The following is a 226551-nucleotide window of genomic DNA, read 5'->3' on the forward strand; positions in this document are numbered from 1 at the left end:
ACCGTTCCTCGTGAACGGAACAAGGGAGGAAGCAGTGATCCTGTCGAACGATCCCCGAACGCGGCACAGACGTCTGGGAGTTGCCACCGCAGCGGCCGGACTCCTGGCCGCTCTGCTGACGGCCCATCCGGCGATCGCCACCCCCGACCCCGGGGACGCCCCGGCCCCGAACAAGGAGTTGTCCCGCAGCGCCCGGGCGGAGGTGCGGGAGGCCATCTCCGGCGGTGAGATACCCGGCCAGGACGAGATCGTCCACTCGGCCAACATCCAGCATCTGGCGAACGTCCCCAAGGACCTCGTCAAGGGCACCAACTCGGACCTCGCCTTCCAGGGCAGATACGCCTTCGCCGGCAACTACGACGGCTTCCGCATCTTCGACATCAGCAACCCGAAGGCCCCGAGGACCGTCTCCCAGGTCCTGTGCCCGGGCTCGCAGAACGACATCTCCGTCTCCGGCGACCTGCTGTTCCTGTCGACCGACTCCTCGCGCAGCGACAGCAGCTGCAACAGCACCACGCAGCCCGCGACCGAGAAGTCCTCCTGGGAGGGCATGAAGGTCTTCGACATCAGCGACAAGACGAACCCGAAGTACGTCGCCGCCGTCGAGACCGCCTGCGGCTCGCACACCCACACGATCGTGCCCGAGCGCCGCGACGTCTACGTGTACGTCTCCTCGTACTCGCCGAACGCGGCCTACCCCGACTGCCAGCCCCCGCACGACGGCATCTCCGTCATCAAGGTGCCGCGCAAGGCCCCGCAGAAGGCCGCGGTCGTCGGCTTCCCGGTGCTCTTCCCCGGTGAGGGTCCCGACGGCGGCGGCAACCCCGGTGGTCCCGTCAACCCCGGCGTGTCCAAGACCACCGGCTGCCACGACCTCACCGTCCTGCCCTCCAAGGACCTCGCGGCGGGCGCCTGCATGGGCGACGGCATCCTGTTCTCCGTCAAGGACCCCGAGCACCCGAAGGTCATCGACCGGGTCCAGGACAACGTCAACTTCGCGTTCTGGCACTCCGCGACCTTCAACCAGAAGGCGAACAAGGTCGTCTTCACCGACGAGCTGGGCGGCGGCGTCGGCGCCACCTGCAACGAGGCCACCGGCCCCACCCGCGGTGCCGACGGCGTCTACGACATCGTCGGCCGCGGCGACCACCGCAAGCTGGTCTTCCGCAGCTACTTCAAGATCCCGCGCCATCAGGCCGACACCGAGAACTGCGTCGCCCACAACGGCTCGCTGATCCCGGTCAAGGGCAAGGACCTGATGGTCCAGGCGTGGTACCAGGGCGGTGTCTCCGTCTGGGACTTCACCGACTCCGCGAAGCCCAGGGAGATCGCCTACTTCGAGCGCGGTCCGCTGACCACCGACGCCCTCACGGTCGGCGGCTCCTGGTCGGCGTACTACTACAACGGTCACATCTACTCGAACGACATCGCCAAGGGCTTCGACGTGCTGAAGATCAGCGACCGGCTCACCGACCCGGCCCGCAAGGTCAGGCTGCGCGAACTCAACGTGCAGACCCAGCCGGACTACTTCGACTGACCGGCGCCCCGCGTCACTCCGGCTGATCCGCGGGCCGCGTGCCCGTGGCGAAGAACCGCGACAGATCCGCCTCGCACGTCCCGCCGGGCGCCCCGGTGTCCGGCGGGACACCCATCTCCCACTCCAGCCCGTAGCGCCGGAACAGCTCCGCGCGCAGCGGGCCGATCGGCATGCCCACATTGGGCAGCACCATCGCGTACACCGCTCCCATCAGCTGCGCCCGCAGCATCGGGTAGTCCGTGTCCGGGTTCCCGCAGCCGCGCCGGGCGACCGTCTCCCGCAGCAGCTCGGCGAGCCGCTGCTGCTCCGGGCACTGCACGAACCCCTCCGCCTGGAGCAGGCCGGCCATGTGCTGCCGCATGAGCACCGTCCGGTCCCGGGCGAGCCCGAGGATCGCGTCGATCCCCCGCGCCATGCGCTCACGGCCGTCGTCCGTGCGAGGCTCGCGCTCCAGCGCCTCCTCCAGCGTGCGGTGCATCAGCCGGTGCACCGCCGACTGCACCAGCTGCCGCTTGCCCGGGAAGTAGTACGACACCAGACCGCGTGCCGAGCCGGCCCGGTCGGCGATGTCGCCGAGGGTCGTCGCCTCGTACCCGCGCTCGTTCACCAGCTCGACCGCGGCCTGCAGAAGCCGCTCGCGCGAACGCCGTCGCAACTCTTCATTGACCTGGGCGCTGCGCGGGGACATCCTGGACTCCTGCGTTGACTGGCTGCCAGCCAACTATACTCAGCGCAGCGGGATCCGCCTCAGGACCGGCGTGATTCCGGCTGCCGTCCGCCCTGGGCGACACGGGGGATCGTCCAGGGTGGACGTGTTCAGCACTCATGAAGTCGCCTCGGGCGACTTCCCGGGGTGCGGGCGGTGGTCAGCCCACCAGCTCCGGCACCGGGCGCAGCCCGTCCGGCCGCAGGTCCGCCGGCAGATGATCCACGAAGTGCACCGCGCAGCCGAGCGCTGCCGCTCCGCCGTCCGCCCGCCGGTCGTCCCCCACCATCAGCACCTGCTCCGGCTCGGCGCCGAGGGCCTCGCAGGCGATCCGGAACAGCCGCGGATCGGGCTTGCGCACGCCGTGCTCGTACGACAGGACGTAGGCGTCCACGTACGCGTCGAGGCCGTGCTCACGGAACACGGGGCGCAGGTCCCAGCCGATGTTGCTGACGACCGCCACGCCGATGCCGCGCTCGCGCAGCGTGCCCAGCACCTCGGCGGCGTCGGGGTAGGCCGTCCACGCGGCCGGGGTCATATGGCGCTCGTACAGGGCGTCGTGCAGCCGTGGATCCGGCAGCGCGACCCGGCGGGAGAGGCCGGTGTAGGCGGCCCGGTGCAGTGCGGAGCTCTCGTCACGCGTCTCCCACAGCGCGGCGAGGTCCCGCGGCACCCGCTGCGGCGGCGCCCCGCCCGGCAGCGCCCCGGCCGCCTCCAGGGCGCGAGCCGTCTCGGACAGTTCCCGCCCGGGCAGCGTGATCCCGGCGTCGGTGAGCACGGTGGCGAGCCAGGACTCGGCGGACTCGATACGGAAGAGCGTTCCGGAGAAGTCGAACATCACAGCCGTCATGGGCGGATCCTACGAGCGGCCCCCGACGCGCCACGGGGGCGCGGCCGGGGGCCGGGGACCCGGGGGCGGAAGGGACGGGCGGACAGGGGGGAACGGCGGGCGGAGAGAACAGCAGGGGGAAGGAACGGCGGACGGAGGGAACGGCGGGGGCGGCCGGGTGCGGCAGCGGGCTTCGTCGCGGCCCGTGCCGGGCGGTCTACCGCGTCGCGTCGGGCTTTCGGCGCGGCGGGTCGGGGAGCCAGCGCCGGTGGGCCGCCACCGCCAGGGCCACGACCAGAGCGCCGAGGAGCCAGCCGCCGAGGACGTCCGTGCCCCAGTGGACGCCCAGCCAGACGCGGGTCAGGCCGACGCCGACGACGGAGACCGCGGCGACGGCCGCGAGGGCCCGGAAGAGGGTCCGGGCCGCACCCCAGCGGTACAGCAGCCACAGCAGCAGACCGCACACCACGGTCGCCGTCATGGCGTGCCCGGACGGATAGGCCGCGTAGTGGGCGGAGTCGACGGGGTCGGGCCAGTGCGGGCGCCTGCGGCCGACCGCCGCCTTGACGCCCTGCTGCACGGCCGTGGTGAGGGCGACCGTCGCCACGAGCCACACGGCCGTCCACAGTGCGGCTCTCCGCAGCACCAGCCACGCCACCACCACGGCGCACAGCAGACGCATGGTCTGCGGGTCCCACACCCAGTCCGAGAGGATCCTGAAGGTGCGCGTGAGCGCCGGCTCGTCCACGGCCCAGCGGTGCGTGGTCCGGGCGACCGAGCCGTCGACGGACATCAGCGGGTGCCATGCGGTGGCGACCGTCACCAGCAGCAGGGCGGAGCACACGGCCAGGGCGCCCGCCAGACGCAGCGGCCCGTGACTCCGGCGGGTCTCGGGCGAGGACGCGGTGTGCGGGGGGTGCATGCTGTCGATCCTCGCCGAACGGCCCCCTCCGAGGCCACCCGCCACCACCGGCCTCCCGGCGCCTCTGTGCCACCACCAGTCTCCTGGCGCCTCTGTGCCACCACCAGTCTCCTGGTGCCCCCACGCCGCCACCGGTCTCACCGGTGTCCTGACGTCCCCACGCCGCCACCGGTCTCATCGGTGTCCTGGTGCCCCCACGCCGCCACCGGTCTCCACGCCGCCACCGGTCTCCACGCCGCCACCGGTCTCCACGCCGCCACCGGTCTCCACGCCGCCACCGGTCTCCACGCCGTCACCGGTCTCACCGGTTTCCCGGTCCCTCCCCGTAGCCGTGCGGGCCCGTTCCGGCCGGGGGACGCGCGGTCCGTCGGGGCCGGACCGCGCCTCTGCCGGGCCGCCGCCGTCGGACATGTGCCGTGCGGTCCGCGGCGGGGCCGCCGCCGCGAGGGCCGGGCCGGTCCGGGAGCCGTGCGGGGCGTCGGTGTCCCGGAGGGGACCTTCCGCCGCGCGACTCCTCCGCAGTGCGGGGCCGTCCGCCGGTCCGCAGGGGCGTGTGGCGCCAGAGGTCCTGAAGGCGGTCCGCCGTCACTCGGCCCGCTCCGGCGGAAGGGCTCCCGCCGCTCCGTGAGGCAGGCGTGCGGATGCCCCAGAAGCTGTCTCCGGACCGGTCCTGCCGGCGGCGTGAGGGCCGGTGCGTGTTCCCCGGAGAGGCCGCTCCGGCGGCGTTGCCGTCGGTCGCCGGCTCCCTCGGTCCGGCTCCGTCCGTGCGGAGGGGCTCGTCACGTCGACGCCCTCCTCCGCCTCGCAGCCGCACGCACCGGGCCCGCCCGGGGCCGGCCGGAAGGGGCTGCCCTTCCTGTCCGGCCCGATCCGGACGACAGCCCTCAGCCCAGCGCTCTCAGCCCAGCGCCCGCAGGCCCGGGACGAGGGCGACCAGGACGGGCAGGGCCGGGACCAGCGCGGCCGTGGCCGTCAGGCGCAGGCGGTGTGCCGCGGTGAGGCGGTCCGGCGGGGTGAGCAGCCGGTTCACCCGCTGCGGCACCTGCGCGCGCGCCGTCGGGCAGGGGCCGAACACCCCCCGGTCCTCGTTGAGTTCCACCAGCGCCAGCGCGGTGGTGAGCCGGCCGAACCGCCGCGAGGCCATGTCGTCGGCCGCCAGCTCCACCAGCCGGTGCATCTCGTCGCGGAACGCCGCGAACACCGGGACCTGCGGGAACCCCGAGGCGAGCGCGGTCGAGCAGTGCAGCAGCCAGTCGTGGCGGGCCTGGGCGTGTCCCTGCTCGTGGGCGACGACGGCGTCCAGCTGCCGCCCCTTCAGCCGGCGCAGGGCGGCGGTGGTGATCACCAGGCGGGGCGTCGGGCCCGGCAGCCACCAGGCGTCGGGCCGCTCGCCCTCCAGCACCACCAGCGGACCGCCGGCGGACTCCTCGCCGGGCAACAGCGGTGCCCGCACCAGCAGTTCGGTCCGGCGCCGCCGGCGCCGCGCCCTCGCCCGTACGACCTCACGCACCAGCATCGCCGCGCTCCACACCCCGGCCAGCGCGAGCGCGACCGCGGTGGCCGCGGCCCAGGGCCCACCGGCCGCGCCGAGGGCGTACGCCTCCACGACGGGGCGCGGGGCGGGGGCGAACAGATGGCCGCGCACGGCCTGCCAGGCGGCCGCCGCGCTGAGCGTCATCGACAGCGTGCAGCACAGCAGCACGGCCGCCACCACGCACTGCCACACCCACAGGGCCACCACCGGCTCACGGTCCGGCCAGTCGGCCCGGGACAGCATCCGGGGTCCGGCCATGGCGGTCAGGGCGCCGAGCAGCAGCAGTGCCACGGGGACCATCATGTCCGCCACCCTATGAGTGCCCGGCTGCCCCGCGGTACGGCCCGCAGCGCCAAGTGACGCACACCACGGCCGTGTACGGCCGGGGTTCACAGGGCCAGCAGCATCGCCACCATCGCGATCCCCATCGACAGCCGGCAGGCCCGCACCAGTTCGGGCCGGTCCCCCCAGGCCACCGCCCGGCCGCCGCCCGGAGCGGCGCCGCCGGGCACGGACACGGGCACGAGCCGGGCGCCGGACAGGAGGACGTAGCCGGTGAAGTACAGCAGCAGCGCACCGGTCAGCACGGGCACCCCGGAGCCGCCGTGGCCGCCGGGGGAGGCGGCCATCGCGACCGCCATGTACACCATGGCCGCGTCGCCCACCAGATGATGCAGATGGTGCGCGTCGGCCCGCGCGGTCCACAGCGCGTGCAGCGCCGCCCCGCCGAAGAGCGCGGCGTAGCCGGGCCAGGCCCACGGCGGGGGCGTGAACACCGTCGCGGGGACGGCCATCGCGGCCATCCCGAACCCCATGAGCGCCTCCGTGCCCGCGGTACGGCGCTGCTCCTCGACCCTGCTGCGCATGCGCAGCAGGCAGTACGCGCCGGTCGCGGCGCACAGCGCGACGAGCAGCCAGCCGGGCGACACCGGTCCGTGCACACGTACCTCCCCGCTCGACACTCGCTCCAGCGGAAGCGATGCCCGGGCCGTGCGGGGCGTACGCGAGCGCAAGGGTGTACACGGGGAGCACTCGACGGAGCGCGGCCCGTCGCCGCGTCAGCGGGCCGCAGGTGTCACAGGCCCGGCCGGTGGCGCAGGGGATGGTCGCGCGGCACCTCCACCAGCACGATCTCCGTGCCGTCCGGGTCCCTGATCCACATCTCGACCAGTCCCCACGGCTCGGTGACCGGGGGCCGCGCGATGCCGACGCCCTTGTCGCGCAGTTCCCCGTGCGCCGCGGCCACGTCGTCGACCTGGAGCCACAGCCGCACCGCCGGGGACGGCATCTCCCCGGTGCGCCCGGACAGTTCCAGGAATCCGCCGCCGAGGAAGTAGACGGTGCCGCGGTCCGGGCCGGTGCCGAACTCGCGGTACACGGCGAGTCCCAGGGTCTCGCCGTAGAAGGCACGGGAGCGCTCGGGGTCGCGGGGGCGTAGGAGGATGCGGCTGCTCAGTACGTGCACCATGCGGCGGAGCGTACCGGCGGGGTTAGGCTCGTCCTGCCCCAGCCGCGCCACAGATGGGAGTTGCGCCCATGGAATCCGCCCTCACCGCCACCGGACCGACCTTCCGCGATGCCACCGACGCCGACGTGGACGTCCTCGTCGCGCTGATCGAGTCGGCGTACCGGGGTGACGCCAGCCGGGCGGGCTGGACCACCGAGGCGGACATCCTCCAGGGGCAGCGCACGGACCCCGAGGGCGTGCTGGCGGTGATCGAGTCGGAGGACAGCAGGCTGCTCACGGTCGAACGCGACGGCGCCGTCGTCGCGTGCTGCCAGCTGGAACACCGCGGCGACCACGCCTACTTCGGCATGTTCGCGGTCAGCCCCCGCCTCCAGGGCGCCGGGCTGGGCAAGGTGATCATCGCGGAGGCGGAGCGGCGGGCCCGGGAGACCTGGGGTGTGACCGAGATGCACATGACCGTGATCTCCGTGCGGGACGACCTGATCGCCTGGTACGAACGCCGCGGCTACCGCCGTACGGGACGGATGACCCCGTTCCCGTACGGCGACGAGCGCTTCGGCGTCCCGCAGCGTGACGATCTCCAGTTCGAGCTGCTGGTCAAGCCCCTGGTGTGACGCCCGCACCTGTGCTCAGGCGGTGAAGCGGCCGGTGCGTTTGATGTCCGGGTGGTCGGTGGTCGCGCCGTCCAGCTCCAGCGCCCGTACGAGCCGCAGGTGCTCCTGGGTGTTGACCACCCAGCCGATGATCCGCAGGTCCGCCTCGCGTGCCCGCTCCACCACCTCCAGGGTGAGCCTGCGGATGTTCAGGCAGACGCCGGCGGCCCCGGCCGCCACCGCGCGGTCGACGATGTCGGTGCCGTAGCGGCTGCCGATCAGCGCCGTCCGTACGCCGGGCACCAGGCGGGCGATCTCGGCGACGGCCTCGTCGTGGAACGAGGAGACCTCCACCCGGTCCGTGAGGTTCCGCCCGCGCAGCACCCCGGCCAGGGCCCGCGCCGCGGCCTCGTCCTTGATCTCGGCCTGGAGCGGTGAGCGCACCGCGTCCAGGACCTCCTCGAAGACCGGGATCCGCTCGCCGCGCCCGGCGTCCAGGGCACGCAGCTCGGCGAGGGTCTTGTCGGCCACGGCGCCGGAGCCGTCCGTGGTGCGGTCCACGTCCTCGTCGTGGATGACCACGAGGGCGCCGTCCTTGCTCAGATGCAGATCCAGCTCGATGACGTCGAGGCCGGCGTGCTCGGCGGCGACGAAGGACCGGAGCGTGTTCTCGGGCTCGACGCCCATGACTCCGCGGTGACCGATGGTGAGGAAGTTCAAGGCAGACCTCGCTTCCGTCGACGGCAGTCGGGGCCGCAGCCTAATGGCCCGCGCCGCCGATGCACCCGGACCTGCACGGAAGCGCGGAAGCATCCCTTCCCGACCTGCCCGACAGGAAAACCTTCGGTTACGACCGGGGTCGGACAGGATAATTTCCCGAGGCCCCCCTTGCTTGAGGAAACCGCATATGCCTACGGTGTCCTTACGCGAGGTTCTCCTGTGGAGGATGGGACATGACGGAAATTCTTGTGCAGGTGGGTTCGGGGGAGAAGGTTCCTCCGGCGAGCAGGGTGGTCGAGCACCCGGCCTGGCCCCGGCTCAAGGATGCCGTGGAGCAGATCAGGCCCTGGCAGTCCAAGGACGGCTCGATCGACTTCGAGGCGGAGGGCGCCCCGGAGCGGGCCGCGGCCGAGGCCGCTGTGAACCAGGTGGCCGAGGCGGTGCAGGAGCTGTCGCCGCTGCTGGCGCACGACGCCGCGTACCACGAGGCCCTGGTCAAGGACCTGCGGCGCTGGGCCGAGGACGGCTTCGGGGTCCCGGACTTCCTCGACTCGCTGCTGGCCTTCCACCCCGCCGCGGGCCGCGCGGACGGCCTCCAGCACCTGGTCGTCTTCCCGATGTACACGCAGAACGGCAACCCGGACCGCAACCTGGAGGCGGTCGTGCTGCGCATGGTCTGGCCCGACTGGCTGGCCGAGCTGGAGCGCACCCGCTACGACAACCCGCTGTTCTGCGGCATCAAGTTCGAGGACTTCACGGCCGGGTACGACACCAACTCCGCCGTGCTCTTCCCCGAGACGATCGCCGTCCGTGAGGCGCCGGAACGTTTCACCTGGGGTGGCATCTTCTGCGACCGCGAGGCCGCCCGCTTCCGCCGCGTCACCGACGCCGCCGTGGACATCCTGGGCCTGGAGCTGCCCGAGGACATCGCCGCGATGGTCCACGACCAGAAGCGCTGCGAGGAGGCGTTCGTCCTGTGGGACATGGTCCACGACCGCACCCACAGCCACGGCGACCTGCCGTTCGACCCCTTCATGATCAAGCAGCGCCAGCCGTTCTGGATGTACGGCCTGGAGGAGCTGCGCTGCGACCTCACCGCCTTCAAGGAGGCCGTGAAGCTGGAGGCCGACGGCGTCCCGCAGGCCCGTGACGTGCAGTACGCCGTGCTGTTCGACCGGATGTTCCGCTTCCCGGTCACCGGCGACCGCAACCGCAACTACGACGGTCTCGGCGGCCAGCTGCTCTTCGCGTACCTGCACAAGCACGACGTCGTCCGCTGGACCGACAACAAGCTGTTCATCGACTGGCAGCGCGCCCCGCAGGTCACCAACGAGCTGTGCGCCGACATCGAGAAGCTGTACCGCGACGGCATCGACCGCCCGAAGCTCGTCCACTGGTTCGCCGGCTACGAGCTGGTCTCCACGTACCTCTCCCCGCACCCGGGCTCCAAGTGGGCCAAGGGTCCCGAGGCCCTGGACCTGGACCAGCCGCCGCGCAAGCTCGTCGATGACGTGCTTCCCGACGAGTTTCCGCTGAGCATGTTCTATGAGGCCCTGTCCAAGAAGCTGAAGAACGTGATCGCCTCCACCAAGGGGATCACCGCGGACGGAGCCGAGCGGATCGCCGCGTGAGCGACCGCCTCCAGAACACTGCTCTTAAGGGGACGAACATGGGGAACGGTGCTCTCAACGGTGCGGTGATCGCGGTGGCCGGTGCGGGTGGACCCGCCGGCCGGGCGGCACTGCTCAGGCTCGCCGAGGCGGGCGCGACGGTCGTCGCCGCGGACAACGACCCGGAGCGTCTCGCCGAGGCCGTGGACGCGGCACGGTACGCGTCCGGCGGCGCCACGGTCACCGGTGAGACGGTCGACCTGCTGGACCTCCAGTCCACCCGTGACTGGGCCGCCCGCACCGAGAAGGAGTTCGGGCACGTCGACGGCCTGGTCCATCTCGTCGGCGGCTGGCGCGGCAGCGAGACCTTCACCAAGACCAGCCTCGACGACTGGGACTTCCTGGAGCTGCTGCTCATCCGCACCGTGCAGCACACCTCGCTCGCCTTCCACGAGGCGATCCAGCGCAGCGACCGCGGCCGGTACGTGCTGATCAGCGCGGCGGGCGCCACCACCCCGACCGCGGGCAACGCCGCCTACGCCGCCGGCAAGGCGGCCGCCGAGGCATGGACCCTCGCCATGGCCGACTACTTCCGCAAGGCCGGGGGCGAGCAGGGGCCGACGTCCGCTGCTGCGATCCTGGTGGTCAAGGCGTTGGTGCACGACGCGATGCGCGCCGAGCGGCCCAACGCGAAGTTCGCGGGCTTCACGGACGTCAAGGACCTCGCCGAGGCCGTCGTCGGTGTCTGGGACAAGCCCGCCGCGGAAGTGAACGGAAACCGTCTGTGGCTCACCGAGAAGCCGTGAACCCGCCGAAGACCGACGCGCGTCGCCGCCACGACCCCGGGACCCGGGGTTTCGCCAGCGACAACTACGCCGGGGCGCATCCGGAGGTGATGGCCGCCCTGGCGCTGGCCAACGGCGGCCATCAGGTGGCGTACGGCGAGGACGACTACACCGAGAACCTCCAGGGGATCATCCGCAGCCACTTCGGTCCCACGGCGGAGGCGTTCCCGGTCTTCAACGGCACCGGCGCCAACGTCGTCGCGCTCCAGGCGGTCACCGACCGCTGGGGCGCGGTGATCTGCGCCGAGAGCGCGCACATCAACGTCGACGAAGGCGGCGCCCCGGAGCGGATGGGCGGCCTCAAGCTGCTCACCGTGCCCACGCCGGACGGCAAGCTCACCCCCGAGCTGATCGACCGGCAGGCATGGGGCTGGGAGGACGAGCACCGCGCGATGCCGCAGGTCGTCTCGATCACCCAGAGCACCGAGCTGGGCACCCTCTACACGCCCGACGAGATCCGCGCGATCTGCGAGCACGCCCACGCGCACGGCATGAAGGTGCACCTGGACGGCTCCCGCATAGCCAACGCGGCCGCCTCGCTGAACGTGCCCATGCGGACGTTCACCAACGCGGCCGGCGTCGACATCCTCTCCCTGGGCGGCACCAAGAACGGCGCCCTGTTCGGCGAGGCGGTCGTGGTGATCGATCAGGACGCGGTGCGGAAGATGAAGCACCTGCGCAAGCTGTCCATGCAGCTCGCCTCCAAGATGCGCTTCGTCTCGGTGCAGCTGGAGGCCCTGCTCGCCAAGGACCTGTGGCTGCGCAACGCCCGGCACGCCAACGAGATGGCCCAGCGCCTGGCCGACGGCGTGCGCGCCGTGCACGGCGTGGAGATCCTCTACCCGGTGCAGGCCAACGGTGTCTTCGCCAAGCTCCCGAACGACGTGAGCGAGCGCCTGCAGAAGCGGTTCCGCTTCTACTTCTGGGACGAGGGCGAAGGCGTCGTGCGCTGGATGTGCTCCTTCGACACGACCGAGGAGGACGTGGACGCGTTCCTCGCGGCGCTGAAGGAGGAGATGGCTCGCTGAGCCCTCCCCCGTGATGCATAGATATGCGGTCACCCGGAAAGTCATTGACGACCGGGTGATCGCATTCCTATGCTCTGGCGTCATGGAGCTGATCCAGAACACCCCCGACCTTTCTGCATACTTGGCCGCCGACGAGGTCATCGACCATCAACATCCGGTGGTGCGCGAAACCGCGGCCCGCCTCGCCTCGGAGGTCGCCGACTCGTATGACTATGCGCGGGCGGCCTTCGAGTACGTACGTGACGCCATCCCGCACTCCGCCGATGCCGGCGACCCGCGCGTGACCTGGCGTGCCTCCGACGTCATCGCGCTGAGGACGGGCATCTGCTACGCCAAGTCCCACGCGCTGGCCGCGCTGCTGCGGGCGGAGGACATCCCGACCGCGCTGTGCTACCAGCGGCTGCGGGACGACGGCTCGGGTCACTGTGTGCACGGGCTCGTCGCCGTCCGCCTCGACGGATCCTGGCACCGCCAGGATCCGCGCGGCAACAAGCCGGGCGTGGACGCGCGGTTCTCCCTCGACGGCGAACGGCTGGCCTTCCCGGTCGACCCGGAGTCCAATGAGGTGGACTATCCGGTCCTGTATGCTGAACCTCACCCGGTGGTCGTGCAGGCCCTCCGGACCGCCCCCGACCGGCAGTACCTCTGGAAGACGCTCCCCACCACACTCTGAGGCCCGGCGATGACCCTCTCCCTGACCGTGTCCGACGAGGTGCGCGCCCTCGCACCCGGCTTCACCCATGTCGCCGTGGAGGCGCACGGCCTCACCAACGGGCCCAGCACCGAGGAGAGCGCACGGCTCCTGGACGAGGCCGCGCACCGGCTGGCCGTACGTCTGGACGGGCGGGCACCGCACGAGGACCCGCACATGGCGGCCTGGCGCGAGACCTACACGGCCTTCGGGTCCAAGCCCTCACGCACCCGCAACTCCGCGGAGGCACTGGCCAGGCGCGCGCTGTCCGAAGCCGGGCTGCCGCGCATCAACGTCCTCGTGGACCTCTACAACGCCGTCAGCACGGCCCGCCTGATCCCGGTCGGCGGCGAGGACATCGACCATGTCCGGGGCGGCATGCGTCTGGTGCGGGCGCGTGGCGACGAGGAGTTCGTGACGGCCTCCGGCGGCGAGGAGACCGTCGAGCACCCCGACCCGGGCGAGGTGGTCTGGCGCGACGACACCGGTGTCACCTGCCGTCGCTGGAACTGGCGCCAGGGTCCCCGTACCCGCCTCACCGAACGGACGGTCTCCGGCGTCTTCCTGCTGGAGACCCTGGCCCCGATGCCGGTCGCCGAGGCGGAGTCCGCCGCGGCGGAACTCGCCGGCCTGCTGGAGAAGTTCAGCCCCGGCGCCGACGTCACCGTGCACCCGGCCGCGCCGGCACGCGCCTGATCCGGCGGCGCGGCCGCGCCCGGACGGGCACGGGGCCGCCCGCCGGCCGTCACCGCCCGCCGGCGGTCCATGGCCGATCGATCGTGCGCCTCCCCGCGCCCCGGAGGCGGCGGGGAAGCGCGCGACCGGCTCACGGTGACGGTCACCGGCCCCCGGCACCGGGCCGGTCCCGCGCCCCGCTAGGGTCACCGCATGACTGACGGGGGAGCGGCACAGGACACGGCGACAGCGGCCACGGACGGGCGGGGCGGCCGGTGGGCCCGGCTCCGCCGGCACCGTCTGCCCGTCTCGGCCGGGGTCCTCGCCCTGCTCGCCGCAGGCACCGCCGTCCCCCTCGCGCTCGCCGGGAACGAGGACGAGCCCTGCCGGGAGATCCCCGCGGCCACCCGCGCCCTCGCCGCCGACCCCGCGGCGGCGACCCGTGCGCTCGACCCCGGCGACGACCTGTCCCGGATGGACGCCGTGCGCGCCGTCCTGCGGTACGACAACCCCTGCGGCGACGGCGCGAAGGTGCTGGGCGAGGCCGTCGAGGCCGCCACCCTGGCGTCCGGCCCCGGCACCCCGCACACCCTGGCCCAGGCCCGCGCCGCCTACGGGGTCGCCGCCGCGCTGGACGGCGCCGACCTGCCCGGCGGCATGGCCCCCGGGATCGCCCGGATGCTCGCCGACTACGTCGTCGACGAGGCCCGCTACCTCGCGCACAGCGACCAGGCCGAAGGCCCTGCGGTCCCGGCCGGGGCGGCGGCGCCGGACCCGCTGGGCTGGACACCGTACGGCCGCTTCCTCGCGCCCGGCGAGGCCCACGCGGACTTCGAGTACGAGCAGCCCTACGGCGACGCCGAGGCCGACCCGGAACAGCTCGTGGCGGAACTCGCCGAGGACCCCGAGGCGTTCGCGATCCTCTACGACGCCGAACGCGCCTACCTCGCCCACTACCTGGAGCGCCTCACCCGCCAGGGCGGCGACCCCGGCTTCCGGCCCGATCCGAAGGAGAAGAGCGAGTACGCCAGGACCGCGACGACCTGGCCGGACAACGACCTGGAGGACATCGCCGAGCGCATCGGCAACCTGATGAAGCACCGGGCCGCCCACGCCAGGGAGGGCACGACCGGCGATCTCGCCGCCTACGACGGGACCGTGCGCCGGCACACCCGGGGCGCCTACCTGGCCGCCCCGCGCCGGGTCACGGCCCGTCCGCCGATGGCCGCCGTCGCCGCCCGCCCGGTGTCCGGGCCGGTCCGGGGCGACCTGACGGACGGCCGGCACCAGATGTTCACCACGTTCGACGCCTGGGCGCGGCAGCGCGCCGTACCGGACGAACGCGCCGCGGCCATGCGGCAGATCATCGACGACGCCTATGTGCGGGGGCTGTGGATGAGGTTCTGACCGGCGTCGGCTCAGCCGGTCACCCGCAGGTCCGTGCAGCCCCGCCGCCGCATCTGCTCCGTCGCGAACGCCTCCAGCAGCTCCCGCTGCTCCGCCCTGCCGACGCCCGGGACGTCCTTCGAGGCGGACAGGGCGAAACTCGCGGTCTCGCCGTCGCAGCGGGCGGTCGCCGTCCCGGTGCGCGGCACGCCGTCGTACCTGATCAGACGGCTGCTCCAGTCGCCGTACCAGACGGCGAACGTCATGCCCGGCGCCTCGCCGCCGTTCTCGTCCTCCTCGCCGGTGCTCAGATCGCAGCGGCCCGTCGGCGCGGCGTCGCCGAGGCGGTCCGCCAGCCGCCACTCGGACGGCCTCGGCAGGACGGGACCCAGCGCGCGGGCGCAGGCGCCGTCCGCCTCCCCGAAGGGCACCGTGCGCGGGTCGTCCTCGGGGGCCGGGGGACCGTCGTCGCCCTTCGGCACGCGCAGCGGTTCGGCGCCGCAGCCCAGCCGGTCGGAGGCGGCGTCGACCAGGGCGACGGCCGTCTCGTAGGCGGCGGGCTGCCCCGCGGCGGCGTCCCGGCCGAACGCGGTGCGCACCAGCATCCTGCGCCGGCGCCCGTCGTCGTCGCGGCCCAGCCCGGGGCAGGGCACCAGGAACCGGATGCTGCCGAACCGGTCGACGAAGCCCGGCAGCCCCCCGGGCAGCGCCGCGGTCGGCGAGAAGCCCCGGTCCTCGAAGAGGCTCCTGAACTCCCGGTCCTGGTCGTCCCGCCGGGTGTACGCCTCGGCCGTCAGCAGCAGATCGCTGTCGACCTCGTCGCCCTCGAACGTCAGGGAGCAGTGGTAGGAGCCCAGCCGCTCGTGCGTGGCGGAGTCCGCCCCGGTGAAGTGCGAGCCGTCGACGGCGAGTTCGCGCACCGCGTCGGCGGGCAGGGCGCCCCCGCACGCGCTTCTCAGCAGCATCCAGTCCTGGACGTACGGCTGTGCGATCCACCCGCCCATGCCCACGACGGCCGCGGCCGTCACCGCCGCCTTGACCCAACGCCGCATCGAACAGCCCCCGTAGCCCTGTCGGCGGACGACAGCCCGGCAGGCTGTCCGGTTACCGCCGGGACCCTACCGGCCGCCCGCGGCGGCGGCGGACGCGGGGTCAGCGAGCCTCGGCCGCCTTCACCTCTTCGGGCGTCGGCGCGGTGCCGCCCAGGTGGGCGGGCAGCCACCAGCTGTCCTCCGGGCCCTTGGGGCGGGCCGGGTAGGCGCGCTGGGCGGCGTCGAGGAGCTCCTGCACCCGCTCGCGCACCTGACGGGTGATCGCGCCGGCGTACTTGTCCCTGGACGCCTCGATCGCCTCGCCCACCCGGATGGTGATCGGGGTGTGGCTGCGCCTGAAGTTGCGCGGGTGCCCCTTGGTCCACAGCCGCTGCGTGCCCCACACGGCCATCGGGATCAGCGGTACGCCCGCCTCCTGGGCCATGCGCGCGGCACCGGACTTGAAGCTCTTGAGGGTGAACGACTGCGAGATCGTGGCCTCGGGGAACACGCCGACCACCTCGCCGGAGCGCAGCGACCGCAGCGCGTGCTGGTACGCCTCCTCGCCCTGGGCGCGGTCCACCGGGATGTGCTTCATGCCGCGCATCAGCGGACCCGAGACCTTGTGGCGGAAGACCGACTCCTTGGCCATGAAGCGTACGAGCCGCTTCTGCGGGAGCGCGGCCATGCCGTTGAAGATGAAGTCGAGGTAGCTGATGTGATTGCTCACCAGCACGGCACCGCCGGAGCGGGGGATGTTCTCCGAGCCCTTGCAGTCGATCTTCAGGTCCCATGCCTTGAACAAGGTCAGGGCCATGCCGACGACGGGACGGTACACGAGCTCTGCCATGGGTGGGGCGGACCCTTTCTGCTCTGCCTGGGAAAGGGGCTCCCGGCGGGAAAGTTACGCAGCCGTAGGTTTACGACCTGCCGCAGATCGTGCCCGAAGAACGCGTGGGGAGCCAGCCCGCGTGCCCGTCCCGGGCGAGATTCTCGTCACGTCGCCCCTTGATCCACCTCGGGCTTTTAAGATTCCTTTACTCCGGGCGTACCGTCAGCCTCCGCAGGAGCAGGCGCATCTCGCCCCTCGGGTGGTAGACGAACACCGGGCCGGGGAAGGCGGCGGGAATCTTCGCGGCCCCGTGGACGCTTGAGCCGGGGACGGCAGATGTGCGCCCGTGGCGTCGGGCGCCTGCGGAGTGCCGCGTCGGCGGCGGAACGGGAGAGACGGGTGCGCGGGCACGACGAGGGCGAGCGGCTCGGTGCGGCCGAGCTGGGCGGGGAACTGGGCGGGCGCGCCACGCTGGTGCAGTTCTCCAGTGCCTTCTGCGCCCCCTGCCGGGCCACCCGCAGGGTGCTCGGCGAGGTGGCCGCCATGGTGCCCGGCGTCACCCACGTCGAGATCGACGCGGAGGACCGCCTCGAACTGGTCCGCGCGCTCGGCGTCCTCAGGACGCCCACGGTGCTCGTCCTCGACGCGGACGGCCGTGTGGTCCGGCGCGCCGCCGGGCAGCCGCGCAGGGCGGACGTCATCGCGGCGCTGGGGGAGGCGGTCGGCGGGCGGTGAGGCCCGGGTGATTCCGCCGGTGATTCCCCTGGTGAGGCTGCTCCCACATCCCGGGACGTACTTGACTGGGCGTACCACCTGTCGTCAGCCTGACCTTCATGCCTTCGGAACTCCTTCTCTACGGGCGGGTGCACATCGACCTGGCCCGCACCGCGAGCGCGCGCTGTCCGGGTCGCTGAGCCTCCGCGACCCGCTCGTCCCCTCCGCCAGAAGGACAACTCCATGACAGCCGTCTCCGACCTCGGTACCGCTCGCCTCGCCTCGCCCGACCTGCTTCGCTCCGTCTTCCGCCGGCACGCGGCGGGTGTCGCGGTGATCACCGCACGCGGCCCCGCCGGCCCGGTCGGCTTCACCGCCACCTCCCTCACCTCGGTCTCCGCCGAGCCCCCGATGATCTCCTTCGGCATCGGCACGGGCGCCTCCAGCTGGCCCGCCGTCTCCGAGGCGGAGCATGTGGGCGTGCACATACTCGGCGAGCACCAGCAGGAGCTCGCCGCCGTCTTCGCGCGCAGCGGCGCCGACCGCTTCGGCCCGCAGACCGTCTGGCGCGAGGGCCCCGAGGGTGTGCCCGTCCTCGGCGGCGTGCCCGCCTGGCTGGTCGGCCGGGTCGTCGGCCGGGTGCCCGCAGGCGACCACCGCATCGTGCTGGCCGAGGTCCTCCTCGGTGACTCCTCGGGCGCCGGCCGCCCGCTCCTCTACCACCAGGGCCGGTTCACCGCCCTGCGGGATTGATCACGCCCCCCTCTTCTGCGGCACGGTCCGATTCCGGTTACGCTGCGTTGCGAAGGTCACAGTTCAAAGCGCTTGCTTAGCGGGCAGGAACTGGGTGTACTGACGAGTAATATTTCGGTCGGAGCGCCGGATCGCCCCGATCGGGATCGGCCGCTTGTGGCGCCTATGCTGCCTGCAAGAGGCAGCCGAAAAATGACGATGCAGTAGGAGAGCCGGCGTGAGCTTGAGGATCGTTGTCACTGTGAAGTACGTGCCCGACGCCACTGGCGACCGGCACTTCGCCGATGACCTGACCGTCGACCGCGACGACGTGGACGGCCTGCTCTCCGAGCTGGACGAGTACGCCGTCGAGCAGGCGCTCCAGATCTCCGAGAACTCGGACGACGACGTCGAGGTCACCGTGCTGACGGTCGGCCCGGAGGACGCCAAGGACGCCCTGCGCAAGGCCCTTTCGATGGGTGCCGACAAGGCGATCCACGTCGAGGACGAGGACCTGGAGGGCACCGACGCGATCGGCACCTCGCTGGTGCTGGCCAAGGCGATCGAGAAGGCCGGCTTCGACCTGGTCGTCTCCGGCATGGCCTCCACCGACGGCACCATGGGCGTCGTCCCGGCCCTGCTGGCCGAGCGCCTGGGCGTCCCGCAGGTGACCCTGCTGTCCGAGGTCTCCGTCGAGGACGGCACCGTCAAGGGCCGCCGTGACGGCGACGCCGCCTCGGAGCAGCTGGAGGCGTCCCTCCCGGCCGTGGTGTCGGTCACCGACCAGTCCGGCGAGGCGCGTTACCCGTCCTTCAAGGGCATCATGGCCGCCAAGAAGAAGCCGGTCCAGTCCTGGGACCTGTCCGACCTGGACATCGACGCCGACGAGGTCGGCCTGGAGAACGCCTGGACCGCGGTCGACTCCGCGGCCGCGCGTCCGGCCCGTACGGCCGGCACCATCGTCAAGGACGAGGGTGAGGGCGGCAAGCAGCTCGCTGAGTTCCTCGCGGGCCAGAAGTTCATCTAAAGGCCCCCCGAGCCGCTGACCGCCCCTCAACTTCGTTACGCAGGAGAGCAATCCCATGGCTGAAGTCCTCGTCTACGTCGACCACGTGGACGGTGCCGTCCGCAAGCCGACCCTCGAGCTGCTGACCCTGGCCCGCCGCATCGGCGAGCCCGTCGCCGTCGCGCTGGGTGCCGGCGCCGCCGACACCGCCGCCGCCCTCGCCGAGCACGGCGCGGTCAAGGTCCTCACCCACGACGCGTCCGAGTACGCCGACTACCTGGTCGTCCCGAAGGTGGAGGCCCTCCAGGCCGCCGTCGAGGCGGTCTCCCCGGCCGCCGTGCTGGTGCCGTCCTCCGCCGAGGGCAAGGAGATCGCCGCCCGTCTGGCGCTGCGCATCGGCTCCGGCATCATCACCGACGCCGTCGACCTCGAGGCCGGCGACGAGGGCCCGGTGGCCACCCAGTCGGTGTTCGCCGCGTCCTTCACCACCAAGTCCCGTGTCTCCAAGGGCACCCCGGTCATCACGGTCAAGCCGAACTCGGCCGCCGTGGAGGCCGCCCCGGCCGCCGGCGCGGTCGAGGCGCTGGCCGTGTCCTTCTCCGACAAGGCGACCGGCACCAAGGTCACCGCGCGCACCCCGCGCGAGTCGACGGGCCGCCCGGAGCTGACCGAGGCCGCGATCGTCGTCTCCGGCGGCCGTGGCGTCAACGGCGCGGAGAACTTCGCGGTCATCGAGGCGCTCGCCGACTCCCTCGGCGCGGCCGTCGGCGCCTCGCGTGCCGCCGTCGACGCCGGCTGGTACCCGCACACCAACCAGGTCGGCCAGACCGGCAAGTCGGTCTCGCCGCAGCTGTACATCGCCAACGGCATCTCCGGCGCGATCCAGCACCGCGCCGGCATGCAGACCTCGAAGACCATCGTGGCCGTCAACAAGGACGCCGAGGCCCCGATCTTCGACCTGGTCGACTACGGCGTCGTCGGCGACCTGTTCGACGTCGTCCCGCAGCTCACCGAGGAGATCAAGACCCGCAAGGGCTGATCCTCCGGTCGGCACCCGCTGTACGAGGCCCCCGTGACCCGCACCGGTCACGGGGGCCTCGCCCTGTCCCCGGTGCTGTACTGAGGGTGTTGACCGGCGCGATCTCCCCGGATAACTTCATTCTACGGATTGTTGATTCCGTAGAGCGGAAAATTGGAGGGTGTGGGATGGGTCAGGGCCAGCAGGAGAAGGTGGCGACGAGTCTCGCGGGCACCGTCAGCGAGGAGATCGGCGCCTCCCTCGCCGAGGTGGACGCCGCACTGGAGCGCCTCTACCCCGGAGACCCCGGCACCCGCCAGCCCGTCCACACGGTCTACGTCCCCGGTGACGCCTTCGCCGCCGGCACCGTCCGCTCCTGGGGCGACCAGGCCCTCGCCGCCCTCGACGAGCACGCCCCCGACGCGGCCTCCTTCGCCGCCGTCCTCGGCCTCCCCGGGGAACTGGCCGAGCCGGTGTACTCCCGTGTGCGCGCCAAGCTGGAGCGCGAGCCGATCGAGGACCTGCGCGTCGACTTCGAGGACGGCTACAGGGGCCGGGACGAGGACCGGGACGCCGCCCGCGCCGCCCGCCTGATCGCCGAGGCGTACGAGAACGGCACGGCGGCCCCCTGCATGGGCATCCGCATGAAGTGCATGGAGGCGCCCGTACGCGACCGCGGCATCCGCACCCTGGACATCTTCCTCACCGGCCTCGTGCGCTCCGGCGGCCTCCCCGACGGGCTCGTCCTGACCCTGCCCAAGGTCACCTACCCCGAGCAGGTCACCGCCATGGTCCGGCTCCTGGACGCCTTCGAGAAGGCGCACTCCCTGGAGCCCGGCCGGCTCGGCTTCGAGATCCAGATCGAGACCAGCCAGTCCATCCTCGCCGCCGACGGCACCGCCACCGTGGCCCGGATGATCCAGGCCGCCGAGGGCCGCGCCACCGGCCTGCACTACGGCACCTTCGACTACAGCGCCTGCCTCGGCGTCTCCGCCGCCCACCAGGCCGCCGACCACCCGGCCGCCGACCACGCCAAGGCGGTCATGCAGGTCGCCGCCGCGGGCACCGGCGTACGCGTCTGCGACGGCTCCACCAACGTCCTGCCGGTCGGCCCGACCGAGAAGGTCCACGACGCCTGGCGCCTGCACTACGGCCTCACCCGCCGTGCCCTCGCCCGTGCCTACTACCAGGGCTGGGACATGCACCCGGGCCACATCCCCACCCGCTACGCCGCCGTGTTCGCCTTCTACCGCGAGGACTTCGAGCAGGCCGCCGCCCGCCTCGCCCGGTACGCCGGTCACGTCGACGGGGACGTCATGGACGAGCCCGCCACCGCCAAGGCCCTCGCCGGCCATCTCCTGCGCGGCCTGGACTGCGGCGCCCTCGACATCGCCGAGGTCGCCCGCCTCACCGGCCTCACCCGTGCCGACCTGGAGGGATTCGCGGCGCCCCGGCGCGGAGACCTGACGGCCTCGGCCCAGTAGGGCCCGGCCCGGATCAGGCGGTCGCGCCACCCGCCGCCACGGCCCGCCGGACCGGGAACATCGTCTCGGCGGGCCCGGCGCCGAGGAAGTCGAGCACCGCCCGGTTGACCACGGCCGGCTTCTCCATCGGGGCCATGTGGGAGGCCCCGGGGACCACGGCCAGCTCGCCACGCGGGAGCGCACGGTACAGCGCGATCGTGTGCTCCAGGGTGACCATGTCGTCGTCCCCCACCAGCACCAGCGTGGGCGCCTCGATCCGGGCCAGCTCCTCCGTGGACAGATCCGGCGCCCTGCCGTACTCCTCCAGCAGCTTTCCGGCGACGACCGGCCAGTGCCCGGCCCCGTCCGGCGACACGGCCGCGTACATCTCACGGAACGGCGCCATCTCCGGGCCGTCCGCCGTCATGTGGTCGAGCAGCCACGGCGCCGCCACGCACTCCGGCGTCGGCCGCCAGTTGGCACCGATCGCCACCACCTTGCGGACCACGTCGGGACGGCGCAGGGCGACCAGCAGGGCGACGATCCCGCCGTCGCTCCAGCCGACCAGGTGCGCGGGCCCGCCGACCATCGTCTCGACGAAGTCCGCTGTGTCCGCGGCCATGTCGAGGTACGTCAGCGGCCCCGGGACGTCGGGAGTGCGCCCGTGACCGCGCCGCTCGGGCAGGAAGACGTGGTACTCCGCCGCCAGATCGGCGCGCTGGGCCGCCCAGGTCTCGTTCGTGCAGAAACCGCCGTGCAGCAGGAGCAGAGGCTCGTGGCCGGGGTCCCCCTCGGTCTCGTACCACGTCCTGACGCCGGGAAGCTCGACGTAGTCACCCATCGCTCCTGGCCCTTCCCGAGTGCCGCCGGTCAGGGCCAGTCTGCGCCGCCGGGGACACCACCGCCACGCGAGCGGACGTCCGGTGAGGACGTATATGTGAACACCGGCTACATCCAGGGCGGGGACAGTGACGCGCCCGTGGCGGGGCCGTCCGGACGCCGTGGCCGGACGTACGCCTCCAGCCCGGACGCCGTCACCAGCTTCTCCTCGGCGAACAGCAGCGTGCCGCGCTCGCACAGCGCCGCGTCGGCCCGTGCCCGGGCCACGAACTCCTCCGGCGTCACCCCGAACATCTCCCTGAGACGCGGCAGCCGCACGAGGAGTTCGCCGATCAGCGCCCGCTGGCCCGGATGCGCACGCGGCACGCCCTCGCCGTCGTGCAGCACACCACGCCGGTTCACGTACGCGTACACCCCTGTCAGTACCTGCCTGTCCTCCAGCTCCACGCGCACCTCGGGCGCGGGCAGCCAGGCCCGCCGGAAGTTGCCGCCCGGCAGCGGCACGCCCTCGCTGGTGTCGACGACCGCCAGCTGCTCGTCGTCCAGCCAGGTCACGAACAGCTCGCCCACGGAGTCCGGCGCGCGGACGGGAGAGGCCGAGACGTATCCCATACGGCTGACATGCGCGGACACACCCACGGCGAGGCCGGTGACGCGCGCCCTGACCATCGGCACGGGCGCCCGGATCCCGGACAGGGCCATCTTGCGGCGCAGTTGGCCGGGCGAGGCGTTGGAGCCCACGGCGAGCACCGGCGTGCGGTCCTCGTGGACCAGGACGTCCAGCGGCAGCAGACGGTCCCCGGCCAGCAGCCCGGACCGCTCGGGCCACACCCCCGGATAGCTCAGCGGGTCGTCCCGGGGCACCCCGGCCAGCCCCAGCGCCTCCAGGGTGCGGGCGTCCGTGCCGCGGCCGCCGTCCACGGGCCGCTCAGTCCGCCGGCGGCAGCTCGCCGGAGCCGCGGGTGATGAGCCGGGTGGGCAGCTCGATCCGCTCGGGCGCGATCAGCGTGCCGTCCAGCTGGCGGAAGAGGCGCTCGGCGGCGGTACGGCCGAGCGCCGCCGCGTCCTGGGCCACCACCGTCAGGCCGGGCCGGAGCAGGTCGGCGAGCTCGATGTCGTCGAACCCGACGAGGGCGACCCGCCGGTCGTGCCCGGCGAGCACCCGCACGACGGTGACGGTCACCCGGTTGTTGCCCGCGAAGACCGCGGTCACCGGATCCGGGCCGGACAGCATCTCCTCGGCCGCCCGGCGCACCCGCTCGGGGTCCGTCACCCCCAGGGACATCCAGGAGTCCGCCACGGGGATCCCCGCGTCCTCCATCGCCGCCCGGTAGCCGCGCAGCCGCTCGGCCGCGGTGTGGATCCGCGGCATGTCGCCGATGAACCCGATCCGGCGGTGGCCGTGCGCGATGAGATGGGCGACCCCGTCACGGGCCCCGCCGTAGTTGTCCGACAGCACCACGTCCGCGTCGATCCGGCCGGCCGGCCGGTCCACGAACACCGTGGCCACGCCCGCCCTGATCTCCGGTTCCAGATAGCGGTGGTCGTCACCGGCCGGGATCACCACCAGCCCGTCCACCCGGCGTGCGCACAGCGCCAGCACCAGCTCCTGCTCCCGGTCCGCGTCCTCGGCGCTGGAACCGTTGATCAGCAGCGCGCCGTGGGCGCGGGCCACCTCCTCCACCGCCCGGCTGAGCGGGCCGTAGAACGGGTCGGCGAGATCCTCCAGGACCAGCCCGATGCTCGCGGTGCGGCCCTTGCGCAGCACCCGTGCGCTGTCGTTGCGGCGGAAGCCCAGGGCCTCGATGGCGTCCTGGACGCGCCGCTCGGTGTCGGGCGTGACGCCGGGCTCGCCGTTGACGACCCGGGAGACCGTCTTCAGGCCGACGCCGGCCCGCGCGGCCACGTCCTTCATCGTCGGGCGGGTCCCGTAACGGGCGGCGGAGAGCCCGTCGGTTCGGCGGATGGCATCGGCCACGGTGGGGTGTCCTGTCCTGTCCTGTGCTCCACGTGTGATCCACGGGGTGCGTCGATCCGTGGATTGTATGAGGATGTGGCGTCGAGCATAGAGCCTGGACAACGTTGTCAGAGACAGGGGACACTGTCCACCGCAGTCTTCGGCCCGCGCGACCCCACCGCCGGACAGGCCGCCTTTTACCTGCCCTTTCCATGGCCGACCGGGAGTACAGACCTTGACGCACACCGACATCGTGGCCGCGCTCGACATCGGCGGCACCAAGATCGCCGGCGCCCTGGTGGACGGCGACGGCCGGATCCTGGCGCGGGCCCAGAGCCCCACGCCCGCCAAGAAGGACGGCGACACGGTCATGGGCGCCGTCCTGGAGGTTCTGGGGAAGCTGGGCAACTCGCCGCTGTGGGGCCGCGCGAAGGCCGTCGGCATCGGCAGCGCGGGACCGGTGGACGCCTCCACCGGGACGGTGAGCCCGGTGAACGTGCCCGGCTGGCGCGACTACCCGCTCGTCGCCGGGGTGCGCGACGCGGCCGGGGGGCTGCCGGTCGAACTGATCGGGGACGGCGTGGCCGTCACCGCCGCCGAGCACTGGCAGGGCGCCGCCCGAGGGCACGACAACGCGCTGTGCATGGTGGTGTCGACCGGGGTCGGCGGCGGGCTGGTCCTGGACGGCCGGCTCCACCCGGGCCCCACCGGCAACGCCGGTCACATCGGACACATCAGCGTCGACCTCGACGGAGACCTCTGCCCGTGCGGCTCGCGCGGCTGCGTGGAGCGCATCGCGAGCGGCCCCAACATCGCCCGGCGCGCGCTGGAGGAGGGCTGGCGTCCCGGTCCGGACGGAGACACGTCCGCCGCCGCGGTGGCCGCGGCCGCCCGTGCGGGCGATCCCGTCGCCGTCGCCTCCTTCGAGCGGGCCGCCCGGGCCCTGGCCGCCGGCATCGCCGCCACGGCGACGCTCGTCGAGATCGACATCGCGGTCGTCGGCGGCGGAGTGGGCAACGCGGGCGACGTCCTCTTCGTCCCGCTGCGCAAGGCCCTCGTCGACTACGCCACGCTCTCCTTCGTCCGGCACCTGAAGGTGGCCCCTGCCCGCATGGGCACGGACGCCGGCCTGGTCGGCGCGGCAGCAGCGGCCCTGACCCTCGCGACGACCCGCTGACCCCAAGGAAGGAACGTTCCCCCGCCCCACCCGAAGAAAGCGCCCCCGGGGGCGCGGGGAACGGCGCGATCGGCCAGGGACGATCCGCAGTCGACGATGCTCGAAGGCTTCGGGCCGTGTCGACGCATGTCGTTGCGGGAGCTTTCCTCGGGGGGCGCGGGGAACGGCGCGATCGGCCAGGGACGATCCGCAGTCGACGACGCTCGAAGGATCCGGGCCGTGTCGACGCATGTCGTTGCGGGAGCTTCCCTCGGGGGGCGCGGGGAACTGTGCGGCCAGCCGCACACGACCCGCGGCCGACGACGCTCATCAGGTTCCACCCACCCCGCCCGCCCACCAGGCCGGACGGCCACGCGTGACCTCCACCCGGCAGACGCAGTTGGAACGGTCATGAAGAAGCGCAGCATGCTCGCCCTCGCGTCCCTGGCCACCGGCTTCGTCGTCGCGGCGATCACCCCCTCCCACGGCCTCGGCGACAAGCTCGACGACGTCGACGTCAACGGCACCCTCAGCACCCTCGACAGCACGATCGCCAGCGACAGCCTGGACGTCGACGAGTCCGCCCTCGGCCAGAACGGCTGACGGTCACCCGATCCGGCCACAGGGCGCCGGGCCCCGCCTCGGGGGCCCGGCGCCCTGCTCCGTGTACGGCCCTCAACTGTGCCTGGTTTCCGTGACAGGGTGGAGCGGGCAAGCCACAGGGGGCCGACAGAAGAGGGGGAGACGTGACCGTCGTCTGGATCAACGGCGCGTTCGGTGCGGGGAAGACGTCCGCCGCACGGGAGCTGATCGACCTGATCCCGAACAGCACGCTCTTCGACCCCGAGCTCGTCGGCGGGGCGCTCACCCAGCTGCTCCCGGCCAAACGCCTGGCCGAGGTGACCGACTTCCAGGACCTGCCGATCTGGCGGCGGCTCGTGACCGACACGGCGGCCGCGCTGGTCAACGAGCTCGGCGGCACCCTCGTGGTGCCCATGACCCTGCTGCGCGAGGAGTACCGCGACGAGATCTTCGGCGCGCTCGCCGCCCGCCGGATCACCGTACGACACCTCGTGCTCACCCCGGCGGAAACGATCCTGCGCAAGCGGATCGCCGACCGCGAGATCCCCGCGGACCCGCCCGACGGCGAGACCGGGACACGCACACGCCAGTGGTCCTACGACCACATCGAGCCCTACAACGCCGCCCTCGCGGGCTGGCTCGGCACCGACGCCCACCCCGTCGACAACGGCGCCCTCACCCCCTACGAGACCGCCGTGCGCATCGCCGAGGCCGTCTCCTCCGAGACCGTGCCCGCCTGCGCCATCGTGCAGACCGCCGAACCCACCGCCGAGACCGTCGCCGCGGGCGTGCTGCTCTTCGACGAACAGGACCGCGTGCTGCTCGTCGATCCCACCTACAAGCCCGGCTGGGAGTTCCCCGGCGGCGTCGTCGAACCCGGCGAGGCACCGGCCCGGGCCGGTGTGCGCGAGGTCGCCGAGGAGACCGGCGTCCGACTGGACGACGTACCGAAACTGCTCGTCGTCGACTGGGAGCGCCCCGCACCGCCCGGATACGGCGGACTGCGGCTCCTCTTCGACGGCGGACGCCTGGACCGCGCGGCCACCGAGGGGCTGCTGCTGCCGGGCCCGGAACTGCGAGGCTGGCGCTTCGTCACCGAGGAGGAGGCCGCCGCCCTGCTGCCGCCCGTCCGCTACGAACGCCTGCGCTGGGCCCTGCGGGCACGCGAACGCGGCGCCGCGCTCTACCTGGAGGCCGGCGTGCCCGTGTAGCCCGACCGCCGCTCACGTCCGGGCGGTACGGCACGAGGCCCCGCGGCCGGCGCCGCGGGGCCCTCGCCCCCATGTCCGCAGGAGCGTCAGCCCGCCGCGTAGTTGCGCAGGAAGAGCGCCTCCGCCACCGACAGCCGCTCCAGCTCCTCGGGCGACACGCTCTCGTTCACCGCGTGGATCTGGGCCTCCGGCTCGCTCAGACCGATCAGCAGGATCTCCGCGTCCGGGTACAGCGCGGCGAGCGTGTTGCACAGCGGGATCGAGCCGCCCTGACCGGCGTACTGCATCTCCTGGCCCGGGTACGCCTCCGCCATCGCCTCCGCCATCGCCTGGTACGCCGGGCTGGAGGTGTCCGCGCGGAACGGCTGCCCCTGACCGACCTGCTCGGTCGCCACCCGGGCGCCCCACGGCGTGTGCGCCTCCAGGTGCGCCTGGAGCAGCTTGGTCGCCTCGGCCGCGTCCACGCCCGGCGGCACCCGCAGGCTGATCAGCGCCCGGGCGCTCGCCTGCACCGACGGCGTGGCGCCCACGACCGGCGGGCAGTCGATGCCGAGCACGGTCACCGCGGGCCGCGCCCAGATGCGGTCCGCGACCGTGCCGGAGCCGATCAGACCGACCCCGTCCAGCACCTTGGCGTCCTCGCGGAACTGCTCCTCGTCGTACTGGAGCCCGTCCCACGACGACCCCCGGGTGAGCCCGTCCACCGTCGTGGAGCCGTCCTCGGCCCGCAGCGAGTCCAGTACGCGGATCAGCGCGGCCAGCGCGTCCGGCGCGGCGCCGCCGAACTGGCCGGAGTGCAGGTTGCCGCGGAGCGTGTCGACCTGCACCCGGAGCATGGTCATCCCGCGCAGCGTGGACGTCACCGTCGGCAGGCCCACACGGAAGTTGCCCGCGTCGCCGATGACGAGGGTGTCCGCCGCCAGCAGCTCCGGGTGCGCCTCGGCGTACCGCTCCAGACCGCCGGTGCCCATCTCCTCCGAGCCCTCGGCGATGAACTTGACGTGCACCGGTATGCCGCCGTTCGCCTTCAGCGCCCGCAGCGCCAGCAGATGCATGACGACGCCGCCCTTGCAGTCGGCGGTGCCGCGCCCGTACCAGCGGCCCGCGCGCTCGGTCAGCTCGAACGGCGGCGTGTCCCAGCCGGCCTCGTCCAGCGGCGGCTGCACGTCGTAGTGGGCGTAGAGCAGGACCGTCCGCGCGCCCTCGGGCCCCGGCAGGAATCCGTAGACCGACTGGGTGCCGTCCGGAGTGTCGAGCAGCGCCACGTCCTGGAACCCCTCGGCGGCGAGCGCGTCGGCGACCCAGCGGGCCGCGCCCTCGCTCTCGCTCCTCGGGTACTGGTCGAAGTCCGCCACCGATCTGAAGGCCACCAGCTCGGTGAGCTCCGCCTTCGCCCTGGGCATCAGCGAGGCGACGGTCTCGGCGACCGGATTCGACGACATGGGCACGCTCCTCGTGGGTGCGACGTTGGACCTGTTGGATATCGAGATCCTCCCACAGCGGCCTGCGGCGACGTCCGCCGTAGGATGCGGGGGACAGGATGCGGCAGGCGGCTGGATCGGGAGCAGTAGACCATCGTGAGCAGCGAGAACTCTTCGGCGGACGACGAGCGGCAGGTGTGGGACGTCGTCGTGGTGGGCGCGGGACCCGCGGGGGCCTCGGCGGCCTACGCGGCGGCTGTCGCCGGACGGCGTGTGCTGTTGCTGGAGAAAGCCGACCTGCCCCGCTACAAGACATGCGGCGGCGGCATCATCGGCCCCTCGCGCGACGCCCTGCCACCGGGCTTCGAACTGCCCCTGCGCGACCGGGTGCACGCGGTGACGTTCTCCCACAACGGCCGCTTCACCCGCACCCGCCGCTCCCGGAAGATGCTGTTCGGGCTGATCAACCGGCCCGAGTTCGACCAGCAGCTGGTGGAGCACGCCCAGAAGGCGGGGGCCGAACTGCGCACGGGCGCCACCGTGTCCCGGGTCGAGCAGCACGGCTCCGCGGTGCCCGACCGGCGCACGGTCGCCGTGGTGCTCCAGGGCGGCGAGACCCTGCTGGCGCGGGCCGTGGTCGGCGCCGACGGCAGCGCCAGCCGGATAGGAGCCCATGTCGGCGTCAAACTCGACCAGGTCGACCTCGGTCTGGAGGCGGAGATCCCGGTGCCGGAGACGGTCGCCGAGGACTGGAAGGGCCGTGTGCTCATCGACTGGGGTCCGATGCCGGGCAGTTACGGCTGGGTCTTCCCCAAGGGCGACACGCTGACCGTCGGTGTGATCTCCGCGCGCGGCGAAGGCGCCGCCACCAAGCGGTACCTGGAGGACTTCATCGGGCGGCTCGGCCTCGCCGGCTTCGAACCGAGCATCTCCTCCGGCCATCTGACCCGCTGCCGCGCGGACGACTCGCCGCTCTCGCGCGGACGGGTGCTGGTGTGCGGGGACGCGGCCGGACTGCTGGAGCCCTGGACCCGCGAGGGCATCTCCTTCGCGCTGCGCTCCGGGCGGCTCGCGGGGGAGTGGGCCGTACGCATCGCCGAGGCGAACGACGCCGTGGACACCCGCCGCCAGGCTCTCAACTACGCCTTCGCCATCAAGGCGGGGCTGGGCGTGGAGATGGCCGTCGGCAAGCGGATGCTGGCCGCGTTCGAACGCCGTCCCGGCCTCTTCCACGCCGCGCTGACCGGGGTCCGGCCCGCTTGGAAGGCGTTCATGGACATCACGCGCGGCGCCACGACCCTCGGGGGCCTCGTCCGCAACCGTCCGCTCGCCCAGCGGGCGCTCGCCGCCCTCGACCCGCGGCCCGCCGCCGGGCCGGCGGCACCGAGGAGCGGCACCGGGGACGAGACCGGCGGGGACGAGACCGCCGGGGCCTCGCCGGACGTCACTTCCTGACCGTGATCCGGAACACCGGGTGGTCCTGGGCCGCCGCGAGGATCTCCTCGTCGGAGGACTTCGCGGTGACCCCCTGGAAGTACTGGTTGACCTCCCAGCCCCACTTCTCCAGATAGGACCGCAGGACCGGGAGCTTCTCGCCGTCGGGAAGCTCCACCGCGGTGAAGGTGCGCACCTTCCGCCCGACGCGCAGCTCGCCGCCCTGCGCGACGCGCATGTTGCGCACCCACTGGGAGTGGCCGCGGGCCGAGACGAGGTACTGCGCGCCGTCGTGCGAGTGGGGGTTCACGGGGATCCGCTGCATCTGGCCGCTCTTGCGTCCCCGTACGGAGAGCTCCGCCGTGCCGGCGAGGCTGATGCCGTGCCGGGCGAGCCAGCCGATGGCGTTGTTGAGGCGAGTGGCGACGGGGCCGGCCTGGAAGTAGTAGGGCGCGGGCGACGGCGTGGACGGTGACATGGGGACCCCCAGGATTACGTGAGCAGTGCTCTCGGTTGAGAGCGGCGCTCTCGTTCGAGAACAGTGTGCGGGAGAGTGGTGCTCAAAAGCAAGAGCACTGCTCTCTCTTTGGTGCGCCGCTCTTGTCTGCGCTCGCCGCTCACGTTCGCGTGCATCGATCTCACCCATGTGCGTCGATCTCACTCGCGTGCACCGCTCTCGATCGCGCTCGCTGCTCTCATCTCGGCTCACTGCTCTCATCTGTGTACGCCGCTCTCGTTTGTGTGCACCGCTCTCCCTCTGTGGGACACTTCCCCCATGACCACCGCACAAGGGGCCCGCGCCCGCGCCAGGATCGAGATCACCGCGGCCATCAAGGACGCGGCCCGCAGGCAGCTCGCCGCGGAAGGCGCCGCCAAACTCTCCCTGCGGGCCGTCGCACGGGAGCTCGGCATGGCCTCGTCGGCCGTCTACCGCTACTTCCCGAGCCGCGACGACCTGCTCACCTCGCTGATCATCGACGCCTACGACTCCCTCGGCGAGGCCGCCGAGTCCGCGCACGACGCCGTGGCCGACGCGGGGCCGGTGCGGCGCTGGACGGCGGTCTGCGAGGCGGTGCGAGGCTGGGCGCTGGCGCATCCGCACGAGTACGCCCTGATCTACGGGTCCCCGGTGCCCGGTTACGCCGCCCCGCAGGCCACGGTCCAGCCCGCCTCCCGGGTCGGCCTGCTGCTCGTCGCCGTCGTCCGGGACGCCCACCGGGGGCTCGGTGTGGCGCGCGCCAAGCTGCCCGACGAGGTGCGGACGGAGGCGGAGCGGATCGCCGCCGACCTGGCGCCCGACCTGCCGGCCGAGGTCGTCGCCGCGCTCGTCGCGGCCTGGGCCCAGCTGTTCGGGCTGGTGGGCTTCGAGGTGTTCGGCCAGTTCAACCGGATCGTCGAGGACCGGGAGCCGTTCTTCCGGCACGCCGTGGCCCAGCTCGCCCACGGGGTGGGACTGGTCTATCCGCAGGAGGGCAGGTCCGGCCGGCGCGTGTGAGCCCGGCGGGCCCGCCGTTCGCCGGATCCGCCTCCCGACGCAAGAGGCCCGACGCAAGAGGTACGGGGGGCACGGGGTGCGGGGGAGAGCGCGCGGCGTACTTCGCGGGGAGTACGTGTGATCACCTCGTCCGGCTGACGCGTCGTGCGCCGTGCGCGGTCTAGCGTGGCGGGCATGGAGGAACAGCACGTCCGACGGCCCCCGTGGGGTCCGCCGCCGTGGGCCCGTGCCCGTGGCGAGGAGGGCGCCGGCCCCCGGTGGCCGTGGCGCTCGACCCTGCTGATCACCGTGTTCGTGCTGGTCGGCTCGCACTTCGCGGCCGGGCAGCAGGAGGGCGGGCGGACGGCGCCGGACGTCTTCGCGCGGGTGCTGCTGGTGCTGGCCTGCGGGCAGTTGCTGTGGCGGGTGCGCCGTCCGGTGCCGGTGGTGTTCGGCACGACGGCGACGACGGCGGTGTACCTCGGCGCCGGCTACCCGTACGGGCCGGTGTTCGTGACCGTGGCGGTGGCCTGCTTCGGCGCGGTCGTCGCGGGGCACCGCAGGGCCGCCTGGACCGCGGTGGGCATGCTGTGGGCGGCGCATGTGCTGGTCGGGCACTGGCTCTATCGATGGCTGCCGCCGTCGGGCGACCCGGCCGCCTCCTGGGGGCAGGAGGGGGTGATCGCCGCGTGGGTGGCCGCGATCGTGGCGTTCGCGGAGCTGGTCCGGGTACGGCGTGAGCAGTGGGCCCGGGAGCGGGCCGAGCAGGCCCAGGCCGCCCGGCGGCGTGCCGACGAGGAGCGTCTGCGCATCGCCCGCGAGCTGCACGACGTCCTCGCGCACAGCATCTCGGTCATCAACGTCCAGGCGGGCATGGGACTCGCCCTGCTGGACAGCGACCCGGAACAGGCACGGGCCGCGCTCACCACCATCAAGTCCGCCAGCAAGGAGGCCCTCGGCGAGGTCCGCCAGGTCCTCGGCACCCTGCGTGCCCCGGGTGACGCGCCGCGCACCCCGGCCCCGGGCCTGGACCGGCTGCCCGAGCTGGTCGAGCAGGCGGCGAGCGCGGGCCTGACCGTGCGGGTCGAGGGCGAGACGCCGCGCCTGCCGCCGGGCATGGACCTCGCGGCGTTCCGGATCGTGCAGGAGGCCCTCACCAACGTCGTACGGCACTCCGGTTCGCGGCATGCGCGCGTGCGGCTCGACCGCACCGACGGCCCGGGCGACACGGGCGGCCCGGGCGACACGGACCGCCTCGCCGGGTCGGCGGGCTCCGACGGTCGCGGCGGCCCGGCGCTGCGGCTGCGTATCGACGACGACGGACCGGCGACCGGTGCCGATGCCGGAGGCGGCGGGAACGGTCTGGCCGGGATGCGGGAGCGGGCGGCCGCGCTGGGTGGCACGATCGAGGCGGGCCCGCGGCCCGGCGGCGGCTTCCGGGTGCTCGCCGTGCTGCCGCTGACCGCCACGGCGGACGAGGAGGCCGACCGGTGATCCGAGTACTGCTCGCCGACGACCAGGCCCTGGTGCGGGCCGGATTCCGCGCGCTGCTCGACGCGCAGCCGGACATCGAGGTGACCGGCGAGGCCGCCGACGGCGAGGAGGCGCTGCACGCGGTGCGCCGACTGCGCCCGGACGTCGTCCTGATGGACATCCGCATGCCGGTGCTGGACGGACTCGCCGCCACCCGGGGCATCACCGGGGACGAGCGGCTGACGGACGTGAAGGTGGTCATGCTGACCACGTTCGAACTCGACGAGTACGTCTTCGAGGCGATCCGCTCCGGCGCCTCGGGTTTCCTGGTCAAGGACTCCGAACCGGACGAACTGCTGCGCGCCGTGCGGGCGGTGGTGGCCGGGGACGCGCTGCTGTCGCCGGGGGTGACCCGCCGGCTGATCGCCGAGTTCGCCGCCCGCTCGAAGGAGCCCGCGGCCGCCGGGGCGCTCGCCGGGCTCACCGAGCGGGAGCGGGAGGTGATGGCGCTGGTCGGGATCGGGCTGACCAACGAGGAGATCGCCCGTCGGCTGGTCGTCAGCCCGCTCACCGCGAAGACGCATGTGAGCCGCACGATGGTGAAGCTGGGCGTGCGCGACCGGGCCCAACTGGTCGTACTGGCCTATGAGTCGGGCCTGGTGCGGCCGGGCTGGCTGGGCTGAGCCGACTGCTGGAAGCGCACCAGCACGGAGACGACCCGGACACAGAAGAGGACGGCCGCGAACAGCGTGCCCGCGCCCAGGAGCAGCGTCCTCGGTCCGGACGGCAGCCGGAAGAGGAACGCGGGTCCGGCGACCGCCCCGAAGACCAGCGCGGCCGCGAAGAACGCGCTGCACAGCGCGTATCCGATCTCCACGGTGACCGCGTCCCGTTCGGCCTGGGTCCGCCGTCCCCCGTGTCCCCGGCCCCCGTGTCCCCTGTGTTCCCGTCCTCCGTGTTCCTGTTCCCCGTATGTGCTCATGACAGGAGTGAAACAGGCGGGTGCCCGGCGGGGCAAACGGCCCCGCCGGGCACCCGTGGGAGGCGGTTCCCCCGGTTCAGTCGCGGACCGCCATGCGCTCCGCGCCCGCCTCCTTCGTGGTGGACCTGGCGACGACGACCGAGCGGGAGCCCGGCCGGCGTCGGGAGACCAGTCCCGTGAGGGTGATCAGCAGGCCGGCCGCGGCGGTCCCGGCGACCACGAGCAGGCCGGGCCGGTAGCTGTCGAGGACGGCCTGCGGGGTGGCGTCCTCGGGGGCGCCCGCGGTGACCACCGCGGTCACGACGGCCAGGAAGATCGCTCCGCCGACCTGGACGGAGGTGTTGAGCAGCCCGGACACCATGCCCTGCTCGTGGTCGTCGACGCCGTTGGTGGCCTGGATGTTCAGCGAGGGGAAGACCAGCGCGCAGGCCGCGCCGATCAGCAGCATGCTCGGCAGGATCGCGACGGCGTACACGGGGTCGAGGTCGACGCCGAGGAACAGCGCGTACCCGACGACCATCAGGGCGAAGCCGACGGCGATCAGCCGCTGGGTGCCGAACCGGTCCACGATCGAGCCGACCTTCGTCGCTGAGGCCGCCACCAGGGCGCCGGCGGGCAGGAACGCGAGCGCGGTGTGCAGCGCCGACCAGCCGAGCAGGGTCTGCATGTACAGGGTGACCAGGAACTGGAAGCCGACGTACGAGCCGAAGAAGGTCATCGCGCCGAGCTGGGCGCGGATCTGGCTGCCGGAGCGCAGGACGCCGAGCCGGACCAGCGGTCCTGCCGAGCGCCGCTCGACGAGGACGAAGGCGGTCAGCAGCACGGCGACGGCGAGGAACGACAGCAGGGTGCGGGCCGAGGCCCAGCCGGCCTCGGGCGCCTGGACGACGGTGAAGACCAGCAGCAGCATCGAGGCGGTGCCGAGGACGGCGCCGGGGACGTCGTAGCCGTTGTGGTCGCGCTCGCGGCTGCTGCGCGGCAGCAGCCTCAGTCCGGCGACGAGTGCGATCAGGGCGATCGGCGCGGGCAGCAGCATGGTCAGCCGCCAGCTGGCCTCGGTGAGCAGGCCGGAGAGCACCAGGCCCATGGAGAAGCCGGTGGCGGCGCAGGTGGTGTAGATGGAGAGGGCACGGTTGCGCAGCGGGCCCTCGGGGAACGTGGTGGTGATGATCGACAGGCCGGCCGGGGCGGTGAAGGCGGCGCTCAGGCCCTTGATGAAGCGGCTGGCGATCAGCAGGGGGCCGGAGTCGACGAGCCCGCCGAGCAGCGAGGCGACCGCGAAGACGCCGAGGGCGACCAGGAACACCTGACGCCGGCCGAGCAGGTCGGCGGTGCGTCCGCCGAGGAGCAGCAGTCCGCCGTAGCCGAGGATGTAGCCGCTGACGACCCACTGCAGCGTCGAGGTGGACAGGCCCAGGTCGGAGCCGATGGACGGAAGGGCCACGCCGACCATGGACACGTCCAGGGCGTCGAGGAACATCGCGGCGCAGAGCACCAGCAGGGTGCCCCAGAGCCGGGGAGTCCAGCGAGCGGCCGAGGACGAGGCCGCGGAGGTGGTGAGCGGAGAGGTCATGGCGCAGACACTACATGCATGTGCATCGAATGCAAATGCATTTAATTCCGATGCAACAAAGTCGGTTCTCTGCTACGGTGCGCCCCATGGCGGCCGAGAACGGCGAGCAGGCGCTCGTGGACCAGTGGCGGGACATCCTTGCGCTGCACGCCCGGACCCAGTGCGAGCTGGATCGGGCGCTGGGCGGGCACGGCTTGTGCGCGAGCGACTTCGAGGTGCTGGACGTACTGGCCGGGACCGGTGCGCCGAAGTGCGGCCCCGCCTATCGCGTCCAGGAGATCTCCGAGCGGGTCCACCTCAGCCAGAGCGCGCTGTCGCGGCTCATCGCCCGGCTGGAGAAGGACGGTCTGGTCGAGCGCGGTCTGTGCGCGGAGGACCGGCGAGGGGTCCGGGTGGCCCTCACGCAGAAGGGGCGCACGCTGCACGAGGCCGTGCTGCCGGTGCAGCGGGCGGTGCTGTCGCGGATGCTGGCGCACGGCGACGGGTGCGAGCCCGCGGCCCACGGGTCCGCCGGCCGTTAGGGCCCTTCTGGCGGATCTCCGCGGCGCCCGGCACGCACTCCCTCACTGCCCGAAAGGCGTGGGGGGACCCCCAGCCGCACACCGGTCGCACGCACCGAACGCCGCTCCTTCTCCCGCGGAGACCCGCCAGAAGGGCCCTGGAGCGCGCCGGACCTCCGACCGCCGGGGCGCGCCGGATCACCCGCTCCCAGGGTCTGTCAGATCGCCGACCTCTCCTGCCACAGCGTGGCGAGTGCCGGGTCGCCCGTGACGCGCGGGGCGGGCAGCCGGTTCCACAGGGCGAAGTACAGCTCCTCCGCGGGGCCGGACAGTTCGGTGTCGGCGGGGCCGTCCGCGTCCGGCATGGTCACCGGAGGCCCGTCCGACAGCCGTACGCTCCACACCGCGTCCGTGTCCGACGCCCGCACCCGCAGCACCCGCGGCTCGTCCGTGCGGACCCGGCTCCTGGGGCGTGCGTGGAAGCCGCGCAGCAGCTCGTCGATGCCGTCGACCGCGAACTCCGTGGTGACGGGGTCCGGGACCACGCCGAGAGCGGCCTGTGCGTCGAAGCGGTGCACGGTCGTCTCGTGCGCCTGGCGCCGGGTCCAGAACGCCAGCGGCGAGGGGTTCGGCGCGGGGTGGAAGGTCCAGCACACGACGTCGGGCGAGGCGTCGGCCAGGGTCTTGACGAGCCCGTGGTGGCTGTCCCGGTACCAGGCGACCAGCTCCGCACCGTCGAGGCCGGGTGCGTCGCCGAGGGGGAGGGGGCCGGTGTGTCCCTCCCGTACGAACGAGGCGGCCCAGACGTGCACGGCGCCCGTGTGGCGCAGCAGGTCCCGGACCCGCCAGTCGGGGCAGGTCGGTACCCCGGCGTCGGTACCGGCCCGCTCGGCGGCGTCGGCGAGCGACCGGCCCGCGGTGTCCAGGGCTGCGAGGTGCTGTGCGGTCTCCATGAGCGTGAAGTCTGCCCGATGGGGTGCGCTCGCGGGCAGGGTGCCCGGGTGTCAGTCGGCCGCCACCCGCCGGGTGAGGAATCCGACGGCCGCGGCGACGGCGGCGAGCGCCGCCACGCTGGTCAGGGCGGCCGGCAGGGAGAACCAGTCCGCCATGAACCCGATCGCGGGCGGCCCGAGCAGCATCCCGCCGTAGCCGAGCGTCGAGGCCGTCGCCACCCCGCTCGGCCCGGCCGGTGCCCCGGCCCGCTCCACGGCCACGGGGAACAGGTTCGCCGGTCCCGGCCCCGCGACGGCGAACCCGGGCAGCGCCCGGAGCGGACGTACCGAACCGGAGTCACGATGCCCGCACTCGGGGACGGCGGGGTGGGCCGACGGATCGCCTGCTGCCGCAGCGTCGTACGTCCGCCGATGACACGGCAGCGGCTCGTCGACGCGGCATGCATGGTGCTCGGCACGATCCGGAAGACCGAGCGCGGCGAGCGGGGTGTCACCGACACCCCGCCGGAGTCGGTCGCCGGCGCCCTCGGCGGCACGGTGCTGTGCGATCGGGTTCTGTTCATCGCGGCACGAATCCGGGCTGGGGGAGCATAGGGGGCGAGACAGGGGGAGTCGGGGTGGGGTGGGCCCGGTCGGTCCCCCTGCGTGGGGTGGGGTGGGGGTCCGGTCAGTCCGCCTGCGCCGCGCGGGCACGGTCGGAGAAGAGGCGGGTGACGGACTCCAGGTCGCCGGCGTCATAGCTGCGGCTCTCGTTGTCCGAGCCAGCGACGATCGTGATGACGGTGCCGGTGCGGACCATCGTGTAGGTGGTGCTGGGCCGGGCGTACGCGGCGGACTCGTCACCGATCTCCGGCATGGCCACGCTCTGCATGTCCTGCGCCTTGCGCCGGTACGTCGCGAAGGCCGCGCGGGCCTCGGTCTCGCCCGGGTAGGCGTACGCGATGAACTCGGTCGGCATGCTGTAGCGGCCTTCGTAGGCGACGCGTCCTGCGAAGGAGGAGCCGTCCTCCTGTCCGGAGACCTGGGTGTGGGGCGGGGTGACCTCGGTCCAGCCGCTCGGCAGGCTCGTCGTGTCCGGCAGGACGGCCGCGAGGGCCTGCTCGTCCGGCAGCGGCGCCGAGGCGCTGCCGTTCCCGCCGCCGGTCTCCGCGCCGGACCCGTTCCCCGCCTGCCCGTCCCCCTGGCCGAAGGGGGCGCCGGAGGTGCCCGGACCCGCACCGGGGGAGCCGTCGTCGTCGAACATCTGCGTCCCTCCGCGGACCAGGAGGACCACCAGTGCGACGACGGCGGCGACCAGTACGGCGAACGCCGCCCGGCCGGACGGCGTGTTGTTGAAGGTGACGGGCCCCAGCGAGATGGTGCTGCGGCGGACGCTCGCGCTCCCGTCGATCACGACGCTGTGCGTGTAGCTCCGGGGCGCGTCGGGCGGCGGCGGACCGGCGAGCGCCTGGGCCAACTGCGCGGCGAACTCGGGGTGCTGGGCCACGGCGCCCGCCACCGCGTCCGTGAGCTGTGCGCGCGCCTCCGGGTCGTCGGGCCGCGCGGTCACGGCCGCCAGGGCCTGCTGTCCCGACGGGTCGCCGCCGAGCCGCCGGCGGACCAGATCGGACACGGTCTGCCCGATCTCCGTACCCACGGTCGCGGTGGCGCCCCGCGCCAGCTCCGACATCACCCGTACGACCGCCGCCACCACGTCCGGTTCCATGCGTCCCCCACGACTCCCCGAGCGCTCACATCCCGACGCACCCAGGGTCGGGCTCCAGGAGGCGCGGCCGTACCTCGCGGACCGGTCAAAGACCCGCTGCATGTGGCCGAAATGCGGCGCTGTGGCCGACTGCGGAGGGGTTCGGACGGCGTCCGGCGGTATCGGGTGAATGGCCGTCAAGTGACCCCTGAGCTTGGAGAGTTCACCGATCATTGGGGGTGCCGTAGGGGTGTACAGAGGCCACTGGGACCCATCATCTTGTCATGAACCTGCGGCCCGACGGGCGGGCCGCAGCCTCATGGAGGTGTGGGATGCACCGCAGACTCGCCACGGGACTGGCCGGCTCCGCTCTCGCTCTGGCCACCGTCGTCGCCACGGCCACCGCCGCCGGCGCCGTACCCGCCGACAAGCCCCAGGTCCTCTCCAGCTGGACCCAGACCAGCGCGTCCAGCTACAACACCTGGGTCTCGGCCCGCAACAACCAGTCGGCCTGGGCCGCCTACCAGTTCGACTGGTCCACCGACTACTGCTCGTCCTCGCCGGACAACCCCTTCGGCTTCCCCTTCAGCACCTCCTGCGCCCGTCACGACTTCGGCTACCGCAACTACAAGGCGGCCGGCACCTTCAGCGCCAACAAGTCCCGCATCGACAGCGCCTTCTACGAGGACCTCAAGCGGGTCTGCAACAACTACAGCGGCGCCACCAAGACGTCGTGCAACGGCACGGCCTGGACCTACTACCAGGCGGTGCGGGCGCTCGGCTGACAGCCGTACGGACGGGCGCGGCGGCCCGCACCGCCGCCGCGTCCCGCCTGTCCGCCGTCGCTCTCGGTCCCCGCCCCGGCGCCCGAGGACGCTCCGGGGCGGCGCCGTCACGGGGCGGTGTCAGCCGAGGGCGCGGTCGAGGTTGAACGCGGCGCTGATCAGGGCGAGGTGGGTGAACGCCTGCGGGAAGTTGCCCTGTTGTTCACCGGTGCTGCTGATCTCCTCGGCGTACAGGCCGACATGGTTGGCGTACGTCAGCATCTTCTCGAAGGCGAGCCGCGCCTCGTCGAGCCGCCCCGCGTGCACGAGTGCCTCGACGTACCAGAACGAGCAGATGGAGAAGGTGCCCTCGTCGCCGCGCAGCCCGTCGGGGCTGGCCTGCGGGTCGTAGCGGTACACCAGGGAGTCGGACACCAGCTCGCGGGTGAGCGCGTCGAGGGTGGACAGCCACTTGGGGTCGGTGGGGGCGATGAACTTCGCCAGCGGCATCATCAGCACGGCCGCGTCGAGCACGTCGCCGTCCTCGTGCTGGACGAACGCCTGCCGGGTCCGGGACCAGCCCCGGCTCATGATCCGGCGGTAGATCGAGTCCCTGGACTCGCGCCAGCGGTTGAGGTCCGCGGGCAGTCCCCGCCGGTTGGCGATCCGGATGGCCCGCTCGATCGCCACCCAGCACATCAGCCGCGAGTACAGGAAGTTCTTGCGCCCGCCCCGGGTCTCCCATATGCCCTCGTCCGGCTGGTCCCAGTGCGCGCAGACCCACTCGACCAGTGCGCACACGTCGTCCCACTGGTCGCTGGAGATGGGCCTGGCCCACTTGTCGTAGAGGTAGACCGAGTCGATCAGGGCGCCGTAGATGTCCAGCTGGAGCTGTCCGGCCGCCGCGTTGCCGACCCGGACCGGCGCGGAGCCGCGATGGCCCTCCAGATGGGGGAGTTCACGCTCCGTCAGGTCGCTGCGGCCGTCGATGCCGTACATGATCTGGAGCGGGCCGGACGGGCCGCCGTCGCAGGTGGTGACATGCCGGTCGAGGAACTTCATGAACGCCTCGGCCTCGCTGCTGAACCCCAGCCGCAGCAGGGCGTAGACGCAGAAGGCCGCGTCCCGCACCCAGACGTAGCGGTAGTCCCAGTTGCGTTCGCCGCCGATCTGCTCGGGCAGGCTGGTGGTGGCCGCGGCGACGATCGCGCCGGTGGGGGCGTAGGTGAGCAGCTTCAGGGTGAGGGCGGAGCGGTGGACCATCTCGCGCCAGCGGCCCCGGTAGCGGGACTGCGCCAGCCAGCGCCGCCAGTACGCCACCGTCGCGGTGAACTGCCGCTCCGCCTCGGTGGCGGCGCAGCCGCGCGGGTCCACCGCGCCGCCGACCCGGTCCAGCGCGAACACCACCGACTCGCCCTCGGAGAGCTTGAAGTCGGCCCGGGCGTCGGGTCCGTCGGTCTCCAGCGGCACGGTCGCGGTCAGCGCGAGGGTGAGCTTCTCCGACTCGAACACCGCCATGTCGCCGGCCATGCGCAGGGTGTGCGGCACGGCGCCGTACTCGAACCGGGGCGCCACCCGCACCCGGAACGGCAGCGCGCCGCGCACGCACACCACGCGGCGGATCAGCCGGTGCCGGTCGGACTCCGCCGGCCCGTCGTCGACCGGCATGAAGTCCTGCACCTCGCCGACGCCGTCCGCGGTGTAGAAACGGGTGATCAGGACATTGGTGTCGGGGAAGTAGAACTGCTTCGTGCGGGCCGGGCCGATCGCCGCGAGCTCGAAGCGGCCGCCGCGGTCCGCGTCGAGGATGGAGGCGAAGACGCTCGGCGCGTCGAACTCCGAGCAGCAGTACCAGTCGATCGTGCCGTCCGTGCCCACCAGGGCCACACTGCGCAGATCGCCGATCAGGCCGTGCTCGGAGATCGGCAGATAGCGGCCGTCCCCGGTCGGCTCGAACCTCGGTGTCCCGGCCATCACAGCCTCCCTCACGGGTCGACCGGCGCGGCTACCAGCTTAGGCGTGAACCCGTGCGGGCACCCCCGGGGCCGGCCGGACGGTCAGACCGCCCGCACGGTGACCCCCGCCTCCTCGAAGCGGCGGACCGTGTCCTCGTCCACCGCCGAGTCCGTGACCAGGGTGTCCACGGCCTCGGCCGCGCAGATGCGGGCGAAGGCGCGGCGGCCCAGCTTGCTGGAGTCGGCCGCGACGACCACACGCTCGGCACGCTCGCACAGCAGCCGGTTGATGGCGGCCTCGGCCTCGTCGTGCGCGGCGGCCCCGTGGGTGACGTCGAGCGCGACCACGCCGAGAACGGCCACGTCCAGCGTGATCTGGCCGAGCACGCCGTCCGCGAGCGGTCCGATCAGCTCGTACGACTGCGCCCGGGCCACCCCGCCCGTCACCACGATCTTGAACTGGGGCCGGACGGCCAGCTCGTTGGCGATGTTGAGGGCGTTGGTCACGACGGTCAGCGCGGGGGAACCCGAGGTGAGATCGCCGCGCACGGCCAGCGCCCGCGCGACCTCGGTGGTGGTCGTCCCGCCGGTCAGGCCGACCGCCTCGCCGGGCGCGATCAGATCCGCGACGGCCCGGGCGATGCGCTGCTTCTCCGAGGCGTGCCGGGCGGTCTTGTAGCGCAGCGGCAACTCGTACGACACTCCGTGCACGACCGCGCCGCCCCGGGTGCGTACGAGCATCTGCTGTTCGGCGAGCTGGTCGAAGTCGCGGCGGACGGTCGCGGCCGACACCTCCAGTTCGGCGGCCGCCTCCTCGACGTCCAGCCGGCCCCGCTCCACGAGCAGTTCCAGCAGCGTCTTCCAGCGGGCGTCGCGCGACATCCGCACCTCCAGCCGTCCCCAGGTCACCGGTCCCGGCGACCCTAGCGCACCCGCCGTCGACGGAAAGGCCGACGGAAAGGCCGACGGAAATGCCAGCAGAATGCTTGAACATGCTCGAAAACTCACGCTAACTTGCAAGAACAATCATCGCTCGGGAGGGGTACGGCATGACCCACGTCGAGGACGAACTCAGCAGCCAGCCGGAGTGCTGGACACGGGCGGCGGCGCAGGCGCCGGAGCACGCCGCGGCGCTGCCGGCGGCGGGGGAGCGGGTCGCGATCGTCGGCTGCGGCACCTCGTACTTCATGGCCCAGGCGGCCGCCGCCCTGCGCGAGGGGGCGGGACAGGGCGAGACCGACGCCTTCGCGGCCTCCGAGTTCCCCCGCGGGCGCGTCTACGACCGGGTCGTCGCCCTGACCCGCTCGGGCACGACCACCGAAGTACTGGAACTGCTCGCCGCGTTGCGGGGACACGTCCGCACCGGCGCGATCACCGCCGACCCGCGGACGCCGGTCGTGGACACCGCCGACGACATCGTGGTCCTCGACTACGCCGACGAGCGCTCCGTCGTCCAGACCCGGTTCGCCACCACCGCGCTCACGCTGCTGCGCGCCCACGCGGGCCTGCACGACGAGGCGGCCGTCGCCGGCGCCCGCGCCGCGCTCGCCGAGCCGCTGCCCCGAGGTCTCGTCGCATGCACCCAGTTCACCTTTCTGGGGCGGGGCTGGACCGTGGGCCTGGCCCACGAGGCCGCGCTGAAGATGCGCGAGGCGTCGCTGTCCTGGGCCGAGGCGTACCCGGCCATGGAGTACCGGCACGGGCCGATCAGCGTCACCGGGCCCACCACCGCGACGTGGATGTTCGGCGAGGCGCCCGAGGGGCTCGCCGAGCAGGTGCGCGCCACCGGGGGCCGGTGGCTGGCCGGGGGGCTCGACCCGCTCGCCGAACTCGTGCGCGCCCAGCGGCTCGCCGTCGCCGTCGCCGCCGCGCGCGGCCTGGACCCGGACAACCCGCGCCATCTGACCCGCTCCGTGATCCTCACGCCGTGAGCCGGGGCAGGCCCTCCCGGGCGCCCTCGTGCCCCTGTCCGTCCTCCGGCAGCCCTCGTCCACGTTCCACGGGAGTCCCGCGTGCCTCTCTCCACCACCGGTGAACTCGTCGCCCGCGCCGCCGCGGGCCGGCGTGCCGTCGCCGCCTTCAACATCGTCACCCTGGAACACATCGAGGCCGTCGTCGCGGGCGCGGAGAACGCCGGCGCCCCGGTCGTGCTCCAGGTCAGCGAGAACGCCGTCAAGTTCCGCTACGGGAACCTGCTGCCGCTGGCCCGTGCCGCCGTCGCCGCCGCCGAGCGCGCCGCCGTGCCCGTCGCCCTGCACCTGGACCATGTGCAGAGCGACGCCCTGCTGCGGCAGGCCGCCGACGCCGGGTTCAGCTCGGTCATGTACGACGCCTCCCGGCTGCCGTACGCCGAGAACCTCGCCGCCACACGGTCGGCCGCCGACCGGGCCCACGCCCGGGGGCTGTGGATCGAGGCGGAGCTGGGCGAGGTCGGCGGCAAGGCGGGCCGTCCCGCGCTGGACGCGCACGCGCCGGGCGCGCGGACCGACCCCGGCGAGGCGCGGTCGTTCGTCGCCGACTCCGGCGTCGACGCGCTCGCCGTCGCGATCGGCAGCGTGCACGCCATGACCACACGCACCGCCGCCCTCGACCACGATCTGCTCAAGCGGCTGTCCTGCGCGCTGGACGTGCCGCTCGTCCTGCACGGCTCCTCGGGCCTTCCCGACGGCGAACTCACCGCCGCCGTCACGGGCGGCATTACCAAGGTTAACATCGGCACCGCGCTCAGCATCGCCATGACCGGCGCCATCCGGGAGTTCCTCGCCGCCGACCCCAGGGCGGTGGACTCCCGCGCCTACCTCGGCGTGGGCCGCGAGGCGATGGCCGAGGCGGTGACGGCCATCGTCCGCACGCTCACCCCCGGGGCTCCCGCCTGACCGGTCCCCGGGCCCGTGCGCCGTCCCGGCCGCCGGCCCGGGCGGTCAGCGTCTGACCGCCTTCAGCACCACGAACTTCGGGTCCGCGGCGACGAGCCGGCTGTTGCCGAAGACACGGCGGAGCTTCACGTGATAGCCCAGGTGGCGGTTGCCGATCACCCACAGCTCGCCGCCCGGCCGCAGCACGCGTCGCGCCCCGGTGAACATCCGCCAGGCCGTCGTGTCCGTCGTCGCCTGGTGCGAGTGGAAGGGAGGGTTGTTCAGCACGAGGTCGACGCTGCCGGCCGCCACTCCGGCAAGACCGTCCCCGACCCGGAACTCCGCGTGCCCCGGCACCCCGTTGGCCCGGTACGTCGCCTCCGCCGAGGCCACCGCCTGGAACGACTCGTCGGTGAACAGCACCTCGGCCTCGGGGTTGGCCAGCGCCACCGCCGTCCCCACCACGCCGTTGCCGCAGCCCAGGTCCACCACCCGGCGGGCGCCGTGCGTGGCGGGCAGATGACCGAGGAAGAAGCGGGTGCCGATGTCGAGACGGTCGGCGCAGAACACCCCCGCGTGGTTGACGACCGTCCGTCCCGACACGGGCCCGACGTCCGAGGGCAGGGCGTACCGGTACGGCCAGGGGCTGGCGGGACGCTCCAGCGCGGGGTCCGGCGTGCAGAGGATCAGCCGCGCCTTCCGCTCGGCGAGCGAGGTCCTGGTCGGCCCGAGGATCTGCTCGAAGAGCCGGAGCGTCGAGGTGTGGATCTCCTTGACCATGCCGGTGCCGACGACCACGGTCCCCTCGTGCACCGAGGGCGCCAGCCGCTGGAGCTGGTCCTCCAGCAGGGCCAGGCTCTTGGGCACCCGCACCAGCAGGACGTCGATCCGCCCCGGCGGTGTGTCCTGTGTGGTGAGCAGCTGCACGGCACCCGGCTCGACACCGGCCCGCGCGAGATTCGCCCGGCTCGCCTCCTGGCCCAGGTAGGAGTCGCTGATCTGCACCGGCCGGTGCGCCGCGAGGGCCGTCACCAGCGCGCCCCAGCGGTCGCCCAGCACCACGACCGTGCCGGACAGGCCGACGCCCGTGTCGGCGAGGTACCGCAGCAGGTACTCGTCGGATGCGTCCCAGGCGCGCAGCGTGTCACGCGGGTCCTCGGGGAAGCGGGCCAGCGCGAGCTCGCCCCAGGGAGTCGTCATACGGTCGTTCATCGTGCGTCCAGGCTAGCCGAGCCGCAGCTCAGCACCGGTGGGGGAGGATGGCTGCATGGACGCGGAGCTGTTCCCCCGCGACCGCGCGGAGGTGGCGCCGGGCGCGGTCCATGTGCCGGACTGGCTCGACGAGCGCCTCCAGCGCGAGCTGCTGGCCGCCTGCCGGGAGTGGGCGCGTCCGCCGGCCGGACTGCGCACGGTCCGCACTCCCGGCGGCGGCACCATGACCGCCCGCCAGGTCTGCCTGGGCCGGCACTGGTACCCGTACGGCTACGCACGCACGGCCGTCGACGGCGACGGCGCCCCCGTCAAGCCCCTGCCGGGCCGGCTCGCCGACCTCGGCCGGCAGGCGGCGCGGGACGCCCTGGGCGAGGCGCCGTCGTACGACATCGCGCTGGTCAACTTCTACGACGGCGACGCCCGTATGGGCATGCACCGCGACGCCGACGAGCAGGCCGACGCCCCGGTCGTGTCGCTGAGCCTCGGTGACACCTGTGTCTTCCGGTTCGGCAACACCGGGACCCGGGGCCGGCCCTGGACGGACGTCGAGCTGCGCAGCGGCGACCTGTTCGTCTTCGGCGGGCCCTCCCGGTTCGCCTTCCACGGCGTGCCGAAGGTGCTGCCGGGCACCGGGCCGGCCTGGCTGGGGCTGACCGGACGGCTCAACATCACGCTGCGGGTCGGCGGGTTCCCGGCGTCCGTCCCCTGATGCGGATCATGGGAGACTCCCCCTCATGAGCGGCAAGGCGGACCCCCGGCCGACGGGGGAAGGGACCACGTCGAGGACGCGGTTGGACCGGGGGCGCGGCGCACTCGGTCCCGCGTTGGAGCTCGTGCACACCGGACGGGCGCCGACCCGCGCCGTGCTGACCGCGGAACTCGGCGTCACCCGCGCCACGGCGGGCGCGGTCGCGGCGGAGCTGGAGGCGCTCGGGCTGATCCGGGTGGACGCCAGGCCCGGCGCGGGCGCCGGTTCCCAGGGCCGGCCCTCGCACCGGCTGGAGGTCGCCGAGGACGGCCCGGTGGCGCTGGCCGCGCAGGTGCACTCCGACGGGTTCCGGGCGGCGCTGGTCGGCCTCGGCGGGCGGATCGTCGCGACCGCGCCGGGCCGCGAGACCGTCGACGCCGACCCGGCGAAGGTGCTCGGCTCGGTCGTGGAGACGGGTGCCGCGCTGCTGCGGGAGACCGGGCGGCGCTGTGTGGGCGCCGGGCTGGCCGTGCCGTCCGCGGTCGCCGAACCGGAGGGCCTCGCCCTCAACCCGCTCCATCTGGCCTGGCCGGCGGGCGCGCCGGTGCGGGAGATCTTCGCCGCGTGCGTGCGCGCCGCCGGCATCGAGGGGCCCGCGTTCGCCGCGAACGACGTCAACCTCGCCGCGCTGGCCGAGCACCGGCACGGGGCCGGGCGCGGCGCCCGTGACCTGCTGTGCGTGGCCACCGGGCACCGTGGTGTCGGCGGCGCGCTGGTGCTGGACGGCCGGCTGCACACCGGCAGTTCCGGGCTGGCCCTGGAGGTCGGCCACCTCACCGTCAACCCCGAGGGCCGGCCCTGCCACTGCGGCGGCCGCGGCTGCCTGGACGTGGAGGCCGACCCGCTGGCCCTGCTCACCACGGCCGGACGTGTCCCCGGCCCGGAGAGCTCCCTGCTCAAGCAGGCCGACGACCTGCTGCGCCAGGAGTACGCCGACCCGGCCGTGCGCAACGCCGCCGAGGCCCTCGTCGACCGCCTCGGTCTCGGCCTCGCCGGGCTGGTGAACATCCTCAACCCGGACCGCATCATCCTCGGCGGGCTGCACCGCACGCTGCTCGACACCGACCCGGACCGGCTGCGCGCGGTCGTCGCGGACCGCAGTCTGTGGGGCCGCAGCGGCGGCGTCCCCATCCTGGCCTGTTCCCTGGACCACAACAGCCTGGTCGGCGCGGCCGAACTGGCCTGGCAGCCGGTCCTCGACGACCCCCTCGGGGCACTGGCCGCGCGCTGACGCCGCCCACCGGGAGCACCGACGCCCGGACGGGACCGCACGGGACCGCACGGGACGGGTCGTACGGGACCGCACGGGACGGGTCGCACGGGACGGGTCGCACGGGACGGGTCGTACGGGACGGGACCGGTCCACGGCTACAGCTCCGCCCCGCCGTCGACGACCAGGTCCGTGCCCACCAGCGCGCCCGCCGCGTCGGAGGCGAGGTACAGCACCGCCTCGGCCACCTCCCGCGTCGCGGCGACGCGCCCCAGCGGCGACTGGTCCTTCATCCGGACGGCGCGCTCGGCCTCGGTCTCCCCGGGACGCAGCGACATGGCGGTGTCGGCCGGGCCGGGGCTGACCGAGTTGATGCGCACGCCGTCGGCGATGTGCTCCAGGGCCGCGCCCCGGGTCAGCGAGGTCACCGCGGCCTTGCTCGCGGCGTAGGCGGTGACGTCGGGCGCCTGCTTGTGCCGGCCGAGGTTGGAGGAGACGTTGACGATCGCGCCGCCGCGCGGCTGGGTCCGCATCTGCGCCACCTGAGCGCGCAGGGCGAGGAACACCCCCGTGACGTTGGTGTCGAACAGCTCCCGCCAGTCCGCCTCGGGCATGCCGGCGAGCGGCCCGCCGCCCCGGAAGACACCGGCGTTGTTCACGGCCACGTCGAGCGACCCGAACTCCTCGGCCACGTCCCGCACGAGGGCCTCCGTCTCGTCCGCCCGCGACACGTCGGCGACGCGGGCCACGGTCCGGCCGCCGGCCCTCCCGGCCAGCGCGACGGTCTCCTCCAGCGCGGCGATCCGGCGTCCGGCCGCCACGACACGGGCCCCTTCGGCGGCGAACGCGAGGGCGACGGCCCGTCCGATGCCGGACCCGGCGCCGGTGACGAGGACGGTGCGGCCGGAGAAGCGGGGGGCTGACATGGGATCAACTTCCTTCCGAAGAGGAGAAAACCACGGGGCGGCTCCGCGTGCGCACCACGGCGCCGCGGTCATGAACCCCCCGTTTCTTGACTGGTCGGTTCAGAATTCGGGCAGGCGGGAACCATGGAGAAGTCGCCCTGCCCGGCCCGCGGCGCGGGTCAGTCCAGCAGGCGCAGCGCCTGTTCCGCCGCGTCCCGCACCCGGGCGGTGTCGGCCGACGCCTTGCCGACCACCCGCAGCCCCTGGAGCAGCACCAGCAGCATGCGGGCGAGGGCGCGCGGGTCGCGGTCCCCGGGCAGTTCGCCCTGTTCCAGGGCGCGTACGAGCGCGGAGTGCAGCAGCGTCTCGACGTGCTCCCAGCTCAGTTCCACCCGGCGGGCCATCGCGTCGTCGTGCGGGGCCAGTTCGGCGGCGGTGTTGGTGACGAAGCAGCCCGTCCCGCGCAGCCCGTCGTCCGCCGCCTCCGCCGCGAACCGGCGCACCACCGCGCGCACGGCCGGCAGCGCGGGCCCGGGCCGGGACAGCTCGCGCAGCAGACGGGGATTCCGCTGCTCGCCGTACCGGTCGAGTGCCTTGAGGTACAGGTCGCGTTTGTTGCCGTACGTCGCGTACAGGCTGGCGCGGCCGATGCCGAGGTGCTCGACGAGGTCGGACATCGAGGTCGCCTCGTAGCCGCGCCGCCAGAACAGCTCCAGGGCGGACTGCAGAGCTGCGTCGGGGTCGAACTCCTTGCTGCGGGCCATGAGTTGAACCTTAGGTAGTTCAAGAATGATCAGTCAAGTATCCCTTTGTGGAACCGGAGCTCCTGATTCCCATTGTTGGCGTGACATGCACGGGTCTACGCTCAGTCGATCTTCAGCCAAGATGACTGGAAGGAACCCCCTGTGCACCACTCCGTGTCGGCCGGCTCGGCCCCGGGCGGGCGAAGATCCCGCCGGAAGCGACGAGCCCTGACCGCGGCCCTGCTGGCCGCACTCGTGTGCGCCCCGCTGCCCCTGCTCGCCGACTCCGCGGCGGCCGAGGACACCGAGCGGGCCGCCCCGGCCCCGACGGCGCGGCAGGCGCCCGCGGCGGCCCGGACCGAGATCGTCTCCGAGCGCACCGAGTCGACCACCACCTGGGCCAACGCCGACGGCACGACCACCGTCGAGACGTACACGGGCCCGATCAGGGTCAAGCAGCCCGGTGGCGGCTGGAAGCCCGTCGACACCACCCTCGTCACCGAGGACGGCGTGGTCCGGCCGAGGACCGCGGCCGCCGACATCACCTTCTCCGGCGGCGGTTCGGGCGAACCGCTGGCGGAGGTCTCCCGGGGCGGCCGCACCCTCGGACTCGACTGGCCGGGCGAACTGCCCGCGCCGCGCCTGGACGGCCCGACCGCCGTCTACCCCGGCGCGGTCGACGGCGGCGACCTCGTGGTGACCGCCCTCAAGGAGGGCTTCTCCCACTCCGTCGTCCTGCACGAGCGCCCCGACGGCCCGGTCACCTTCCGGCTCCCCGTCTCGGCCGACGGCCTGACCCTGCACGAGACCGCCGACGAACGGCTGCGCTGGAGCGACGGCGGCGGCCGCACGGTGGCCACCGCGCCCCTGCCCGTGATGTGGGGCTCAGGCGAGAGGCGTGCCTCCGGGGAGCCCGAGGACCTCGCGCAGATCGACGTCACGGTCGAGCGGGACGCGGCCACCGGCGACCAGGTCCTGGTGCTCCAACCCGACGAGGAGTTCCTCTCCGACCCCGGCCTGGAGTACCCGGTCACCATCGACCCGACCGACTCCCTGCTCGGCCCGGTCACCGACACCTGGGTCCAGTACGACGACTACCTCACCTCCCAGCGCGGCTCGACCGAGCTGAAGGCCGGTACCTACAACGGCACCGAGAAGGCCCGCTCGTACCTGAAGTTCGACGTGGCCAAGTACGCGGGCAAGCACGTCCTCGACACCGACCTGCGGCTCTACTCGTACTACTCGTCCACGTGCAGCACCACGGGCTCCGGCAACCAGGTCCGCAGGATCACCTCCGCCTGGGACCCGTCCGCCATCACCTGGGCCGACCAGCCGACGACCACCTCGACCGGCGCCGTGACCTCCACCGCAGCCAAGGGCTACAGCTCCAGCTGCCCGGCCGGGCACGTCTCCTGGGACATCGACACCATCGTCCAGTCGTGGGCCGACGGCCAGCCCAACCACGGTGTGCGGATCGCCGCGGTCGACGAGACGGACCCGCTCACCTGGCGCCGCTACCACTCGGCGAACCAGACGGACGGCTCCCACAACGCCGCCTACGAGCCCTCCCTGACGGTCACCTACAACACCAAGCCCGGTACCGCGACGGCCGTCTCCCCGCTGTCCGGCACCTTCACCGGTGACCCCACACCCACCCTGTCCGCCAAGGCCACCGACGCCGACGCGCAGTCCGTCACCCTGACCTTCGAGGTCTGGGCGGCCGACGGCACCGCGGCCCTGCAGACCGGCACCTCCGCCTCCGTGGCCTCCGGCGCGGTGGCGACCCGCACCGCCGGCACCCTCGTGCCCGGCGACTACAAGTGGCGGGCCAGGGCGTCGGACGGCACCGACACCGGCGCCTGGTCGGCGTGGCAGACGTTCACCGTCGACACCGTCGTCCCGTCCACGCCCACCATCACCTCCACCAGCCACCCCTCCGCGTCGGCCTGGTACACCGCCACCACGTTCACCGGCACGCTCGCCTCGACGGACGCCTCCGGCGTGACGGGCTACGCCGTCAAGCTGGACCAGAGCCCGACGACCGCGGCCGGCACCACCGTCACCCAGACGACGGCGGACATCAGCTGGTCCGGCCGGACCGACGGCACCTGGTGGGTGCACGCGGCCGCCCGTGACGCGGCGGGCCTGTGGTCGCCGCCCCGGCACTTCTCCTTCAACGTCGACACCACCGCCCCGGGCGCGCCCGGCGGCCTGGTCTCCTCCACCCACCCGGTGACGACCGGCGCCTACGCGAACCGCACCGCGTCCTTCACCTGGTCGGCGCCCGCCGACCTGTCCGGCACGGCCGGCTACGCGGTCGCCGTCGACCAGAACGCGAGCACCCTGCCGCCCACCACCGGCACCGTCCGGACGTCGACGAGCCACACCGCCACCGTCACGTCGGACGGCACCTGGTACCTGCACGTGCGGGCCAAGGACCTGGCCGGCACCTGGTCGTCCACCGCGGCGCACCTGCCGTTCAAGGTCGACATGACGCTGCCGCCGAGCCCGGTGATCAGCTCCGCCACCCACCCGGACCAGACCGGCGCGTACAGGAGCGGCTCCTTCGGCGCCACCTGGACCGCACCCTCCGGCGCCTCCGCCGGATACAGCGTGGTCGTCGACGCCACCGCCGACACCGTGCCCGACAGCACGGCCGAGACGACCGCCACCTCGTACGGCACGACCCGCGCCGAGGGCACCTGGTACCTCCATGTGCGCGGCATCGACGGCAACGGCACGGGCGGCGGCACCTCCCACTTCCGCTTCACCGTCGACACCACCGCGCCCGGCGCCCCCGCCGTGACCTCCGCGGCCTACCCGTCCGGCGCCTGGGCCGGCGGCGCACAGGTGACCGGGACGTTCACGCTGACGCCCAGCGGCACCGACACCCGCAGCCTGGCGTACACACTCGACGGCGGCGCCGCGCAGACGCTCACCACCACCGGCGGTCCGGTGGAACTGCCGGTCACCCCCGCCACCGCGGGCGGCCACCAGCTGGCCGTCACCGCGACCGACCGGGCCGGCAACGTCTCCGCCGAGACCAGGTACACCTTCCACGCGGGACGGGCCGTCCTGACCGCGCCCGGCAACGGCGAGGTGCTCGTCGGCTCGGTCGACCTCGCGGTCGACGCCCCGGCGTCCCTGACGGGGGTCACCTTCCTCCAGCGGACCTCGGCCGCCGACCCGTGGCAGGAGATCCCGGCCGCGCAGGTCACCCGCGCCGACGGCTCGGCCGTGACCTGGCCGGTCCCGCTCACCGGCGGCGGCGCGCCCAAGCTGCTGTGGGACACCTCGTCCCTGTCCGGCAGCGGAGGCCGCCAGCTCGGCGCCCGCTTCGGCGGCCCGTACTCCCCGCCCGACGCCGAGCCGGTCTCGGTGATCGTCGACCGCGTGGAGGTCATCGAGGGCGGGACCGCCGAGGTGCCCGAGGCCGAACCGGCCCAGGCGTACGCCCTGGAGCAGGCCGCCACCCGCGCCGCCGGCGACCCCGACACCTTCGCCCCGCCGTACGTCGACCCCGCGACGGGTGAACTGGTCGCGCCGGTCGTGGAATCGGCCTCGGCCGACGAGGCGTCAGCCCCGATCCAGGTGACTCAGGTCCCGGCCGACGAGGGCAGCGGCCTGCCCGCCCCCGACACGGAGGAGGGCACCAAGCCCGACGAGACCACCACCGAGACGCAGACGCCCGCACCGCCCGCCGACGGGTCCGCCGAGACCACCGGCGAGGAGTCGTTCCCGATGCCCGAGGACGGCACCGAGACCCCTTCCGCGCCCACCGGGCCGACCGTCACCGAGCAGGTCATCCCGCGCACCGAGGTGGTGGAGCACAGCGTCACCGCACTGGAGTCCGTGCGCGACGAGGTCTTCCAGCTGTCGGAGACGGAACTGCCCGGTGTGAGCGGACTGCGCATCGCGTCCGTGGACGCCGCGGAGAACCGTGTGGTCGTGGGGACCGAGACGGCCGCCCCGGAACTGGTCGCCGCCCTGGGCGAGCGCTACGGCACCGACATCGTGGCCCTGGAGCTCCTGCCCGGAGCCGACGAGCTGGCGACCCGGGCGAACCGCTACAGCGACACCTCGCCCTACTACGGCGGGGCACGCATCAACTCGCTGCTGACCAGCAACAAGGAGACCTGGTGCACAGCGGGATTCTCCTGGAGGTACAACAGCAAGTGGTACATGGTGACGGCGGGCCACTGCACCACCGGCAACGGGGTGATCATGAACCCCAGCGGCACCGACTTCATCGGGGCCGTCGTCCGGGACAACTGGAAGAACGGGTACGGCTCGGTGAAACTCTCCGGCCAGAGCTACTACTCGGGTGACCTGTCGCTGTACCGCGTCGAGAGCCCCAGTCTCGCCTCGGCCCGGATCTACAAGGGCGGCAAGACGTCCACCTCGTCCCGCGCGGTCCACGACTACTGGCGACGCTGGGCGCAGGAGGGCGACAAGGTCTGCACCGGCGGCATGATGACCGGCGAGCAGTGCGGCTGGCAGGTGACCGACACGCAGGCGACCGTCCACTACACCAGCGGCTCGACGGCCAAGAACATGGTCGTCGCCAGGAAGACGTCCGGAGCCTGCACGATCAGCGGTGACTCCGGCGGTCCCGTCTACACCGTGAACAGCTCCGGAAGCGCCAACGCGAAGGGTATCGTCTCGGGCGGCGGCGGCGGTGGCAGCGACCACAGCGGTGGGTTCTTCGATCCGTGCTCGCTGGTCTTCACCGACATCGGGCTGGCCAACAGCGCCTTCCCCGGCACAGTAGCGAGGTTCTGACATGCGCCGCGCCCTTTTCATACCGTTCCTGGCAGTGGCCCTGACCGGCTGCTCGCTCTTCGGCTCGGACACGCTGTGCACCCAGGCCGACGCGGACTCGGACGTCTCCCTCAGATGGCGGCCCGCCGACTTCGGCGGCCCGGACGCGGTGACGATCCGGCTCTGCGTGGACGGCACCTGCAAGGAGCGGACCTCGGGCAGTCCTGAGGAACCGATCGCCCTGATGCGGGTCCGGCTCCCCGACGACATCGGTCCGTCCACCGTGCCGGTGAAGCTCACCGTGACCTCCGCGAAGAACGGCGGCACGGTCGTCGAGGACAGCATCCGGGCCAGACTGACGGCGCAACAGCCCAACGGCCCGTCCTGCTCGCCCACCGCGTGGTCGGCGACGTACCGCGCTCATCCCGACAAGGGACTCACGTCCCCCAAGGGCATGAAGCTGCAGTAGCGGCACTCCGGACGCAGGCGCCCGTTCCCCTCCCCGGGGAACGGGCGCCTCGCGTTCCGGCCCGCCCGGGACCCTGTCAGACGGACTGCCGGACGGCCGCCGCCTGGCGGGGCCTGGCGACCAGCTCCCCGCCGCAGTTGGGACAGACGCCCTCCATGGCCTCGGCGCACGGCACGCAGAACGTGCACTCGTAGGAACAGATCCGAGCCGGGCCGTCGGGCGGCAGCTCCGCCGTCGTGCAGCGCTCGCAGCTCTCACGCATCTCCAGGGCCATCGGCGGTCTCCTCGTGTCACGGTGCCGGGTCGGTCTCATCATCGCCCCGGAGACCGCCCCCGGTCGGCGCTCCAAAGGGCCGCAGACCGTCAGGATCGGGCCACCGGCTCGTCCCGCTCCACCGGGAGCACGCCCCCGGGCCCCGTACGGACCGCGCTCACCACCGGCGTCCCCCGGGCAGCCGCTTCCGTCCCGGGGCCGACAGATGCAGCACCCGGAAGACGTCGCCGTCGGCCTCGGGGGCCTCGTGCGCCCACAGCGAGAAGTGCACGGTCTCCCAGCGGCCCGGGTCCACGGCCGCCGCCGCGCACACCGCGCCGTCCCGTACCGCCAGCCGCCCGGCCTCCCGCGCCGCGTCCTCCATCACCTCCGCCAGGACCACACCCTCCGGCACCGGCCGGATGTGCCGTACGGCGACCAGGGGCGGCGCGTCCGCGGCGCCGCCCTCCTCGTACGCCAGCCCCGTCCACTGCCGCACCTCCGGCCGCCCGAAGTCGTCGGGGATCCCCTGGAACGCACCTCCCCAGAGGAAGGAGTTCATGCCCTCGACCGTGTTCCACAGATAGAAGGGCGCGTACTGGTTGACCGGCGAGCCGTCCCTGCCGCGCTCGCGGACCAGATACGCCTTGAGGCCCAACCCCTCCCAGTCGTCGAGGAGATGACCTCTTCGGGCCACCCGGGTGCGGATGATCCCCATGTCGTAGCCGGCGGGCAGGGTGACGGCGTAGTGCAGTGCGTGCATCGTGTGTCTCCTCAGGGGGCCAGGAGCGTCAGCAGCCCCCGGACTCCCGCGTCGAAGGCGGTCGGTGAGCCGGAGGCGCGGGCCAGGACGTAACCGCCCTGCACGGTGGCCACGATCGTCGAGGCGATCTCCCCCGCGTCGAGCCCGGGAGCGAACTGCCCCTGCTCCTTGCCCTCCTGGACGATCCCGGCGAGCCGTCCGCGCAGCCAGCCGAGCGTCTCCTCGACCGGGGCGCGCAGTTCGTCGTCGGCGACGACGTCCGGGTCCATGGTGAGCCGGCCGACCGGGCAGCCGCGCAGGACGTCGCGCTCACGCAGCAGATAGGCCCGGATGCGCTCGTACGGCGTGCCGGGCCCGCCGAGCACGGCCTCGGCGGTCACCCGCGTCTCCTCGGCCGTACGGCGGATCGCGGCCAGGGCGAGATCGGGCTTGCCCTTGAAGTGGTGGTACATGCTGCCCTGCCCGGCGCCCGAACGCTCCAGGATCGCCTTGGGGCTGGTGCCCACGTAGCCGCGCTCCCAGAGCAGCTCCCGGGTGGACTCGATCAGACGCTCCGAGGTGCTCATGACCCCACTGTACATACCAGTAGGTACAGAGGCGGCTACTCCCCGGGAGGTATCCCGACTGTCCCCGGCCGTACGACGACCCGTACCCCCCGCCGGAGCCAGGATCCAGACATCACCCGAAGTCCTTCTCGCAGGAGATGAACCGACATGCAGACACTCGCGCACTGGGACGGCGGCCCCGGGCCGTGGATCCTGCTCCTCCCCGTCGTCTGGGCGGTCGTGGTGCTCACCGCCGTCACCCTGCTGCGGCGCACCCTGTGGCGCGGCCGGCCAGGGCCCTGGCGGACGTCCGAGGACCGCCGGCTCTCCGGCGGCTCGCCCCTCGCGGTGCTCGGCCGCCGCTTCGCCTCCGGCGAGATCGACGAGGACGAGTACTGGCGTCGGCTGTCCGTCCTGGACGAGCAGTTCGGCCGCACCAAGGGCGGTGCCGCATGACCGGCACCACCGCCACCCGTACGGCGGCCCGGGTCGCCGACGCCGTGAAGGTCTACGGCCGCGGCGACACCGAGGTCAGGGCCCTGGACGGGGTGAGCGTCGGTTTCCCGGCCGGCCGCTTCACCGCGATCATGGGGCCCTCGGGCTCCGGGAAGTCCACCCTGATGCACTGCGCGGCCGGCCTGGACACCCTCACCTCGGGCGCCGCGTTCATCGGCGACACCGCACTGGACTCCCTCGACGACCGGCGGCTGACCCTGCTGCGCCGCGACCGGGTCGGCTTCGTCTTCCAGGCGTTCAACCTGGTGCCGACGCTGACCGTCGCGGAGAACATCACCCTTCCGCTGGACCTGGCGGGCCGGGGCGGCGACCCCGGATGGACCGACGCGCTGATCGACGTCGTCGGCCTGCGGAGCCGGCTCCGCCACCGGCCCGCCGAGCTCTCCGGCGGCCAGCAGCAGCGCGTCGCCGTCGCCCGCGCGTTCGCCGGCCGGCCCGACGTGGTCTTCGCCGACGAGCCCACCGGGAACCTCGACTCCCGGGCGGGCCAGGAGGTGCTCGGCCTGCTGGGCCGCGCCGTCCGCGAGATGGACCGCACGGTCGTCATGGTCACCCACGACCCCGTCGCCGCCGCCCACGCCGACGAGGTCCTCTTCCTCGCCGACGGGCGCCTGGCCGACCGGATGCAGGACCCGACCGCCGACCGGGTGCTGGACCGCATGAAATCCTTCGAGGTGCCCTCGTGAACGCCTCCCTGCGGCTGAGCGTGTCGTCCCTGCGCGCCCACGGACGGCGTTTCGCCGGCACGTTCCTCGCCGTCTTCCTCGGCGTGGCGTTCCTGGCCGGGACGCTGGTCATGGGCGACACCCTGCGCGCCGGCTTCGACTCCATGTTCGGCGACGCGGCCGCGGGCACCGACGCGGTGGTCCGCAGCGCCGACGCCATCACCACGCCGGGGGAGAGCCAGGGCGTACGGCAGCCCGTGCCCGCCGCCCTCGCCGACCGGATCGAGGACGTGCCCGGCGTCGCCGCCGCCGCACCCGACATCCAGGGCGCGGGCCAGCTCGTCGGCAGCGACGGCGAACCGATCGGCGGCCAGGGCCCGCCCACCCTCGCCGGGAACTGGATCACCGACCCCGAGCTGAACCCCTACCGGCTCGCCGAGGGCCGCGCGCCCGAACGCCCGGGTGAGGTCGTCGTCAACCGCGCCACCGCCGAGAAGGGCGGTCTGGAGCTCGGCGACACCACGGTCCTGCGCACCCCGGACCCCGTACGGGTCACCGTCGTGGGCCTCGCGACCTTCGGCGGCGAGGACGGCATGGCGCAGGTGACCTTCACCGGCCTGACCCGGGCGGACGCGGAGAAGCACCTCACGGCCCGGCCCGGGGAAGCCTCGACGATCCTGGTGCGGGCCGAGCCCGGCGTCGGCCAGGACGAACTCGTCGAGCGGCTGGCACCCGCCCTGCCGGCCGGCGTCGAGGCCCTCACCGGCCAGGAGTCGGCCGCCGAGAACACCGACATGATCTCCAGCCGGTTCCTCACCCTGTTCACCACCTTCCTGCTGGTGTTCTCGGGGGTCGCCCTGCTCGTGGCGACCTTCTCGATCCACAACACCTTCGCCGTCGTCGTCACCCAGCGCACCCGTGAGAACGCCCTCCTGCGCGCTCTCGGCGCGTCCCGCCGCCAGGTCACCGCAGGCACCCTCGCCGAGGCGACCGCCGTCGCCGTGACCGCGTCGGCGGCCGGACTCGCGGGCGGCGTCGGTATCGCGGCCGGACTCCAGGCGCTGTTCCCTGCGATCGGATTCCCCTTCCCCGAGGGCGGCCTGGTCGTCAGGGCTGCGTCCCTGCTCCTCCCGCTCGCGGTCGGCGTCCTGGTCTGCCTGGTCTCCGCCCTGCTGCCCGCCGTACGCGCCGGGCGCACCGCGCCCCTGGCCGCGCTGCGCGAGACGGCCGTCGACACCTCGGGCGCCTCACGTCCGCGTGCCGTCACCGGTGTCCTGCTGTCCGCCCTCGCCCTCGCGGCCACGCTCACCGGTGTCCTGCTCACCCCGTCCCTGTGGCTCGCCGGCGCGGGCGCGGTCCTCGCCCTCGCCGCGTTCGTGCTCCTCGGTCCGGTCGCCGCCGGCTCCGCCGTACGGATCCTCGGCGGACCCCTCGCCCGGCTGCGCGGCGTCACCGGCTCCCTCGCCCGGCGCAACGCCCTGCGCAGCCCGCGGCGGACGGCCGCCACCGCGAGCGCGCTGATGATCGGCGTGGCTGTCGTGTCGCTGTTCACGGTGTTCGGGGCCTCGCTGAAGGCGACCATGGACCGGACGGTGTCGCGCTCCTTCGCGGGGGACGTCGCCGTCAGCACCCCCTCCTTCGGCGCGGGCGGCAGCGGACTGAGCCCGCGGCTCGCCGCGGCCGTCGCCGCGCTGCCCGAGGTGGACACGGCGGTGGGGCTCGGCCGGGGTGTCGCCGAGGTGGACGGCAAGGGGCGGGCGCTGACCGTCACCGACCCCCGCGCGCTGGAGCGGACCTTCGACCTCGGGCGGGTCCAGGGCTCCCTGGACGCCCTCGGCACGGACGGCATCGCCGTCACCGAGAAGGAGGCCGGCCGGCGGCACCTCGCGGTGGGCGACACCGCACGGCTCGCCTTCACCGACGGCGAGCGGCGTACCTTCACCGTCCGCGCCCTCTACGCCCGCTCCGAACTGGCGGGCGACTACGTCGTCACCCGCGAGGCATGGGCCCCGCACCGCACCCAGGACGCCGACACGCTGGTGGCCGTCTCGTTCGAGGACGGCGTGGACGCCGACCGGGGCAGGGCGGCCGTGGAGAAGGTGGCCGGACGGTACGGCAACCCGCAGGTGCAGACCCGTGAGGAGTACGCCGGGTCCTCGGCCGGAGGCATCGACATGATGCTGACCCTGGTCTACGCGCTGCTCGCCCTCGCGGTGCTCATCGCCCTGCTGGGCATCGCCAACACCCTGACGCTCGCGGTCCACGAGCGCACCCGGGAACTGGGGCTGCTGCGGGCCGTCGGACAGACCCGGTCCCAGGTGCGGGCCATGGTCCGCTGGGAGTCCGTGCTGGTCGCCGCCTTCGGCACGGCGGGCGGCCTGGGGCTCGGGGCCTTCCTCGGCTGGGTGCTGGTCAGTGCCTCCGACGGGGCGAGCGACAGCGCCTTCGCCTTCGCGGTGCCGCCCGCGCAGCTCACGGTCGTCGCCCTCGTCGGGCTGGCGGCGGGTGCCCTCGCGGGGCTGCGTCCTGCCCGGCGCGCGGCCCGGCTGGACGTGCTGCGGGCGATCGCGGCGGAGTGACCGCGGCGGCGGCGCCCTCGGGGGCGTGGGGGAGGCCGCTTGTGTGGTTCGCGCCGGTGGGGTGAGGTACCGCGGGCGGTGATCGTGGCGGAGTGACCGCGGCGGCGATGCCCTCGGGGCGCGGGGGACTGTGCGACCGGCCACGACGTGTCAGCAGCCGACGGGTCTCTCCACGACGGAGCACCCCCTCACCGCCCGGTCAGCCGACAACGGCCGACCGGGCGGGAGCGTGTGCGGGCCGCGGCGTGTCGGCCGTGAGACCCACGGCCTCGCCCGACAGACCGACCGGCTCGGCCGTCAGGGTGACGGGCTCGGGCGTCGCGGTCCGTGCCGCCGTCCCGGTGACGGCTTCGGCGGCCGACGGGACCGACACCGCCGTCAGGGCGACCGGTTCGGGCGTCAGCGGGACCGGTGCCGCCGTCCGTGCGGCCGGCTCGGGCGTCAGGGCCACCGGTTCGGCCGTCAGGGTGACGGGCTCGGGCGTCAGGGCGACGCGTTCGACCTCCGTGAACCCGGGCACGGACCGATCCGCGGCCGTCCGGCGTGCCGGACGTGCCGTCCCGGCTCTCGCGGCGGCCGGCGTCGGCAGGCTGAACCACACGACCTTGCCGTCGTCGCCGTCCGGCCGGGCACCCCAGCTGTCGCTGACCGCCGCCACCATCGCGAGCCCGCGGCCGCAGGTCGCCAGCGGGTCGGCCACCTCCACCACGGGGAGACGGGGATCGTGGTCGTGCACCGAGACCGTCAGCCGGTCGAGCCGCAGCTCGATCTCCACGGTGCAGGTCTTGTCGGGCTGGGCATGGCGGTGGACGTTCGACAGAAGCTCGGTCACACCGAGCGCCGCCCGGTCTATCAAGGGATCCATGTGCCAGTAGCGCAATTGCGCAGAAAGGATTCTGCGGACCTGGCCGATCCGCGACGGCAGAGCTTGCAGCTCCACCGTGCAAAGTCTGCTTGGGTGACTGATCACGGCTGCGACTCCCCGACGTTGAGGTCCGGAAGAACACGGAGGACGGATCCAGCAGGAAGTGGGATTCGAGACGACCGCCTGCTGTCGTGCCCGGCGGGCTGGTTCGCAGCGTAGTCGCCGGTAAACCCAGAGTGACGTGAGACCAGACTGGCGCAAGGGGTGCACACCCGCAACTCGCCGCGCCTCAGCGGTCACGCCTCGAAGCGCGCCGTACGGCCTCGACGAACCGGCGCGCGGCGGGCGGTCCCGGCTCGCCGGGAGCGGGGTCGTGGTCGCCCAGGGTCAGCGTGTAGCGCTTGCCGTCGAGGTCGGCGACCGCCCGGTCCTCCGCCCCGAACCACGGCTTCGACGCCCGCACCGCCCCGAGCGGCGCGCTGTCGATCTCGCTGCCGTAACTGGTGAGCAGCTCCAGCCTGCCGTCGCTGATCCGGACCTGGCCGGCCCGGGTGAGTGACCGAAGACCCTTCCCGATGCGCACGCCCGTGGCCGTGAACTCCGGCTCCGCCATGCCGTCCTGCCCCCTCGTCGCGTTCCCGCGTCCTGCCGTACGCCCGAACGGGCGCAGAGCGGGGCCGCCCCCGGCTCCCCGTCCACACCGACGGGGCCACCTGTGCGGGTACCCCGCGCGGTGCAGTCTGCCCCCAGTGGACGCCGTGCACCAGTGCGCGCGTCGGGTACGCGCCGGGCGCGGAAGCACTCGGCCGAATGCGCCCCCTGGGGCTTCGCGCGCCTGTGCCCCAGTCGGTCTTTGAGGTGCCCAAAGATGCGTTTATGCAGGTGGGAAGCGTGCGGGAAGGTGCTTATGATCGAAGAGACGGCCGCGCGGACCACCGTTGCCGCGAAGCGTGAGGAGCACCGCCGTGAGCACCATCCAGCAGATCCCGACCGGCGTGACCCTCGATGTCGACCGCACCGACGCCGACTACCGCGACTGGCTGAAAGAAGCCGTCCGCAAGGTCCAGGCCGACGCCAACCGCTCCGCCGACACCCATCTCCTGCGCTTTCCGCTGCCGGAGAAGTGGGGCATCGACCTCTACCTCAAGGACGAGTCCACCCACCCGACCGGCAGCCTCAAGCACCGGCTCGCCCGCTCTCTGTTCCTCTACGGCCTGTGCAACGGCTGGATCCGGCCGGACCGGCCGGTCATCGAGGCGTCCAGCGGCTCGACGGCCGTCTCCGAGGCGTACTTCGCAAAGCTGATCGGCGTCCCCTTCATCGCCGTCATGCCGCGCACGACCAGCGCCGAGAAGATCCGCCTGATCGAGTTCCACGGCGGCCGCTGCCACTTCGTGGACGACCCGCGCACCATGTACGAGGCATCCGCCCGTCTCGCGGCCGAGACCGGCGGCCACTACATGGACCAGTTCACCTACGCCGAACGGGCCACGGACTGGCGGGGGAACAACAACATCGCCGAGTCCATCTTCCGCCAGCTGGAACTGGAGCGGTTCCCCGAACCGGCCTGGATCGTCGCCACGGCCGGCACCGGCGGCACCTCCGCGACCATCGCGCGCTACGTCCACTACATGCAGCACGACACCCGCATCTGTGTGGCCGACCCGGAGAACTCCTGTTTCTTCGAGGGCTGGACCAGCGGCGACCCGGACGTCACCTGCGACTGCGGCTCGCGCATCGAGGGCATCGGCCGCCCGCGCATGGAACCGAGCTTCGTGCCCGGCGCGATCGACCGGATGATGAAGGTGCCGGACGCGGCCAGCGTGGCCGCCGTGCGCGCCCTGGAACGCGTCATCGGCCGCAAGGCGGGCGGCTCGACCGGCACCGGGCTGTGGAGCGCGCTGAAGATCGTCGCCGAGATGGTCGCCGAGGGGCGGACCGGCAGTGTCGTCACCCTGCTGTGCGACCCCGGCGACCGCTACCTCGACAAGTACTACTCCGACGACTGGGTCGCCGCGCAGGGGCTGGACGTCGCCCCCTACGCCGCGGCCGTCGACACCCTGCTCAGGACCGGTGTCTGGCCGGACTGAGACCGCGCCCGCCGCAGTGCGGGGCGCCGGGCGGGGTACGGCGGAACCGGCCGTGGGTCAGCGTGCCGCCAGGCGGCGGTCCAGCGCCGTCACCGCCTCCCGGAAGGCACGCGCGAGGCCCGGCCGGGCGAGCCGCAGAGCGAACAGGAAGGGCGCCGCGCCGTCGGCGGCGAAGGTCCAGCACACCCGCGTGCCCGTACCGACGGGCGCCAGCCGCCACTCCTCGACCAGGGCGCGGGCCCCGGGCACGTTGGTGACGTCCACGCGATAGACGTAGAGCTCGGGCTCCTTCGTGACGAGGACCGTCTCCTCGAACCGTGTGCCGCCCCTGAGCCCGATCTCGCGCCCGGCCCCGTCCCGGACCGGCCGGGCGAGCGTCACCGCGGTGAACCACTCGCTCCACCCGGGCACGTCCTCGGCGAGCGCCCGGAAGACGTCCTCGGGCGCGGCGGCGATGTTGCGGGCGAAGACATGCCGTACGGGAGCGTCCCGTACGAAGCCTGCCTCCACCGGACGCAGACGGCGAGCCATACCAACCCCCTGGAACGCGCGGACGACACGGTCGAGACAGCCGAGGTGCGACAGCAGGCCGGTCACCCTACCTGACCGGACGTCAGGCGTCTTCCCCCGACGGTTCGTTCTCGGCCTCGCCCACCACGACCAGGCTCCGCAGATGCTCCGACACCTGCGCGCGTGCCTCGGCCGCGAGTCCCGCGTCGGTCACCAGGGTGTCGACCTGGTCCAGCGTGGCGAACGAACTCAGGCCCACCGTGCCCCACTTGGTGTGGTCCGCGACCACGACCACCCGGCGTGCCGCCTGCACGAGCCGCCGGTTCGTCTCCGCCTCCGCGAGGTTCGGCGTGGACAGGCCGGCCTCCGCCGATATCCCGTGCACACCGAGGAAGAGCATGTCGAAGTGGAGCGTGGAGATGGCCTGATCGGCCACCGGCCCCACCAGCGAGTCCGACGGCGTACGCACCCCGCCGGTCAGCACGACCGTCGCCGCGCCCTGGCGGGGGCCCGAGATCCGCTGGGCCGAGTGGAACACGTCCGCCACCCGCACCGAGTTGGTGACGACCGTCAGATCGGGCACGTCCACGAGCCGCTGCGCCAGCGCGTACGTCGTCGTACCGCCCGACAGGGCGATCGCGCTGCCCGGCGCGACCAGCTCCGCCGCGGCCCGCGCGATGTCCTCCTTGGCCGTCGGCTCCAGACCGGACTTGGCCTCGAAACCGGGCTCGTGCGTGCTCGCCTCCACGACCGGGACCGCCCCGCCGTGCACCTTCTCCAGCAGACCCTGGCGGGACAGCGCGTCCAGGTCACGGCGGACCGTCATGTCCGACACGCCGAGCTGACGGGTCAGCTCGTTCACCCGGACCCCGCCGCGGCGCCGGACCTCGTCAAGGATCACGGCGCGGCGCTGCTCCGCGAGGAGGTTCTGATTCTCGCTCACGTACGCTCCGGTCCTTTCGTCCACTGCGGTCCGATCCTCCCTCGCACCCGCCCCGACAAGGGCGTTCCCCGTCTCCTCGGGGGCACGGGCGTCTCATCCTCGCACGGCCCGGCACCCGTCGCGCCACCGCAGTCCCGCCGCGCCCGTGCCGCGCGCGTCCCCGTCCGGGACGCGGATCGGGTCACGGATCGGGGAGATTCCGTGACGACGCGTGTACTCAGGGCGTCCGGCGGAGATCCTGGTGCGCGCACGGGCATGGCCGACACGGCGTCACGGGGAAGTGGCACACAGTGGAACGCGCGCAGGAACGTGCCGACGACGGCACACCGTCCGGCCCGCCGTCGCGGGCCGAGGACCCCCCGACCGCCCTGGAACTCCTGGTCCACGGCGTCGGGGGCACCACACCGGAGCGGATGCTCGACGACCCGCGCACCGTACGGATCACCGGGGACGACACGGCCGCCGTCTTCCGCCGCGCCGCGGACGCCGGGACCGGCGGTTCGGACGGGTGGTCCGGTGGCGCGGACGTACGGTCCGGCGGCCCGGGCGCCGGGACCGGCGGCACGGACGCCGGCATCCGCCCGGTGCCCGAGGCGTACGTGTGGTGCAACCTCACCTCCGGCAACGGCACCCGCGCCCTGTGGCTGCTGCTCCTGCCGTTCATGGTGGTCAACCTGGCCCACTGGATGCGCCCGGGCACGCTCGGCCGGGCCCGTACCGTCCGCCTGTACGGCCTGCTCGTGCGGCTCGCCGCGCTCACGCTGACCGTGCTGCTCGTGGCGGGGGCCTGCGAGGTCGCGCTGGACCTCGTGGCATGGCAGTGCGCGGGCACGCGCGCGTGCGCCGAGCGGCACACCTGGCTGGGCTTCCTGTCCCCGGCCGTCTCCGGCAACGGCTGGTGGAGCCGCCCCGGCCGCCGCCTCGCGCTCGCCGCCGCGGTGCCCGTCGCGCTGACCGGTCTCCTCTGGTACCTGTCCCACCGCACCTGGAACGCCTACGAGTCCCAGCGCCCCCTGACCCCGGCCCCGGACACCGACGAGGCGGGCGGCGGCACCGCGCTCGGCCGGCCCGGATTCTGGTACGGTCGCCGGCTGGTGGCCCGGCTGCGCGCCGCGCACACCGCGGCGGGCCTGCTGACCGTCGCCGCGGTGCTCACGGCGGCGGCCTCCGGCCACGACCGCGGGCCCGGCGGCCCCGCGGCCCTCGACCTGCTCGGCCGTCTCCTCGCAGCGGCCCTGGCCGCCGGGGCGCTCGGCGTGCTGTGGGTGGTGTGCCGCCGCGGCCGCAGCGAGCACCGCCTGGACCGCGCACTCGATGCCCGTCTGGTCCGGCTGCTGCCGCTCGGCGCCCTCGCCGTGCTGGCGCTCGCCCTGGTCCACGCCGGCTGGGAGCGTCCCGGCTGGCGCTCCGCGGGCAGGCTCCCCGGTGACGCGGCGTTCGGCGGCATCGCCCTGGCGCAGGGCCTGCTCGTGATCGCCCTGGCGGTCGTGGCCCGTCTGCTGCACCGTGTCCTGCCCGACCCGCGCGCCGCGCTGCGGGGCCTCGGCGGGCCCGTCGTCACCCTGCTGGCCTGTGCCCTGGGCGGGGTGATGGCGGGCGGGGTGTCCCAGCGCGTCGCGGACTGGCTCGACGGCACCGGCTCCTTCCTTCCCGGCCCGCCGGTCCTGCTGACCTGGCAGGCCGCCGTCATCCCGCCGCTGCTGCTCGTCCTCCTCGCAGTCTGCGGCCTGCTCGCCGGGCGCACCCTGCGGCTCGCCCGCGCCGAGCGCGCGACCGTCGAGCGCGACTACCCCGACGAGACGAAGGAACCGGCGCGCACCCGCCGGATCGCCCGCGTCCGCGCGACGGCCGCGCTCACCGACAGCGCGCCCCTCGTCGTCGCCGTCACCGCTGCCACGACACTGCTGCTGGGCGCCGGGGCCCTCGTGGGCGCCCGGCTCAGCGGCCGTACGCCCGGCCTGGCCGCCGAGGACGCCCACCCCTTCGTGCAGGGCGCCGCCGACACCGCGCAGGCGCTGGGCTCCTGGCTCATCGGCTTCGGCTTCATACTGTTCGTCACCTGGGGCCGCCGCGCCTACAAGGACCCCTCGGCCCGGCGCACCATCGGCATCCTCTGGGACGTCGGCACCTTCTGGCCGCGCGCCGCGCACCCCTTCGCCCCGCCCTGCTACGCCGAGCGCGCGGTGCCCGACCTGACCTGGCGGATGACGAGCTGGACGCGGGCCACCGGCGGGCGGCTCGTCATCTCCGGGCACTCCCAGGGCAGCGTCCTCGCGGCTGCCGCCGTCTGGCAGCTCGGTCCCGCCGACCGCGGCCGCGTCGCCCTGCTGACCTACGGCTCCCCGCTGGAGCGCCTCTACGGCCGTTGGTTCCCGGCCCATTTCGGGCCCGCCGCGCTCGGCGCGCTGCACCGGGAGGTGGACTGCTGGCGCAACCTGTACCGGCGCACCGACCCGATCGGCGGGCCCATCGGCCTGCCCGGCGACCACGGCCCGGCCGTGGACCGGCCCGCCCTCAAGGACCCCCTCGCCCACGGCCGCACCGACCGGCATCCGCTGCCCGCGCCCCTCCTCGGCCACTCCGGCTACCAGGCCGACCCGGCCTTCGCCGAGGAACGCGAGCGGCTGCTGGCCAGGCTGCGCCCCGACGGTGTGCCGACCCCGCGCCCCGCGCCCGCCGGGGAGCGGGTTCATGGCAGCTGAGGCAGGTCCTCGGCGAACAGCAGCGTCAGATCGTCCGTGCTCGGCTCCGCCACCTGCGCGACCCGGCTCGCGTGGCGTTCCACCATGGCCTCGAACGTCTGCCGCGCGGTCCGGCCGTTGCCGAACGCGGGTCCCTTCGGCAGGTCGGTGAAGTACTTCAGCAGCGCCTCGGGCGTGCCCGGCGCCAGCCGGTACTCGTGCTCCTCGGCCTGCTGTCCCACGATGCGCAGCAGTTCCAGGGGCCCGTAGTCGCCGAAGGTGATGGTCCGCGAGAAACGTGACGCGACACCCGGGTTGACGGACAGGAAGTGCTCCATCTCGGCGGTGTAGCCCGCGACGATCACCACGACCGCGTCACGGTGGTCCTCCATCAGCTTCACCAGCGTGTCGATGGCCTCCTTGCCGAAGTCGCGGCCCGCGTCCTGCGGTGACAGCGCGTACGCCTCGTCGATGAACAGCACACCGCCACGGGCCCGTTCGAACGCCTCCTGCGTGCGGATCGCCGTCGAGCCGATGTGCTCGCCGACCAGGTCCACCCGGGACACCTCCACGAGATGCCCCTTCTCCAGCACCCCGAGGGAGGCGAGGATCTCGCCGTACAGCCGGGCCACCGTCGTCTTGCCGGTGCCGGGGGAGCCGGTGAAGACGAGATGCCGCTTCACGGACGCCGCCTTCAGCCCGGCCCGCTGCCGGCGCCGGCCCACCTCGATCATGTCGGTCAGGGCGCGGACCTCGCGCTTGACGCTCTCCAGGCCCACCAGCGCGTCCAGTTCACCGAGCACCGCCTTCGAGGTGCGGGCCTGCTCCGCCGGGGCGGGGCTCACCGCCGGGCCGGGAGCCGCGGCGCGCTGCCCCGGGACCGCGCCGAGCAGTCCCGTGGTCTGCGAGGACGTCTGGACGGCCGGTTCGGGCAGGGCGGACTGCCGGACGCCGGCGCTCTCGTCGCTGGTGCAGTCCTCGACGACCGGTCCCGAACCGGACCCGGTGTCCGGGCCGCCGTCCGCGAACTCGTAACCGCCGCGCGCGCACCGCTCCGTACGGCATTTCCGCAGCGTCGCACGGCAGCCGTCGATCACGTGGAAGCCGTAGCCGCCGCTGCCGGTCACCCGGCAGCCCAGGAAGCTGCCCCGGCCGCCCGCCGACACGTAGAACCCGGCCTCGGCGGGGGAGTCGACCGTGCACCGCTCCACGGTGGGGTCGGCGCCCTTGGTGACGATCACACCGGTCTGGGTGGCGTCGACGGTGCAGTTGCCGAGGGTTCCCCCGCTGCCGTGGTCGCGGAACCAGGCGCCGGTCGCCGCCTCCCGGATGCGGCAGTCGTCGAGCTGCGCCGTCGCTCCGTCGCTCACCGACACCGCGGTGTTGCGCACCTGCGAGATGTCCGTGTCCACGACGTCGGCGCGCGAGCCCCGGTCGAGGACGAACAGCGCGTCGGGGACGTCGTGGATCCGGCAGGAGTCCAGTACCGCGGTCGCGCCGTCGCTGACCCACACCGCCGGGTAGTCGCCGGTGCTGTCGAAGATCTCGCACTGGTCGGCGTCCACCCGGGTGCCCGGGTCCCACACCGACAGGCCGTTGCGCCCGAACTGCCGCACGCTCGTGCGGGTCAGGGTGAGGACCGAGCGGGAGCGCAGATCGACCGCGTTCTCCGGGATGTCGTGGATGCGGCAGTCGGCCAGGGTGAGCACGGCGTCCGTGTCCAGGGTGACCCCGTCGCCGGTGGTGCGGTGCACGTCGCAGTCGACGAGATGGCCGGTGGCGTGCGCGGTGATCTGCACCCCGCTGCCCCGCACCTCGTAGACCTCGCAGCCCACCGCCTCCAGCACGGAGCCCTCGCCGGTGGCCGTCAGACCGGTCCCGGCGGCGTGGTGCACCCGGCAGCGCTCCAGCCGGGGACGACCGCCGCCGCGGACCGCGACGCCGGCCTGCCCCGCGGCCAGCACCTCGCACTCCTCGAACACCCCGCCTCCGCCGTCGACGACGGCGATGCCGATGCCTCCGGGGTTGTCGACGGTGCAGCGCCTCACGGTGGGCCGCGCGCCCCCGCGCACCTCGATGCCCGCCGAGGACCGTGTCACGATCCGCACGTCCGTGATCTCCGGGCCGCCCTCCTCGACCAGCAGCGCCGGAGCGGCCGAGTCCTGGCCCTCCACATGCAGGTCCTGCACGACCGCGGCGGCGCGCACGGTCAGCGGCACCCCTTCCGGGGGTGCGATGCGCACCGAACCGGGCGAGCCCTCGGGGCCGCGCAGGGTCACCGCGCGCTCGACGACGAGGTTCTCCCGGTAGGTGCCGGGGGCGACGGTGAGCACGTCACCGTCGGCCGCGGCCTCCAGGGCGGCGGCGAGCGATGCGTACTCACCTGTGCGGCGCCGCCACCGCGAAGTGCCGGTGTGCGTCACCTGGACCGTGCCCTGTGCCATGGTGTTGCCGTGCCCCCACCTCGTCGTACCGGCGACCCGCTCGCGCGGGCCGATGCCGAACGGGGTCCGGCCGGTCCACCGTAGCGTGCGCGAAGGCGGTGGGATGACCGGAGCCGGAACCCGGCCGGCGGCCGGTTCAGCTCCCGGTGCCGGTCCGGCCCCAGTCCGGTCCCGCCCGCTCCCAGGCCCGGTCCCAACGCGCGTACCGCTCACGGACCATGCGCCGGACGATCAGCCGCCGGGCCGCCTCGACCAGGACGGCGGCCACCAGCGTGGCGCCTGTGCCGGCGAGCACGGCGTGGGTGGTGGCGGTGGCCGGGTCGAGGGGTCTGACCGCGAGCCCGCCGTGCCGGTCGGTCCATGTCCGGAACCGGTCGCCGGGGCGGGGATCGCGCAGCGGTGACAGCACCGGGCCCTGCCGGGCGGTGCCGTCCGGCGCCGTCCAGGAGGCGAGGACGCGGGTGTGCGGATTCCGCGCGGCCGTCTCCGGGTCGGCGTCCGGCGCGCCGTCTCTGAGCTCGTGCACCACACGGGCCGTCACCTGATGGCGCTGGCGCTGCTGCTGGCGCACCGCACGCTGGAGAGAGTCCTCCGCGGCGGAGCCCACCAGCGCGCCGGTCAGGGGGGCGGCGACGAGCATCAGCAGCAGGGCCGTCAGGCACACCCAGCCCTCGGCCAGATCCGTCCCGCGGCGCAGCGGATTGTGCCGCCAGCGCCGGATGCCGCGGATGGCCTGCACGTGTCCCGCCCCCTTCCCCGCTCCGTGACACCTTCCGGCGGAGGCGTCCGCCGTGGGTCCGGCCGGACGGGAGGCGGCGTCACTTCCGCAGGAGGGTGACACCGTGCCGGCCGGGACCTGTCACGAACGTCTCACGAGAGCCCAACGCACAGGGCCCCGGCCGGGGTTCCCGCGCGTGCGCACGGACCGCGGCCCGTGCGGCTACTCCAGGACGTGCACCGGATCGCCGACCCGGACGGTGCCTCCGGACAGCGGCACCAGGTTCTGGCCGAAGACCAGGGAGCCCGCGAAGCGCCGGTGGCGTGCGAGCGTGTGCAGAGGTTCCTTGCCCCGCGCGGCCGTCTCCTGGTCGGTGGTGGTCACCACGCAGCGTCCGCACATCTTCGCCACCCGGAAGGTGACCTCGCCGACGGCGATCCGCGACCAGTCGTCCTCGGCCCACGGGCCGGTGCCCGAGACGACGACGTTCGGCCGGAACCGGTTCATGGGCAGTGGCCCCTCGGCCGCGTGGACGCCCTCGGCGATCAGGGAGTTGAGGGAGTCGAGCGACGACACCGAGGTGAGCAGCAGCGGATAGCCGTCCGCGAAGGAGACGGTCTCGCCGGGCAGGGCGAACGCGGGGTCGACGGGGCGGCGGCTCGCCGGGTCGTCCATGTGGACCAGACGCACCGGGACACCGAGATACGTGCTGGCCCAGTCGTGCGCGGCGGGGTCGGCGAGGACGCCCTCCACCTTGTCGCCGAAGATGTCGACGGCGACCGTGTCCACCGGCTCCGGGACGGTGACGGTCAGCGCCTCCAGACCGGGCGCGGACAGCACGACGCCGCCGGGGACGAGCCCGGCGGCGGCCTGCGCGAGATGTGGCTGCTGGCGTTGCGTGACGACCTTTCCCCCGTCGTCGATCAGCACCCAGCGTCGGTCCCCGGCCAGCCCCCAGGGCTCCACGACGGCCTCCCGGGGGGCCTGCCCCCGCAACGCCTTGACCGGATGGACGTGTATCGACTGCAGTTTCGCGTTCCCCATGGGGCCATCGTGCCACTCGGCGCCGAAGGCCCGGGGGAGCGTCTCAGTAGCCGCGGTACTGCTGGTTGTTGTACGGATCCTGGTACGGCGCGGGGGCCGGACGCGGAGCCGCGGGGCGCATGGCCTCGTAGCCGGCCGCGCCGGACATCGGCGGGCGGGGCGGCTGGGTGCCGGGGTACCCGCGCGGCGCGGCGGCCTGCTGAGGGATGTAGGCCGTGGGCGCCTGGTGCAGCGGAGCGGGCTGTGACGCCTGCGGGTAGCCGTAGGCCGGCTGGGGAGACGGGGCCGCCGGGAGGGCGGGCAGCGCCGACGGCAGCGCGGGCAGGTTGCTGACCGGCGTGTCGTATGCGGCGGGGACCCGGATCGGGGCGATCTGCGGGGTGCCCCGCTCGGCCACGAGGGAGTCGTAGATCGGGGTGTCCGGGAAGGAGGCGGAGTAGTAGCCGCCGCCATAGGTGGAGCGGGGGGAGGTCATGGCCATAAGTTAAGCCCACGATGTGCTGGTTGGGGAGACCGATAAGAGGGTTGTTTTCCGTGTCCACGGTGACCTGGGATCCCCAATGCGAGCGAATTCGGAGAAAAAGGGGCGGCGAAGCCGGTCCCGATCGTGTAAAAGCTCAGCTCCGAGGGGGTTACCGGCGGTTGACCGGCTGTGGTTCCGGTGCCCCGGATGGGCCTTCCGCGCCATGACGAATAGGTTGGGCGCGCACACAAGCCGATGAGACCGCCGGGCGCGTGCCGCCCGGCGCGGGGACCCGCAATGGGGGCGGACATGTCAATGCCGAAGGGATCCAACGTTCCGGTGCCGACCACGGCCCTGAGAGTCGAGGTGGGCTGGCGTTCCGGGCCGGGCGTGCCCGACGCCGACGCCTCGGCCCTGCTGCTGGTGGCCGGCAAGGTCCGCTCCGACGCGGACTTCGTCTTCTACAACCAGCCCGCGCACTCCTCGGGGGCCGTGCGCCACGAGGGCAAGCGGGTCTCCGGCGGACAGGTCACCGACACGCTCCTCGTCGACCTCACGCGCGTGGAGCCCTCGGTGGAGACCGTCGTCCTCGCCGCCTCCGCCGACGGAGGGACGTTCGGCCAGGTGCCCGGCCTGTACATCGAGGTGCGCGACGCGGGCCGGGGCACGGTGGCCGCGCGTTTCGACAGCACCGACGCCCGGGTCGAGACCGCCTTCGTCCTCGGCGAGTTCTACCGCCGCCAGGGCGCCTGGAAGTTCCGCGCCGTGGGCCAGGGCTACGACAGCGGCCTGGAGGGCCTCGCCACCGACTTCGGCATCACGGTCGACGAACCCCAGCACGCGGCCCCGCCCACGGTCACCGCCCCGCCCGTGACCCCGCCCGCGCCGCACGCGACCCCCACCATCGGCGCACCGCAGCCCTTCACGGCCGCCGTCCCGCCCCAGCCCGCCCCGCCCGTCACCGCGCCGCCGCCCCCGCCGGCACTTCCCGCCGCGCCCGTCAGCCTGTCCAAGGTGACGCTCACCAAGGCCGCCCCCACGGTGTCGCTCGCCAAGCAGGGCGGCACCTCGGGCGCGATGCGCGTGAACCTCAACTGGGAGGTGCGCAAGCAGTTCTCCGGCTGGGCCGCCAAGTTCGGCCGGCCGGTCGCGATGCACTCCGACCTCGACCTGGACCTGTGCGCCCTCTACGAGCTCGCCGACGGCAGCAAGGGCGTCGTCCAGGCTCTCGGCAACGCCTTCGGAGCCCTGCACCAGCCGCCGTTCATCCACCTCGACGGCGACGACCGCACCGGGGCCGTGTCCGCCGGCGAGAACCTCACCATCAGCCTCGACCACAAGCAGTGGTTCCGCCGCATCCTTGTTTTCGTCACCATCTACGAGGGCGCCCGCTCCTTCGCCGACCTGCACGCCACGGTCACCCTCCAGCCGCAGTTCGGCGCCCCCGTCGAGTTCTCCCTGGACGAGTGCACGGTCCCCTCCACGGTGTGCGCCCTCGCCCTGATCACCGCCCAGGGCGACGACCTGATCATCCAGCGCGAGGCCCGCTACCTCGTCCCCGAACGCGGGGTCAGCCCGCAGCGCACCGTCGACTACGCCTACGGCTGGGGCATGAACTGGACCCCGGGCCGCAAGTAGCCCCCGCGACCCCGCCGGGCCCCGCGACACCGGCATGATCCGAACGACGGCACGAGGACCCTAGTCGCCGACCGCGTCCGGGCGGGCGTAGGTGCGGCCCTTCCAGGCCGCGCCGCGCCCCCGGCGGTGCTGCACCGCGGAGTCGACCGTCATCAGCAGGTACAGCGCCGCCGTGAACGGCAGCAGCGGAGCGAGCCACAGCGGCCGCCCGTAGTAGCGGAGCATCGGCACGTACGTCGCCGTCATCACCAGCCAGGCCGCGCCCCCGAGCACCGCGGCCGCCGCGCTCCCGGCGGCCGCGCCCGCCACCAGCGCCACGGGCGGCACCAGGTACACCAGCGTCAGTCCCGCCACCGTGCCCGCCAGCAGCAGCGGACTGTGCCGCAGCTGGGCGTAGGCGCTGCGGGACACCATCCGCCACAGGTCCGCCAGCCGCGGATACGGACGCACGCTGTCCACCCGGTCCGCGAGCCCCAGCCAGATGTGTCCGCCGCCCTTCTTCACCGCCCGCGCGAGCGCCACGTCGTCGATCACCGCCTGCCGGATCGAGTCCGGGATCCGCGCCCGCTCGGCGGCCTCGGTCCGCAGCAGCACACAGCCGCCCGCCGCGGCCGCCGTCCGCGACCCCCTGCGGCCGATCCGGCGGAAGGGGTACAGCTGCGCGAAGAAGTAGACGAACGCCGGCACGATCAGCTGCTCCCAGCCGCTCGCCACCCTCAGCCGCGCCATCAGCGACACGGCGTCGAAGCCCCCCGTGCGCGCGGCCGCGACCAGCGCCCGCAGACTGTCCGGGGCGTGCGCGATGTCGGCGTCGGTCAGCAGCAGGAACTCGGGCCCGCGCGCGCGGGCCAGCCCGATGCCGTGGCGCACCGCCCAGAGCTTCCCGGTCCAGCCCGGGGGCGGCTCACCGGGCGATCCGACGGTGAGCGGCAGCCCCCCGTGCCGCCGCGCGAGCTCACACGCCAGCTCCCCGGTGCCGTCCGTGCTCCCGTCGTCGACGAGGAACACCTCCGCCCGCCCCGGATAGTCCTGCGCCAGCAGCGACGGCAGACTCAGGGGCAGGACGTCCGCCTCGTCCCGGGCCGGTACGACCACCCCTACGGACGGCCAGTCCCGCGGGTCCCGGCGCGGCGGCAGACGCACATCGGTGCGCCAGAAGAAGCCCTGGCAGAGCAGCAGCCACAGCCAGGCGGCGAGTGACACGGCGGAGATCCACACGAAGGCGCCCACCTGCGCAGTCTGCCCCACGCCCGCGGGCCGCGGCGGCACATCGTCTATCGTGGCCGGGTGAAGATCGCGCTCATGGACTCCGGAATCGGCCTGCTGGCGGCCACCGCCGCGGTACGGCGCCTGCGCCCCGACGCCGATCTCGTGCTCTCCCTCGACCCGGAGGGCATGCCCTGGGGACCCCGCACCCCCGAGGACCTCACCCGGCGGGCCCTGACGGTCGCCGAGGCCGCCGCCGCGCAGGGGCCCGACGCCCTGATCGTCGGCTGCAACACCGCCACCGTGCACGCCCTGCCCGCGCTGCGCGCCCGGCTGGAGCCCACGCTGCCGGTCGTCGGCACCGTCCCGGCGATCAAGCCGGCCGCGGCCGGCGGCGGGACCGTGGCGATCTGGGCGACCCCCGCCACCACCGGCAGCGTCTACCAGCGCGGCCTGATCCGTGACCACGCGGGCGGCGTCCAGGTCGCCGAGGTGCCCTGCTGGGGGCTGGCCGAGGCCGTCGAGCACGCGGACGAGGCGGCCGTCGACGCCGCCGTCGCCGCGGCCGCCGCCCTCACCCCGCGCGACGTCACCACCGTCGTGCTGGGCTGCACCCACTACGAACTCGTCGCCGACCGCATCCGCGCCGCCGTGCAGCGCCCCGGCCGTCCGCCGCTCGCCCTGCACGGCTCGGCCGGAGCGGTGGCCGCGCAGGCGCTGCGCCGCATCGGTGAGCGGCCGGCCCCCGACGCCCCCGCCGCCGGCACCCTGACCGTGCTGCTCAGCGGGCGCGAGGGCACCCTGCCCGACGCCGCGCTGGCGTACGAGGAGGGGCGCCTGCTGCCCGCGGCCGGCACCGCGGCGGACCTGCGCTGAGCAGGGGCCTCGCCCGCGCGCACGGGTCTCACCGGACCGGCCCCGCCCGTCCGGACCAGTCACGGTCCGCGACGGGGTACCGGCGGAGCGAAACCTGAGTAATCTCGAAGCATGAGGGAGCACCCCCACGGCGACGACCCGTCGCATCCCGAGGTCTGGACCGGGCGGGCGACCAACCGGTTCCAATGGCTGCTGGCGCTGTTCGGCGCCGCCTGCGTGGCCCTCGGTGTCGAGCTGGCCGTGGACTCCCCGCGGACCTTCTCCACGGCACCCCTGGTGATGTCCGTCGTCGGCTGCATCGCGGCCGGTCTGCTGGTCCTCTTCGGCACCCTCGCCTTCGTGCACGTCGCCCTGAAGGTCGACAGGGAGTCGCTGGAGGTGCGCTGCGGACACATGGGCGTCCCGCGCCGCCGCATTCCGCTGTCGCACGTGGCCGGAGCCGACTTCGAGCCGCACGTCACCCCACGCCACTGGGGCGGATGGGGCTACCGCTGGCGTCCGGAGAAGGGCACCGCGGTCGTCGTGCGCCGGGGCGAGGGCGTGGTGCTGCGGCTGTGGGACGGCCACACCTTCACGATCACGGTGGACAACGCCGAGGCGGCCGTGCGGGTGATCAGGGACCGCCTGCGCGCGAGCCGCCAGGGCGCGGCACTCTGAGCCGGGCGCCGTCGCTCCGCGCGCGCCGCCGTCCGTCCGGCGGTGCCGTCAGCCGTCCGCCCGCGCCGGCTCCCCGTACGACGGGTCCTTCAGGGGCCGTGCCGTCGCCAGGCCCGCCAGCAGGCCGGTGCCGACCGACACGGCCGTGAAGCTGAGCGCGTTGCCCACCGACGCGACGGCCACGAGCGCGGTGAGCGCGGCTCCGGCGGTCAGGGCGACCCGGGTGGGCCGGGCGGTGCGCCACAGCGCGAGGAGCACCCACGCGAAGGCGGCCGCCGCCAGCACCAGCCCCACCACCCCCTGCTCGGCGAGCAGCTGGAGCGGCGCCGAGTGCGGCTTGCCGTCGGGGAAGGGTGCCGCGGCGGCTGCCCGGCTCAGTTCGCCGAACCGGCCCGGGCCCACTCCCAGCAGGGGATCCTCGCCCGTCAGGCGCAGGGCGTCCTGCCACAGCTCGACGCGCTGCCCGGTCAGCCGTCCCTCCAGGGACAGGGCGAGACCGTCCGGCAGGGCGTTCTCGGCGACCGCCCAGATCGTCCCCGTCACCAGCGCGGCGGCGACGGCGAGGCCCGCGACGCCCGCCCCGCGGCTCCGCATGCCGCCCGCGGCCAGGGAGCACAGCAGCACGGCGGCGCACAGCGCGGCCCCCGACGGTGAACCCAGCAGCGCGGCGGTGACGGCGATCCCCGCGGCCAGGGCGCGCAGCGCGTGCCGCGCCAGGGGCACGGCCGTGGCCCAGGCGGCACAGCAGGCGGCACCGGTGCACAGCACGAGCAGGGCCGCGGTCGAGCCCGCGTGACCGAGCGGGACCTGCGACTGCGGTCCCGGCGTCAGATACGGCGTGCCCACGGCCAGCCCGAGCCCGGCCAGCGCGGCGGCACAGGGCGCGGCCACCGGCAGCAGCGCGCCGGAGATCCGCCCGGCCGCGTAACCGGCGGTCACCGCGAGCACCGCGAGCAGCACTCCCTCGGGACGCCCGCCGTGCACGGCCGCGGAGATCAGCGACCAGAGCGCGCACGCGCCCAGGATCACCATGCCCGCGCCGTCGGAGCCCCCTCGTCTCTCGCCGCCCGCGGCCTGTGCCCCGGCCGCGGACGTCATCCCTGTCGCCCTCACCTGTTCCCCCGCACCACGGTCACCCCCGACCTGCCCCGCACCCCCGTGCCCCCCATGGCCCGGCCGTACGGCTCCGGCTCACCGTAATCGGTGCCGGGCGGAATGTGGATGACCAGGTGCGAGCTGCGCAGAAACGTTGAGGCAAACCGGACCTCCCGGACGGTCCCGCACCCCCGCACCGCACCGCCCGCACCGCCCCGCCCGCGACGCTCCCGGACCGCCGCCCCGTCCCGCCGCGGCCGAGGTCAGCGCCCCGGACCGCGCTGTCGGCCCGCCCGCCGCCCGCCGTACACTCCGGGAGTGACCGTCACCGCAACCTCCGTCGGCGAGTCCGGCCAGGCCCCGTCGCAGACCGCACCCGCCTCGCGCGGCGCGCGGCTCGCGCGCCTGGCACCGGCCGCCGCCGCGGCACTCTCCGGAGTGCTGCTCTACGTCAGCTTCCCGCCGCGCATCCTGTGGTGGCTCGCCCTGCCGGCCTTCGCCGTCCTCGGCTGGGTCCTGCGCGGCCGCGGCTGGAAGGCGGCCCTGGGCCTCGGCTACCTCTTCGGCCTGGGCTTCCTGCTGCCGTTGCTGGTGTGGACGGGCGTGGAGGTGGGCCCCGGACCCTGGCTGGCCCTGGTGGTGATCGAGGCGGTCTTCGTCGCGCTCGTCGGCGCGGGTGTCGCCGCCGTGTCCAGACTGCCCGGCTGGCCGCTGTGGGCCGCCGCGGTGTGGACCGCCGGCGAGGCGGCGCGCGCGCGTTTCCCCTTCAGCGGCTTCCCCTGGGGCAAGGTCGCCTTCGGGCAGGCCGACGGCGTCTTCCTGCCGCTCGCCGCTCTCGGCGGCACCCCGGTCCTGGGCTTCGCGGTCGTCCTGTGCGGCTTCGGCCTCTGCGAGATCGTCCGCCAGGCCGTCACCTGGCGGCGCACCCGCACGTGGCGGCGGGCCGCGGCGGCCGTGGCCGCGCTGAGCGTGGCCGTGCCGGTGGGCGGCGCGCTGGCGGCCCGGACCCTCGTCAGCGACAAGGCGGAGGACGGCACCTTCACCGTCGCGGTGATCCAGGGCAACGTGCCGCGGGCCGGCCTGGAGTTCAACGCCCAGCGCCGGGCCGTGCTCGACTACCACGCGCGCGAGACGCGCCGGCTGGCCGCCGAGATCGACGCGGGCCGGGTGCCCCGGCCCGACGTGGTGCTGTGGCCGGAGAACTCCTCCGACATCGACCCCTTCGCCAACTACGACGCCCGCGCGGTCATCGACGGCGCCGCCGAGGCGGTCGGCGCGCCCATCTCCGTCGGCGGTGTGGTCGAGCGGGACGGCAAGCTCCTGAACGAGCAGATCCTGTGGGACCCCGAGAAGGGCCCCGTCGACACCTACGACAAGCGGCAGATCCAGCCCTTCGGCGAGTACCTTCCGCTGCGCCCGCTCGTCGGCGCGATCAACGACAGCTGGACCGGCATGGTCCGCCAGGACTTCAGCCGCGGCGACGAGCCCGGCGTGTTCGAGGTGGCGGACGCCAGGATCGGCCTGGCCACCTGCTACGAGGCCGCCTTCGACTGGGCCGTGCGCGACACCGTCACCGGCGGTGCCCAGATGATCTCCGTGCCCAGCAACAACGCCACCTTCGGCCGCAGCGAGATGACCTACCAGCAGCTCGCCATGTCCCGGATCCGCGCCGTCGAGCACAGCCGGACCGTCACCGTCCCGGTGACCAGCGGGGTCAGCGCGGTCATCCTGCCGGACGGCACCGTCACCCGGCGCACCGGCATGTTCGTGGCCGACTCCCTCGTCCAGGAGATCCCGCTGCGGTCCTCCGAGACGCCCGCCACCCGGCTCGGCATCCTGCCCGAGATCGCCCTCGTGCTGGTCGCGGCGGGCGGGCTCGGCTGGGCGATCGGCGCCGGGGTGCGCGGGCGGCGCGCGGGCGGCGTACAGGGGTGAGCCCGCAGGACGCCCGGGGGTCCCGTGACCGACCCGGTTAGGGTCGGCGCATGCCTACACCGGACTTCATCCGAGACATCAGGGCCTCGGTCGGCCACGCGCTGCTCTGGCTCCCCGGCGTCAGCGCCGTCGTCCTCGACGACCGGGGCCGGGTGCTGCTGGGGCAGCGCTCCGACAACCACGAGTGGTGCGTCGTCTCCGGCATCCTCGACCCGGGCGAGCAGCCCGCCGAGTGCGCCGTGCGCGAGGTCTACGAGGAGACGGGGGTGAGGTGCGTCGTCGAACGCGTCGTGGCCGTCCGCTCCACCGGGCCGATGACCTACCCCAACGGCGACCGGTGCCAGTTCATGGACATCACCCTGCGCTGCCGGGCCGTCGGCGGCGAGGCCGTCGTGGGCGACGACGAGTCGGTGGCCGTCGGCTGGTTCGAGGTGGACGCGCTGCCGCCGATGAGCGAGCCCCAGCAGTTCAGGATCAAGCAGGCGCTCGCCGACGAACCCACGTGGTTCGAGCCCACGGCCTCCTGAGGAAGTGCGGGGCCGGGCCGCACGGGGCGGGGCGCGGGCGCTGCCCAGGGCCGAACCATGACCCCGCCCTTCCCCTCTCCGGTGTCCCCGGTGTCCCCGGTGTCCCCGGCCCCCAGGCCCCCGCACCCGACCTCGGCGGCCGCACCGCCCTCGTCACCGGCACCTGCCTCGTCCTCGGCGGCGGGTGGACCGCCCACCGAGCCGCACCGGGACCGGGGCGGCCCCGAGTTCTCCCCAGGACTGCCGGGCCGCCCGGGTCATGGGGAATCCTGTGAGCATGTCCCGCGATCACGTGCAGTCCGCCGAACGCCCGGCCGAGCAGGCCGCCGGCGGCCCGGCCGGAGGCGCCCCCGCCCCCCTCGACGCCGAGGTGCCCTTCCTGGAGCTGCTGGCCCGGGGCGCCGCCGCCGACGCCTACGAGCAGCCGGTGCTGACCGCGCGCGCCCAGGGACAGCCCGCCGAGCGGATCGCCGCGCTCGACCGCGCCAAGCTGCTCGCCCTGCGCGTCCGCTCCGAACTGGAGGGGCGCCGCCGCCGGGAGGCCGAGCTGTCGGCCCTCTTCGCGACCGCGCACGACCTGGCCGGCCTCAGGGACCTCGACGCCGTCCTCCAGGCGATCGTCCAGCGCGCCCGCTCCCTGCTCGGCACCGACGTGGCCTATCTGAGCCTGAACGACCCCGCGCGCGGCGACACCTACATGCGGGTCACCGAGGGCTCGGTCGCCGCCCGCTTCCAGCAGCTGCGCCTCGGCATGGGCGAGGGGCTCGGCGGCCTGGTCGCCCAGACCGCGCGGCCCTACGTCACCGACGACTACTTCAAGGACGCGCGCTTCCAGCACACCACCGCCATCGACGCGGGCGTCCACGACGAGGGCCTGGTGGCCATCCTCGGCGTCCCCCTCATGCTCGGACACCACGTCATCGGCGTGCTGTTCGCCGCGGACCGGCGCGCCCGGGTCTTCGAACGCGAGCAGATCGCCCTGCTCGGCTCCTTCGCCGCGCTCGCCGCGGCCGCCCTCGACACCGCCAACCTGCTCACCGAGACCCGTTCCGCCCTCGCCGGCCTGGAACGCGCCAACGCGATCATCCGGGACGGCAGCGCCGTCATCGAACGTGCCTCCGACGTCCACGACCGGCTCGCCGAGCTGGTGCTCCGCGGCGGCGGGGTGCACGACGTGGCGGCCGCCGTCTCCGAGGTCCTGGAGGGCACGGTCCGCTTCACCGAGGCCGACGCCGCACCCGCCGGAGCCCTGGAGGCATCCCGCGCCGACGGACACGCCGTCCGCCACGAGGACGACTGGATCGCCGCGGTCGCCGCGGGCGGCGAACTGCTCGGCGCTCTCGTGCTGCGCGGCCACCCCCGCCTCGACCCCGTCGACCAGCGCACCCTGGAGCGCGCCGCGATGGTGACCTCCCTGCTGCTGCTCGCCCGGCGCTCCGCCGCCGAGGCCGAGCAGCGGGTGCGCGGCGAACTGCTGGACGACCTCCTCGACGCCCGCGACCGCGACCCGCGCCTGCTGCGCGAGCGCGCCGCCCGGCTGCGCGCCGACCTCGACGCCACCCATGTCGTCCTGGCCGCCCGGCTGGACGGCACCACGGCCGACGCCGAACACGAGGCCGCCGCCCGCAGACGACTGTGGTCCGCCGCCTCCCACCTCGCCGCCACCCGGCAGGGCCTCGCCGCCGCCCGCGACGGCGGCACCGTCCTGCTGCTGCCGCTCCACCCCGGCGACACCGCCACCGCCCTCGCCCGCCGCACCGCGCGCCAGCTGGGCACCGCCGTCCACGAGGCCGTCACCGTCGGCGCGTCCGCGCCCGTCGAGCACCTCGACGGTCACCCGGACGCCGTCGTCGCCGCCTACGAGGAGGGTCGCCGCTGTCTGGACGCGCTGCGCCTGCTCGGCCGTACCGGCGACGGGGCCGCCGCCGAGGACTTCGGATTCCTCGGCCTGCTGCTCGCCGGGGACCGGGACGTCCCTGGCTTCGTCGAGCGCACCATCGGCCGGGTCGTCGCCTACGACGAACGCCGCGGCACCGACCTCGTGCACACCCTCGACGCGTACTTCGCCTGCGGCATGAGCCCGGCGCGCACCAAGGACGATCTGCACGTCCACGTCAACACCGTCGCCCAGCGGCTGGACCGGGTGGGCCGCCTGCTCGGCGAGGACTGGCAGAGCCCGGCCCGCGTCCTGGAGATCCAGCTCGCCCTGCGGCTGCACCGCCTGGCGTCCCCCGCACCGCACTGACCCCCGTCGGCGCGGGGCGCGAACGGGGGCCGGCCGGGTGCGGGCCGGACGGTGCGGGCGTCCGCGGGACGCGCCGCCATGGAGCCCGGGGCGTCACGCCGCGCGCTGCCGCCTGATCGGCTCACCCACACGGTGCAGGTGCGTCAGGGCCTCGCGGTAGGACCGGAGCAACCCGGTCTCGTGGTACGGCACCCCGATCTCGGCGCAGTACTGCCGCACGATCGGCCGGGCCCGGCGCAGATGCACCGCCGGCATGCTCGGGAACAGGTGGTGCTCGATCTGGTGGTTCAGACCGCCCAGCATCACATCGGTGAACCGGCCGCCGCGCACGTTGCGGGACGTCAGCACCTGGCGCCGCAGGAAGTCGAGCTCCTGGTCACCGGTGAGCGTCGGCATGCCCTTGTGGTTGGGAGCGAAGGTGCAGCCCAGGTAGACACCGAACAGGCACTGGTTCACGGCGACGAACGCCACCGCCTTGCCCGGCGGGAGCACCAGGAACAGCGCGGAGAAGAAGGCGGCGAGGTGCAGCAGGAGCAGGACACCCTCCAGCAGCCGGTTCTTCATGGAGGAGGAACGCAGCGCCCGGACACTCGCCACGTGCAGGTTGAACCCCTCCAGCGTCAGCAGCGGGAAGAACAGCAGCGCCTGGTGACCTCCGACGAGGCGGGCCGGGCCCCGGCTGGAGCGGGCCTGCCCGGCCGACCACACCAGGATGTCCGGGGCGACGTCGGGGTCGAGTTCCTCGTGGTTGGGATGGGCGTGGTGGCGCGTGTGCTTGTTCATCCACCAGCCGTAGCTCATGCCGATGCCGAGATTGCCGAACAGCCGTCCCCAGATCTCGCTGTGCCGGCGCCGGCGGAAGACCTGGCGGTGCGCCAGATCGTGCGCCACCAGGGCGACCTGTCCGAACACCAGGGCCAGGAAGGCCGCCACGGCCAGTTGCCACCAGCTGTCGCCGAGGGCGAAGAACGCCGCCCAGCCGGTGGCGAACGAGCCCATCACGAGACCGAGCCGCACGGTGTAGTAGCCGGGGCGCCGCCGGAGCAGCCCCGCCTCGGTCACGCGTCGTGCCAGCACGGCGAAGTCGCTGCCGGCACCTGAGGGCGAGCCGGTGCCGACGCCGGAGCGGCGTGTTCCGGCGGAGGCGTCGGGAGTAATCGTCATGCCGGTCATTCTCGGAACGGCCCCACGACCTCGGAAAGCCTGCCAGCCACCCTGTGCACCCGAGGCTTCGCCCCACCACGACAGGGGGGTTGGCCCCCGGGCGGGACGTCTCACGAGGCTCGACGGGACAGGGACTCGCGAGGACCCGTAAACATGGGGGGTTCTCCCCCATGCGGCGCCGGCGCCCGCCGTACGAGGATCGGCCCTGTCGGTGAGGGCGGGCCGGACGGCGGGGGAGGGACGATGGCGGCGGAGACCGGACAGGGGCGGGCCACGGCCGCGCTGCCGGAGACCGGGCGGTGGTGGGAGGCCGGGCTGGTCCGCGCGGACGCGGAGCACGAGCGGCCGGACTGGGCCGCGTTCGCCGAGGAGGCGTCGCAGGCCGCGCCCGAGGAGACCGTGGCGCCCGAGCGGGACTTTCCGGGGCTGAGCGGGTTCGCGTGGGTGCTGCGGCCGTTCACCCTCCTGGCCGGGGAGCGGCTGGAGCGGAGCCTGTCGGCCCCGGCACGACGCCTCGTGGACCTGGCCGCGGTACGGGGCGACCTGGAGCGGCAGCTCGGCGCCGCACTGGCCCGGGCGGCGGCGCGCACCCTGGTGCTGGAACTGCACGAGGCGCGCACCGCGGGGCGGCTCGACGGGGACGACCCCCGGGCCAGGTTCCGGCACTTCCTCGGACGGGTCGCCGCCCGGCGCGGTCTGACGGACCTGCTGGCCGGACGGCCGGTGCTGGCACGGATCCTGGGACGGACGGCACTCGACGCGGCGGACGCGACGGCGGAGGCGCTGGAGCGGCTCGCGCACGACCGCGCCCGGCTCACCGCCGGACTGCTGGGGGAGTCCGGCCGGGATCCGGGGCCGCTCGTGGGGGTCGAGCCCGGCGCGGGCGACCGGCACCGGGGCGGCCGCAGCGTGATGCTGCTGCGCTTCGCCGACGGGACGAGGCTCGTGTACAAGCCGCGGCCGCTCGCCGCGCACCGTCACTTCAACGATCTCGTCGCCTGGTTCGGCCGGCTGCCCGGCTCCGTGGACCTGCGCACCCTGGAACTGCTCGACCGGGGCGCCTACGGATGGGTGGAGTTCGTCGAGGCGCGGCCCTGCGCCTCCGGCGCCGAGGTGGAGACCTTCTACCGCCGCCAGGGCGCCCTGCTGGCGCTGCTGCACCTGCTCGACGGGACCGACCTGCACCACGAGAACCTGATCGCCGCCGGCGCCCACCCGGTGCTGGTCGACGTGGAGACCCTGTTCCACCCGCCGCTGCCCGGTGCCGTCACGGAGGATCCCGCCGCCCGTGCCCTGCACGACTCGGTGTACCGCGTCGGACTGCTGCCCCAGCTGCTGGTCGGTGACGACAGCGCCCTGGACGTCTCCGCGGTCGGCGGCGGCCGTGCGGCGGCCTCCCCCGTGGACCGGGCGGACTGGGCCGACGCCGGTACCGACCGGATGCGCCTGGTGCGCAGGGCCGGGAGGTTCGGCGACTCCGCCAACCGGCCGTGGCTCGCGGACGGCACGCCCGTCGAACCGGGGGACCACGTCGAGGCGCTGTGTGCGGGGTTCCGCGCCGCGTACTCGGCGATCAGCGGGGCCTGGGACGAACTGCTCGCCGGACCGGGCCCGTTGACCGCCTTTGCCGAGGACGAGGTGCGGGTCGTGCTGCGCCCCACCTGGGTGTACAGCATGCTCCTCGACGAGACGACCCATCCCGATCTGCTGAAGGACGCGGGCGAACGGCAGCGGGTTCTCGCGACGCTGCGCACCGGCCGGTTCGGCGCGGTCCCCGAACCCGGCGCGGTGGAGGAGGAGATCGCCCAGCTCTGGTCCGGGGACGTGCCGTTGTTCACCGCCCGGCCGGGCGGCGACCGGCTCCGGGGCGCGGGGGAGCCGCCGGTCGGGAGCACCGGTCTGCCGGGGATCGAGCGCGTCACGGCGAAGCTCGCCGCCCTGGACACGGTCGACCGGCAGGACCAGGAGTGGATCGTACGGGCCGCGATGGCGACCGCCTCCCGTGAACCCGCGCACCGGCCCGCCGAGGGCCGCCGGCCCCGGACCGCTGAGCTCGCCCCGGAGCCGGAGCGGCTGCTGTCGGCGGCCCGGTCGATCGGTGACCGGCTGGTCTCCCGCGCCTACCGCGAGGGCCCCCGCAGCAACTGGATCGGCCTGGAGCTCCTCGACGACCGCTACTGGCGGATCGGCCCCATGGCCGCCGACCTGGCCGGCGGCTACACCGGACCGGCCCTGTTCCTGGCCCAGCTGGCGGACCTCACCGGAGCGGGACACTACGCGGAGGCGGCCCGCACCGCCCTGGCGCCGGTGCCCGCGCTGCTCGACGCGCTGGCCGCCAGGCCCGCCGACCTCGGTGCGGTGGGCTCCGGGGCCTTCTCCGGCCTCGGCGGCATCGCGTACGCCCTCGCCGAGACGGCCCGGCTGCTGGACGACCCGGACATCCGCTCATGGGGGTCCGGCGCGCTGCGGCTGGCCGCCGAGGCGACCCGCTCGGAGAGCGACCACGGTCTGGCCACAGGTGCCGCCGGAGGGCTGGCCGTCCTGCTGGCAGCGCGCCGGGCCGGCCCCGGCGGGGAGCGGGAGAACCGGCAGGCCGCACGGGCCTGCGCGGACCGGCTGGCCGCCGCCGACCTCACCTCCCTCGGGCGGTCCTTCACGAACGGGGCCGCCGGCGCCGGCTGGGCGCTGATGCGCTTCGCGGACACGGAGACCGCCACCGGGGCGGGCGCGGAGGCCGCCGAGCGCTACCGGACCGCGGGGCTGTCCGCGCTGCGGGCGGCGGCCGGCGGGGACCTCCGCGGCGCGGCCGAGGAGGGCTCCCGCAGGGCGGCCGGTGCGGGCGGCGGCACGGCGGCGGACGGGCACCCGACGGCGGGCACGGTCTCCCGGGCGCCGGACGCGGTCTCCCGCACGGCGGGCGCCGGGTCCGATGACGGAGCCCGGGACTCCGCCTGGTGCCGGGGGAGCGCCGGGGTCGTGCTCGCGGTGCTGGACGCGCCGGGTGCCCTGGACGATCCGTGCCTCGCGGCCTGGGCCCGGGAGAGGGCCGGGGAACTGGGCCGGTCGCGGCCGGCTCCGGACGACAGCCTCTGCCACGGCGAGGCCGGACTGTGCGAGCTGCTGGCGCACGGCGCGCTCCCGGAGGCACGCCGTCACTGGGTCCGCAGGGCAGGAGCACTGCTGGCGTCCGCCGAGGAGTCCGGCGCCCGCAGCGGCGCCCCGGGCGGCGTCCCGCACCCCGGCATGCTGACCGGCCTGGCGGGGATCGGCCACGGCCTCCTCCGCGCGGGCTTCCCGGAACGCGTGCCGTCCCTGCTCCTCCTGCGCACGCCCGGCCACGGGACCGACCCGGCGGCGACGCCCTAGCGCCCGGCCCGGCACCACGAACGAGCCGGCACCACGAACGAGCCGGCGCCGGGACGCGCCTCGGGTCCCGGCCGCACCACCACGCCCACCGCACACCTGATGCCGTACCACCGCACATCTCATGCCGCACCACCGCACCACCGCACGACCCGGCACGACCACCACTCCTGCGGACACGAAGGACGAGCGAGGGACCATGCAGATCACTGACTCGGTGCTGTACGTCGACGGCGGGGCGGGCGCGAGGACCGCGGCCCAGGAGCACCCGGTGGGGGAGGTGACACTCGGCGCGGGCGGCGCGCTGGGGCTGCGCAGCCGGCTGCTCAGGACGGCCGAACTCGACACGGCGGCCTCGATAGACCTGCCCTTCACCACCGGCACCATCACCCTGGCCTGAGAGAAGGACGGGCACGTCGTCCGGCGACGTGTCGGAGATGACGTCTTGACGGAGGAGGCGGAGGCCGGGGGGTTCCCCGGCCCTCTGCCATGTGCGAAAAGGATCAAGTAGCCTGCGCTCATGCGTGCGATGTCGTCGGTCATCGTGGGGCGGGACGCCGAGATCGGGCTGCTGGACGGGGTCCTCGACAGTGTCGGCAAGGGCGCCGGACGGGCGGTGTTCCTCGTCGGCGAGGCGGGGATCGGCAAGTCGCGGCTGGCCGGGGAGTGCGCCCTGCGCGCGTACGCCCGGGACATGCCGGTGCTGCGCGGCCGGGCCACGTCCACCGGGCTGGTGGTGCCCTTCCGGCCCCTGGTCGAGGCGCTGGCCTCGCGGTTCCGGGCGGCCGGCGCCCCGGACGACCCCGAACTCGACCCCTACCGGCCCGCCCTGGCCGGACTCGTGCCGGAGTGGCGGTCCGCCGCGGCGGCACCCGGCTACGCGATCTCCCTGGTCGAACTCGCCGAGGCGCTGCTCAGGCTGCTGGCCGTGCTCGGCCGCGAGCGGGGCTGCGTGATCCTCCTGGAGGACCTGCACGACTCCGACACCGAGACGATCGCGGTCGTCGAGTACCTCGCCGACAACGTGGCGGACCTGCCGGTCCTGCTGGTCGGCACGCTCCGCCCCGACCCCGGCCCCGCGCTGGATCTCGCGCTCGCGGCGGAGCTGCGCAACACCGCCGAGTTACGGGAGCTCGGCTCACTGGCCGAGGACGCCGTACGGGACATGGTGGACGCGTGTCTGGGTGCCGCGCCGGGTGAGGTGCCCCCGGCAGCCCACCGGCATCTGGCACGACGGGCGGGCGGCAACCCCTATCTGGTGGAGGTGCTGCTGGCCGACCTGGTGGACACGGGGCGGCTGAGCCGGGCGGGCGACGGATGGCGGCTCGCCGAGCAGGGCGAGGCGCCGGTGCCGACCGGCGCGGTGCGCAGCTGGGCACGCCGGCTGGACCGGCTCGACGAACCCGTGCGCGAGCTGCTGCTCGTCGCGGCCACGCTCGGCGGCCGGTTCTCCGTCGAGGCGCTCGCGGCCGTGACCGGGTTCGACGACCGGGCGCTGTTCGCCCATCTGAGGTCGGCCTCGGAGGCCGGGATCATCGCCCCGGACGGGGCGGCGCACGACCACTACACCTTCCGCCACGTCCTGACGGCCGACGCGCTCAGGGCCTCGCTGCCGCCCGCCGAACAGGCCGCGCTGGCCCGTCGCGCGGCCACGGCCGTCGAGGAGTCCGCCGTCGAACTGTCCGGCGAGCAGCGTCAGTTGGTGGCGACGCTCCGGCTGGCGGCCGGGGACAAGGTGACCGCCTCCCGGCAGTTCGCCCGGGTCGGACGGCAGATGCTGGATGCCGGCGCGTCGGGTTCGGCGGCCGTGCTGCTGGAGCGCGCCCGGGGGCTCGCGCCCGACGGGGAGCGGGACGAGGTCACGGTGCATCTGGCGATCGCCCAGGCCGAGTCCGGACGGCTGGACGTCGCGGCCGCGCTGCTCGACGATCTGCCGCCGGCCGCCGCCGGGTCCCGTACGGCGGAGGAACGGGCGCAGGCGCACACGCAGGTCGCATGGGTCGCGACCATGGCGGAGCAGCAGGAGGAGGCACGCCGCCGGATCCGGGCGGCCCGCGCCCTGCTCGGGACGCCGCTGCGTCCGGAACAGGAGGCGGCGCTGGTCGTGGTCGAGGGGCATCTCCTGCTGCTGCCGGATCAGGACGGCCGGGTCGATCAGGACGGCGAGGACGGCGGGGCCGGCGAGGACGGCCAGGAGGCCCGGGCCGGGCAGGACGGCCCGGGCGGCCGCGAGCGGCTGAAGGAGGCGGAACGTTCCGCCCGGCGTGCCGCGCTCACCGCGGAGGAACGCGGCCGGCCCGTGGTGGCCTGCCGGGCCTGGCAGCTGCTGGCGCTGCTGTCCCGCGAGCGCGGGTTCGACGAGGCCGATGCCTGTCTGGTGCGGATGCTGGCGGTCGCCGACCGGCACCGGCTCGCGGTGTGCCGGGCCGAGGCACTGGTGCGGCTCGGCACCAACGCGTTCATGCGGACCGGCGAGGCGGCCCAGCTGGAGTCCGCCCGGGCGGCGGCGCACGAACTCGGCTCGCTCGCCCTGCTCCAGACCACCGACGGACTGCTCGCCATGCAGGGGGTCCTGGCCGGCCACTGGGACCGCGCCCGGGAGACCGTCGAGCGGTCCGTGGAGGCCAGCGCCCGTCTGGGGAACCTGTCGGCACACCGCTATCTGCTCCTCGTCGACGCCACGCTCGCCGCCCACCGGGGACGGGCCCGCGAGCAGGAACGGGCCCTCGCGCGGTTCCGCCGGGCGGGCGGCGAGGAGTCGATGCTGGTGCCCCTGCAGCGCGGACTGTGCCAGGCCGTGGGCGCGTTGATGGCCGAGGACCGGGAGCGGGCGGCCGCGGAGCTCGACGCGGCCTCGGCCTGGGAGCGGGAGCACCCCAGCTTCTTCTACCTCAGCGGCCGCTACGGGCTGCGCCCCCTGCTGCGGATCCTCGCCCGCGACGACGGCGGCCCGCGGGCGTACCGGGAGGCGCTGGCCTCGCCGGGCGGGCAACTGGCCTGGAACCGGATGTTCCTCGGCCTGGCGGACGCGCTGCTGCGCGGCCGGGCGGGCGACGAGGCGGGCGCGCGGCGTGCCGTGCGGGAGGCCGGCCGGGCGGCGGGGGCGTTCCCGCAGGCGTGGCACCTCGCCCTGCGGCTGACCGCCGAGGGAGCCCTCGACGACTCCTGGGGCGAGCCGGTCGCCTGGCTGCGCACCGCCGAGGAGTACTTCCACGAGGCGGGCGTCCAGCCGGTCGCCGGGGCCTGCCGGGCCCTGCTGAGACAGGCGGGCGTCAGCGTCCCGCAGCGCCGCGGCGGCCGTGAGCGGATCCCCGCGGAGCTGCGCGCGGTGGGCGTCACCCCGCGCGAGTACGAGGTGTTCGTGCTGCTCGCGGAGCGGCCCGGCAACCAGCAGATCGCCCGGCGGCTGTGCATCTCGCCGCGGACGGTGGAGAAGCACATGGCGAGCCTGATGACCAAGACCGGCAGCACCGGCCGCTCGGAGCTGTGCGCGCTGTCCGCGCGGAGGGCGGACGAGCAGGCGCCGCAGGGCCGGGAGACATCCGGCACCGCGGCCACGGCCCCCTCGCCCCTGTAGCCGGGGCTGAGGACCCCGCCCCTGCGGCCCGGAAAGAGCCCGAACCCATCCGGTCCCGGCACAGGCCCCCGCCCCCGGCGGCCGGGGCACGGCGCCCTCACCTCGGCGGCCCCGGTGAAGGGCCCGCGCCCCGCCGGTCCCGGTGAAGGGCCCGCGCCCCGCCGGTCCGGTGGAGCGCCCGCACCACCACGGCCCGGACAGAAGGTCCTTGCCCGGCGGCCGGGACACGGCGCCCTCACCTCGGCGGCCCCGATGAAGGGCCCGCGCTCCGGTGATCCCGGTACGGCGCCCCCGCCCCCGCGGCCCCGGTGGAGCGCCTGTATCCATGCGGTCCTGGAGGAGGTTCCGCGCCCCGGTGGTTCCGGCGAAGGGTTCTCGCCCCGGTGGAGCGTCCGTACCCCGGTGGCCGTGTCGCAGGGTTTTCGTCCCAGTGGGTCCGGCGAGGCTCCCGCGCCCCCCTGGTCACGGCAGAAGGGACCTCCCCGGGCCGGAAGGGTGCGGCATGGCGGCCGTGGGTGGGGGCCGGTTCCGTCTTCATGGGGGTCCGGCCCCCGGTACGGGGGTCCGGACCCCCAGAACACCCCCGCCGGCGGGAGGAGTCTGCGGGACCGGCACCGATGCGGGGCAGGACGGACGCGGCGGATCATCGAGCGACCGATTCCCTTCGCCCCCACGGAGGTCCGCTCGATGCCGCGTCCGTCCGCGCAGCCCGCCGTGTCACCGCCCGCAGCGTCGCCCGGCACGCTCCGGTTCTCCGTCCTCGGCCCGCTCGCCGTGCACGGGGACGGCCGCCCGCTGCCCCTCGGCCCGCTGAAGCAGCGCGTCGTGCTGGCCGCGCTGCTCAGCTCCGCCAACAGCCCGGTCTCCGTGGACGCCCTGACCGACGCGGTGTGGCCCGAGGAACCCCCTCGCACCGCCCGGAAGAACCTCCAGGTGTACGTCAGTGCCCTGCGCGCCCTGCTCGCGGACGGCGACCCGGGCCGCCCCCGGCTCTCCCACACGGGCGCCGGCTATGTGCTGCGCGCGACCGAGGACGAGCTCGACCTGCTGCGGTTCCGCGCCCTGGTACGGGCCGCCGAGGGGCAGCAGCCCCGCGAGGCCGCCCGGCTGCTGCGCCAGGCACTCGACCTGTGGGAGGGGGCACCGCTGGGCGACGACCTGCGGCGCTCGCCCCGGCTGGCCGAGGAGGCCGAACGGCTGGAACTGCGCCGTCTCACGGCGTACGAGACCTGGGCGGAGGCGGAGCTGCGGCTGGGCGGCGCGTCGGCGGTGGTCGAGGGGCTGCGCGACCTGGTGGAACGGCATCCGCTGCGGGAGCGGCTGCGGTCCGCCTGGATGTGCGCGCTGAGCGCGTCCGGCCGGCGGGCCGAGGCGCTCGCGGTGTACGACGACTACCGGCAGCTTCTCGCCCGGGAACTGGGACTGGAGCCGAGCGGCGCGATGGCGGCCCGCTACCGGGCGGTCCTCGCGGGCGAGGAGCGGGCGGGAGCGGAACCGGACGCCGGCCCGCCGAAGGCACCGCCCGGCCCGGGCCGATGTCCGGCCACGGCCGCGCTGCCGCCCGACCTCGCCGACCTGACCGGCCACGGCGAGGAACTGCACGACCTCCTGGACCTGCTGGCGGACGACGGCGCCGGCGGCGTCGTGCTGCTGTCCGGCCCGGCCGGGTCCGGGAAGACCACGCTGGCCGTGCGCGCCGCCCGTCTGCTCGGCGGCCGGTTCCCCGACGGGCGGCTGTGCCTCTCCCTGCGGGACGCGGACGGCCGGCCCCGGCCGCTGTCCGCCGTACTCGCCGAGACCGCGGGACTCACCGGCAGGGCCGGGCCGCCGGGGGCGCAGGAGTGGCGGGAATGGCTGGCGAGGCATCGCGCGCTGGTGATCCTGGACGACGTGCCCGACGAGAGCGCCGTACGGCCGCTGCTCCCGTACGGCGGGCAGGGCAGAGTGCTGCTCACCGCACGCGGCCAGCTGGGCGGACTGGCCCCCGTGCACCGGCTGCCCCTCCCGCCGCTCGGCACCGCCGAGGCCCTGCAACTGCTCGCAGGGCTGGTCGGCCCGGGCCGGGTGCGGGCCGACCGGGAGGCCGCGCTGCGGATCGTGCGTGCCTGCGGCGGGTCGCCCCTGGCGGTCAGGGTGAGCGGGATGCGGCTCGCTGTCCTGCGCCATGTGCCGCTGCGGGAGTTCGCCGACCGGCTCACCGACCCCGTTGGGGCGCTGGACGAACTGACCTCCGGGGACGTGTCCGTGCGGCGGTGGCTCGCCCGCGGCTGGGCGGCGCTGCCCGAGGAGTGCGGCCGGGACGCGAACCGGCTGGCCCTGGGCACCGGGGACGGCCCGTTCGGCCTGACCGAGGCGGCCGAGGCCCTCGGCTGCGACGAGCGGCACGCCGTACGGGTGGTGGAGGAACTCATCGAGGCCGGCATGGTGACCTCGCCCTGCGGAGAGGTCACCGCGCACGCCGCCCGGTACGAACTGCCGCATCTGATACGGCTGTACGCGCGCTGCGTCCGGTCCGCCGAGCCCGCGCCGGTCCAGGGCTGACCGGCGCGGCCGCTGTCGGCCTCCCCGGCCTCAGGGGACGGCCGGGCCGGGACCCTCCGGGGCCGGCAGGCCCACGTGCCGTGCCAGGAAGGCGAGGCACTCCGCCTGAAGGGCCGCCGCACGGGACGCGGACCGGTCCGCGTGGCCGACGCCCCGCTCCAGCCGCAGCAGCACCGGCCCGGCGCCGGTCGAGGCGTGCTGGAGCGCCGCGCACATCTTGCGGGCGTGCAGCGGGTCGGTTCTGGTGTCGCCGTCCGCGGCGGTCAGCAGCACCGCAGGATAGGCGGTCCCGGGGGTGACGCGGTGATAGGGGGAGTAGCCGTGCAGCGTCGGCAGCATCGCGGGATCCCGTGCGCTGCCGTACTCGGGCGTCCAGCTGGGCCCGAGCCCGGACAGTTCGTAACGGACCATGTCCAGCAGCGGCGAACTGCACACCACGGCCGCGTACTTGCCCGGCTGCTGGGTCAGGGCGGCGCCGACCAGCAGCCCGCCGTTGGAGCCGCCCGTGCAGGCGAGCCGGCCCGGCGCGGTCCAGCCCTCCTCGATCAGCCGGTCGCCCGCGGCGGCGAAGTCGTCGAAGGTGTTCTGCTTGTCCTTCCCGCTGCCGGCCAGATGCCATGCCTCGCCCTCCTCGCCCCCGCCGCGCAGCCCCGCCCAGGCGAACACCCCGCCGGCCCTGACCCAGGCCAGCACCTGGGCCCGGTACCGGGGCGACATCGTCCGGCCGAAGCCGCCGTACCCGGTGAGCAGCGCCGGACGCGGCACGTCCGGGCGGCCGGTGGGGGAGATGACGAACATCCGCACCGTCGTGCCGTCGCGGGAGGGGAAGGCGACCTGGCGGGTGACCGCCCCGCCGGTCCCCGGGGCGTCGGGCGCGTCGCGCTCCCAGCGCGTCACCTCGCCCGTGCGCGCGTCGAGGCGGAGCACCCGCGGCGGTGTCACGAAGTCGGTGTAGGCGAAGTAGGCGTCGTGACCGCCGGGCGTGGCCGAGAAGTCGCCGACGGCGCCGGTGCCCGGCAGCGGGACGGTGGCGATCCGCCGCCCCTCCACCAGGTCGTGCACGGTCACCTCGGCCACCGTGTCACGGGTCCAGGCGACCAGGCCGAGCGGATGCTTCAGCTCCGGGCCGGACAGCACGACCAGGTGGGTCAGCACCGCGTCGGGCCGCTCGGGCACCACCTCCCGCCAGGCGCCGGGACCCAGGTGCAGTTCGGCCGGCCGGCACGCGACGACGCGCCCGCGGGGGGCGTCGCGGTCGGTCCGCAGCCACACCTGGTCCCGGGGCCCCGTACCGGGGACCGCCCTGAGGCGGGTGGCGGCCGTCATGCCCTCCTGGACCGGCCGCAGCCGCGGCCGCTCCGGCGGCCCGGCACGCAGGTCGGCCAGATACAGGTCGGTGCCGCGGCCGGTGCCGAGCGTGGCCGTGACGCCCAGCCAGCGGCCGTCCGCGGTCACCGAGACGCTGTAGAACTGGGTCCTGTCCCGCCCCTCGCCGAAGACGAGGGCGTCCGTCCCCGGGTCCGTCCCCACCCGGTGCAGATAGACCCGGCGGTGGTAGCGCGCCTCACCGGGGTGGTCGCGGGGGTCGAGGTTCCTGACGTAGTAGAACGCCTCGCCGCCGGGCAGCCAGCCGATCGACGACTTCCGCACCCGGTCCACGGGCCCGTCGACGACCTTCCCGCCGGCCACGTCGATCACCTGGAGCAGCGAGTCCTCCGTGCCGTTCCGGGACACCTGGAAGGCCAGCAGATCACCTTCCACCGAGGGTTCCCAGGCGTCGAGCACGGTGCGTCCCGACGGGTCGAGGGCCGCGGGATCCAGCAGCACCCGCTCCTCGCCGCCGGCCTGCGCCACCATCAGCACGGGATGTTCCCGGCCCGCGTCCTGGCGCAGCCAGAAGAGCCGGTCGCCGCGGATCTCGGGGGACCGGGCGCGGTCGACGGCCTCGACCGCCGCGACCTGCGCCTCCCAGCGCCCCAGGTCCTGCCAGGAGGCCCGTTCCGCCTCGTAGAGCGCGTCCTGCCCGGCACCCCAGCGGAGCGTCGCGGCGGACCCGGCGTCCTCCAGCCAGCGGTACGGGTCCGCGACGCGCAGCCCGTGCAGTTCCTCGACGACGTCCTGCCGCTGCGCGTCCGGGTGGCGCCGGTCCTGCGGAGTCACGCGATCCTCCCTCGTCCGTCGCCGTGTCAGAGCTCGTTGGAGCGGTTGACGACACAGGCGGAGAGCTCCTCGTCGTCGTCGCTGTGGGCGACGACCTCGATGTCGTCGTTCTCGGCCGGCTCCGGGCCGGTGCCGGGGTGCGTGTTCTCGGGCACGGTCGTCCTCCTCGGGTGACGGCGTCCGGCGGGCCGGACGCGGATGAACGCACGGATCCTGGAAGGGGGAGCGTCCGCCGCCGTGACGGCGTCCCGCGTGGCGGGCAGGGCGGCCCAGGCGAAGACCCCGGCCGCCACGACGACCAGCCCCGACACGGCGAAGACGGTGTCGACGGGGCCGAAGCGGAAGCCGCCCAGAGAGCCGTCGACGCCTCGCAGCACGGAGCCGGCGAGCCAGCCGGACAGGACCGCGGACAGCATCGAGGCCAGCTTCGTCACCGGGTAGAACACCGCCATCACCCGGCCCCGGTAGTCCGGCGGCGCCGCCGCGAGCAGCAGCGGCGACATCGCGGTGTTCAGCACGGTGAGCGGAACGGTGAAGACGAAGAGCAGGGCGACGCCGCCGAGGAAGCCGGTCTGCCGGGAGTAGGCCACCAGCAGCACACCGCTCACCAGCAGACCGAGCCAGGTCGTCCGGCGCGCTCCGAGCCACTGCACCACCCGGCCGCCGCCGAGCGCGCCCGCGATCCCGCCCGCCCCCATCGCCATGCCGAGGTATCCGTAGAGATGGGCGTCCGCGTGGAGGTTGTCGGTGGTGAAGAAGACGTTGAGGGTGCTCAGGGCGCCGACCCCGAACTGGCCGATCACGGCGAGCACCAGCAGCGCGACCAGGAACCTGCTGCCCGCGAAGAACCTCAGTCCGTCCACGAACTCCCGGCGCAGACCGGCCCGCCGCCGCGCGGCGGGCTCTCCCGCCGCGTCCTGCGCCGGTACGCGCAGGGCGCGGATCGCGAGGTACGACACCACGTACGTCAGGCCGTTGAAGAGCAGGGCCCACTGGAGACCTGCGGTGAACAGCAGCGGTGCGGCGAGAGGCGGTCCGACGATCCAGGCCGTCTCACCGGTCGCCTGCGCGATGCCCGCCGCGCGGGCGCGGTCGGCCTCCCCGGTCACCAGGTCCGCGAGGACCGCGAAGCGCGCCGGGGCGAAGAACTGGCCCGCCGAGTGCAGCAGCAGGACGGTCGTGTAGACCAGGGCCAGCCAGGCCCCGTCCGCCAGCGCCCCGGCCGGCAGAAAGGCGACGGCGGCCGGCACGGCCACCAGCACCCCCCGGACCACCTCGGTGCGCAGCATCGTGGCGCGCTTGTCCCACCGGTCGACGAACACGCCCGCGAGCGGTCCGACGACCAGCACGGCCACGCTCGACGCCATCAGGATCCCGCCGACCGCCATCGGCGCCCACGGCTCGTCCTTCGCCAGCACGGTCGCCACCCACAGCACCAGGGTCGTGCTGAAGACCGCGTCGCCCACCGACGACACGGCCTGGCCGAACCAGAGCCGGGTGTAGTCGCGGTTGATCAGCACCGGACGCCAGGTCATGAGGGCCTCGGGGACGAGACGACCAGCGCCATGAGGGCGGTGACCAGGGTCGTGTGGTACGCCTTCCGGAAGAACTCCCCGGGCGAGGCCGACGCGGGCGCCTCGAGCGCCGCGGACCTCCCCGGGATCGCCCCGTCGGACCGCTGGACCCGTATCAGGCGGTCCACGGCGGCGGCGCCCTCGGACGTGTCCAGCGGCTCGCAGCCCAGGACGAACTGGGTGAGGACCAGCTCCGCCGCCAGGTCCCACCGGTCGTGCTCGACACAGTGGCACAGCATCCGGCGGACCAGGTCCCGCGCGTGCGTCAGCGCGCCTCCGCCGAGACCGGGCCAGGTCTGTCCGAAGTCGCTGAGGTAGAAGCCGGTGTGCGTCAGTGCGTACGCCTGAGGACCGGTCAGCGGAGCCCCGTCCTGGGTCGTCCCGTCCCCGGGCCCGGCGGCACGGAACGCGACGAGCGGGCTGTGCGGGAGCAGTTCGGCGTACGGCTCGACGGTGTGGCGGACACCGGCCTTGTCCGCGTAGTGGCGGATCTCGATGCGCTGGTAGGGGGACTTGTCCCGCGGTGTGAGGAACCCGGGTTCCAGCCGGGCGAGCGCCGCCCGGACCTGGGTGCCGTCGATCGCGTCGGGGGCCAGCGCGGCGTAGATCAGCCGGTACGCGGACGCGTGCTTCGGGACGTCCTCGAACAGCCGCGGGAGGCCGGGGTCCTGCCAGAGCTTGCGGACGAGGGCCGTCGCCCCGTCCAGTGTGTCCGGCGGGTCCGGGAGGCGTGCCGCGCAGTGGCAGAGCAGCGCCAGTTCCAGCGCGGCCTTCGCCTTCGCGTGGGTCGCCGGCCGGCCGCTCGCCGAGAACGGGTCGAAGAACTCCAGGTTCCCGTCCAGCCAGCGCAGCGCGCCGGCGGAGAGCCGCTCCAGGGATGAGGACATGTCTACAGGCGCCCCGTCTCGTGCAGATGGTCGAGCAGGGCCGTGTCGACGGAGTCCCGGAACCTCGCGAGCGTCGCCGCGTCCTCGTCGTAGCGGTACAGGTCCTGGCAGGCGACCCAGCGGTCACGGGTCACCGCGCCGGGCAGATAGCCGTCGGTGACCGTGCCGACCTCCCAGTCGGGTTTGCCCGCGGTCTCCCAGCAGCTCGCCAGGGTGCCGTCCGCGCTCACCACCGCGCCGTAGCGGCCGTCGGTGTGGCCGCAGGTGACACAGGTCTTGCGGGCACCGGGCCGGCTCACCGTGAACCCGAGGTCGAGCGCCCGGCGCTGCCACCGGACGAAGGAGGCCGCCAGTTCGCCCGTGTGCAGCAGGCTGTTGGCGTAGCCGACGCCCACGTCGCCGATGCGGGCGAAGTACAGCGTGCACCGGGCGGGGTCGAGCGTGGCGGCGAGCCGGTCGATCAGGGCGTCGACACCGTGGAAGGTCTCCTGGGAGACGTTCACCCGCAGGGTCCAGCTGATCGGCGTCGCCTCGGACGCCTTCACGATGTTGCGGACGATCTTGTCGAAGGTGGCGCCGCCGTCGGCCCGGCCCACCCGGATCCGGTCGTGGTCGCCGCGGTCCCCGTCGAAGGTGACCTGGACCGACGTCAGTCCCAGACCGGCGAGCCGGCGGGCCAGGGACGGGGTGAGCAGGGTGGCGTTGGAGATCATCCAGGCCGAGACCGGCGCGATCCGCGCGGCGCGCTCCAGCAGTTCCGTGCAGCCGCGCGGATTGAGCAGGGGCTCGCCGCCGAACAGCAGGATCCTGAGCCTGTCCAGGCCGGCGGCCGTCATCCGCCGCTCGGTGAAGCCGAGGATCGAGGTGATCGTCTCCGAGGTGAGGCGGCTGCGTCCGATCCGCGGCGGCCGGCTTCCGCCGCCCTCGTCCTGGGCGGTGTTCTGGAAGCAGTATCCGCAGCCCAGGTTGCAGTGGGTGCTGGTGAGGACGGTCAGCGCGTACGCGTGGATCCCGGGCGCGGTGAACATGCCGCTCTCCCGCAGCCGCTGCTCCGCCCCGGGGAGCAGGGCCCCGTCGGCGGTGACGTGCCGCTCGCCCAGCCGGGCCACCCCGCCCGGACCGAGGAACCACCAGTTCCGCGCGCCCTTGAGGAGACGTGCCCCGGAAGGGAGGACCGCGGTCCCGCCGGGGGCCCCCGCCGGTGCGGAGCGCACGGTCCGGCCGAGGCCCAGGACCCCGCCGGCTCCCGCCGCCGTGCCTGTGCCCACCGCTCGGTCGATGCTCATCGTGCCTCCCGCAGGGACGCCGCCCCGGTCAGGGAAGGCTCCTCCGCCCGGCCGCCGGTGACGATCAGTGTCATCAGCGCCACGACGAGGGTCACCTTGTAGGACTTCCTGAAACGCTCCACGGGCGTCGCCCCGGCCGAGGGCCGCTCGGCGGCGCAGCGCCCGGGGACCGCCCCGTCGGGAACCTGCGCCCCGACGAGCATCCGCAGGCCGGCCGCGCCCGACGCGGTCCGTCGCGGATCCGCGCCCAGACAGTGCTGGGCGAGCAGCAGCTTCGCCACGACGTCCCAGTCGCCCAGACCCGTACAGTGGTCGGTCAGCCGTTCCACCACGCGCAGCGCCCGGTCCCGGTCCTCCCCCGTGAGACCGGGATCGCGGAAGCCGAAGTCGCTCAGGTAGAAGAGGGTGTGGGCGACCAGGCAGCCGTCGAGATCGGCGGCCGGCAGCGTGCCGGCCCGGGGCAGCGGGCTCGCCTCGTACAGCTCCTCGTACGTCGCGAACCGGTGTCCCAGACCGGCCGTCTCGGCGTAGAACCTCGCCTCCAGGTGGAGGAACGGCGGTTTGCGACCCGGTGCCAGGTAGCTGCCGTACGCCAGCCGGGCCCGGACGGCCGCGGGTGCCCCGGTGGCGGCGCCGGGTGGCGCCAGCGCCGCGTACATCAGCTCGAACTGCCGTGTGTACCTGCTCTCCAGGGCCAGCAGACGCGGGAAGTCCGGGCGCCGCCAGACCTGTTCGACCACCGCGGTCACCTCCGCCAGGGCGGGGTCCGAGGGAGCGCACCTCTCCCAGTAGCGGCGGAGCATCGCCAGCTGGAGGAGAGCCTTCACGCGCGGGGTCACCGGCAGCTCGGCGTGCGCGGCCGGGGAGTCGAGGTAGGCGGCGTGCCGCCCGACCCACCCCCGTGCTCCCGCCGACAGGCTGGTCACGGCCTCATCGAGGTCTGCTGGTCGCGTACTCATAGTTCTCCTTCGAGGAAGCGGTGGCCCCGGCCGGGGGAGGGACGGGCGCCCCGGCGGAGGAGGCGCCGGGGGAGCCGGCGGGCGCCCCGGCGGCGGTCCCGGACCGGGAGACCGTGGTGGCGGTCCCGGTGGAGGAGGCCCCGGTGGCGGTCCCGGCGGAGGAGACCCCGGCGGCGGTCCCGGCCACCCGCTCGACGGCGTCGGCCGCGCGCGCCGCGCTGTCCACGGCGGCCAGCCGGGCGCCGAGCACCCGGGCGCGGCCCCGCAGAGCCTCGTCGCGCCACGCGGACTCCAGCACCGCCGAAGCCCGCACGGACGGGCTCTTGGAAAAATGGACGGCGACGCCGGTCCGCAGACAGGCGCCGGTGAGCAGGGGCTGCTCCGAGCCGTTGGGCGACAGAGCGAGAGGCAGACCGCGCAGCAGCGCGGCGAGCACCGGCGCGGAGGTGCCGTTGCTCAGCACCAGTCCGGCGCGGTCGACGAGCGGCCCCATCCATCGCTTCCGGACGAGCAGGATGTCGGCGCCCGGCGCGGGCCGCGGATCGGTGGACCGGCCCTGCTCCACCACGGCCTGGAACCGGCCGCCGGTGAACGCCTCGTTGAGCCGGGGCCACAGGCTCCTGCCCTCGAAGAACCGGCCCAGATGCACATAGACGACGGGTTTGCCGGACCGCCTCAGACGGTCCTCGATCTCCTCGACGTCCGCCGCGTCGGGCCGCGGCTCCCAGGACAGCGGCCCCACGTGCCGCACCCGCCCGGGGAGCCGCGCCCCCGGATGCTCCAGCTCCGGGTCCCCGCGCAGCAGCAGGGCGTCGCCCAGCAGCGGTCCGTCCTCCCAGCGGGAGGCACGCCCCGACAGACCGGCCTGCTCCCGCAGGTCGGTGTAGAACCGCAGGCAGTCCCGGGTCCGGCTGTCCCGGGTCCGGCCCAGCTGCGGCTCACCGTCTCCCCCCGAGCGGTAGTCCCACAGATGGACCGACAGCCCGACCACCACCACCGGGACGTCCAGGGTCTCGGCGGCGAGCAGGGCCCCGGTGCACAGCACGGAGGTGACCAGCAGGTCGGCGCCCGTCTCCCGGGCCGCGCGCACGGTCGCGCGGTACTGCGCCGGACCGCTCGGCCCCCACCACGTGGCGGAGAAGGCCCGGCGGCCGCCGAAGTCCTCCGCCGCCGCGAACGGCAGCCCGGCGTCCGCCGCGACGGGTGCCGCGGTGGACCGGCCCAGCACACCCACGTCATGACCCCGGCGCCGCAGTTCCCGGCCGGCCGCGATCACCGGGTAGAGATAGCCGCCGTCGCTGAGCGGGCAGAGAAGGATCTTCACGACGTGCCGCTCCCTCGATGTGACCGGTCCGCTGCCGAGGTGGCCGCGGGCCCCCGGTTCCTGACAGGGTCTGCCGGGAACCGGGGGGCCCGCGCGGTGCTCAGAACTCAGTGACGAGGTGTCAGTTGAGCTCGCTGGAGTGGTTGACGACGCAGCCGGCCTCGGCCTCTTCGTCCTCGCTGTGCGCGACGACCTCGATGTCCTCGTTCTCGGTCGACTCGGGGTTCGTGTTCTCGGGCATGTGATCCTCCTTGGTCGACGGCGTCGCTGCGCCGGCTGAGAAGAACGTACGGACGCCCGGTATGGGAACACCTGGCCGCCGGTTCGGCGCCGGTATACCCCGACGACGCGGGCCCGTGACGGCCCCGCAGCCCCGCCGCCCGCCCCGCCGCACCCAGGGTTCCGGCGGCGCCGGCCTGGGACTTAACCGATCCCCAGGCGTTCGTGAACCGGAAGTGTGCCGCGCCCGGGCACGATCCGGGCCATGCCCCGCGCGCGGCACGAGCGTGCGGCGGCCGACCCGGAGGAGGCGACGTGGACCTGGCGGAGCTCATCGGCCTGCGCCCTGTGCCCTGCGGCGGCCTCCTGGTGGCGCTGACCCGCCGCTGCCCCATGAGCTGCGCGCACTGCTCCACCGGATCCTCGCCGTCGGTCTCCGAGCGGCCCGACCCGGAGCAACTGCTGCGCTTCGTCGCCTCGTTCGGCACGGACGACCGCCCCGAGGCGGTCATGCTGACGGGAGGCGAACCCCTGCTGCTGCCGGAACTCGCCGTCCGGCTGACCCGCCTCGCCCAGGCCAAGGGCACCCGGGTGGCCCTGCTCAGCGGGATGTTCTTCGCCCGCGACGGCCGCGTCCCGGACCGGATCATGCGGGCGATCACGGCCCTCGACCACTTCTCGGCCAGCATGGACGTCCACCACGAACGCGAGATCCCGCGCCCGCACGTGCTGAGCGCCCTGCGCGCCGTGCTCGACGCCGGGACCCCGGTCAGCGTCCACCTCACCGCGAACGGCCCCGACGACCCCTACACGGCGGACGCCGTCGCGGACGTCCACCGGACCTTCGGGACCCGGGTCCCCCTGCTGGTCAACGAGACACGGCCGCTGGGCCGGGCCGCCGGGGGTCTCGTACCGGTGACCCCGCCCGGTCCGCAAGGCACCGTCGCCGCGCCGTGCACCCTCGCGGCCTGGCCGGTCGTCGCCTTCGACGGGACCGTGACCGCCTGCTGCAACCAGTGGACGGTGGACCTGCGGCCCGTGCCCCCGCACCTGCGGCTCGGACACATCGCCGACGACGACTGGCAGACCGTCCGCGCCCGCTCCCTCGGCTCCCCGGTGCTGCGCATGCTGCGCACCGTCGGACCGCTGCGGATGCACGCCCGCTCCGGCACCGCGCCCGCCCCGGCGGGCTACTGCCGTGCCTGCCACGCGCTCGCCGACCGGCCCGACGTCCTCGCGGGCGCGGCCCGGGACGCCGGCGGCCGGGTCGGGGAACTCCTCGACCGGCTCGGCGCGCAGACGCAGCTCGCCGCCGGACCCGCCGCCCTGGTGCGCCGCATGGGCTGCGCCCCGTACGCGCACCTGGTCGAGTCGCCGGCCGCGCCGGAGGGGAGCGGCCGATGACCGCCGCCGCGTCCCCCGCACCGGGCACCGCACTCGCGCCCGCCGCCGCGTCCCTCGCGCTGGAGACCAGACTCGCGCCCACCGCCCCCGTCCTGCGGGCCGCCGCCGCGGCCCTGTGGCGACCGGACGGACTGCGCCGCCGCTACCCCCGCTACCTGGCCGCCATGCACGCCCTCGTACGGACGTCCGTGCCGCTGCTGGAACGCGCCGCCGCGCGGTGCGCCGAGCTGGACGACCCGGTCGCGCGCCGCCTCGCCGTCTACTGCGCCCGCCACGCCGAGGAGGAGCGCGACCACGACGCCTGGCTGCTCGAGGATCTGGCCGTCGTCGGGGCAGGACCCGCCGCCGTGCCCCCCACGGCCGTCGTGGAACTCGCCGGGGCGCAGTACTACCGCATCGAGCACGAGCACCCCGTCGCCCTGCTCGGCTACATCGCCGTCCTGGAGGGCAACGCCCCGGGGCCCCGGCTCGCGGACCGCCTCGCCCGGACCACCGGACTCCCGGCCGCCGCGTTCCGCACCCTCAGGGAACACGCCGAGCTGGACGGCGGCCACGTCGACGACCTGCACCGGGTGCTCGACGCCCTCGCACTGCCGGCGCACCGGCAGACCACCGTCTGTGTCAGCGCACTGCACACGGCCGCTCTGCTCGCCCGCCTCTTCACCGCCCTCGCCGCCGACTGACGAAAGGACACCCGTGAACGACAACGCCGCCCCCCGGCCCACCCTGGAGGCACTCACCGCCGCGGGGTTCGACGTCGACGCCCTCAGCGAGGAGCAGCTGGAGGTCGTGGCCGCGCTGACCCCCGAGGAACTCGCCCTGCTCATGGACATCCGGGGACGGCTCGACGCGGCGGCCCCGGAGGTGCAGGCCCACGCCGACGTGGCGGGGGGCGCCCTCTTCTGACCGCCGCCGCCCCGTCCCCCCGGAGGAACCCATGTCCTGCGCCTCGTGCCGGAGCGCCACTCCGCCCGGCGCCCGGTTCTGCCCCTCCTGCGGCAGCCCCTGCGCCCCCGGGCCGGTCACGGCCAGGCCGACCGGCCGCAAGGTGGTGACCCTCCTCTTCGGCGACCTGGTGGGTTCCACGGCGCTGTCCGGTGCCCTGGACGCCGAGACCCTGCGGTCGGTGACACTGCGCTGGTTCGACCTGATGCGGCAGCGGATCGAGGAGCAGGGCGGCACGGTGGAGAAGTTCATAGGGGACGCCGTGATGGCCGTCTTCGGCGTGCCGACCGTCCGCGAGGACGACGCCCGCCGCGCGGTGGCCGCGGCCCTGGCCATGCGGGAGGCGCTCGACGGCTTCAACACCCGGCTGGAAGAAGCCGTCGGCGTACGGCTGGAGATGCGCATCGGCGTCAACACCGGCCAGGTGGTCACGGGTTCGGCCACCGAGCGGCAGGCCATGGTCTCCGGCGAGGCGGTCAACGTCGCCGCGCGTCTGGAGCAGAACGCCGCCGCGGGCGAGATCCTCCTCGGGCCCGGCACCCTGGCGGCCGCCGGCCCCGGTGTCCGCACCACACCGACCGGCCCGCTGCTGCTCAAGGGCAAGCGCGACCGGGTCACCGCCCACCGCCTGCTCGGCCTGGACGAGGAGGACGGCCCCGAGGCGCTGCGCCGCTTCGACCTCGCCTTCGTCGGACGCACCCGCGAACTGGACCTCCTCGACGCGGCGCTGGACCGTGCCGCCCGCACCCGCCGGGCCGCCCGTCTGGTGGTGGGAGGCGAGGCGGGCCAGGGCAAGACCCGGCTCGTCCGCGCCTGGCTGCACCGTACGGCCGACGGCGCCGACGGCCCCCGCCACGGTGTCGGGCGCTGCCGCGCCCGCGGCGAACAGCCCAGCCTCGGACCGCTCGCCGACGCCGTGGCCGATCTGCTGAAGACCGGCCCCGCCCCGCCGTCACCCGAACTGGACCTGCTGCGCCAGGGCCTGCTCCTGGACGGCACCCCCAACCCGTCACCGGCCGACACCTGCGCCGCGCTCGCCAAGGTCCTCGCCGACCTGGGCGGGAACGGGCCCGTCGTGCTGGTCCTCGACGACTGCCACTGGGCCGCGCAGCCGCTCTTCGACGCCCTCGACCGGCTGCTGCGCGCCCTGACCGACGCGCCCGTGCTGATCGTCCTGCTCACCCGCCCCCAGCTGTTCGACGTGCGGCCCGAGACGGCCCTGGACTCCGTACCGCTCGGCGGTCTGTCCGACGCCGAGGCGCAACTGCTCGCGGCCGAGCTGACCGGACGGACGGGCGACGGCGAACCGCTCGCCCCCGCGGTCCTGGCACGGGTGGGCGGGAATCCGCTGCACCTGGAACAGCTGCTCCTCGCCGGCGGGTCCGTCGACGCCGACAGCGTCCCGCTCCCGCTCCAGGCGCTGATCGGCGCCCGGATCGACGCGCTCGACCCGCCCGAACACCGCGCCCTGGGCCTGGCGTCGGTCCTGGGCGGCGACTTCACCGCCGCGGAACTGACCGCCCTCGCCGGACCTTCCGCGCAGCCGTGGACCGGCTCCGGGCTCCGCTCCACCCTGCACCGCCTGGTCCGGCACCGTCTGATCCGGCCGGACGGCGAGGTCTTCCGCTTCGCCGGAGGGCTGATCCAGGAGGTCGTCTACGCCAGCCAGTCCAAGCAGGACCGGGCCGACCGGCACGAACGGGCGGCACGCCTGGCGTCGGTGCGGGCACGCGGCGGCGCCGCGGTCGGCGCCCACCTGGAACAGGCGTACCGCTACCGGGCCGAACTGGGCGCCCAGGACGCGCACACCGACGGGCTGCGGCTGCGCGCCGCGGACGCCCTCGCCGAGGCCGGCCGGCTGGCGCTCGCCCATGCCGACCCCGTGTGGGCCGCCGACCTGCTCTCCAGGGCCGCCGCCCGGTACGAGGCGGGCGAGCCCGGCAGCACGGCGACCCGCCGGCGCCTCGGACAGACGCTGCTGGACCTCGGGCGCGGACCGCAGGGCCGGGCGCTGCTGGAGGAGGTGCTGGCCGGGGGCGGCGACCCGGTCGAAGAGGCCCACGCGCGCCTCGCCCTGGCCTTCGCCGGCGGGCGGACGGACGAGAGCGGGTCACCGGCCGACACCGCCGGCGCCGTCCTGCCCGTCTTCGCGGCCGCCGGCGACGAACTCGGCCAGGCCAGAGCCTGTCTGCGGCTCGCGCAGCGCGCCCAGGAACAGGGCCGGCACGGGACGGCCGAACGGCTGCTGGCCCGGGCCACGGACCACGCGGTGCACGCCGACGCCGAGCCGGAGCGGGCCGCGGCCCTCGGCGCGCTGGGCGTCTCCCTCTGGCGCGGTCCCCAGCCGGTCCCGGACGCCCTCACCCGCTGCCGGGCACTCCTCGCCGAGCAGGGGCCGGGCCGCCGGGCCGTCCGGCTGACGCTCAACTGCCCGCTCGCGGTGCTGCTGGCCCTGCACGACGACCGCGCCGGGGCCAGGGCCTGCCTCGCGGAGGCCGGGCGTCTGGCGAAGCGGCTCGGCTACGCGGAGGCCGATGCCTTCCTGCCGATCTTCGCCGCGACCGTCGACGACCTGGGAGGCCGCCCGCAGGAGGCCCTCGTGAGCCTGGAGCGGGCCGCCGCCGCCGCCCGGGACCTGGGCGCCGCGGCCCTGCTGCGCGGTGCCCTGCTGGACGCCGCCCGTATCCGGCTGGACCTCGGCGACCGGAGCGCCGCGCTCGGCGCCCTCACCGAACTGGAGACGCAGCGGACGCAACCGGCCCGGCCGCACGCCGAGTCGGCCGACCTCGACGGTCTGCGCGCCCGGCTGGCCGCCGCACGCGGTGAGGCCGCCACCGCGGACCGGCTCTCGGCACGCGCGCTCGCCACCGCGGCCCGCACCGACTCGCCCGTGGTGCAGGGCCTCGCCGCCCTCGACCACGCCCGCGCCGCCCTGGACCTGGAGCGGCCGGCCGAGGCGGCCGAGGCGGCGGCGCGGGCCCTGCGGTGCTTCGGCGCCAAGGGCCATCTGCCCGCCGTGCGCCAGGCCGAGGCCGTGGCCGCCCGCTGCCGGGACCGGCCGCCGGAGCCCCGCCCCGCCGCCGTACGGGCCACCGGAGCCGGACAGGAGACACCGCGATGACCACCGCGCGACGACCCGCGCCCGCCCTCACCTGGGGCCTGCGCGGCCGGGGCCCCGCGGACGTGCCCGTGGAGGCCGACGGCCCGCCGGACCCCGCCGAGGGAGGACTCGTCGGCGGCACCGGCCGGGGTGTCCGCGTCTGCGTGGTCGACTCGGGCGTCGAACGGGACCACCCCCTGATCGGCCCGCTCGACGGCTCGTGGCGCGTCTTCAAGGACGACGACGGGGTCCATGTCGAGGAGACGGAGGAGGGCGACGCCTGCGGTCACGGCACCGCCTGCGCCGGGATCATCCGCCGCACCGCGCCGGACTGCGAGCTGACCAGCGTACGGGTGCTCGGTGAGCGCTTCTCCGGCAGCGGGGACGTCCTGCTCGAAGGGATCCGGTGGGCGGTGCGGCAGCGGTTCGACGTGGTGAACCTCAGCCTGTCCACCAGCCACGAGCGCTTCGCGGCGGAGCTGCGCCGGCTGGCCGACGAGGCGTACTTCCACCGCACGGTGATCGTCGCCGCGGCGCACAACACGCACGTGGAGAGCTTCCCCTGGCGCTTCTCCTCGGTGATCTCGGTCGGCAGCCACCAGGAGGACGACCCCGACCTCCACCTCTACAACCCCGAGCCGCCGGTGGAGTTCTTCGCCCCCGGGCAGCGCGTCGAGGTGGCCTGGCTCGGCGGCACGTCGATCCGCAGCTCCGGCAACAGCTTCGCCACCCCGTTCGTCGCGGGACTGTGCGCGCGGATCCTGTCCAGCCGCCCGCGGCTGACGCCGTTCCAGCTGAAGAACGCCCTGTACCTGTCCGCAGCCAACGTCCGTGTCCACGGACGCCGGTGACGACCGGCGCCGGAAGGGAACCCCACATGGCCCAGCCGATCACCCCCGTCGCGTCCCCGACACCCCGGCCGGACCCGGCCCTGGCGGAGCTCCTGCAGTCGGTGGTCGACACCGCGCGAGCCCTCTTCGGCGCCCAGGCCAGCTCCGTCCTGCTGCTGGAGGCCGCGACGGACGAACTCGTCTTCGAGGCCGTCTCCGGGCAGGGGCAGGAGTTCCTGGTGGGCCGGCGGTTCGCGGCGGGCCGGGGCATCGCCGGATGGGTCGCCGCCGCGGGAGAGCCGATGGTGGTCGACGACCTGCACCGCAGCACCGCCTTCGACCGGGACATCGCCGAGTCCACCGGTTACGTCCCCGACGCCCTGATGGCCGCCCCGCTCGTCCGCGGCGACCGCGTGCTCGGCGTCCTGGAGGTGCTCGACCCCTCTCCGCAGGCCCGGTCCGGCCTTCCGGAGCTGGACCTGCTGTGCCTCTTCGCCCGCCAGGCGGCCGTCGCCCTGCACGTCCTGACCACCCACGCACCCCGGGCCGCCTCCCCGGCCGAACCCTCGCGCGCCGAACTGCTCCACCTCCTCTCGCAGGCCCGGCGGCTGCTGGAGGAGTGAGCGGAATAGGGGCGGCCGGGCAGGCGTTCCGGCAGGCAGCTGATGCCTGAACGGTCTGAACGGAGGAACGATGAACCGCGACCTCACCGGCTTCGCCCCGGGCGACGGCGTCGCGCCGGACCGCTGGGCGAGCGCCCTGCACCTGTTCGACAACGGCCCCGGCGCGCCGCGCGAGGAGAGCACCGCCGAGCGCTGGGAGCGGGCGCGGCTGCTGTTCGACGCCCGGGACTACGCCGGTGCCGCCCGGCTGCTGGCCGCCGTCGTCGACGAGGTCCCGGAACAGACCGGGCCGCGGCTGCTGCTGGCCCGCGCCTACTACCACTCGGCGCAACTCGGCCGCGCCGAGGAGCAGCTGCGGATCGTCGTCGCACGCGACCCCGTCGAGCACTACGCCCATCTGATGCTGGGCCGCACCCTGCAGCGCCAGGGGCGCCCGCAGGAGGCGCAGCCCTGGCTGCGGACGGCCGCCGCGTTCGCGGGCGAGTTCCCCGGCGACTGACCTCGGCGACCGGTCCCGACGACCGGCCCGGGGCCGTGACCCGGGGGCCGTGACGCGGTGGCCGTGACCCGGTGGGGGAGCTGTCCACCGGGTCACGGCCCCCGGGTCATCCCAGGTCGAGGGCGTTGCGCAGCCCGAGCCGGTACCGCGTCAGGTCGTGCCGGCGCAGGGGCGCCAGCTCCGGCGCCTCGAACAGCGGTGTGACCGTGCAGCGCGCCGCGGCCGAACCCGTCCGGTCCAGAAGGGCGTTGACCGCTTGACGTGCGGAGGCGTTGGCGCCCTCCATCGTGGCGAGGTCGATGTCCACGGCCACATAGTCCCCGGCGAGATAGAAGTTCGGGACACGGGTGCGGGCCGAGGGGCGGTTGTGGAAGGTGCCCACCGGATGGATGAGGAGTTCGTCGTCGTTGGCCGGGGCCGGGGTGCCGAGCCCCGACACCCCCGGGTCGAGGTGCCACGAGTGCAGCGCGCCGTCCCTCAGGACCGTGCGGCCGGTGTCGTTGAGCGCGGCCTTCAGCTGGGCCCACACCTCGCGGGCGACCTGCTCCCGGGTGCACTGCTTGGCCGTCCTGCCGTAGAGGACGCCCTCCTTGTCCCACTCGGAGATGTCGACGGAGAGGCAGTTCACCGCCGTGCCGTCGCCGTAGTCCGCGGGGAAGTCACGGCCGGGCCAGTGCTCGGCCTGCTGGATCGCCGTCAGCGACCAGGGGGAGTCGACGAGGTTGAGGTGCCCGCGCAGCAGCGGGGCCGACTCCGTCAGATAGAACTGGATGCCCGTCATCCAGTCGGTGCGCAGGGCGTCACAGCGGGCCAGCTGGGGGTCGGCCGCGCGCAGGGCGGGGCCCCAGGTGCGGCGGGCGTGTTCGACCGGCATCGCGCAGATGTAGTGGTCGGCCGTCACGCGCTGCCGGACGCCCTGCGGGTCCTCGATCAGCGCGCCCGTCACCCGGCCGTCGCCGTACAGCACCTCCCGTACGGTCCAGCCGATCCTGAACTCCACGCCCAGCGACCTCAGATGGGCGGTCCAGGGATCGATCCACGCCTCGTTGGTGGGAGCGTCCAGGATCCGGTCCAGCGGTCCGTCGGCGCCGCGGCCGAGCGCGTTGAACAGGAACGCCTCCAGCAGGGAGCCGACCGTGCGGGTGGACGCCTCCTCGGCCTTGGTGGCGACGATGTTGCGGGTGACCCCGACGGCGAGGACGCGCTGGTAGTCGCGCGACATCCGGGCGGCGCCGGTGAAGTCCCACCAGGGACGGGCCTCCCAGGTGCCGTTGCGCCGCTCGTCGCAGCTGGTGAGGAAGACGGCGATCCGGTTCACGAAGTACACCACCTCGTGCGGCGGGATGTTCGACACGGTCTCCAGCAGCGCGGTCAGCGCTCTGCGGATCTCGTCCAGGGTCAGCTCCGCGCCCCGGTGGCCGGGCCAGGGCAGCGGCGCGCGCAGATCCTCGCGGCCGGTGCGGGCGAACGACATCTCGGGCGGGGCCACGAGGTTGTCCCAGACGCCGTTCGCGTTGCCGGGGAAGGGGATGCGCCGCATCGTGTCCGGCAGGTTGTGGTAGATGCCCGGGATGAAGCGGAAGCCGTGCTCCGCGGGCAGGGGCCGGCGTCCGCCGCGCGCGCTGCCGGGTACGTCCATGGAGCGCGCCTTGCCGCCCAGCGCGCGGCGCTCGTACACCGTCACCCGGAACCCGCGCTCGGCCAGTTCATGAGCGGCCGTCAGACCGGCGACACCGCCGCCGAGCACGGCGACCGCGGTCCCGTCCGCGGTCTTCGTGACCTCCGTGACCTCCGTGACCTCCGTGACCTCTGTACCGGTCGCCGCTCCCGCCGCAGCGGCGGCCGCGGGCCCGGCCGCGGGGAGGCCCGCCGCCGCCGCGGCCGCCCCGGCCAGGAACCCGCGCCGCCCACTGCCTCTGCCCTCGCTGAACCGCCCCATGACGCAGCCCCTTTGCCGTAGGTGACCCCTGGGTGGGCGCAGGAGCATACGGACGGCCCCCGAACCCCGGAAGACTCTCGCGTCGCCATGGCCGGGACTGATCGGTGAGGGCGTGCGGGCGGTGGCGCGTCGGCCGGGAGGCGGACCGGGCGGCACCCCGGACGGCCGGGGCGGCCCGGCCGCCCCACGGCGACGGCGCTCTCTCCGGCTCTCCGGACCGGGAACGTCACCGTCCATGAGGGAGAGGAGCTCCGGACGGCCGTCCGTGACCGCACCGGCGCGTCCGGCCGCCCGGTCACCCCGAGGGCGGGGACCGCCGACGCCGGGGAGCACGGTCACCCGGCAGCACGGTCACCCGGCAGCACGGTCACCCGGCAGCCCCCGGTTCCCGGCGGACGGTCCGCAGGGCGGTCGCCGGGCCACCGGCATGGTCCGGGCCGGACCGGGTACGCGGGGGACACCGCGCCGGGGCGGATCTTCCCCGGACATGCCCCCACGCCGCCGCCACCAGGGAAAACACCATGGACACACCCGCGCACCGCGACCACCACACGCCCGCCGCGCGCGCACTGGACGCGCTGGCCCTGAACACCGAGGACAAGGCGGCACTGGACACCCTGGCCGACAGCCAGGTGCTGGTGCCCGTGCCCGACGACGCCACCGAGGCGGAGGCCACCGACCCCACGACGGTGACCCTTCCCGTCATCGAGCATCCGGGCGGAGACCCCGTGGTGCCCGTGTTCACGTCCGAGCCGGAGATGACCGACCTGCTGCCGTACGTCTCCCGCTACCGTCTCGTCCCGCTGGGCGCCCTCGCCTCCCAGTGGCCCGCGGCCGAGAGGCTGTCCCTGACGATCGACGCGGCCTCCGAGCACGGCCTGACCCTGACCCCGGAGGGTGTCCGCTCCCTGCTGGGCCGCCCCCAGGGCTGACACCGCCCTCACCCGTGACGAGAACGGCCGGAAAAGTCCCCCGCGCCGGGGTGCTCCGGCCGTTCCGCGCGGGAAGACCTCAGCGGGAGCACCCGCCGCGAGCGAGAAACGGGGATCGTCTTGAGGGTCGTCCTGCTCGGCACCGCCGCCGACGGCGGCATCCCGCGATGGGACTGTGTCTGCGCGCGGTGCGCGGCGGCCCGCGACGGCAAGGTGCCCGCCCGCACCCAGACGGCCGCGGCCGTCACCGGGAACTCCCGCGACTGGTGGCTGCTCGACGCCTCACCCGATCTGCGCGCCCAGCTCACCGCGGTGCCCGCGCTGTGGCCGGGCCCCGCCGGACGGTCCGCCCCGGTGCGCGGAGTGCTGCTCACGGGAGCCGAGCCCGCCCAGGCCGCCGGGCTGTCCGTGCTGCGCGGCGCGGCCGGGCTCACCGTCCACGCCGCCGCGCCGGTCCTCGACGCGCTCGCCCCCGCGCGGGAGGTGCTCGGCCGGTACGCGCCCTGGGAGTGGCGCGACGGGCCCGCGGAGGGCGGTTTCGTGCTCTCCGGCGGGCTCGTCGTCACCGCGTACGCCGTCGGCGCACGGCCTCCCGGGTATCTGCCGGGCCGGGCGGCGGACCCCCGCTGGGCGACCGCCTACCGGGTGGAGGATCTGGCCACCGGGGGTGTGCTCGTGTACGCGCCCCGCGCGGACCCGGCCCGGCCCGGCCTGGACGAGGCCCTCGCCACGGCCGACTGCGCCCTGCTGGACGCGGCCCTGCTCGCCGGCGGCCGGACGCCCGCGCCGTCGGCCCGTACGGTCGCCGTCCGGCTCGGCATGACGGACCCGCTCCTGGGGACGGGGTCCGGGTCCGGCGGGGTCGAGGTCCTGGCGGACGGGGCCGAGCTGCTTCTGTGAGGAGGCCGGACCCGGTGAAGGGGGCCGGAGCCCCGTGGAGTCCCGTGCACGGGGCGGCCGGGACGGCAGGGCGGTCAGGGCAGCGAGGTCACGGGCCCTGGACGACCTGGTCCGTGACGTCCTCGGCGGAACCCAGCATGCGGGCCAGCACGGCCCGCTGGAGCGGCAGCACCTCCGTGTGCAGATCGCGGCCCCTGCGGGTGAGCGTCACCCACACACCGCGCCGGTCCTCCGCGCACACGGAGCGTTCGACGAGCCCGTCCTTCTCCAGCCGGCCGATCAGCCGGGACAGCGCGCTCTGGCTGAGATGCACCCGTCCGGCGAGGTTCTGCACCCGGCACTGCTCGCCCTCGGACAGCTGTTCGAGGGCGAGGATGTCGAGCACCTCGAAGTCGCTCGCGCCCAGGCCGTGCGGGTGCAGGGCCCGGTCGATCTCGCACATCGTGCGCGCGTGCACCGACAGGATGTCCCGCCACCGCTCTTCCAGCCGGGCCTCGGCCGTGTTGACTGCCATACCCGCACGGTAACACCGATCCAGCCACTCGTTGAGCGTGCAACTAATGGTGCGTGTGGGGCTTCAGCCCTCGGTGTCCTGGAGCAGGCCCACGAGGTTGCCGTCCGCGTCCTTCACCGAGGCGATCAGCCGGCCGCCGCCGACGTCCCGCACGTCCTGGAGCGTCTGTGCCCCGGCCTCCAGCAGTGCCGCGAGAGTGGCCCGGACGTCCTCGACGTGCCAGAAGGGGACCGGGCCGGTCATGCCCTGGGCGTGGCCGTCGGGGTCGAGTCCGATGTCCTGGCCGGCGTCCTTGTAGCCGACGTAGTAGGGCTCGTCCGCGTACGGCTCCACGCCCAGCAGGGCGCCGAACAGGGCCTTGGCCTTCTCCAGGTCCTTGACGGGGTAGACGATCGTCCTCAGGCCGGCGGTCATGGCGTACTCCTCCGTGCTGTGCCGTGTGATCCGGCGCCCGTTGTGCGCCGGTGGTCCCACGCTAGGCCCGGCCGTGCGGCGGAGGCTTCTCCGATCCTGACCGGTTGCTCCGGTCGAGCGCCCGCATCGCCCACCGTTCACCGGGGGCCGCGACCGCCGCCCTGCCGCCCGGGAGCCGGGGAGCCGGGCCGACGCCCGGCCCGCCGGCCCGCACGTCAGGTCGACTCGCGCTTGACCAGTTCCGTCGGCAGGATCACCGCGGCCGGGTCCTCGCCCCCGATCTGGGCGAGCAGGACCCGGACCATCTCGGCGCTGATGCGGTCCCAGGGCTGCCGTATGGTCGTCAGCTCGGGGCTCGCGGCCACCGCGGCGGGGGAGTCGTCGAAGCCGCCGACCGCGATGTCCTCGGGCACCCGCCGCCCGGCCCGGTGCAGGGCGGTGAGGACGCCCTGGGCCATCAGGTCGGAGGCGACGAACACCGCGTCCAGGTCCGGGGCCTGGGCGAGCAGCCGCTCACCGCCGGCCTCGCCGCTGGCCCGGCTGTAGTCGCCGGAGACGATCAGACGGTCGTCGACGGCGATACCCGCCTCGGTGAGGACCTCCCGGTATCCGGCGAGACGCTCGACACCGCCGGGGGTGTCCGGCGGACCGGTGACGACACCGATGCGCCGGCGTCCCAGGGACAGCAGATGGCGGACCATGTCCCGGGCGCCGTCGCGGTCGTCCGCGGCGACGTAGCTCACCTTCGAGCCCAGCCCGATCGGCTTGCCGCACGCCACCAGCGGCACACCCGCCTCGCGCAGCTCCTGGGCGACCGGGTCCCCGGAGTGGCTGGAGACCAGCAGCACGCCGTCGACGTGCCCCGCGGTGATGTACCGCGTGATGCGCCGCCGCTCGTCCTCGGTGCCCGCGATCATCAGCAGCAGCGGGATGTCGTGGGCGGCCAGCGCCTGGGTGCAGCCGCGCAGCAGGACGTTGAAGTTGGGGTCCTCGAAGAACCGTTCCTGGGGTTCCGTCAGCAGGAAGCCGACCGAGTCGGAGCGGCCCGTGATCAGGGAGCGGGCGTGCCGGTTCACGACGTAACCCGTCCTGCGGATGGCCGCGTTCACGGCCTCCTGCGCCGTCGGGCTGACGTAGTGCCCGCCGTTGAGGACGCGTGAGACGGTGCCGCGCGAGACACCGGCCTCGCGCGCCACGTCGTGGATCGTCGGCGGTCTGCGCCGGCCCCCCGTGTTGCTCATGGTCATGACTTTACGGCTCCGGACAGCAGATCCAGACTCCAGAACCGCTGGACCACCAGGAACAGCGCGATCAGCGGGAGCACCGCGAGGAAGGCGCCCGTGATGACGAGGGTGTACAGCGCGGGCTGGTTCGAGCCCTGTTCCAGCAGCGTGTACAGCCCCAGCGTGAGGGGGAACCTCTCGTCGTCGCTGAGCATGATGTACGGCAGCAGGAAGTTGTTCCAGATCGCGACGAACTGGAACAGGAACACCGTGACCATCCCGGGGACCATCATCGGCAGCGCGATCCGCGTGAAGATCCGCCACTCGCCCGCCCCGTCCATCCGGCCGGCCTCCACCACGTCACCGGGCACGGCCGCGGCGGCGTAGATCCGCGCCAGATAGACGCCGTACGGCGACAGGATCTGCGGCAGCAGCACCGACAGGTAGGAGTCCGTCAGGTCCGCCTCGGCCAGCAGCAGGTACTGCGGGACGGCGAGGATGATCGGCGGCATCAGCACGCCCGCGAGCAGGACGTTGAACATCGCCTCGCGGCCGCGGAAGCGGTAGGTGGCGAGCGCGTAGCCGCTGAACGCCGAGACCACCGCCGACAGCAGGGCGCCGAGCCCGGCGTAGAGGGCGGAGTTGCCCATCCACCGCCAGTAGACGCCGTCGCGGTAGGCGTCGAGGTCGGCGAGGTTGCCGGCGAAGCCCGTGCCCGGCAGGAACGTGAACGTGGAGAACAGTTCACGGCCCGACTTGGTGGAGGCGATCACCACCCAGGCCACCGGCAGCAGACAGTAGACCGCGCCCAGCAGCAGCGTCACCGTCGGGACGAGGGCGACACGGCGCCGCAGCGGCGGCCTGCTCGGTCCGGCAGCGGCGGCACCGGCCGCCGAGGGGGCCTTGTGGACGGCGAGAGAACTCATCGTGCGGCTCCTTGAGGGGCACCCTGCCTGCCGCGGCGGTTCGCGGCGCGCAGGAAGCCGAACGACAGCACCAGTGTGGCGATCGCGATGATCACGGCCTCGGCGGCTGCCGCGTAGACGTCACCGGTGCCGAAGGCGTCCCGGTACACCTTCATCAGCGGGCTCCAGGTCGTCGACACCGAGTTGGTGAGCGGCTTGAGCGTGGTCGGCTCGTTGAACACCTGGAGTGTGGCGATGATCGAGAAGAAGAAGGTCAGCACCAGCGAGGGCGCCACCATCGGGATCTTGATCCGCAGGGCGATCTGCAGCGGGGTCGCGCCGTCCAGCTTCGCCGCCTCGTACACCTCGGCCGGGACGGCCTGGAGCGAGGTGTAGATGACGATCATGTTGAAGCCGGTGCCGCCCCAGACCGCGATGTTCGACAGGGCGAGATACAGCGGCCCGCCGTCCAGCAGGTCCGGCTGCGGCAGGCCCAGCCGGTCCAGGACGAAGGAGAAGGGGCTGACGTCCGGGAGATAGAGGAAGCCCCACAGCAGCGCCGCCACCACGCCGGGGACGGCGTACGGCAGGAAGATCGCGAGGCGGGTGACGGGGGCGAGCCTGACCTTGTCCGAGTCGAGCATCAGCGCGAACAGCAGGGCGAGGCCCAGCATCACGGGGACCACGATGCAGCCGTAGCCGAGGACGCGCAGCGCGCCGGCGGCCAGCTCGCTGTCGGACAGGGCGGAGGTGTAGTTCTCCAGCCCGGCCCAGACCTCCCTGCGGGCGCCGGACCCCAGGCCGAGCCCGGAGACCTTCACCTTGCGGAAGCTGAGCCAGACCGCGTAGCCGATGGGCAGCGCGAAGAACAGGGCGAACAGGACCGTCGCGGGAAGGAGGAAGAAGTAGGGCGCGCTGCGCGCCTTCTCGCGGGTGGGGCGGGGGGACGGGTGGGCGTCCGGGGCCTCGCCGGCCCCGTACGCCTGCCGGTGTGCGGTGGTCACTCGGAGACCTCGAAGCCCTGCTTCTCCATGTCGGCGACCGTGTCGTCCTGCATCTTCGTCAGGGCGGCGGTGAAGTCCGACTTGTTCTTCGCGGCGGCGCCGAAGGCGTCCTTGAAGGTGGTGTAGGCGACGTTGACGTTCGGGCCCCACGCGGACGGCGCGGTGGTCTTCGCGATCTTCGCGGCCCGCCGGTAGAAGTCGGGCTGGTTGGAGAAGTAGTCCGGCGGGGTGGTGAAGGCGCCGCTGAGCTGGGCGGACGAGGAGGCCGGGTAGATGCCGCTCTCCTTGGCCAGCGCGTTCAGGGCGTCGCCGTCGGTGTTCAGCCACGCGGCGAACTTCGCGGCGGCCTCCTTGTGCGGGGAGTCGGTGGTGACGGCGGTGGAGGAGCCGCCCCAGCTGCCGGTGACGTTCTCGCTGCCGGACCACTGGGGGAGCGGGGCCATCGCCCACTTGCCCTTGGTGTCGGGCGCGGCGGTGGTCAGCGTGCCCGGCGCCCACACGGCGCTGACCCAGGCGATCTGCCTGCCCGTGTTGAGCGCCTTGTTCCAGGCCGGGGTGTACATCGGCTGGTTGTCGACGGCGCCCTCCTTCACCAGGCCGCCCCAGAACGCGGCGACCTTCCGGGTCGCCGCGTCGTCGATGCCGACCTTCCAGGTGTCGCCGGAGGTGGTCCACCACTTCGCGCCCGCCTGCTGGGCGAGGCCCGCGAAGAGGCCGGAGTCGTTGGCGGAGAAGGTGGTGAGGTCGGTGTCCGGGGCCGCCTTCTTCAGCGCGCGGGCGGTCTCGGCGAACTGTTCCCAGGTCGTGGGGACCTTCAGGCCGTACTTCTCGAAGAGGTCCTCGCGGTAGTAGAACATCATCGGGCCGATGTCCTGCGGGACGGCGTAGACCGCGTCCGTGCCCAGTGTGGTCTGCTGCCACACGCCCTCGGCGAACTGGTCCTTCGCCCCGTCCACCTCGCCGGATATGTCGGCGACCGCGTCATTGCTGACCAGGGTCGGCAGGGCCTGGTACTCGGCCTGGACCAGGTCCGGGCCCTTGCCGGCCTTGTGCGCGGTGAGGATCTTGGTGACCAGGGTGTCGCCGGACGCCTGCTTCTTCACCGTGACGGTGATCTGCTCCTTCCTGCCCGGTCCCTTGTTCCACAGGTCGACGACCTTGTCCATGCCGGGCGTCCAGGTCCAGTACGTGAGCGAGACCGGTCCGGACCGGGTCTCCGCCTCGTCGTCGGACCCGCCGCAGGCGGCGAGGGCGGTGGAGCCGAGGGTGACGGCGACTGCGGCGGCGGTGATCCGCCGGAGCCCGCGGCGCTTCGTGATGGGCATGGAACTCTCCCCTGACCTGGGGTCCTCGCCCGCTGCGAGGACCTGCCATGCTTCTGTGAGCGTTCACAGTAGAGAAACATCCCAGACACTTGTCAATGGTTGTTGCTGTGCGGTTATGTTGGGCCAGCACCGCTGAGCATGTGTGTGCACGTTCCCAAATGATCGAATAATCGGGAGACATTCATGCCGGAGATCACGCCCAAGGGCCTCACCAGGCTCGCCTTCGGCGGGGACTACAACCCGGAGCAGTGGCCGGAGAGCGTCTGGCAGGAGGACGTCCGGCTCATGCGCGAGGCCGGCGTCTCGATGGTGAGTGCCGGGATCTTCTCCTGGGCCCTCCTGGAGCCCTCACCCGGTGTGTACGACTTCGCGTGGCTGGACCGGGTCCTGGACCTGCTCCACGCCAACGGCATCCGCGTCGGCCTGGGCACCCCCACGGTCGTCCCGCCGGTCTGGTTCTACCGGGCCCACCCCGAGGCCCTGCCCGTGAAGGCCGACGGCACCCGCTACGAGTTCGGCTCGCGCGGCGCCGTCTGCCACAGCAGCACCGACTACCGCGCGGCCGCGGCGGACATCACCACGAAGCTCGCCGAACGCTACGGCGACCACCCCGCCCTGGCCATGTGGCACGTGCACAACGAGTACGGCGTCCCCGTCTCCGCCTGCTACTGCGACTCCTGCGCCGCGCACTTCCGGCGCTGGCTGCGCAACACCTACGGCACCGTCGAGGCCCTGAACGAAGCCTGGGGCACCGCCTTCTGGGGCCAGCGCTACGGCGACTTCGAGGAGATCAACCCGCCGCGCGTCACCCCGACCGTGGGCAACCCGGCCCAGGCGCTGGACCACCGCCGGTTCGCCGACGCCACGGTCCGCGAGAACTTCGTCATGGAGCGGGACATCCTGCACCGTCTCTCGCCCGGCGTCCCGGTCACCACCAACTTCATGACCGCGCTCAGCCAGTGCGACTCCCTCGACTACTGGGCCTGGGGCCGCGAGGTCGACATCGTCACCAACGACCACTATCTGATCACCGACGGCCGCCGCACCCACGTCAATCTGGCCATGGCCGCCGACCTCACCCGCTCCGTGGCCGGCGGGGCGCCCTGGATCCTGCTGGAGCACTCCACGTCCGGGGTCAACTGGCAGCCCCGCAACCCCGCCAAGGCCCCCGGCCAGATGGCCCGCAACTCCCTCGCCCATGTGGCGCGCGGCTCCGAGGGAGCCATGTTCTTCCAGTGGCGCCAGTCCCGGCGCGGCGCCGAGAAGTTCCACTCGGCGATGGTCCCGCACGGCGGCACCGACACGCGCGTGTGGCGCGAGGTCGTCGAACTGGGCGCGGCCCTGGACTCCCTCGCCCCGGTCCGCGGCAGCCGCACGGTCGCCGACGTGGCCGTGCTGTGGGACTGGCACTCCTGGTGGGCGCAGGGCCTCGACTGGCGTCCGAGCGAGGACCACGACGCCCGCGAACGCGCCGACGTCTTCTACGAGGCCCTCTACGACCGTCATCTCACGGTCGACTTCGCCCACCCGGAGGCCGACCTGTCGGCCTACCCGCTGGTCGCCGTCCCCGCGCTGTATCTGATGTCCGAGGCCGCGGGCGCCAACCTCAGGGCCTACGTCGAGCAGGGCGGCACCCTCGTGGTGTCGTACTTCTCCGGCATCGTCGACGAGCACGACGCCGTCCACGAGGGCGCCTGCCCGGGCGTGCTGCGCGATGTCCTCGGTCTGACCGTCGAGGAGTTCTCCCCGCTGCTCCAGGGCGAGCGGGTGCGGCTCACCGGGCCGGGCGGCGCCGAGCTGAACGGCGACGTGTGGACGGAGTTCGTGGTGCCGCGCGGCGCCGAGACCGTGTGGACGTACGCCGACGGTCTCACCGCCGGCCACCCCGCCGTCACCCGGCACCGCCTCGGCGAGGGCACCGCCTGGTACCTCTCCACCCGTCTCGGCGCCGAGGGCCTGGACGCCGTCCTCGCCCGGGCCTTCGCGGACGCGGGCGTCGCGGCGCGCGCCGGGCTGCCCCGTGACGTCGAGGTCGTGCGCCGCACCGGCGAGCAGGGCAGCTATCTGTTCGCGATCAACCACACCGCCACGCAGGCGAAGGTGCCGCTGGAGACGCCCGGCACCGAACTGCTGACCGGCGAACGCGCCGCGGGCCGCCTGGCCGTGCCCGCCGGAGCCGTACGGGTCGTCCGGCTCGACGGCTGAGCCGACTCCCGGACTCCCGGACTCCCGGACTCCCCGAGTCCGCGCCGGCCGCACCGGGCGCGGACGCGGGGGCCTCATCACCCCTCACGTCGAAGGGACGACGATGTTCCATCCCGGACGCACCATCAGAGCCCTGCTTCTGCCGCTCGCCGCGGGGCTCGCCCTGGCCTCCCTGCCCGCGCAGACCGCCCGGGCCGCGAGCACCCTCACCAACGGCGGGTTCGAGTCCGACGGCACCGGCGCGGCCACGCCCAGCGGCTGGGCCGAGTACGGCGACACCGGCGCCTCGTTCGCCGAGGCCGGCGGCCGCAGCGGGAGCCATCGCCTCAGCCACTGGTCGGCCTCCGCCTACAAGGTCGAGACCTACCAGTACCTGTCGGGGCTGACCGACGGGAACTACAAGCTCACCGCGTGGGTGCGCTCCGGTGGCGGCCAGAACTCCGCGTACATGTCCCTCAAGAACTGCGGCGGCACGGAACAGCGCACCGATCTGCCCGTGTCGGCCGGCGGGTGGATCCGTGTCGTCGTGCCGGTCAAGGTGACCGGCAACCAGTGCACGATCAGCATCAACAGTGACGCGAACGCGGGCAACTGGATCAATGTTGACGACCTGACCTTCGCGTCCGGTACGTCCGGTACATCGATCCATGGTGCCGACATCTCCTCCCTCGCCAAGAGCGAGGCGAAGGGCGGTGTCTACCGGACCGGCTCCGGCACCGCCGCGGACCCGGTCGCCGTCCTCAGGTCCGCCGGGATGAACTACGCACGGCTGAAGGTCTGGGTGAACCCCGCCGACGGCTACAACACCAAGGCGCAGGTCCTCGCGACGGCCAAGCGCATCAAGGCGCAGGGCATGAAGCTGCTGGTCGACTTCCACTACTCGGACGTCTGGGCGGACCCCGGCGCCCAGTCGAAGCCGAGCGCATGGGTGGGCCATACATACAGTCAACTCAGGACGGACGTGTACCGGCACACGTACGACGTGTTGAGCGCATTGAAGGCCCAGGGCACCACCGCCGACATGGTCCAGGTGGGCAACGAGATCAACGGCGGCATGCTGTGGTCCGAGGGTTCCACCGGCAACTGGACCCAGCTGGCCGGCCTGCTCAACTCCGGCTACGACGCGGTCAAGGCGGTCAGCTCCTCCACCACCGTGGCGCTGCACCTCGCCAAGGGCGGTGACCTGGCCGGCACCCGCTGGTGGTTCGACAGCGCGGTCGCGAACGGTGTGCGGTTCGACGCCGTCGGCCTGTCCTACTACGGCTACTGGCACGGCTCGCTCTCCGACTTCCAGACCACGCTCGACGACGCCGCCGCCCGCTACGGCAAGCCGGTCTTCGTCGCGGAGACGGCCTACCCCCACCGCCTGGGCAGCGACGACGGGCACGAGGACGTCATCGACCTCACCGGTGAACTGGTCCCCGGCTACCCGGCGACCGTGGCCGGCCAGACCCGGTGGATGAACGACGTCGCCGGGATCGTGGAGGCCGTCCCGAACGGCCGCGGTCTCGGCGTCTTCTACTGGGAGGCCACCTGGACCGCGGTCACCGGCAACGGATGGGACCCCACCGACGCCTCCTCCGGCAACGCCTGGGAGAACCAGGCCCTGTTCGGCTACGACGACAGGGCGCTCACGTCGATGTCGTGGTTCGGCCACCGCTGACCTCCGCGTGACGGGCCCGGCCGCCCCCCGGTCGCAGACCCGGCGGCCGGGCCCCCGCGGGCCACGCGCCCCGACAGGACACGGCGTACGCCGGGAGCGCACCGGTGTCCCGCCGGGCGCTGGAACCAACTCCGTGCTTCCGTACGAGAGTTCGATCCGGACAAGAGCGGTGAAGTCGGGGACGTGGCGGCGTGCGCGCCGCCAGAGTGGAAAGGCGCTGCCCGAGCGCCCGTTGCCGAGGGGACGAGATGCTGAGGACTCCCACCAGCGAACTGCGCCTGGAAATACTGGAGCTGCTGAAGAACCCGGTCGCCCACTTCCCGCCCGGACCGCACGGCGACCCGCTCACGGACGGCGTCACCTCCGATGCCGTCGCCGACCGGCTCGGCGTGCGCCGTGAGCTCGCCGCGACCCACCTCGGCCTCCTCGCCGATCTGGGCCTGCTGCGCGTCTGCCGGATCCGCCGCAGCATCCACTACCGGCGGGACGAGGTCCGCATCGCCGAGGTGGCCCGGATGTTCGAGAAGGGCTGGTAGTGCCCGGACGGCATCGGCCCGCCTGCGAGGATGTCCGTCTCTCCTCGTGAAGGGCGGACGCCGATGACCTCATCCGGGAAACTCGTGCCGCACCGGTTCGTCGCGCTCCCCGGCCGCGGTCCCGAGGACGTCGTCGCCGACGCCCGCGGGCGCGTCCTGACCGGTGTCGAGGACGGCCGCATCCTGCGCGTCGACGGACTGGCGGAGCCCGCCCGGCCCCGGGTCGAGGTGCTCGCGCAGACCGGCGGGCGCCCCCTCGGCCTCGAACTCCTCCCCGACGACGGGCTGCTGGTGTGCGACGCCGAACGCGGGCTGCTCCGCGTCGACCTCGGGTCCGGGGCGGTGCGCGTCCTCGCCGACACGGTGGCGGGGGAGCGGCTGCGGTTCTGCAGCAACGCCGTCGCCCTCTCGGACGGCAGTGTCTACTTCACCGTCGCCACCACCCGCCACCCGCTCGCCCGCTGGATCGGCGACCTGGTCGAGCACAGCGGCACCGGCCGGCTGCTGCGCCTCGCGCCCGGCGCGTCCGAGCCCGAACTCGTCCTGGAAGGACTCCAGTTCGCCAACGGGATCGCCCCGTCCGGCGACGAGTCCTTCCTGGTCGTCGCCGAGACCGGCGCCCGCCGGCTGACCCGGGTCCCGCTCACCGGGCCCCGCGCCGGGCACCCGGAGACCTTCGCCGGGAATCTGCCCGGCATGCCCGACAACCTCTGGCGCGGCGGACCGGACGGACCCCTCTGGGTGGCTCTCGCCGGGCCCCGGGTACCGCCCCTGGACCTGTTCCACCGGGCCGCCCCGGCGATCCGCCGCACCGCCGCACGGGCCGCGGTGCACGCCCCGTACCGGCCCACCGGCACGATCGGCGCCCTCGCCCTCGACGACCACGGACGCATCCTCCACCACCTCACCGCCCGTCGCTCCCGCTACCGCATGACGACCAGCGTCTGCGAGGCCGCCGGCCGGCTGGTCCTGGGCAGCCTGTGGGAACGGGGCGTGGCCGTCTGCGAGCGTCCGGCACCCTGACGCCCCGCCGGTCCCCGCGGCGGGCCGTGCGAAATGACCCGGTCGGCCGCCCGGCGTACGCTGTTGCCCCGTCCGCGATCACGCGGAGCGGCGACGGGGTCCGCCGGGCCCGGACCGTGGCGGCGCCCCGTGGGCGGTTCCGTGGCACGGGCGGCACGCGCCCGTGTGCCGGACCGGCGAGCAGGAGACGTACGACCATGACAGCCCAGGAGACCGAGGCGGGAGCCGGGGTGAGGGTGGCCCGGCGGCACGCCCGGGCACCCGTCGTCGCGGTGGTCGCCGTCGGCGGCGCGATCGGCGCCACGGCCCGTTACGCGGCCTCCCTCCAGTGGCCCGCCCGGGCCGGCAGCTTCCCCTGGACGACGTTCTGGGTCAACGTCTGCGGCTGCGCCGTGATCGGCGCCTTCATGGTGCTGGTGACCGAGGCGAGGACCGTCCACCGGCTGGTGCGCCCCTTCTTCGGCACCGGCGTCCTCGGCGGCTTCACCACGTTCTCGACGTACGCCGTGGACATCCAGCAACTGCTCCAGCACGGCAGGCCCGCCACCGCCCTGGCCTGTCTGGCCGCGACCCTGCTGTCCGCGGTCACCGCCGTGTGGCTGGCGGTGACGGCCGCCCGCCGCGTCCTGCTGCGGAGCCCCCGGTGACCGGCTGCCCGGCCGGCCGGGCGCTGCGTCTGACCGTGTTCGTCGCCGAGGACCACACCTGGCGTCACCGTCCCCTGTACGCGGAGATCGTGCACCGGGCGCACGAGGCCGGCCTCGCCGGAGCTTCCGTGTTCCGCGGCGTCGAGGGCTTCGGGGCCTCCTCCCTGATCCACACCTCGCGGCTGCTCTCCCTCGGCGAGGACCTGCCCGTGGCGGTGGTGGTCGTCGACACCGAGGAACACGTACGGGCCTTCCTGCCGATGATCGGCGAGCTGGTCGGCGAGGGGTTCGTGACGCTCGACGAGGTCGAGGTGGTCCGGTTCCCGGGCCGTGGGGCGGACGGGAGGAACGGCACGTGAACTGGCTGCTGGTTGTGGTCGGCGGCATGATCGGCGCACCCCTGCGCTATCTCGCCGACCGTACGGTGCAGTCGCGGCACGACTCGGTCATGCCGTGGGGCACCTTCGCGGTCAACGTCACCGGCTGTCTGGTCCTCGGCCTGCTGACCGGCGCGGTCGCGGCGGGAGCCGCCGGATCCTCGGTGCAGCTGCTGCTCGGCACCGGCCTGTGCGGGGCGCTGACCACCTACTCGACCTTCTCCTACGAGACACTGCGGCTGGCCGAGACGGGCGCCCGGGGCTATGCGCTGGCCAACGTGACGGCCAGTGTCCTGGTGGGGCTGGGGGCCGCCTTCGCCGGGGTGGCGCTGGCCGACGCCCTGTGGGGGTAGGCGGGGGCGCACCCGCTCGCCTTGACACCGCCCCGCGGTCACCCGGACCATCTCTCCCGTGAACCTGTCAGACAGCCAGACAGGTGGAGCGGCCCCGCGGCGTGTCAGCGCCATGGAAGCGGCGCTGGCCCACCTCCGCGGCGCCATCGAGCGCGGCGACCACGCCATCGGGGACAAGCTCCCCTCCGAGGCCGAGCTGTGCCGCACCCTGGAGGTGTCCCGGCCTGTCCTCCGCGAGGCCCTGCGCGCGCTCCAGACCATGGGCCTGACCGTGTCCCGCACCGGCAAGGGCACCTTCGTCGTCGCCGATGCCGTGGAGGACCCCACCTTCGGCGACTACGCGGCCAGCGACCTGCTGGAGGTGCGCCGCCATGTGGAGATCCCGGTCGCCGGGTACGCCGCCGTGCGCCGCACCCCGGAGAACCTCGACCGTCTCGCGCACCTGCTGGAGCGCATGGAGCGGGAGACCGACACCATCGCGTGGGCCGCGATGGACACGCTGTTCCATCTGGCCGTCGCCGAGGCCGCCCAGAACCCGGTCTTCCGCCGGGTCATCGAGGAGATCCGCGACGCGCTGGCACGCCAGTCGGCGTTCCTCAACGAGCTGGGCGGGCGCCGTGAGCAGTCCGACCGGGAGCACCGGGCGATCGTCGAGGCGCTGGTCGACGGTTCCGAGCACGACGCGATCGAGGCCATGAGCCATCACCTCGACCGGGTCGAGACCAGCCTCACCGACATCGTGCGCGCGTCCCGCGCGAGCGCCACCATGGAAGGCGGGCCCCGGGCGTGAGCGGGCAGTCGCCGCGCGCGGAGGCGCGGACGCCTCCGAAGACCCTGAAGAAACGTTCCGGCCGAGGGCCGGCCCCCACCGACCCACCAGTGATGCAGGCAGAGATGTACAGCAACGCCACCGCGGCCGCCCCCGTGATCCGCGAGCCCCTCCACGCGCCCGTCGCCCACCTCGTACGCGGCGGCGTCGTCGAGGGCGTCCACCACGGCTCCGTCGTCGTCCTGGGCGCCGACGGCCGTGTCGAGTTCCAGCTCGGCGACATCGAGGCCGCGTTCTATCCGCGCTCGGCGCTCAAGCCGGTCCAGGCCGTCGCCATGGTCCGTGCCGGGCTGCCGCTCCGGGGCGAGCTGCTCTCGCTCGCCGCCGCCAGCCACTCCGGCGAGGAGCGCCACCTCGACGGCGCCCGGCGCATCCTGGAGGCCGCCGGACTGACCGAGACCGACCTGCGCAACACGCCCGACATGCCGTTCGGTGCGCGGGTGCGCGACGCCTGGGTCCGCGAGGGCCGTCCGGCCTCGCGCCTGGCGCAGAACTGCTCCGGCAAGCACGCGGCCATGCTGTACACCTGCGAGCTCAACGGCTGGTCCCTGGAGGACTACCTCCACCCCGCCCACCCCCTCCAGAAGGCTGTCGCCGAGAGCGTCGAGGACCTCACCGGACAGCGGGTCGCACGGGTCACCGTCGACGGGTGCGGTGCGCCTCTCTTCTCGGTCTCCCTCCACGGCCTCGCCCGGGCCGTGTCCCGCATCGCGGCCGCCGCGCCCGGCACCCCCGAGGCGCGTGTCGCGGATGCCGTGCGCGCGCACGCCGAGATGGCCTCCGGGGCGGACCGGGACGTGGCCGTGCTGATGCGGGCCGTGCCGGGGCTGCTGGCGAAGGACGGGTTCGAGGGCGTCGAGGTGGCCGCGCTGCCGGACGGCCGGGCCGTCGCCGTGAAGATCGCCGACGGGGCGAACCGGGCACGGATCCCGGTGACCGCCGCCGCGCTGGCCCGGGCGGGTGTCGCCCCGGAGCTGCTCGGCGCGTTCGGGGGCGAGGTGCTGCTCGGCGGAGGTGAGCCGGTGGGGTCCGTGCGGGTGGTGCGGGCGCTGGACCCTGCCGCGCCCGCGGCCGCCCTGTAGGGCCGGTCGCCCGGCCTGTCCTGCCGTGCCCTGCCGGGGTGTGCGGGGTGCTGGTCGCCGGGGGCGAGGGGGATCGGCCGGGGTGCCGTCGCCGGTCCGCGGGCCGTGGGGGGCTGGTCGCGCGGTTCCCCGCGCCCCTGGGGCGTGAGTGAGTGTCGGCGGCCTGCTCGCCGCCCTCATCCTGCGCGTCGGTTGCGCCGTGGCCACCGGCATCGTCCAGGAGGCCCTTGTCGCCGGCCCGGGGTGTGCGGGGTGCTGGTCGCCGGGGGTGAGGGGGCTGGTCGCGCGGTTCCCCGCGCCCCTGGGGGTGTGGGCCGAGGGGCGTCGGTGGTTGTGGGGGCTCTCGGCCGGCGGGCGCAGGCGCGTCGGGGCCGGCCCGGAGGCAGAATGGCGATCATGCCTGTCGCGTCTTCGTCCCTGACCTTCCAGCCGGTCCTGGAGCGCATCGCCGAGGAGATCGAGCACACGCCCGGCCGGGGCCGCCCCGCCGACTACATCCCGGCGCTCGCGGCCTGCGACCCACGCCGCTTCGGCATGGCCGTCGCGGAACTCGACGGCACGGTGTACGGCGTCGGCGACTGGCGCGAGCCCTTCTCCACGCAGTCCGTCACCAAGGTCTTCACCCTCGCGCTCGACCTGGCCCGCGAGGGCGACGAACTGTGGGAGCACGTGGGCCGCGAGCCCTCGGGCAACCCGTTCAACTCCCTGATCCAGCTGGAGTACGAGAACGGCATCCCGCGCAACCCGTTCATCAACGCGGGCGCGCTCGTCGTCACCGACCGCCTGCACACCCGTACGGGCGACGCGGCCGGAGCACTGCGTGCCTTCCTGCGCGCCGAGAGCGGCAACGACACACTCGGCTTCGACGAGGAGGTCGCCGCCTCCGAGTCCGCGCACGGCGACCGCAACGCCGCCCTCGCCCACTTCATGGCGTCGTACGGCAACATCGACAACCCGGTCCCGGAGCTGCTTGACCAGTACTTCCTCCAGTGCTCCCTGCGGGCGTCCTGCGCCGACCTCGCCCTCGCGACCGCCTTCCTCGCCCGTCACGGCGTCCGCGCCGACGGCTCCCGGCTGCTCAGCCGCAGCCAGGCCAAGCAGGTCAACGCCGTCATGCTCACCTGCGGCACCTACGACGCGGCGGGCGACTTCGCCTACCGGGTCGGGCTTCCCGGAAAGAGCGGCGTGGGCGGCGGCATCATCGCGGTGGTGCCGGGCCGCTGCACCCTGTGCGTGTGGAGCCCGGGCCTGGACGAGCGCGGCAACTCGGTCGCGGGAGTGGCGGCCCTGGACAGATTCACCACACTGACCGGCCTGTCGGTCTTCTGAACCGGGCCGTACTCACACGCCCGTCACGCACAGACGGCCGGGCCGAGAGCCACCCGTCGCCTTCCGGCCGTCCGGCGGTGACACGCTGCCGACGTGCCGGCCACCACGCACCCTGTCGACCTCCGCCCCTGCACGGTCATCGGTCCGACCGGCAGCGCCGTCCTCGCGGCGGGCGGCGGGCACGGCGGCGGGCACGGCGGCGGGCGTCGCCGCGGGGGCGACGGCTCTGGCGGCGGCCGTCGCCCCGGACGCCTCGCGGTTCTACTGGACGCGGGCCCTGTGGGACACCGACCGGATCGGCCGTCTGGAGTACGTGTCCAACCAGTCGCTCCAGGGCGTCCTGGCCCGGCTCGGCGCGGGCGACCGCGCCGTGTGGGCGGCGGCCGTCTCGGCGGTCCTCGTGGTGTGGGCGGTGCGGGCACGCCGCGCGGCCGCCGACGGCGACCGGCGGGCCGCGTTCGCCCTGACGGCCTGTCTGGTCAGCCCGATCACCTGGGTGCACCACCTGGTGTGGCTGCTCCCGGCGTTCGCGGTGCCGGCCGGGGCCGGCCGGACGCGCCTCGCGGCCGCCCTGTACGCCGTGCCGTGCACCAGCGTGGTGTGGCTGTGGTTCCACGACGCGTCCGGCGTCGACGGGTTCCTCGGCTCCAACGCCTATGTCTGGATCACCCTCGGCCTGCTGCTGTGGCTGCCGGCCGGTCAGCCGCCCGTCGCCCAGCGCCGGGCGGCCCGCCTGGTCACCAGCGCGGTGATCCCGGCGCCCAGGGCGGTGGCCCCGGCGATGGCGAGCCCCTTGGGCCAGTCCGGTCCGGACCCGGCGGGAGCGGCCGCCGCAGCGGAGGCGACGGGACCGGCGGCGGTGGGACCCGCCGCGGGCGCGGCGACGGGCGACGCCTGCGGTCCGGTCACCGGCCGGGCCCTGAACGCGTCGAGCGAGCCCACCGGTTCGACCCGGTCGGCGGCGTCGAACCCCCAGTCGAGCAGCGAGCGTGCCTCCTCGTAGACGGTGAGGCTGCCGCCCGCCTGGGGGTTCATCACCGTGACGACGAGGGTGCGCCCGTCGCGGCGTGCGGCGGAGACGAGCGTGTGACCGGCCTGGGTGGTGTAGCCGTTCTTCACGCCGATCAGCCCCGGATACCGCTCCACACCGTCGGAGCCGGTCAGCAGCCGGTTGGTGTTGCGGATCCCGTACGAGCCTCCGCCGCGGCCCGGGAACATCGCCTCGACGGTGCCGCAGTACCGGGCGAAGTCGGCGTTGTGCAGCCCGGCGCGGCCGAACACGGCCAGGTCGTACGCCGACGACACCTGGCCGGGCGCGTCGTACCCGTCGGGGGAGCGCACATGGGTGTCCCGGGCGCCCAGGGCGCGGGCCTTCGCCTGCATCCGGGCGGTGGTGGTGCGCCAGCCGCCGTTGAGGGAGGCCAGGACGTGGACGGCGTCGTTGCCGGAGCTGAGGAAGACGCCGCGCCACAGGTCGGAGACGCGGTAGGTGTTGTCCTCGGCCACGCCGACCATGCTGCTGCCCGCTCCGATGCCGGACAGTTCCTCCTCCCGGACCCGGTGCCGCAGGCCCGCGGGCAGGGAGGGCAGCACCGTCAGGGCGAACAGCGTCTTCAGGGTGCTGGCGGGCGGCAGCCTGCGGTGCGCGTCGTGCGCGGCCAGCACCGCGCCGCTGTCCGCGTCGGCCACCACCCAGGACAGGGCGGAGACGTCCGGGACCGCGGGCGACCCGGCGCGGGGCCGGACATGTGTACCGGGGCGGTACAGCAGCGAGGCCGGTGATGCCGCGGCCCGGGAGCCGCCGGGGGCGCCGGGATCCGTCCCGGCCGGGGCCGCCGCCGCCACGGGGCCGAGGGCGAGGACGCCCGCGACGCAGAACGCGCAGGTCGACGCGGCCGTTCGGGAATGCAGGGAGGAGGATCCGATTTTCATATGGTCAACGTAGGAACGTGCTGTCGCCGGACCGTGCTGCCCTCGCCGAGAGTGCCGCGCGAGCACCCGGATGCCCTAAGGGCCCGGCGCACGGAACGGGCCGGCGTCCGCGCTCCCGGCCCTCAGCCGGACGGCGGCAGCGTCGGCTGGACGAGCCGCAGGAAGGCCGCGTTGTCCGGGGTCCGGCGCAGCCGGTCCAGGAGGGTCTCCAGGTGGGTGCGGCCGTCACGGGTGGTCACGGCACGGCGCAGGGCGCGTACGGCCGCCGACTCGGCCGGGGTGAGCAGGAGTTCCTCACGGCGGGTGCCGGACCGGTGGATGTCGACCGCGGGGAAGACCCGCCGGGAGGCGGGCTCGCGGTCCAGGCACAGCTCCATGTTGCCGGTGCCCTTGAGCTCCTCGAAGAAGAAGTCGTCCGCGCGGGAGCCGGTCTCGACGAGCGCCGTGGCCAGGACGGTCAGCGAACCGCCCTCCTCCGCGAGGCGTGCCGCGCCGAAGAACCGCTTGGGTCCGTGCAGCGCGGCCGCGTCGACACCGCCGCTGAGCGTCCGGCCGCCCGGGACGGCCGCGTTGTTGTGCGCCCGGCACAGCCGGGTGAGCGAGTCGAGCAGGATCACGACGTCCTCGCCGGCCTCCACCAGCCGCTTGGCCCGTTCCACGACGAGTTCGGCCAGCGCGATGTGCTCGCGGGGCGTGCGGTCGAAGGTCGAGGCGTACACCTCGCCGCGCACCGAGCGCCGCATGTCGGTGACCTCCTCGGGGCGTTCGTCGAGCAGCACGACCATCAGCCGGCACTCGGGGTGGTTGCCCGCGACGGCCGCCGCGAGCTGCTGGAGCAGCACGGTCTTGCCGGTCTTGGGCGGTGCGACGATCAGCCCGCGCTGTCCCTTGCCGACGGGCGCGAGCAGGTCGACGACCCGGCCGGACAGCCCGGACGCGGGGTGTTCCAGCCGCAGCCGCTCCCGCGGGTGCAGCGGGGTGAGGTCGCCGAAGAGGGGCCGCCCGCGCAGTTCCCCGGGCGGGCGGCCGTTGACCAGGCCCACCTCGGCCAGGGCGTGCCGGTCGCCGAGGACGCCCTCGACGACGTCGCCCTTGCGCAGGCCGTGACGCCGGATCAGGGCGGGGGAGACCTGCGGGTCGGCGGGTGTGGCGAGGCAGTCGAGGGGGCGCAGACGCCCCTTCCCGCTGCCGTCGACGTCCAGGACACCGGCGGCGAGCCGGGCCGCAGGGGGCTGCACCGGGGGGTGTTCGAGTGTGGTCGTCATGAGACTGTCCTTTCGCGGACGGACGGCACGGGACGTGCGTGGGGAAGGGGAGAGGCCGCGAGGGAAGGCACAGGGGCGGGCCTTCGGGCGGCGGAGGACAGCACCTCGGGGTACGGCGGGAACGCCCTGCTCACGAGGTGGTGCGGGGAAAGCCGGCACATCGGCCGACGGTCGAGGAAGAACTGGCACCGGCGCCCCGGACGGGGCGTGCACAGGTGCTGTTCGCACCGTACCACAGGGATACGGCGGCATCAGGAGAACACCTCGACAGCCGCAATTGTTCCCAACTCCCGCCCCCCGACTTCCGGGCCTCGACCCCCGACTTCCGGGCCTCGCCCCCCGACTTCCGGGCCTCGACCCCCGACTTCCGGGCCTCGACCCCCGGCTCCCGGGGCTCGGGGCTCGGCCCCCGGCCCCGGCCTCGGTCCCCGACCCCTGGGCTTCGGCTCCCGGCTTCGACCCTCGGGCCCCGGTTTTCGACGGCTCCCGGTCCTCAACTCCCGACCTCGGTTCCCGGTCCTCAACTCCCGGGCCTCCGGCCTCCGGTCCCCGACTTCCGGGCCTCGGGGCCTCGGGGCCCGGCTCCCAGCCCCGGCGGCCTGTCCGGTGTCTTTGCCGGCGGCTCGGCGTGATGTCTGTCCGGGGTTCTCCTCGGCGGCCTGGCGTGGTGTCTTTCCCGCCGTCTTCCGCTGCGGCTCGGTGCGGTGCCTCCGGCGGTGCCTCCGGCGGTGCCTTCCTCGGCGTGGCGCGGGCAGGCAGAATCGAACGCCGCGGGGCACCCGAGCGCCCCCTCACGACAAAGGAGTTCGCCGGTGGACACCTCGCCCGCCACGCCCCATCGCCTGGACCCGGCCGGGGGCTGCCCGCATGCGGACAACGCCCGGCTGCTCGCCCGGGGCGCCGTCGCGCCGGTCGTCATGCCCGGCGGGATCGAGGGCATGGCCGTGCTCGGGCACGAGGCGCTGAAGGAGTTCCTCGGCCACCCCGAAGTCGCCAAGGACGCACGGCACTTCACCGCCCTGCGTGAGGGGCGCATACCCGAGGGCTGGCCGCTCATGACCTTCGCGACCGTGCGGGGCATGACCACCGCCGACGGCGACGACCACCGCCGGCTGCGCTCCCTGGTGAGCCGTGCGTTCACCGCCCGCCGGGTGGCACAACTGCGTCCCCGCATCGTGGAGTTGACCGACGAGCTGCTCGACGGCCTGGCCCGTGCGGCCGCCGAGGAGGGAGGATCCGCCGATCTGCGGCGGCACTTCGCGCTGCCGCTGCCGATGAGCGTGATCAGTGAACTCCTGGGTGTGGAGCCGGAGTTCCGCGACCGGCTGCACCATCTGTCCAGTCAGGTCGTGGCGACCGACATCACTCCGGCGCAGGCCGTGGCCGCCAACCGGGAGCTGGTCTCCGTCCTCGCGGCGATCGCCGCGGCCAAGGCCGCGTCGCCGGGCGACGACCTCACCAGCGCGCTGATCGCCGCGCGCGAGGAGGACGGCGACCGGCTGTCCCAGGAGGAGCTGATCGGCACCCTGGTCCTGATGATCATCGCCGGGCACGAGACCACCCTCAACCTGATCACCAACGCCGTCCGCGCCCTGTGCGGCCACCCCGACCAGCTCGACCTGGTCCGCGCGGGCGAGGCGGACTGGGACGACGTGGTGGAGGAGACCCTGCGCTGGGACGCCCCGGTCAGCTACTTCCCGTTCCGCTACCCGGTGCGCGACCTCGTCGTCGGCGGCACCCTCGTGCCCCGCGGGACCCCGGTCCTGGCCGGCTACTCCGCCGCGGGCCGCGACCCTTCCGTGCACGGCCCCGACGCCGGCCGGTTCGACGTCACCAGGCCGCGCCGCCCCGACGCCGTGCGCCCGCTCTCGCTCGGGCACGGCGCCCACTACTGCCTGGGCGCCCCGCTGGCCCGGACGGAGGCGGTGATCGCGCTGGAGCGGCTGTTCGCCCGCTTCCCCGGCCTGCGCCTCGCGGTCCCGGAGGACGAGCTGGTCCGCCACTCCAGCTTCGTGGGCAACAGCGTGCGCACGCTGCCGGTGCGCCTGAAGTGACGGCGGCGGGACTACGCTGACGGGGATGTTCAGTCCCGAAGGCCCCACCCCGCGCGAACTGGCCGTCCAGGCCCTGTCGTCCGTCGAGCACGGCTACGACCTGCTGGCGCCGAAGTTCGACCGCACGCCTTTCCGCACGCCGGACTCGGTGCTTGAGGCCATGACGGCCGCACTGCGCCGCACCGGCGCCCACGACGACGGACTGGACCTGTGCTGCGGCACGGGTGCCGGGACGGCCGCGCTCGCCGGGGTGTGCGGGCGCAGCGTCACCGGGGTCGACTTCAGCGCCGGGATGCTCGACGTGGCCCGTCGGCAGGTCACCTCCGACGGGCCACGGCTCGCCTGGGTGCGGGCGGACGCGCGGGCGCTGCCGTTCCGCGAGGCGTTCGACCTGGTCGTCAGCTTCGGGGCGTTCGGCCACTTCCTGCCGCGCGAGCTGCCCGGACTGTTCGCCGGGGTGCACTCCGCGCTGCGGCCGGGCGGCTGCTTCGCCTTCCCGGTGGCCGCCCCGCCGCGCCCGGGGTCCCGGGCCTACTGGACGCTGCTGGGCTTCGACGCCGTGATGCGGGTGCGCAACGCCGTGTGGCGGCCGCCGTTCGTGATGTACTACCGCACCTTCCGGCTCGACGACGTGTCGCGCGAGCTGGAGCGGGCCGGATTCCGGGTGGACCTGCTCGCCCTGCCGGAGTTCGGGCGGCGCGACGACGGCAGTCCGCGCGTCCGCGCGGTGCTGGCCCGCCGGCGGGGGACCGGTGAGGGTCAGCCCGCGGCCGGCACCGTGAACTCGTAGACCAGGGCGTCCTGCCGGTCGTCCATCACGAGGTCCGTGATCTCCAGCGGCCGCGCGTACTGGTCGTGCACCAGCCGTGTCACCCTCACCGACGGTGTGTCGGTGAGGCGGGTGATGCTGTCGCGGTGGTGCAGGGCGAGTCCGGCCCGCCGCATCCAGTCGTACGCCCGGCGCAGCTGGGCCGAGGCCGTGCCGTTCGCGCGGTAGCGGTAACGGGCCAGCTCCTCGACCTCGGCGAGCGCCACCGCCGAGAAGGAGGTCACTGCGCTGCGCCGGCCGTGTCCGTCGGCGGCCGCGGACTCGTAGCGGTGGACCAGGGTCGGCCGGTGCGGGGCGAGACCGAGCGCCTCGGCGTGCTCCGGCGGGGGCGTCTCCCAGGTGACGGTGGCCCGGTCCACGGCGCCCGGCCCGCCCAGGTCGCGGGAGCCGACCGGGAAGGCCAGCGCGGACGGCGGCTCGACCGGCGCGGCGGGCAGGGTGGCGTGGCTGCCGCGCCGGTCGGTGGCGACGAGGCCGTCGCGGCGCAGCACCTCCAGCGCCTGTCGTACGGTCTCTCTGCTCACGCCGAAGTGCTCGGCCAACTGGCGTTCCCCCGGCAGCCGTTCGCCGGGCGGGATGGTGCCGTCGCGCAGTTCGCCGAGCAGCTCCGCCGCGATCCGCAGATAGAGCGGTTCCCCCGGGGGAGGGGGGTCGTGCGGGATGGTGCGGTCCATGCCGCGCCTCCTGTTGGTGACGTACCGTAGCCGTGCGGGCTCATTGTGCCACCAGATCTAGCATTGGTCTAAACCACCAGGGAAGGGCGGACCGCCGGTTCGGCCGAAACCGTACGCTCCCGAAGTCTTGGACCAGGCCCCCACCAGGGCTTTCTCGTCCACGGCCGGGAAGGCCGCAGGCCGAGGATCGTCAGGCGTACGACGCCAGCCAGCGCAGCTTCTCCGCCTCGTGGAACGGGCCGCCGCCCTCGTGGTCGTTGAAGTCGTAGACCTCGACGGCCTTGTCGGCGCCGCCCCAGGCGTTGAACGCGGCGAACACCGTCGACGGCGGGCAGGTCTGGTCCTCCAGGGCCGCCGAGAACAGCGCCGGAGCCCGGCCCCGCGCGGCGAAGTGCACGCCGTCGAAGTAGGACAGCGTGCGCAGGGCGTCCTCGGTGCGGCCGCGGTGCGTCTTGAGGTAGAGGCCGACCTCGCGGTACGGGTGACGGTCCGTCAGCGTCGTGGCGCGCGGGAAGTCGCACAGGAACGGCACGTCCGGCGCGACCGCCACCAGGTCCGGCACCAGGCCGCCCACGGCGAGGGTGATGCCGCCGCCCTGGCTCGCGCCGAGCACCGCGGTCCGCGAGGCGTCGGCCAGCGGATGCGAGCGGGCCGCCTCCACGGCGCGCACCGCGTCCGTGAACACCCGGCGGTAGTAGTAGTTCTCCGGCGCGTCGATGCCCCGGGTCATGAAGCCGGGGTAGGAGGGCGCCCCGCCCACCGGGTCGGCGGTGCCACCGCCGCCGCCCCAGGCGCTGCCCTGGCCCCGGGTGTCCATCACGAAGTGCGCACGCCCGCTCGACGCCCACAGCAGGTTCTCGTGCGGCAGTCCGCGCCCGCCGCCGTAGCCGACGAACTCCACCACCAGCGGCAGCGGTTCCTCCGCGTCCGCGGGCAGCCGCAGCCAGCCCTTCACCGGATGGCCGCCGAACCCGGCGAACGTCACGTCGTGCACCCGCACCGTGGTCAGGCCGGTGTCGACCGGCTCGAACCGGGCGTCCAGGTCGAACTCACGTGCCTCCTGAAGGGTCTTGGCCCAGAAGGCGTCGAAGTCCTCGGGCGCGGCCGAGGTGCTGCGGTACGCGCGGAGCTCGTCGAGGGGAAGGTCGAACAGGGCCATACGGGACCGCCTTCGCTGGTGATCGGATGATCTTCGATGAGGGCCGGATGATTGATCCACACCGTACGTGGGAGCGTGCACAGCCGCCAGGACCCGTTCGCCGCACGCGGTTCACGCACTGCTGCGCCGGTCCGCCACGGCTCGGTGAGTGCCCTGTCGCGCTCCCGTTCCGCCGGCCGGTGCCGGGAGTCCGGCCACGGATCCACCAGGTCGCCGCGGGCGGCGCCGGCCGGGACCGCGGTCCGGGCGGTGCGCACCTCGACGACGTCCGGCCGGAGGCGCGGCACGCTGTTCGCCGTCGCCGGCCGCCCCACCCGTTCCGCATACCGATCTCCTCGCCGGGGCGTGGAGTGCCCTCCGTGGCCGGGTACCCCGTACGGGCGGAGTCGATCACCGGAGAGCGGGAACGCGCCGGAAGCGGGGCCGGCCCCGAGGAGCCCTGGGGGCGGGCCCGCCGGACGCGTCGCCGGTCAGCCGAAGCGCTCGATGCGGATCCGGTCCACCGGCTGGCCCGCCGCCACCAGCAGCCGGGAGGCGTGCTCGGCGAAGGAGTCGGAGCCGCAGACGTACGCCTCCCAGCCCCCCGCGGGCGGCTCGGCCGTCAGCCCGGCCAGATGCGCGGCGCTCAGCCGGCCCACGGGCACGCCCTCGGGGGCGCCGCGGGTGAACACGGGCGTCGTCTCGGCGCCGTACTCGGCCGCGTAGATCAGGTCCTCGGGGCTGCGCGCGGACACCACCAGCCGCAGCGGCACGGCCAGTCCCCGCGCGCGGTGGTGGCGGAGCATCGACATCAGCGGCACCACCCCGGAACCGGCTCCGATCAGCAGCGCGGGCCGGTCGCCCGGCCAGGCGAAGAAGCCGCTGTGCGGGCCGCGCACCTCCACCGTGTCGCCGGGGCGCGCCTCGGTGTGGAACCAGCCGGAGACCTCGCCGCCCTCGACGTGGTCCAGGGTCAGCTCGATGTGCCCGCTGTCGTCCGGCGCGGACGCGACCGAGTAGTGGCGCTGGGCGGTGTAGCCGTCCGGCGCCGTCAGCCGCAGCTGGAGGTGCTGGCCGGGCACATGACCGGCCCAGTCCGGCACCGCGAAGCGGAAGGTCGCCGTACGCGGGGTCTCGCGGCGGATGCCGGTGAGCGTGGCGGTCTGCCACACGGTCGCCACATGGGTGGGCACGGAGATCCGGCCCGGGATCGCGAACCGGCTCGCGGGAGTGAAGACCGGGGCCGTGGAAGCGGTGTCAGTCACCGGAGAACCTCTGCTCCTCCCAGGGGTTGCCACGCTGGTGGTACCCGTTCTGCTCCCAGAATCCCGGCTCGTCGTGGTCGAGGAGGTGCAGGCCCGCGACCCACTTGGCGCTCTTCCAGAAGTACAGGTGCGGCACCAGCAGCCGGGCCGGGCCGCCGTGCTCGGGCGCCAGCGGCCGGCCGTCGAACTCCCATGCGACCCACGCCCTGCCGCCGGTGAGATCGGCGAGCGGCAGGTTGGTGGTGTACCCGGTGTGCGCGTACGCGACGACGTGCGTGGCCTCGGGCAGCGGGCCCGCCGCCTCCAGGAACACGTCCAGGGACACCCCGCCGAAGCGGACGCCGAACTTCGACCAGCTCGTCACACAGTGGATGTCGCCCTCGTAGACGGAGGCGGGCAGCGCGTGCGCCGCGTCCCAGTCCCAGCTGCTCGGACGCCGCACCAGGCCGTCGATCCGGAAGGTCCAGTCCGCGGGCGTGAGGTCGGGGGTGACCTCCGCGGACAGCACGGGCCAGTCGTCGCCCGCGTCGTACTGGCCGGGCGGCAGCCCGGGACGGTCGACGCGCGGCCGTCCGGAGAAGCCTCGGGTGACGTTCATGGAGGTGGTGCCTGCCTACGAGGTGACGTGCGGGTTGCTCACTCATTCAACCGTACGGGTCCGCGGGCGCTGCCCCGGACCGGGGGCGGACCCTCGATCGTTAAGGCCGTATGAACACTCCCGAGCTGCGGGAATAGCACCCCGGTCCGGCGGGATTGCCCTGGCATGAGCTCACACGTGCTGGACAACCCGGCCCTCGCCTCCCTCACCGGCCCGCACGCCCGCTTCGCCGAACGGCGCGGCCGGGTGATGCGCTACCCGCTGGACGTCTCGCCCTGGCTGGCGCTGCCCGACGAGCCGGACGCCCGGGACTGGGCGGACCTGGCGGAGCTCGCCGGCCCGGGTGCGGAGGTGCCGCTGCCGGGGTTCGCGGGCCGGGTGCCGTCCGACTGGGAGATCACCTTCGAGGCGGAGGGGGTGCAGATGACCGACGACGGCCTGGCCGCCGCACCCGACCCGGAGGCCGTCCGGCTGGGCCCCGCCGACGTGCCCGAGATGCTCGGCCTCGTCGCCCGCACACAGCCGGGCCCCTTCCTCCGGCGGACCGTCGAACTGGGCACCTACCTGGGCATCCGCCGTGAGGGGGCCCTCGTCGCCATGGCGGGGGAGCGGCTGCACCCGCCGGGCTGGACCGAGATCAGCGCCGTCTGCACCGACCCGGCCGCCCGTGGCCAGGGCCTCGCGGGCCGGCTGGTCCTCGCGGTCGCCCACGGCATCCGCGCCCGCGGCGAGACCCCGTTCCTGCACGCCAGCGCGCGCAACACCGACGCCATCCGCCTCTACGAGTCCCTCGGCTTCCGCCTGCGCCGCCGTACGGCCTTCCTGGCGGCCAGGGCACCCCAGCAGCAGGCGGAGGAACAGCCGGTGGGCGTGTGATCACCGGTGTAGGGTGGGCACCCGGCCGTGGAACCTCCCGGCCGGGCGAGACCGAGGAGGTGAGACCCATTACCGCTGGTCAGGTCGGGTGCTCTCACCTCATGCCACTGCGGGCCACCGTCACCGGGTGACCCACGGGAGCGCCCTTCGGCTCTTCGAAAGGCTCTCGGCTTCCATGCCTTCTTCCTCCGCGTCCTCCCCTTCCGCGGCTTCTTCCTCCGCGTCCTTCGTCTCCCCGCCGCCCTCCGCCGCCGCGCCCGATCCCTCGTCCCGCGCCTCGCTGGTCGCCGCGCTGCGCGCCGCCGGCTGTGTCTTCGCCGAGGACGAGGCCGAGCTGATCCTCGCCACCGCCCGCACCCCGCGGGAGGCCGCGGACATGGCCGGCCGGCGCGCGGCCGGGCTGCCCCTCGAACTGGTCCTCGGCTGGGCCGAGTTCGCGGGCCGCAGGATCACCGTCGAACCCGGTGTCTTCGTGCCGCGCCGCCGCACCGAGTTCCTGGTCCGCCAGGCCCTTGCCGAGGTCCCCGGCGCCCGACTGGTGGTGGATCTGTGCTGCGGCTCGGGCGCGGTCGGCGCGGCGCTGGCCGCGGCTCTCGGTCCGGTCGAACTGCACGCCGCCGACATCGACCCGGCCGCGGTGCGCTGCGCCCGCCGCAACACCGCCGCCGCGGGCGGCCGCGTCCACGAGGGCGACCTCTTCGAGGCGCTCCCCGGCGAACTGCGCGGCCGGGTCGACGTCCTGGCGGCCAATGTGCCCTACGTCCCCACCGGCGAGGTCGGCCTGCTGCCCGCCGAGGCCCGTGACCACGAGCCGCTCGTCGCGCTCGACGGCGGTGCCGACGGTCTCGACGTGCTGCGCCGGGTCGCCGCGGGGGCGCCGGGCTGGCTGGCGCCGGGCGGGCGGCTGCTCGTCGAGACGAGCGAGCGTCAGGCCCCCCGAGCGGTCGCGGCCTTCACCGCCGCCGGACTGGCCACCCGCCTGGCCGTCGACGAGGAGCTCCACGCCCAGGTCGTGATCGGCACCCGCACCGGCTGAACCGGCCCCCGGGCCCAGGGCCCCGCGGTGGGGCCGGCGGGAGCGGTGAACGTCGTACGGCTTCCGTGCGTCGAAGGGTCACCACTTCGCCGGTCCCAGGGGGAACCCATGCGCATCCGTACCGCGTCACTTCTCTGCCTTGTCGCCGTCCTGTCCGCCGGCTGCGGTCAGGAACACGCCGCTGACGGCTCGGGGCGTACCGCCCCCGCCGGGGAGAACGAGCGTGCCCGCCGGGTCGCCGCGGCCTGGGACGGTTCCGACGCCGCCGAGGCGTGGCGGCGGGGCTTCTACCCGATGGCCGACGTCGTCCAGCTGCCCGAGAACGCCTTCCGCAGCGGCGCCGACAAGGAGGCGTACCTGACGCAGAACTTCGAGCTCCGCGGCGTCCTGCCCGCACGGCACCCGCGGCAGGGCACGGTGAAGTGGGACGGCGGGGCCACGCTCGACCTGCCGCTGACGGACGCGCGCGAGGCGTTCGGGACGCTCGACCGCAGCGGCGGGGAAGGCCCGGCGCTCGTGGTGACCGCGGCCCGGCTCGGCACCATGGAACTGGCCACCAGCCGCGGCCCGGCGACCGTCCCGGCCTGGCTGTTCACCCTGCGCGGCTACGACACCCCGCTCAAGCGCGTCGCCCTGAGCCCCTCGAAGCAGCCGAAGCCGCCGATCGGGCCCGCGGCCGACACCCCGAGCGACGAACTGTGGCCGCTGGAGCAGCTGATGGAGACGGCCGAGGACGGACGGTCCGTCACCGTCCTGGCCGCGCACGGCTCCTGCGACGACGGGCCGGCCGTGGAGGTGCTGGAGACCGGCGGCTCCGTCGTGCTGTCCGCGTCGATCCGGAACCCGAGCGAAGGGGACTGCACCGCGGATCTCAAGATGACCGAGGTGACCGTGCGGCTCGGGCGGCCCCTCGGCGACCGTGTGCTGCTGGACGCCTTCACGGGCCGGCCGGTGTCCTACGGCAACGAGCAGGGCCGCAAGCCGACCTGGGACTGAACCGGCTCAGTCCGACTCCCGCGCCCGGGCGATGAGAAGCGCCACGTCGTCGTGGTTGTCGGGGTGGTGCAGGGTGCGCACCAGCAGGTCGCAGATCTCGTCCAGCGGAAGGGTGGGGCCGCGCAGCAGGTCGAGCAGGGTGTCGAGCCGCTCGTCCAGGGAGTGCCGGCGGGTCTCCACCAGCCCGTCGGTGTACAGCACCAGCTGATCGCCGGGCCGGAAGCCGAACGCGGTCGTGGTGAAGGCCACCCCGCCGACGCCCAGCGGCGCCCCGGTGGGCAGGTCGAGCAGTTCGGGGTCGTGGCCGGCGCGGATCAGGGCGGGCGGCAGATGGCCCGCGTTGGCGATCCTGCACTGTCCGACGGCGGGGTCGTGGACGGCGTAGAGGCAGGTGGCGATGGCCTGGTCCAGGCCCGCGGTGATCCGGTCGAGGTGCTCCAGGAGCAGCGCGGGGTCCAGATCGAGCGCGGCGAGGGTGGTGGTGGCCGTGCGCAGCCGCCCCATCGTCGCGGCCGCCGAGATGCCGCTGCCCATCACGTCGCCCACGACCAGCGCCGTCTTGCCGCCCTCCAGCGGGATGACGTCGAACCAGTCGCCGCCGACCTCGGTGGTCGCGCCGGCCGGCTGGTAGCGGGAGGCGACCTCCAGGCCGCCGGTCACCGGGGGATGGCTGGGCAGCAGGCTGCGCTGGAGGGTGAGCGCGGTGTCGCGGGCGTTCTGGTACCAGCGGGCGTTGTCGATCTGCACGGCCGCCCGCGCCGCCAGCTCCCGGGCGAGCAGGACGTCGTCCTCGGTGAACGGCAGCGGATTGCGGGTGCGTTTGAGGTCGAGGGCGCCGAGCACCTCGCCGCGGGCGATGAGCGGTACGGCGAGATAGGAGTGGACGCCCGCGCGGCCCAGCTGCACGGCCGCCTCCGGGGAGCGGGCGATCCGCGGCAGGTCCGCCTCGTCGACGTGCGGCAGCAGCACCGGCAGCCCCGTGCGGACGCACTCGGTGACCAGACGGTCGGCGCCGTAGCGGGCCACCTGTCCGGGCCGGTCGGCCGCCTCCAGGGCCATCGGCGAGCGGTCGGCGTGTACGGCCAGCGCCCGGATCACGGCGGCCTGCGCCGGACCGAGGTTCGTGGGACGGCCGCCCACGACGGCGTCCAGCAGATCCACGGCCGCGATGTCGGCCAGCTCCGGGACGGCCACGTCCGCCAGCTCGCCCGCCGTGCGGTACAGGTCCAGGGTGGTGCCGATACGGGCGGAGGCGTCCGCGATCACGGCCAGCCGCCGGCGGGCCGCCTCGGCCTCCACGCCCGCCCGGTGCTGCTCGGTGACGTCGACGACCGACAGGGCGACGCCGAGGACCGTGCCCAGCGCGTCCTCCAGCCGGTACATCGACACCGACAGGGCGTGGTCCTGCTCCGGGTCGGCCGGGGTCCGCCCGACCGCCGGCCGGTCCACCAGCGGCTGCCCGGTCGACAGCACCCGCCGGGCCGCGGTCTCCAGGTGCCCGACGTCCAGCCGGGGCAGCACCTCGCCCATCGTGCGGCCCAGATGGTCCTCGGCGGACACGCCGTCGATGCGTTCCAGCGCCGGGTTGACGGAGACGTACCGCAGGGAGGTGTCCAGCACGGCCAGACCGATGGGGGACTGGGCGACCATACGGGTGGACAGGGCCACGTCCCGCTCCAGCCGGCGGACCGTCGACTGGTCGGCGGCGAGCCCGAGGGCGTAGCCGTCGCCGCGGGCGTCCGTCAGCCGCATGTTGCGGAACTCCACCATGTGGGTGGAGCCGTCCTTGTGCCGGATGGGGAAGGCCCCGGCCCAGCCCTCACCGGTGGCCATGACGTCGGCGAACAGCTTGACGACCACGTCCATGTGCTGCTCGTGCACCATGATCTGGGCCGCGTACCGGCCGAGCGCCTCCGCCGCCGGATAGCCGAACAGCTCCTCGGCCTGCGGGCTCCACAGCACGATGCGGCCCTCGTCGTCCAGGACGATCGAGGCGACACCGATGACGTCCAGCAGTCCGCTGGGCCGCACCGGGCCGCGGACCGGTTCGCCGCCCGCTGTCACGGGAGGTCCGGCTGCACCCATCCCACGCACCGCCTTCGCCCGTCCTCACGGCACGTTGTCCCCCGTGCCGACTCCCCATGCCGTACCACGCTCAACCATTTCTCTTACGCCACCCCGCCCTTCTCCACCATCCCTCAGCACCGACCGAGTCGTCCTGGGATAGGACGCCCCCGCGCGCCCGAAGGGGGCGAGAAGCGGACCCGCGGGGGCGCGGAAGGGGCGTGACCAGCTCCGAACGGCCGGTGCGCCGCGGATCGCGCGGTCCCGGGACGGTGACCCGCGCGACAACCTCAATATTGGCCTGTACATGACCATCGGCTCGGGCCAGACTGTCCGCCGAGCGAGATCCACCCCCCATCGAGGAGCCGACACATGCGTCTGCTGGCCGGACTGTTAGCGCTGACCACCGCCGCCGCCGTACTCACCGCCGGGCAACCCGCCGCCGCAGCGGACGCCTGGACGGAGACCGGCTCCGACCGGGCCCGCCCGCTGGACGAGAGCCAGGGGCTGACGTCGGTGGAGTTCCCGGCCGGCAGCCCCAACCGCTACACCGGGATCGGCACCATCCCGGTCGGCGTCTCCACCCGCGGCTGGAACCATGTCGGCGACCCCGACGCGTCGTACGACGGCCACTACGTGGAGCCCTACCAGCGCGACTCGGGCGGCGCGAAGATGTTCCGCGTGCAGGCGCCCGGCGGCGGCTGGTCCGAGTACGTGCACACCCTGAGCCCCGGCGAGGCGTCGAACAACTCCTGGGTGGCGATCTCGCCCGACGGCCAGTGGATGCTGGCGGGGGAGTGGGGCACCATGACGCGGCTGCTGGTGTTCCCCACCCCCGGGGCCAACCCGGCCACCTCCCCCTCGGCGAACCTTCCCCAGGCGGCCACCGTCCGCCTGGACCGCGCCGTGCGGGACGTCCAGGGGTGCGACTTCTCCGGTCCCACGACGCTGCTGTGCTCCTCGGACGACCCCGAGGGCAGCCTCTTCGGCATGACCAAGCCGCTCCTCCAGGTCGACCTCTCCGCCCCGGCCGGCGCCTCCGACGTCTTTGGCCGTGTCACGGCCCTGCGCCGGCTGCCGACCCGCAGCGGCTGCACCGGCGACTTCGAGACGGAGGGCGTCGACTACGACCGCCGCAGCGGCACCCTGAGGGTGATCGTGATGTCCCCGGGCTTCTGCATCCTCACGGACAGCAGGACCTACCGGTTCACCCGCGGCTGAGCGCTCCCTCGGTCCGCCGGTCCGCCCGAATCCGCGGATCGGCGGACCGCGGGGCGCATCGCTCGTGCCTCCCTGGGAAATCGGTGGTTTTCTGGGGATGTGCCCCGCACGAGAGGAGCGATCACGATGGACCGCGAGCGACCGCACGAGGAGTCCGTCTCCGTCGAGATCAGCGGATGCAGCAAGGAGGACGCCCGGATCGTCTTCGACGCCCTGTGCGCCTGCTTCGAATCGGACCGCGGCAGCGACGACGTGCCGCAGCAACTGCACGAGACCCGCCCCATGGTGTGGCTCGGCACCTTCGAGGTCACCGAGGCGCGCGAGTGTCCGGTCCCGGCCCGGCTGGCCTCCACCGTCGAGGCCGACGCCCACGGCGGCTACTGGGCGATCGACCGCCTGCGCCTGACGCTGGACTCGATGTTCACCGTGCGTGACCTGACCTCCGCCTCCGGCGACCAGGAGCGCGAGCTGCACGTCCTCCTCGAAGGGCGGTGACCTGGGGGCTGCCGTTCGGATCATGCCGGCGTCGCGGGGTCCGGCACGCGCTCCCCCGGAGGGGGTGCCCCCGGCGGGGTTGTCGTCGGTTGCCGGCTCTCCCGCGCCCGGCTTCGCTCGTGCGGGGGACCCCCATCGCGTCGGCGCCCTCCTCCGCCTGCAGTCGCACGCACCGGACCCCGCTCGGGGCCGGCCGAGAAGGTGCTGCGCCCTCATGGCCGCCCTGATCCGAGCGGTGGCCCCGGCCACACGGCCCCCGACCTCTTCTGCAACTAGTTGCATAATCCGTGCGCAGTCCTCTACAACAGAGGTACGACACCGCGCACGGAGGGCCCGATGAGCCGTTACCCCCACCTGCTGAGCCCGCTGGACCTGGGCTTCACCACGCTGCCCAACCGCGTCCTGATGGGCTCGATGCACGTCGGACTGGAGGAGGCCGAGCGCGGCTTCGAGCGGATGGCGGCGTTCTACGCCGAGCGCGCCCGCGGCGGTGTCGGCCTCATCGTCACCGGCGGCATCGCCCCCAACGACGAGGGCCGGCCCTACCCCGGCGGCGCCAGGATGACCACCGAGGCCGAGGCGGAGCAGCACCGGGAGATCACCGAGGCGGTGCACCGCGAGGGCGGCCGCATCGCGATGCAGATCCTGCACTTCGGCCGGTACGCCTACCACGAGGACCTGGTCGGCCCGAGCCCGCTCCAGGCCCCGATCAGCCCCTTCCCGCCCCGTGAGCTGACCGACGCCGAGGTCGAGCGGACCATCGACGACTACGCCCGCGCCGCCCGCCTCGCCCGGCAGGCCGGCTACGACGGCGTCGAGATCATGGGCTCCGAGGGCTACCTCATCAACGAGTTCATCGCCCTGCAGACCAACCGGCGGACCGACCGCTGGGGCGGCTCCTACGAGAACCGCATGCGCTTCCCGGTGGAGATCGTGCGGCGGGTGCGCGAGGCCGTCGGCGAGGACTTCATCATCATCTACCGGCTGTCGATGCTGGACCTGGTGCCCGGCGGCTCCACGCTCGACGAGGTGATCACCCTCGCCAAGGCGATCGAGGCGGCCGGCGCCACCATCATCAACACCGGCATCGGCTGGCACGAGGCCCGTATCCCCACCATCGCCACCTCCGTGCCGCGCGGCGCCTACACCTGGGTCACCAAGCGCCTGATGGGCGAGGTGAGCATCCCGCTGGTCACCACCAACCGCATCAACACCCCCGAGCTGGCCGAGCAGCTGCTCGCCGACGGCACCGCGGACATGGTGTCGATGGCCCGCCCGATGCTGGCCGACGCCGCGTTCGTGAACAAGGCCGCCGAGGGCCGCCCCGAGGCCATCAACACCTGCATCGGCTGCAACCAGGCATGCCTGGACCACACCTTCAGCCTCAAGATCACCTCCTGCCTGGTGAACCCGCGTGCCTGCCACGAGACCGAACTCGTGCTGTCCCCGACCCGGCTGCGCAAGCGCGTCGCCGTCGTGGGCGCCGGCCCGGCCGGCCTCGCCGCCGCGGTGACCGCCGCCGAACGCGGCCACGAGGTCACGCTGTTCGACGCGGCGAGCGAGATCGGCGGCCAGCTCAACGTGGCCCGCAAGGTCCCCGGCAAGCAGGAGTTCGACGAGACCCTGCGCTACTTCCGTCACCAGCTCGACGCCCACGGGGTCGACGTGCGCCTGGACACCCGGGTCGCGGCCGCGGACCTGGCCGGCTACGACGAGGTCGTCGTCGCCACCGGCGTCACCCCGCGCACCCCCGAGATCCCGGGCGTCGACCACCCGAGCGTCGTCGGCTACCTGGACGTGCTGCGCGACGGCGCCCCGGTCGGCGACCGCGTGGCCGTGCTCGGCGCGGGCGGCATCGGCTTCGACGTGGCCGAGTTCCTCACCGACGGCGGCGACAAGGCGCACGAGGACCCCGGGACGTACTTCCGTCACTGGGGCGTCGACCTGGACTACCAGGCCCCCGGCGGTCTCGCCGCGCCCGAGCGGCCCGTCCCGCCGCGCCGGGTCCATCTGCTCCAGCGCAAGACCACCAAGGTCGGCGCGGGCCTCGGCAAGACCACCGGCTGGATCCACCGCGCCGAGCTCAAGCACCGCGGCGTGACCATGGTGCCCGGCGTGCGCTACGACCGTATCGACGACGCCGGACTGCACATCACGGTCGGCGACGAGAGCACGGTCCTGGAGGTCGACACCGTCGTGCTGTGCACCGGACAGGAGCCGCAGCGCGAGCTCTACGACGCGCTGGTCGCGGAAGGCCGCAGCGTGCACCTGGTCGGCGGCGCGGACGTGGCCGCGGAGCTGGACGCCAAGCGCGCGATCAAGCAGGGCACCGAGGTCGCGGCCGCCCTCTAGGGGGTGGCCCCGCGATCCCTAGGATGACCCCATGTCACTCCCGCACGCGATCCTGACCGCCCTGCTGGAAAAGCCGTCCTCGGGGCTGGAGCTGACCCGCCGGTTCGACCGGTCGATCGGCTACTTCTGGTCGGCCACGCACCAGCAGATCTATCGCGAGCTGGGAAAGCTGGAGGGCGAGGGGTTCATCCGGGCCCTGCCGAGCGAACAGCCGGCCCGCGGGCAGAGGAAGAGCTACGAGGTGCTGCCCGCGGGCCGCGCCGAGCTGGCCCGCTGGACGGCCGCGGCACAGGACCCCAGGGCGCAGCGTGACCCGCTGCTGCTGCGGCTGAGGGCCGCGGCCGTGGTGGGCACCGAGGGCATCGAGGACGACCTGCGCCGTCATCTCGACCTGCACCTGCGGCAGTTGGCCGAGTACGAGGAGATCGAGAAGCGGGACTTCCCGCCCGGCAGGGACGCGGCGCAGGACCGCCTGCGGCATCTGGTGCTGCGGGCCGGCATCGAGCTGGAGACCTTCTGGACGCAGTGGCTCACCCACGCCCTGGAGGAGGTCGCGGAGCTGCCCGGGCCCGAGTGAACGGGCCCGGGCGGCTCCGCGTGCCGCTCGCGCGGTCCGGTCAGAGGCGGTACGGCTTCGAGCGTCGCCGCAGGAACCACACCGTGGCGCCCACGCCGACCGCCACCAGCGCGCCGCCGCCGGCCAGGGTGAGCGTGCCGTAGTCCTCGGTGCCGCCGCCCAGGCCGCCCATCACGCCGCGCGAGGGGGTGGCCGTGGCGGAGACGGTCGGGGTGGAGGCGGCGGACACGATCACGGACTGGGAGCCCGCCGTGGAGCCGTTGGAGCACACCACGACGACCGTGTAGGTGCCGGGGCTCACGTTCGACCACGCGGCTCCCTGCAGGGCGCTGGACCCCGACAGCGCGACCTGGCGGCCCTGGGCGAAGCCGGTCTGACTGCCGGACAGCAGCGAGGCGTTGCCCCAGCTGCCGTTGATCTGGACGTTGCAGGCGCTGGTCGTGACCGACACCGTGGAGCCGCTCGTGCTCACCGAGATGCCGGTGCCGGCCCGGGCGGGCACGGCGGTGAGGGCGAGCGGCAGTGCGACGGCGGCAGCCGCGGTCAGGCCGCGCAGAAGGGGCGGGGTGTTGCGCATGGAATGGTCCCTTCGGCGGCACGGTTGGCGGTACATCCCTTGCGCCGCCTGGATCGGGGAACGCCCGTGCTGCCTCAGAGGCAGCCAACGCGGCCCCGGCCCGCCCCGCACTCCGGCCGCCCCCGCCCAGGTGACGGATTACCTCGTCCGGCTCAGGAACCGGCGCGTCCCCGAGGATCAGCCGTCCGCGCCCGTGACCACGGTGCGCTCCGCCGACAGCGCGCCCCAGGTGCCGTCGGGCAGCCGGGCGCGCAGCCGTACCCGGTGCCGCACGCCCGCCTCCCGGCCGGCGTAGAAGCTGTACGAGGCCCGGTCCCGGGGTGCCTGCCCGCCGAAGACGAGCGAGGTGGCCGTACGGCCGTCCAGCCGGACCTCGTACTCGGTGACGGGCCCGTCGGTGCGCGGCGGCACCCACGTCAGGTCGATGTGGTACGCCCCGTCCGCGCGGCGCGTCACGGCACGGAAGTCCGCCGGCGCGGTGGCGGTGTCCGCGGCGGCGCCCGGGGCGGTGGTCAGCCGGACGGCGCCGCTCGCCGGCGAGAGGTTGTCCGCCGCGTCCCGCGCCAGGACGGTGAAGGTGTAGCGGGTGCCCGGCCGCAGCCCCGTGACCACGGTGGCGGTCTGGTTCCCGCCGACGCTGTGGATCTTCGTGCCGGACTGCAGGACGTCGTACGACACCACGTCGCGGTCGTCCCGCGACGCGGTCCACGACAGCTGGACGGCGCGGCTGCCGACGGCCCTGCCGCGCAGGGCCTTCGGCCGTGAGGGGGCGGAGGCGTCGGCGGCCACGGCGGCCGGGGTCGTGGCCCGCACCTGCCGGCTGGGCGGGCCGAGCCGCCCGTCGCGGTCACGGGCGCGCACGCTGAACACGTAGGAGGTGCCCGGCCGCAGGCGTGTCACGTCCACCATGTGCCGGTCTGCGGGCACCTCCTGGACCTTGACACGGCCGCGGTACACCTCGTACGCCGTGACCTGCGGGTCCCCGCCCACCCGGTTCCACATGACGTGGACGCTGGTCGCGCTGCCGGCCTCGGCGGTGACGCCCGCCGGGATGCCGGGCGGCCGCTCGTCGGGGGCGTCCCGCCCGCAGGCGCTCAGCAGCACGAGCGCGCCGCAGACCAGCGCGGCGGGAACGGGAACACGTCGCACGGCTCTGCCTCCCGGGCGGCACGGCGGCAATGGTACGGACCAATATGGCGTGGCTGGCGCGATCACATCAAGAGGGCGGCGTGGGGGAGTACGTCCTCCGGTTACGTATGCTGAATCTCCTCAGGCATGAACTCGCGGTGACTGCTGAGGAGTTCATGCCTGCGGCGCGGAACGCTGTCGTCGCTGATCCCGCGCCGCGCGGACGGGGTCCGCAGCCGAGCACGGGGCTGCGGACCCCTTGTCCCGTCGTCCCGCCCCGGCACCCCGTCCGGCCCCCTCGGAATGGCCGCCCGCCCCGAACGGCACCAGATTGGGCCGAGTGCCCGTCAGGTCGCCGAGGAGAGGGTCCCTATCGTGCGTGTCCGGTCGTTGTCACTGGCCGCGGCGAGCATCGCCCTGGTCGCCCCGGCGCAGCCCGTCGCGGCGGGCGCCGGCCTGTCCGGCCCGCCGGCGACGCGCGGGACGGCCGTGAGCGCCGCCGACCTGCTGGACCGGGTCCGTGCCTGCGACCCCGTCTCACGCGGCCGCTACCGCACCGACACCGACGCGCCCGCCACGGTCCCCGTCTGCGGCACCGAGGGCGCCGTCTTCTGGACGGCGGACATGGACATCGACTGCGACGGGCAGCCGACCCCCCGCTGCAACAGCCGTACGGACCCGTACTTCTCCGAGGGCACCGCGTACGCGCAGTCCGACGGCCGTCCCCTGGACGCCGAGCACCTGCCGTTCATCGTGGTGCCGGTGCCCAGCTCCCTCTGGGACCACCGCGACCACGGGGTGCACGGCGGGGCGGTGGCCGCCGTCGTCCACCGCGACCGGGTGCAGTACGCCGTCGTCGGCGACGCCGGACCCGCCGGGATCATCGGCGAGGCGTCGTACGCCACCGCCGAGGCCCTCGGCATCGACCCCGACCCCCACGGCGGCGGCACGCCCTCGGGTGTCACCTACATCGTCTTCAAGGACTCGCGGGTGACACCGATCGAGAGCCGCGCCGCGGCCGAGGAACTGGGGGAGCGGCTGGCCCGTGAGTTCGTGGGGACGGCGGCCGGGGGCGGCTAGGGCCCTTCTGACGGGTCTCCGCGGCGTCGCGAGGCCCGGCACGCACTTCCCCCACTGCCTCAAGGGCGCGGGAGGTGCCCCCGGCCGCACGGCCCTCCGCACCGCACGCCGCTCCCACTCCCACGGAGATCCGTCAGAAGGGCCCCGGTCCCGCCGGCTCACACCTTGCGGTAGTCGTACGCCTCCGCTGCCGCCGCCGCGACCGCGTCGAGGCCGGCTCCCGCGGCGGCCGTGACCACCGCCGCGACCGCGCCCTCCACGAACGGGGCGTCCACCAGGCGGGTGCCCTCCGGCAGTTCGTCGCCCTCCGCCAGCAGGGCCTTGACGGTCAGGACGGCGCTGCCGAGATCGGTGAGGACGGCGACACCGGCTCCCCGGTCCACCGAGACCGCCGCGGCGCGGATCAGCTCCGCGCTGGTGCCGAGGCCGCCGTCCCCGGTGCCGCCCGCCGGGGCGACGGGCACCTTTGCCCCGGCGCCGGCGAGGCCGCGCGCCAGGTCGGCCACGGCCGCCGCCACCTGGGCGCTGTGCGACACGAGCACGATCCCGACCGGCCCGCCGTCACTCATCGACGGCCTCCGCGAGTGCGGCGATCAGCAGGGACGCGGAGGTGGCCCCCGGGTCCTGATGTCCGATGCTCCGCTCCCCGAGATAGCTCGCCCGCCCCTTGCGGGCCCGCAGCGGGACCGTCGCCAGCGCGCCCTGCTCCGCGGCGGCGCCCGCCGCGGCGAAGGACTCCCCGAGGGCGTCCACCGCGGGCAGCAGCGCGTCGATCATGGTCTTGTCGCCGGGAGCGGCACCCCCGAGCTGCATCACCGCCTCGACGCCCGCGCGCAGAGCGTCGGCGAACTCCTTCTCGCCGACCTCGGACGCGTCCCCGAGTGCCTTGCCGGTGCGGCGCAGCAGGGTGCCGTACAGCGGCCCCGAGGCACCGCCCACGGTGGAGACGAGCTGCCGTCCGGCGAGGACCAGCACCCCGCCCGGCGTACCGGGCGCCTCCTCGTCGAGAACGGCGGCCACGGCCCGGAAGCCGCGCCGCAGATTGCTGCCGTGGTCGGCGTCCCCGATCGGGGAGTCGAGGTCCGTGAGCCGGTCCGCCTCCCGGTCGACGGCCGCGGCCGTCGCCGTCATCCAACGGCGGAAGAAGTCCGCGTCGAGCACTGGATCTCCTTGCGTGGTAGGTACGTCGCCCTGCCGTCTCACATGCCCCAGCGCAGCCCGGCCGTGCGGACCGGTGCGTCCCACAGCCGCAGCAGCTCCTCGTCGATCCGGCACAGCGTCACCGAGGCGCCCGCCATGTCCAGGGAGGTGACGTAGTTGCCCACGAGGGTGCGGGCCACCGCGACGCCCCGCTCGCCGAGCACCCGCTGCACCTCGGCGTTGAAGCCGTACAGCTCCAGCAGCGGGGTGGCGCCCATGCCGTTGACCAGCACCAGCACGGGATCGCGGGGGTCGAGGTCCTCCAGGACCGCGTGCACCGCGAAGTCGGCGATCTCGCCGGAGGTCATCATCGGCCGCCGCTCCCGGCCGGGTTCGCCGTGGATGCCGATGCCCAGCTCCAGCTCCCCGGGCGGGAGGTCGAAGGTGGGGCTGCCCTTGGCGGGGGTGGTGCACGCGCTCAGCGCCACACCGAAGCTGCGGGAGTGCGCGTTCACCCGCCGGGCGATCGCCTCCACCCGCTCCAGCGGCTGCCCCTCCTCCGCGGCCGCGCCCGCGATCTTCTCCACGAACAGGGTCGCGCCCGTGCCGCGGCGGCCGGCGGTGTAGAGGCTGTCGGTGACCGCCACGTCGTCGTCGACGAGCACCTTGGCGACCTGGATGCCCTCGTCCTCGGCGAGTTCGGCGGCCATGTCGAAGTTCAGCACGTCGCCGGTGTAGTTCTTCACCACGAACAGCACTCCGGCCCCGCTGTCCACGGCCGCCGCCGCACGCACCATCTGGTCCGGCACCGGCGAGGTGAACACCTCCCCCGGACACGCGGCCGACAGCATCCCCGGCCCCACGAACCCGCCGTGCAGCGGCTCGTGCCCCGACCCGCCGCCGGACACCAGCGCGACCTTTCCGGCCACGGGGGCGTCCCGCCGTACGATCACGCGGTTCTCCACGTCCACGATCAGCTCGGGATGAGCGGCGGCGACACCGCGCAGCGCGTCGGCGACCACGGTCTCCGGGACGTTGATCAACATCTTCATCGATGCCTCCTGGTGAGCCCTGCCCGCCAGTATCGGCTCCGGGGCGGCGATGGTCACGTGCGCCGGTGCCCCGGGTGTGGTCGGGTCCGGTCGGGTCCGGTCGGGTCCGACCGGGCGGACGGCCCTCGCGGACGCGGGGAGAGCCGGGGCCGTCGGTCTGTCGGGTCCGGCGCACGGACCCCGGGTGTTCGCGGCGCCGTCCGGCCGGCCGCCGGGGCCGGCCCGCCGTCCGGTCCGGCTCCCGCCGTCCGGTCCGGCTCCCGCCGTCCGGTCCGGCTCCCGCCGTCCGGTCCGGCGGCGGATCACCGGCCTGGCCGGTAATCGGCCCGGCGCATGGACGGGGCGGACGGCGCAGAGGCGGGAGCAGGACGTCCGGGCGTGTGCGCCCTGCCCGGGGCGCCGCGCGGCGCCTACAGTGTGGCTCCCCACAGCCCTGTGTCCCGCAGCCCTGTGTCCCGGCGGTCCCGTGTCCCGCCGTCAGGGCGTGGCGCACCCCTTCGGTCACCGGCCGTCCGGCCGACGGCGCCGCCCGGCTCCGGCCCGGGCCCGCCGCGGGCCCGGGCCGATGACCGTCCGCGTGTCAGGCACCACCCGTGAGAGCACCCGTGAGACCGCCCGGGCCGAGCCGGCCAGTGCGCACGGCCCGGCGCGTGTCGACGACCGCTGGAGGCCGCTGTGTCCCGACCCTGCATCGCCCTGATCTCCGATCCCACGTCCACCGAAGGCTGCGCGGACGTCCTCGCGCAGGCGGTGGACCTGCTCACCGGCGCCCCGCCGGTCCGTGTCGACTCCCGGCGCCTCGCCACCGGCGGCACGGGCCGCGCCGTACCGGCCGGGGAGGGCTTACGCCTGACCGTGCCCGAGCAGGGACTGGACCTGGTGCCGGACATCGTCGTGCTCTACGAGATCCCGCCGCACCGGCGCGGTGCCCTCGCCCCGCTCCAGCTCCTGCTGGAACGGCAGGGCGTGGTGACCCTCGCCGCCGGGCCCGAGGCGTGGCGGGCCGCGACGCGGAAGGACCTGACCGTCGAACGGTTCCGCCGCGACGGCATCGCCCACATGGAGACCCTGCTGCTGTCCCGGTCCGTGCCGCAGGAGGCGTGGGCCGCCCTGGACAAGCTCGGCGGCGACGCCTGGGCCCGGCCCGTCGTCGGCACCGGCGGCAACGACGTCTTCCACGTCACCGGCCCCGACACGCTGCACCGGGCCGCGCAGTTCTACGCCCGCCGGGACATCGACTGGCTGCTGTCCCGCGACGCCGGGAACTTCACCGCCACGGGCGCCCGCCACCAGTTCCGGGTCTTCGTCCTCGGCGACCGGGTCGTCCACGCCCGCGAGCACGTCCAGTCCTCGCCCGACACCCCCTGCAACACCTGCCAGGGCGCCGTCCCCCTGCACATCGCCCCGCCCGACCTGCCCCCGCGCCTGACCGAACTGGCCGTCGCCGCGACCGTGTCGACGGGCCTGCCCTTCGCCGGGGTGGACCTCGCGGCCGAGCACGGCGGCGTGGTCTTCGAGGTCAACGTCCAGCCCGCCTTCGTCGACGGCGAACTGCACACCGTGGCCGTCCCGTACATCAGGGCGCACCTGGAGGCGTACGCCCGGCGCCGTCCCGCCGGCCGGGGCGAGCCGCTGTGCGACGCGTCGCCGCGGCCCGACCGGATATGACATGGTGACCTGACATCGCAGGGGAGACACAGCGGGGGTGGACGGTGTGACCGAGCTCGCCAAGGGCGGCAACACGGCGGTGGGCGAGGGACGCGTCACGGCGGAACTGCACGCCGAGGGCGACCAGGTGGATCTCAGCGCGCTGCTGGTCACCGCGGCCGGCGCGGTCCGCTCCGACGACGACCTCGTCTTCTACAACCAGCCCGAGGCCGAGTCCGGTGCTGTTCTCCACCGGGCCGCCGACGCGGCGGGGCCCGAACGCGTCGAGATGGACCCCGCGGCGCTGCCCGCGGACGTCGACCGGGTCGTGCTCGTCGCCAGCTGCGACCCCGACGACGCCTCCCGCACCTTCCGCACCGTGAAGAACGTGCTCGTGCGGGCCCGTCAGGACGGCGCCGAGCCGGTCGACTTCCGGCCGCCGCCCCTCGTGGACGGCGAACGTGCCGTGCTGCTGATGGAGCTCTACCGCCGCGGCACCGGCTGGAAGCTGCGCGCCATCGGCCAGGGCTACGCCGACGGCCTGGCGGGCCTCGCCACCGACTTCGGCATCGACGTCGCGGACGAGGACCCCGAGCCCGCCGAGGACACGGCCACCGCCGTACGACAGTCGCCGCAGCCGCAGCCGCAGCCGCAGCCGCAGCCGCAGCCGCAGCCGCAGCCGCAGCCGCAGCCGCAGCCGCAGCCGCAGCCGCAGCCGCAGCCGCAGCCGTCCGCGCCCGTCCCGGCGCAGGCCGCCGCGCCTGCCCCTGCCCCCGCCCCCGCTTCCGCCCCCATGAGTCTGCGCAAACCCCCGCTCGGCGCCGTCAGCCTCGACAAGGGCAGCCAGGTCTCCATCAGTCTCGACAAGCAGGACCGGGAACTGGTCGTGACGGCCACCCTGGAGTGGGACGGAGGCAGCGACGAGCGCCGCCGCAAGGGCGCCGACCTGGACCTGTACGCCCTGTTCGTGCCCGCGGAGAAGGCCCTGAGGGGCGGCAGGGAGCCCGGCACCCTCGTGAAGTCCGGTCACCGGCCCCAGGGCGAGCCGCTGCACCCCGGCACGTCCGCCCCCGACGCCCCGGCCGCGGGGAAGAAGGGCAAGGACAAGGCCGGCGACGTCGTCTACTACAGCCGGCTCGGAGACCTGAAGAAGGCGCCCTTCATCCTGCTGGACGGCGACGCCCGGGTCCCCGGCCGCGAGACGGTCCGGATCGTCCGCCCCGACCGGCAGGGATACGTCCTGCTGTGCGCGTACTCCGCGGTCAGCAACGGTTTCGGCTCCTTCCGCAGCTTCGGCGCGAAGGTCGTCGTCACCGACGGCCGGGGCTCCACCGTCACCGTGCCCCTGTACGAGAACACCAAGACCCGCTACTGGGTGGCGATCGCCCTGGTCGACTTCACCGACCCCGACGGCGCCGCGATCCGGCACGTCGAGGCGTACAGCGGCCGCATGACCGAACGCCGCCCCGTGCTGCACACCGACGGCACCGTCGAGATGAACGCCGGGCCCGTGGAGTTCAAGCGGCGCTGAACCGCCCGGCCCCGGGTACGCTCCGAAGCATGCGGATCTCCGTCTCCTCCGACATGGACGAGCCCGTGGCCCGGCGGCTCGTCGCCGAACTGCGCGAGCGCGGTCACCGGGTCAGCGTCCACGGCGCGCTGCTCCCCGGCGACGACCCGCAGTGGGCGCCGGCCTCCTCGGCGGCCGCCCGCGAGGTGGCGGAGGGCACCGCCGAGCAGGCGGTGGTGTGCTGCTGGACCGGCACGGGCGCGTCGATCGCGGCGAACAAGGTGCCCGGGGTCCGCGCGGCGCTGTGCACCGACGCGGGCACCGCCGACGGCGCCCGGCGCTGGAACGACGCCAACGTCCTGGCGCTCAGCCTGCGCCTCACCTCGGAGCCCCTGCTCAAGGAGATCCTGGACGCCTGGTTCGCCGCCGCGCCGAGCGAGGACGCCGAGGACCGCGAGAACCTGGCGTGTGTCGCCCGCCTCGACGCGGGGCGGAGAACGCCCGGCTGACGCCGGGCGCGGGGGGCCACGACCGTACGCAAGCCGCCGGACGAGGAGGCGCGGTGACGGACTGGACCTGGGAGTACAAGGGCTACGAGCCCGCCGAGGAGCGGCTGCGCGAGTCGCTGTGCACACTGGGCAACGGCTATTTCGCCACGCGCGGCGCGCTGCCCGAGTGCGTCGCCGACGACGTGCACTACCCCGGCACCTATGTGGCCGGGTGCTACAACCGGCTCACCTCCCGTGTGGCGGGCCGCGCGGTCGAGAACGAGGACATGGTCAACGTCCCGAACTGGCTGCCGCTGCGCTTCCGTCCCCACGGCGGCGCCTGGCTGACCCCCGACACCGCCGAGGTCCTGGAGCATCAGGCGGTGCTGCACCTCGCCTCCGGCGTGCTGGAGCGCCACACCCGGTACACGCTGCCCGGCGGCGGCACGCTGGGGGTGCGCCAGCTGCGTCTCGTGCACATGGCCGATCCGCATCTGGCCGCCCTGCGCACCGAGTTCACGGCCGAGGGCCACAGCGGGGAGCTGGAGGTCGAGGCGGCCCTGGACGGCGGGGTGAGCAACGCGGGCGTGGCCCGCTACCGGGACCTGGACGGCGATCACCTCACCCATGTGCACACCGGCACCGCCGACACCGACACGGTCTGGCTGCGCTGCCGTACCCGCACCTCCGACATCCGCGTCGGCATGGCCTCCCGTCTCGACTGCGAAGCGCCCGTCGCCGTACGGCACTCCCGTACGCGCACCGTCCAGTGCGCCCGCCTCGCCCTGGAGCCGGGGCACACCGTCACCGTCGACAAGCGGGTCGCCCTGCACACCTCGCGCGACCCGGCCATCAGCGACCCGCTGTTCGCGGCGGTCGCCCGGGTGGAGCGCGCGCCGGACTTCGAGACACTGCTCGCCTCGCACCGCACGGCCTGGGCCCAGCTGTGGCGCCGCGCCGACCTGGAGGTGCCCGGCGAGGCGGGCCGCATCCTGCGTCTGCACCTGTTCCATGTGCTCCAGACGCTGTCCCCGCACACCGCGGACCTGGACGTCGGCGTGCCCGCCCGGGGACTGCACGGCGAGGCGTACCGCGGGCATGTCTTCTGGGACGAGCTGTTCGTCCTGCCGTATCTGGACCTGCACTTCCCCGAGACCGCCCGGGCCCTGCTGCGCTACCGCCACCGCCGTCTGGAGCAGGCGTGCACGGCGGCCCGTGCCGCCGGGCGCCGCGGCGCGATGTATCCGTGGCAGAGCGGCAGCGACGGCCGCGAGGAGACCCAGCAGCTGCACCTCAACCCGCGCTCGGGCCGCTGGCTGCCGGACCGTTCCCACCGCCAGTACCACGTCGGCTCGGCCATCGCGTACAACGTGCTCAGGTACTGCGAGGCCAGCGGCGACGCGGAGTTCCTGCACACCAAGGGTGCCGAGATGCTGCTGCAGATCGCCCGCTTCTGGGCGGACGCGGCCACCTGGGACGCGGACCTCGGCCACCACCGCATCAAGGGCGTCATGGGCCCGGACGAGTACCACGACGCCTACCCCGACGCCACCGAGCCCGGCCTGGACGACAACGCCTACACCAACGTCACCGCCTCCTGGGTGCTCGCCCGCACCCTGGAGGTGCTGCGCACGCTCCCCGAGCCGCGCCGCCGCGAGCTGGGCGAGCGCACCGGCCTGGACGAGCGCGAGCTGGACCACTGGGACGAGGTCTCGCGCACCCTGTACGTGCCCTTCCACGAGGGCGTGATCAGCCAGTTCGAGGGCTACGGCGACCTCGCCGAGCTGGACTGGAGCGGCTACCGCGCCCGATACGGCGACATCCGGCGCCTGGACCGGATCCTGGAGGCCGAGGGCGACACCGTCAACCGCTACCGGGCCTCGAAACAAGCCGATGTGCTGATGCTCGGCTACCTGTTCCAGCCGGCCGTGCTGAAGAAGCTGTTCGCCCGCCTCGGCGTCCTGCTGGACGACGGCATCTGGCGGCGCACCGTCGACCACTACCTCCACCGCACCAGCCACGGCTCGACGCTCAGCGGCCTGGTCCACGGCTGGGTCCTGGCCCGCGACCGGCGCGCGGAGGCGTGGGAGTTCTGCCAGGAGGCCCTGCGCGGCGACATCGCCGACGTCCAGGGCGGCACCACCGGCGAGGGCATCCACCTCGGTGCCATGGCCGGCACCCTCGATCTGGTGCAGCGCGGCCTGACCGGCCTGGAGACCCGCGACGGCGCCCTGTGTCTGGACCCCGTCCCGCTGCCGGAGCTGTCCTCGTACGGTTTCTCCCTGCGCTACCACGACCACTGGGGTGTCCGGCTGCGGCTGCGGCACGGCCGTCTGGAGATCACCGTGCCGCCCTCCGCCGCCGCCCCCATCGACGTACGGCTCCCCGGCCGTGAGGTCCGGGTGGAACCGGGCGAGACGGTGCAGCTGCCGCTGCCGGACTGAACCCCACGGCGGCCCCGCGGCGGCATCACGGCGTGCGAGGGCCCTTTCGGGGGCGGCCGCGGCCGCCCCCGAAAGGGCCGGGTCGGACGGGGAGCGGGCGGGTCCTCGCTCGGGCGCGGTCTCCCTTCGGCCTGCCCCGCTGGTCGGGTGTGCCGTGCGGCGGGCGTCCTCTCAGCGGGCACCGGGGTCAGCGGGCACCCGGGTCAGTGGGCACCCAGGCCGCCTCCGCCGAACGAGCCGCTGCTGCCCTTGCTCCACCGTGGACGTTCCTTCTTGTCGCTGGCGCGGGTCTGCAGATTGGACAGCTCGTAGGGCGTGAGCGGACGGCCGTCCTTGTCGATCTGCGGCACCTCGTCGGGCTCCCGGTTCTCCCGGATCTCACGGACCGGCCCGTCGGGAGGCAGGTGCGGCTGCTCGTCCGGACGGGGACGGGGCAGCTCTCGGCTGCGAATGCGGACACCCAGCCAGAAGCTGCCGGCCAGAACGGCGACGACGACGATGCCGACGGCGAACATCCCGAGGCTGAGGAGACCGCTCGGCTCGGCGAGCTGCATCGATGCAGTAGTCATATAGGGCAAATACCCTCGTATCGGGCACCGAATCCGCCCTCCGGTCGTCATGGCGCCGTGTGACCGCGGGCGTGCGGCCGGTCACCCCGGGGCGGTGTTTGGTCCGCGTGGCCCCGGCTACCCGCCCGGTGTGACTTCGACTTCCGCCACCCAGCAGGAGCTCTTCCGGTTCCTGGAGGACCGGTTCGCATGCGCCCAGGCGTGCACGGAGTGTGCCCGGCTGAGCGCGCTGCGCGCGAGCCTCGTACCCCCCGACGGAACCGCGGAGCAGGAACGGCTGCGCCGCAGAGGCATCATGTGCGCGGAGGTGTGCGACGCCACCTGCCATGTGCTCTCCGAGGAGAACCGCGTGGACGAGGAGGGCATCCGCGTCCAGCTGGAGTGGTGCCGCACCGTGTGTCTGGAGTGCGCCCACGCCTTCGAGGGTCTCTCCGGCGCCGAGGAGAGCGTCGAGGCGTGCCGCGCCTGCGCCCGGGCGTGCACCGAGTTCATGGCCGTCCTGGACTGAAGGGCCTGCGGCCGCCCCGGGCCGACGGGCCTGCGGCCGCCCCGGGCCGACGGGCCTGCGGCCGCCCCGGGCCGACGGGCCTGCGGCCGCCCCGGGCCGACGGGCCCGCCGTGCGGGATGCCGCGCGCGCATTCCCAATTTCTGGAACACGTTCTACGGTGTGCGCCGACAGGACCGGCCCGTCGGGAGCCTGGAGGCGCCGTGCACCTCGACCACACGCCCGAGCAGCAGCGGCTGCGCAGCGAACTGCGCGCCTACTTCTGCGGGTTGATGCCGGACGGCGCCCACGCCCGGCACACCGACCCGGCCGCCCAGAAGCGCTTCTACCGCGAGACGATCCGCCGCCTCGGCGCCGACGGCTGGCTGGGCGTGGGCTGGCCGAAGGAGTACGGCGGACGCGGACTGACGCCGACGGAACAGTTCGTCTTCTTCGACGAGGCCGCCCAGGCCGGCGTCCCGCTGCCGCTGATGGCCCTCAACACCGTCGGCCCGACGATCATGCGGTACGGCACCGAGGAGCAGAAGGCGTACTTCCTGCCCAGGATCCTCTCCGGCGAGATCGACTTCGCGATCGGCTACAGCGAGCCCGACGCCGGCACCGACCTGGCCGCCCTGAGGACCCGTGCCGTGCGCGACGCCGACGGGTACGTCGTCGACGGCCACAAGATCTGGACCACCAACGGCGACACCGCCGACTGGGTGTGGCTCGCGGTGCGCACCGACCCGGACGCCCCCGCCCACCGCGGCATCACCATGCTCCTGGTGCCGACCTCCGACCCCGGCTACTCCTGCACCCTCATCAGGACCCTGGCCGGACACGACACCACCGCCAGCCACTACGAGAACATCCGCGTCCCCTTCTCCCGCCGCGTCGGCGCCGAGAACCAGGGCTGGCGGCTGATCACCAACCAGCTCAACCACGAGCGCGTCACCCTCGCCGCGCACGGCACCATGGCCGTCCGCGCCCTGCACGACGTCCAGCGCTGGGCGGCCGGGACCAAGCTCGCCGACGGCCGCCGCGTCCTCGACCTGCCCTGGGTGCGCCGCAACCTCGCCCGCACCCATGTCCGTCTGGACGCCCTGAAGCTCCTCAACTGGCAGATGGTCGGCGCCCTGCAGAACGGCACCCTCACCCCGCAGGACGCCTCCGCCGTCAAGGTCTACGGCTCGGAGGCCCGCTGTGACGCCTACGCCTGGCTGATGGAGATCACCGCCGTCCCCGGCGCCCTCCAGGAGGGCTCGGCCGGCGCGGTTCTGCACGGTGAGCTGGAGCGCGGCTACCGCTCGGCGGTGATCTTCACCTTCGGCGGCGGCAACAACGAGATCCAGCGCGAGATCATCTCCTGGATCGGCCTCGGCATGCCCCGGGTGCGGCGGTAGCGCCCCGGCCGGGGCCCGTACCGGATCAGGGCGGGTTTGTCGGGCCGGGTCCGGCGGGCAGCGGGAGCTCGGCCCAGATGGCCTTGCCCTCGCGGCCCTGCCGTGTGCCCCAGCGCTCGGTCAGCTGGGCGACCAGCAGCAGGCCCCGGCCGCCCTCGTCGAAGGCCCGGGCCCGGCGCAGGTGCGGGGCGGTGCTGCTGGCGTCGAACACCTCGCACGTCAGCGTGTCCGTGCGGATCAGCCGCAGCCGGATCGGGCCCCGGCCGTAGCGGATCGCGTTGGTCACCAGCTCGCTGACCACCAGCTCCGCGGTGAAGGCCGGCTCCTCCAGCTCCCACGCGGCCAGCCGTTCGCCGGTGAACCGGCGGGCCCAGGACACCGCCACGGGGTCGGTGGGGAGGTCGAGCGTCGCCACATGGCCCGGGTCGAGCGCCCGGGTCCGCGCCACCAGCAGGGCGACGTCGTCGGGCGGCCGGCTCGGCAGCATCGCGGCCAGCACCAGGTCGCACGTCTCGTCCGGTGAGCCGGGCGCGTCGACGAGGGTGTCGTGCAGCAGGTCGCGGGCGACGTCCACGTCACGCCTGCGGCTGTCCAGCAGCCCGTCGGTGAACAGGGTCAGCAGACTGCCCTCCGCGAGTTCGCAGCTCCCGGTCTCGAAGGGCAGCCCGCCCAGACCCAGCGGCGGGCCGATCGGCACGTCGGCGAAGCCGACCTCGCGCGGGCCCCCGGCGCCCGCCGGGGGAGAGGCCACCGCCGGCAGGACGTGCCCGGCGCTGGCGAGCGAGCACAGCCGGGACACGGGGTCGTACACCGCGTACAGACAGGTGGCGCTGAGCTCGCCGTCCTCCGGGGTCTCCTCGCGCTGGAGCCGGATCACCACGTCGTCCAGATGCGTGAGCAGTTCGTCCGGCATGAGGTCGAGGTCGGCGAAGGCGCGGACGGCGGTGCGCAGCCGGCCCATCGTGGCCGACGCGTGCAGCCCGCGGCCGACGACGTCACCCACGACGAGCCCCACCCGGGCCCCGGACAGCGGAATCACGTCGTACCAGTCGCCGCCCACGCCCGCCCGGGACCCGCTCGGCAGATACCGGGCGGCCGTGTCGGCCGCGGACTGCGGCACCGCCCGCCGCGGCAGCAGACTGCGCTGGAGGGTGAGCGCGGTGGAGCGCTCCTGTGCGTACCGGCGGGCGTTGTCGATGTACACCGCGGCCCTGTCCGCGATCTCCTGGGCCAGCAGCAGGTCGTCCTCGTCGAAGGGGGCCGTGCTGCGGTGGCGGAAGAACTGGGCGAGCCCCAGGGTGTCGCCGCGGGCCCGCAGGGGCAGCAGCAGGGCCGAGTGGACGTCCGGGACGGGCACGCCGTCCGTGGACTCCATGCCGCCGGACTCGGTGACACGGTGCAGGAGGGGGCGGCCCGAGGCCAGGGCGCGGGCCGGCTCCGACTCCGCCGGATAGGTGTGCGTCCACCCCGTCGCCGCGCCGGAGTCCGTGCGGCCGTCCAGGAGGGACCGCTGGGCGATGCGGCGCATCACCGGCCGGGGGGCGCCGTCCTCCCGGAGGACGGACTCGAAGAGGTCGACGGTGACGAGGTCGGCGAACCCGTCGGTGCCGACGTCCGCCAGCTCCTGGGCCGTACGGGCGGTGTCGAGGGTGGTCCCGATCCGCCGGCTCGCCTCGTTGGTGAGGACGAGCTGCCGCTGCAACCGCCGGTCGCGCTCCTCCTGGTAGGCGGCGACGACCTCCTCCGAGCCGCGGTCGACGTAGTCGAACCCCGTCTCGATCAGCCTCATCCCGACGGCGTTGATCAGCTGCCAGTCGTCGGTGAGGCGGGTGGCCTCGCTCTGGATCAGCTGGAGCAGGCCCACATGGCCGAGGCGGTAGGCCCGCAGCAGCTTGCTGACCGGCACCCCCCGCCGGGCGAACCTGCGGGCGATCGCCAGGGCCACCGGGGGCGGCCCGACCACGGAGGCGTCCAGCCCGTGCTCCATCACGTCCAGGAAGCCGCTGACGTGCTCGGCCGTCTCCTCCAGCGCCAGCGGATAGAGCTCGTCGTCCTTCCACAGCTCGGGAAGCTCGGTGCGCAGACGCCGCACCACCATGTCGGCCGCTCGGTCCGTCCGGGGCCTGAGCTCCTGGGCAAGGCGGCGCAGGAGCGCGTCCACATCGGTCCCCATACCGGAAACGTACCGAAGTGCCCCGGTGCGCGCCCGTCCGGCGTCGTCCGGAGGCCCGGCGGCCGTCCTCTGGCCGCCGCTGATCACCTCGTGCTACCAAGAGGCATGTCCGCACCCGAGGAAGCCTCCGCCGCCCGTTCCTACGACGCCGTGATCGTCGGCGGCGGGCACAACGGCCTGGTCGCCGCCGCCTATCTGGCCCGCGCCGGGCGGTCCGTGCTGGTGCTGGAGCGGCTCGGCCGCACCGGCGGCGCGGCCGTGTCCACCCGCCCGTTCGAGGGCGTCGACGCCCGGCTGTCGCGCTACTCCTATCTGGTCAGCCTGCTCCCCGGGAAGATCGTCCGGGATCTCGGCCTGCGGTTCGAGCTGCGCACCCGGTCCATCTCCTCGTACACCCCGGCCGAGCGCGGCGGCCGGCCGACGGGACTGCTCGTCGGCGGCGGCGAGCAGCGCACCCGGGAGGCGTTCGCCGAGCTCACCGGCGGCGCACGCGAGTACGAGGCATGGCAGCGCTTCTACGGCATGACGGGCCAGGTCGCCCGCAAGGTGTTCCCCACCCTCACCGAGCCGCTGCCCACCCGTGACGAGCTGCGCCGCAGGGTCGGCGACGAGGAGGCATGGCGGACGCTGTTCGAGGAGCCCCTCGGTGTCGCCGTCGAGGAACGCTTCACCGACGACCTGGTCCGCGGCGTGGTCCTCACCGACGCGCTCATCGGCACCTTCGCCGACGCCCACGACCCGGACCTGGCGCAGAACCGCTGCTTCCTCTACCACGTGATCGGCGGCGGGACGGGTGCCTGGGACGTGCCGGTGGGCGGCATGGGCGCGCTGACGGACGCCCTGGCGGCGGCGGCCCGTCAGGCCGGAGCCGTCCTCGCCACCGGCCACGAGGCGGTACGGATCGACACCGACGGCCGTACCGCGGAGGTCACCTACCGCACGGCCGAGGGCGAGGGCGTCGCCGCCGCGCGCCACGTCCTCGTGGGCGCCTCCCCGCAGGCCCTCGCGGAGCTCACCGGCGCCGAACCCCCGGCCCCCGCCGAGGGCGCCCAGCTCAAGGTGAACATGCTGCTCAAGCGGCTGCCCCGGCTCCGCGACAGCGCCGTGGACCCGCGCGAGGCGTTCGCCGGCACCTTCCACATCGCCGAGGGCTACGACCAGCTGGCCGCCGCGTACCGGCAGGCCGCGGCCGGTGAGCTGCCCGCCGCGCCGCCGTCGGAGATCTACTGCCACTCCCTGACCGACCCGACGATCCTCGGTCCCGGCCTCGTCGAACAGGGTCACCAGACGCTCACCCTGTTCGGCCTGCACACCCCGGCCCGGCTGTTCGAACGGGACAACGACGGCGTGCGGGAGGAGCTGCTGAAGCTGACGCTGGCCCAGCTCGACGCCCATCTGGCCGAGCCGCTCGCCGACTGCCTGGCCACCGACGCCGACGGGCGTCCCTGCATCGAGGCGAAGACCCCGCTCGACCTGGAGCGCGACCTGCGGCTGCCGGGCGGCAACATCTTCCACCGGTCGCTGTCCTGGCCCCACACCCAGGACGGCACGGGCCGCTGGGGCGTGGAGACGGCGCACGCCAACGTCCTGCTGTGCGGTGCGGGCGCGGTGCGCGGCGGCGGGGTGAGCGGCGTGCCGGGCCACAACGCGGCGATGGCGGTGCTGGAGGCGTCCGGCTGACGGCGTCCGCGGCGACGCCGGCGCCCTGCCGGTGTCGGCGGGCGGCATCGTCCCCGGGGAGGTGCCTTGCCGGTGTCGGGGGGGCGGTGCTGTCCCCCGGGAGGCTTCCGGCTCGTGTCGGCGGTCGGCACCCCGCGCCGGGAGGTGCCTTGCCGGTGTCGGGGGGCGGTGCTGTCCCCCGGGAGGCTTCCGGCTCGTGTCGGCGGTCGGCACCCCCGCCGGGAGGTGCCCTGCCCGTGTCGGCGGTCGGCATCCCCCGGGAGATGCCTTGCCGGTGTCGGGGGTGGCATCGTCCCCCGGGAGGCTTCCTGCCCGTGTCGGTGGGGCGCTGTCCGCCGGGAGGCGCTCTGTCGACGTCTCCCGGAGGCTTCCCGGCCGGTGCGGCCGGTGCCGGTCGGCGGTACCGGCCGCCGGAGGTGCCTTGCCGGTGTCAGTCGGCCGACTCCGTCCACCCCGCGGCCGTGATCCGCGCCCGGTCGGCGGGCCGGGACGCGTCGAAGAGGACCTCGTCCCGCGCGGCCACGACCCGCAGGGCGTCGACGTACGCCCCGCGGCCGACGTACAGCCGGTCCGTGGTGTACCGCCAGCGCAGCGTCAGATGTCTCTCGGCGGGCAGGGCGGCCGTCAGCCGGTGCCAGACACGGCCCGACCAGCCGGTGACCGACCCGGCGGGATGTCCGGCCGGCTCCTCGCCGGGCCGGCGGGTGGTGAACGGCACCGGCCGCCAGGTCTCCCCGCCGTCCGGCGACGCCTCCAGCGCCAGGGCGTCGGCCTGCGGTTCGGTGTCCCACCACAGCGCGCAGCGCAGGCGCACACCACCGGCGGAGGTGTCCAGGGCGGGCAGCGCGAGCGTGGCCGTCGTGGCGTTCGCCGTTCCGGAGAACCAGGCGGTGCGGCCCCGTGCCGGACGGACCGCGACGGCCCGGGCGAGGTTGTTCGCGGCGGCCACCCGCGGTGCCGAGCCGGAGCGCCAGCTCCGCACCGGGTGCACCGAGTTGCCGAGCACCACAAGGAAGGAGTCGGTCGACGGGTCGAGGACCAGCGAGGTGCCGGTGAAGCCGGTGTGGCCCGCGGTGCGGGGTGTGGCCATGGCGCCCATGTACCAGTGCTGGTAGAGCTCGAAGCCGAGTCCGTGCTCGTCGCCGGGAAAGGCGGTGTTGAAGTCGGTGAACATCAGCTCCACCGACTCGGGCCGCAGGACGCGCGCTCTGCCGTAGCGGCCGCCGTTGAGCAGCGTGCGGCCGAGGACCGCCAGGTCCCACGCGGTGGAGAACACCCCGGCGTGCCCCGCCACCCCGCCCAGGGAGTACGCGTTCTCGTCGTGCACCTCGCCCCACACCAGCCCCCGGTCGAGCCCCGACCAGGGTCTGCGGGCCACCTCGGTGGCGGCGATGCGCGGCTTCCAGGAGGCGGGCGGGTTGTAGCGGGTGCGGCGCATGCCGAGCGGCCCGGTGATCTCCTCGCGGAGCAGGACGTCCAGCGCCCGTCCGGTGAGGCGCTCCAGGACGAGCTGGAGCGAGATCAGGTTCAGGTCCGAGTACAGGTAGCGGGTGCCGGGCGGGGAGACGAGCGCCTCGTTCCAGACGAGCCGCAGCTTCTCCTCGTGGGTCGGCGCGTCGTAGAGCGGGATCCAGGCGCGGAAACCGGAGGTGTGGGTGAGGAGCTGGCGGACGGTGACGTCCTGCTTGCCCGCGGCCCCGAACTCCGGCAGGACGGAGGCCACGGTCGTCTCCAGTCCCAGCGCGCCCCGCTCGATCTGCTGGACGGCGAGGAGCGAGGTGAACAGCTTGGACACCGAGGCGAGGTCGAAGACGGTGTCCTCGGCCATGTCGATCTGCTGCTCCGGCGGGAACTCGACGCCCGTGTCGGTCGTGGCGTCGTAGTCCGCGTAGCGCACGGCCCTGCCGATCGGCCGGTGCAGCGCCACCGTCCCGCCGCGCCCGGCGAGCAGGACGGCGCCCGCGTACCAGGGGCGCCTGGGCGAGGGGCCGAGGAACGCCTCGGCGTCGGTGACGAGCTGCCGCAGATGCGCGTCGAGCAGTCCCGCCCGCCCGGCCGGACCGTACCGCAGCGTGACCCCTCCGGAGGAGGCGGCGGCCGCGGGTCCCGCCGGGGACGGCGCCAGGGCCAGGGCTCCGCCCAGGACGAGCGCCCCCCTGCCGAGCTGACGCCGGGTCGGGCCACCGCCCCCGTCCGCTCCGTCCGCCGCCACGCGTCTGTCCGTCACCACGAGCACCTCCCGCCGAGCCGTCCGGACGTCTTCGCAAGTATGTCCACCCGGACGCCGTCGTAAATCCAGAAGATCTGACGGTATGTCAGTTTCGGTCTTCCGTCCTCCACCCGTCTCCGGCATCCTGCGCCCATGCAGACGGAGCTGAGCGAGCAACTGGGAATCGAGCACGCCGTCTTCGGCTTCACGCCGTTCCCGGCCGTCGCCGCGGCCATCAGCCGGGCGGGCGGCCTCGGCGTGCTCGGCGCGGTCCGCTACACCGACCCCGACGACCTCGGGCGCGACCTCGACTGGATCGACCGGCACACCGGCGGGCGGCCCTACGGCCTGGACGTCGTCATGCCCGCACGCAAGGTGGAGGGCGTCACCGAGGCCGACGTCGAGGCGATGATCCCCGAGGGCCACCGCAGGTTCGTCGCCGACACCCTCGCCGCGCACGGCGTCCCCGAGCTGCCCGCGGACGAGGCCGCGGGCTGGCGGATCACCGGCTGGATGGAGCAGGTGGCCCGCACCCAGCTCGACGTCGCCTTCGAGCACCCGATCCGGCTGCTCGCCAACGCGCTCGGCCCGCCGCCCGCCGACGTCGTCGCCCGCGCCCACGGCCACGGCGTGCCGGTCGCCGCCCTCGCGGGCTCCGCCCGGCACGCCGTCCGGCACAAGGAGGCCGGGATCGACATCGTCGTCGCCCAGGGCTACGAGGCCGGCGGCCACACCGGCGAGATCGCCACCATGGTCCTCACCCCCGAAGTCGTCGACGCCGTCGCACCGTTGCCCGTCCTCGCCGCCGGCGGCATCGGCAGCGGACGGCAGGCCGCCGCCGCGCTCGCCCTCGGCGCCCAGGGCGTGTGGCTCGGGTCGCTCTGGCTCACCACCACCGAGGCCGACCTGCACTCGCCCGCCCTGACCCGCAAACTGCTCGCCGCGGGCTCCGGGGACACCGTGCGCTCCCGCGCCCTGACCGGCAAGCCCGCCCGCCAGCTGCGGACCGCCTGGACCGACGCCTGGGACGACCCGGCCGGACCCGGCGCCCTGCCCATGCCGTTGCAGGGGCTGCTGGTCGCCGACGCCGTCTCCCGGATCCAGCGCCACGAGGTGGAGCCCCTGCTGGGCACGCCCGTCGGCCAGATCGTCGGCCGGATGAACAGCGAACGCAGCGTCCGGGCCGTGCTCGACGACCTCACCCGGGGCTTCGAGCAGGCCGTCGACCACCTCGACCGCATCGCCGGAAGGAGCGCCCGGTGACCACCCCCGGCTTCTGGACCCAGGCCGCCCAGGACCCCGCACGCACCGTCCTCGTCACCGCGGACGGCGAGCGGTGGTCCGCGGGCCGGCTGCACACGGCCGCGAACCGGCTCGTGCACGGACTGCGCGCGGCGGGCCTGGAGCGCGGCGACGCCCTCGCCGTCGTCCTGCCCAACGGCGCCGAGTTCCTCACCGCCCATCTCGCCGCCCAGCAGGCGGGGTTCTACCTCGTCCCCGTCAACCACCATCTGGTCGGGCCCGAGATCGCCTGGATCGTCTCCGACTCCGGCGCGAAGGTCCTCGTCACCCACGACCGCTTCGCCGGCCCGGTCCGCCGCGCCGCCGACGAGGCCGGCCTGCCCGCGAGCCGGCGCTACACCGTCGGCACGGCCGAGGGCTTCAGACCGTACCCCGAACTCCTCGACGGCCGGCCCGGATCGGCCCCTGCCGGCCGCACCCTCGGCCAGGTCATGAACTACACCTCGGGCACCACCGGCCGCCCCCGGGGCATCCGCCGCCCGCTGCCCGGCCGGCCGCCCGAGGAGGTCCATCTCGGCGGTTTCCTCGGCATCTTCGGCATCCGCCCCTTCGACGACAACGTGCACCTGGTGTGCTCGCCGCTCTACCACACGGCGGTGCTCCAGTTCGCGGCCGCGTCCCTGCACATCGGCCACCGCCTGGTGCTGATGGACCGCTGGACACCCGAGGAGATGCTCCGGCTGATCGACACCGAGAAGTGCACCCACACCCACATGGTCCCCACCCAGTTCCACCGGCTGCTGGCCCTCCCCCCGGACGTACGCGCCCGCTACGACGTCTCCTCCATGCGGCACGCCGTCCACGGTGCCGCCCCCTGCCCCGACCACGTCAAACGGGCGATGATCGACTGGTGGGGCACCTGTGTGGAGGAGTACTACGCCGCCAGCGAGGGCGGCGGCGCCTTCGCCACCGCCGAGGACTGGCTGAAGAAACCCGGAACGGTCGGCAGGGCCTGGCCCATCAGCGAGCTCGCCGTCCTCGACGACGACGGACGCCCCCTGCCGCCGGGCCGGCTGGGCACCGTCTACATGAAGATGAACACCGGCGGATTCGCCTACCACCGCGACGAGGACAAGACCCGCAGGAACCGCGTGGGCGACTTCTTCACCGTCGGCGACCTCGGGCACCTGGACGAGGACGGCTTCCTCTTCCTGCGCGACCGCAAGATCGACATGATCATCTCCGGTGGCGTCAACATCTACCCGGCCGAGATCGAGTCCGCCCTGCTCGCCCACCCCGCCGTCGCCGACGCCGCCGTCTTCGGCGTCCCGCACGACGACTGGGGTGAGGAGGTCAGGGCCGTCGTCGAACCGGCGCCCGGCCACGCGCCCGGCCCGGCCCTCGCCGCCGCCCTGCTCGCCCACTGCGCCGAGCGGCTGGCCGGCTACAAGCGGCCCAGGAGCGTCGGCTTCGTCACCGAGATGCCCCGCGACCCCAACGGCAAGCTGTACAAACGGCGGTTGCGGGATCCGTACTGGGAAGGACGCACCCGCTCCGTCTGACGCGCCGAAAGGCCGTACGGCGCGCCCGAAGGGCCTTACGACGCACCGGAAGAGCCTTACGGCGCACCGGAAGGGTCCTACGACGCACCGGAAGGGCCTTACGGCGCACCGAAGGCCCGCGCACGTCATCCTTCGGTCGCCCCCCTCTCGCCCTTCGGCCGATCACCGGCCGTGCCGCGCCTTCCTAGCGTGGCCGCATGACCACCACCACGACCGGGGAAGGCCCGCTGCGGCGCGGCGGAGTGCGGCCCGGGGAACGAGCACCGGCTCCCGATCTCGCCCGCGGGATCATGCTGCTGGCCATCGTGATGTCCAACACCGCGTTCCATCTCTGGGCGGCCCGGCGCGGGCCCTCCGGATGGCAGCCGGTGGACGGCTCCTGGCCGGACCGCACCGTGCAGTTCACGATGATCATCGTGCTGGACATGCGGATCTACCCGCTGTTCGCGTTCCTCTTCGGCTACGGCATGATGCAGCTCTACCTGCGGCAGACCGCCGCCGGAACCGCCGGACGCGACGTCGTCAGGCTGCTGCGCCGGCGCAGCCTGTGGCTGATCGTCATCGGCCTCGCCCACGCCACCCTGCTCATGTCCGGCGACATCCTCGGCTTCTACGGCGTCATGAGCCTCCTGCTCGGCTTCGCCTTCCTGCGGCGCGGCGAACGCGCCCTGAAGTGGTGGACCGGTGCCGGCGTCGCCCTGCTCCTGCTCACCACGGCCGGGCCGATCGTGTCGGCCGCGCTGGAGGGCAGGCTCGGGACCATGGGCGACGCGGGCGCGGAACCCGGCTTCCTGGCGTACGGGGCGCAGCACGAGAGCTGGCTCGAAGCGGCCGAAGTCCGCCTGGAGACAGGTCTGTTCGTCACCTTCGTGGCCTCGGCGGTGTCCCTCGCCGGCGGCGCGTTCCTCGTCTTCCTGCTGGGCTTCCTGGCCGCCCGCCACCGCGTCCTGGAGGAGCCCGGCCGTCATCTGCGGCTGCTGCGTCGTACCGCCGTTCTCGGCATCGCGGCCGGCTGGCTCGGCGCCCTGCCCGCCGCCCTCGCCCACGTCGGAGTCCTCGACGTGCCGCCCGACGCCGAGAGCGAGTCCGGGGCGCTCGTCATGCTGCGTGACCTCACGGGCAGCGCGGGCGGACTCGGCTACGTCGCCGCCGTCGCCCTCGTCGCGCACCGGTGGACCACCCGTGGGCACCGCCGGGGCGGCACCGCCACCGCCGTCGCCGCGGTGTCCGCGGTGGGCAAGCGGTCCCTGTCCTGCTATCTCGCCCACTCACTGATCTTCGCCCCGGTCCTCGCGGCCTGGGGGCTCGGCCTCGGCGGACACCTCGGCAGCGCGACGGCGGCCCTGTTCGCCACCACCGTCTGGCTGGTCACCGTGGCGGGCGCACTCGCCCTGGAGCGGGCGGGCCGCAGAGGTCCCGCGGAGGCGGTCCTGCGGCGCCTGACGTACGGCAGGCGGGAGCCGGGGACCAACCGCGTTGAGAGGGAGAGCGGTTGAGCGTGCCGCCGGGCGGGCCGTGATGCTTGACCTCGCTGTGCGCCGGGCCGAGGATCCTGTGCCATGAAGCCCGGACACGGCAGCACGGTCGACGGGGTGCTGCGGCGCAGCGCCCGTCGCACCCCGGCGCGCATCGCCATCCGACACCGCGACCGCTCCTGGACGTACGAGGAACTCGACGACGCCGTCTCCCGCGCGGCGACCGTCCTGCGCGCCGAGGGGCTCGAGCCGGGCGACCGGGTCGCCGCCTACGGACACAACTCCGACGCCTATCTCATCGCCTTCCTGGCCTGCGCCCGCGCGGGCCTGGTGCACGTGCCGGTCAACCAGAACCTGACCGGCGACGACCTGGCCTATCTGATCGGCCAGTCGGGCAGTTCCGTGGTCCTCACCGACCCCCCGCTGGCGGACCGGCTCCCCGACGGCGTACGCACCCTGCCCCTGAGGGACGCCGGGGACTCGCTGCTCGCGCGGCTGCCGGAGGCACCGCCGTACGACGGGCCGGAGGCGCGCGGCGAGGACCTGGTGCAGCTGCTGTACACCTCGGGCACCACCGCGCTGCCCAAGGGCGCGATGATGACGCACCGGGCGCTGGTGCACGAGTACCTGAGCGCGATCACCGCCCTCGACCTGAGCGCCGGGGACCGGCCGGCCCACTCGCTTCCGCTGTACCACTCGGCGCAGATGCATGTGTTCCTGCTGCCGTACCTCGCGGTCGGCGCTACGAACACCGTCCTCGACGCCCCGGACGGGGACACCCTCTTCGACCTGATCGAGGCGGGCCAGGTGGACAGCCTGTTCGCCCCGCCGACGGTGTGGATCGGCCTGTCCGGCCGCCCCGATTTCGCCACCCGCGACCTCGGGGGGCTGCGCAAGGCGTACTACGGGGCCTCGATCATGCCGGTGCCGGTCCTGGAACGGCTGCGCGAGCGCCTGCCGAAGCTGGCCCTCTACAACTGCTTCGGCCAGAGCGAGATCGGCCCGCTGGCCACCGTCCTCGGCCCCGCCGAGCACAAGGCCCGCCCCGCCTCCTGCGGCCGGCCGGTGCTCTTCGTCGACGCGCGGGTCGTCGACGAGCACGGCAAGGACGTGCCCGACGGCACACCCGGTGAGATCGTCTACCGCTCGCCGCAGCTGTGCGAGGGCTACTGGGGCAAGCCCGAGGAGACCGAAGAGGCGTTCCGTGACGGCTGGTTCCGCTCCGGCGACCTCGCCGTCCGTGACGCCGAGGGCTATCTGACGATCGTCGACCGGGTGAAGGACGTCATCAACTCCGGGGGCGTCCTGATCGCCTCGCGGCAGGTCGAGGACGCGCTCTACCGTCATGACGCCGTGGCGGAGGCCGCGGTGATCGGCCTTCCCGACGACAAGTGGATCGAGGCCGTCACCGCGGTCGTCGTCCTGCGCGCCGAGGTCACCGAGGCCGAGCTGATCGCCCATGCCCGCGCGCACCTGGCCCCCTTCAAGGCGCCCAGGCGGGTGGTGTTCGTCGACGCCCTGCCGCGCAACGCCAGCGGCAAGATCCTCAAGCGCGAGCTGCGGGACCGGCTGAGCTCTGGCTGATTTCAGTCACCTCGTCGACCGATGCGGTGCCGGCCGTCATGGAGAGCCTGCGCAGCGGGGATACCGCCAGTGAACCCTCTGCGCCGGACGGCCGGCACCTGATCGGAGGCTGATCATGGCCCACCCCCTGACCCCCGGGCCCGCGTCGTGAGGACCGGACCCCAGCGCTACCCCGGCGCCTCCACCGCCTACTGGTACCAGGACAACTATCCGGGCTCGCCGATGGAGACCAACGTCGTTCTGTGGCACTCCACCGAGGGCACCGCGCTCCCCTCCTACGGCGGCGGCGTGTCCGCCCCGAACCTGACCGCCCGTCCCGACTTCGCCCGCGAACGCATGGTCTGGTACCAGCACTTCGACTTCGACGTCTCCAGCCGCGCCCTGCGCAATCTGCCCGGGGGAGTGGAGACCAACACCCTGAACGTGTGCCAGGTGGAGATCGTCGGCACCTGCGACCCGGCGACGCACCGGCGCTGGGGGAGCACCCCGCACCTGTACATGCCGGAGCTGCCGGCGTGGGCGGTCCGGGACCTGGGCGCCTTCGCCCGCTGGGCCCGCACCGAGCACGGCGTGCCCCTCACCTCCGGACTGACCTTCAAGCCGTACCCCAGCTCCTACGGCGCCAACGGCGTCCGTCTGAGCCGTACCCGGTGGACCGCCTTCAAGGGCCACTGCGGACACCAGCACGCCCCCGAGAACGACCACGGGGACCCCGGCAGGTTCCCCATGAGCGCCATCCTCGCCGCAGCGAAGGGAGACACCGTGGACCTCACCCCCGCCAATCTGAGGGCCATCGCCGTGGCGGTCCTCACCGCCGACAACATCATCGACAACCCCAACGCCGCCACGGCCGACGACAACCCGTACGTGTCCCTGGAGACCGTGGTCCGCAACCTGGAGATCATCGCCCGGCGCACCGAGAAGAGGGTCGCCGCGCTGGAACCCGTGACACTGACCGACACACAGCTGGCGGCCGTCGCCGACCGGCTCGCCGCGCATCCCGCCCTCACCGACGCCCTCGCCGAGAAGCTGGCGGACCGGCTCGCCGCGCGCCTGACCCCCTGAGCGGCGGGCCCGGCCCCGCGCGGCGGCCGGCCGTCAGCGGGGCCGCTCGTCCACGATCCTGCGGATCTTGCCCACCGACCGCTCCAGCGTCCCGGGGTCGACGATCTCCACGCCGACCGAGACCCCGATGCCGTCCTTGACCGCGGCGGCGACGGCCCGGGCCGCGTCCTGTCTGGCCTGCGGGGTCGCGTCCGCGCGGGCCTCCGCCCGCACCGTGAGGGCGTCGAGCCGGCCCTCACGGGTGAGGCGGAGCTGGAAGTGGGGAGCCACGGCCGGGATCCGCAGGACGATCTCCTCGATCTGGGTCGGGAAGAGGTTCACCCCGCGCAGGATCACCATGTCGTCGCTGCGGCCGGTCACCTTGCCCATACGGCGGAACACCCGGGCCGTGCCCGGCAGCAGACGGGTCAGGTCACGGGTGCGGTAGCGGACGACCGGCATGGCCTGCTTGGTCAGCGAGGTGAACACCAGCTCGCCCTCCTCGCCCTCGGGCAGCAACTCCCCGGTGACCGGGTCGACCACCTCCGGGTAGAAGTGGTCCTCCCAGACGTGCAGGCCGTCCTTGGTCTCCACGCACTCCTGCGCGACACCGGGGCCGATCACCTCGGACAGCCCGTATATGTCGACCGCGTCGATCCCGAACCGCTCCTCGATCTCGCGCCGCATCTCCTGCGTCCACGGCTCGGCACCGAAGATCCCGACCTCCAGCGAGGTGCCGCGGGGGTCGACGCCCTGGCGCTCGAACTCGTCCAGCAGCGTCAGCATGTACGACGGCGTCACCGTGATGACGCGCGGCCGGAGGTCCTGGATCAGCTGCACCTGACGGGACGTCATGCCGCCGGAGGCGGGGATCACCGTGCAGCCCAGCCGTTCGGCGCCGTAGTGCGCGCCGAGTCCGCCGGTGAACAGGCCGTATCCGTAGGCGACATGGACCGTGTCGCCGGGGCGGCCGCCCGCGGCCCGGATCGAACGGGCCACCATGTCCGACCACATGGACAGATCGTCCTCGGTGTAGCCGACCACCGTCGGACGTCCCGTGGTGCCGCTGGAGGCGTGGAGCCGGCGGATCCGCTCGCGCGGCACGGCGAACATGCCGTACGGGTAGTTCGCGCGCAGGTCCGCCTTGGTGGTGAAGGGGAAGCGGGCGAGGTCGGCCAGGGAGCGGCAGTCGTCCGGATGCACCCCCGCCTTGTCGAACGCCTCGCGGTAGTGCGGCACGCTCGCGTGGACGTGGCGCAGGGTGGAGCGCAGCCGTTCGAGCTGGAGTGCCCGCAGCTCGCCGATGTCCAGGCGCTCGCCCGCGTCGAGCAGCTCCGTCGCCTCCGTCATGAGGACGCCTCCCTCACCGACCGTAACAATCCGGACGACCGATCATTCGGTCGAGGTGTTCGGGTCCAGTAATTCAGGCATGCCCGGCCGGGGCAAGGGGGCGGCCTGGATCTCTCGCCGTCCGGGCAGTTCCGGGCCTTCCATGTCGACCACCGGACGACACTCACTCTGCTCGGTGAAATATGCCGAACAAATGTGTATTTCCGAACGTGTGAGCACACCCTCAGCATGGGCAATTGCCTGCAAAATCAACTGAAAGGCACATTCGTGGCTGACAGCAAGACCGACAAGATCAGGAAAGCCGCCGCGTCGATCGGGCTCGTGACCCCGCTCGGCGCACCGTCGGCGGCGCAGGCACCCCCGGCCGACGAGGTGTGGCAGCTGCCGGGCGGCAGCGCCCGGGTCTACTACGGGCAGGGCCAGCGGGGCGTGGTCCGGCCGGTCGTCCTGGCCGACGGGTTCAATCTCGGCCCGACCGACTTCGACTGGCTCTGGGACCACCTGGAGAACGGCAGGTTCCCGTTCGTCAGCGAGCTCCGGCGGCGGGGGCGCACCCTGGTCCTGGTCGGGTTCGACGAGCGCAGCGAGTCGATCCTGCGCAACGCGGAGACCATGACGGCCGCGATCCTTCGGACCGGCGCCGAGCAGCTGGGCGACACCCGGCTGCTCGCCGGCGGGTTCAGCATGGGCGGCATGGTCGCCCGGTACGCGCTGGCGAAGATGGAAATGCAGCGCATGGACCACCGGGTCGGCGCCTACCTGTCGTTCGACACCCCGCACCGCGGCGCGTGGGTGCCGATCGGACTCCAGGCGTTCGCGCATCACCTCGCCCCGGTCGACGACACCTATCTGCGCCAGATCGCCAGCCCGGCCTCCCAGCAGATGCTCTGGCGGTACCTCGACAGCGTCGACGGCACGCCGCAGCAGAGCCCGCTGCGGACGGAGTTCCTGGAGCAGCTCCAGCGGGTCGGCTCCTGGCCCCGCATCCCGCGCCTGATGGGCGTGGCCAGCGGCCGCGGCGACGGCGTGGGCAACGGCGTCCGCGCCGGGGAGAAGACGCTGAGCTGTTCGGGTCCGTTCTTCGACGGCACCTACTTCCTCGCCCAGTCGCAGGGCGACCCGGCGGAGGTGGCCGTGCTGAACGGCGCCCTCGGCGGACCGCACACGATCACCACGCGCGGCTACCCGGAGCTGGACGGGGCGCCCGGCGGAACGCTCGAATCGTTCGGCATCGTGGGCGACGCGCTCAAGAGCATCGGCGAGAACATCGACCTCACCCACAGGTCGGTGTGCTTCGTGCCGTCCGTCAGCGCGGTCGCCGTCCGCGACCTGGACCGGCAGGACGACCTGTACGTCGACATCGACGGGCTGCCCCCGGAGGAGTCCGAGCTCGACGACTTCCTGCTCTCCCGGGACAACGACCCGCACGCCCTCATGACCCCGGAGATCGGTGAGTGGGTCCTCGACCGCCTGCCCGACTGATCCCGCGCACCGGGGCGTCAGGGCCCTGACCGCGCTCCCGTCGGCGGGACGTCCGCACCTCGGCGTCCCGCCGACGGGTCCTCCCCGCGGCCGGGAGACAACTTGCTTGCCGCTGTACGGGCGATTCGTCCATGATCGGCCGCATGCCGACCTTCACCGCCCCCGACGGAACCGTCCTCACCCATCACCTGCTCGGTGACCGGGGGGAGCCCGTCCTCGTGCTCCCCGGCGGACCCATGCGGGCCTCCGCCTACCTCGGCGACCTCGGAGGACTCGCCGCGCACCGTCGGCTGGCCCTGCTCGACCTGCGCGGCACCGGCGGCTCCGCGGCGCCCGCCGACCCGGCGACGTACCGCTGCGACCGGCTCGTGGACGACGTGGAGGCACTGCGCGCCCACCTCGGACCGGAGCGGATCGACCTGCTCGCGCACTCGGCGGGCGGCAGCCTGGCGATGCTCTACGCCGCCCGGTACCCGGAGCGGGTGCGCCGGCTGGCACTGATCACCGCGACCCCGTGGGCCCTCGGCATGCCCGCCACGCCCGGGGACCGCCTCGCGGCCGCCCGGCTGAGGGAGGGCGAGCCGTGGTTCGCGCAGACCTTCCCCGCCTTCGAGAAGTGGCTCGCCGGGGACGGCGACTTCGACGACGCCTTCGCCCCGTTCTTCTACGGCCGCTGGGACGGGACGGCCGCCGCGCACGCGGCCGGGGACGAGCGGGAGACCAACGAGGAGGCCGCCGGCGTCTACGGCTCCCCGGGCGCCTACGACCCGCCCGCCACCCGTGCCGCGCTCGCCGGGTTCACCGCGCCCGTGCTCGTGTACGCCGGCGAGCTGGACGGCGGGCCCCGGCCGGAGCTCGCCCGCCGTGCCGCCGGCGTCTTCCCGCACGCCGAGGTGGTCGTGCAGCCGGGCGCGGGCCACTACCCCTGGCTGGACGACCCCGGCCGGTTCGCCGGACGCGTCGCCGCGTTCCTCAGCGAGGAGATCCGTACGCCGTCATGAAGCGGTCCCGGAAGCGGTCCATGCCCCAGACCGGGGCCGCCTTCGCGGGCTTGAGGCCCTCGCTCCAGCCCCACCCGGAGATCCTGTCCAGCACGCGCGGGTCGCGGGCGACGATCGTGACGGGCACGTCCCGGCTGGTGCTGCCCGCGGTGACGGTGGGCACCGGCTGGTGGTCGCCGAGGAAGACCAGGACGGTGTCGTCGTCGCCGTAGCGCTCCAGCCACTCGGTCAGGCTCCGCAGCGAGTACTCGATCGCGCGCCGGTACTCGGTGCGCACGCTGCCGGGGTCCTTCCAGACCTCCGCGGGGTCCTTGCCCTCGGCCTTGAGGCCGTGGAAGACCGAGCCGTCGCCCAGGTCGTCCCAGCCGATCATGCGGGGGATGGGGGACCAGGGATTGTGGCTGGAGGCGAGGATGACCTCCGCCATGATCGGCTCGCGGCCGGCCCTGCCGTGCTCAAGACGTTCGAACGCCTCCAGGCTGAACTGGTCGGGCACGGGCGTCCAGCTGAAGTACGGGCCGTGGTAGCCGAGCCGCTCGGAGTCGTAGATGTGGTCGAGGCCGAAGAACTCGCCCTCCGGCCAGGCCCGCCGCACCCCGGGCACGATGCCGACCGTGCGCCAGGCGCCCGACTTGCGGAAGTAGCTGGTGAGGGTCATGCGGTCGCTGGTGGTGAGGCTGCGGTAGCGCTGCTGGTTCTTGATCCACAGCCCGGACAGGAACGTGGAGTGCGCCAGCCAGCTGCCCGCCCCGGTCACGGGGGAGCGCAGCCAGGCGCTGCGCGCCTCGAACCCCGCCTCGTGCAGGGACGTGGTGCCCTGCGACAGCACCGCGCCGACCTGCGCCGCCATGTCCGGGTCCTCGATCGCGGTGCGGCCGTAGCTCTCGATGAAGGTGAACAGGACGTCCTTGCCGCGCAGCCCGGTCAGCAGCCGGTCGGGCGGGGTCGCGGCGAAGGCGTCCACGGCCGCCTGCTTCTCGAACTCCCGGGCGTCCCGCAGGCCCGCCCGGACCATCTCCACCCGGTTGCCGAGCATCTGGGCGGTGCCCCTCGTCGCCAGGGAGACCCCGGAGACCTGCGCGCCGAAGGCCGTCAGGACGACCCAGGCGAGCCCGAGGGCGAGTGTCGTGCGTACCGCGGCCGGCCGGTGACGGACCATCAGACGGGTCACGCGGACCGTGGCGAGCGTGGTCAGCACGAGCACGGCGGCGGCCAGCGCCAGCGCGCCCGCCACGGCGAGCACCTGCCCCGTGCGCCCGAAGGACTCGCCGACGAAGTCGACCGCGTCGTCGAGCAGTATCCAGTCCAGCACCAGGTCGAAGGGGCGGGCCAGGGTCTGGTAGAAGCCCATGTCGAGGCACTTCAGGAGGGTGAGCAGCCCCAGGAACACCCCGGTCGCCACCGCCGCGATCCGCCGGGCCCTCGCGGGCAGCGCGAGCAGCAGACCCGCGAGGACCACGCCTTCGGCGGGGACACGCAGGAACGAGCCGGGCGAGAGGCGTTCGAGCCGGTTGGGCAGCAGCAGCGCGACCAGCACGAGCAGACCGGCCAGGACGGTGGTGCCCACGGTGACGCCGCGCGCGGCGCGCGGAAACCGGTGCCGCCACCGGAACGGACCGCCCATGCCCGTCCCGTCCGCGTCCGTCCCGTCCGCGTCCGCCTCGCCCTCGGTGGTGTCGGGCGGCGGGCTGGAGCGGGTGAAGAGCGACACGTGCGGGTCCTTCCGTGCGGCCGTGCGGGCAGGGCGAAGCGGGCCCGTCGCCGGGCCTGTCCCCACCAGTACGTCCGCCCGTCCCCCGGGGTTCAACCCCACGGCACCGCATTTCACCCGCTCGTACGGGTCCGGCCCGGCGTTTTGCCCGCCGGGACGGTCGCGGCCCGGCCCCGCGCACCTCTCACTCCTGCGCGGCCGCCACCACCTCGTGGGCCCAGCGGTAGTCCGCCTTTCCGCTCGGGGAGCGCCGGACGGCCGGGGTGATCACCAGCTGCCGCGGCACCTTGTAGCCGGCCAGCCGGGTGCGGCAGTGGTGCTGGATCTCCTCCAGGGACGGCGGCGCCGCTCCCTCGCGCACCTGTACGACGGCCGCCACACGGCTGCCCCAGGTGGCGTCGGGCGCCCCGGCCACGAGCGCGTCGTACACGTCGGGGTGGGACTTGAGCGCCTGCTCGACCTCCTCCGGGTACACCTTCTCGCCGCCGGTGTTGATGCACTGCGAGCCCCGGCCGAGGACGGTGACCACGCCCTCCTCGTCGACGGTGGCCATGTCGCCGAGGAGCACCCAGCGCCGGCCGTCCCGCTCGAAGAAGGTCTCCGCCGTCTTCGCCGGGTCGTTGTAGTAGCCGAGAGGGACGTGCCCGCACTGGGCGATGCGCCCCGGCTCGCCCGGCGCCACCGGCTCGCGCGTGGCCGGATCGACGACCCGGGTACGGGAGTTGACCCGGATGCGGAAGCCGCGCCGGGGTCCTGAGTCGGGGGTCGCGGTGCCGTTGAAGCCGGACTCGGAGGAGCCGAAGTTGTTCAGGAGCAGGACGTGCGGGACCAGCTCCAGGAACTGCCGCCTGACCGTCTCCGACATGATCGCCCCGGAGGAGGACACGCTGAACAGCGACGAGCAGTCCGTGCCCTTCAGCGGCCCGGACAGCGCGTCGATCAGCGGCCGCAGCATCGCGTCGCCGACCAGGGACACACTGGTGACCCGCTCCCGCTCGATGGTGCGCAGCACCTCCGCGGGCACGAACCTGCGGTGCAGCACGACCCGCTGGCCGAAGCCGAAGCCGATGAACGCGGTCAGGGTGGAGGTGCCGTGCATCAGCGGGGGAGTGGGGAAGAAGGTGATCCCGGAACCGCCGGCCGCCACCCGCTCGGCCAGCTCCTGCGGCCTGCGCACCGGTTCCCCGGTCGGCGCCCCGCCGCCCAGTCCGGCGAAGAACAGGTCCTCCTGGCGCCACATCACCCCCTTGGGCATGCCGGTCGTGCCGCCGGTGTAGATGATGAACTGGTCGTCACCCGACCGCGCAGGGAACCCGCGCCCACCGGATCGACCGGATCGACCGGATCGACCGGACGCGCCACCCTCGCCGGACCCGGACCCGGACCCGGACCCGGACCCGGACCCGGACCCGGCCGTCTCACCGGATCGACCGGGCCCGTCAGGCCCGTCAGGCCCGTCAGGCCCGTCAGGCCCGCCGGGCCCGCCGGATCCGCGGAGCCCCGAAGACCCTCCGTGCCCGGCCGCCGTGCCGAGTCCGGCCGCACCGGCCGCCTCCGCCTCGGAGAAGGCCAGCGCGTCCACGGCCCCCGATCCCGGCCCCACCTCGATCAGATGCCGGATCCCCGGCGCCCGCGGCAGCGCCTGCGCCACCCGCTCGCCGAACTCCGCGTCGAACACCACCGCCGCCAGATCGGCGTCCCGGTACAGGTACGCCAGCTCGTCGGCGACATAGCGGTAGTTGACGTTCACCGGCACGATCCGCGCCTTGAGGCAGCCCAGCAGGGTCTGGAGGTACTCGACCCCGTTGTACAGGTGCAGGCCGAGATGCTCGCCGGGGCGGACGCCGCTGTCCAGCAGATGACGGCCGATCCGGTCGGCGGCCGCGTCCAGCTCCGCGTACGTCAGCCGGCGCTCGGCGCCGCTGCCGGGGTGGTCGACGTACACCAGCGCCTCGCGGTCCGGCACCACGTCGACGACCGACTCGAACAGGTCGGCAAGGTTGTACTCCACCGCTCCTCCTGACCCCGTCCCGCCTCGGTTGCCGGTCATCAGAGCAAAGGCGCGCACAAGGGGGAAGGGCTCTCGCGGCAGAAATCTGACTACCTGTCAGAAAACCCTTGTCCTGTCCGCGCCCCTCCTGCAACCTGTTCTCGTCACGGCAGAGGGGAGACGGACATGGGCGGTACGGAACACCTCACCGTGCGGCGCGAGGGCGCCACACTCGTGCTCACGCTGAACCGGCCGGAGGCCAGGAACGCGCTCTCCGTCCCGATGCTGGTCGGCCTCCACGACGGCTGGACCGAGGCCGACGAGGACGACGGCGTCCGCTCGATCGTGCTGACCGGCGCGGGCGGCGCCTTCTGCGCCGGCATGGACCTCAAGGCACTCGCAGGCGACGGCATGGCCGGACAGGAGCACCACGAGCGCCTCGCGGCGGACCCCGACCTGCACTGGAAGGCGATGCTGCGCCACCACCGCCCGCGCAAGCCGGTCGTCGCCGCCGTGGAGGGGCCGTGCGTCGCGGGCGGCACCGAGATCCTCCAGGGCACGGACATCCGTGTCGCCGGAGAGTCCGCCGTCTTCGGGCTGTACGAGGTGCGCCGCGGCCTGTTCCCCATCGGCGGCTCCACGGTCCGGCTGCAACGCCAGATCCCGCGCACCCACGCCCTGGAGATGCTGCTCACCGGCCGCCCCTACAGCGCCCGCGAGGCCGCGGACATCGGCCTGGTCGGCCATGTCGTGCCCGACGGCACCGCGCTGGAGCGGGCGCTGGAGATCGCCGAACGGATCAACGCCTGCGGCCCGCTGGCCGTGGAGGCTGTCAAGGCGTCCGTGTACGAGACCGCGGACATGACCGAGACCGACGGCCTCGCCGCCGAACTCAAGCGCGGATGGCCGGTGTTCGGCACCGCCGACGCCCGGGAGGGCGCCCGCGCCTTCGCGGAGAAGCGGCCGCCCGTCTACCGACGCGCCTGAGGAACCCCGCCTCACCCCCGCGCCCGAGGAGCCCCCGTGCCCGAAGTGCTCAAAGCCCCCCTGGTCGTCGAGTTCCCCTTCACCCGCTCGCTCGGCCCCGTGCAGAGCGCCTTCCTCACCGGACTGCGCGAACGCGTCGTGCTGGGCGTGCGCACCGGCGACGGCCGCACCCTCGTCCCGCCCGTCGAGTACGACCCCGTCACCGCCGAGGAGATCCGCGAGCTCGTCGAGGTCGCCCCCACCGGCACCGTCACCACCTGGGCCTGGAACCACGCCCCGCGCCGCGGCCAGCCCCTCGACACCCCCTTCGCCTGGGTCCTGGTCCGTCTCGACGGCGCCGACACCGCGCTGCTGCACGCCCTGGACGCGCCCGGCCCGGACGCCGTCCGCACCGGCATGAGGGTCCGGATCCGCTGGGCCGGGCGGCGCACCGGCGCCGTCACGGACATCGCCTGCTTCGAGCCGTACGACGGCGGCCCGGCCCGGCCGCAGGGCCGCAGCGGCGCGTTCGCCGACCCGGTCACCGGCATCGTCGCGCCCGCCCGCCTCGACTACACCTGCACGCCCGGCCGGGCCCAGTCCGCCCACCTCCACGCCCTCGCGGAGCGGCGTACGACGGGCGAGCGCTGCCCGTCCTGCCGCAAGGTCTACGTCCCGCCCCGCGGCGCCTGTCCCACCTGCGGCGTCGCCACGACGGAACGCGTCGAGTGCGGACCGCGCGGCACGGTCACCACCTTCTGCGTGGTGAACATCAAGGCGAAGAACCTCGACATCGACGTGCCCTACGTCTACGCCCACATCGCCCTCGACGGCGCCGACCTCGCCCTGCACGGACGGATCGGGGGCATCCCCTACGACCAGGTGCGCATGGGACTGCGGGTGGAGCCCGTGTGGACCGAGGGCGTCCGCCACCCCGACCACTACCGGCCGACCGGCGAACCCGACGCGGACTACGAGACGTACAAGGAGCTGCTGTGACCCGGGAGATCGCCGTCGTCGCCTTCGCGCAGAGCGACCACCGGCGCACCACCGACGATCTCTCCGAGGTCGAGATGCTGATGCCGGTGCTGCACGAGGTGCTGGAGCGGACCGGCCTCAGGAGCGCCGACATCGGCTTCACCTGCTCCGGCTCCTGCGACTACCTCGCGGGCCGCGCGTTCTCCTTCACCCTCGCCCTGGACGGCGTCGGCGCCTGGCCGCCCCTGTCCGAGTCGCACGTCGAGACGGACGGCGCCTGGGCCCTGTACGAGGCATGGGCCAAGCTGCTGAGCGGCGACGCCGACACCGCCCTGGTGTACTCCTACGGCAAGTCCTCGCCCGGCTCCCTGCGGGACGTCCTCACCCGCCAGCTCGACCCGTACTACCTGGCCCCGCTGTGGCCCGACTCCGTCGCCCTCGCCGCCCTCCAGGCACAGGCGCTGATCGACGCGGGCGACACCGACGAGAGCGCCCTCGCCGCGATCGGCGCCCGCAGCAGACGGGCCGCGGTCCTCAACCCCCATGCCCAGCTGCGGGGTTCCGTCCCGCACGGCGAGTACGTCGTACGGCCCCTGCGCACCGGGGACTGCCCGCCGGTCGGCGACGGCGCCGCCGCGGTGGTCCTCGCGGCGGGGGAGCGGGCCCGCGAACTGTGCGACCGGCCCGCCTGGATCAGAGGCGTCGACCACCGGGTCGAGGCCCACTCCCTCGGCGTGCGCGACCTGACCGACTCGCCCTCCACCCGGCTCGCCGCCGAGAAGGCCGGTGCCTTCGACAGGCCCGTCGACACCGCCGAACTGCACGCGCCCTTCACCGCGCAGGAGGTCGTGCTGCGCAAGGCGCTGCGGCTCGACGACAGCGTGCGGGTGAACCTGTCCGGAGGGGCCCTCGCCGCCAACCCGATGATGGCCGCCGGCCTGATCCGCATCGGCGAGGCCGCCGCACGCATCCACCGGGGCGAGTCCGGCCGGGCCCTCGCGCACGCCACCTCCGGTCCCTGTCTCCAGCAGAACCTGGTCGCCGTACTCGAAGGGGATCCGCGATGAGCAAGGAGCCCGTGGCCGTCGTCGGCGTCGGCCAGACCCGGCACGTCGCCGCCCGCCGGGACGTGTCCATCGCCGGGCTCGTCCGCGAGGCCGCCCGGCGGGCCCTGGACGACGCCGAGCTGGACTGGGCGGACATCGACGCCGTCGTCATCGGCAAGGCCCCCGACTTCTTCGAGGGCGTGATGATGCCCGAGCTGTACCTGGCCGACGCCCTCGGCGCGGTCGGCAAGCCCCTGCTGCGGGTCCACACGGCCGGCTCGGTCGGCGGATCCACCGCGCTGGTCGCCGCGAACCTCGTCGCCGCGCGCGTCCACGGCACCGTCCTCACCCTCGCCTACGAGAAGCAGTCCGAGTCGAACGCCATGTGGGGCCTGTCCCTGCCGGTCCCCTTCCAGCAGCCGCTGCTGGCCGGCGCGGGCGGCTTCTTCGCCCCGCACGTCCGCGCGTACATCCGGCGCAGCGGCGCACCCGACACGATCGGCTCGCTGGTGGCGTACAAGAACCGGCGCAACGCGCTGAAGAACCCCTGTGCCCATCTCCACGAGCACGACATCACCCTGGAGAAGGTCCAGGCGTCGCCCATGCTGTGGGACCCGATCCGCTACTCCGAGACCTGTCCGTCCTCCGACGGCGCCTGCGCGATGGTGCTCACCGGCCGGGCGGGCGCGGCCCGGGCGCCCGGCCGGCCCGCCTGGATGCTGGGCGGCGCCATGCGCAGCGAGCCGACCCTCTTCGCGGGCAAGGACTTCGTCTCCCCGCGGGCGGGCCGGGACTGCGCGGCCGACGTCTACCGGCAGGCCGGGATCACCGACCCGCGGCGGGAGATCGACGGTGTCGAGATGTACGTGCCGTTCTCCTGGTACGAGCCGATGTGGCTGGAGAACCTCGGCTTCGCAGCCGAGGGCGAGGGCTGGAAGCTCACGGAGTCCGGGGTGACCGAGCTGGACGGGGATCTGCCCGTCGACATGTCGGGCGGGGTGCTCTCCACCAACCCCATCGGGGCCTCCGGCATGATCCGCTTCGCGGAGGCCGCGCTCCAGGTGCGCGGCCGGGCCGGGGAGCACCAGCTGGAGAGGGCCCGCCGGGTGCTCGGGCACGCCTACGGCGGCGGAGCCCAGTTCTTCTCCATGTGGCTGGTGGGCGCCGAGCCCCCGCAGTCGTGAGACGTCCCCCTCACGTGGCCTGTCGGGGGCCCGGGACGATCGCTAGGCTGGCCGCGGACGACGCGAACCGGGAGGAGCACGGACGTGGCCGAGAGCACCATCCAGCAGCAGCCGCTCGCGGGCTGGGACAAGCCGGAGCTGGACCTCAGCAACGCCGAGTGGCAGTCCAGCAGCCGAGGCCGGGGGGATGTCCAGATCGCCTTCGTCGAAGGTTTCATCGCCATGCGCAACAGCGGCCGGCCCGAGAGCCCTTCCCTGATCTTCACACCCGCCGAGTGGGGCGCGTTCGTCTCGGGAGCGCGCGAGGGGGAGTTCGACCTGACCTAGGGCCTGCCGACCCGGTCCCGGCCGTCGCAGGACCAGCCGAACCGGGGGTGTTTCCACCTGCTTTACCGGACACGCGACCGCGCACCCGCCCCGGGGGCCGAAGCCTGCGACAGGCTGGCCCCTGCAAGCGGAAGGTCGCACTCCCAAGGTGAGGAACGCCATGAGCACCCTGCCGGTCATCGCGGCGGTCGACGGTTCTGACGACAGCCTGCGCGCTCTGGACTGGGCCCTGGACACCGCACGGCGCCGCGAGGCGCCGGTCACGGTGGTCCACGTACGGCACGACACGGCCTGGACCCAGCCCGGCGCGCCCGTCGTGCTGCCCCCGCCGCCCGAGGACGACCCGGTGCTCGCCCAGGCGCGCGACCGGCTCACCGAACGCGCCGACGGGATCGACGCGCACTATGCCGCGCTGGACGGCGCCCCGAGTGCTCTGCTGCCCGAACTGGGCTCCGAGGCCCAGCTGTTGGTGCTCGGCTCCCGCGGCCGGGGTGGCTTCGCCAGCCTGCTGCTGGGCTCCAACGGCCTTGCCGCGGCCCGTGACGCGGACTGCCCGGTCGTCGTGGTGCCGCGACCCGGCCGGGAGGTCGCCGACGCCCTGCCGCAGGAGCCCGGGCCGCGCGTGGTCGTCGGCCTGAAGGTCGACAGCCCCGACGAGGGCGCGCTCGGCCTCGCCTTCACCGAGGCCACCCTGCGCGGCGCCCGCGTCCAGGTGATCGCCGCCTACCCGTGGCCGATCCGGGACTGGGCGATGACCGGCGAGATGGCCATGGTCATGATCGACCGGACGGCCGTCGAGACCGACACCCGCCGTCTCGCCGAGGAGATCGTCGCCCCGGTCCGCGCCCGCCGTCCGCAGGTGCCCGCCGAAGTGGTCGCGGTTCCCGGCGACGCGGCCGGCGCGCTCGTCGCCGCCTCGCCGGGCGCCGAGCTGACCGTGGTGGGCCGCCACCGCAGACGCTTGCTAGTCCGCCCCCGCATGCTGGGCTCCGTCACCCAGGCCGTCCTGTCGCACGCGGCGAGCCCCGTCGCGGTGGTGCCGCCGGCCCCGGAGGACGGCCCCACCGGCAGCTCTAATGGGTGAGGATCCGTCTATCATTAGCTCATGCAGGACGCGCAGCTCACCCTGGACCTCGCCCTCACCGTCCGCCACGACGGCGACGGGGGCGTGGCCGACGATCTGACCGACCCCGCCGGACTGACCGCCTGGGTCCGCGCCCGCCCCGGCCTCGCCCCGCCCGGCTACACCGCGGACACCGCCGCCCTCGCCGCCGTACGGGATCTGCGCGCCGCCGTGCGCGCCCTGTTCGCCCGCTCCGTGCCGGGCGAGCCGAGCCGCGCCGACGCGGGCCGGCTGCTCCCCGTGGAGGAGGCCGTGGCCCGCCTCAACGCGGCGGCCGCCCGGGTGCCCACCGTCCCCGTCCTGGACTGGCCCGACGCGGGCGGCCCGGTCGCGCACCGGCGCCCGGCCCGGGGCGAGGACGAGCTCCCGTCCGTGCTCGCCCGGTCGGCCGTGACCTTCCTGGCGGGCCCCGACCGGGACCGGCTCCGCGCCTGCCACGCCCCCCGCTGCGTGCGCTACTTCCTCAAGGACCACCCCCGCCAGGAATGGTGCAAGCCGTCCTGCGGCAACCGGGCGAGGGTGGCCCGCCACCACGAACGGCACAAGGGCGTCTGACCCCGAGGGGCGCGCGCAGCCGCGCGGGCGACCGCGCCCGGTGCGGCGCCCCGGTCCCGCACCGTCCCTCGGCCGCGCCGTCGCACGGCACGCCGTACCATGGCGACATGTCGTTCCTCCGTCGCCGCAGCGCCACTCCCGCCGGCCCCGATTTCGACGTACTGGCCATGGACCCGGGCGACTGGCCCGGAAACCTCGGCGCCGGGCTGCTGCCCGCCCCCGACGGCACCTGCCAGGGCGTGTTCCTGCGCTACGACCTGTTCGGCGGCCGCGGCCCCGCGATGATCATCGGCAATCTGCCCGAGGGCTCCCCGGCCCGCGAGACCGCCGAGGACCAGATCCCCTTCGAGGTGGGCCAGCTCCTGCTCGCGCTGGAGAACGACGAGGAGGTCACGGTCGTCGGTGTCGAGGACATGCCGGTCATGCAGGGCGACAACCTGCTCATCGTGCGCCGCCTCAAGCTCTCCGAGAGCCGCATCTCCTGCGTCCAGTTCGACCGCAGCGACAACGTCCTGGTGACCATCGCCGCCTGGGACCGGCCCATCACCGACGACCTGTACGCACTGCTGAAGCCGCTGCCCGCGGAACTGTTCCAGCAGGGCTGAGCCCGCGAGGGGCCAGGCCGGGCCGCCGTCACGGCGGCCCGGCCCGTCCCTGTCAGGACCCCGACTGGGCCACCCGCACATCGGCGGCCCGCACGAACGCCACCCGGTGGCCGAACTGGATCTCGTAGTAGAGGTCCTCGCCGGTCACCGCACGGTGGTTCGCGGTGTCGAAGGTGACCGCGTAGTAGTACTCGCCCGGCACCTTCCCGCCCGTCACGTACTTCTGCCCCGCGAGCAGCTCGTACGGCAGCGGGGACACGGCCTGCGCCGGGACCCCGGCCGGGTAGGCGCCCGCCTCCGGATAGGCACGCCCGTAGACCGGCACACTCGCCCGGCCGTCCCTCGGGGTCACCACCTGGCCCTTGGCGTGCACGGCCGTCGGCTTCCCGGCCGGGTTCTCGAACCATGCCTTCTGGCCCAGGTACCAGATCGCCGTCCAGTCGCCCCGGCGGTCCGCCACCGCGAACTGCTGTCCGGTCGACACCCGCGACCCGAGATCGTTGACGTCGGTCGTCGACGGCGACCCGTCCGGCCGCAGCCCGATGTCCTTGATCAGCGGGTACGACGCACCGGGCCCGGAGTGCAGCCGCACCGCGCTCGACCCGTGCACCGGGCACGGCTCCGTCCGGCTCGCGCACCCCGTGAACACCGGCCGGTGCGCCGCGTAGTCGGGCCGGATCGTCACCAGCCCGCCCTCGGGGCCCGCGGTCGGCTCCAGCGGGCGGCCCAGCAACCGGAAGTAGTGCGCCCAGTCCCAGTACGGGCCCGGGTCGGTGTGCATGCCCCGGACCGCCGAGGAGGTCGGGCCGGGCACCGTGTCGTGGCCGAGGATGTGCTGCCGGTCCAGCGGGATGCCGTACCGCTTCGCAAGATGGCGCACCAGCCGGGCCGAGGCACGGTACATCGCCTCCGTGTACCAGGCGTCGGGCGAGGCCAGGAAACCCTCGTGCTCCAGGCCGATCGACCCCGCGTTGACATACCAGTTGCCCGCGTGCCAGGCCACGTCCTTCGCCTTCACGTGCTGGGCGATGTGGCCGTCCGTGGAACGCAGCGAGTACTGCCAGGACACGTACGTCGGGTCCTGCACCAGGTCCAGGACACCCTCCCAGCCGCCCTCGGTGTCGTGCACGACGATGTACCGGATCGGCTGCGAGGCCGGCCGGTCCGCGAGGTCGTGGTTGCCGTAGTCGTCGTCCCCGAACTCCTCGTAGGGCGCCGGGATCCACTCGCAGGACACCGTCGCCGGGCACTCCGTGCCCGCGGCGGACGCGGGCCGCAGACCGGCGCGGGCCAGCGCGGCCGTGTCCGGCACCAGGTGCGGGGCGGCCGTCAGGGCGACCCGCTGGCCGGCGTCGGTGAGACGCCGCGCGCCGGTGCGCAGCACCGCGAACACGTCGTCGGCGTACGTCGACGCGGTCGCCCTGTCGTCGGCGCCCGAGAAACGGGCCACGGCCCCGTACCAGTCCGCCGGGTCGGCGCTCAGCGGCTCGCCCAGCTCCTTCTGGGCGTCCGCCAGCAGCGCGGCGCCGCCCGCCACGTTCGCCGCCGGGTCGGTCCGCAGCGCCTCGGGGCTCAGCCCGGTCAGCTCCGCCGCCGCGGGAAGCGTCCGGAGCCGGGCCGGGAGCCGCGCGGGCCGCGGCGGCGCGACGACCGGCAGCAGCGGCCCGCGCGCGTCGTCGCCGCGGGCGTCCTCGGCGCCCTCGCTGTGGTGCGGCGCCCGGGCCAGGGCGGTACGGGCGTCGGTGAGGTGCATCGGGCCGTAGCCGCCGGTCACACTCGGTGCCCCGGCGTGCGCGTCCCAGCGGGACTGGAGATACGACACGGCCAGCAGCACGCTCTGCGGCACCCGGTACTCGGCCGCGGCCGAGGCGAACGCCAGCTGGAGCCGGTCCGCCGGGCCCCCCTCGGCCACCGCCCCGGGCGGGGCCGCGCCCAGCAGCGGCAGCAGCAGCGCCGCCGACGCCACGGCGCCGGCGGTTCTACGGGAACGGATGACGGGTCGTCGCAAAGCAGCCTCCTGTGACGGTCGGGCGCGATGAGCCGTGCGGGGCCGGGCGTGTCAGTGGTACCGGCTCCCCGACGATCCGTCAATCATGCCCGCAGGAGGGTGATTTCCCATGTCAGCGCGGGGTTGTGGGAGTTTCGCGGCGGCGGCCGACGGGCCTGCGGGGTGTCAGTGGCGTACACCTGTGACCCGGGCGTGTCCGCCTTCGCCGCGCGACGCCGTGTCCGGCACGGCCCCGCGCACAGCGAAGTCCGTGGTGCGCCTGCCCCGTCACGGGCGCACCACGGACCGCCGTCCCCGTCAGCGAGTGCCGACCGCCGCACGGACGGCCCGGCGGGCCATCTGGCAGTCGTCGTGCAGCCGCCTGAGCAGCAGCCGCTGTTCCTCGCCGGACGGCGCAGCACCCGGGTGGGCCGTGCCCGGTGCCGCCGGGGCCGGATCGTGCATCGAACGCTGCACGGCCGTCTCGTAGGTACGGATCTCCCGGGTGAGGACGAGCATCAGGTTCACCAGGAAGGCGTCGCGTGAGGCGGGGCCCGCCGTCTGCGCGATCTGGCTGATCTGCCGCCGGGCCGCCGGCGCGTCACCGAGCACCGACCACAGCGTCGCGAGGTCGTAGCCCGGCAGGTACCAGCCCGCGTGCTCCCAGTCGACCAGCACCGGACCGGCCGGGGACAGCAGCACGTTGTTCAGCAGCGCGTCGCCGTGGCAGAACTGGCCCATGCCCTGGCGTCCCGCGCTCGCCGCGATGCCGTGCAGCAGCTTCTGCAGGTCGCCCAGGTCCCGGTCGGTGAGCAGCCCCAGCTCGTGGTAGCGCGAGATACGGGCCGCGTAGTCCACGGGGGCGTCGAAGGTGCCCGCGGGCGGCCGCCAGGCGTTGAGCCGGCAGATCGCACCCAGCGCCGCCCGGATGTCGGCGCGCGGCGGGGCCTCGACGGGGTGGCGCTGGAGGGCCGCCGGCCGTCCGGGCATCCGCTCCACCACGAGCGTGCAGTTCTCCGGGTCCGCCGCGATCAGCCGGGGCGCCCGCACAGGCGGACGGTGCCGGACGAACGAGCGGTATGCGGCTATTTCGTGCCGGATCCGCTCCGCCCAGCCGGGGGAGTGGTCCAGTAAACACTTGGCGACGGCGGTGCTGCGCCCGGTCGTCCCGACCAGGAGCACGGAGCGGCCGCTGCGGCGCAGCACCTGCACCGGAGTGAACTCCGGGCAGATCCGGTGCACCGCGGCGATCGCCGCACGCAGCTGGGTGCCCTGGGGGCCGGACAAGTCGAGTCTCCCGCTGAGCGGTTGGTTGCCGAGGCCCGCGCCGCGCCGGGTCCGGCCCGCGCCGAGCACGGGAGCGGCCGGTCGCGCGGGGGCGAGATAGGGGCCGCTGCCCGGCAGGGGGGCTTCCCCCACACGGGCGGCACCGGGCACCGGGGGGCGCGGGCGCAGCGACCGGGGCGGGGCGGACACGGAGGACGATGCTGCGTACATGGGCGATACAGATCCCTTCGTGAGCCCTACGACAACGCGCTGCCCTCCCCGGCCGCCGGGGATCATCCTGGGGAATGTCCCCCGGCGACCGGGTCGGGGTGGCGCGTTCCTACCTGACACCCGGCGGCCCGTGGCACACCATCTGGCGCACCCTGGCGAACCCTGGCGAATAGTCGCCCGGCAACTCTCTTCGGGCTACGGTCAACTCAGCCGAGAACCTGGGGGCTTGACGTGAGCGGACAACCCAACACCCGACTTTCGGACCTGTTCGGCCTGGCCGGCTGGTCCAAGGGAGAGCTCGCGAGGCTGGTCAACCGGCAGGCGGCGGCCATGGGCCATCCGCAGCTGTCGACCGACACCTCGCGGGTGCGGAGGTGGATCGACACGGGAGAGATCCCGCGCGACCCCGTTCCGCGGGTGCTGGCGGCTCTGTTCACCGAGCGTCTCGGCCGTGTCGTGACCATCGAGGACCTCGGTCTGGTCCGGCACGGGCGTGCGGGGAAACGGCAGGGCGGCGGGATCCAGGAGCATCCCGACGGTGTGCCGTGGGCGCCCGAGCGGACAGCCGCGGTCCTCACCGAATTCACGGGAATGGACCTCATGCTCAACCGACGCGGCTTGGTGGGCGCGGGCGCCGCGCTCGCCGCGGGATCCGCACTCAGCAGTGCCATGTACGACTGGCTGCACGCCGATCCGGCCCTCAGCGCCGACGCCCCTGTCCTCGACAATCCCCTGCACGCCGACCCCGCCGGGTTCGACCGCTACGAGGCCGCCCCCATCGGGTCGCAGGAGATCGAGGAACTGGAGCGCTCGGTGGAGGTGTTCCGGGCCTGGGACGCCGCCCGCGGTGGCGGGCTCCAGCGCAAGGCGGTCGTGGGCCAGCTCAACGAGGTGGGCGGCATGCTCGCCTACCGTCACCCTCCTCACCTCCAGCGGCGCCTGTGGGGCGTCGCCGCCAACCTGGCCGTCCTCGCGGGCTGGATGTCGCACGACGTCGGCCTGGAGCCCACGGCCCAGAAGTACTTCGTCATCGCCGCCCATGCCGCACGCGAGGGCGGTGACCGGCCCCGGGCCGGCGAGGCGCTCTCCCGGGCGGCCCGCCAGATGGTGCACCTGGGCCGGCCCGACGACGCCCTGGACCTGATGAAGCTCGCCCAGTCCGGCTCCGGCGACCGTGTGCTGCCGCGGACCCAGGCGATGTTCGCCACCATCGAGGCATGGGCGCAGGCGTCGATGGGCAAGGGCCAGGCGATGCGCCGCACCCTCGGCCGGGCGGAGGACCTCTTCGTCTCCGAGAAGGGCGAGGTGGAGACACCGGACTGGATGCAGACCTTCAAGGACGAGGACCTGTACGGCATGCAGGCGCTCGCCTACCGCACGCTGGCCGAGTTCGACCCGAGCGCGGCCGCGCACGCCCAGCACTACGCGGAGAAGGCGCTCGCCCTGCGGATCGACGGCCGTGAGCGGTCGAAGATCTTCGACCATCTCTCCATGGCCTCGGCCTGTTTCATCGCCGACGACCCGGAGCAGGCGGACCGCTACGCCCGGCTGGCCCTGATGTCGATGGGCTCCAACTCCTCGCGCCGCACCTGGGACCGGCTGCGCCAGATGTACCGGCTCACCGCCGAGTACGCCGAGTATCCGAAGATCAACGTCCTGCGGGAGGAGATCCGGCTGGCCCTGCCCAGGACCAAGGGCAAGGGAGGCAGCACCGCACCGGCGTGAGGCCGAGGGGCGCCTGCCCTCGGCCGGTGAACGGTCCTTCGGCGGTGTGCCGGTCCTTCGGCCGGCCGTGTGTCCTTCCGGGTGTGCCGTACGGCCTCGCGACGCTCGTGGCGCGAGGGCCTCACGGCTGTGCGACGACCTTGGCGACGAGCACGCATGCCTCGTCCTGGCGCGCTCCCTCGCCGCACTCCTCCACGACCGTGCGCAGGCAGTCCTGCGCCGTGGCGGCCGCGTGCAGACGCGGGGCCAGGCCGAGGAGGCGCCGCTCGGAGGCCGCTTCGTCGTCGCCGGGCACCAGCCCGCCGGTGTGCAGCAGCAGGACGTCGCCTGCTTCGAGTGTCACCTCGGTCTCGCCGTAGGCGGCGCCCGTCGTCGCGCCGAGCAGGACACCCTGCGGGGCGTCGAGTCTGCGCCCCGTCCCGCCGCGGTACAGCAGGGGGGCGGGGTGACCGGCCCGCGCCCACACCAGCGTCCGGGTGCCGGGCCGGTAGCGGCAGCACACGGCGCTGCCGAGGGCGGGCTGGACGGTGGCGTCCAGCAGTTGGTTCAGCCAGGACAGCAGCGGGCCGGGCCGGGTGCCGGTCACGGCCATGCCGCGCAGCGCGCCGAGCAGCATCGCCATGCCCGAGGTGGCGGCGACGCCGTGGCCGGTGAGGTCGCCGACGCTCAGCAGCGTCTCGCCGTCGGGCAGTTCCAGCGCGTCGTACCAGCCGCCGCCGATCAGCGCGGGCGAGGGGGGAGGGAGCCGGCGTGCCGCCAGGTCCAGGGCGGCCGGGCCCTGCCGGGGGAGCCGCAGGGAGCCGTGCCAGGGGGGCAGCACGGCCTCCTGCAGCTCGACCGCGAGCCGGTGCTCGGTCTGCGCACGGTGCCGGTGGCTCTGGAGGGAGTCGTGGCTCTCGCTCACGGCCCGCTGGCTGCGGCGCAGGGCGCTGACGTCCCGCAGGACGGCCCACATCGAGGCGGTGCCGCCGTCGCCGTCGAGCACGGGCTCGCCCATCATGTGGACGGTCCGGGTCTCGCCGTCCGGTCGTACGACCCGGAACTCGCCGTCGATGCGCCGGGCGTCGACGAGGCAGTCGGTGACCATCGCCGTCAGGCGCGGCCGGTCCTCGTCCAGTACCAGGGAGGGCAGTTCGTCGAGGGTCAGCGGGGCGCCGGCGGGGTCGCGGCCGAGGATCTCGTACAGCTCCCCGGACCAACTGGCCTCGTCCGTCAGGAGGTTCCACTCGGCGCTGCCGACCCGGCTCAGCAGGGACTCGCGGCGGGGCGCGGACGCCTCCGGCGCGGGCGGTGCCGGAGGGACGGCGTCGGCGGGGCCGTCGCGCAGTTGCGCCAGGTGCTCGTCGAGGTCGTCGAGGTGGTGCACGGCGAGATCGCACAGTGCGCGCTGCCAGCGGTCCTCGGGGTCCGCCCCGTCGCCCGGAACGTCCCGGCGCACCGCGTCCACGTCGCCCCTGAGCCGCCGCGTCTGCGAGATCAGGGCGTCGACGGAGCCGCGTCCCGGTGGCTGGGCGGCGGGGCGGTCCGCGGAGAGATGGGGCGGCATGACGCACTCCGGAGAAAGGGACGGACGACCAGGACTGTCGCTGGGACCGCTACGACTGTGGCACAGCCCGCGACGCGCTGTAAGGGATTTGGCAACACACGATACGGTGGTGCTTCTGGCATATGCCAGGGTCTTCACGGAGGGGTCGCGGCACGTCTTTCGCCTACCTCCCGCCTCGGGCAAGTCGTAGAAACCGTACGTGAGTTGACGCAGTCCCGGACCTCGGGCGCCTGTTTCATCCTCCTGTTCGACGGCTTTTTGTTCTGATGCTGTCGAGCGTGATGCAGGTCACATCAATTCTTTCGGGTCTCGCTGTAATGAGAAGGCCCTTCACGGGGTCGTACTGACATGCCGGAAAGACCGGCCGACCGTACGACCACAGGGGGACCCCGCATGGACTCGCAGATCCACGTCACGCTCCAGCAGCCCGCCCGCGCCCGGCTGATCACCGCCGAGGAACAGGAACTGCCGGTGCCCGCCACGCTCCGGTACCTCTCGCAGGATCCGCTCGCGGTGCACATCGACTTCCCGCCCGAGGTCTCGCTGGAGGACCAGGGCGTCACCTGGACCTTCGCGCGGGCGCTGCTGGCGGAGGGCCTGGAGGGTCCGGCCGGGAGCGGGGACGTGCATCTGTGGCCGTGCGGCCGGGCGCGTACGGTGCTGGAGTTCCACTCGCCCTACGGCCTCGCCCTGCTCCAGTTCGACACCGCCGCCCTGCACCGCTTCCTGCTGCGCACCTACGCCGTCGTCGGCGCGGGCCGGGAGGACGTCGGCGAGGCCGTCGACCGCGGGCTGAGCGCGCTGTTCGACGGCGTGTGAGCCGACCGGGTCCCGGCCCGGCCGGCGGCCGGGTCAGGCGTACAGGGCCGGGCGCGGGGCGAGTTCGACGGGCACCCGGGTGCCGCTCTCCTGGGCCCGCACCCCCGCCTCGGCGACCACGGACGCCGCGTAGCCGTCCCAGGCGCTGGGGCCGGTGACGCGGCCCTGCCGGGTGGCGTCCACCCATGCCTGCACCTCACGGTCGTAGGCGTCGGCGAACCGTACGAGATAGTCCTGCGCCACCTCCTCGCGGGCGGCGCCCGCCGAGGTGACGAGCATGCCGCGGTCCTCGCCGATGCGTGCGCTGCCCTCCTCGCACACGGCCTCGCAGCGCACCTGGTAGCCGAACCCGCAGTTGACGAACACCTCCACGTCCACCAGGGCCCCGCCGTCCGTCTCGAACAGCGCGAACTGCGGGTCCTGGAGCCCTTCGGGGGCCCGGCCGCAGGGGCGCGGGCGCAGCACGGTCACCGCGGTGAGCTCCTGGCCCAGCAGCCAGCGCGCCGCGTCGATCTCGTGCGAGACCGAGCTGTCGATCAGCATGGCGGAGTTGAAGTCCGGTGGGGAGGAGACGTTGCGGTGCACGCAGTGCAGCATCAGCGGCCGGCCCAGCCGTCCCTCGTCCAGCGTCGCCTTCAGCCGCCGGTACTCGGCGTCGTAGCGCCGCATGAACCCGATCTGGGTGAGCCGCCGGCCGAGCCGGGCCTCCGCCTCGACCACCCGCAGGGCGCCCTCGGAGCCGGGCACCATCGGCTTCTCGCACAGCACCGGCAGCCCGCGCGCGAACGCGGCCAGCAGGGCCTCCTCGTGCGCGGGACCGGGCGAGGCGATCAGCACCGCCGCGACACCGGGCGCGTCCAGCGCGGCCTCCACGTCGCCGTGCACGCCCGCCCCGGCGATCCCGGCCAGCGCCCGCTGCGCTCGGTCGGTGTCCGGGTCGGCCACCGCGGCGACCCTCGCCCCGCTCACCACCCGGTCCAGACGGCGTATGTGATCGGCTCCCATGTGTCCGGCACCCAGCACCGCCACGCCCAGCAGGTCACTCACGTACGCACTCCCTCGTCGGGCGGGCCGGCCCCCCGGGGCGAGGCGCGGGGGGGGGGGGGCGGCCCCCCGCGGGCCCCCCGGGGGGGGGGGGCGGGGGGGCGGCGTAAACCCCCACCACCACCCCCCCCCCCCCCACCCCCCCCCCCACCCCCCCCCCCCCCCCGCGCCGCCCCCCCCCCGGGGGGCCGGGGGGGGGGGGGCGGCGGCCCCCCCCCCCCCGCCCCGCCGGGGGGCGGTGCCGAGGGGATCCTCAGTAACGCAGCACGCCGGCGATGCCGCCGGCCTCGCCGAGGGTGCCGTCCGGGACGAAGCGGACCTCGGCGCCGGTCTCCAGGCACTGCTCGACGATCTCGTCGACGATGTCCTCGCGGGCGTCCAGGTCGCCGCTCGTCGCCGGGACCAGGTGGTCGCCGTCGTCGCGCACGGTGATCCGGTAGTTCTCCTCGACCGCGAGCAGACGCACGCGGGCCTCCCGCGCGTTCTGCCAGAGCTCGTCGACCCCGGCCGCGAACTCCCTGCGCCCGCGGGCCGATTCCAACTCCCCGGCGACCCGGTCGGCGCCCCGCTTGGCCTGCTCCTCGACGACCGGGTGCAGTGCCTGCCAGACCGCCTCCGCACCGGCGTGCGCCAGGCCGCCGCGCGGCACCTGGACGGCGTCCCTGGTGTGCAGGCCCATCTCGTCCAGCGCGGACAGCGCGGCCGGTTCGCCGGTGACGTAGACCGGGCGCGGGGAGGCGCGCAGGATCGCGCCGAGGGCGGTGTCCGCGTCGCGCAGGAAGCGCCGGGTGCCCTCGTCGCGGAAGGTGCTCGGGTTGTCGCCGATGCGCTCGCGGCGCTCGGGGTCGAAGTTCATCGCCTCCTGGGTGAGGGGGAAGCCGCCGGAGTGCTCCTCGGTGACCCGGTCCGCCCCGCCGTTCCACAGGGTGACGCGGTCGGCGGCGACCGACATGGCCCAGAAGGGCTGGTCGGCGGCCTGTGCGGAGACCAGGTTGCGGGTGAGGAAGGTGTCCGAGAGCACCACGCGTTCGGGCACCTCCCGGGCGAGCGACCACACCTGGTGCTCACCGGGGGCCGCGAAGATCACCAGGCCGTCCTCGGCGTGTGCGAGGTCGACCTCGGCGAGGGCCCGGTCGAGATGGGTCACCACGTCGTTGCGGCGCTCCCGGGTGACCGCGGGATCGGCCTCCAGCTGTCGCTTGGCCTCGGCCACCACGTTGCGCAGCCGGACCGGGTCCTGGGCGTTCTCGGGCTCACGGCGATGCGTCGGGGTGAGCACCGAGACCGCGGGATAGGGGCGCGGGCGCCGCAGTTCGCTGAGGATCGTGGGGGTGAGTGCGTGCTCCATGACAGCACCATAGGTCCAATCCGCTTATCGGGCATTCGGGGCAATAGGGCTTTGTCGCCATGGCTGTTCGCCGTCGGTCAGCGGTCCCGGTCGGGGCCGCAGGAACTGCCGTCGGCCGGCAGGGAGCCGTACAGGAGGAAGTCGTCGACCTTGCGGTGCACACAGCCGGAGGACCCGTAACCGGTGTGGCCCTCGCCGCGGTTGTCGAGCACCACGGCCGAGGGGCCGAGACGCTTCGCGGTCTCCACGGTCCAGCGGTACGGCGTCGCCGGGTCGCCGCGCGTGCCGACCAGCAGCATCCTGGGAGTGTCGACGTCCTTGACCTTCTCGCGGATGAAGTCGGTGCCCTTCGGGCGGCCGTGGCACATCAGCACCTGGGTGAGCCGGTAGGTGCCGAAGACCGGTGAGGCACGCTCGTACTCCGCGCGCAGCCGGGCCAGATCACGGGTGATCTGGCCAGCCGTGGGGCGGTCGGGATCGTCCGCGCAGTTGACCGCCATCAGCGCCGCCGGGAGGTTGTCCGGCGGGACCTCCTCCTCGTGCACGAGCGTGCCCCCGGTCCCCTCCCCGGTCCGGGAGCGCACCGGCAGGGTGACGCCGCCGCCGGCGAAGGACTCGAGCGCCCGGGTGTCCCCGTCCTCCAGCAGCGAGGCCAGCGCCCGCTCCAGCAACGGCCACATGTCCTCGCTGTACAGTGCCTGGCTCAGCGCGCCGACCAGGTCCTGCCCGGTGAACGGCCCGCCGAAGGCCGTGGGCACCGGATCCTCGTCGAGCGAGCCGACCAGGCTCTCGACGTCCTCGCGTGCGGTGCGCGCGTCCTGCCCGAGAGGGCAGGCGATGTCCTTCACGCACCAGTCGACGAACGACTCCAGCGCGGCCTGCTGGCCCCTGGCGCCCACGACGCCCTGCTCGGCCAGCGGCTCGGTCAGCGTGTCCACGCCGTCGAGGACGAGCCGGCCCACCTTGTCCGGGAACTGCGCCGCGTACACGGCGCCGAGCCGGGTGCCGTAGGAGAACCCGAGATAGTTGAGCTTCTTGTCGCCCAGCGCCGCCCGGATGACGTCCAGGTCCCGTGCGACGTTCACCGTGCCGATGTGCGGCAGCACCGGCCCGGAGTGCTCGGCGCACTTCTGCGCCTCCCGGCGCAACTGCCGCAGCACGGCCTGCGGATCCTTGAGCGCGTCGGCCGGCTCCTGTGCCTCGCCGGCCGGGTCCGGCGCCCCGTGGCCGGTGGCGCCGCAGCTGACGGGGGAGGACCGGCCGACCCCGCGCGGGTCGAACGAGACCACGTCGTAGCCCTCGGCCAGGTCCATGAACTGGTCGGCCGACCAGCCGAGTTGGCTGACGCCCGAGCCGCCCGGCCCGCCGAAGTTCAGCACCACCGAGCCGCGGGCGTCACCCGTGGCCCGATGGCGGGCGAGGGCCAGCTCCAGCGTCCCGGCGCCCGGGTGGGCGTAGTCGAGCGGGACGGTCACCTTCCCGCACTGGAGGTCCCCGGCGCTCCCGGCCGCCTCGGCGATCCCGCAGGCCCTCGCTGACCAGGTGATCTTCTGGTCGTAGAAGCGCGACAGGCCGGGGCCGTCCCCGTCGGCCGCCAGGGCCGGCAGGCCGGCGCCGAGCAGGGCCAGCCCCGCGGTGCCGATGAGCGCGCAGCGGCGCACCGCGGGCCACCACGCGGACAGCTTGGTCGGCATCGATCCCTCCAGCCGAGCACCGGGAAACGAGGGCCCTCGCTCACGATAAGCGGCCCCGGCGGGCGTCGCCCGCGGGCGGGCGCACGGAGAGGGAGGGGCGTACCATGCCACTTTTGCCCCGCTTTGCTTCTTCCCTGCCGCGCTTCCGGCGTCCCGCTGTCTCCTCCGCTCCTGTGGTCATGGGTTTCTCATCCCTTCACCGCCTGTTCGACCGCCATGGCGCTCGATGGGGTGAAAGTCCGATCGGGCATAACTCCGATGCCCCGGACGCGTTCTACCCGGTGCGGGCGAGTGCCCGTGTCCATGTCTGGAAGGCAGGGAACCTATGAGACGGGTTACCCGAAACGGTGTGATCGCCGTCGTCGCCGCCTCCGGCGCGATGGCCGCGACCGGCGCTGCGTACGCCGATTCCACGGCCGACGGCAGCGCGGCCGGCTCGCCGGGGCTGATCTCCGGCAACAGCGTCCAGCTCCCGGTGCACGTGCCGGTGAACGTGTGCGGGAACACCGTGAACGTCGTCGGGCTGCTGAACCCGGCCGCGGGCAACAGCTGCGCGCACCGGTCCGAGTCCGGGCCGGCGGGCTCCGGGGGACCGTCCGCAGGAACCTCCGCGGAGAGCGAGACCGAGGGCTCGCCCGGTGTGCTCTCCGGCAACGGCGTCCAGCTGCCGGTGGAACTGCCGGTCAATCTCAGCGGCAACTCCGTGAACGTGGTCGGCGTCGGCAATCCGGTCCTCGGCAACGAGTCGTCGAGCACCTCCGGCCACAAACCCGAGCAGCCGCGGCCCTCGCAGCCCCCGCGGCACCCCGAGGAGCCCGAGCACCCGGCCCCACCCGCCCCGGAGCCGGCCGCACCCCCCAGGTCCCACACGGTCCCGCCGGCCGAGGAGGCCGTCCCGCCTCCGCACTCCGTGCTCGCCCGCACCGGCACGGACGCCACCCTGCCCCTGGCCGCCGGCAGCGCGGCCCTCCTCCTCGGCGGCCTCGCGCTCCACCACACGTTCCGCCGCCGGACGACGGACTGAGAACGGGGCGTCGGTCCGGGCCGCCCCGCCCGCCCCCGGCCTCCACAGCCCCCGGCCGTCGGCGTCGCCCTCCGGGAACCCGGCGGCCCTGTTCCCCGCGGGTCCGTACACCGGGCGGCGGGGGAGCCACCGGCGTACCCTGGACATGCGGCCCTGTGTACGACGGCGTGATCCGATCATGAGCAGTCTCATCGAGGATTACGCCCTTCTCAGCGACCTGGAGACCGCCGCGATGCTCGGCAGGGACGGGTCGGTCGAATGGCTGTGCCTGCCCCGCTTCGACTCGCCCGCCTGTCTCGCGGCCCTTCTCGGCACCCCGGACAACGGCTTCTGGCGGGTCGCCCCCCGCGGCGCCGAAGGCCCCTGCAGCCGGCGCGGCTACCGTCACGACACCCTGGTGCTGGACACCGAGTGGGAGACCCCCTCGGGCCGTGTGCGTGTCACCGACTTCATGCCGCCACGCGCCCAGTTCCCGTGTCTCGTGCGGATCGTCGAGGGCCTGAGCGGCGAGGTGACCGTGCGCAGCGAACTCCGGCTGCGCTTCCACCAGGGCCGGGTCGTGCCCTGGACCCGCGACGACGCCGAGCGCTGCCAGGTCGCCGTCGCCGGACCCGACGCCGTGTGGCTCGGGGCCGACGGCCCGGTCGCCGACCGCGGCGGTGACGACACGACCGTCGCCGACTTCACCGTCCCCGCCGGACGCCGCCTCACCCTCACCCTGGCGTGGACGCCCTCGCACCGCACCACGGCACCCGGTGTGCTCTGCGTCCCCGCCGACACCGCCCTGAAGGAGACCGGCGACTTCTGGCGGCACTGGACCGCCCAGTGCCGCTACCAGGGCCCCTGGCGCGACGCCGTGGTCCGCTCCCTGATCACCCTCAAGGCCCTCATCTACGCCCCCACCGGCGGCATCGTGGCCGCGCCGACGACCTCCCTGCCCGAGCGCGTCGGCGGCACCCGCAACTGGGACCACCGCTTCTGCTGGCTGCGCGACTCCGCCTTCACCCTGTCCTGTCTGCTGCGCAGCGGCTACCGCGAGGAGGCCGGCGCCTGGCTCGGCTGGCTGGTGCGCGCCGTCGCCGGCGACCCGGTCCACCTCCAGACCGTCTACGGCGTCGCCGGACAGCGCCTGCTGCCCGAGACCGAGGCGCCCTGGCTGCCCGGCTACGAGGGCTCCGCACCGGTACGGTTCGGCACCGCCGCCATGGACCAGCGCCAGCTCGACGTGCACGGCGAGGTCCTGGACACCCTGTGCCTGTCGCTGCAAGCCGGCATCGACGTGCCCCCGCACGTGTGGAGCCTGGTCAAGTCCCTGATGGGCCACCTCCAGACACACTGGCAGGAGCCCGACCAGGGCCTGTGGCAGACCCGCGGCCCCGCCCGGCAGTTCGTCCACTCCAAGGTCATGGCCTGGGTCGCGGCCGACCGCGCCCTGCGGCTCGGCGCCCTGCTCGGCGCCGAGGTACCGGGCTCCTGGCGGGTCATGCGCGACCAGGTCCGCGCCCAGGTGTGCCGCTACGGCTGGCACAGCCGGCTGCGCTCCTTCGTCCAGTCCTACGGCAGCGACCGGCTTGACGCCTCCGCCCTGCTGCTGTCCGCGCACGGCTTCCTGCCCGCCCGCGACAGCCGGATGCGCGACACGGTCCACGCCCTGCGGGCCCTGGAGCACGGCGGGTTCCTGCGCCGCCACACACCCGACGACGGCCACGAGGCCGCCTCCGTCGCCTGCTCCCTGTGGTACGCCGACGCGCTCGCCGCGCTCGGCGAGGAGGGCCGCGCCCGCGACACCTTCGAGCGGGTGCTGTCCGTCCGCAACGACCTCGGGCTGCTCGCCGCGCAGTGGGACCCCGCAGCCGGCCGCCAGCTCGGCAACGCCCCGCAGGCGTTCAGCCACGTCGCCCTGGTCGGTACGGCGTTCACGCTGCGGGATCTGCCGCGGCCGTCGCGGTGAGCAGCACCATCCCGGTGTCGCCGTAGTCCGGCAGCGTCGGATCGGCGTCGATCCGGGTCACCGACAGATCCGCGGTCAGCGGAGCGAACACCTGGACCACCCGGCCGGGATCCACCGGACAGCCCGGCCAGCGCGAGGCCGGCCCGATGCGATAGGTGGGCATGTTCTCCATGAACGCGGCCACCAGATACCCGCCGGGCGCCACGCACCGCACGAACAGCCGGCAGAACTCGGCGAACTCGGCGTGGTCCTCGGTCGCGCCCTCCGCGACGAAGTGCATGGACGCCAGCCCGTAGCCGCCCGGATCGAGATCCCGTACGTCCGTGTGGACCACGCTCACCCCGGCGAGGGAGGCCGGCAGCGTCGCCGGCACGTCCGGGTTCAGCTCCCGGCACAGGGAGTGGAACGGCAGCCAGCTGGCGTCCGGCGCGCACAGGATCTGCCGCTCCAGATAGGCGACGTTGCTCGCCCCCGTCTCGACCGCCTCGATCCTCCGGCAGGCCCCCGAGGCCAGGATCAGCGGATACAGGTTCGGACCCGCGCCGAACTCCACCGAGCGCGCCACACCGCCGCGCGGCAGCCCCCGGTAGAAGGCCGAGTGATGGGCGATGACCGCGGCGTCCGAGGGATGCAGCTCCCGGTAGTTCTCGGCGAGGTAGTCCGCCACCGGCCAGTGGTCCCAGTCCACGTCGTCGTTGTGCGTGGTGTGCGCGGTGCCCGTGCCGTGTCCCGTGCGCGTCTCGTCGGTCGTCATCGGCCTGCCCCTCAGCTCCTCATGCGCAGTGGGAAGCGCTCGGACAGCCGGCTCATCGCGGCGTTGAGCCGTTCGATGTCGGAGTCCGAGTTCAGCGCGGTGACCTGGATGCGGAAGCCCACCCGGTCACGCGGGACGAGCGGATAGGCGGCCAGGGTGACGTAGATGCCGGCCTCCCACAGGAACGCGCCGACCGCGTCGAGGTCGTCGGCGTCGGCCAGCGGCACCTCGACGATCGGCAGCCGGGCGTGGTTGAGACTGTCGACACCGAGCGCGTCCAGATGGTCCAGCACCCGCGTGGTCTTGCGGTACAGATCGGCGCGGATCACGTCGCCCCGCCGCTCGTTGACCTCCAGCCCGGCCAGCGCCGTCGCCAGCGACGCCGTGGGGGAGGGACCCGAGTACAGATACGGCCCGGCCGCCGTCTTCAGCCGGTTCTTCAGCGCGGTCGGCAGCGCCAGGAACGCCAGCAGCGACGAGTACGCCTTCGAGAAGCCTCCGACCAGCACCATCCCCTCGTACGTCTCGCCCGTGTGCCGCACCACGCTGTTGCCGCGCGAGCCGTACGGGCACAGCTCCGTCGGGCTGCGTTCGCCGATCACGCCGAAGCCGTGCGCGTCGTCGACGTACAGCGTGGCCTCCCGGGAACGGCACACCTCCGCCAGCGCGGGCAGGTCGGGGATGTAGCCGCTCATGCTGTTCACACCGTCCAGGCACACCAGCCGGGACACGCCCGGCGGCGCGGCGGCCAGCATCCCGTCCAGCTCGTCGATCCGGTCGGCGTGGAAGCGGCGCAGGGTGGCCCCCTGCGAACGGGCCGTGACACAGCCGTCGTAGACCGTCTTGTGCGCGGTCGCCTCCACGAACACGCTGCCCTGCTCGGCGAGGACGGGGATGACCGAGGAGTGGATGAGCGTGATCGTCGGCAGCAGCAGCGTGTCCGGCGCGCCCAGCAGCTCCGACAGCCGCTCCTCGATCTGCTCGTACAGACGGGGGCTGCCCAGCAGCCGGGACCAGCTGGGGTGGGTGCCCCAGCGCCGCACCGCCGGCTCCACCGCGGCGATGATCTCCGGCTCCCAGTCGAAGCCGAGGTAGTTGCAGGAGGCGTAGTCGATCAGCCAGTGGTCGCCGCTGCGGATGTGCCGGCCGCGCACCTCGTCCAGCACCGCGTCGCTCATCGGGCTGGTGCGCCGCAGATGCTCCAGGCCGGCCCAGCGGGCCGCGGGCCGCGGGGGCATGGAGGGCGTGGTGGAGGGCGCGAGGACGATCCTCGCGCCGTTGCCGTCGCGCAGCACCCGCTCGCTCTGCTCCACCGTCATCGGCCGCGCGAACAGGAAGCCCTGGCCGAACCGGCAGCCCATGCCCGCCAGCAGATCCCGCTGCTCCTGGTCCTCGATGCCCTCGGCGATCACCTGGAGCCCGAGGGTGTCGGCGATGCGGACGATGCCCTCCACCAGCGCGACCTGCTGCGGGTCCCGGGTGATGTCGTCGATGAACGTCTTGTCGATCTTCAGGACGTCGATCGGGAAGTCCCGCAGATAGCGCAGCGAGGAGAAACCGGTGCCGAAGTCGTCGACGGCGATGTTCACCCCCAGCTCCTTCAGGGAGTTCAGCACCCCCTGGATCTGCGCGTCCCGGCGCAGCAGCACCGACTCGGTCAGCTCCAGCTGGAGCGAGCCCGGCGCCAGGCCGGGGGTGCGCAGCGCCTGCGCCACATGGTCCAGGAAGCCGTTGTCGCGGAACTGCCGGGCGGAGACGTTCACACTGACGTACGGCGGGGGGCCCTGGCCGGGCAGCCGCTGGAGCCCGGCGATGTCCTGCGCGGCGTTCTGCAGCACCCACGAGCCGAGGACCGCGATGTGTCCGGTCTCCTCCGCGACGGAGATGAACTGCTCCGGCGCGACGGGACGCAGATGCGCGGCGTGCGGCCAGCGCACCAGCGCCTCGAAGCCGACCACCTCGCCCGCGGTGATGTCCACGACCGGCTGGTAGCGCAGGGCGAACTCCCGCCCGGCGATCGCCTGCGCGAGCCGGCTCTGCAGGTCGTGCCGCTCGACCATACGGGTGTGCAGCATCGGCTGGAAACGCCGCCACTGGCGCTTGCCGGCCGTCTTCGCCGCGTACAGCGCGAGATCGGCGTGACCGAGCAGTTCCTCCGCGCCGGTGCTGTCGCGTGCGGTGGCCACACCGACGCTGGCGGACACGGTCACCGTCTCGTCGGCGAGGTCGAAGGGCCGGCTGAGCGTCTGGACCACCTGCGCGGCCAGCAGCTCGGCGTCCACCGGCCGGCGGGCGTCCTCCATCAGCACCGCGAACTCGTCGCCGCCGAGGCGGGCCGCGGTGTCGCTGCGCCGCAGCGTCCGGCTCAGCCGGCCGGCCACGGCGACCAGCAGATGGTCGCCGGCGGAGTGCCCCATGGTGTCGTTGACCAGCTTGAAGTCGTCCAGGTCGATGAAGAGCAGACAGGTCAGCGACGACTCGCGGCGGCCGCGCAGCAGGGCGCGCTCGATGCGCTCCATCAGCAGGGTCCGGTTGGGCAGGCCGGTGAGCGAGTCGTGGAACGCGCGCTGGGTCAGCTCGTGCTCCAGACGGCGCTGCTCGGTGACGTCCCGCAGCGTGATCACCAGTCCGCCCACGGTGCTCTCGTCGCGGAAGTCGCTGCACCGCACCTCCACCTCGACACGGTCCTCCCCGCGCTGCACCCACCAGTGGTCGTGGCCGTTGCGCGGCCCGTTCTCCCGCACGGCCGTCAGTTCCCGGGCGGCGCGCTTGCGGTCGCGGGGGTCCAGCAGGTCGGGCAGCAGCCGGCCGATGAGCTCGGCCGTACCGAACACGGACCGTGCCGAGGGGCTGGCGTACCGGATCCGGTCGTCGTCCTCCACGATGAGGATCACGTCGGAGGCGTTGCGCACCAGGGTGCGGAAATACGCCTCGCTCTCCTGGCGGACCACCTCCTGGCGCAGCATGACCCGTTCCAGGGCGAGGGCCGCGTGCGAGGCGAGGATCTCCAGTGACCGCCGGGTCTCGGTGAGCTCCCGGGCCGGGCCCGCCACCACCAGCACCCCGCGCGGCTCCTCGGGGTCCGGCTCGCGCGGATTCAGCGGGCACACCAGCGCGGTCTCCATCCCGCCCAGTTCGGTGGCGAGCTGCGGGCCGAGCAGATCGGGCCGCAGCAGACGCGGGGCGCCCAGTCCCAGTTCGGCGGCGCGTCGGGCGGGCAGCAGCAGGGTGCGGTGCTCCACGGCGGGGCCCAGCAGGGTGTCCACCGCGCCCTCGCAGGACCGGGCCACCTCCTCCCGCCGTACCGCCGACACCAGGGACGCCGCCGCGCTGCGCAGGGCGTGCTCGCGGGCCACGGCCTTGCGGTGGGCCACCACCATGACCGCGAGCCGCAGGATGACCAGCAGGAAGAGCACACCGGAGAAGGCGGCGATGATCGCCGCGTGCCGGGGGGTGCCCGTCAGGCCCTCGATCAGCAGGATGCCCGGGGCGATCAGGGTGACCATGGCGAGCAGCACGAGCCGGCGCGGCAGCGGCAGCAGCGTCTCCCGGCGCGGCACCGGCGCCGTCAGTTCGACCATGGACGGATGCAGCGCCGCCAGTCCCCAGGCGGTGTAGAAGACGATCCACCCGGCGTCCAGCGCCGTGCCCGTCTGCCACGACGAGTTCAGCTGCACGATGCCGTAGGCGATGTCGAAGCACAGCAGCGTGGCCGTGCCGAGGACCAGCAGCTGCACCGAGCGGTTGGGCCCGGTCAGCGGGCCGCGGATCAGCAGATGGGCCAGCAGCGCGAGGACGAGCACGTCCCCCAGGGGGTAGGCGATGCTGATGGCCTTCTGCTGCCAGGTCAGGCCCTCCAGCTCCGACTGCGGCTGGACCAGATACAGCCACACCGGCAGCGCCAGACCCGCGGTGATGATCAGCGCGTCGAGCAGGCTCGGCAGATCGTGCCCGGACGAGCGGTAGCGCACGAGGCCGGACAGCCCGATCGCGAACAGCGGATAGGTGATCAGGTAGCAGGCGTCCGCGGGGGAGGGGAACGGGTTGGAGGCGCCGAAGTACTGCTCCACGGTGTTGTAGTACGTGTCGCCGGTGATGAAGATCAGCAGTGCGGCGGCGAGCACCCACCACGGCCACGCGTGGGCGGGCCGGTGGACCAGTGTTCCCGTGGCGACGGCGGCCGCTCCGGCCAGCCCGATCGTCGCGTACACCATGACGAAGGCCGACGGCACGGTCAGATAGACGGTCGTCAGGATCGCGACCAGTGCGATATAGGCGGCCATGAGCCGCTGGGGCGGCAGCAAAGGCGGTCGCCTCCTCACCGGGGAGGTCGTCGCCGGGCCGTCTGCCTGGTCCGGGCGGATTTCGATCGTAGGCATCGACACTCCGCGCCTGCATCTCGTGAGGGCCGGATCCCGGCGGCGTCCGCCGGGGCCTCGCTCCTCGAAGGCCGTCGCCGGAAGCCGCTCACTCCCTCCTGCCCGGACGCCGGGCCGAGCCCGCGTAGCCGTTCGGGTTGAGCCGCTGGAAGTGCCAGGCGTCGCGGCACATCGTCGACAGGTCCCGGGTCGGACGCCAGCCCCAGGCGCGGCCGATCGCGCTCGCGTCCGCGACCAGCCGGGCCACGTCCCCGGGGCGGCGGCCGACGATCTCGTACGGGATCGTCCTGCCGCTCACCGAGCCGAACGCCGTGATCACGTCCAGCACCGAACTGCCGGTTCCGGTGCCGAGGTTGAAGACCCGCATGCCGCTCTCCCCGGCGAGGTGGTCCAGGGCGACGCGGTGCGCTTCGACGGTGTCCATGACGTGGAGATAGTCGCGGATCGCGGTGCCGTCGGGGGTCGGGTAGTCGCCCCCGAACACCCGCAGCTGCTTCCGCCGGCCCACGGCGACCTGGGCCACGTACGGCATGAGGTTGTCGGGTGTGCCGCCCGGGTCCTCGCCGAGGAGGCCGCTGGGGTGCGCGCCGACCGGATTGAAGTAGCGCAGGCACAGCACCGCCAGCTCGGGCCAGTGGCGGCAGACGTCGGCGAGGATCTGCTCGCACAGCCACTTCGAGGAGGCGTAGGGGTTGACGGGTGCGGGGGGCGTGGACTCGTCGAGCGGGCCGCCGTCCGGGCCGCCGCCCGTGTCGCCGTAGAGGGAGCAGGAGGAGGAGAAGACCAGCTGGCGGACGTCGTGCTCGTGCATGGCGGACAGCAGGGACGTGGTGCCCCCGACGTTGTTGTCGTAGTACTGCACGGGCATCCGTGTCGACTCGCCCACGGCCTTGTGCGCGGCGAAGTGCACGACGGCGTCCACGGAGTGTCGGTCGAAGACGGCCGAGAGAGCGCGCCGATCACGGATGTCCAGTTCGTAGACGGCGCCGACGAAGCGGCCGGCGATCCGTTCCACCCGGTTGAGGACCTGGGGTGTGCTGTGGGAGTGGTCGTCGACCACGATCACCTCGTAGCCGTGGTCGAGCAGGTCGACGCAGGCATGACTGCCGATGAACCCCGCGCCGCCGGTGACCAGCACCGTCGACGGCGCGCCGGGACGCCGGGACTTCTCGTACGCCGTGCCGTCGTGCACCGCGCTCACCGGCCCCCGGGGGCCGCCCCGTGGCACGGCCCGTCGGGGACCGGCCACGAGGTGACCACGGAGGGCTCCGGGGGCGCCCCGGTCATGGCGGACGCGAACGGCAGAGCGGGGATCGCGAGGCCCGGACCGGCTCGGCGCGTCCCCGGAGCGGGGGGAAGGCGGTGTACGGGCGTGCCACCCGGCTCCCGGTGTCCCGGGACCCTGATGCCGGGGGGCTCGGTCTGCGTCATGAGGGACGCTCCTGGGGGGTGGCACTGTATGCTGACGGCATATGTTTACGCCGTATATGTACGACTCTGCCCCCAGATGCGGCTCACGTCAAGGCGGCGGCGTCCCCGGGGCCGAAGAAGCGGTGCACCAGAGCCCGGACCTCGGGGACCAGCTCGGGCACCGGGCCCTCGACCGCGACACCGGGAGCGATCTCCCGGACCGGCACGATGCGCACCGGAGGGGCCGGTACGCCCAGCTCCGCGAACCACTGGCCCAGCTGCTGCGACGAGGCCACGTACACGATCCGGCCCAGCCCCACCCATGCGTGCGCGGCCGCGCACATCGGGCAGTGCTCGCCGCTGGTGTACACGGTCGCGGCCGCCCGCTCCCGGGGCGTCAGATGCGCCGCGGCCCAGCGGGCCAGTTCGAACTCCGGATGCCGGGTCCGGTCCCCGCCCGCGACCCGGTTGCGGTCCTCGGCCCGGACCTTCCCGTCACCGTCCACCAGCACGGACCCGAAGGGCTCGTCCCCGGCCTCCACCGCCTCCCGCGCAAGCTCCACGCACCGGCGCAGATACGCCGTCTCCACTGCCTCCACCATGAGCGGGCCTCCTCGCCGCGTGATCTTCTGCGGTCAGCGTAGAGGCGGGAAAGGGCGTTCCGGGCGGGGCGCCGACCGACCGGGCGAGGGCCGGCCGGGCGCGGGCCGGGGCGGAGTGCGGGCCCGGCCGCGGGGCGTGCGGGGCGGAGGGGCTGTGAGGCGCGCAAGGCGAGGGGCCGGTCCGCAGGGTGCGCGGACCGGCCCCTCACCGCTGCCGCGGCGGCGCCCCTCACGGAGCCGGGGTGCTCTTCGCCGCCGTGCCGGCGCATATCAGCCCGAGGATCACGGCCAGGGCGCCGACGACGATGTTGTTGATGACCACGCCCGCGTCGGGGCTGTCGCCCACGATCCACGGCGAGACGATCATCCACACGCCCAGTGCGCACATGGCCCAGCTCAGGCCGTACATCCGCTCGGGGGCCCGGGTGAAGCCCAGTGCCAGCACGGCGATCGCGAGGCCCACGATCAGGTTGTGCGGCACCAGGTCGGGCTGGCTGGTGGTGTAGTGGACGATCCAGGGGGACACGGCGCAGTACAGACCGAGCAGGAACACCGGTCCGTCCACGAGCGCCACATCGCGACCGCCGAGCATACGGGCGTAGCGTGCCCGCATTTCGGAGACATCGGGGTGAGTCGACATGTCACCCCGGGGATGAGAGACGTCGGCCATGACTCGTCTCCTTCGGCTCGCAGGTCCGACCACGGTGCCGGTGCGAGGGTGCACGAGCACCGCATATCTGTAGTTTGCGCTTATTTCACCTTTATGTGTAGAGGCGGAGGGCCTGCGTGACTCCGTCCTCACGGCGTTCCCCGGGGAGCGCCCCCGGGGAGCGCCGACTCCCCCCGGGGGCGGGCGGGGTGCCCGGGGGAGACACCCCGTACGCGGCGCACGTGCCCGCACCGCTGTTCCTCCTTCTGCCCGCGGGACCTCGGAGGATGCATGCGCATCCCTCCCTCAGCGGCCGCCCCCGCGTCGTATCGTCGACCCATGGACGACCTGCCCGGCCCCGCGGCTCCGGCGGCCCTCGCACCGACCGGACCCCAGGATCCGCAGGTGTCTCTGACCACGGGGGCGCTGGCCCGCCGGCTCGGTGTGTCCCCCACGACCCTGCGCTCCTGGGACCGCCGGTACGGCATCGGCCCGGCGGCCCGCTCCGGCGGCCGGCACCGGCGCTGGACCCCGCAGGACGTGGCGGTGCTGGAGGAGATGTGCAGACTGACCTCCTCCGGCGTGCCGCCGGCCGAGGCGGCACGGGCCGCACGGGAGGGCGCGGCCGACTTCACGGCCGCCCCGCCGCAGGAGGAGCCGCGGTCGCGGGCGGCGGGCCCGCTGCCCCTGGGTGATGTGCGCCAGGAGTGCCGGGGCCTGGCCCGCGCCGCGGTGCGCCTCGACGCCGCCGCCGTGGAGGAGCAGCTGGGGGAGGCGGTCGACCGGCACGGACTCGCCGTCGCCTGGCAGGACGTGATGGTGCCGACCCTGCACGCGGTCGGCCGCAAATGGGCCTCGTCCGGGGACCGTTACGTCGAGGTCGAGCATCTGCTGTCCTGGCACGTGTCCAGCACCCTGCGCCGGCACACCGGCCCGCCCGTACGGCAGGAGGACATGCCCGCCCAGGGGCCGGTCGTGCTGGCGTGTCTGCCCGGTGAGGAGCACACCCTGCCCCTGGAGGCGCTGAACGCCGGACTCAGCCGGCTGGGTCTGCCCACGCGGATGTTCGGGGCGGCCGTGCCGGCCGAGGCGCTGGCCGCGGCGGTACGGCGGCTCGGCCCCGCCGCGGTGGTGCTGTGGGCCCAGACCCGCTCCTCGGCGAACCTGCCCTTCGCCCGGCACGTGGCCGGGCTGCGCTGGGGGGTGCAGGGGGCACGCAGGCGGACGCTGGTGATGCCGGCCGGCCCCGGCTGGCTGGGCCGCGCCGAGCCGGGCCTGCCCAGACCGGCGGGGCTGAAGGACGCGCTCGACATCCTGGCCGCGCTGTACCCGGACCGACCCGCATGAGCCCTGCTCCGGTTGCTCAGGAGGCTCCGGGCCGGCCTGTACGGGTCCGGGCCGGCCCGTACGGGTCCGGTGCCGGTTGCTCACGAGGTCCTGGACCGGCCCGTACGGGCCCCGTGCCGGTCGTCGCCGCGTACGGGCCCCGGTCCGGCCGGGACGAGGTCCGGGCCGGTGGCGTACGTGTCGCCTCAGCCCAGTCCGCGGGCCTGTTTGAACCGGGCCAGCCCGGCGGTGAGATCCACGATCGGATCGGGGTAGTCCACCGCCGCCCGGTCCGGGCCCCGCAGCTTCCACGGTTCGTGCACCGCGGTGCCCTCGACCTCCGCCAACTCGCCCACCCAGCGCCGTACATAGGCCCCGTACGGATCGAACCGCCGTGCCTGGGCGACCGGGTTGAGGACCCGGTTGGGCCGGGTGTCCGTGCCGGTGCCCGCCACCCACTGCCAGTTCAGCTGGTTGTTGGCGACGTCCCCGTCGACCAGCAGCTCCAGGAAGTGCCGGGCTCCCACACGCCAGTCGACGTACAGGGTCTTGGTGAGGAAGCTCGCCGTCAGCAGACGGCCGCGGTTGTGCATCCAGCCCTCGTGCCGCAGCTGCCGCATCGCCGCGTCGACGACCGGGTAGCCGGTACGGCCCTCCCGCCATGCCTCGATGTCCGCCCGGGCCTCCCGCTCCGGGCGCCAGCGGTCCTCCCGGCTGCGGTAGTCGGCGGCGGCCGCGTCCGGCCGTGCCGCGAGCACCTGGCGGTGGAAGTCGCGCCAGGCGAGCTGCCGCACGAAGGCGTCGGCACCCGGCCCGCCCGCGGCGCGCGAGCGGTGCACCAGTTCCGCCGGGGAGAGCGTGCCGAAGTGCAGATGCGGGGACAGCCGTGACGTGGCGTCGCCGGGCAGGTCGTCGTGGCGGTCGCCGTACTCGGAGAGGCCGCCGCGCAGCCATGCCGTCAGCCGCTTGCGGCCCTCCGTCTCACCGCCCGCGGCGAGCCCCTCCGACACCCCCGGCAGACCCTCGTGGGACGGCAGCCCGTCCGAGGCGACCGCGTCGGGGACCCGCACCGTGCGGGGCGCACCGAGCGGTTCGCGCAGCCGCTGCTGCGACCAGTGCCGGAAGTACGGGGTGAACACGGCGAAGTGGTCCGAGGCGGCGGGGGTGACCGCACCGGGCGCGACCGCGGTGGTCACGGCGTCGTGCACGTGCAGCCGCAGCCCCTGTGACTCCAGGGCGTGCCGCAGCCGCTCCTCGCGGCGCTGCGCGTGCGCGCTGACGTCGGCCGCCAGATGCACCTCGTCGGCCCCGGCCTCCGTGGCCACCCGGCACACCTGTTCGACGAGGTCGCCGGAGCGCACGACGAGCCGGCCGCCCCGGTCGCGCAGGCTCGCGTCGAGATCGCGCAGGCAGTCGGCGAGGAACGCCAGCCGGTTCGGCGCGGCGAACCCGGCGCCGTCCACGGCAGGGTCGCGCACGAACAGCGGGACCACCTCGCGGCCGTCGTGCAGGGCCGCCCGCAGGGGCGGATGGTCGTGGACGCGCAGGTCGGCGGTGAACAGGACGACGGAGGTGGTCATCGTGCGGAGCTCCGGAGCAGACGGGACAGGAAGCGGCGGGAGGACGTGCGCCGGGAGGCAGGCCCCTGCGCGGGGGCCGGGCGCGCGGGGCCGTCGCCCGCCCGGGCGGCCCGTGCGATGTTGCGGGCCATGCCGCCGAACACCACGGCGTGGAAGGGCGAGACACTCCACCAGTAGGCGTGGCCCAGCAGCCCGTGCGGATGGAACAGGGCCCGCTGGCGGTAACGCGTGGCGCCCGAGCCGTCCGTCTCGGCGTACATCTCCAGCCAGGCGAGGCCGGGAAGCCGCATCTCGGCCCGCAGCCGCAGCAGCCGTCCGGGTTCGATCTCCTCCACCCGCCAGAAGTCCAGCGAGTCGCCGACCCGCAGCCGGGCCGCGTCCCGCCGTCCGCGGCGCAGCCCGACGCCGCCCACGAGCCGGTCGAGCCAGCCGCGCACCGCCCAGGCCAGCGGGAAGGAGTACCAGCCGTTCTCCCCGCCGATGCCCTCGATCACCCGCCACAGCGCCGCGCACGAGGCGTCCACGGTCAGCTCGCGGTGGTCCGAGTACAGGCTGCCGCCCGCCCAGTCGGGATCGGTGGGCAGCGGGTCGCTGGGCGCGCCCGGCACCGAGGCCGAGGACCAGCGGGTGGCGACGTCCGCGTCGCGCACGCGCCGGAGGGCGAGCCGGACCGCCTCGTCGAACCCGATCGGCCGGCCCGGCGGGTCCGGCAGCCAGCGGGCGATGTCGTGCTCCCGGCAGACCACCTCGTGGCGCAGCGACTCGGTCAGCGGCCGGGCGATCGAGGCCGGGACGGGCGTGACCAGGCCGACCCAGTGGCTGGACAGTCCGGGGCTGAGCATCGGCACGGGCAGGATGAGCCGCGGCGGCAGCTCCGCCACGGCGGCGTACCGGATCATCATCTCGCGGTACGTCAGGACGTCCGGGCCGCCGATGTCGAAGGCCCGGCTGACGTCCGCGGGCATCCCGGCGCTGCCGACGAGCCAGCGCAGCACGTCACGGACGGCGACGGGCTGGATCCGGGTGCGCACCCAGCTCGGTGTGACCATGACCGGCAGCCGTTCGGTGAGGTGCCGCAGCATCTCGAAGGAGACCGACCCGGAACCGAGGACCACCGCCGCTCTCAGCACCGTCGTGGGGACACCGCAGTCCAGCAGGATGCGGCCCACCTCGGCGCGCGAGCGCAGATGCGGGGACAGTTCCCGCTCCGGCACGTCCACCGGGGTGAGGCCGCCGAGGTAGACGATCCGGCGCACACCGGCCGCGCGGGCCGCCTCGCCGAAGACCCGCGCGGCACGCCGGTCGGTCTCCTCGAAGTCCTCGCCCGAACCGAGCGCGTGGACCAGGTAGTAGGCCACCTCCACGCCCCGCATCGCCCGTGCGACGGACGCGGCGTCGGTGACGTCCCCGCGCACGATCTCCGTCCGGCCCGCCCAGGGATGGTCGCGCAGCCGCTGGGGTGCGCGGGCCAGACAGCGCACCGGCCGGCCCGCCGCCAGCAGCTCCGGGACGAGCCGGCCGCCGATGTAGCCGGTGGCGCCGGTGACCAGGCACAGTCCCTCGGGGGCGGGGCCGCCGTCCACGCTGTTCAGGCTCATCCGTACTCGGCCCTTCCTGTCGGCTGTTCCCGCGCGCTCTTCCCGCTCTCTCTTCCCCGCGCCGGGGGCGGGCGGATGCGGCGGGCTGCGCCAGGTGCCGTAACGGCTGACATGTTCGCGCCCATCCCGGGCAGGCGGACCGGAGCAAGCAGTTCGTCCGGGACCGGGAGGTGGCTGCCGCCATGAGTGCGAAGGTGTTGGAGCGGTTTCCCGCGGGATCTCCGCGCGGATCATGGCCGGCGGAGGAGTACGCGGCACGCCGGCGGGCGGAGGGCGAGCCCGCCACGGTGGTGATGGACCTGAAGTCCGACGCGTTCCTCGTCGTCGTGCGGACCGGCGAGGACGACTGACCTCACGCCCGGGGCGGCCGGCCGGCCACGCCCCGGCGAACGGCCGCCGGACGCGACGTCACTCCGCCAGCAGACGCAGGTGCGCCGACCGCGCGTTCGCCGTCTGCCCCTGCACCAGCAGGAACAGCGCCTCCCTGGCGAGGCGCTGTGCGCTGCTGCCGAGCAGCATCGAGCGACCGCCGCCCGCCACCACCGCGGCCGTGGTGACCGTACGCGCGAGTTCCAGGGCCTGCGCCCGCACGGCGAGCTTCTCGTCGAGGCGCTCCTGGGGGACCGGGTGGTCGGCCAGGTCGTAGGCCCGGCGGCGGACGTCGGCCAGACGCCCGCGCCAGTGCCCCGCCAGGTCCTGGTCGGCCTCCTCCAGAAGGGCGAGCGCCGCCTCGGCCACGCCGAACACGGCCGGTACGGCATGGGCGGACCGTGCCCGGTCGAGGAGCGCGAACCTCTCGTAGGGGGTGCGCAGCACGACGTCCTCCTCGGCCGCGCGCAGCCCGGTCAGCTCCAGGGACACCGTGCGGGCCGCCGTGAGCGCCGCCAGCCTCATCGGCGGCGACGGCCGCAGCCCGGGCTGTGCACGGGCGTCGGTGAAGGCGAACACCACCTCGCCCTCGTCCGTCACACCGGCCAGCAGCATCACGTCGTTCAGCCCCCAGCCGGTGTACCAGGGCACGGTTCCGTCGAACCGCCAGCCGTCGCCCTCCCGGGCGGCCCGCACGAGGACCTTCGGGAAGGCACGGACATGGGCGTACGCGATCCCGGCCAGCAGCTCGCCCGTCGCCAGCGGACGCAGCAGCCGCTCCCGGACCGGAGAGGCACCGGCCGCGAGCAGCTGCACCGGGGTGTGGTGCTGGGTCTGCACGAACCAGGTCGAGCAGCAGGCGCCCGCGAGGATCTCCGCCGTCCGGCGGGCCACGGCCGAGGGCGCGCCCCAGCCGCCGTACTCCTCGGGGGCGTTCGTCCCGAGGAGTCCCGACTCCTTCACGGCCGTGATGTGACTGGCGGGCACACCCTCCTCGTCGACGCGGGCGGCCTGCGGGGCGAGCAGTTCGTCGGCGAGCCGGCGGGCGCGGACGACGAGGGGGTGCGGTGCGGTGGTCATGAGGGGAATTCTTCCGGGCGCCCGGGCCGCCGGGCACGACGACGCGGCGCGGCGGCCCGGTCCCCGCAGGGGGACGCACCGGCCCGGCGGAGGGCGGACCGCCGGACCGTGGGACCAGTCCGCGGGATCAGCCCGTGGAGCCGGTCACCGGGTAGTGGTCCGACAGGTTGGTGTACGTGTACGACGTGCCCCAGCTCGACACCGTCCAGGGCGCGCTCTGCTCCTTGACCACGTCGTTCTTCCACACCACCGGGCGGGCGTGTCCGGCGCGGTGCAGGACGAGGTCCAGGTCCTCACGGGGGTCGTCCGGGTAGCGGTCGCGGGCGATGGAGTTGTCCCGTGTGTCGAAGGAGTACGGGTGTCCGGTGCGCGCGTCGGCGCCGACGAGACCGCCGTCGGCGAGCATGGAGGCGTACTCCGGTGTGCGCGAGTCGACGTTGAAGTCGCCTGCCACCAGCACCTGTTCGTCCGCGGGGATGTTCCTGGCGTCCAGGAACGCGTCGATCGCCCGGAACTGCCGGCCGCGCACGGCGGCGGCCTCGCCCGCGCCGCAGCCGGGGTCCGTGGACTGCGCGTGGGTGCCGACCACGTGCACCCGGCTGCCGTTCACGTCCAGCACGACGTACGCGAAGCCCTTGTTCGACCACCAGTCGGCGCCGCAGGCGTCCTTGAAGACGTACTGCTCCTTGCGCAGGATCGGCCACTTGCTGAGCACCGTCACCCCGCCGTCCTCCGGCGTGGTCGCCGAGTACGCCCCGCCCGTCGCGTCCCAGCCGTCCCTGGCGCGGCCGACCACCGGGGTCTGGTGGGGATACCGGCCCGCGAGGGCGCGCTTCAGGGCGTCCGACGAGGAGTTGTCGAACATCTCCTGGAACACCACGACGTCGTTCCCGCCGACGAACGGGGCCTTCGCGATCTCCGTGGCCCGGTGGTCCTGGCCCCAGTTGGGGTAGAGCGTTCTGCTGAAGAGGAAGACGTTGTACGTCAGAACCCTCAGCGGCGGCGCCTGTTCGGCGGCCGACGCGGCGGGCGTCGCGCCCGCGAGTCCGGTGACGGCGAGCGAGAGGGCGAGCACGGCAGAGCCCTGTGCACGACGCTGTGCGGAGAGTGTCACTGGATCTCCCTGTGGTGGAAGGGGGTTGAGTGGCGCCGCACATCAAACCATCAGGGATTACTCCCGGGTAACCACTACGGGGGAAACGGATGGCGCGAGAAGGTACGCGCGCCGAATCCGTCCGGGCGAGCCATGTTCCGTCCCGCATGAGCCTGCGCTGCGGAAGCTCGCGCACCTCGTGCCATGCCTCCACCGTGACCGGGCGCACCCGGTGGAAGGCGTACGCCGCCGGGTCGCTCCGCGGGTCCCGCCGGTGCTTCGCCGTGAACCGCTCGGCCGCCTCCGGGGGCACGTCCCGCGCGGTGCACGTCTCCACGTCGCCGTCGATCGGCACGACGTCCCGGGTGTCACCGAGCGCCGGCCGGGTCCGGCCGGACGCGCCCGGACTGCGGCCCGTCGGGTTGCCCGGCCGCGTCGCCGGCCGCATGCCGGTCCCGTCCCGGGCGAATCGCAGAGGCATCAGCCAGGGTGTTCCGTCGGCACCGGCCGAGGACACCCGAACGTCCGTCTCCCGCTCCGGCCGGTCCGGCCGGACGCGCCCGGACTGCGGCCCGTCGGGTTGCCCGGCTGCGTCGCCGGCCGTATGCCGGTCCCGTCCCGGGCGAATCGCAGAGGCATCAGCCAGGGTGTTCCGTCGGCACCGGCCGAGGACACCCGGACGTCCGTCTCCCGCTCCGGCCGGTCCGGCACGTCACGCTTGCGGTCCACTGCGCTCCGCGGACCCTTGTCGATCTTCATCCCCGCACGCCGGCGCCCCCTCACCCGCCCCGCCCCGGCCGAAGGCCCTGCACCCCGGCCTCCGGGCCTTGCCCGGCCCCCCGGCCGACCCGGCCCGTCCCGGCCGCTGGCATCTCCTGGGTTTTACGTATAACCTCGTCCGTCAACCGCCTCCCGGCCGCTCGCCCGGCCGTCGTCCGAAAGGCTGCGATGAAGCGCGTCGCCCTGGTCACCCTCGTCGTCGACGACTACGACGAGGCCATCCGCTTCTACACCGAGGCTCTCGGGTTCCGGCTGGCCGAGGACGCCCCGCGCCCCGACGGGTCCCGCTGGGTCGTCGTGGAGCCCGGTGCGGCGCCCGGTACGGGACTGCTGCTCGCCCGCGCGAAGAACGAGTCCGAGCGGGCCCGGGTCGGTGACCAGACCGGCGGCCGCGTCGGCTTCTTCCTGCACACCGACGACTTCGCCCGCGACCACGCCCGGATGCTGGCGGCCGGCGTGACCTTCCTGGAGGAGCCGCGTCACGAGCCCTACGGCTCGGTCGCCGTGTTCCAGGACCTGTACGGCAATCGCTGGGACCTGCTCCAGCCCGCCGCCTGAGCCACCCCTCACTCCCTCGAACCACCTCGCTGCAAGGAAAGCCCCGCCATGACTGCTACGCGCGTAGACGCCGATGTGATCCGCCGCCTCCCCAAGGCCGTCCTGCACGACCACCTGGACGGCGGCCTGCGCCCCGCCACGGTCGTCGAGCTCGCCCGCGAGGTCGGCCACACCCTGCCGACCACCGACCCGGACGAGCTGGCCGCCTGGTACTTCGAGGCCGCCAACTCCGGTGACCTGGTCCGCTACATCGCCACCTTCGAGCACACCCTCGCCGTGATGCAGACCCGCGAGGGCCTGCTGCGCGTGGCCGAGGAGTACGTCCTGGACCTGGCCGCGGACGGTGTCGTCTACGCCGAGGTGCGCTACGCCCCCGAGCTGAACACCGGCGGCGGGCTGACCCTCGCCGAGGTCGTCGAGACCGTGCAGGAGGGCCTCGCGGCCGGCATGGCGAAGGCCGCCGCGGCCGGTACGCCCGTCCGGGTGGGCACCCTGCTGTGCGGCATGCGCATGTTCGACCGGGTGCGTGAGGCGGCCGACCAGGCCGTCGCCTTCCGTGACGCCGGTGTCGTCGGCTTCGACATCGCCGGTGCCGAGGCGGGCTTCCCGGCCGCCGACCATCTGGAGGCGTTCGAGCACCTGCGCCGCGAGAGCGTGCCCTTCACCATCCACGCCGGTGAGGCCGACGGCCTCTCCAGCATCCACCAGGCCCTCCAGATCTGCGGCGCCCAGCGTCTCGGCCACGGCGTCCGCATCACCGACGACATCGTCGACGGAAAGCTCGGCCGTCTCGCCGGCTGGGTCCGCGACCGCCGGATAGCCCTGGAGATGTGCCCCACCTCCAACCTCCAGACCGGCGCCGCGACCTCGATCGCCGAGCACCCCATCACGGCGCTGAAGGACCTCGGTTTCCGCGTCACCCTGAACACCGACAACCGCCTGGTGTCGGGCACCACGATGACCCGCGAGATGTCCCTGCTGGTGGAGCAGGCGGGCTGGAGCGTCGAGGACCTGCGCACGGTCACCGTGAACGCCGTCAAGAGCGCGTTCATCCCGTTCGACGAGCGCAAGGCCCTGATCGAGGACGTCGTCCTGCCCGGTTACGCCGCCGCGCTCTGAGATCAGCCCGCGAGCAGCCCGCGCGCGTAGGCCGCCTGCCCGGCGTGCTGGAGGTCGTCGGACAGCACGCTCACCAGCCGTACGCCGAGCGTGACCGGCGGGTCCCAGCGTTCGTCCACGATCCGCTCCAGGTCCCCGGCGGTGAGCGCGCCGAGGCGCTGGAGCGTCCGCGCGTGCACCGCGTCGTAGTACCCCGTCAGCAGCTCCGCCGAGTCGACCCGCACCCGGGCGACCTCGGCGGAGCTGTGGCCGTACCCGGTGTCGTGGACCGGCAGGGGCAGGGCGAACCTCTCGCTCCACTGTCCGGCCCGCCACACCTGGTCCAGGCCGAAGGCGTCCGCGACGTGGTCGTCCTGGACCCGGGTGAGATGCCAGACCAGCCAGGCGACGGAGTTGGCGTCGGCGGCGGGGCGGGCGTTCAGCCCGTCCGGACCGAGGCCCTCCACGGCGGCGTGGACCTCTTCCCGGATGCGGCCGTATCCCTCGATGAGGATGTCCTTGGCGTGCATGGCTCCACCATCGCGCATCACATCCCGTCGTGCGCCCCGGTGCCCAGCAGTTCCATCAGCGCCCGGGCCGCCGGACTGGTGGCCTGCTCCGGCGGCAGCAGGGCGACGGTCTCGTAGACCGTCTCGTCCGTGCCCTTCAGCGGTACGGCGGTCAGGGACTCGCGCTTGTGCCGGAAGTGCCGCGGCACGGCGGCCACGCCCAGGTTCTCGTCCACCAGGTCCAGCAGACTGTGCACGTCGTTCACCTCCAGGCCGACCGTGCGGCGCACCCCCGCCGCGGCGAACGCGGCGTCGGTCGCCCGGCGCGGGCCCCAGTCGGGGTGGAAGTCGACGAACACCTCGTCGGCGAGGTCGTGCGGGGCGAGAGCCGGACCGGCCGAGGCCAGCGGATGCCCCGGGTGGCACAGCAGGGTCATCGGCTCGCCCGCCAGGGCCACCGAGCGCAGCTGGTCGGAGTCGTCGCGGGTGCGATAGGCGAAGGCCAGGTCCAGCCGCCCGGCGGCGACCCCCTCGGCCAGCGCGAGGGAGCCCGACTGCCGCAGCCGGATCTCCACGTCCGGGTGCCGCCGGCGGAACGCGGCGAGCAGCCCCGCCGTGCGCACCCCGGCGATGCACTGCTCGGTGCCCAGCGCGAGCGTGCCGCGCAGCACGCCCTGGACGGCCGCGACCGCCTCGTGCGCCGACCGCACCTGCGCCAGGATCCGCTCCGCCTCGCCCAGCAGCGCACGCCCGGCCTCGGTCAGGGTCACCCGCCGGGTGGTCCGCACGAACAGCGGCGCCCGCAGCTCCCGCTCCAGCGCCCGGATGGACGCCGACAGACCCGACTGGGACACCATGAGCCGTTCGGCGGCCCGGGTGAAATGCTGGTCCTCGGCGACCGCGACGAAGTGCTGGAGATGGCGCAGTTCCATGATTGAGAAGCCTATCCGCTGAATCCCATCGGATTCTTCTGTTGGACCACTGCCCGCGGGCCGGGCAAGAGTGGACAGGGTTCACCGGGCCCGTCCCCGGGCCCACCGCAGGACCCACCCCTCTCACGTCATGGAGTCGCGTTGTACACCGCACACCCCGACCGTTACGCGGACATGCCCTACCGGCGCACCGGACGCAGCGGTCTGCAGCTTCCCGCGCTGTCGCTGGGCCTGTGGCACAACTTCGGCCCGGACCGCCCCGTCGAGACCCAGCGCGCCATCCTGCGCCGCGCCTTCGACCTGGGGATCACCCACTTCGACCTGGCCAACAACTACGGCCCGCCGCCCGGCGCCGCCGAGTCCGCCCTCGGCGAGTTCCTCAAGGCGGACTTCGCGCCGTACCGCGACGAGCTGATCGTCTCGACGAAGGCCGGCTACCTGATGTGGCCCGGCCCGTACGGCGAGTGGGGCTCGCGCAAGTACCTGCTCTCCTCGCTCGACCAGAGCCTGAAGCGGCTGGGCCTGGACCACGTGGACGTCTTCTACTCGCACCGCTTCGACCCGCGGACCCCGCTGGAGGAGACGATGGGTGCCCTGCACTCCGCCGTCCAGCAGGGCAAGGCGCTCTATGTCGGCGTCTCGAACTACTCCGCCGAGCAGACCCGCGAGGCCGCCCGGATCCTGGGCGAGCTGGGCACCCCGCTGCTGATCCACCAGCCGCGCTACTCGATGCTCGACCGGCGCCCCGAGACCGAGGGCCTGCTGGACGCGCTCGACGAGCTCCAGGTCGGTTCCATCGCCTACTCCCCGCTGGAGCAGGGCCTGCTCACCGGGCGCTACCTGGACGGCATCCCGGAGGACTCCCGGGCCGCGAGCGACAGCCCCTTCCTGAACCGGGACGCCGTCACCGAGGACCTGGTGGCCCGGCTGCGCGCCCTGGACGACATCGCCAAGTCCCGCGGCCAGACCCTCGCCCAGCTCGCCCTCGCCTGGGTGCTGCGCGGCGGCCGGGTGACCTCCGCGCTGGTGGGCGCGAGCAGCGCGCGGCAGATCGAGGACAGCGTCGCCGCCGTCGGCGGTCTCGGCTTCGACGACGAGGAACTCGCACGCATCGACGCGATCGTCAACGAGTAAGGATCTCCCCGGTTCTTTCCTCACGGCGGAATCCGGCCGGACGACATGGCTCCGGCCGTCATTCCCCGGGGCGTTCGCGCACCGTCGCGATGAATTCCGCGATCACTTCCGATCCCCTGAGGACGATGTTCCCCGCCCGCGTCGATCTCGTGGATCCGCGCACGACTTCCCAGCTCGGAGGGGTGGCGCGGGCGGAGGAAATCCGTACGCCGCTTTCCCTTCCGAACCCCCGTCGCCTTTCGGCCAAGGCGCCCGGTGAATATGCCAGGAGACTGGCTTGAAAACCGTGGTGACAGTGGTTCAAGAGTGAAGATACTCGACGCCAGAGGGCAGTTGAACGCCCCGAGCCGCACGAAAGCGAGGCCCGTACCGGCGCGAGCGCAACGGGGGAGTGGATCGTGCACGACGAATTCCTGTGCCATGTCACCGCCTACGGCACCTGTGACGGCCGGCGCATCGGCGTCCCGCTGGGCACCTACCGCGCGCCCACCCTCGCGCTCGCCCTGTGGTGGCTGCGCGACCGGGCCTCCTGGATCGCCGAGCGGCTCGACCCCGGCCCCGAGGCCGAGCACATTCCGCCGAGCGCGCTGGTGCCGGTGGCGGCCACCGTGCCCGACGTCCCCGCCCTGCTGCGCTCCTGGTGCGCCGACCCCGGCCAACAGGAGCTGTGCGCCGACGAGTTGGCCGCCGGCCGACTGGTGCGCGTCGCCGCCAGTGACGACACCACCGAGTACGAGCTGCTGGCCGAGTCCGTCGACGCCCTGCGCATGCAGCGGACCCTTCCGGCGCTGGCGGCGCCCGTGGCCTAGAGCCGCACGCGCGGACCGCCCCGCCGCCCGCCCGGGCGCACATATGGTCGTATCGGTAGAATTCTGGCATGGCGGAGCGGCCGATCATGTCGACTGCGCCCGAACTCGTACTGGAGACCGCGTCGGGCTCCACGGTGATGAGTCCGGGCCGTGACTACCACGTGGGGCGCGATCCCCTGTGCGACGTCGTCATCGACGACGCCCGCGTCTCCTGGCACCACGCGGTCCTGCACCCCGCGGGCGACCACTGGACCATCGAGGACGAGCACAGCACCAACGGCACCTGGGCCGACGGCCGCCGTGTCCAGGAGGGGAACGTCGGCCCCGGCACCGAGATCCGCTTCGGCAGCCCCCTCGACGGTCCGCTCGCCCTGCTGACCGGCCGCACCCCGCCCGCCCCCGAACGTCCCTCCGCGATCGCCCCGGTCTCCCGGCCCGGCCTCACCGGCACCTTCCGGCAGCCCACCAGCGTCCGCCCGCTGCCCTCCCGTACCGTCCGCATCGGCCGCGCCGGGGACAACGACCTGGTCATCGACGACCTCGTGGTCTCCCGCCACCACGCCGAGCTGCGCGCCCTGCCCGACGGCACCTACGAGATCGCCGACCTGGGCAGCCACAACGGCACCTATCTCAACGGCCGCCCCGTCACCGCCGCCCCCCTCGGCCCCGGCGACGTCGTCGGAGTCGGCCACTACGCGTACTGCCTGGTGGGCGACCAGCTCCAGGAGTACGTCGACACCGGCGAGGTCTCCCTCGACGTCCAGGACCTCACCGTCGCCGTCGACCGCGGCCGCAAGACCCTCCTGGACCACGTGTCCTTCCCGGTCGGCGAGAAATGCCTGCTGGCCGTCGTCGGGCCGAGCGGCGCCGGCAAGTCCACCCTGCTCAACGCGCTCACCGGGCAGCGCCCCGCCGACCACGGCACCGTCCTCTACGACGGCCGCGACCTCTACCGCGACTACGCCGAGCTGCGCCAGCGCATCGGCCTGGTCCCGCAGGACGACATCCTGCACGCCCAGCTCACCGTCCGGGCCGCCCTCGGCTACGCCGCCGAGCTGCGCTTCCCGCAGGACACCGCCAAGGCGGAACGCCGCGCCCGGGTGGACGAGGTCATCCGGGAACTCGGCCTGGAGCAGCGCGCCGCCCAGCCCGTGCACAGTCTCTCCGGAGGCCAGCGCAAGCGGGTCAGCGTCGCCCTGGAACTGCTCACCAAGCCCTCGCTGCTCTTCCTCGACGAGCCGACCTCGGGCCTCGACCCCGGCATGGACCGCTCGGTGATGCACATGCTGCGCGGCCTCGCCGACGACGGCCGCACCGTCATCGTCGTCACCCACAGCGTCCTCAGCCTCGACGTCTGCGACCGTCTGCTCGTCCTCGCCCCCGGCGGCCGGATCGCCTACTACGGTCCCCCCGAGGAGGCCCTCGCCTACTTCGGCCACGAGCAGTGGCCCGAAGCCTTCGAGGCGTTCGAGCACGACCAGGACCGCGACTGGGCGGGCACCTACCGCGCCTCGCCCCAGCACCGCCGCTACGTCGCCGACGCCACCGCCCAGCCCCGGGTGTCCCGCGAGGGCCCGGTGATCATCGCGCCGCCGCCCCGGCCGCGCGGCTGGGGCGCCCAACTCGGCACACTGGTACGCCGCTACACCGCCGCCCTGGGCGCCGACCGGACCTTCCTCGCGATCATGATCGCCCTGCCGTTCGTGATGGGAGCCATGGCACGCGCCCTCGCCGGCGGCGAGCTGACCCGTGACACCGCGATGAACGCGCTGCTCATCCTGTGCGTCGGCGGCGTCCTCACCGGCGCGGCCAACGCCGTGCGCGAACTGGTGAAGGAACGGGTGATCTACCGTCGTGAGAGAGCCGTCGGCCTGTCCAGATCCGCCTATCTGATGTCCAAGGTGATCGTCCTCGGCACGGTCACCGTCCTCCAGGCGGTCGTGCTCACCCTCGTCGCCCTCCTCGGCGTCGACCTGAACGCGCCCGGCGGCGAGGGCGTGCTGCTGCCGCCGCTGGCCGAGATCACCATCGCCGTCGCCCTCCTCGCGTTCACCGCGATGATGCTCGGCCTGCTGGTCTCCGCGCTGGTGCGCAAGGAGGAGGTCACCATGCCCCTCCTCGTCCTGCTCGCCATCGTCCAGGTCGTCTTCTGCGGCGCCCTGCTGAAACTCGACGGTGTCCCCGGCCTGGAGCAGCTGTCCTGGCTGGTGCCCTCGCGATGGGCGCTCGGCGCGATGGCCGGCACCGTCGGACTGGCCCGGATCGTGCCGGGCGATCTCACCGCCGACCCGCTCTTCCGCCACTCGGCCGGGGTGTGGCTGCTGAACATCGGCATGCTGCTGGTTCTCTCGGTGCTCTTCGGCTACGTCGTCTCGCGGCTGCTGCGGCGACAGGAACCCGTCGTGATGCGGAAGTAGGCGCCGATGACGACCCCCGGTTTCCGGCCCACGCACGTCGTCCCGGGCGACGGCATGCCCGCCTGGGAGACCCCCGACCCGGCCCGCCCCACCGTGCCCCTGGACCCGCTGCTGCCGGTGCAGCTCCTGGAGCGGCGCGGCGACTGGGGCCATGTGCTGTGCTCCAACGGCTGGGCCGCCTGGGTCGACGGCCGTCTGCTGGTCTCCGTGCCCCAGGACCCGCCGCCCGCCGGCCCGCCCGCGGCCGGCGCCGACCCGCGTCCTCTGCTGGCCCGCGCCGAGCACGCCCTCAGCCGCTACCGGACCGCGGTGGAGGAACGCGCGGGCGGGACGCTGGACGGCGACGCCTTCCGGGCCCGCACCCGCGGACTGCGCCTCGGGATCGTCGTGGACGGGGAGTCGGTGTGGCTCTACGACGCCGAGGACGGACGGTGGGTGTTCGGCGACGGCGTCCGCCAGAGCACCTACGCCACCGACGAGGGCCCGAGCAGCGCCGCCGGGGACGCCGGCCACGCCCCCACCCAGGTCGTGACCCCCGATGGCCCGTGAGACGAGCCTGTTCTCCGGCCGGCCCTCCGAGCTGATCGGCCGGCAGGTCGCCGGGTACCGCATCGAGGACGAGATCGGCCGCGGCGGCATGGCCGTGGTCTACCGGGCCCGAGACCTGCGCCTGGACCGGACCGTCGCGCTGAAGCTGCTGGCTCCGGAACTGGCCCGCAACGACACCTTCCGCCGGCGCTTCACCCATGAGTCCCGGGTCGCCGCCGCCCTCGACCATCCGCACATCGTGCCGGTCTTCGAGGCGGGCGAGACCGACGGAGTGCTCTACATCGCCATGCGGTACGTCCCCGGCAGCGATCTGCGGCATCTGCTGGACCGCCAGGGCCCGCTGCCGCTGCCGGCCGCGGTGCGCATCGCCGCCCAGGTCGCCTCCGCGCTGGACGCGGCCCACGAGCACGGGCTGGTGCACCGTGATGTGAAGCCGGGCAACATCCTCGTCGCCCGCGGCACCGACAGCGACCACCCGGAGCACGTCTACCTCACCGACTTCGGCCTGACGAAGAAATCGCTGTCGCTGACCGGGTTCACCAGCGTGGGGCAGTTCGTCGGCACCCTGGACTACGTGGCCCCCGAGCAGATCTCCGGCCGCCCGGTCGACGGCCGCTGCGACGTCTACGGCTTCGCCTGCGTCGTCTTCGAGGTGATCACCGGCCGGCCGCCGTTCCGCCGCGACGACGACATGGCCCTGCTGTGGGCCCATCAGTACGACGACCCGCCGCCGCCGACCGAGGTCCGGCCGGGTCTGCCGGGCGCGGTCGACCCCGTCTTCGCCAAGGCCCTCGCCAAGAACCCCGACGACCGCCACGACTCCTGCCTGGCCTTCGTCGCCGCCCTGCGTGCCGCCGCCGGAGCCGCGCAGGCCGCGCATCCGCCGACGCGGGTCGTGGATCTGAGCGGCACGGCCCCGGCACCGCCGCGGTGGGCCGCGCCCGTCTTCCGTCCGCCCGTCTGAGTGCGTCCCCTCAGACCTGGGGCTGCTGG

192 protein-coding genes and 5 pseudogenes (1 of these 197 running past the window's edge) are annotated in these 226551 nt (G+C 74.0%); 110 read left to right on the forward strand and 87 right to left on the reverse strand.

The window, feature by feature from the left end:
• The first annotated feature begins 34 nt into the window (after positions 1 to 34).
• Complete coding sequence (locus tag ACIQGV_RS07065) at positions 35 to 1537, forward strand: LVIVD repeat-containing protein (protein ID WP_402491635.1); 1503 nt, start codon at positions 35 to 37, stop codon at positions 1535 to 1537.
• A gap of 13 nt (positions 1538 to 1550) precedes the next feature.
• On the opposite strand, the gene ACIQGV_RS07070 is transcribed toward ACIQGV_RS07065, so the two are convergent.
• The 6 genes from ACIQGV_RS07070 to ACIQGV_RS07095 form a co-directional block, all read right to left on the reverse strand.
• Positions 1551 to 2225, reverse strand: a complete 675-nt coding sequence (locus ACIQGV_RS07070; protein WP_402491638.1) for a TetR/AcrR family transcriptional regulator — start codon at positions 2223 to 2225, stop codon at positions 1551 to 1553.
• A 178-nt stretch (positions 2226 to 2403) separates the two neighbouring features.
• Positions 2404 to 3093, reverse strand: coding sequence for an HAD family hydrolase (locus ACIQGV_RS07075; protein ID WP_402491640.1), 690 nt, complete (start codon positions 3091 to 3093; stop codon positions 2404 to 2406).
• A 196-nt stretch (positions 3094 to 3289) separates the two neighbouring features.
• Positions 3290 to 3994 (reverse strand): phosphatase PAP2 family protein, encoded by a 705-nt coding sequence (locus ACIQGV_RS07080; protein ID WP_402491643.1) that lies wholly within the window; start codon positions 3992 to 3994, stop codon positions 3290 to 3292.
• Between the two features lie 898 nt (positions 3995 to 4892).
• The gene (locus tag ACIQGV_RS07085; protein WP_402491645.1) at positions 4893 to 5831 is read right to left on the reverse strand and encodes a M56 family metallopeptidase; all 939 of its coding nucleotides are present in this window, start codon (positions 5829 to 5831) and stop codon (positions 4893 to 4895) included.
• 86 nt (positions 5832 to 5917) lie between these two features.
• Complete coding sequence (locus ACIQGV_RS07090; protein WP_402491647.1) at positions 5918 to 6469, reverse strand: DUF5134 domain-containing protein; 552 nt, start codon at positions 6467 to 6469, stop codon at positions 5918 to 5920.
• A 134-nt stretch (positions 6470 to 6603) separates the two neighbouring features.
• A complete protein-coding gene (locus ACIQGV_RS07095) occupies positions 6604 to 6996 on the reverse strand; it encodes a VOC family protein (RefSeq protein ID WP_402491649.1) in 393 nt (130 codons plus the stop codon).
• A gap of 68 nt (positions 6997 to 7064) precedes the next feature.
• On the opposite strand from ACIQGV_RS07095, the gene ACIQGV_RS07100 reads away from it, so the two are divergent.
• Positions 7065 to 7610: a GNAT family N-acetyltransferase gene (locus ACIQGV_RS07100; RefSeq protein WP_402491652.1), complete on the forward strand. Its 546-nt coding sequence runs from the start codon at positions 7065 to 7067 to the stop codon at positions 7608 to 7610.
• Between the two features lie 15 nt (positions 7611 to 7625).
• Here ACIQGV_RS07100 and ACIQGV_RS07105 read toward each other — a convergent pair whose 3' ends face one another.
• Positions 7626 to 8309 (reverse strand): glycerophosphodiester phosphodiesterase, encoded by a 684-nt coding sequence (locus ACIQGV_RS07105; protein WP_402491655.1) that lies wholly within the window; start codon positions 8307 to 8309, stop codon positions 7626 to 7628.
• 233 nt (positions 8310 to 8542) lie between these two features.
• On the opposite strand from ACIQGV_RS07105, the gene ACIQGV_RS07110 reads away from it, so the two are divergent.
• The 6 genes from ACIQGV_RS07110 to ACIQGV_RS07135 all read left to right on the forward strand — a co-directional run bounded on the left by ACIQGV_RS07110 (position 8543) and on the right by ACIQGV_RS07135 (position 14565).
• Positions 8543 to 9940, forward strand: coding sequence for a DUF6421 family protein (locus tag ACIQGV_RS07110; protein ID WP_402491658.1), 1398 nt, complete (start codon positions 8543 to 8545; stop codon positions 9938 to 9940).
• A gap of 38 nt (positions 9941 to 9978) precedes the next feature.
• Positions 9979 to 10725 carry an SDR family NAD(P)-dependent oxidoreductase gene (locus tag ACIQGV_RS07115; RefSeq protein WP_402491660.1) on the forward strand — a complete coding sequence of 249 codons (747 nt, stop codon included), beginning with the start codon at positions 9979 to 9981 and terminating at the stop codon, positions 10723 to 10725.
• Positions 10722 to 11792 carry a threonine aldolase family protein gene (locus tag ACIQGV_RS07120; protein WP_402491663.1) on the forward strand — a complete coding sequence of 357 codons (1071 nt, stop codon included), beginning with the start codon at positions 10722 to 10724 and terminating at the stop codon, positions 11790 to 11792. Before ACIQGV_RS07115 ends, ACIQGV_RS07120 begins: the two co-directional genes overlap by 4 nt.
• A gap of 82 nt (positions 11793 to 11874) precedes the next feature.
• Positions 11875 to 12465: a transglutaminase family protein gene (locus ACIQGV_RS07125; RefSeq protein WP_402491666.1), complete on the forward strand. Its 591-nt coding sequence runs from the start codon at positions 11875 to 11877 to the stop codon at positions 12463 to 12465.
• A gap of 9 nt (positions 12466 to 12474) precedes the next feature.
• Positions 12475 to 13179 (forward strand): B3/4 domain-containing protein, encoded by a 705-nt coding sequence (locus ACIQGV_RS07130; RefSeq protein ID WP_402491669.1) that lies wholly within the window; start codon positions 12475 to 12477, stop codon positions 13177 to 13179.
• 192 nt (positions 13180 to 13371) lie between these two features.
• Complete coding sequence (locus ACIQGV_RS07135; RefSeq protein WP_402491672.1) at positions 13372 to 14565, forward strand: hypothetical protein; 1194 nt, start codon at positions 13372 to 13374, stop codon at positions 14563 to 14565.
• Positions 14566 to 14576: 11 nt separating this feature from the next.
• Here ACIQGV_RS07135 and ACIQGV_RS07140 read toward each other — a convergent pair whose 3' ends face one another.
• Both ACIQGV_RS07140 and ACIQGV_RS07145 read right to left on the reverse strand, forming a co-directional pair.
• Positions 14577 to 15596 carry a hypothetical protein gene (locus ACIQGV_RS07140; RefSeq protein ID WP_402491673.1) on the reverse strand — a complete coding sequence of 340 codons (1020 nt, stop codon included), beginning with the start codon at positions 15594 to 15596 and terminating at the stop codon, positions 14577 to 14579.
• A gap of 100 nt (positions 15597 to 15696) precedes the next feature.
• Entirely contained in the window at positions 15697 to 16425 is a 729-nt protein-coding gene (locus ACIQGV_RS07145; RefSeq protein ID WP_402491676.1) for a lysophospholipid acyltransferase family protein, read from the reverse strand.
• Between the two features lie 328 nt (positions 16426 to 16753).
• Here ACIQGV_RS07145 and ACIQGV_RS07150 point away from each other — a divergent pair.
• The 6 genes and pseudogenes from ACIQGV_RS07150 (at position 16754) to ACIQGV_RS07175 (ending at position 21361) form a co-directional block, all read left to right on the forward strand.
• Positions 16754 to 17142, forward strand: a pseudogene (locus ACIQGV_RS07150) (TlpA family protein disulfide reductase).
• Between the two features lie 98 nt (positions 17143 to 17240).
• On the forward strand, positions 17241 to 17321 hold the full coding sequence (locus tag ACIQGV_RS07155) for a putative leader peptide (protein WP_402492404.1): 81 nt from the start codon (positions 17241 to 17243) through the stop codon (positions 17319 to 17321).
• 43 nt (positions 17322 to 17364) lie between these two features.
• Positions 17365 to 17874 carry a flavin reductase family protein gene (locus tag ACIQGV_RS07160; RefSeq protein ID WP_402491679.1) on the forward strand — a complete coding sequence of 170 codons (510 nt, stop codon included), beginning with the start codon at positions 17365 to 17367 and terminating at the stop codon, positions 17872 to 17874.
• A 217-nt stretch (positions 17875 to 18091) separates the two neighbouring features.
• Positions 18092 to 18880 carry an electron transfer flavoprotein subunit beta/FixA family protein gene (locus ACIQGV_RS07165; RefSeq protein WP_402491681.1) on the forward strand — a complete coding sequence of 263 codons (789 nt, stop codon included), beginning with the start codon at positions 18092 to 18094 and terminating at the stop codon, positions 18878 to 18880.
• Between the two features lie 55 nt (positions 18881 to 18935).
• A complete protein-coding gene (locus tag ACIQGV_RS07170) occupies positions 18936 to 19898 on the forward strand; it encodes an electron transfer flavoprotein subunit alpha/FixB family protein (protein ID WP_402491684.1) in 963 nt (320 codons plus the stop codon).
• Between the two features lie 167 nt (positions 19899 to 20065).
• Entirely contained in the window at positions 20066 to 21361 is a 1296-nt protein-coding gene (locus ACIQGV_RS07175; RefSeq protein ID WP_402491687.1) for a DUF6986 family protein, read from the forward strand.
• A gap of 13 nt (positions 21362 to 21374) precedes the next feature.
• Here the strand turns inward: ACIQGV_RS07175 and ACIQGV_RS07180 are convergent, their stop codons facing one another.
• The 3 genes from ACIQGV_RS07180 to ACIQGV_RS07190 all read right to left on the reverse strand — a co-directional run bounded on the left by ACIQGV_RS07180 (position 21375) and on the right by ACIQGV_RS07190 (position 24158).
• Positions 21375 to 22181, reverse strand: a complete 807-nt coding sequence (locus tag ACIQGV_RS07180) for an alpha/beta fold hydrolase (RefSeq protein ID WP_402491690.1) — start codon at positions 22179 to 22181, stop codon at positions 21375 to 21377.
• Between the two features lie 107 nt (positions 22182 to 22288).
• A complete protein-coding gene (locus ACIQGV_RS07185) occupies positions 22289 to 23101 on the reverse strand; it encodes a hypothetical protein (protein ID WP_402491693.1) in 813 nt (270 codons plus the stop codon).
• Between the two features lie 7 nt (positions 23102 to 23108).
• Complete coding sequence (locus ACIQGV_RS07190; protein ID WP_402491696.1) at positions 23109 to 24158, reverse strand: LacI family DNA-binding transcriptional regulator; 1050 nt, start codon at positions 24156 to 24158, stop codon at positions 23109 to 23111.
• A 214-nt stretch (positions 24159 to 24372) separates the two neighbouring features.
• Between ACIQGV_RS07190 and ACIQGV_RS07195 the strand changes: the two genes are divergently transcribed.
• From ACIQGV_RS07195 to ACIQGV_RS07205, 3 genes are all read left to right on the forward strand, one after another.
• Positions 24373 to 25314 carry an ROK family protein gene (locus ACIQGV_RS07195; RefSeq protein WP_402491699.1) on the forward strand — a complete coding sequence of 314 codons (942 nt, stop codon included), beginning with the start codon at positions 24373 to 24375 and terminating at the stop codon, positions 25312 to 25314.
• 390 nt (positions 25315 to 25704) lie between these two features.
• A complete protein-coding gene (locus ACIQGV_RS07200) occupies positions 25705 to 25896 on the forward strand; it encodes a hypothetical protein (RefSeq protein ID WP_402491702.1) in 192 nt (63 codons plus the stop codon).
• Between the two features lie 143 nt (positions 25897 to 26039).
• Positions 26040 to 27086: an NUDIX domain-containing protein gene (locus ACIQGV_RS07205; RefSeq protein ID WP_402491705.1), complete on the forward strand. Its 1047-nt coding sequence runs from the start codon at positions 26040 to 26042 to the stop codon at positions 27084 to 27086.
• 86 nt (positions 27087 to 27172) lie between these two features.
• Here ACIQGV_RS07205 and ACIQGV_RS07210 read toward each other — a convergent pair whose 3' ends face one another.
• On the reverse strand, positions 27173 to 28528 hold the full coding sequence (locus ACIQGV_RS07210) for a dipeptidase (RefSeq protein WP_402491707.1): 1356 nt from the start codon (positions 28526 to 28528) through the stop codon (positions 27173 to 27175).
• A 135-nt stretch (positions 28529 to 28663) separates the two neighbouring features.
• On the opposite strand from ACIQGV_RS07210, the gene ACIQGV_RS07215 reads away from it, so the two are divergent.
• Positions 28664 to 29962, forward strand: coding sequence for a geranylgeranyl reductase family protein (locus ACIQGV_RS07215; protein ID WP_402491710.1), 1299 nt, complete (start codon positions 28664 to 28666; stop codon positions 29960 to 29962).
• Here ACIQGV_RS07215 and ACIQGV_RS07220 read toward each other — a convergent pair.
• Entirely contained in the window at positions 29952 to 30419 is a 468-nt protein-coding gene (locus ACIQGV_RS07220; protein ID WP_402491712.1) for a nitroreductase family deazaflavin-dependent oxidoreductase, read from the reverse strand. The two genes, ACIQGV_RS07215 and ACIQGV_RS07220, sit on opposite strands and share 11 nt — an antisense overlap.
• Before the next feature lie 297 nt (positions 30420 to 30716).
• Between ACIQGV_RS07220 and ACIQGV_RS07225 the strand changes: the two genes are divergently transcribed.
• From ACIQGV_RS07225 to ACIQGV_RS07235, 3 genes are all read left to right on the forward strand, one after another.
• On the forward strand, positions 30717 to 31436 hold the full coding sequence (locus ACIQGV_RS07225; protein ID WP_402491715.1) for a TetR/AcrR family transcriptional regulator: 720 nt from the start codon (positions 30717 to 30719) through the stop codon (positions 31434 to 31436).
• A 174-nt stretch (positions 31437 to 31610) separates the two neighbouring features.
• On the forward strand, positions 31611 to 32909 hold the full coding sequence (locus tag ACIQGV_RS07230) for a sensor histidine kinase (protein ID WP_402491717.1): 1299 nt from the start codon (positions 31611 to 31613) through the stop codon (positions 32907 to 32909).
• Positions 32906 to 33571, forward strand: coding sequence for a response regulator (locus ACIQGV_RS07235; RefSeq protein WP_402491720.1), 666 nt, complete (start codon positions 32906 to 32908; stop codon positions 33569 to 33571). The genes ACIQGV_RS07230 and ACIQGV_RS07235 overlap by 4 nt, the downstream gene beginning before the upstream one ends.
• On the opposite strand, the gene ACIQGV_RS07240 is transcribed toward ACIQGV_RS07235, so the two are convergent.
• Both ACIQGV_RS07240 and ACIQGV_RS07245 read right to left on the reverse strand, forming a co-directional pair.
• The gene (locus ACIQGV_RS07240; RefSeq protein ID WP_402491722.1) at positions 33532 to 33870 is read right to left on the reverse strand and encodes a DUF6332 family protein; all 339 of its coding nucleotides are present in this window, start codon (positions 33868 to 33870) and stop codon (positions 33532 to 33534) included. The genes ACIQGV_RS07235 and ACIQGV_RS07240 overlap by 40 nt on opposite strands.
• A gap of 76 nt (positions 33871 to 33946) precedes the next feature.
• Entirely contained in the window at positions 33947 to 35443 is a 1497-nt protein-coding gene (locus tag ACIQGV_RS07245; RefSeq protein ID WP_402491725.1) for an MFS transporter, read from the reverse strand.
• 86 nt (positions 35444 to 35529) lie between these two features.
• Here ACIQGV_RS07245 and ACIQGV_RS07250 point away from each other — a divergent pair, with 86 nt between their 5' ends.
• Complete coding sequence (locus tag ACIQGV_RS07250) at positions 35530 to 35964, forward strand: MarR family winged helix-turn-helix transcriptional regulator (RefSeq protein WP_402491728.1); 435 nt, start codon at positions 35530 to 35532, stop codon at positions 35962 to 35964.
• 197 nt (positions 35965 to 36161) lie between these two features.
• Here ACIQGV_RS07250 and ACIQGV_RS07255 read toward each other — a convergent pair whose 3' ends face one another.
• Together ACIQGV_RS07255 and ACIQGV_RS07260 are read right to left on the reverse strand one after the other, a co-directional pair.
• The gene (locus ACIQGV_RS07255; protein ID WP_402491731.1) at positions 36162 to 36896 is read right to left on the reverse strand and encodes a maleylpyruvate isomerase family mycothiol-dependent enzyme; all 735 of its coding nucleotides are present in this window, start codon (positions 36894 to 36896) and stop codon (positions 36162 to 36164) included.
• 51 nt (positions 36897 to 36947) lie between these two features.
• Positions 36948 to 37208 (reverse strand): annotated as a pseudogene (locus ACIQGV_RS07260) (MFS transporter); the annotation flags it as partial.
• Between the two features lie 30 nt (positions 37209 to 37238).
• Between ACIQGV_RS07260 and ACIQGV_RS07265 the strand changes: the two are divergent.
• A complete protein-coding gene (locus ACIQGV_RS07265) occupies positions 37239 to 37490 on the forward strand; it encodes a hypothetical protein (RefSeq protein ID WP_402492438.1) in 252 nt (83 codons plus the stop codon).
• Positions 37491 to 37563: 73 nt separating this feature from the next.
• Here ACIQGV_RS07265 and ACIQGV_RS07270 read toward each other — a convergent pair whose 3' ends face one another.
• Complete coding sequence (locus ACIQGV_RS07270; RefSeq protein WP_402491734.1) at positions 37564 to 38601, reverse strand: hypothetical protein; 1038 nt, start codon at positions 38599 to 38601, stop codon at positions 37564 to 37566.
• A 311-nt stretch (positions 38602 to 38912) separates the two neighbouring features.
• Here ACIQGV_RS07270 and ACIQGV_RS07275 point away from each other — a divergent pair, with 311 nt between their 5' ends.
• The gene (locus ACIQGV_RS07275; RefSeq protein ID WP_402491737.1) at positions 38913 to 39365 is read left to right on the forward strand and encodes a phospholipase; all 453 of its coding nucleotides are present in this window, start codon (positions 38913 to 38915) and stop codon (positions 39363 to 39365) included.
• A gap of 120 nt (positions 39366 to 39485) precedes the next feature.
• On the opposite strand, the gene ACIQGV_RS07280 is transcribed toward ACIQGV_RS07275, so the two are convergent.
• Both ACIQGV_RS07280 and ACIQGV_RS07285 read right to left on the reverse strand, forming a co-directional pair.
• On the reverse strand, positions 39486 to 41318 hold the full coding sequence (locus ACIQGV_RS07280; protein ID WP_402491740.1) for a glycoside hydrolase family 15 protein: 1833 nt from the start codon (positions 41316 to 41318) through the stop codon (positions 39486 to 39488).
• Between the two features lie 83 nt (positions 41319 to 41401).
• Complete coding sequence (locus ACIQGV_RS07285) at positions 41402 to 42181, reverse strand: DeoR/GlpR family DNA-binding transcription regulator (protein WP_402492406.1); 780 nt, start codon at positions 42179 to 42181, stop codon at positions 41402 to 41404.
• A gap of 167 nt (positions 42182 to 42348) precedes the next feature.
• Between ACIQGV_RS07285 and ACIQGV_RS07290 the strand changes: the two genes are divergently transcribed.
• On the forward strand, positions 42349 to 43230 hold the full coding sequence (locus ACIQGV_RS07290) for an SIS domain-containing protein (protein WP_402491743.1): 882 nt from the start codon (positions 42349 to 42351) through the stop codon (positions 43228 to 43230).
• A gap of 81 nt (positions 43231 to 43311) precedes the next feature.
• Positions 43312 to 44175 carry a ketose-bisphosphate aldolase gene (locus tag ACIQGV_RS07295; RefSeq protein WP_402491745.1) on the forward strand — a complete coding sequence of 288 codons (864 nt, stop codon included), beginning with the start codon at positions 43312 to 43314 and terminating at the stop codon, positions 44173 to 44175.
• 45 nt (positions 44176 to 44220) lie between these two features.
• On the opposite strand, the gene ACIQGV_RS07300 is transcribed toward ACIQGV_RS07295, so the two are convergent.
• Entirely contained in the window at positions 44221 to 45354 is a 1134-nt protein-coding gene (locus ACIQGV_RS07300) for a methyltransferase (RefSeq protein WP_402491748.1), read from the reverse strand.
• 67 nt (positions 45355 to 45421) lie between these two features.
• Here ACIQGV_RS07300 and ACIQGV_RS07305 point away from each other — a divergent pair, with 67 nt between their 5' ends.
• Positions 45422 to 46075: an alpha-ketoglutarate-dependent dioxygenase AlkB family protein gene (locus ACIQGV_RS07305; RefSeq protein WP_402491751.1), complete on the forward strand. Its 654-nt coding sequence runs from the start codon at positions 45422 to 45424 to the stop codon at positions 46073 to 46075.
• A gap of 25 nt (positions 46076 to 46100) precedes the next feature.
• Positions 46101 to 47345 carry an ROK family protein gene (locus ACIQGV_RS07310; protein WP_402491753.1) on the forward strand — a complete coding sequence of 415 codons (1245 nt, stop codon included), beginning with the start codon at positions 46101 to 46103 and terminating at the stop codon, positions 47343 to 47345.
• 137 nt (positions 47346 to 47482) lie between these two features.
• Here the strand turns inward: ACIQGV_RS07310 and ACIQGV_RS07315 are convergent, their stop codons facing one another.
• Together ACIQGV_RS07315 and ACIQGV_RS07320 are read right to left on the reverse strand one after the other, a co-directional pair.
• Positions 47483 to 48250 carry an SDR family NAD(P)-dependent oxidoreductase gene (locus tag ACIQGV_RS07315; protein ID WP_402491755.1) on the reverse strand — a complete coding sequence of 256 codons (768 nt, stop codon included), beginning with the start codon at positions 48248 to 48250 and terminating at the stop codon, positions 47483 to 47485.
• Between the two features lie 158 nt (positions 48251 to 48408).
• Positions 48409 to 48993: a TetR/AcrR family transcriptional regulator gene (locus tag ACIQGV_RS07320; protein ID WP_402491758.1), complete on the reverse strand. Its 585-nt coding sequence runs from the start codon at positions 48991 to 48993 to the stop codon at positions 48409 to 48411.
• 141 nt (positions 48994 to 49134) lie between these two features.
• On the opposite strand from ACIQGV_RS07320, the gene ACIQGV_RS07325 reads away from it, so the two are divergent.
• Positions 49135 to 53754: a DNRLRE domain-containing protein gene (locus tag ACIQGV_RS07325; protein ID WP_402491761.1), complete on the forward strand. Its 4620-nt coding sequence runs from the start codon at positions 49135 to 49137 to the stop codon at positions 53752 to 53754.
• A gap of 1 nt (position 53755) precedes the next feature.
• On the forward strand, positions 53756 to 54202 hold the full coding sequence (locus ACIQGV_RS07330; RefSeq protein WP_402491763.1) for a hypothetical protein: 447 nt from the start codon (positions 53756 to 53758) through the stop codon (positions 54200 to 54202).
• Positions 54203 to 54278: 76 nt separating this feature from the next.
• Here ACIQGV_RS07330 and ACIQGV_RS07335 read toward each other — a convergent pair whose 3' ends face one another.
• The 3 genes from ACIQGV_RS07335 to ACIQGV_RS07345 form a co-directional block, all read right to left on the reverse strand.
• The gene (locus ACIQGV_RS07335; RefSeq protein ID WP_402491765.1) at positions 54279 to 54476 is read right to left on the reverse strand and encodes a DUF1272 domain-containing protein; all 198 of its coding nucleotides are present in this window, start codon (positions 54474 to 54476) and stop codon (positions 54279 to 54281) included.
• A gap of 157 nt (positions 54477 to 54633) precedes the next feature.
• On the reverse strand, positions 54634 to 55218 hold the full coding sequence (locus ACIQGV_RS07340; protein ID WP_402491768.1) for a DUF4865 family protein: 585 nt from the start codon (positions 55216 to 55218) through the stop codon (positions 54634 to 54636).
• Between the two features lie 11 nt (positions 55219 to 55229).
• A complete protein-coding gene (locus ACIQGV_RS07345; RefSeq protein ID WP_402491771.1) occupies positions 55230 to 55799 on the reverse strand; it encodes a TetR/AcrR family transcriptional regulator in 570 nt (189 codons plus the stop codon).
• Positions 55800 to 55931: 132 nt separating this feature from the next.
• On the opposite strand from ACIQGV_RS07345, the gene ACIQGV_RS07350 reads away from it, so the two are divergent.
• The 3 genes from ACIQGV_RS07350 to ACIQGV_RS07360 are packed head-to-tail and all read left to right on the forward strand — an operon-like array spanning position 55932 to position 59523.
• On the forward strand, positions 55932 to 56219 hold the full coding sequence (locus ACIQGV_RS07350; protein WP_402491774.1) for an SHOCT domain-containing protein: 288 nt from the start codon (positions 55932 to 55934) through the stop codon (positions 56217 to 56219).
• Positions 56216 to 56965 carry an ABC transporter ATP-binding protein gene (locus tag ACIQGV_RS07355; RefSeq protein ID WP_402491777.1) on the forward strand — a complete coding sequence of 250 codons (750 nt, stop codon included), beginning with the start codon at positions 56216 to 56218 and terminating at the stop codon, positions 56963 to 56965. Before ACIQGV_RS07350 ends, ACIQGV_RS07355 begins: the two co-directional genes overlap by 4 nt.
• Positions 56962 to 59523: an ABC transporter permease gene (locus ACIQGV_RS07360; RefSeq protein ID WP_402491779.1), complete on the forward strand. Its 2562-nt coding sequence runs from the start codon at positions 56962 to 56964 to the stop codon at positions 59521 to 59523. The genes ACIQGV_RS07355 and ACIQGV_RS07360 overlap by 4 nt, the downstream gene beginning before the upstream one ends.
• 490 nt (positions 59524 to 60013) lie before the next feature.
• On the opposite strand, the pseudogene ACIQGV_RS07365 reads toward ACIQGV_RS07360, so the two are convergent.
• A pseudogene (locus tag ACIQGV_RS07365) lies at positions 60014 to 60493 on the reverse strand (ATP-binding protein); the annotation flags it as partial.
• Positions 60494 to 60677: 184 nt separating this feature from the next.
• Positions 60678 to 61001 carry a hypothetical protein gene (locus ACIQGV_RS07370; RefSeq protein ID WP_402491782.1) on the reverse strand — a complete coding sequence of 108 codons (324 nt, stop codon included), beginning with the start codon at positions 60999 to 61001 and terminating at the stop codon, positions 60678 to 60680.
• A 352-nt stretch (positions 61002 to 61353) separates the two neighbouring features.
• Here ACIQGV_RS07370 and ACIQGV_RS07375 point away from each other — a divergent pair, with 352 nt between their 5' ends.
• Positions 61354 to 62478, forward strand: a complete 1125-nt coding sequence (locus ACIQGV_RS07375) for a PLP-dependent cysteine synthase family protein (RefSeq protein WP_402491784.1) — start codon at positions 61354 to 61356, stop codon at positions 62476 to 62478.
• A 57-nt stretch (positions 62479 to 62535) separates the two neighbouring features.
• Here the strand turns inward: ACIQGV_RS07375 and ACIQGV_RS07380 are convergent, their stop codons facing one another.
• Complete coding sequence (locus ACIQGV_RS07380) at positions 62536 to 63009, reverse strand: SRPBCC family protein (protein ID WP_402491786.1); 474 nt, start codon at positions 63007 to 63009, stop codon at positions 62536 to 62538.
• An 82-nt stretch (positions 63010 to 63091) separates the two neighbouring features.
• Entirely contained in the window at positions 63092 to 63931 is an 840-nt protein-coding gene (locus ACIQGV_RS07385) for a DeoR/GlpR family DNA-binding transcription regulator (protein WP_402491789.1), read from the reverse strand.
• A 290-nt stretch (positions 63932 to 64221) separates the two neighbouring features.
• Here ACIQGV_RS07385 and ACIQGV_RS07390 point away from each other — a divergent pair, with 290 nt between their 5' ends.
• Positions 64222 to 66633 carry a hypothetical protein gene (locus ACIQGV_RS07390; RefSeq protein WP_402491792.1) on the forward strand — a complete coding sequence of 804 codons (2412 nt, stop codon included), beginning with the start codon at positions 64222 to 64224 and terminating at the stop codon, positions 66631 to 66633.
• Here ACIQGV_RS07390 and ACIQGV_RS07395 read toward each other — a convergent pair.
• The 4 genes from ACIQGV_RS07395 to ACIQGV_RS07410 form a co-directional block, all read right to left on the reverse strand.
• Positions 66621 to 69056, reverse strand: coding sequence for a right-handed parallel beta-helix repeat-containing protein (locus tag ACIQGV_RS07395; protein WP_402491794.1), 2436 nt, complete (start codon positions 69054 to 69056; stop codon positions 66621 to 66623). The genes ACIQGV_RS07390 and ACIQGV_RS07395 overlap by 13 nt on opposite strands.
• 136 nt (positions 69057 to 69192) lie before the next feature.
• Complete coding sequence (locus ACIQGV_RS07400; protein WP_402491797.1) at positions 69193 to 69795, reverse strand: hypothetical protein; 603 nt, start codon at positions 69793 to 69795, stop codon at positions 69193 to 69195.
• Positions 69796 to 69996: 201 nt separating this feature from the next.
• The gene (locus ACIQGV_RS07405) at positions 69997 to 70818 is read right to left on the reverse strand and encodes an MOSC domain-containing protein (RefSeq protein ID WP_402491800.1); all 822 of its coding nucleotides are present in this window, start codon (positions 70816 to 70818) and stop codon (positions 69997 to 69999) included.
• A gap of 43 nt (positions 70819 to 70861) precedes the next feature.
• On the reverse strand, positions 70862 to 71293 hold the full coding sequence (locus tag ACIQGV_RS07410) for a DUF6643 family protein (protein ID WP_402491803.1): 432 nt from the start codon (positions 71291 to 71293) through the stop codon (positions 70862 to 70864).
• A gap of 303 nt (positions 71294 to 71596) precedes the next feature.
• Between ACIQGV_RS07410 and ACIQGV_RS07415 the strand changes: the two genes are divergently transcribed.
• Positions 71597 to 72919: a TerD family protein gene (locus ACIQGV_RS07415; RefSeq protein ID WP_402492407.1), complete on the forward strand. Its 1323-nt coding sequence runs from the start codon at positions 71597 to 71599 to the stop codon at positions 72917 to 72919.
• Positions 72920 to 72979: 60 nt separating this feature from the next.
• Here the strand turns inward: ACIQGV_RS07415 and ACIQGV_RS07420 are convergent, their stop codons facing one another.
• The gene (locus ACIQGV_RS07420) at positions 72980 to 74167 is read right to left on the reverse strand and encodes a glycosyltransferase (RefSeq protein ID WP_402492409.1); all 1188 of its coding nucleotides are present in this window, start codon (positions 74165 to 74167) and stop codon (positions 72980 to 72982) included.
• A gap of 39 nt (positions 74168 to 74206) precedes the next feature.
• Between ACIQGV_RS07420 and ACIQGV_RS07425 the strand changes: the two genes are divergently transcribed.
• Together ACIQGV_RS07425 and ACIQGV_RS07430 are read left to right on the forward strand one after the other, a co-directional pair.
• Complete coding sequence (locus ACIQGV_RS07425) at positions 74207 to 75001, forward strand: glutamate racemase (RefSeq protein ID WP_402491806.1); 795 nt, start codon at positions 74207 to 74209, stop codon at positions 74999 to 75001.
• 111 nt (positions 75002 to 75112) lie between these two features.
• A complete protein-coding gene (locus ACIQGV_RS07430) occupies positions 75113 to 75658 on the forward strand; it encodes a hypothetical protein (RefSeq protein ID WP_402491809.1) in 546 nt (181 codons plus the stop codon).
• 48 nt (positions 75659 to 75706) lie between these two features.
• On the opposite strand, the gene ACIQGV_RS07435 is transcribed toward ACIQGV_RS07430, so the two are convergent.
• Positions 75707 to 76756: an O-antigen ligase family protein gene (locus ACIQGV_RS07435; protein WP_402491811.1), complete on the reverse strand. Its 1050-nt coding sequence runs from the start codon at positions 76754 to 76756 to the stop codon at positions 75707 to 75709.
• A gap of 315 nt (positions 76757 to 77071) precedes the next feature.
• On the opposite strand from ACIQGV_RS07435, the gene lnt reads away from it, so the two are divergent.
• The 3 genes from lnt to ACIQGV_RS07450 all read left to right on the forward strand — a co-directional run bounded on the left by lnt (position 77072) and on the right by ACIQGV_RS07450 (position 81460).
• Positions 77072 to 78688, forward strand: a complete 1617-nt coding sequence (gene lnt, locus ACIQGV_RS07440; protein WP_402491814.1) for an apolipoprotein N-acyltransferase — start codon at positions 77072 to 77074, stop codon at positions 78686 to 78688.
• 50 nt (positions 78689 to 78738) lie between these two features.
• Positions 78739 to 79215 carry an NUDIX hydrolase gene (locus ACIQGV_RS07445; RefSeq protein ID WP_402491817.1) on the forward strand — a complete coding sequence of 159 codons (477 nt, stop codon included), beginning with the start codon at positions 78739 to 78741 and terminating at the stop codon, positions 79213 to 79215.
• Between the two features lie 277 nt (positions 79216 to 79492).
• Positions 79493 to 81460: a helix-turn-helix domain-containing protein gene (locus ACIQGV_RS07450; RefSeq protein ID WP_402491820.1), complete on the forward strand. Its 1968-nt coding sequence runs from the start codon at positions 79493 to 79495 to the stop codon at positions 81458 to 81460.
• 93 nt (positions 81461 to 81553) lie between these two features.
• Here the strand turns inward: ACIQGV_RS07450 and ACIQGV_RS07455 are convergent, their stop codons facing one another.
• Complete coding sequence (locus tag ACIQGV_RS07455; protein WP_402491823.1) at positions 81554 to 82624, reverse strand: fatty acid desaturase family protein; 1071 nt, start codon at positions 82622 to 82624, stop codon at positions 81554 to 81556.
• Between the two features lie 243 nt (positions 82625 to 82867).
• On the opposite strand from ACIQGV_RS07455, the gene ACIQGV_RS07460 reads away from it, so the two are divergent.
• The 4 genes from ACIQGV_RS07460 to ACIQGV_RS07475 all read left to right on the forward strand — a co-directional run bounded on the left by ACIQGV_RS07460 (position 82868) and on the right by ACIQGV_RS07475 (position 92105).
• The gene (locus tag ACIQGV_RS07460) at positions 82868 to 85990 is read left to right on the forward strand and encodes a type 2 lanthipeptide synthetase LanM family protein (protein WP_402491825.1); all 3123 of its coding nucleotides are present in this window, start codon (positions 82868 to 82870) and stop codon (positions 85988 to 85990) included.
• Positions 85991 to 86186: 196 nt separating this feature from the next.
• Entirely contained in the window at positions 86187 to 86387 is a 201-nt protein-coding gene (locus ACIQGV_RS07465; protein WP_402491828.1) for a hypothetical protein, read from the forward strand.
• Positions 86388 to 86507: 120 nt separating this feature from the next.
• On the forward strand, positions 86508 to 89564 hold the full coding sequence (locus tag ACIQGV_RS07470) for an AAA family ATPase (RefSeq protein WP_402491831.1): 3057 nt from the start codon (positions 86508 to 86510) through the stop codon (positions 89562 to 89564).
• 687 nt (positions 89565 to 90251) lie between these two features.
• Positions 90252 to 92105, forward strand: coding sequence for a BTAD domain-containing putative transcriptional regulator (locus ACIQGV_RS07475; RefSeq protein WP_402491833.1), 1854 nt, complete (start codon positions 90252 to 90254; stop codon positions 92103 to 92105).
• Between the two features lie 30 nt (positions 92106 to 92135).
• On the opposite strand, the gene ACIQGV_RS07480 is transcribed toward ACIQGV_RS07475, so the two are convergent.
• Genes ACIQGV_RS07480 through ACIQGV_RS07505 form a run of 6 tightly spaced genes read right to left on the reverse strand, consistent with a single transcriptional unit; the run spans position 92136 to position 100295 of the window.
• Positions 92136 to 94265 carry a prolyl oligopeptidase family protein gene (locus ACIQGV_RS07480; protein WP_402491836.1) on the reverse strand — a complete coding sequence of 710 codons (2130 nt, stop codon included), beginning with the start codon at positions 94263 to 94265 and terminating at the stop codon, positions 92136 to 92138.
• A 26-nt stretch (positions 94266 to 94291) separates the two neighbouring features.
• Positions 94292 to 95800: an MFS transporter gene (locus ACIQGV_RS07485; RefSeq protein WP_402491838.1), complete on the reverse strand. Its 1509-nt coding sequence runs from the start codon at positions 95798 to 95800 to the stop codon at positions 94292 to 94294.
• A complete protein-coding gene (locus ACIQGV_RS07490; protein ID WP_402491840.1) occupies positions 95797 to 96726 on the reverse strand; it encodes a DUF6895 family protein in 930 nt (309 codons plus the stop codon). The genes ACIQGV_RS07485 and ACIQGV_RS07490 overlap by 4 nt, the downstream gene beginning before the upstream one ends.
• A 2-nt stretch (positions 96727 to 96728) precedes the next feature.
• Complete coding sequence (locus ACIQGV_RS07495) at positions 96729 to 98012, reverse strand: radical SAM protein (protein ID WP_402491843.1); 1284 nt, start codon at positions 98010 to 98012, stop codon at positions 96729 to 96731.
• Complete coding sequence (locus ACIQGV_RS07500; protein ID WP_402491846.1) at positions 98009 to 98971, reverse strand: DUF6895 family protein; 963 nt, start codon at positions 98969 to 98971, stop codon at positions 98009 to 98011. The genes ACIQGV_RS07495 and ACIQGV_RS07500 overlap by 4 nt, the downstream gene beginning before the upstream one ends.
• Positions 98943 to 100295: a glycosyltransferase gene (locus ACIQGV_RS07505; protein ID WP_402491848.1), complete on the reverse strand. Its 1353-nt coding sequence runs from the start codon at positions 100293 to 100295 to the stop codon at positions 98943 to 98945. The genes ACIQGV_RS07500 and ACIQGV_RS07505 overlap by 29 nt, the downstream gene beginning before the upstream one ends.
• 534 nt (positions 100296 to 100829) lie before the next feature.
• Here ACIQGV_RS07505 and ACIQGV_RS07510 point away from each other — a divergent pair.
• From ACIQGV_RS07510 to ACIQGV_RS07540, 7 genes are all read left to right on the forward strand, one after another.
• Positions 100830 to 101918 carry a radical SAM protein gene (locus tag ACIQGV_RS07510; RefSeq protein ID WP_402491850.1) on the forward strand — a complete coding sequence of 363 codons (1089 nt, stop codon included), beginning with the start codon at positions 100830 to 100832 and terminating at the stop codon, positions 101916 to 101918.
• Positions 101915 to 102601, forward strand: coding sequence for an iron-containing redox enzyme family protein (locus ACIQGV_RS07515; protein WP_402491853.1), 687 nt, complete (start codon positions 101915 to 101917; stop codon positions 102599 to 102601). The genes ACIQGV_RS07510 and ACIQGV_RS07515 overlap by 4 nt, the downstream gene beginning before the upstream one ends.
• A 13-nt stretch (positions 102602 to 102614) precedes the next feature.
• Complete coding sequence (locus ACIQGV_RS07520; protein WP_402491855.1) at positions 102615 to 102824, forward strand: aroma-sacti cluster domain-containing protein; 210 nt, start codon at positions 102615 to 102617, stop codon at positions 102822 to 102824.
• Positions 102825 to 102855: 31 nt separating this feature from the next.
• Positions 102856 to 105984 (forward strand): adenylate/guanylate cyclase domain-containing protein, encoded by a 3129-nt coding sequence (locus tag ACIQGV_RS07525; protein ID WP_402491858.1) that lies wholly within the window; start codon positions 102856 to 102858, stop codon positions 105982 to 105984.
• Positions 105981 to 106814 carry a S8 family peptidase gene (locus tag ACIQGV_RS07530; RefSeq protein ID WP_402491860.1) on the forward strand — a complete coding sequence of 278 codons (834 nt, stop codon included), beginning with the start codon at positions 105981 to 105983 and terminating at the stop codon, positions 106812 to 106814. Before ACIQGV_RS07525 ends, ACIQGV_RS07530 begins: the two co-directional genes overlap by 4 nt.
• 26 nt (positions 106815 to 106840) lie before the next feature.
• Positions 106841 to 107416, forward strand: a complete 576-nt coding sequence (locus ACIQGV_RS07535) for a GAF domain-containing protein (RefSeq protein ID WP_402491863.1) — start codon at positions 106841 to 106843, stop codon at positions 107414 to 107416.
• A gap of 70 nt (positions 107417 to 107486) precedes the next feature.
• Positions 107487 to 107915 carry a tetratricopeptide repeat protein gene (locus ACIQGV_RS07540; protein ID WP_402491865.1) on the forward strand — a complete coding sequence of 143 codons (429 nt, stop codon included), beginning with the start codon at positions 107487 to 107489 and terminating at the stop codon, positions 107913 to 107915.
• A gap of 106 nt (positions 107916 to 108021) precedes the next feature.
• On the opposite strand, the gene ACIQGV_RS07545 is transcribed toward ACIQGV_RS07540, so the two are convergent.
• Positions 108022 to 109854, reverse strand: coding sequence for an FAD-dependent oxidoreductase (locus ACIQGV_RS07545; protein ID WP_402491867.1), 1833 nt, complete (start codon positions 109852 to 109854; stop codon positions 108022 to 108024).
• 521 nt (positions 109855 to 110375) lie between these two features.
• Here ACIQGV_RS07545 and ACIQGV_RS07550 point away from each other — a divergent pair.
• Together ACIQGV_RS07550 and ACIQGV_RS07555 are read left to right on the forward strand one after the other, a co-directional pair.
• Positions 110376 to 110786 carry an SseB family protein gene (locus tag ACIQGV_RS07550; RefSeq protein ID WP_402491870.1) on the forward strand — a complete coding sequence of 137 codons (411 nt, stop codon included), beginning with the start codon at positions 110376 to 110378 and terminating at the stop codon, positions 110784 to 110786.
• A 120-nt stretch (positions 110787 to 110906) separates the two neighbouring features.
• A complete protein-coding gene (locus tag ACIQGV_RS07555) occupies positions 110907 to 111686 on the forward strand; it encodes an MBL fold metallo-hydrolase (protein ID WP_402491873.1) in 780 nt (259 codons plus the stop codon).
• An 88-nt stretch (positions 111687 to 111774) separates the two neighbouring features.
• On the opposite strand, the gene ACIQGV_RS07560 is transcribed toward ACIQGV_RS07555, so the two are convergent.
• The 6 genes from ACIQGV_RS07560 to ACIQGV_RS07585 form a co-directional block, all read right to left on the reverse strand.
• On the reverse strand, positions 111775 to 112200 hold the full coding sequence (locus tag ACIQGV_RS07560) for a MarR family winged helix-turn-helix transcriptional regulator (RefSeq protein WP_402491876.1): 426 nt from the start codon (positions 112198 to 112200) through the stop codon (positions 111775 to 111777).
• Positions 112201 to 112263: 63 nt separating this feature from the next.
• On the reverse strand, positions 112264 to 112614 hold the full coding sequence (locus tag ACIQGV_RS07565) for a VOC family protein (RefSeq protein WP_402491879.1): 351 nt from the start codon (positions 112612 to 112614) through the stop codon (positions 112264 to 112266).
• Between the two features lie 215 nt (positions 112615 to 112829).
• Positions 112830 to 113861, reverse strand: coding sequence for a LacI family DNA-binding transcriptional regulator (locus ACIQGV_RS07570; protein ID WP_402491881.1), 1032 nt, complete (start codon positions 113859 to 113861; stop codon positions 112830 to 112832).
• On the reverse strand, positions 113858 to 114763 hold the full coding sequence (locus ACIQGV_RS07575; protein ID WP_402491884.1) for a carbohydrate ABC transporter permease: 906 nt from the start codon (positions 114761 to 114763) through the stop codon (positions 113858 to 113860). Before ACIQGV_RS07575 ends, ACIQGV_RS07570 begins: the two co-directional genes overlap by 4 nt.
• Positions 114760 to 115746: a carbohydrate ABC transporter permease gene (locus tag ACIQGV_RS07580; protein ID WP_402491887.1), complete on the reverse strand. Its 987-nt coding sequence runs from the start codon at positions 115744 to 115746 to the stop codon at positions 114760 to 114762. Before ACIQGV_RS07580 ends, ACIQGV_RS07575 begins: the two co-directional genes overlap by 4 nt.
• On the reverse strand, positions 115743 to 117071 hold the full coding sequence (locus ACIQGV_RS07585; protein WP_402491890.1) for an ABC transporter substrate-binding protein: 1329 nt from the start codon (positions 117069 to 117071) through the stop codon (positions 115743 to 115745). The genes ACIQGV_RS07580 and ACIQGV_RS07585 overlap by 4 nt, the downstream gene beginning before the upstream one ends.
• Positions 117072 to 117254: 183 nt before the next feature.
• Between ACIQGV_RS07585 and ACIQGV_RS07590 the strand changes: the two genes are divergently transcribed.
• The 11 genes and pseudogenes from ACIQGV_RS07590 to ACIQGV_RS07640 form a co-directional block, all read left to right on the forward strand.
• Positions 117255 to 119276 carry a beta-galactosidase gene (locus ACIQGV_RS07590; RefSeq protein ID WP_402491892.1) on the forward strand — a complete coding sequence of 674 codons (2022 nt, stop codon included), beginning with the start codon at positions 117255 to 117257 and terminating at the stop codon, positions 119274 to 119276.
• A 103-nt stretch (positions 119277 to 119379) separates the two neighbouring features.
• On the forward strand, positions 119380 to 120939 hold the full coding sequence (locus ACIQGV_RS07595) for an arabinogalactan endo-beta-1,4-galactanase (RefSeq protein WP_402491895.1): 1560 nt from the start codon (positions 119380 to 119382) through the stop codon (positions 120937 to 120939).
• 248 nt (positions 120940 to 121187) lie between these two features.
• On the forward strand, positions 121188 to 121475 hold the full coding sequence (locus ACIQGV_RS07600; RefSeq protein WP_402491897.1) for an ArsR family transcriptional regulator: 288 nt from the start codon (positions 121188 to 121190) through the stop codon (positions 121473 to 121475).
• Between the two features lie 63 nt (positions 121476 to 121538).
• Complete coding sequence (locus ACIQGV_RS07605; RefSeq protein ID WP_402491900.1) at positions 121539 to 122498, forward strand: SMP-30/gluconolactonase/LRE family protein; 960 nt, start codon at positions 121539 to 121541, stop codon at positions 122496 to 122498.
• Between the two features lie 197 nt (positions 122499 to 122695).
• Positions 122696 to 123145 (forward strand): fluoride efflux transporter CrcB, encoded by a 450-nt coding sequence (gene crcB / locus ACIQGV_RS07610; RefSeq protein WP_402491903.1) that lies wholly within the window; start codon positions 122696 to 122698, stop codon positions 123143 to 123145.
• Positions 123142 to 123504, forward strand: a complete 363-nt coding sequence (locus ACIQGV_RS07615; RefSeq protein WP_402491905.1) for a DUF190 domain-containing protein — start codon at positions 123142 to 123144, stop codon at positions 123502 to 123504. The genes crcB (ACIQGV_RS07610) and ACIQGV_RS07615 overlap by 4 nt, the downstream gene beginning before the upstream one ends.
• Positions 123501 to 123875: a fluoride efflux transporter CrcB gene (gene crcB / locus ACIQGV_RS07620; RefSeq protein ID WP_402491907.1), complete on the forward strand. Its 375-nt coding sequence runs from the start codon at positions 123501 to 123503 to the stop codon at positions 123873 to 123875. The genes ACIQGV_RS07615 and crcB (ACIQGV_RS07620) overlap by 4 nt, the downstream gene beginning before the upstream one ends.
• Before the next feature lie 112 nt (positions 123876 to 123987).
• Positions 123988 to 124665 carry a FadR/GntR family transcriptional regulator gene (locus ACIQGV_RS07625; RefSeq protein WP_402492411.1) on the forward strand — a complete coding sequence of 226 codons (678 nt, stop codon included), beginning with the start codon at positions 123988 to 123990 and terminating at the stop codon, positions 124663 to 124665.
• Positions 124666 to 124757: 92 nt separating this feature from the next.
• Positions 124758 to 125786, forward strand: coding sequence for an asparaginase (locus ACIQGV_RS07630; RefSeq protein ID WP_402491910.1), 1029 nt, complete (start codon positions 124758 to 124760; stop codon positions 125784 to 125786).
• A gap of 387 nt (positions 125787 to 126173) precedes the next feature.
• Positions 126174 to 127115: a glutaminase gene (locus tag ACIQGV_RS07635; RefSeq protein WP_402491912.1), complete on the forward strand. Its 942-nt coding sequence runs from the start codon at positions 126174 to 126176 to the stop codon at positions 127113 to 127115.
• 226 nt (positions 127116 to 127341) lie between these two features.
• Positions 127342 to 127542: pseudogene (locus ACIQGV_RS07640) on the forward strand (glycosyltransferase 87 family protein); the annotation flags it as partial.
• Between the two features lie 272 nt (positions 127543 to 127814).
• Here ACIQGV_RS07640 and ACIQGV_RS07645 read toward each other — a convergent pair.
• Both ACIQGV_RS07645 and rho read right to left on the reverse strand, forming a co-directional pair.
• Positions 127815 to 129047, reverse strand: a complete 1233-nt coding sequence (locus tag ACIQGV_RS07645; protein WP_402491914.1) for a D-alanyl-D-alanine carboxypeptidase family protein — start codon at positions 129045 to 129047, stop codon at positions 127815 to 127817.
• A 122-nt stretch (positions 129048 to 129169) separates the two neighbouring features.
• A pseudogene (rho, locus tag ACIQGV_RS07650) lies at positions 129170 to 130408 on the reverse strand (transcription termination factor Rho); the annotation flags it as partial.
• Positions 130409 to 131124: 716 nt separating this feature from the next.
• Between rho and ACIQGV_RS07655 the strand changes: the two are divergent.
• Both ACIQGV_RS07655 and ACIQGV_RS07660 read left to right on the forward strand, forming a co-directional pair.
• The gene (locus ACIQGV_RS07655) at positions 131125 to 132366 is read left to right on the forward strand and encodes a cytochrome P450 (RefSeq protein WP_402491916.1); all 1242 of its coding nucleotides are present in this window, start codon (positions 131125 to 131127) and stop codon (positions 132364 to 132366) included.
• A 25-nt stretch (positions 132367 to 132391) separates the two neighbouring features.
• The gene (locus tag ACIQGV_RS07660; protein ID WP_402491919.1) at positions 132392 to 133156 is read left to right on the forward strand and encodes a class I SAM-dependent methyltransferase; all 765 of its coding nucleotides are present in this window, start codon (positions 132392 to 132394) and stop codon (positions 133154 to 133156) included.
• On the opposite strand, the gene ACIQGV_RS07665 is transcribed toward ACIQGV_RS07660, so the two are convergent.
• The 4 genes from ACIQGV_RS07665 to ACIQGV_RS07680 all read right to left on the reverse strand — a co-directional run bounded on the left by ACIQGV_RS07665 (position 133126) and on the right by ACIQGV_RS07680 (position 136870).
• Complete coding sequence (locus ACIQGV_RS07665; protein WP_402491922.1) at positions 133126 to 133869, reverse strand: GntR family transcriptional regulator; 744 nt, start codon at positions 133867 to 133869, stop codon at positions 133126 to 133128. The genes ACIQGV_RS07660 and ACIQGV_RS07665 overlap by 31 nt on opposite strands.
• Before the next feature lie 190 nt (positions 133870 to 134059).
• A complete protein-coding gene (locus tag ACIQGV_RS07670; RefSeq protein WP_402491925.1) occupies positions 134060 to 135028 on the reverse strand; it encodes an acetylxylan esterase in 969 nt (322 codons plus the stop codon).
• A gap of 470 nt (positions 135029 to 135498) precedes the next feature.
• Positions 135499 to 136272 carry a ferredoxin reductase gene (locus ACIQGV_RS07675; RefSeq protein WP_402491927.1) on the reverse strand — a complete coding sequence of 258 codons (774 nt, stop codon included), beginning with the start codon at positions 136270 to 136272 and terminating at the stop codon, positions 135499 to 135501.
• A complete protein-coding gene (locus ACIQGV_RS07680) occupies positions 136265 to 136870 on the reverse strand; it encodes a sulfite oxidase-like oxidoreductase (protein WP_402491930.1) in 606 nt (201 codons plus the stop codon). Before ACIQGV_RS07680 ends, ACIQGV_RS07675 begins: the two co-directional genes overlap by 8 nt.
• A 165-nt stretch (positions 136871 to 137035) precedes the next feature.
• On the opposite strand from ACIQGV_RS07680, the gene ACIQGV_RS07685 reads away from it, so the two are divergent.
• The 3 genes from ACIQGV_RS07685 to ACIQGV_RS07695 all read left to right on the forward strand — a co-directional run bounded on the left by ACIQGV_RS07685 (position 137036) and on the right by ACIQGV_RS07695 (position 139778).
• Positions 137036 to 137746 carry a GNAT family N-acetyltransferase gene (locus ACIQGV_RS07685; protein ID WP_402491933.1) on the forward strand — a complete coding sequence of 237 codons (711 nt, stop codon included), beginning with the start codon at positions 137036 to 137038 and terminating at the stop codon, positions 137744 to 137746.
• A gap of 175 nt (positions 137747 to 137921) precedes the next feature.
• Positions 137922 to 138782, forward strand: a complete 861-nt coding sequence (locus ACIQGV_RS07690; protein WP_402491935.1) for a putative protein N(5)-glutamine methyltransferase — start codon at positions 137922 to 137924, stop codon at positions 138780 to 138782.
• A gap of 108 nt (positions 138783 to 138890) precedes the next feature.
• The gene (locus ACIQGV_RS07695; RefSeq protein WP_402491937.1) at positions 138891 to 139778 is read left to right on the forward strand and encodes a hypothetical protein; all 888 of its coding nucleotides are present in this window, start codon (positions 138891 to 138893) and stop codon (positions 139776 to 139778) included.
• A gap of 6 nt (positions 139779 to 139784) precedes the next feature.
• Here ACIQGV_RS07695 and ACIQGV_RS07700 read toward each other — a convergent pair whose 3' ends face one another.
• Complete coding sequence (locus tag ACIQGV_RS07700; protein WP_402491939.1) at positions 139785 to 141863, reverse strand: SpoIIE family protein phosphatase; 2079 nt, start codon at positions 141861 to 141863, stop codon at positions 139785 to 139787.
• A 351-nt stretch (positions 141864 to 142214) separates the two neighbouring features.
• On the opposite strand from ACIQGV_RS07700, the gene ACIQGV_RS07705 reads away from it, so the two are divergent.
• The 4 genes from ACIQGV_RS07705 to ACIQGV_RS07720 all read left to right on the forward strand — a co-directional run bounded on the left by ACIQGV_RS07705 (position 142215) and on the right by ACIQGV_RS07720 (position 146487).
• On the forward strand, positions 142215 to 143063 hold the full coding sequence (locus tag ACIQGV_RS07705; RefSeq protein WP_402491941.1) for a hypothetical protein: 849 nt from the start codon (positions 142215 to 142217) through the stop codon (positions 143061 to 143063).
• Between the two features lie 126 nt (positions 143064 to 143189).
• Positions 143190 to 143558: a hypothetical protein gene (locus ACIQGV_RS07710; RefSeq protein WP_402491943.1), complete on the forward strand. Its 369-nt coding sequence runs from the start codon at positions 143190 to 143192 to the stop codon at positions 143556 to 143558.
• Positions 143559 to 143894: 336 nt separating this feature from the next.
• Complete coding sequence (locus ACIQGV_RS07715) at positions 143895 to 145910, forward strand: NADPH-dependent 2,4-dienoyl-CoA reductase (RefSeq protein ID WP_402491944.1); 2016 nt, start codon at positions 143895 to 143897, stop codon at positions 145908 to 145910.
• A gap of 31 nt (positions 145911 to 145941) precedes the next feature.
• Complete coding sequence (locus ACIQGV_RS07720; RefSeq protein ID WP_402491946.1) at positions 145942 to 146487, forward strand: PadR family transcriptional regulator; 546 nt, start codon at positions 145942 to 145944, stop codon at positions 146485 to 146487.
• 40 nt (positions 146488 to 146527) lie between these two features.
• Here the strand turns inward: ACIQGV_RS07720 and ACIQGV_RS07725 are convergent, their stop codons facing one another.
• Both ACIQGV_RS07725 and ACIQGV_RS07730 read right to left on the reverse strand, forming a co-directional pair.
• On the reverse strand, positions 146528 to 147064 hold the full coding sequence (locus ACIQGV_RS07725) for a hypothetical protein (RefSeq protein ID WP_402491949.1): 537 nt from the start codon (positions 147062 to 147064) through the stop codon (positions 146528 to 146530).
• 177 nt (positions 147065 to 147241) lie between these two features.
• A complete protein-coding gene (locus ACIQGV_RS07730) occupies positions 147242 to 148213 on the reverse strand; it encodes a fibronectin type III domain-containing protein (RefSeq protein WP_402491951.1) in 972 nt (323 codons plus the stop codon).
• A gap of 354 nt (positions 148214 to 148567) precedes the next feature.
• Here ACIQGV_RS07730 and ACIQGV_RS07735 point away from each other — a divergent pair, with 354 nt between their 5' ends.
• Complete coding sequence (locus ACIQGV_RS07735; protein ID WP_402491954.1) at positions 148568 to 149272, forward strand: glycoside hydrolase family 75 protein; 705 nt, start codon at positions 148568 to 148570, stop codon at positions 149270 to 149272.
• A gap of 158 nt (positions 149273 to 149430) precedes the next feature.
• Here the strand turns inward: ACIQGV_RS07735 and ACIQGV_RS07740 are convergent, their stop codons facing one another.
• From ACIQGV_RS07740 to dhaK, 3 genes are read right to left on the reverse strand one after another with little or no spacing between them, the layout of a single operon-like run.
• Entirely contained in the window at positions 149431 to 149841 is a 411-nt protein-coding gene (locus ACIQGV_RS07740) for a PTS-dependent dihydroxyacetone kinase phosphotransferase subunit DhaM (protein WP_402491956.1), read from the reverse strand.
• Positions 149834 to 150433, reverse strand: a complete 600-nt coding sequence (gene dhaL, locus ACIQGV_RS07745) for a dihydroxyacetone kinase subunit DhaL (RefSeq protein WP_402491959.1) — start codon at positions 150431 to 150433, stop codon at positions 149834 to 149836. The genes ACIQGV_RS07740 and dhaL overlap by 8 nt, the downstream gene beginning before the upstream one ends.
• Positions 150434 to 150471: 38 nt before the next feature.
• Positions 150472 to 151464, reverse strand: a complete 993-nt coding sequence (dhaK, locus tag ACIQGV_RS07750; protein ID WP_402491962.1) for a dihydroxyacetone kinase subunit DhaK — start codon at positions 151462 to 151464, stop codon at positions 150472 to 150474.
• Positions 151465 to 152139: 675 nt separating this feature from the next.
• Here dhaK and ACIQGV_RS07755 point away from each other — a divergent pair.
• From ACIQGV_RS07755 to ACIQGV_RS07770, 4 genes are read left to right on the forward strand one after another with little or no spacing between them, the layout of a single operon-like run.
• Complete coding sequence (locus ACIQGV_RS07755; RefSeq protein ID WP_402491964.1) at positions 152140 to 153132, forward strand: RimK family alpha-L-glutamate ligase; 993 nt, start codon at positions 152140 to 152142, stop codon at positions 153130 to 153132.
• Positions 153133 to 153169: 37 nt separating this feature from the next.
• On the forward strand, positions 153170 to 154642 hold the full coding sequence (locus ACIQGV_RS07760; protein ID WP_402491966.1) for a TerD family protein: 1473 nt from the start codon (positions 153170 to 153172) through the stop codon (positions 154640 to 154642).
• Positions 154643 to 154671: 29 nt separating this feature from the next.
• A complete protein-coding gene (locus tag ACIQGV_RS07765; protein WP_402491968.1) occupies positions 154672 to 155130 on the forward strand; it encodes an RpiB/LacA/LacB family sugar-phosphate isomerase in 459 nt (152 codons plus the stop codon).
• Positions 155131 to 155183: 53 nt separating this feature from the next.
• Entirely contained in the window at positions 155184 to 157553 is a 2370-nt protein-coding gene (locus ACIQGV_RS07770; RefSeq protein WP_402491971.1) for a glycoside hydrolase family 65 protein, read from the forward strand.
• Between the two features lie 203 nt (positions 157554 to 157756).
• Here ACIQGV_RS07770 and ACIQGV_RS07775 read toward each other — a convergent pair whose 3' ends face one another.
• On the reverse strand, positions 157757 to 158122 hold the full coding sequence (locus ACIQGV_RS07775; protein ID WP_402491974.1) for a DUF6479 family protein: 366 nt from the start codon (positions 158120 to 158122) through the stop codon (positions 157757 to 157759).
• 130 nt (positions 158123 to 158252) lie between these two features.
• Here ACIQGV_RS07775 and ACIQGV_RS07780 point away from each other — a divergent pair, with 130 nt between their 5' ends.
• Both ACIQGV_RS07780 and ACIQGV_RS07785 read left to right on the forward strand, forming a co-directional pair.
• A complete protein-coding gene (locus ACIQGV_RS07780) occupies positions 158253 to 158630 on the forward strand; it encodes a ferredoxin (RefSeq protein ID WP_402491977.1) in 378 nt (125 codons plus the stop codon).
• A 201-nt stretch (positions 158631 to 158831) separates the two neighbouring features.
• Positions 158832 to 160010, forward strand: coding sequence for an acyl-CoA dehydrogenase family protein (locus ACIQGV_RS07785; protein ID WP_402491980.1), 1179 nt, complete (start codon positions 158832 to 158834; stop codon positions 160008 to 160010).
• A 25-nt stretch (positions 160011 to 160035) separates the two neighbouring features.
• Here the strand turns inward: ACIQGV_RS07785 and ACIQGV_RS07790 are convergent, their stop codons facing one another.
• Positions 160036 to 162183: a SpoIIE family protein phosphatase gene (locus tag ACIQGV_RS07790; protein WP_402491982.1), complete on the reverse strand. Its 2148-nt coding sequence runs from the start codon at positions 162181 to 162183 to the stop codon at positions 160036 to 160038.
• Between the two features lie 105 nt (positions 162184 to 162288).
• On the opposite strand from ACIQGV_RS07790, the gene ACIQGV_RS07795 reads away from it, so the two are divergent.
• Positions 162289 to 163863 (forward strand): phytoene desaturase family protein, encoded by a 1575-nt coding sequence (locus tag ACIQGV_RS07795; RefSeq protein WP_402491986.1) that lies wholly within the window; start codon positions 162289 to 162291, stop codon positions 163861 to 163863.
• A gap of 430 nt (positions 163864 to 164293) precedes the next feature.
• On the opposite strand, the gene ACIQGV_RS07800 is transcribed toward ACIQGV_RS07795, so the two are convergent.
• Complete coding sequence (locus ACIQGV_RS07800; protein WP_402492413.1) at positions 164294 to 166216, reverse strand: serine hydrolase; 1923 nt, start codon at positions 166214 to 166216, stop codon at positions 164294 to 164296.
• Positions 166217 to 166225: 9 nt separating this feature from the next.
• Here ACIQGV_RS07800 and ACIQGV_RS07805 point away from each other — a divergent pair, with 9 nt between their 5' ends.
• The 5 genes from ACIQGV_RS07805 (at position 166226) to ACIQGV_RS07825 (ending at position 173000) form a co-directional block, all read left to right on the forward strand.
• Positions 166226 to 167335: an NAD(P)H-dependent flavin oxidoreductase gene (locus ACIQGV_RS07805; RefSeq protein ID WP_402491989.1), complete on the forward strand. Its 1110-nt coding sequence runs from the start codon at positions 166226 to 166228 to the stop codon at positions 167333 to 167335.
• A complete protein-coding gene (locus tag ACIQGV_RS07810) occupies positions 167332 to 168876 on the forward strand; it encodes an acyl-CoA synthetase (RefSeq protein WP_402491992.1) in 1545 nt (514 codons plus the stop codon). Before ACIQGV_RS07805 ends, ACIQGV_RS07810 begins: the two co-directional genes overlap by 4 nt.
• A 197-nt stretch (positions 168877 to 169073) precedes the next feature.
• Entirely contained in the window at positions 169074 to 170372 is a 1299-nt protein-coding gene (locus ACIQGV_RS07815) for a DUF418 domain-containing protein (protein WP_402491995.1), read from the forward strand.
• Between the two features lie 63 nt (positions 170373 to 170435).
• Positions 170436 to 171935, forward strand: a complete 1500-nt coding sequence (locus ACIQGV_RS07820; RefSeq protein ID WP_402491996.1) for an acyl-CoA synthetase — start codon at positions 170436 to 170438, stop codon at positions 171933 to 171935.
• 147 nt (positions 171936 to 172082) lie between these two features.
• The gene (locus ACIQGV_RS07825; protein WP_402491999.1) at positions 172083 to 173000 is read left to right on the forward strand and encodes a hypothetical protein; all 918 of its coding nucleotides are present in this window, start codon (positions 172083 to 172085) and stop codon (positions 172998 to 173000) included.
• 33 nt (positions 173001 to 173033) lie between these two features.
• On the opposite strand, the gene paaK is transcribed toward ACIQGV_RS07825, so the two are convergent.
• The gene (gene paaK, locus ACIQGV_RS07830) at positions 173034 to 174329 is read right to left on the reverse strand and encodes a phenylacetate--CoA ligase PaaK (protein ID WP_402492002.1); all 1296 of its coding nucleotides are present in this window, start codon (positions 174327 to 174329) and stop codon (positions 173034 to 173036) included.
• 267 nt (positions 174330 to 174596) lie between these two features.
• Between paaK and ACIQGV_RS07835 the strand changes: the two genes are divergently transcribed.
• Together ACIQGV_RS07835 and ACIQGV_RS07840 are read left to right on the forward strand one after the other, a co-directional pair.
• Entirely contained in the window at positions 174597 to 175811 is a 1215-nt protein-coding gene (locus ACIQGV_RS07835) for an esterase/lipase family protein (protein WP_402492005.1), read from the forward strand.
• Between the two features lie 143 nt (positions 175812 to 175954).
• Positions 175955 to 176812 (forward strand): alpha/beta fold hydrolase, encoded by an 858-nt coding sequence (locus tag ACIQGV_RS07840; protein ID WP_402492008.1) that lies wholly within the window; start codon positions 175955 to 175957, stop codon positions 176810 to 176812.
• Here ACIQGV_RS07840 and ACIQGV_RS07845 read toward each other — a convergent pair.
• The gene (locus ACIQGV_RS07845) at positions 176784 to 178523 is read right to left on the reverse strand and encodes a sulfatase (protein WP_402492010.1); all 1740 of its coding nucleotides are present in this window, start codon (positions 178521 to 178523) and stop codon (positions 176784 to 176786) included. The two genes, ACIQGV_RS07840 and ACIQGV_RS07845, sit on opposite strands and share 29 nt — an antisense overlap.
• Positions 178524 to 178707: 184 nt before the next feature.
• On the reverse strand, positions 178708 to 180534 hold the full coding sequence (locus ACIQGV_RS07850) for an acyl-CoA synthetase (RefSeq protein WP_402492013.1): 1827 nt from the start codon (positions 180532 to 180534) through the stop codon (positions 178708 to 178710).
• Positions 180535 to 180699: 165 nt separating this feature from the next.
• On the opposite strand from ACIQGV_RS07850, the gene ACIQGV_RS07855 reads away from it, so the two are divergent.
• The 8 genes from ACIQGV_RS07855 (at position 180700) to ACIQGV_RS07890 (ending at position 187297) form a co-directional block, all read left to right on the forward strand.
• Positions 180700 to 181500: a crotonase/enoyl-CoA hydratase family protein gene (locus ACIQGV_RS07855; RefSeq protein ID WP_402492015.1), complete on the forward strand. Its 801-nt coding sequence runs from the start codon at positions 180700 to 180702 to the stop codon at positions 181498 to 181500.
• A gap of 36 nt (positions 181501 to 181536) precedes the next feature.
• On the forward strand, positions 181537 to 182478 hold the full coding sequence (locus tag ACIQGV_RS07860; protein WP_402492017.1) for a Zn-ribbon domain-containing OB-fold protein: 942 nt from the start codon (positions 181537 to 181539) through the stop codon (positions 182476 to 182478).
• On the forward strand, positions 182475 to 183524 hold the full coding sequence (locus ACIQGV_RS07865; protein WP_402492019.1) for a thiolase domain-containing protein: 1050 nt from the start codon (positions 182475 to 182477) through the stop codon (positions 183522 to 183524). Before ACIQGV_RS07860 ends, ACIQGV_RS07865 begins: the two co-directional genes overlap by 4 nt.
• Entirely contained in the window at positions 183521 to 184687 is a 1167-nt protein-coding gene (locus ACIQGV_RS07870) for a thiolase domain-containing protein (protein ID WP_402492022.1), read from the forward strand. Before ACIQGV_RS07865 ends, ACIQGV_RS07870 begins: the two co-directional genes overlap by 4 nt.
• Positions 184688 to 184771: 84 nt before the next feature.
• Entirely contained in the window at positions 184772 to 185014 is a 243-nt protein-coding gene (locus tag ACIQGV_RS07875) for a DUF397 domain-containing protein (protein WP_402492025.1), read from the forward strand.
• A gap of 160 nt (positions 185015 to 185174) precedes the next feature.
• Positions 185175 to 186098 carry a universal stress protein gene (locus ACIQGV_RS07880; protein ID WP_402492027.1) on the forward strand — a complete coding sequence of 308 codons (924 nt, stop codon included), beginning with the start codon at positions 185175 to 185177 and terminating at the stop codon, positions 186096 to 186098.
• A gap of 21 nt (positions 186099 to 186119) precedes the next feature.
• The gene (locus tag ACIQGV_RS07885) at positions 186120 to 186692 is read left to right on the forward strand and encodes a CGNR zinc finger domain-containing protein (protein WP_402492030.1); all 573 of its coding nucleotides are present in this window, start codon (positions 186120 to 186122) and stop codon (positions 186690 to 186692) included.
• 107 nt (positions 186693 to 186799) lie between these two features.
• A complete protein-coding gene (locus ACIQGV_RS07890; RefSeq protein WP_402492033.1) occupies positions 186800 to 187297 on the forward strand; it encodes a hypothetical protein in 498 nt (165 codons plus the stop codon).
• Between the two features lie 52 nt (positions 187298 to 187349).
• Here the strand turns inward: ACIQGV_RS07890 and ACIQGV_RS07895 are convergent, their stop codons facing one another.
• Together ACIQGV_RS07895 and ACIQGV_RS07900 are read right to left on the reverse strand one after the other, a co-directional pair.
• Positions 187350 to 189305 (reverse strand): N-acetylmuramoyl-L-alanine amidase, encoded by a 1956-nt coding sequence (locus ACIQGV_RS07895; protein WP_402492034.1) that lies wholly within the window; start codon positions 189303 to 189305, stop codon positions 187350 to 187352.
• Positions 189306 to 189602: 297 nt separating this feature from the next.
• Positions 189603 to 190781: an aminoglycoside phosphotransferase family protein gene (locus tag ACIQGV_RS07900; protein WP_402492037.1), complete on the reverse strand. Its 1179-nt coding sequence runs from the start codon at positions 190779 to 190781 to the stop codon at positions 189603 to 189605.
• A 231-nt stretch (positions 190782 to 191012) separates the two neighbouring features.
• Here ACIQGV_RS07900 and ACIQGV_RS07905 point away from each other — a divergent pair, with 231 nt between their 5' ends.
• On the forward strand, positions 191013 to 192506 hold the full coding sequence (locus ACIQGV_RS07905) for a hypothetical protein (protein WP_402492039.1): 1494 nt from the start codon (positions 191013 to 191015) through the stop codon (positions 192504 to 192506).
• 121 nt (positions 192507 to 192627) lie between these two features.
• On the opposite strand, the gene ACIQGV_RS07910 is transcribed toward ACIQGV_RS07905, so the two are convergent.
• Entirely contained in the window at positions 192628 to 194052 is a 1425-nt protein-coding gene (locus ACIQGV_RS07910; RefSeq protein WP_402492041.1) for a PP2C family protein-serine/threonine phosphatase, read from the reverse strand.
• Between the two features lie 393 nt (positions 194053 to 194445).
• Here ACIQGV_RS07910 and ACIQGV_RS07915 point away from each other — a divergent pair, with 393 nt between their 5' ends.
• The gene (locus ACIQGV_RS07915) at positions 194446 to 194871 is read left to right on the forward strand and encodes an SsgA family sporulation/cell division regulator (protein WP_402492044.1); all 426 of its coding nucleotides are present in this window, start codon (positions 194446 to 194448) and stop codon (positions 194869 to 194871) included.
• A 33-nt stretch (positions 194872 to 194904) separates the two neighbouring features.
• On the opposite strand, the gene ACIQGV_RS07920 is transcribed toward ACIQGV_RS07915, so the two are convergent.
• The 3 genes from ACIQGV_RS07920 to ACIQGV_RS07930 all read right to left on the reverse strand — a co-directional run bounded on the left by ACIQGV_RS07920 (position 194905) and on the right by ACIQGV_RS07930 (position 198957).
• Positions 194905 to 195918 (reverse strand): Gfo/Idh/MocA family protein, encoded by a 1014-nt coding sequence (locus ACIQGV_RS07920; RefSeq protein WP_402492046.1) that lies wholly within the window; start codon positions 195916 to 195918, stop codon positions 194905 to 194907.
• A gap of 250 nt (positions 195919 to 196168) precedes the next feature.
• Entirely contained in the window at positions 196169 to 197263 is a 1095-nt protein-coding gene (locus tag ACIQGV_RS07925) for a chemotaxis protein (protein ID WP_402492049.1), read from the reverse strand.
• Positions 197264 to 197340: 77 nt separating this feature from the next.
• A complete protein-coding gene (locus ACIQGV_RS07930) occupies positions 197341 to 198957 on the reverse strand; it encodes an alpha/beta hydrolase (RefSeq protein WP_402492051.1) in 1617 nt (538 codons plus the stop codon).
• A gap of 325 nt (positions 198958 to 199282) precedes the next feature.
• Between ACIQGV_RS07930 and ACIQGV_RS07935 the strand changes: the two genes are divergently transcribed.
• Both ACIQGV_RS07935 and ACIQGV_RS07940 read left to right on the forward strand, forming a co-directional pair.
• A complete protein-coding gene (locus ACIQGV_RS07935; RefSeq protein WP_402492053.1) occupies positions 199283 to 199981 on the forward strand; it encodes a chaplin in 699 nt (232 codons plus the stop codon).
• 178 nt (positions 199982 to 200159) lie between these two features.
• Positions 200160 to 201932, forward strand: coding sequence for a glycoside hydrolase family 15 protein (locus ACIQGV_RS07940; protein WP_402492055.1), 1773 nt, complete (start codon positions 200160 to 200162; stop codon positions 201930 to 201932).
• Here ACIQGV_RS07940 and ACIQGV_RS07945 read toward each other — a convergent pair.
• The 5 genes from ACIQGV_RS07945 to ACIQGV_RS07965 all read right to left on the reverse strand — a co-directional run bounded on the left by ACIQGV_RS07945 (position 201898) and on the right by ACIQGV_RS07965 (position 209747).
• Positions 201898 to 202686, reverse strand: a complete 789-nt coding sequence (locus ACIQGV_RS07945; RefSeq protein WP_402492058.1) for a class I SAM-dependent methyltransferase — start codon at positions 202684 to 202686, stop codon at positions 201898 to 201900. The two genes, ACIQGV_RS07940 and ACIQGV_RS07945, sit on opposite strands and share 35 nt — an antisense overlap.
• 11 nt (positions 202687 to 202697) lie before the next feature.
• The gene (locus ACIQGV_RS07950) at positions 202698 to 206969 is read right to left on the reverse strand and encodes an aminotransferase class I/II-fold pyridoxal phosphate-dependent enzyme (RefSeq protein ID WP_402492415.1); all 4272 of its coding nucleotides are present in this window, start codon (positions 206967 to 206969) and stop codon (positions 202698 to 202700) included.
• Between the two features lie 184 nt (positions 206970 to 207153).
• Positions 207154 to 208203 (reverse strand): UDP-glucose 4-epimerase GalE, encoded by a 1050-nt coding sequence (gene galE, locus ACIQGV_RS07955; protein ID WP_402492417.1) that lies wholly within the window; start codon positions 208201 to 208203, stop codon positions 207154 to 207156.
• A 376-nt stretch (positions 208204 to 208579) separates the two neighbouring features.
• Positions 208580 to 209077, reverse strand: a complete 498-nt coding sequence (locus tag ACIQGV_RS07960; protein WP_402492061.1) for a nucleoside deaminase — start codon at positions 209075 to 209077, stop codon at positions 208580 to 208582.
• Positions 209078 to 209306: 229 nt separating this feature from the next.
• Entirely contained in the window at positions 209307 to 209747 is a 441-nt protein-coding gene (locus ACIQGV_RS07965) for an SPW repeat protein (RefSeq protein WP_402492064.1), read from the reverse strand.
• 318 nt (positions 209748 to 210065) lie between these two features.
• Here ACIQGV_RS07965 and ACIQGV_RS07970 point away from each other — a divergent pair, with 318 nt between their 5' ends.
• Positions 210066 to 211073, forward strand: a complete 1008-nt coding sequence (locus tag ACIQGV_RS07970) for a MerR family transcriptional regulator (protein ID WP_402492066.1) — start codon at positions 210066 to 210068, stop codon at positions 211071 to 211073.
• A 185-nt stretch (positions 211074 to 211258) separates the two neighbouring features.
• On the opposite strand, the gene ACIQGV_RS07975 is transcribed toward ACIQGV_RS07970, so the two are convergent.
• On the reverse strand, positions 211259 to 212632 hold the full coding sequence (locus ACIQGV_RS07975) for a cryptochrome/photolyase family protein (RefSeq protein WP_402492069.1): 1374 nt from the start codon (positions 212630 to 212632) through the stop codon (positions 211259 to 211261).
• The gene (locus ACIQGV_RS07980) at positions 212629 to 214230 is read right to left on the reverse strand and encodes an SDR family oxidoreductase (protein WP_402492071.1); all 1602 of its coding nucleotides are present in this window, start codon (positions 214228 to 214230) and stop codon (positions 212629 to 212631) included. The genes ACIQGV_RS07975 and ACIQGV_RS07980 overlap by 4 nt, the downstream gene beginning before the upstream one ends.
• 182 nt (positions 214231 to 214412) lie before the next feature.
• Here ACIQGV_RS07980 and ACIQGV_RS07985 point away from each other — a divergent pair, with 182 nt between their 5' ends.
• The gene (locus ACIQGV_RS07985; protein ID WP_402492074.1) at positions 214413 to 214580 is read left to right on the forward strand and encodes a hypothetical protein; all 168 of its coding nucleotides are present in this window, start codon (positions 214413 to 214415) and stop codon (positions 214578 to 214580) included.
• Positions 214581 to 214638: 58 nt separating this feature from the next.
• On the opposite strand, the gene ACIQGV_RS07990 is transcribed toward ACIQGV_RS07985, so the two are convergent.
• Both ACIQGV_RS07990 and sph read right to left on the reverse strand, forming a co-directional pair.
• The gene (locus tag ACIQGV_RS07990) at positions 214639 to 215679 is read right to left on the reverse strand and encodes an acyl-CoA dehydrogenase family protein (RefSeq protein WP_402492077.1); all 1041 of its coding nucleotides are present in this window, start codon (positions 215677 to 215679) and stop codon (positions 214639 to 214641) included.
• 127 nt (positions 215680 to 215806) lie between these two features.
• Positions 215807 to 216793 (reverse strand): sphingomyelin phosphodiesterase, encoded by a 987-nt coding sequence (gene sph / locus ACIQGV_RS07995; RefSeq protein WP_402492080.1) that lies wholly within the window; start codon positions 216791 to 216793, stop codon positions 215807 to 215809.
• A 927-nt stretch (positions 216794 to 217720) separates the two neighbouring features.
• Here sph and ACIQGV_RS08000 point away from each other — a divergent pair.
• Together ACIQGV_RS08000 and ACIQGV_RS08005 are read left to right on the forward strand one after the other, a co-directional pair.
• Complete coding sequence (locus ACIQGV_RS08000) at positions 217721 to 218110, forward strand: VOC family protein (protein ID WP_402492083.1); 390 nt, start codon at positions 217721 to 217723, stop codon at positions 218108 to 218110.
• A 48-nt stretch (positions 218111 to 218158) separates the two neighbouring features.
• Complete coding sequence (locus ACIQGV_RS08005; protein WP_402492086.1) at positions 218159 to 219229, forward strand: adenosine deaminase; 1071 nt, start codon at positions 218159 to 218161, stop codon at positions 219227 to 219229.
• 2 nt (positions 219230 to 219231) lie between these two features.
• On the opposite strand, the gene ACIQGV_RS08010 is transcribed toward ACIQGV_RS08005, so the two are convergent.
• Together ACIQGV_RS08010 and ACIQGV_RS08015 are read right to left on the reverse strand one after the other, a co-directional pair.
• Positions 219232 to 219738 carry a DUF664 domain-containing protein gene (locus ACIQGV_RS08010; RefSeq protein WP_402492089.1) on the reverse strand — a complete coding sequence of 169 codons (507 nt, stop codon included), beginning with the start codon at positions 219736 to 219738 and terminating at the stop codon, positions 219232 to 219234.
• A 17-nt stretch (positions 219739 to 219755) separates the two neighbouring features.
• On the reverse strand, positions 219756 to 220649 hold the full coding sequence (locus ACIQGV_RS08015) for a LysR family transcriptional regulator (protein WP_402492092.1): 894 nt from the start codon (positions 220647 to 220649) through the stop codon (positions 219756 to 219758).
• A 141-nt stretch (positions 220650 to 220790) separates the two neighbouring features.
• Between ACIQGV_RS08015 and mgrA the strand changes: the two genes are divergently transcribed.
• The 5 genes from mgrA to ACIQGV_RS08040 all read left to right on the forward strand — a co-directional run bounded on the left by mgrA (position 220791) and on the right by ACIQGV_RS08040 (position 226522).
• Complete coding sequence (gene mgrA / locus ACIQGV_RS08020; RefSeq protein WP_402492095.1) at positions 220791 to 221783, forward strand: L-glyceraldehyde 3-phosphate reductase; 993 nt, start codon at positions 220791 to 220793, stop codon at positions 221781 to 221783.
• A 398-nt stretch (positions 221784 to 222181) separates the two neighbouring features.
• Complete coding sequence (locus ACIQGV_RS08025; protein ID WP_402492097.1) at positions 222182 to 222592, forward strand: hypothetical protein; 411 nt, start codon at positions 222182 to 222184, stop codon at positions 222590 to 222592.
• A 68-nt stretch (positions 222593 to 222660) separates the two neighbouring features.
• The gene (locus ACIQGV_RS08030) at positions 222661 to 225009 is read left to right on the forward strand and encodes an FHA domain-containing protein (RefSeq protein WP_402492099.1); all 2349 of its coding nucleotides are present in this window, start codon (positions 222661 to 222663) and stop codon (positions 225007 to 225009) included.
• Positions 225010 to 225015: 6 nt separating this feature from the next.
• The gene (locus ACIQGV_RS08035) at positions 225016 to 225558 is read left to right on the forward strand and encodes a hypothetical protein (RefSeq protein ID WP_402492102.1); all 543 of its coding nucleotides are present in this window, start codon (positions 225016 to 225018) and stop codon (positions 225556 to 225558) included.
• Positions 225548 to 226522, forward strand: coding sequence for a serine/threonine-protein kinase (locus ACIQGV_RS08040; RefSeq protein ID WP_402492105.1), 975 nt, complete (start codon positions 225548 to 225550; stop codon positions 226520 to 226522). Before ACIQGV_RS08035 ends, ACIQGV_RS08040 begins: the two co-directional genes overlap by 11 nt.
• Before the next feature lie 10 nt (positions 226523 to 226532).
• Here the strand turns inward: ACIQGV_RS08040 and ACIQGV_RS08045 are convergent, their stop codons facing one another.
• Positions 226533 to 226551, reverse strand: the 3' portion of a protein-coding gene (locus tag ACIQGV_RS08045; RefSeq protein ID WP_402492108.1) for a streptophobe family protein. Its footprint extends 1253 nt past the window's final position; only the last 19 of its 1272 coding nucleotides appear in the window; its start codon lies beyond the right edge, outside the window; it ends in the stop codon at positions 226533 to 226535.

This window comes from Streptomyces sp. NPDC093094 (assembly GCF_044754345.1).
Classification (GTDB): domain Bacteria; phylum Actinomycetota; class Actinomycetes; order Streptomycetales; family Streptomycetaceae; genus Streptomyces.

What these genes read in the sequence shown, in the direction of transcription:
- ACIQGV_RS07070 (WP_402491638.1), bottom strand. Translation starts at nt 2,225, where the DNA reads ATGTCCCCGCGCAGCGCCCAGGTCAATGAAGAGTTGCGACGGCGTTCG.
- ACIQGV_RS07075 (WP_402491640.1), bottom strand. Translation starts at nt 3,093, where the DNA reads ATGACGGCTGTGATGTTCGACTTCTCCGGAACGCTCTTCCGTATCGAG.
- ACIQGV_RS07080 (WP_402491643.1), bottom strand. Translation starts at nt 3,994, where the DNA reads ATGCACCCCCCGCACACCGCGTCCTCGCCCGAGACCCGCCGGAGTCAC.
- ACIQGV_RS07085 (WP_402491645.1), bottom strand. Translation starts at nt 5,831, where the DNA reads ATGATGGTCCCCGTGGCACTGCTGCTGCTCGGCGCCCTGACCGCCATG.
- ACIQGV_RS07095 (WP_402491649.1), bottom strand. Translation starts at nt 6,996, where the DNA reads ATGGTGCACGTACTGAGCAGCCGCATCCTCCTACGCCCCCGCGACCCC.
- ACIQGV_RS07100 (WP_402491652.1), top strand. Translation starts at nt 7,065, where the DNA reads ATGGAATCCGCCCTCACCGCCACCGGACCGACCTTCCGCGATGCCACC.
- ACIQGV_RS07110 (WP_402491658.1), top strand. Translation starts at nt 8,543, where the DNA reads ATGACGGAAATTCTTGTGCAGGTGGGTTCGGGGGAGAAGGTTCCTCCG.
- ACIQGV_RS07115 (WP_402491660.1), top strand. Translation starts at nt 9,979, where the DNA reads ATGGGGAACGGTGCTCTCAACGGTGCGGTGATCGCGGTGGCCGGTGCG.
- ACIQGV_RS07125 (WP_402491666.1), top strand. Translation starts at nt 11,875, where the DNA reads ATGGAGCTGATCCAGAACACCCCCGACCTTTCTGCATACTTGGCCGCC.
- ACIQGV_RS07130 (WP_402491669.1), top strand. Translation starts at nt 12,475, where the DNA reads ATGACCCTCTCCCTGACCGTGTCCGACGAGGTGCGCGCCCTCGCACCC.
- ACIQGV_RS07135 (WP_402491672.1), top strand. Translation starts at nt 13,372, where the DNA reads ATGACTGACGGGGGAGCGGCACAGGACACGGCGACAGCGGCCACGGAC.
- ACIQGV_RS07140 (WP_402491673.1), bottom strand. Translation starts at nt 15,596, where the DNA reads ATGCGGCGTTGGGTCAAGGCGGCGGTGACGGCCGCGGCCGTCGTGGGC.
- ACIQGV_RS07145 (WP_402491676.1), bottom strand. Translation starts at nt 16,425, where the DNA reads ATGGCAGAGCTCGTGTACCGTCCCGTCGTCGGCATGGCCCTGACCTTG.
- ACIQGV_RS07155 (WP_402492404.1), top strand. Translation starts at nt 17,241, where the DNA reads ATGCCTTCGGAACTCCTTCTCTACGGGCGGGTGCACATCGACCTGGCC.
- ACIQGV_RS07160 (WP_402491679.1), top strand. Translation starts at nt 17,365, where the DNA reads ATGACAGCCGTCTCCGACCTCGGTACCGCTCGCCTCGCCTCGCCCGAC.
- ACIQGV_RS07170 (WP_402491684.1), top strand. Translation starts at nt 18,936, where the DNA reads ATGGCTGAAGTCCTCGTCTACGTCGACCACGTGGACGGTGCCGTCCGC.
- ACIQGV_RS07175 (WP_402491687.1), top strand. Translation starts at nt 20,066, where the DNA reads ATGGGTCAGGGCCAGCAGGAGAAGGTGGCGACGAGTCTCGCGGGCACC.
- ACIQGV_RS07180 (WP_402491690.1), bottom strand. Translation starts at nt 22,181, where the DNA reads ATGGGTGACTACGTCGAGCTTCCCGGCGTCAGGACGTGGTACGAGACC.
- ACIQGV_RS07200 (WP_402491702.1), top strand. Translation starts at nt 25,705, where the DNA reads ATGAAGAAGCGCAGCATGCTCGCCCTCGCGTCCCTGGCCACCGGCTTC.
- ACIQGV_RS07210 (WP_402491707.1), bottom strand. Translation starts at nt 28,528, where the DNA reads ATGTCGTCGAATCCGGTCGCCGAGACCGTCGCCTCGCTGATGCCCAGG.
- ACIQGV_RS07220 (WP_402491712.1), bottom strand. Translation starts at nt 30,419, where the DNA reads ATGTCACCGTCCACGCCGTCGCCCGCGCCCTACTACTTCCAGGCCGGC.
- ACIQGV_RS07225 (WP_402491715.1), top strand. Translation starts at nt 30,717, where the DNA reads ATGACCACCGCACAAGGGGCCCGCGCCCGCGCCAGGATCGAGATCACC.
- ACIQGV_RS07230 (WP_402491717.1), top strand. Translation starts at nt 31,611, where the DNA reads ATGGAGGAACAGCACGTCCGACGGCCCCCGTGGGGTCCGCCGCCGTGG.
- ACIQGV_RS07240 (WP_402491722.1), bottom strand. Translation starts at nt 33,870, where the DNA reads ATGAGCACATACGGGGAACAGGAACACGGAGGACGGGAACACAGGGGA.
- ACIQGV_RS07245 (WP_402491725.1), bottom strand. Translation starts at nt 35,443, where the DNA reads ATGACCTCTCCGCTCACCACCTCCGCGGCCTCGTCCTCGGCCGCTCGC.
- ACIQGV_RS07250 (WP_402491728.1), top strand. Translation starts at nt 35,530, where the DNA reads ATGGCGGCCGAGAACGGCGAGCAGGCGCTCGTGGACCAGTGGCGGGAC.
- ACIQGV_RS07255 (WP_402491731.1), bottom strand. Translation starts at nt 36,896, where the DNA reads ATGGAGACCGCACAGCACCTCGCAGCCCTGGACACCGCGGGCCGGTCG.
- ACIQGV_RS07265 (WP_402492438.1), top strand. Translation starts at nt 37,239, where the DNA reads ATGCCCGCACTCGGGGACGGCGGGGTGGGCCGACGGATCGCCTGCTGC.
- ACIQGV_RS07270 (WP_402491734.1), bottom strand. Translation starts at nt 38,601, where the DNA reads ATGGAACCGGACGTGGTGGCGGCGGTCGTACGGGTGATGTCGGAGCTG.
- ACIQGV_RS07275 (WP_402491737.1), top strand. Translation starts at nt 38,913, where the DNA reads ATGCACCGCAGACTCGCCACGGGACTGGCCGGCTCCGCTCTCGCTCTG.
- ACIQGV_RS07280 (WP_402491740.1), bottom strand. Translation starts at nt 41,318, where the DNA reads ATGGCCGGGACACCGAGGTTCGAGCCGACCGGGGACGGCCGCTATCTG.
- ACIQGV_RS07285 (WP_402492406.1), bottom strand. Translation starts at nt 42,181, where the DNA reads ATGTCGCGCGACGCCCGCTGGAAGACGCTGCTGGAACTGCTCGTGGAG.
- ACIQGV_RS07290 (WP_402491743.1), top strand. Translation starts at nt 42,349, where the DNA reads ATGACCCACGTCGAGGACGAACTCAGCAGCCAGCCGGAGTGCTGGACA.
- ACIQGV_RS07300 (WP_402491748.1), bottom strand. Translation starts at nt 45,354, where the DNA reads ATGACGACTCCCTGGGGCGAGCTCGCGCTGGCCCGCTTCCCCGAGGAC.
- ACIQGV_RS07305 (WP_402491751.1), top strand. Translation starts at nt 45,422, where the DNA reads ATGGACGCGGAGCTGTTCCCCCGCGACCGCGCGGAGGTGGCGCCGGGC.
- ACIQGV_RS07310 (WP_402491753.1), top strand. Translation starts at nt 46,101, where the DNA reads ATGAGCGGCAAGGCGGACCCCCGGCCGACGGGGGAAGGGACCACGTCG.
- ACIQGV_RS07315 (WP_402491755.1), bottom strand. Translation starts at nt 48,250, where the DNA reads ATGTCAGCCCCCCGCTTCTCCGGCCGCACCGTCCTCGTCACCGGCGCC.
- ACIQGV_RS07320 (WP_402491758.1), bottom strand. Translation starts at nt 48,993, where the DNA reads ATGGCCCGCAGCAAGGAGTTCGACCCCGACGCAGCTCTGCAGTCCGCC.
- ACIQGV_RS07330 (WP_402491763.1), top strand. Translation starts at nt 53,756, where the DNA reads ATGCGCCGCGCCCTTTTCATACCGTTCCTGGCAGTGGCCCTGACCGGC.
- ACIQGV_RS07335 (WP_402491765.1), bottom strand. Translation starts at nt 54,476, where the DNA reads ATGGCCCTGGAGATGCGTGAGAGCTGCGAGCGCTGCACGACGGCGGAG.
- ACIQGV_RS07340 (WP_402491768.1), bottom strand. Translation starts at nt 55,218, where the DNA reads ATGCACGCACTGCACTACGCCGTCACCCTGCCCGCCGGCTACGACATG.
- ACIQGV_RS07345 (WP_402491771.1), bottom strand. Translation starts at nt 55,799, where the DNA reads ATGTACAGTGGGGTCATGAGCACCTCGGAGCGTCTGATCGAGTCCACC.
- ACIQGV_RS07350 (WP_402491774.1), top strand. Translation starts at nt 55,932, where the DNA reads ATGCAGACACTCGCGCACTGGGACGGCGGCCCCGGGCCGTGGATCCTG.
- ACIQGV_RS07355 (WP_402491777.1), top strand. Translation starts at nt 56,216, where the DNA reads ATGACCGGCACCACCGCCACCCGTACGGCGGCCCGGGTCGCCGACGCC.
- ACIQGV_RS07370 (WP_402491782.1), bottom strand. Translation starts at nt 61,001, where the DNA reads ATGGCGGAGCCGGAGTTCACGGCCACGGGCGTGCGCATCGGGAAGGGT.
- ACIQGV_RS07380 (WP_402491786.1), bottom strand. Translation starts at nt 63,009, where the DNA reads ATGGCTCGCCGTCTGCGTCCGGTGGAGGCAGGCTTCGTACGGGACGCT.
- ACIQGV_RS07395 (WP_402491794.1), bottom strand. Translation starts at nt 69,056, where the DNA reads ATGGCACAGGGCACGGTCCAGGTGACGCACACCGGCACTTCGCGGTGG.
- ACIQGV_RS07405 (WP_402491800.1), bottom strand. Translation starts at nt 70,818, where the DNA reads ATGGGGAACGCGAAACTGCAGTCGATACACGTCCATCCGGTCAAGGCG.
- ACIQGV_RS07410 (WP_402491803.1), bottom strand. Translation starts at nt 71,293, where the DNA reads ATGACCTCCCCCCGCTCCACCTATGGCGGCGGCTACTACTCCGCCTCC.
- ACIQGV_RS07415 (WP_402492407.1), top strand. Translation starts at nt 71,597, where the DNA reads ATGCCGAAGGGATCCAACGTTCCGGTGCCGACCACGGCCCTGAGAGTC.
- ACIQGV_RS07430 (WP_402491809.1), top strand. Translation starts at nt 75,113, where the DNA reads ATGAGGGAGCACCCCCACGGCGACGACCCGTCGCATCCCGAGGTCTGG.
- ACIQGV_RS07435 (WP_402491811.1), bottom strand. Translation starts at nt 76,756, where the DNA reads ATGACGTCCGCGGCCGGGGCACAGGCCGCGGGCGGCGAGAGACGAGGG.
- ACIQGV_RS07445 (WP_402491817.1), top strand. Translation starts at nt 78,739, where the DNA reads ATGCCTACACCGGACTTCATCCGAGACATCAGGGCCTCGGTCGGCCAC.
- ACIQGV_RS07450 (WP_402491820.1), top strand. Translation starts at nt 79,493, where the DNA reads ATGTCCCGCGATCACGTGCAGTCCGCCGAACGCCCGGCCGAGCAGGCC.
- ACIQGV_RS07455 (WP_402491823.1), bottom strand. Translation starts at nt 82,624, where the DNA reads ATGACGATTACTCCCGACGCCTCCGCCGGAACACGCCGCTCCGGCGTC.
- ACIQGV_RS07460 (WP_402491825.1), top strand. Translation starts at nt 82,868, where the DNA reads ATGGCGGCGGAGACCGGACAGGGGCGGGCCACGGCCGCGCTGCCGGAG.
- ACIQGV_RS07465 (WP_402491828.1), top strand. Translation starts at nt 86,187, where the DNA reads ATGCAGATCACTGACTCGGTGCTGTACGTCGACGGCGGGGCGGGCGCG.
- ACIQGV_RS07470 (WP_402491831.1), top strand. Translation starts at nt 86,508, where the DNA reads ATGCGTGCGATGTCGTCGGTCATCGTGGGGCGGGACGCCGAGATCGGG.
- ACIQGV_RS07475 (WP_402491833.1), top strand. Translation starts at nt 90,252, where the DNA reads ATGCCGCGTCCGTCCGCGCAGCCCGCCGTGTCACCGCCCGCAGCGTCG.
- ACIQGV_RS07485 (WP_402491838.1), bottom strand. Translation starts at nt 95,800, where the DNA reads ATGACCTGGCGTCCGGTGCTGATCAACCGCGACTACACCCGGCTCTGG.
- ACIQGV_RS07490 (WP_402491840.1), bottom strand. Translation starts at nt 96,726, where the DNA reads ATGTCCTCATCCCTGGAGCGGCTCTCCGCCGGCGCGCTGCGCTGGCTG.
- ACIQGV_RS07495 (WP_402491843.1), bottom strand. Translation starts at nt 98,012, where the DNA reads ATGAGCATCGACCGAGCGGTGGGCACAGGCACGGCGGCGGGAGCCGGC.
- ACIQGV_RS07500 (WP_402491846.1), bottom strand. Translation starts at nt 98,971, where the DNA reads ATGAGTACGCGACCAGCAGACCTCGATGAGGCCGTGACCAGCCTGTCG.
- ACIQGV_RS07515 (WP_402491853.1), top strand. Translation starts at nt 101,915, where the DNA reads ATGACCGCCGCCGCGTCCCCCGCACCGGGCACCGCACTCGCGCCCGCC.
- ACIQGV_RS07525 (WP_402491858.1), top strand. Translation starts at nt 102,856, where the DNA reads ATGTCCTGCGCCTCGTGCCGGAGCGCCACTCCGCCCGGCGCCCGGTTC.
- ACIQGV_RS07530 (WP_402491860.1), top strand. Translation starts at nt 105,981, where the DNA reads ATGACCACCGCGCGACGACCCGCGCCCGCCCTCACCTGGGGCCTGCGC.
- ACIQGV_RS07535 (WP_402491863.1), top strand. Translation starts at nt 106,841, where the DNA reads ATGGCCCAGCCGATCACCCCCGTCGCGTCCCCGACACCCCGGCCGGAC.
- ACIQGV_RS07540 (WP_402491865.1), top strand. Translation starts at nt 107,487, where the DNA reads ATGAACCGCGACCTCACCGGCTTCGCCCCGGGCGACGGCGTCGCGCCG.
- ACIQGV_RS07545 (WP_402491867.1), bottom strand. Translation starts at nt 109,854, where the DNA reads ATGGGGCGGTTCAGCGAGGGCAGAGGCAGTGGGCGGCGCGGGTTCCTG.
- ACIQGV_RS07550 (WP_402491870.1), top strand. Translation starts at nt 110,376, where the DNA reads ATGGACACACCCGCGCACCGCGACCACCACACGCCCGCCGCGCGCGCA.
- ACIQGV_RS07560 (WP_402491876.1), bottom strand. Translation starts at nt 112,200, where the DNA reads ATGGCAGTCAACACGGCCGAGGCCCGGCTGGAAGAGCGGTGGCGGGAC.
- ACIQGV_RS07565 (WP_402491879.1), bottom strand. Translation starts at nt 112,614, where the DNA reads ATGACCGCCGGCCTGAGGACGATCGTCTACCCCGTCAAGGACCTGGAG.
- ACIQGV_RS07570 (WP_402491881.1), bottom strand. Translation starts at nt 113,861, where the DNA reads ATGACCATGAGCAACACGGGGGGCCGGCGCAGACCGCCGACGATCCAC.
- ACIQGV_RS07575 (WP_402491884.1), bottom strand. Translation starts at nt 114,763, where the DNA reads ATGAGTTCTCTCGCCGTCCACAAGGCCCCCTCGGCGGCCGGTGCCGCC.
- ACIQGV_RS07585 (WP_402491890.1), bottom strand. Translation starts at nt 117,071, where the DNA reads ATGCCCATCACGAAGCGCCGCGGGCTCCGGCGGATCACCGCCGCCGCA.
- ACIQGV_RS07590 (WP_402491892.1), top strand. Translation starts at nt 117,255, where the DNA reads ATGCCGGAGATCACGCCCAAGGGCCTCACCAGGCTCGCCTTCGGCGGG.
- ACIQGV_RS07595 (WP_402491895.1), top strand. Translation starts at nt 119,380, where the DNA reads ATGTTCCATCCCGGACGCACCATCAGAGCCCTGCTTCTGCCGCTCGCC.
- ACIQGV_RS07600 (WP_402491897.1), top strand. Translation starts at nt 121,188, where the DNA reads ATGCTGAGGACTCCCACCAGCGAACTGCGCCTGGAAATACTGGAGCTG.
- ACIQGV_RS07605 (WP_402491900.1), top strand. Translation starts at nt 121,539, where the DNA reads ATGACCTCATCCGGGAAACTCGTGCCGCACCGGTTCGTCGCGCTCCCC.
- crcB (WP_402491903.1), top strand. Translation starts at nt 122,696, where the DNA reads ATGACAGCCCAGGAGACCGAGGCGGGAGCCGGGGTGAGGGTGGCCCGG.
- ACIQGV_RS07625 (WP_402492411.1), top strand. Translation starts at nt 123,988, where the DNA reads ATGGAAGCGGCGCTGGCCCACCTCCGCGGCGCCATCGAGCGCGGCGAC.
- ACIQGV_RS07630 (WP_402491910.1), top strand. Translation starts at nt 124,758, where the DNA reads ATGCAGGCAGAGATGTACAGCAACGCCACCGCGGCCGCCCCCGTGATC.
- ACIQGV_RS07635 (WP_402491912.1), top strand. Translation starts at nt 126,174, where the DNA reads ATGGCGATCATGCCTGTCGCGTCTTCGTCCCTGACCTTCCAGCCGGTC.
- ACIQGV_RS07645 (WP_402491914.1), bottom strand. Translation starts at nt 129,047, where the DNA reads ATGAAAATCGGATCCTCCTCCCTGCATTCCCGAACGGCCGCGTCGACC.
- ACIQGV_RS07660 (WP_402491919.1), top strand. Translation starts at nt 132,392, where the DNA reads ATGTTCAGTCCCGAAGGCCCCACCCCGCGCGAACTGGCCGTCCAGGCC.
- ACIQGV_RS07665 (WP_402491922.1), bottom strand. Translation starts at nt 133,869, where the DNA reads ATGGACCGCACCATCCCGCACGACCCCCCTCCCCCGGGGGAACCGCTC.
- ACIQGV_RS07670 (WP_402491925.1), bottom strand. Translation starts at nt 135,028, where the DNA reads ATGGCCCTGTTCGACCTTCCCCTCGACGAGCTCCGCGCGTACCGCAGC.
- ACIQGV_RS07680 (WP_402491930.1), bottom strand. Translation starts at nt 136,870, where the DNA reads ATGAACGTCACCCGAGGCTTCTCCGGACGGCCGCGCGTCGACCGTCCC.
- ACIQGV_RS07685 (WP_402491933.1), top strand. Translation starts at nt 137,036, where the DNA reads ATGAGCTCACACGTGCTGGACAACCCGGCCCTCGCCTCCCTCACCGGC.
- ACIQGV_RS07690 (WP_402491935.1), top strand. Translation starts at nt 137,922, where the DNA reads ATGCCTTCTTCCTCCGCGTCCTCCCCTTCCGCGGCTTCTTCCTCCGCG.
- ACIQGV_RS07695 (WP_402491937.1), top strand. Translation starts at nt 138,891, where the DNA reads ATGCGCATCCGTACCGCGTCACTTCTCTGCCTTGTCGCCGTCCTGTCC.
- ACIQGV_RS07700 (WP_402491939.1), bottom strand. Translation starts at nt 141,863, where the DNA reads ATGGGTGCAGCCGGACCTCCCGTGACAGCGGGCGGCGAACCGGTCCGC.
- ACIQGV_RS07705 (WP_402491941.1), top strand. Translation starts at nt 142,215, where the DNA reads ATGCGTCTGCTGGCCGGACTGTTAGCGCTGACCACCGCCGCCGCCGTA.
- ACIQGV_RS07710 (WP_402491943.1), top strand. Translation starts at nt 143,190, where the DNA reads ATGGACCGCGAGCGACCGCACGAGGAGTCCGTCTCCGTCGAGATCAGC.
- ACIQGV_RS07715 (WP_402491944.1), top strand. Translation starts at nt 143,895, where the DNA reads ATGAGCCGTTACCCCCACCTGCTGAGCCCGCTGGACCTGGGCTTCACC.
- ACIQGV_RS07720 (WP_402491946.1), top strand. Translation starts at nt 145,942, where the DNA reads ATGTCACTCCCGCACGCGATCCTGACCGCCCTGCTGGAAAAGCCGTCC.
- ACIQGV_RS07725 (WP_402491949.1), bottom strand. Translation starts at nt 147,064, where the DNA reads ATGCGCAACACCCCGCCCCTTCTGCGCGGCCTGACCGCGGCTGCCGCC.
- ACIQGV_RS07740 (WP_402491956.1), bottom strand. Translation starts at nt 149,841, where the DNA reads ATGAGTGACGGCGGGCCGGTCGGGATCGTGCTCGTGTCGCACAGCGCC.
- dhaK (WP_402491962.1), bottom strand. Translation starts at nt 151,464, where the DNA reads ATGAAGATGTTGATCAACGTCCCGGAGACCGTGGTCGCCGACGCGCTG.
- ACIQGV_RS07765 (WP_402491968.1), top strand. Translation starts at nt 154,672, where the DNA reads ATGCGGATCTCCGTCTCCTCCGACATGGACGAGCCCGTGGCCCGGCGG.
- ACIQGV_RS07775 (WP_402491974.1), bottom strand. Translation starts at nt 158,122, where the DNA reads ATGACTACTGCATCGATGCAGCTCGCCGAGCCGAGCGGTCTCCTCAGC.
- ACIQGV_RS07790 (WP_402491982.1), bottom strand. Translation starts at nt 162,183, where the DNA reads ATGGGGACCGATGTGGACGCGCTCCTGCGCCGCCTTGCCCAGGAGCTC.
- ACIQGV_RS07795 (WP_402491986.1), top strand. Translation starts at nt 162,289, where the DNA reads ATGTCCGCACCCGAGGAAGCCTCCGCCGCCCGTTCCTACGACGCCGTG.
- ACIQGV_RS07800 (WP_402492413.1), bottom strand. Translation starts at nt 166,216, where the DNA reads ATGCCGGAGACGGGTGGAGGACGGAAGACCGAAACTGACATACCGTCA.
- ACIQGV_RS07805 (WP_402491989.1), top strand. Translation starts at nt 166,226, where the DNA reads ATGCAGACGGAGCTGAGCGAGCAACTGGGAATCGAGCACGCCGTCTTC.
- ACIQGV_RS07815 (WP_402491995.1), top strand. Translation starts at nt 169,074, where the DNA reads ATGACCACCACCACGACCGGGGAAGGCCCGCTGCGGCGCGGCGGAGTG.
- ACIQGV_RS07820 (WP_402491996.1), top strand. Translation starts at nt 170,436, where the DNA reads ATGAAGCCCGGACACGGCAGCACGGTCGACGGGGTGCTGCGGCGCAGC.
- paaK (WP_402492002.1), bottom strand. Translation starts at nt 174,329, where the DNA reads ATGACGGAGGCGACGGAGCTGCTCGACGCGGGCGAGCGCCTGGACATC.
- ACIQGV_RS07840 (WP_402492008.1), top strand. Translation starts at nt 175,955, where the DNA reads ATGCCGACCTTCACCGCCCCCGACGGAACCGTCCTCACCCATCACCTG.
- ACIQGV_RS07855 (WP_402492015.1), top strand. Translation starts at nt 180,700, where the DNA reads ATGGGCGGTACGGAACACCTCACCGTGCGGCGCGAGGGCGCCACACTC.
- ACIQGV_RS07870 (WP_402492022.1), top strand. Translation starts at nt 183,521, where the DNA reads ATGAGCAAGGAGCCCGTGGCCGTCGTCGGCGTCGGCCAGACCCGGCAC.
- ACIQGV_RS07880 (WP_402492027.1), top strand. Translation starts at nt 185,175, where the DNA reads ATGAGCACCCTGCCGGTCATCGCGGCGGTCGACGGTTCTGACGACAGC.
- ACIQGV_RS07885 (WP_402492030.1), top strand. Translation starts at nt 186,120, where the DNA reads ATGCAGGACGCGCAGCTCACCCTGGACCTCGCCCTCACCGTCCGCCAC.
- ACIQGV_RS07890 (WP_402492033.1), top strand. Translation starts at nt 186,800, where the DNA reads ATGTCGTTCCTCCGTCGCCGCAGCGCCACTCCCGCCGGCCCCGATTTC.
- ACIQGV_RS07900 (WP_402492037.1), bottom strand. Translation starts at nt 190,781, where the DNA reads ATGTACGCAGCATCGTCCTCCGTGTCCGCCCCGCCCCGGTCGCTGCGC.
- ACIQGV_RS07910 (WP_402492041.1), bottom strand. Translation starts at nt 194,052, where the DNA reads ATGCCGCCCCATCTCTCCGCGGACCGCCCCGCCGCCCAGCCACCGGGA.
- ACIQGV_RS07915 (WP_402492044.1), top strand. Translation starts at nt 194,446, where the DNA reads ATGGACTCGCAGATCCACGTCACGCTCCAGCAGCCCGCCCGCGCCCGG.
- ACIQGV_RS07925 (WP_402492049.1), bottom strand. Translation starts at nt 197,263, where the DNA reads ATGGAGCACGCACTCACCCCCACGATCCTCAGCGAACTGCGGCGCCCG.
- ACIQGV_RS07930 (WP_402492051.1), bottom strand. Translation starts at nt 198,957, where the DNA reads ATGCCGACCAAGCTGTCCGCGTGGTGGCCCGCGGTGCGCCGCTGCGCG.
- ACIQGV_RS07935 (WP_402492053.1), top strand. Translation starts at nt 199,283, where the DNA reads ATGAGACGGGTTACCCGAAACGGTGTGATCGCCGTCGTCGCCGCCTCC.
- ACIQGV_RS07940 (WP_402492055.1), top strand. Translation starts at nt 200,160, where the DNA reads ATGAGCAGTCTCATCGAGGATTACGCCCTTCTCAGCGACCTGGAGACC.
- ACIQGV_RS07945 (WP_402492058.1), bottom strand. Translation starts at nt 202,686, where the DNA reads ATGACGACCGACGAGACGCGCACGGGACACGGCACGGGCACCGCGCAC.
- ACIQGV_RS07950 (WP_402492415.1), bottom strand. Translation starts at nt 206,969, where the DNA reads ATGGCCGCCTATATCGCACTGGTCGCGATCCTGACGACCGTCTATCTG.
- ACIQGV_RS07960 (WP_402492061.1), bottom strand. Translation starts at nt 209,077, where the DNA reads ATGGTGGAGGCAGTGGAGACGGCGTATCTGCGCCGGTGCGTGGAGCTT.
- ACIQGV_RS07965 (WP_402492064.1), bottom strand. Translation starts at nt 209,747, where the DNA reads ATGGCCGACGTCTCTCATCCCCGGGGTGACATGTCGACTCACCCCGAT.
- ACIQGV_RS07970 (WP_402492066.1), top strand. Translation starts at nt 210,066, where the DNA reads ATGGACGACCTGCCCGGCCCCGCGGCTCCGGCGGCCCTCGCACCGACC.
- ACIQGV_RS07975 (WP_402492069.1), bottom strand. Translation starts at nt 212,632, where the DNA reads ATGACCACCTCCGTCGTCCTGTTCACCGCCGACCTGCGCGTCCACGAC.
- ACIQGV_RS07980 (WP_402492071.1), bottom strand. Translation starts at nt 214,230, where the DNA reads ATGAGCCTGAACAGCGTGGACGGCGGCCCCGCCCCCGAGGGACTGTGC.
- ACIQGV_RS07985 (WP_402492074.1), top strand. Translation starts at nt 214,413, where the DNA reads ATGAGTGCGAAGGTGTTGGAGCGGTTTCCCGCGGGATCTCCGCGCGGA.
- ACIQGV_RS07990 (WP_402492077.1), bottom strand. Translation starts at nt 215,679, where the DNA reads ATGACCACCGCACCGCACCCCCTCGTCGTCCGCGCCCGCCGGCTCGCC.
- ACIQGV_RS08000 (WP_402492083.1), top strand. Translation starts at nt 217,721, where the DNA reads ATGAAGCGCGTCGCCCTGGTCACCCTCGTCGTCGACGACTACGACGAG.
- ACIQGV_RS08005 (WP_402492086.1), top strand. Translation starts at nt 218,159, where the DNA reads ATGACTGCTACGCGCGTAGACGCCGATGTGATCCGCCGCCTCCCCAAG.
- ACIQGV_RS08010 (WP_402492089.1), bottom strand. Translation starts at nt 219,738, where the DNA reads ATGCACGCCAAGGACATCCTCATCGAGGGATACGGCCGCATCCGGGAA.
- ACIQGV_RS08015 (WP_402492092.1), bottom strand. Translation starts at nt 220,649, where the DNA reads ATGGAACTGCGCCATCTCCAGCACTTCGTCGCGGTCGCCGAGGACCAG.
- ACIQGV_RS08030 (WP_402492099.1), top strand. Translation starts at nt 222,661, where the DNA reads ATGGCGGAGCGGCCGATCATGTCGACTGCGCCCGAACTCGTACTGGAG.
- ACIQGV_RS08035 (WP_402492102.1), top strand. Translation starts at nt 225,016, where the DNA reads ATGACGACCCCCGGTTTCCGGCCCACGCACGTCGTCCCGGGCGACGGC.
- ACIQGV_RS08040 (WP_402492105.1), top strand. Translation starts at nt 225,548, where the DNA reads ATGGCCCGTGAGACGAGCCTGTTCTCCGGCCGGCCCTCCGAGCTGATC.